Here is a 199,542-nt window from a genome sequence, read left to right as displayed (position 1 = left end):
GGTTGTGTCGTAACTTTCTAAATGGCTCTAACTACCTTTTTTTCAAGGGCTTTTCTTATCCGTAATTCGGGTTATAGTAAGTTATTAAAAAATATCCAATTTCATTAAAATTAAAACTAAGTAGTTCATTTCAATAAAGTTTTTACCAAAAATTATAATTAAAATTAAATACCAGCATTAATCCACCATATTTTGTGACGCAGTTTACATTATTTTATAACAAACGGTATTGATAGGCAAATTTATATTGTTTTAATAAGTTAAATTCTAATTTATTTCATAGCTTGCGCCCCTATTTTTAAATCAGTTAGGCAAGCTGAAATATCACAATCTATGCTGTTTTAAATGTCATTCATTATTAGATTGAAATTTTACGCATAAAAATAAGGGCTGAATAATCAGCCCTTATTTGATCTTGCTTATCGCTCAACACTCGAACAAATCATAGATTTGCTCTTGCGTTTGCTTTTCCTAACTTAGGTCAACTGAGCAGCAGCAATTTTCTTGGTGTCTACATTCGCAGCAGCGTCTGTGTAGCTTTCCATCTGGTCAAAGTTCAAGTACTTGTAGATGTCAGCAGACATGCTGTCGATTTGAGAAGCGTACTGTTGGTATTCTTCTGGTGTTGGTAACTTACCAAGTACCGCTGCAACAGATGCAAGCTCAGCAGAAGCTAAGTAAACGTTTGCACCTTGACCTAAACGGTTCGGGAAGTTACGTGTAGAAGTAGATACTACAGTTGTGTTCGGTGCTACACGTGCTTGGTTACCCATACATAATGAACAACCTGGCATTTCTGTACGCGCACCCGCTTTACCGTAAGTGTTATAGAAGCCTTCTTCCATAAGTTGACGCTCGTCCATACGAGTTGGAGGCGCTAACCATAGACGAGTAGATAAAGAACCACCAGGAACTTTGTCTAATAACTTACCAGCAGCACGGAAGTGACCGATGTTTGTCATACAAGAACCGATGAATACTTCATCAATTTTGTCGCCTTGAACGTCAGAAAGAAGTTTTGCATCATCTGGGTCGTTCGGGCAGCAAAGGATTGGTTCTTTGATGTCTGCAAGGTCAATTTCATACACTTTAGTGTATTCTGCGTCAGCATCAGCTTTAAGAAGTGATGGGTTCGCTAACCATTTTTCCATGTTCTCAACACGACGAGCCATAGTACGCGCATCGCCATAACCTTCAGAAATCATCCACTTAAGCATGGTGATGTTTGAACGAAGGTATTCAGCAACTTTCTCTTCAGAAAGTGTGATAGAACAACCTGCAGCTGAACGCTCAGCAGAAGCATCAGACAATTCAAATGCTTGTTCAACGGTTAAGTCAGTTTCCATTTCTGTTAAGTCGATTTCTAAGATACGACCAGAGAAGATGTTTTTCTTACCTTTCTTCTCTACAGTTAAGTCACCTTCTTTAATTGCGTAGTAAGGAATCGCATGTACAAGGTCACGTAAAGTGATACCAGGCTGCATTTTACCTTTGAACTTCACAAGTACAGACTCAGGCATGTCAAGTGGCATAACACCAGTTGCTGCAGCGAACGCTACAAGACCAGAACCCGCTGGGAAAGAAATACCAATTGGGAAACGAGTATGCGAGTCACCACCAGTACCTACTGTATCTGGAAGAAGCATACGGTTTAACCAAGAGTGGATAATACCGTCACCTGGACGTAAAGAAACACCACCACGGTTCATGATGAAGTCAGGAAGCGTGTGTTGCATTTGAACGTCAACTGGTTTTGGATACGCAGCTGTGTGACAGAAAGATTGCATTACTAAGTCTGCAGAGAAACCTAAGCAAGCTAAATCTTTTAATTCGTCACGTGTCATTGGACCTGTTGTATCTTGAGAACCAACAGTAGTCATCTTAGGTTCGCAGTAAGTACCTGGACGAACACCTTGACCTTCTGGAAGACCACAAGCGCGACCTACCATTTTTTGAGCTTGAGTGAAGCCTTTGCCTGTGTTTTCAGGTTGTACTGGAGTACGGAACAAAGTAGATGGTGCAAGACCTAAAGCTTCACGCGCTTTAGCTGTCAAACCACGACCAACGATCAAGTTAATACGACCGCCTGCACGTACTTCGTCTAGAAGCACTGGAGTTTTAAGTTCAGATTCAGCGATTTGTGCGCCGTCTTTGAACGCTGTTACTTTAGCAGCAGCATGGTCGATTTTAAGAGTGATTTCATCACCCATGTTCATATTAGAAACGTCGATTTCTACTGGTAAAGCACCCGCATCTTCCATTGTGTTAAAGAAGATTGGCGCAATTTTACCACCTAAGCAGTAGCCGCCATCTTTTTTGTTTGGAATGTGCGCGATTTCATCACCGAAGAACCAAAGTACAGAGTTAGTTGCAGACTTACGAGAAGAACCTGTACCAACAACGTCACCCACGTAAGCAACTTGGTTGCCTTTCGCGATAAGGTCTTTGATTTGGTTTAATGGACCAACTTCACCAGGAACTTCTGGGTTGATGCCATCACGTACGTTTTTCAACATTGCATTTGCGTGCAATGGAATGTCTGGACGACTCCATGCGTCTTGTGCAGGTGACAAGTCGTCAGTGTTGGTTTCTCCAGTAACTTTAAACACTGTAAGTTTGATTTCTTCAGGTACATCTTTACGGCTAGTGAACCATTCAGCATCAGCCCAAGATTGTAAAACTGCTTTCGCGTTTTCGTTACCTGCTTTTGCTTTGTCTGCTACGTCATGGAACGCATCAAATACAAGCAAAGTGTTTTTCAATGCTTCAGCTGCTAAGCCAGCCAATTCAGCATTGTCTAAAAGCTCTACTAAAGGTGCTACGTTATAACCACCAAGCATTGTGCCTAGTAAGTAAACTGCGCGCTCTTTAGAAACGAGTGGAGAGGTTGCTTCACCTTTTGCTACAGCAGCTAAGAAAGCAGCTTTAACGTATGCCGCTTGGTCAACACCTGCAGGTACACGGTTTTCAAGCAAATCAACCAAATAAGCTTCTTCGCCTGCTGGTGGATTTTTTAATAATTCAACTAATGCAGCTGTTTGCACATCATCAAGTGGCTTCGGTGGGACTCCGAGTGCGGCACGTTCTTCAACGTGTTGGCGGTAAGCTTCTAGCACGGTGTTATTCCTCTTTTTTAAAAAATTATTTGTGAATTCCTGCTTTTAAAGCATCACAAACAATATGGACTGCAAAATTTTACTAAACTTCAGGTTAAAAGTTAATGCAACTAGAGTGTTTCTTTGTGATGCCCATTATTTTATAACTAAATGATGCGCATATTGTTCAATTTACAGGCAAAACACGACTTAATTTTAACTTTGTCTGTATGTACACTAACTTTTCGCCTAAAGTTTAACTCGTAAAAAAGGCAACGCTCATGTTGCCTGTTCTAATGAATGAATGATATTCCACCTTAGTGTACTGTTGTGGCTTGAAGATAGTGCTGTAATTGTTCGCGACTACCTTCAAACTTGAGTTGAATTTCATCTTCATGCAGCATACAGTGTTCTGCACTGGTAAATGAAATTTGAACTTGATATATCTTTGCAGGTGCATCAATTTGCTGACGTAAATACACCCGATCACCTAAACTTAAAACATAATGACTGCCGCCAATTACCGCGACACCTTGTTCATCTTCTAAGAGCAAATCTGCATTATGCAGGTAAGCAACCACTTCCATTATGCGCTCCTACTGTTTTTGTTATGTTTTTAATTATTCATGAAAAAGATAAGCTTTGCCAGTTTTAAGATTTAGAACTTGTCACAATTTATTTGTTATTTATTTTAGTTTTAGACGTTTGATTCACTTAGGCTATTTTTTGATAAAAGATAGTAGAAGTACAAAACATATTTCAATTTTAATTCATAAAAAAACCGTTCTTTTAGAACGGCTTGTAATCAGGCATTTTATCATGCGGTGTCGCGATACATTTTTCAGTAAATTGCGTACGGACTTTTTCACGTGCCGCATCAACATCACCATTAATTTCTTCAAGTGGCAATGCATAGACTTGCTCAATAATCTCTAAAATAAAATTACGAGTAATGTCATCTTCAATTTTATTGGCATGCTCAATCGCACGTTCTTTTTCAATCGCATTTTGACGATCTAGCATGATGGTACGCGCAGCATTGCCAACACTTCGGCAATAGCCTTGCCATTGTTCTTCAGGGGTTAAGGGTTTCTTTTCTGCACAGCCCATTAATGCAAGCACTGCAGTCACCACCAAAATCTTTTTCATTGAAGCTCTCCTGTTGTGCTTATGATAATCAAAAGTTTGCATAAATACGAAACTATCCATGTACAAGCTTAAAAAATGCGCTCTGATTGAACGCATTTTTAAGTGAAGTTGCCGTTAGAAGCGCCAGTTATAGAAAATATCCACGGCGCGTTCTAAAGCTTGACTAGCTTCCAAATACAGTCGTTTATTCATTTGATAACGCAAAGTCAACTTATTGACAGGTGTGAAAACCCCCACGCCATAACGAATAAACAAGTCTGGGGTGATATAACCCGTCAAACTGACTTGGGTATCATCGCCTGTACCTTGGGCATCAAGTGCCAAACCACTTAAACCGAATGTACGTCCAATTTGATTGGTCAAGGCACGTGTACCACCCAATCCCATACTAATACCTGCCGCTGCAATAGTATTGTTGACGTCTGACTTAAAGCTTTCGGTCTGACTCAAACCACTGGTACCTTCATTGATACGACCTGTAATCAAAGCATTTAATGCTTCTTGTTCAGATAAGCCTGCATCGTTATACACTTGAATGTTCGGACTGCTGGCTGTGCCTGTAACTCTAAAGCCGACCATGCTGCCCTGTACATTTTTATTGGCATCCATATCTAAAGTTGGGTTAGAAATTGGGCCATTAAAACGCGCAATGGCACGGTTCAAATCCAGACTTTGTCCATAGGCTTCAATTTTCACACGCTGGCTGACCCCAATCGCACCATTGGCACGCATCGCAGTTTCTAAACCACGTTGAGATAAATACAAACGTCCAATCAGTGGAATACGGCTATTAAAACCTTGGAAAATGACCCGATCACCCAAATTCAATTCAAGATCGGCACGAATATCCCATGGACGAGCTGAACGTAATAATGCCAGTTGATCTTGTCCTTCATGTACCACACGCACATCCGAAGACACGTTAACCACAGGTGCAGACACTTCAGGCATAGAAATTAAAGCCCGAGGTACATCTACACGTCCTTTTAAACTCAGTTTTTTCTGGAAAGGTAAAACATCTAAGGATACATCTGGCGTAATCATTGCAGTAATTAGCGGTGCTTGACGAATTAATAAGTCTTTACCGTTTAAATTTAACTGAATACGCGGATCATATTTCCAATCCACACTGCCCGTTAAACGCCCTACACCACCACCGCTGTTAAATGCGCCATTAATGCTGGCTTGATCTTGGCGGATAGAGGAATAGACCTGCACATTGGTCAGATTTACAGGTAACGAAATCATGCTGATCGCACCATCTTTCAGGCGCATTTCACCTGTGAGCAATGGTGAAGTTAAAGTCCCATTGATCTTGCCAGCAAAGGACAAAATGCCTGCCATTGAGCGCACATCGGCAATAAACGGTTTAAAAACTTTAAGTTGTACCTGATCAAAGGCAATTTCACCGCGCATTGGCATGTTTTTAGTGTAAGGATCAATCAGCACATTGGCATAACCTGTACCAATTTCAGGTGTTTTCACATCTATGCGTAATTTCAAGCCTTCGGCAATGCTTTTTGCGACCACAGCCACTTGTTCATAGCGCAAGGTTGAGCCTATATCTTGTGGATCGTCCGCAGCAAGTCCAATGACGCCATCACGCGTGACCAAATGTGCATCAATTTTTGGCTTCTGTCCTTTTGCCCACGCCGCTTTGGCATACCCATTAACCTTGCCTGTAATCGCCAAACCTTCAGGCATAAATGCAGAAAAGTCATTTAAGTCTAAGTTTTGAGTCACAAATGATGCATTGGCTTTGGTTTTACTCACACGAATAGGTTGATCAAAACACAATTGGCTTTGCTGACTCATCCAACAATGCGCACCAACATACAGCTCACTGGTTTTGTGTTGATAAATCACGGCCGCGTTTTGGCGCTGTGCCAAATGGGTTCTTAAGGAGTCAAAATCCCCTTTCTGAATTTGTCCCATCCAATCATTTTGTGCATTTAAACCACCCGCCAATTGTACATAAAACTTACTCAACTTATTTTCAGCTTCCAGTTTTAAAATATGCGCCTGACGTGTGCCTGCTAAAGAAATCTGCCCTTGCTCAATGCCACGGTTACCACTGCGTAAATTTTCCATGGATGCCGTCATCAGCGTTGGCGTATTTTCAGAAGTTGGCAATTCACCTTGTAAGCGCAACTTACGCACGCTGAAAATATTATTGAGGCTGAACTGATCAACTGCAAAATTGGCGGTGGCTTGTAAGCGTGGCTGCGACTGCACATTGATATAGCCATAAGCACGTCCACGCAAACCCGAATAGATTTCGTATAAAGCAGGCGCATTGACTTTAATACGCAGATTTTGTGCATTGCCCGTTGCTTGTAACTGATTTTTGGCATAAGACAAAAATAGATTATTGGCTTCAAACTGTTGAGGTAAAAAGCCTTTTTGATTGGCATCAATCAACATGGCTAAATTCCCCGTACCACGTACAGGTTTATTATTGAGCATGCCTGCCAAATTCAGATGTTCAATGTTGATCCGTTTTTGAGTGTCTGACCAAATACCTTCAGTGCGGATATTGCCCGATAATTCACCACGCACACTGGACACAAAATAGTGCGGCTTAAAGCGAATTAATGAGGCATTTAAATTCCAACCTATGCCATTATTCAAATGCAGCAAACCATCCGCCACAATTTGCCCTGCAACACCATTATGGCGTAAGTCGCTAATTTTAATTAGTTCGGGCGTACCCGATAATTTCAGTTTTAAATGTCCTTCACTGCCTTGAATCGCACTAGCATTTAACCCACCATCATAATTCACGGCAAAACTTTTAAAGCCACCACCAGCTTTCACATCATGGAACAATAAAGCGATGGTGCTTTGCCCAGTTAAATGTACGTTTTCATTTTGATTGACCAAACGCCCTGTCAAATTAATATCTTTCAAATGAATAATTTGCTGATTCGGCAATGCAAAACCATTGGCTTTAAACTGCCCATTTAACACATTAACAGGTGCTGCGGTGCTGATACTTTGCGGATTAAAGTTTTTCGCAGCCAATACTGCATTCCATTTCAACTGACGTTTGTCGGTTGGTAAATCAATGACGGCGCTGCCTGCCAAATGACTATCTGCGGTATCAAATTTAAAATTAGGAATATTTAAGCGATTATTCTTTAAATTCAGTTTAGCTTGGTACATACCTGCAGGTAACATGGTTTTTTCATGTGTGCTGACTTTGGTCGCCACAAAAATATCTTGCTGACCTTCTACCAAGGCCATTTGCACATCACCCAATTCACTTTTTAACCAACCCACATACGGCACAGCACGGTCTATGTTGTTCCAGCGCACATCAAGCAACATCGGATTTGCCGCTTTGCCCTGCGCAGGTTTTTGATCGAGTTTTAAATTCCAAGTTTCATATTGGTCAAAATCGACTTGTGCAGTTAAGTGTGTGCCTTTTTCCAAATGACCTTTAGATGCTAAATTGGCATCTAAACTTGGCGGTAAAAAGTCTTTGACCACTTGAGGAATTAGTGGATCTTTAGGATTAATTTTATCCAGACGTCCTGTTAAATCCCAATTGACTTTTTTATCCCAACTGACAATGCCCGCTACATTGGCAGCACCTTGCATAAGTTGTGCATTTAAATTACTGATATTCAGTTGATGAACTAAATCGGTATACATCAGACCTGTATATTGACCTTTAGGGATGTGTTTACCGCTCAAATCCGTATTGACATCAATATCTAAACGCTTGATATCGCCTTTAAATTTAGCTGCACCTGCTTGGGTAAAAAGTTCCTGCTCGGTCAAAATAGGCCAACGGTAGTTTTTAAATTGTAACTCACCAAACATTGGCACTTGCTTACGCATTGGATGCAACACTACCCATCCCGTGAGCAAATCAGGCGTATTTGTTGCAACACCCGCCTGAATCGTGTCGAGTGTGCCTTTGCCTACTACTTTAATATCGTGAATATTTAAGCTGTCATGTAAAGAGGGAATATTTAAATCACCCACCACATTAAGCGGATATTTACCTTCAAATTTCATATCGCCTGTGGCATTGCGTACATTCAAATATCCCATATCCATATTGGAATCTTCAAATTTCAGTTCTGTACCCGACCACAAGGCATTATTTAAATGAATATCGTAAAAATCGACCTGCGTACCAGAGGCGGTTTGAATCAATAAATGATCGACATCGGCAGTATCTAAACGCAAAACAAAAGGTAAGCGAATTTCATTGAATTTGAATGGATCATCACTTGGTGGGCCTTTCGGATAAATCCGCAGATTACGCACATCGGCACGATTGAGATGGATTTCTTTATCTAAAATGGCACGCCAACCAAGAATGACATCGGCACGGTCAATTTTGACATCAACAGGTTTTAAACTGACGATGATATTGCGCAGAATAATCCCGCGCCATAAATTACCGCCTTCATATTCATAATGAATAATTTCTTGGCGCTGCAATACGCTGTCTAATAAGAACTTTGAGCCACGGTCTGTTGAGAACATCACCACCAAAGCGGACACCAATAAAACCAGCATCAACAGCAGTGACAGTAAAACACTCCTGAGTATTCGACGCTTTTTAGGTGGCGTTACTGGAGTTTCTGGTTGCTGTTCAACTTCAGCCATAATGTTCTCTAAGTCTTAAATTTATAGTTGAGAGCCAATAAAGAAATGTAAACGGATTGGATGGTTATCATCTGAAATACCAGAAGCCACATCAATCCGAATTGGGCCAATTGGTGATGCCCAACGTACCCCCAAACCTACGCTATATTCGGTGTCGTTGCTAAAGTCTTTATCGTAAGCATTACCAAAATCACTAAATACTGCTGCGCGCCACCCCTCTTTAAATTGATAGTTATATTCTAATGAACCAACCGCCAAAGCCTGACCTCCAATTTTAAAGCCTTCAATTTGTGGTGTTAAAGACTTGTAGTCAAAGCCACGTAAAGACTGGTCACCACCAGTAAAATAACGCAAATTATAAGGCACTTTATTAAAATCTTCGGTGTAGATATAACCTAAGTCACTGCGTCCGACAAACTGATGATCGTCATTTTCACCCAATGAATAAATAAAACGCCAACCTGCATTTAGAATGGCTAAATCTGCATCGCTGAGCAGTGATTCACTCCCCAGTTCTATTTTATAAATTTGGCGGAAACCTTTGCTTGGGTTAACACGACGGTTACTGTCGGTACGTGAAACTTCATAGCCAAGCAATAACGATTGTTGCTCGACATCACCATTGGCAATAAAGGCATCAGGCACTTTTTCCAAAAATACAGTGCCATCTTCAGTTAAGCGATCCAGTCGATAACGCAAGCCAAAAGTATGTTGCCAACTGCCCATTGGGTTTTTAATCACACGGTCTACACCTGCAACCGCAGATTCAATCATCAAGCCGCCACCTTGTGCAACATCGTCACGTTCTTCACGCTCATAACCGCCAACCAACGCGACATAATCATTCAGTGGATGGTTATAAGGAATGTTATAGCGTCCATCAATGGCTTGACGAATTTGTGAAAGCTCCAAGTTGGCATCGAAAGAGTGACCACGTTTATTGACAATGGCACGGCGATATTGCCCACGCAAACGTACGCCTGTGTCAGTTCCGTAACCCGCACCGACTTCGGCACTATTTAAGCGGTCTGCATTTAAAGTCACAATCACAGGAATTTTTTTGTCGATACGTGCCTGTTGTTTTAAGCGTTCTTCTTCTGATTGTTTGTCTTCTTGCTGTGCTTGTAGCATGCGCAGCTTATCGTTGCTCGCACCTTCTTCTGTGCCTGCAAACTCAGCTTCATTCACCACAGATTGCGTCACTTCCTGAGATGACACCACCCGTTTTTGATCGACGACTGTGGCATCGTAAACAGAGAGTTTTTGTTGATCGACCAAAGCCTGAATATCAGGCGGTAATTCCAAAGGATACTCGACAGGATCAGGGCGAATTGTATCAACCAAGGTGTAGTTAAAATAACGCGAGTTGGTGAGGTTGTTGGCCAAACCATTCACACGCCAAAAAGTATAGTCGGCATTGTCCTGCCAAGTGACCATACTTTGCAGAATATCCATATCTAGCGGGAATTCTTGGTTTGGATCGCTCATACGAAATTCGACGTTACCGAGTTTATAACGCTCGCCTGTTTCATAACGTAAATTGATATCGGCTGTATTTTGAGGTTGAGCGACTTTAACGTCATGCAAACGCCAGTAACTGTCAAAATAACCGTTATCTGAAGCCGCATCGGTAATCCGTTTTTTAGTTTGCTCATACAAACCATGATTAAACACATCATCTACTTCTTGATCAGGCAAGACGCCAATAACCTGAAATTGTGCCTCGTATTGCCCTTCGCCTGTAAATTCAATATTTTGTTGTTTAATCGCCACAGGTGGATTTGGCACAACATGCACACGCACGCGGCTATCACTGAGTTTTTCAAACTTAAACTCGGCATTATAAAAACCCACTGCCTGCGCTGCCTGATTTGACAACGTGCGTAGTTGTGGCAATGCCGATGGAAAATCAGCAAAAGATTCCTGGGTAAAACTGGAAAGTTTGGCCTTAATATTGGCACTTAAATGATCCACCGCTGTACGATAAGCATCGGGCGATACCTCTCCAATTGAGTTTTGTGTACCATTGGCGCCATTTGCGGTAATGACTACATCTGCACTAATACGCGGCACTTTGGCTGTGTTTAGCTCACGCGGTGGACGGACTTTATACAGTAAACGTCTGAAAAAACCGGGTTTATCGGCATTTTCGACCTGCGTCATCCAGCCCAATTCAGTCATTAAGGTATCGTTAGGATTGGCTTCCACTACAAAATTACTGTCTGCCTGAATATTGGTTATGAGCTGATCGACATTTACAGGCGCTTGATCAATTTGCAGTAGCTCCTGCTGTGTTGCGTCTTGAACCAACGTTTCTGGCACTTGACCATTGCGGTCTAGCATCGCTTCTTGTTTGGCTTGTTCTGCCACCTGAAAAATTTCATTGGCAAGCCCCTGATCTACAGGTGCAATGGGTAAATCTTCTAAGTCTTCAAATTCGATAGGCTGAAATTCAGCAAAAGATGCCCCTGCCTGTTGTTGCTGTTGCAGCATTTCTAGACTATTAAATTCAGGTGTTTGCGCTTGCTCTAAAGCTTCTTCTATTTTTTGTAGATCTTGGGCACTGTCTTTACCTTGTGCTGCTGCCAGTTGTTTAATTTCTTCAGCTAAATTTTGTGCTTCTTCTGTAGTTGGAGTCTGCAGTGATGTAGGATTTTCAGCGAGTTGGGTGTTGGAGTTAGATACCTTAAGACTTTCTGCAAAACTTGAGGATGCAACTAAACCTAAAAACAGACTTAGTCCGAGCTTTTTCGGCATATTCCAGCATAAAATTGCATGCATACTGGAACACAGTACTGATTTTTTAAAGTTTGTATTTACAAGCATAAAAAACTCTAAACTGATTTAATTTTTATGGAAAAACCCCAATGAACCCGCGTACAAACACCAATTTATTTGATTTTTTCATCAGTGAAAAGACTTGAAACATCATACATGATTTTCTGTACTATTATATCAAGCGGTCACATTTCTTAATAAAACTAAACGAAGTTAATCACGCATGGAAAAAAATGAACATTTGTTGAGGAGTCGTCGCTTTTTGCCGATGTTTCTCACTCAATTTTTTGGCGCACTCAATGATAATGTGTATAAACAAGCGCTGCTTTTGGTCTTTACCTATGGCTGGATTAGCCAACAATCTGCAAATATCAGCACCCTGAACAATTTGGCAGCCCTGCTGTTTATTTTGCCCTATTTCATTTTTTCTGCCACAGCAGGACAATTGGCAGACAAGTATGAACGCGCTCAATTGGTACGTGCCATCAAACTGCTTGAAATTATCATCATGCTGATTGGTACCGTTGGTTTTATTTTAGGAAATTTGTGGCTATTGCTGATTGCCTTATTTTTAATGGGCGCACAATCGACCTTTTTTGGCCCAATCAAATATGCCATTTTGCCTGAAGTACTCAAACCGCATGAACTGATGTCGGGCAATGCAATTTTCCAGTCAGGTACATCCATTGCAATTTTATTGGGGATGATTTTAGGCGGTGCAGTGATTTCGGTATCTGCAGGCAATTTAGTCTGGATTAGCTTAACTGTGGTGATTATTGCACTAATTGGTTATGCCTCAAGTCGTTTTGTGCTGACGCAGCGCGTCACGGCACCCGACATTCAAATTGACTGGAATTTTTTCCGTACCAGTTTCCAGACTTTAAAATATGCCAAAAGCCTGCCGATGATTTTTCTAATATTATTGGGCAATTCTTGGTATTGGTTTTATGGGGCAACGTATTTAACCCAAATTCCACAGCTCACTCAACAAAACTTGCATGCTTCTGAAAATGTGGTGAGTTTATTACTGACACTCTTTTCTGTCGGTATTGGCGTAGGTTCTTTGCTCTGCCGTAAAATAGGCGGTACCGAGGTCAATATTAAAATGGTGCCTATTGGCGCAGTCGGTTTAACCGTCTTTGCTTTTTATTTGGCAGGCACATTGGCTTTTGTACCAGAAAAAACAGGCGCACTACTGGGCTTAGCCGAAGTCTTTCAGCAAGGCTGGAGTTATTATCATGTCATGTGTGCAGTCACTTTACTGGGCATTAGTGGCGGTTTTTACATTGTGCCCTTGTATGCCATGATGCAAGCCTATTCCCCTCGCTCGCACCGCGCACGTGTGGTCGCAGCCAACAATATTTTAAATGCGGTATTTATGGTGTCATCTGCCATTTTTTCGATTTTAATTTTAAGCATTTTAAAAATTGATTTAAAAATTTTATTTAGTATTACGGCTGTTTTAAGTGCTGTTTTCACCTTTTGGCTCTTGTTAAAGCTCAAGCCAATGTTAGATACTGCACAGGACTCTTTGGAGGATTAATTTCATGCGTCATTACACAGGCATCGACAAGTTTATTCATTCATTTGACCAAGCCTTACGTAGTTTAGTACCTGGCACAACTTCGGCTCAACGTGAAAACCCGGGCAATACGGTTGAAACCAAATTGGCTGTGAGTGAAGCACGTCATGTTGCAGGCTTAATGCGAGTAAACCATAGTGGTGAAGTCTGTGCACAAGCCTTATATCACGGTCAGGCTTTAACTGCGAAATTGCCCAATGTACGTCGTGAAATGGAACAGGCTGCAATTGAAGAACAAGACCATTTGGCGTGGTGCGAAGACCGCTTAAAAGAGTTAGACAGTCACACCAGTTTGCTTAATCCTGTATGGTATGGCTTGTCTTTTGGGATGGGTGCAATTGCAGGTATTGCGGGCGATAAATACAGTTTGGGTTTTGTGGCAGAAACTGAACGTCAAGTCAGCTTGCATTTAGAACATCATATTAGCCAATTGCCTGAACAAGATGATCGTTCACGTAAAATTCTAGTCCAAATGAATGAAGATGAATTGCATCATCGCGATACGGCGCTCAAAGCAGGTGGTGTAGATTTGCCTGTACCTGTACGTTTGACCATGACTGCGATTTCCAAGCTCATGACCAAGACCAGTTATTATATTTAATGAATTGATAACACTTAAACGCTCACAATTGTGGGCGTTTTTTTATGTCATTGGAATAGAAAACATCTCGATTAAAACGATCAAAAAATAACAGAGAAAGAGCCGATTTTGAGTTATCCCAAGATTTATCCGCAGATTTTGTGGATAGTTTTTAAGTGCAAAGCCGTATAAATACAGAAAAATATTATTTTTGATGGTTTTTCATACAAACATATCAGCAAGATATGACACAATGATGTAAGCCGAAATCAGATCACGTATCACAGCCAAAATTTAAAAATGCATCACTGATCTGCCAATTTTACTGGCTGATTTACTCTTCACAACTCACAATGGGATAGTCATGCGCAGAATGCACAAAAGCCTCATCTTGCCAAATATCCCACATTGGAATTTTAACATCTAAAGCAAGTGGCATTTTTTTCGGATTGAATTGCATTTGAGCTAAATTTTCACCCCACGCAATAATATCAATATCCAGCGGAATGTCATGCGATGGGCGCACACGCCCTGCTGCAACTTCCAATTCCTTAAGGATGACGTTTAGATGCTCAAAGCTTAAACGGCTTTTTAGCAAACAAGCAGAATTCCAATAGTCTGCACCAATTCCATCACGGCATGGAATCAGATAAATGTGCGAAAAATGCACTTCACCCAATGCAGCAATTTGCTGATAGGCATTTTTAAACTGACGCGGTGCTTCGCAGTTACTCGCCAGAGCGAGGGCAAAAATCGTTTCGGTGGCGTTCAAGACGAATTCCTACAGAATTGGCTTCTGGAATAATGGCAGGTTTGCGAATGGTGATGGTAATGGATTCAATGGCGGCAAAAGTCGTAAAAAGTGCATCCAATACCAATTGTGCGGCATGCTCAATCAATTTGGGCGCAGCCTGCTGAATCACTTGCGCTGAAATGCTGCAAATTTCTGCATAATTGAGCGTGTCTTGCAACTCATCTGAAGCTGCAGCTTGGCTTAAATTGGTGGCAATAATCAAATCCAACATAAGCGGTTGTTGAATCTGACGCTCCCATGCAAAACAGCCGACGACTGTTTCTACCTTTAAGCCTTCAATGATAATTGCATCCATGACCACACTCTATATTTCATTTTAAATCCTTCTATCTCTGTCTATTGAAAGGGATATTTGCCGTATTTTAAAGCCACACTGAACTCATAAAACAAAAGATCGGTGGCTTTAAAACATGCAACCAGAAGGCTTGATTCGCCCAATATGGATAATTAATGCTTTAACAACAAATTCGGATCAATGCTTTGTACCATCTGCAATCGTTGATCGGCATAAATATCGGTATAAGGTGCTAAAACGCGCATGAAACGGTCAAAGTACAGCATTTGCTTGAACAGTAAAGCAAAGTCACGCGGGAAACGAATCCCATGACGCTCACCCACAGCAACCATATCGAGCATAATGTCATTTAAATCGGCAGGGTTAGAAGTCAGCAACTCTTGAGGATCGGCCAGCAATACGCCACTAAATAAACGCTCTAAATCTGCTGCCAAAACCTGAGTATCAATTTGCTTGTCGGTCATGCCCATTTTGAGCATATTTTCAGCCATAAGCGTGTAGTTGGTATTTTGTAGAGCATCCATAAAAGCCATACATGCAGTCCACACTTCAGGATTCAGCTGTCCAACAATACCAAAATCAATAAAGCCGACACGCCCATCTTCAAGCAACATCAGGTTGCCTGCGTGTAAATCGGCATGGAAACTGTTACACATCATCAAGCTACCAAACCATGTATTCATGGCAGTAATCAACACTTGCGATGGATCGTTAGATACTTGTTTCACCACGTCAAAATCGGTCAAAGGTACGCCATACAAACGCTGCATGGTCAATACGCGACGGGTGGAATATTGATGATAGACCTTAGGTGCAGTGGCTTTTGTATTTTGGGTTAAATTCAGATAATTAATAAAATCATCTAGGTTACGTGCTTCTTCAATAAAGTCGACTTCACGCACCATACGGGTTTTGATTTCTTCGACAATATCGGCCAATGACGCAAATTTGACTTTAGGTACAGCTTTTTCGAGTAATTTGGTCGCCCAGTGCAAGACGTTTAAATCGGTATAGAGAATGGTTTCTACCCCCGGTTTTTGCACTTTAATCACTACATCTTCGCCACTCACCAATTTTGCAGCATGTACTTGTGCGATAGATGCTGAAGCTAAAGGCTTTTCATCTATTGAGGCAAATATTTCATCTAAATTGCGCCCTGCAAATTCAGATGCCAATACTTGCTGTACATAGCTAAACGGTAAAGTTGGAGTTTGGTCTAAACAACCTTGAAATTCTTCGACATATTCACGTGGGAACAATGACGGTGTACTGGCAATAAACTGCCCAAGTTTAATGTAGGTTGAACCTAAAGATTCAAATGTTTCGCGCATGAGTTTGGCATTACTTGGCTTTTCAGTGGCATATTTAATGCCTGCTTTGGCTGCCACTACGGCAGTTTCACCCATGCGAGCAACTGAACGTAAACCATCTAACCAGATATTATTTTTCATCATGTCTGAGTCATATTAAAGTAGTGAGAGTTTAACAAAAAATTGCCAAGTAAAAAGGCTATCTTGCCTGACAAACTGGACAGTTGTGGTCTTGATCAAACGACAATAAGCGTTGTTTCATGCTTAAACCATCCCAAAGTAATAGCTTTTGTTTCAGCGCGGTGTTGCCTAAACCCAAGTACAATAAGGCATGATGCGCTTGTAAACTGGCCATGACGTTGGGAGTGGTTGCCAATACGCCACTGTCAGCGCAGCGCAAACTTTCATTGGCATGTTGTTCTTTCGGGAACAGACATTCATAGCAAGCAGAGTCACCTTCGACCATAAACATTTGCCCTTGAAAACCAATGGCAGAGGCACTGAGTAAAGGTACATTCAATTGTCGGCAATATTGATTGACCAAATATCGGGTACTGAAATTATCACAACCATCTAAAACCAAATCTTGCTGGGCAATTAAAGTGCCTGCATTTTTCGCATCTAACAGCGTGGTTAAACAAACAATCTCGATATAAGGATTAATTTGCATTAATCTTTTTGCGAGAATTTCGGCCTTATAAAAGCCTAAATCTGCGGGGGTATAGGCGATTTGTCGTTGCAAATTACTGGTTTCAATCACATCAGCATCAATCAGAGTGATTTTTCCCACGCCTGCACGTGCAAGTAATTCTGCGCTTAAACAGCCAATCCCGCCACACCCCACAACAAGTACGTTGGCCAGTTTTAATTTTTCTTGGGCTTCAATATCCCAGCCATCCAATAAAATTTGTCGGCTATATAGATGCATTTCTGCATCGCTCAATTCCAACTGAGTATCGAATATGCTTTCCAAGAAAATGCCCTATTCTGCAAAACCAAAACGCCAAGTATAACGGGTATTCAAAGCAAACCGCCATGACGGCGGTTGAATTGTTGCGTATTTGAACAGATGGAGATGTGCAACGACTTGCTTAAAAGTGCATCCGCATGCCTACGTTATAAGTAACGCCATCGGCATCGCCTATATATTCGTTATAATAAGCAATTCCACCATTCCAATAACATGCCGTATTCCCGACTTTGTCTGAGGTTGTCCCATCTTTACAGGTGGTATTCGAGGTGCTGTCATATAACCATTTATAACCGGCAGTGGCGTAAATCGAGAAATCAGGAACAAAGTTCAAACCGACTTCTACGCCCACAGGTAAAGTGACAAAATTGACATCATTGGCAAGCAGCTTTGAACTTGCGCCGCTATAACCTAGACCTGCGTATGTATTGAAATAAAAACCATGATAGCTGATCAGGTTTAAATTCCCGCCCATATTGAATTCATAATAATCCAAATCGTATTCATTGTTTTTTAAGAATTCCAATCTGCCATAAAAACCTGAGCGATGTGGCGTGGTGGAAACACCCAAAGCAAAACCATCTAGTTCTACTGTATCGCCACTGTCAAAATCTGCTTCAAAATTGGCGTATTCGGCAAAGACTGCATAATTTTTTTGTGGCGTTTTTGCTGCTGGATAGCTGGAATAGGCTGTACTTTCAGCAGTTGGCGCTGGGTTCCAGTTTTGTGCATAACTGCCAGAGGCACACAACAGTAAAGCTGCGCCCATCCATATCGACTTCGTAAATATCCGCTTTGACGGCTGCGTGAAATTTAAATGAGCTGTTACCATGATGTTCTCCCCCAATATGTATTGCGCTGCCTACATGCTTTTATCGTAATCGAAGTACATGCAGCCTTGTTCATTGTGTCAGCATAAAGTTGAAAATATCACATCACCAATATGATGCACACATTTTCTATCGATTGAGTTCGTGCTTGCATAATCGGGTGGTTTAAATAAAGAATACAGATTTAAAAAAACGCCAATCTGTATGAATGGCGTTTTTCTTATGGCGCAATAATTAACAGGGCCTATTGGCTGAATTTAGCTCACTTTTTTAAAAGCATTTTGTTTTGCAATTTCTTGTTGCTTCAATAAATTACGCTGAATTTTTCCACTGGATGTTTTAGGCAAACTGCTGACAAATTCAATTTCTTTAGGATAGGCATGTTTCGATAAGCGTGAACGCACATACTGTTGCAGCTTTTCCTGCAATGCAGTGCTTGGTTGATATTGATTTTTTAACACCACAAAGGCTTTTACCACTTCTGTACGCTCTGGGTCTGGCTTACCAATTACTGCGGATTCAAGCACTTCCTCACATTCAAGCAAAGTACTTTCTACATCAAAAGGCCCGACACGATAACCCGAAGTTGTAATGACATCGTCTGCACGACCAATAAAATCAATCCCACCAAATTCATTTAAACGTACCGTATCACCCGTTAAATAATACTGTCCCACAAATGATTTACGGTCATCCCCATCGTAACCTTTGAACCACATTAAAGGCGATTGTGATTCATCCAGTGCAAGTGTGCCAATTTCGCCGTGAGCGACTTCCTGATGCTGTGCATTTAAAACCGCGAAACGATGTCCGGGAATAGCATAACCCGCAGAACCTACTTTTTTCTGATGTTCCAGTGCATGATGATTGGCAATCACCATCCCCAATTCGGTTTGTCCATATTGATCATAAATATTGACTTGTAAATCATGCTTAAACCAATGAATCACTTCTGGTGTGAGCGGCTCGCCTGCACTGCTAACCACACGCAGATGTCGTTGAATATCACCATCAAACTTTTCTTTAAAACCAAAGAACATTCTAAATGCGGTTGGTGAACCTGTTAAATTACTCACCTGATATTTACGGATAATTTCCAGTGCATGATCAACACTAAATGGACGTTCATCCATAATAATGCTATGCCCCAAACTCAGTGGCCCTGTAATACCGTAATACAAGCCATAAGCCCAACCAGGGTCGGCTAAATTCCAAAATGAATCTTCTGCTCTTAAATCGACTGCATGCTGCATATAACCTTTAAATGCCACAATGGCTTTTAAAGGCACAGGTACAGATTTAGCTAAACCCGTAGTGCCTGATGTAAACATCATCAGAAAATCATCTTGAAAACTGCGATACACGGTTTCAAAGTAAGTGTCTTGAGTGCTTAGAACTTGCCAAAAATCTGTATCATGGTTTTGAGCTTGATTTGCTGCGTCCACAGTTAAAATTTTCACATTAGACAAGGCATTTAGTTTTGGACGCTGCTCAGTATTGGTCACAATGAGCTGCGTCTTTGCAGTTTGAATACGGTGCTCAATCGCTTTAGATTCAAAGGCTGTAAATAAAGGCTGATACACTGCCCCAATGCGCCATGTGGCAAAAACCGTAATTAACAATTCAGGCGTACGCGGCAATAATCCTGCAATACAATCACCTGCTTTTAAGCCCAGTTGAGTAAAATAATTTGCCAATTTTCCAGATGCTTCTGCCAGTTGATCAAATGTCCACGATGCAGTTTGACCGTGTTTGCCTTCCCAAATTAAGGCAGTTTGTTGAGTACCCGTATAGCGTCCGCAACATTCTTCATAGGCATTAAGTGCCGTTGGCGTTCCTGCCAATTGGGTTTGAATCAGTTGCTCAATATCAAACTGTTGATATGCCTCTTGCAAAGTTTTCATTCTTTTAAGCTCCGTCTTAAACTGATGACACTGCAATTCATTTGCAGCAATATGCGTTATTGTTTTAACCGTTTTTACAAGTTAGGATTGAATCGCTCTTTAAAATTTAAATTAGGTTTGCTGTGTTGAAGTCGATCATGCAAGGCAATCACGACATGATCTTCGCGTATTTTTCAATCAAGTTAGCTAAACATGATTTGAACATTTTCTCAATTTCCACATCCTGCAATAACCTTGCAAGCTTTGGACACCGACTAAAGTTTTAGATACTCAGCTTTAACGCTTAGTCACTTCACGTGCAATCACCAAACGCTGAATATCGGATGCACCTTCATAAATTTGGCTAACGCGCACATCGCGGTAAATACGTTCAACTGGGAAATCAGATACATAGCCATAGCCCCCATGTATTTGAATCGCATCTGAACACACACGCTCTGCCATGGTTGAAGCAAAAAGCTTGGCCATAGATGCTTCTTTTAAACACGGTAAGCCTGCATCTTTGAGGCTTGCGGCATGTAGAATAAGCTGTCGTGCAGCTTCAATCTGTGTTGCCATATCTGCCAAGCGAAACGCGACTGCCTGATGTTGCACAATTTCAACTCCAAAAGCTTTACGCTCATTGGCATAGTCCACGGCTGCATCTAAAGCTGCTCGCGCCATACCCACCGATTGCGCGGCAATACCAATACGCCCCGACTCTAAATTAGAGAGTGCAATTTTGTAGCCTTCACCTTCTTGCCCCAATAGGTTTTCTGCAGGAATACGGCAGTTTTCCAACACGATGGTGGCGGTATCGGAACAGTGCTGTCCCATTTTGTCTTCTAAACGTGCCACGATATAACCTGGTGTGTTCGTCGGGACTAAAAAGCAGGAAATGCCTTTTTTACCCGCAGTTTTGTCCGTTACAGCAAAAACTAAAGCAACATCTGCATATTTGCCTGTGGTGATAAACTGCTTGGTGCCATTTAAAACCCAATCCTCGCCATCTTTTTCAGCTTTACATTCAATCGCGCTGGCATCAGAGCCGACTTGTGGTTCAGTTAAACAAAAGCAGCCTAACCATTCGCCTGTTGCCAGTTTAGTTAAATATTTTTGTTTTTGCGCCTCTGTGCCGTAGCGTTGTGTAATTCCGCATGGCAATGAGTTTTGCACACTCACAATCGTTGAAATTGCACCATCACCCGCAGCAATTTCTTCTAAGGCTAAAACGAGAGATACATAATCTAAACCTGCACCGCCCCATTCTTCTGCAACGGTCATGCCCAAAGCACCTAGCTCACCCAGTTCTTTTAACTCCTTTGCAGGGAATTCAGCAGTTTTATCACGTGCCGCTGCAGTTGGTTTAAGCTTTTCCTGTGCATAACTGCGCAGCATATCCTGAATCATTTTTTGTTCATGGCTTAAAATCATGGTGACCCTCTGTTTATATGGTAGATGTTGTTTTTGTCAGGAATGCGCGCAACATCCTTGTTCTGTATTGCAACGGTTTTTTAGTATCCAGTTTTTCAATACTTGAATTTTTGCTTAGGCTATTTTATGGAGATAGCATCGTCATAACTTATTTCGGTTGCATACGAATTGCGCCATCCAAACGAATCACTTCACCGTTTAAATAACCATTTTCAAAAATATGACCCACCAATTGTGCAAATTCTTCAGGCTTTGCCAAACGTGGTGGAAATGGCACCATTTGCCCTAAAGCATCTTGCACATGCTGTGGAAATGCTTTCAGCATCGGGGTTTCCATAATACCGGGGGCAATCGTCATCACCCGAATGGCTTCACGTGCCAATTCACGTGCCAAAGGCAGCGTCATCCCCACAATTGCACCTTTCGATGCAGAATACGCACTTTGTCCAATCTGCCCATCAAATGCTGCAACCGAAGCAGTATTCACAATCACACCACGCTCTTCTTCATCGGCGGCTAAGTCATATTTCGCCATCAGTTGTGCCGCAAAACGGATCATATTAAAACTGCCCGTGACATTAATATTCAGCACTTTTTGGAACATTGCCAAATCATGCAAACCATCACGTCCCAAGACTTTGGCAGACGGTGCAATGCCTGCACAATTCACCAAGCCATTTAACTGTCCGTATTTTTGCTCAATATGGTTAAAAAGCTGCTGTACTTGGTTTTCATCGGTCACGTCTACAGCTACGAAGTCTGCATTTTCGCCCAATTGCTGTTGAAGCTGCTGCCCAAGTTCTTGATTCATATCAACCAAAATAACTTTTGCACCTTGCGCAACTAAATGTTGTGCAGTCGCAGCGCCTAAACCCGATGCACCACCCGTGACCACACAGACTTTTCCTTGAATTTTCATTTTATTTTCCTTATAAATTTTCAGGTTGATACAACTTAAGAAACAGATTAATCACACTCAAGCTAGAGTACAATTTCCAAACCCTGCATCGACTATGATGTATTTGAACACTCAACTTGTAAATGGAATACCACGCCATCCCATGAATGCAACTCAGCTCACTTACAGCAAAGGTACAATTTCAATTGCTTTAGTCCATGAAGCTTTGCATACTGCACAGCAACGCGGTATGGATACGCATGCGATTTTGCAGACGGCGGGTATTCCTGCAGAGCTGTTACATTCCAACAAAGCGAGGGTGTCAATTCTGCAATATGGTCAATTGTGGATTGCACTGGCAGATGCCATGAACGATGAATTTTTTGGCATGGACAGCCATGCTATGCGTCGTGGCAGTTATCAACTCTTGTCTAAATGGGTGTACCAAGCAGAGCATTTAAAGGCCGCATTACAGGACATTTTAAATTTCTTTAATTTAATACTGGATGATTTTTCAGGTGAATTAAACGTAGATGGTGAATATGCAATCTTAACCATTCACGATAAAGATCAAGTGAAACCGATGTTTAGTTATGCCACTTATTTAATGCTGATTCATGGCTTGATGTGCTGGCTGACAGGACAACGTATCGCTATTTTAAACATGCAACTCAAATGTGCTGCCCCGCAGGATGATGCTGATTATCGTGTCCGTTTCTGTGACCAAATTGAATATGCGTGTACAACGCATAAGATTTATTTTGAGGCAAAACATCTTGATTTAAAAATCAAGCAGGATAAAAAAAGTTGGAAACGCTTTTTAAAACAAACACCTTTTAACCTTTTGGTGCGTTATAAAAACCCACATGCGCTGAGTCATAAAATCCGTAAACAATTAATGCGATTGCCGCCGAGTGAATGGTTAGAGCTGAACGAATTAACCCAGCATTTCAATATGTCTGAAGCGACGTTCCAACGGCGTTTAAAGCAGGAAGGCACTAGCTATCAGCAATTAAAAAATGAAATCCGTCGAGATACGGCAATCGAATTGTTGAGCAAAACCCAACAATCACTTCAAGAGATTAGCGATCAATTAAATTTCCATGATCCTAGTGCTTTTCATCGTGCCTTTAAAAAATGGACAGGGGTCAATCCTGGGGCATATCGACAATATACTGAAAGCACATAACTGAACGCTCATAATTGCGTGACTTATCACCTACTACTCAGCCACTATCTTGTATATTTTACAAACAACTTAATTATAAAAGAAAACTCAAAGCTGTGATTTCAAGGTTTAGCAATGAACTGGTCGTTCATCGGCACAGCATTGTCAAAGTATTAAATTTAGTTTACTTTTCAATCAATTTAAAGCATAAATTTTATGCAATTCGGCTGTCATACTCCCCCTGTAATATTAAATGTACGAGCATCTTTGGAGGTTTCCCCATGCTTAAGATGATGGATGTACTTGAACACAATCTAGTTCAAAATTTCTCTCACTCCCTCAACCAAGCTTCTGAACAATTAGATGAATTACTCAATCAAAGTATTCTAAATACCTCAGAAGAGCAGTTACGTAATGTCATGTCTGCGTTTTTCAAACGTGAAGATGCACTTGAAGCAGCGCAAGCCCTAGATATTTGCCAAGAAGATTTACAATCTTTGCAAGCGGGTTTGGCTCTCAAAGATGAACACCTGTGCGATACCGCTAAAATTGTTGCGCTATGTTTGGCTTTAGAAACAGACAGTTTGGCACAAGTTGAAATTCCTGACTGTTTGCAAGATTACCCGATGTAAACTAAAACTTCGGGTATTCATTTGCTGAAAGTATTTAAAAAGTGATGTCTTCATGGCATCACTTTTTTATTGGCTGTTGCAATAATAAATAAGAAAAATTGACTTTAAGCCGCTTGCTGCTTTTTGAATCAAAAGCTAGCTATCATCTTGCCAAGCGTTGTTTGTCTATGAAACACTAAGGACAGCTTCAAGGATGCATCAAGATGATTATTCGCAATAAAAACAACAGTTTTACCCTACTGTTTGCATGGTATGGGACAATTTTACCTACGGTCTTACCTGCGCTTGCAATTGTGGTCTTCCTTTCTACGGTTTTGGTGTACTTATCTTCTCACCACTTTTTTCAAGTGCCGAGCGTACCAGCCATTGGCTTTACCATTTTCGGTATTATTTTGTCTATTTTCCTCAGTTTTAGAAATAACGCCAGTTATGAACGTTGGTGGGAAGGTCGAAAATTGTGGGGGACGTTAATTGCAACATCACGGCATATTTCACGTGACTCATACGTACTGCCAGATCAACAGCGTCGGGTCTTGATGTATCGGGTCATGTTGTTTAGTAATTTATTGCGTAACCGTTTACGCAATCAAAACCAACCTATCGATTTTTATCAAAACAAAGTCAACCTCACATCTGCAGATTATGAAGCATTATTTCCGCATATTAATGCCGCACAGTTTATTTTAGAAAGCATTCAAAAAGAGTTAGTCAGCGCACTGAAAACAGGTGAAATTTCCGATATTATTTATCAAGGCTTGAATCAACATATTGTTGAATTGGGTAATGTGCAAGCAGGTTGCGATCGAATTCTCAGCACACCCTTGCCTTTTTCTTATTCAGTCTTGTTGCACCGCACTGTGTATTGCTTCTGCTTTATTCTGCCTTTTAGTTTAGAAGCAAGTTTAGGAATCTGGACACCAATTTTGGTGGGTTTAATTGCCTATTTATTCTTAGGTTTAGATGCTCTCAGCGAACAACTTGAAGAACCTTTTGGCCTGCAAGACAATGATTTACCGCTCAACTCCATGGTGCGATTAATTGAACGGGAAATGCTGAGTTCACTTGGCGAAGAACTGCCACCTGCAATTTTGGCAGTGAAAGGCAACCTAAGCTGACATCAGTTGAGTTGAGGCTCATAAATTGGTCTTGCACTTAAACTTTGCTAATCATTCGTCTATGTTTGCAAGCTGATAAATAGATCTCACAAGATTTTTAACTGATATAACACATCAGCCAGCAAGCCATTGTGCTAAAGTCACCCGATCATTGCCTGCATAATCTTTGACTGTACGAATGTCAGAAAAACCGTGTTCTGCAAAAATCGCTTGCACTGCTAAAGCTTGGTCATAGCCATGCTCTAGTGCAATCCATCCATTTGCTTTCAGCCAGTGCTTACCCTGCGAAATAATCTGCAGAATATCTGCCAAACCCTGATCTGCTGCCACCAATGCACGTTCAGGCTCTGCTGCCAAAGCAGACATGTGTGCATCATTAGCATCTATATACGGCGGATTAGATACAATTAAATCAAAACGTGGCTCGGCTGCTGAACCCAATGCCTCAAACCATGCACCACAGGCAAATTGCACCTGATTTAAAGCATGCTTGCTTGCATTTTCTTGAGCAACTGCAAGCGTTGGCAGGTAAATATCGGTTGCGGTTACCTGCCAATCTGGACGTTCAGATGCTAAAGCCAAAGCAATCGCCCCTGTACCTGTGCCTAAATCGACAATTACAGCATCACGTTGTAATGACAAAGCCAACACAGTTTCGACCAAAACCTCGGTATCAGGACGTGGCACCAAAGTATCGTGCGTGACTTTTAAATCCAGTGTCCAAAATGGCTGTGAACCTGTGATATACGCCAAAGGCTCGCCTGCTGCTATACGTGCCAAAGCCTGCACATACATCTGCTCTTGCGCGGCACTCAATTCCTGATCTGCACGATATTTTAATTCAAGCGCACTAAGTCCTAAAAAATGCTCTAACAACCAAATATTTTCTTGACGCTCATAGCTATCGACTTCACCACGTAGCGCCAAGGCTTGTGCAATATCCATTAACCACCGTTTTGCTGAGCAAGCATCGCCAACTGATCTGCCTGATATTCACGATGCAGACTATCTAGTAGTTCAGTTAAATCACCTTCCATCACCGCATCCAACTTATATAAAGTCAGGTTAATACGATGATCTGTCATACGTCCTTGCGGATAGTTATAGGTACGAATACGCTCAGAACGGTCACCCGAACCCACCAAATCACGACGCATTTCTGAAGTTGCTGCATCTGCTGCAGCACGTTTGGCATTTTCCAAACGTGATGCCAACAACGCCATCGCTTTCGCTTTGTTTTTATGCTGTGAACGCTCTTCCTGACATTCCACCACAGTACCCGTCGGAATGTGGGTTATACGCACTGCAGAGTCGGTTTTGTTAACGTGCTGACCACCCGCACCCGAAGCACGATAGGTATCGATACGCAAATCGGCAGGGTTAATATCTACCGTGGTGTCTACATCTACTTCAGGTAAAATTGCCACAGTACACGCTGATGTATGCACACGACCTTGCGATTCAGTCGCAGGAACACGTTGCACACGATGCGCACCACTTTCAAACTTCAAACGGCCATACACGCCTTCGCCATTCACCAAGCAAATGACTTCTTTATATCCGCCGTGTTCACCTTCATTTTCAGATAAAATTTCGATTCTCCAGCCCTGACTTTCGGCATATTTGCTATACATGCGGAATAAGTCACCCGAGAAAATCGCGGCTTCATCGCCACCTGTCCCTGCACGAATCTCCAAATAAGCCGAGTTGGCATCATTCGGGTCTTTTGGAATCATTAAAATATTTAAGTCAGCTTCAAGTTGCTGAATCAGCGCTTTATTGTCTTTAATTTCTTCTTGCGCCATTTCCTTAAAGTCAGGATCAGACAACATTGCTTCGGCTGTTTCAATATCGGCTTCGGCTTGTGTGTATTGTGACCACACTGCCGTAATTTCGTCTAAATCACTGTGTTCACGTGATAATTGACGAAAACGCTTGTTATCTGAAATCACTTCAACATCTGCCAACAAAGCAGTCAATTCTTCATGGCGGTCAGAAAGCTGATCTAATCGTAAACGTAACGATTCTTTCATTGTTTAAAAAATCTCAATGCAAAGGCTGTTACATGCAACACGCAGCACAGCGAAATAAAAAATTGCGCATAGTTTACCGATTCTACCACCCAAATAACATCATTATTAAGTCTGTACGATGTTTGAAATGCCTATCTGCAGATGTTCTAGCAGTATTTCTGCTTGATGATGCTGTGCATTGCGGTGAATGTACAACTCACCAAGTACCGCAATTAGCATCCGCATTTGGACATTTTTTTAGCAATTTTAATCAAACTCATACAAAGCCCACACCAAAGAACACCAATCTCGTCTGCACTCTCCACATTTTAAAAGCGGCGCTTTGTTAAATTGAGCCCATCAAAATTGATCATAAATAAGTCCTGTAAATGGACATGGAGTTCAACATGAAACTTAATGCAATGTTAATGACAGCAGCTTTAGCCACAGCTTCAATGCTCAGTGCCAACGTTTATGCAGACAATACTACGCGCGTTGCCGCAGCCAGTGCTTTAGGCAGTGTTGCAGGTACAGCTATTGGTAAAAATATGGGTGGTACTACGGGTGCAACACTAGGCGCTGCCTTAGGCGGTGCTGGTGGTGCAGCCGTGGCGAGTGATAAGCGTCATCGTACTGAATCTGCAATTGGTGGTGCTTTGGGTGGTGGTGCGGGTTATACCGTAGGTAAAAATATGGGCGGTACCAATGGTGGTTATATTGGTTCAGCTTTAGGTGCAGCAGGTGGTGCAGCACTCGGCAATAAAATCTCGAAAGATAAAGAATATGACCGCTATCAAGAACGTAAATGGAAGAAAAAACGCAACCGTCGTTAATCTTGAACGATAGGCATAGAGCAGCAAAAAAGCATCAACACAGGTTTGATGCTTTTTTATAGGATTAATTTTTCTTCATATATCAGTTCAAAAAAACGACCATAATCAATATGAAGAAATTTAGCAGTGCAATTACAAAGTCTTTACCAAACTTTGCAGATTTACCTCATTGCCCTTCACGATCTTTGCCATCTGTTTCTATATCTTCATTACAAAACATATTAATCAATATTTGGAGCATCCGCATGAAACTTAATCGTATTTTATTGGGTAGCGTTATCGCAAGTTCTGCCTTGCTTATGAGTACTGCGCATGCAAACGATACACGTGTTGCCGTAAGTTCTGCCTTGGGTGGTGCTGTCGGAGCAGCAATTGGTCAACAAATGGGTGGACAAACAGGCGCGATGATTGGTTCAGCCATTGGTGGTGCGGGCGGTGCTGCAGCTTCTGCCAATAAACGTGACCGTAACGGTGCAATGATTGGTGCTGCCTTGGGCGGTGCAGGTGGATATAGCGTTGGTCGCAATATGGCAGGCAACAATGGTGGTTATGTCGGTGCAGGACTCGGTTCTGCAGGTGGTGCAGTATTAGGTCAAAAAGTTAGCGAAGACCGTCGTGATGATCGTTATGACCGCCGCTATGATAGCCGTGGCTATCGCTACAATGACTACCGTTATAATGACCGTTACCGCAAAGACAATGGCTTACATTTAGGTCACTATAAAAATGGTAAACGTCGTTAATTTCTCACGATACTTCTAACAATCAGCACCTTCGGGTGCTTTTTGTTTGCTGACTACTTGCTTGGATAAATGTTTTTTTATAAAGCGTGCTTTTTGGATGAATGTCGCGCGTTGTTAAATGGCAATATCTCATGACTCGCCCATATATCGAAAATTTTCGATATACAAAATCAGTGCAGCATCGTATGATAAAACTCTCTTTAATCAAGCTGGAATAAATGATGCGTTCCCTGCAAGACACAAAATTTGCCATTCTTGAACTCGCACCTGTACGTGATGATCAATCAGTACAGTTTTCACTGCATCATGCACTTGAATTAGCACGACACGCAGAACAACTCGGCTATGACCGTTTGTGGTTGGCGGAACATCATAATATGGATGGCATTGCCAGCTCAGCAACCGCAGTTCTTTTGGGTTATTTATTAGCAAATACGCAAAAAATTAAACTCGGTTCTGGCGGTATTATGCTCCCCAACCACGCACCGTTAGTGGTCGCTGAACAGTTTGGAACTTTAGCGACTTTATATCCTAACCGTATTGAACTCGGTTTAGGTCGCGCACCAGGCACAGATCAAGTGACCATGCGTGCGCTGCGTCGTGGGCGACAGGAAACTGAAGATCAATTTCCGCAAGATGTTTTAGAAATTTTGCATTACTTTAAAGATGCTGAACCACAACAACGTATTGTTGCTACGCCAGGACAAGGGACACACGTTCCTGTATGGTTGCTTGGTTCAAGTTTATTTAGCGCACAACTTGCTGCAAAATTAGGACTACCCTACTCATTTGCCTCACACTTCGCCCCGCGTATGCTTGCTCAAGCCATTCAGTTATATCGTGACAATTTTGAGCCTTCAGAATATTTAGAGCGGCCTTATGTGTCTATGGGTGTGCCAACAGTGGTTGCAGATACCGACCAAGAAGCAGAATTTTTGGCGACTAGTGCCTATCAGCGTGTTTTAGGTTTAATGCGTGGACAAAGCCTAAAACTCAAAGCTCCAGTCGAAAGTATGGATGGCTTATGGTCACCTGCAGAAAAAATGTCAGTTGATAGTTTTTATGCCATGGCGCAAATTGGCTCAAAGGCGACTGTCAAAGCAGGATTGGAAAACTTATTGGCGAAGTATGATGTCGATGAGTTTATTTTTACCTGTGACATCTATGACACAGAAAAACGCTTACATAACTTTGATTTGCTCATGCAAATGAAGTTAGATACTTAATTAGCTCCGACCTTGTAGTTCTATTGAGCTACAAGGTTTCATCAATTAAAAACATTTAAAATAAATAACTTAAATCCGTTTTCTTGTTCTCTTTCGCTTAAATCTCAGTAATCTCAGTTGAATTAATTTTCAATCTTTAGGAATGACTGGCTCGCCTGCACAAAAGACTTTACCAAACAGTACTGCCCCAACAAAATAGAGTAAATGTTCTAATTTATAAAATGAATATATCAAGAGATTCAGCATGGTCAGTCCTAAACACGACGTACATAGACACGCTTTTCAAAACTGCTTGGCAGATTTTCAAGAATTCCAAGGCGAATGCATTCCTGCAACTGAAATCAAACAGCATGACTTCACAGGTTTACGCGTTGCAGTTATTGGTGCAAATCAGGACAGCGTGGCACAACTCGATAGAATTTGTCAGCAAGCAACATCTGTTCAAGTCTTTCAAATTGCACCGCATTTTGTCCTGCCAAGTACAGAACGTGGCATTCATCGCCTAATTAGCCATCCTTTAGTGTTTAAAAATCGACGTTTGTTTAATAACCGCGTCAAAAATATTTTGGCTTTACGCTTTTTAGATGCTCAAGTCAAAGACACGTGGCTTAAACGTCAACTCACACCAAACATTGCAGATACACATCAACGCTATTTTAAATCTGATCATTATTATTCAGCTTTACAACGCGAAAATTGCCATTTGATTACTTGGCCAATTGTCAAAGTCTGTGCACATAGCGTGCATAGTATTGATGGACAAGAACATCCAATTGATACCATTATCACTACATTTTAAGTCACACTAAAAGCATTATCATTTAAATAAATAGTAGCTTGATTTTTATTCTATTTTAAATCCAATAAAAAAGAGCCAAAATAAAATTTTGGCTCTTTTAATACATATAGTTTCATTAACCAATACGACGTTTTAAACCTGTCATTTGTAAAACACGTGTTGAAATTTCTTCAATCGACATTTCTGAAACATTTAAATATTTAATCCCTTCTGAAATATAAATACCTTCAATCGCACGCAATTCCATTTGGCATTGATTAAAACTTGCATAACGGCTATTGGCTTTACGTTCAGTACGAATTGCCACAAGGCGTTCAGCATCAATCATCAAGCCAAATAACTTATGTTTATGCGGCTTTAATACGGCTGGCAAACGGTTGTCATCGAGGTCTTCTTCAGTCAATGGATAGTTCGCCACACGAATCCCGAACTGTAAAGAAAGGTAGATGGAAGTTGGCGTTTTACCCGAACGCGACACCCCAATCAGAATCAGATCGGCCTTGTCGTAATGGCGTGTACGTGCGCCATCATCGTTATCTAAGGCAAAATGCACCGCATCAATACGTGCCTTGTAAGATTCAGAATCTGTTACGGCATGCGTCTGCCCGACCAAAGTGGTTGGTGGTGTTCCTAACTCTTCAGAAAGCTTACTAATTAAGCCTTCAAATACATCTAAATTAATTGCTTTGGCAGTGTTGATAATGTCACGCACATATTGGTCAACCAAGGTATCAAACACCAAAGGTAATTGACCATCAATTTGTGCTCGGGCATTAATCTCTGCCACCACATTCATAGCCGCTTCTTCAGACGTAATATAAGGATGAATATGAATATCAAAGTCCACATTTGGAAATTGCGCTAAGAGTGAATGTCCAAGGGTTTCAGCCGTAATTGCAGTTCCATCGGAAATAAAAAAAACACTCCGCTTAATTTGTTTACCATCTGACATTAAAATTCTCCTTAAACATTTGTCTTAGTGCTATATAATCTTTATAGTAAACCGATCTTACATGACTGTCGCTTAGTAAAACCAAATTGCTAAGTAGATTTATTATAATTTCATGACAAGATAGTGATTAATACTGCAAAAGTGGAGTAACAACTTTGGAAGCGCGCGTAATTGGTCTGGAAAAATTAGGGAAACACGATGTTGAGCTCGTGGGTGGGAAAAACTCATCTTTGGGCGAAATGATCAGCCACTTATCTAATGCTGGTGTATCGGTACCAGGTGGCTTTGCAACAACAGCTGCTGCTTATCGTGAATTTCTCGAGCAAAGTGGCCTAAACGCTAAAATTCAAGCAGAGCTAAAAACACTCAATGTAGATGACGTGAATGCGCTTGCTGAAACTGGTGCAAAAATTCGTCAATGGATTGTCGACACTCCGCTTACTGCATCACTAGAACAAGAAATCCGAGTTGCTTTTGAAGCACTCTCTAACGGCAACCCAAACATCGCGGTTGCCGTTCGTTCATCTGCAACTGCAGAAGATCTACCAGACGCATCTTTCGCAGGTCAGCAAGAAACATTCCTAAACATCCGTGGCATTGACAACGTATTAATTGCCATTAAAGAAGTTTTTGCATCTTTGTACAACGACCGCGCGATTTCTTACCGTGTACACCAAAACTTTGACCACGATGTCGTTGCTTTGTCTGCAGGCGTACAACGTATGGTACGTTCAGAAACTGGCGCTGCTGGTGTAATGTTTACCCTAGATACAGAATCTGGTTTCCGTGATGCTGTATTCATTACTGCCTCTTATGGTTTGGGTGAAATGGTGGTTCAGGGTGCAGTTAACCCAGATGAATTCTATATTTCTAAGCCTTTATTAAAAGCAGGCAAACACTCAGTTTTACGTCGTAACCTTGGCTCTAAACACCAAAAAATGATTTATGGTGAAGAAGGCGCGGCTGGTAAATCTGTAGTTGTGGTCGATGTTGAAAAACAAGATCGCCAACAGTTCTCTTTAAATGATCACGAACTGCAAGAATTAGCGAAACAAGCGTTAATTATTGAAGAACATTATCAAGCGCCTATGGATATTGAATGGGCAAAAGATGGTGATGACGGTCAAATCTACATCGTTCAAGCACGTCCTGAAACTGTAAAAAGCCGTGAAAACGTCGGTACTATGGAACGCTACCTATTGAAACAAAAAGGTACGGTCATTTGTGAAGGTCGTTCAATTGGTCAGCGTATCGGTTCTGGTAGAGTCCGCGTTGTAACGTCTATTAAAGAAATGGACAAAGTTCAGGAAGGTGACGTTCTTGTTTCAGACATGACTGATCCAGACTGGGAACCAGTGATGAAACGTGCTGCTGCAATTGTCACTAACCGCGGTGGTCGTACTTGTCACGCTGCAATTATTGCCCGTGAATTAGGCGTACCTGCAATTGTAGGTTGTGGTAATGCAACTGAAGTTTTGACTGATGGTCAGGAAGTTACAGTTTCTTGCGCCGAAGGCGACACAGGTTTCATTTATGAAGGTGCTTTAGATTTTGAAGTTCAAAAGAACTCAATCGAATCTATGCCTAAACTTCCGTTCAAAATCATGATGAACGTTGGTAACCCAGACCGCGCATTTGACTTTGCTCAAATTCCAAACGAAGGGATTGGTCTTGCACGTTTAGAATTCATCATCAACCGTATGATTGGTGTGCATCCTAAAGCATTGCTTAATATTGACAGCTTACCACGTGAAACACGTGCAGCAGTTATGGCGCGTACTGCGGGCTATTCATCGCCAATCGAATTCTATGTAGAAAAATTGGTTGAAGGTATTTCTACCCTTGCTGCTGCATTCGCTGACAAACCAGTGATTGTGCGTATGTCTGACTTCAAATCAAACGAATACGCAAACTTAATTGGTGGTAAGTTATATGAGCCAGAAGAAGAAAACCCAATGTTGGGCTTCCGTGGTGCAAGTCGTTATGTGTCTGACAATTTCCGTGACTGCTTCGAGCTTGAATGTCGTGCCTTGAAAAAAGTACGTGACGAAATGGGCTTAACCAACGTACAAATTATGATTCCATTTGTACGTACCGTTGCTGAAGCAAAACGTGTGATCGAATTGCTTGCGCTGAATGGTTTAAAACGTGGTGAAAATGGTCTGAAAGTGATCATGATGTGTGAATTACCAACCAACGCATTGTTGGCTGAACAATTCCTTGAGCACTTCGATGGTTTCTCTATCGGCTCAAATGACTTAACTCAGTTAACACTTGGTTTAGACCGTGACTCAGGCATTGTTTCTCACCTGTTCGATGAACGTGACCCTGCAGTGAAAGCATTACTTTCTATGGCAATTCACGCATGCCGTAAAGCAGGTAAATATGTCGGTATCTGTGGTCAAGGCCCTTCAGATCACCCTGACCTTGCACGTTGGTTAATGGAACAAGGTATTGAATCTGTATCTTTAAACCCAGACTCAGTTTTAGACACTTGGTTCTTCCTTTCTGAAGAAAAAGCTCAACAAGCGTAGTAAAACGTGTTAAAAGAAAACCCATGCACCTGCGTGGGTTTTTTTTCAAATTCATTTTTTGAGATTTTATATTTATGCAAATTTACTTGGCACGAAATAATCAACAAGCTGGGCCATACACCTTAGAGCAGCTCAACCAAATGCTCGCCAGCCAACAAGTGTTGCTGACAGATTTGGCTTGGCACCAAGGCATGAGCGAATGGAAAGCTTTAGGTGAACTCACCCAAGGTAAACTTGTATATGAACCACAAGGCTACGTCAGCACACCACCTGCCCCTGAACATTCACCTTTTCAAAATACAGATTACACGGCTACAAACACATCACGACCAAGCTCAGCATCATCAAATTCAAGAACACAGGCAACAAAAAATGAATTGGCGAGCATTAACCAACGTGCTTTAGCCAAAATTATAGACATGTTGTTATGGTTGCCTGCAGCAGCACTTCCCTCTTTTTTCTTAAATGCGGACCAGTTTGAACAATTGTCTGGTTTACAACAAAAAATGCAGGCAGCGACAACGTCTGATCAAGCCATGCAATTGCAAACTGAACTCTTTCAGCTCATTCCAATGCAAGCTTGGCAAGCGGTGGCAATTTATTTATTGATTATGCTGGGCATACAAGCCTTCCTGCTGGCTAAAACTGGACAAAGTATTGGCAAACGTCTGACTAAAATTAAGATTGTCGATGCTGAAACCGATGAAAAAGTCAGCCTAATGCGTGTGTTTACTATTCGCTCTATCATTTTCATTATTTTGAATATGATGTTTATGCCCTTCATCACAATTTTAGATTATGGCTTTGCATTTGGTGCAAAACGACAGGCTTTGCACGATAAACTCGCCAAAACCAAAGTCGTAAAGCAATAATTTGATTTTATTTATTCAGGGATGATTGATCATCCCTTTTTTCTTATAATATTGATAAATATAAATAAATTAAAATTAACACAAATAATTCCGAGTATAAAAATTGGTTTTTATTCCCTCCACTTAAAGCCGCTTTATGTGTAGCTTAGTTTGTCGATATCAGGCATAATGCCCTACAACGTAGCGGTGTCCGATGATTAAGAAGACTTTTTCATCTTTTTTGATGTCTTTTTAATCATGCGACACTTTAATCGCTATCCCATATTAAATTAGGGAATGGGACTCTTCACCGAGGTTGTAAAATGAGACAAACGATTTTAGCTGTATTGTCTTTATCTACGATGGCTGCACTCTTAACTGGGTGTGGCGGTGATTTAGTACTTCTGAACTCAAAAGGTCCAGTTGCAGCAGGTCAAAGTAACCTGATGATGACTGCGATTTACCTAATGCTATTGGTGGTTATTCCATCTGCAATTATGGCATTGTGGTTCGGTTGGAAATATCGCGCATCGAATAAAGACGCAGACTATCAACCAACATGGTCACACTCTACTGCAATTGAAATTGTAGTATGGGGTATACCTGTTATTATTATTTGTATTTTAGCTTGGTTAACTTGGTGGGGTTCCCACAAGTACGACCCTTACCGTCCGCTAGAATCCGAAAAAGCTCCTTTAACTGTTCAAGTTATTGCTGAACAATTTAAATGGATCTTCATCTACCCAGAACAGAACATTGCTACTGTTAACGAATTACGCTTCCCAGAGCAAACGCCTGTAAGCTTACGTTTAACATCTAACTTCACAATGAACTCGTTCTTTATCCCTGCATTATCTGGTCAGATTTATGCAATGGCGGGTATGCAAACTCACTTGAACGTTTTAGCAGACAACACGGGCGAATTCCGTGGTTTCTCATCTAACTACTCAGGTTATGGTTTCTCGCAAATGCGCTTTAAAGCTCACTCTGTAACTCAAGCTGATTTTGAGCAATGGGTAACAGCTGTTAAAGCAGGTCAAGGTACGACTATCAATCCTCAAGCTGTTCAAAAAACAGTTTTAGATCAAGCTGAATTTGCTTCTTTACGTGACGGTAACCGTTCACAGAAACAAATTGATGCAATGGTTCGTAACGCCAAAACTGAATTAGAGAAAAAACTTGCTGCAACGGCTTTAAAAGAAGGTCCATATAAGACTCAGCCACATCCTGTGACTTATTACTCTTCTGTTGAGCAAGGCTTGTTTGAATCAGTGATCAATAACTATATGAGTAACTACCATGGTGCTGACCATTCAGCTCCTGTAGTGGCTGGTGAAGCGCCTGCTTCTGAAACTCATGTAGCAGTTGAACATGCGACTGCTTCTCAAGGGGAATAAGACATGAGCTTATTAGGTAAGTTAGGTCCAGATGCAATTCCTTACGATCCAATCGTATTGGTAACTGTTGCAGCGATGATCTTAGGTGGTCTTGCAGCGATTGCTGGTATTACCTACTTCAAAAAATGGGGCTACTTGTGGAACGAATGGTTCACATCTGTAGACCATAAAAAAATTGGTATCATGTATATCTTTGTATCTGTAGTCATGTTACTTCGTGGCTTCGCAGATGCGATCATGATGCGTCTTCAACAGTTCCTTGCGAAAGGTGGTGGTGAAGGCTATTTACACCCAGAACACTATGACCAGATTTTCACCGCACACGGTGTGATCATGATCTTCTTCGTGGCAATGGGTCTTGTTGTTGGCTTAATGAACATCTCTGTACCATTACAGATTGGTGCTCGTGACGTAGCCTTCCCGTTATTAAACTCTTTAAGCTTCTGGTTATTCGCTGGTGCTGCAGGTTTAATGATGGTTTCACTTGCATTAGGTGAATTCGCTGCTACAGGTTGGATGGCTTATCCTCCTCTATCTGGTATCGAATATTCTCCAGGTGTTGGTGTTGACTACTATATTTGGGCACTTCAGGTTTCTGGTCTAGGTACGCTTCTTACTGGTGTTAACTTCTTCGTTACCATCATCAAAATGCGTGCGCCTGGCATGAAACTTATGGACATGCCTGTTTTCACTTGGACATCATTAGTTACTGCGGTACTTATCATTGCAACTTTCCCAGTTTTAACTGCGACAATTGCGATGTTAACGCTTGACCGTTACTTCGGTTTCCACTTCTTTACCAACGACATGGGTGGTAGCCCAATGTTGTATGTAAACTTGATTTGGACATGGGGTCACCCAGAAGTATATATCTTAATATTACCAGCATTTGGTATTTTCTCTGAAGTAACTGCGACTTTTGCGCGCAAAACTTTGTTCGGTTACAAATCAATGGTGTACGCAACCGTTGCAATTGGTGTGTTATCACTTGTTGTATGGGTTCACCACTTCTTTACCATGGGTGCAGGTGCCAACGTTAACGCGTTCTTCGGTATCATGACCATGATTATTGCGATTCCTACTGGTGTGAAAATCTTCTCTTGGTTATTCACTATGTACAAGGGTCGTATTACCTACACTACCCCAATGCTATGGACACTTGGCTTCCTTGTGACTTTTGGTATCGGTGGTTTAACAGGTGTATTAATGGCAGTTCCACCAGCGGACTTCCTTGTACACAACTCTTTATTCCTAATTGCTCACTTCCATAACGTAATTATTGGTGGTGTTGTATTCGGGATGTTCGCAGGTATCATTTACTACTGGCCAAAAATGTTTGGTTGGAGACTCAATGAAACTTGGGGTAAAGCAGCATTCTGGTTCTGGTTCTTCGGTTTCTACTTTGCATTCATGCCACTTTATATCCTTGGTTTCATGGGTATGACTCGTCGTTTGAATACATATGACAACCCAGAATGGGATCCATACTTGGCAATTGCGTTCTTCGGTTCTGTGTTAATTGCTATTGGTCTATTCTGCTTCGTTATGCAGATTGTGGTTGGCTTCCTACAACGCAACCAACGCTTAGACCTTACTGGAGATCCATGGGATGGCCGTACGCTTGAGTGGGCTACTTCTTCTCCAGCACCGTTCTATAACTTTGCTCACCTTCCAAAGATCAATGGTATTGATACTTTCTGGACTGACAAAGAAAATGGTGTTGCATACGCTCGTCCAACGAAGTATGAAGATGTCCATATGCCAACTAACCGTGCAGCTGGCTTCATAATTGCAATGTTTATTACAACTATGGGCTTCGCATTAATCTGGCATATTTGGTGGCTAGCAATCGTTACGTTCATTGCGGCAATCATCAGCTTCATCGTGAGTTCTTTCACGAAGAAAGTGGACTACTATGTTCCTGCTGCTGAAGTTGAGCGTATTGAAAACGAACGCTATGCGATCCTTGAAAAACACTTGAAGAAGGACTAAGACATGGCTGAAGTACTTCATCACGACAACCACGGACATGATGATCATCACCACGATGATACAGACATCACCGTCTTTGGTTTCTGGACCTACTTGATGAGTGACCTTGTAATTTTTGGTACACTTTTCATCGCGTTCGCTGTATTAAGTAGCCACGTTCCAGTAGGCACTCCAACAGCTAAAGATTTGTTTGGCGAGTCATTAGGCTTCGTTTTAACAGAAACTTTTGCCCTGTTGATTTCTTCTGTAACTTTCGGTTTTGCCGTTTTAGCTGCTTACAAGAAAGATGTTGCTAAAGTTCTAACTTGGTTAGGCGTGACTTGGGTTTTCGGTGCGATCTTTATTGGTATGGAACTTTATGAGTTCAACCATTTAGTTCACGCTGGACATGGTCCAAGTGCGAGTGCGTTCTTATCTGCGTTCTTTACTTTGGTTGGTACGCACGGTATTCACGTAACTTCAGGTTTAGTTTGGATGATCGTGTTAATGGTTCAAATCAAGAAATATGGTTTGACTATTCCGAACATGCGTCGTTTAGCTTGCCTAAGCTTGTTCTGGCACTTCCTTGACATCGTTTGGATCTGTGTATTCAGCGTAGTTTACTTGATGGGAGTTCTCTAATGAGTCACGATCACAACTCTGCTGGTGCATCACACGGTAACACTAAGCAATATACGATTGGCTTTATCCTTTCTGTTATCCTTACCATTATTCCTTTTGGTATGGTTATGGCAGGTGGTTTTGGCCGTGGTATTTTGATTACTGTTATTTCGATTACAGCAGTTGCTCAGATTCTTATTCAATTAATTTATTTCTTGCATATGAATTCTTCTTCAGAGCAACGTTGGAACGTGATTGCATTCGTGTATACCATTCTGACCATTGCCATCCTTTTGGTTGGTTCTGTATGGATCATGAACTACCTACACTACAACATGATGATCTAAACTGGTTGTCATGCTGAAAAAGTATTTATTCCTGACAAAGCCAGGAATTCTCTTTGGTAATTTTATTACCACTTTGGGTGGCTACTTTGTAGCTGCCCAAGGTTCTGTAGATTTCCTTCTCCTACTGCTTACTCTGCTTGGTACAACGCTTGTTGTCGCCTCAGGATGTGTGGTCAACAATATTATTGACCAAGACATCGACCAAAAAATGCAACGCACACAAAACCGTGCTTTAGTGAAAAAAACTGTTTCTGTTCCTATTGCGCTGATTTATTCAGTGGTATTGGGCATAATTGGTTTTAGCATTTTATGGTTTGGAGTTAACGCATACGCTTTTCTTTTTGCACTGATTGGTTTCGTGGTTTATGTCGGCTTTTACAGTCTATGGACCAAACGCACAACAATTCATCAAACCATTATTGGCAGTATTTCAGGCGCAAGCCCACCTGTCATTGGTTATACCGCTGTTGCAAATCAATTTGACTTAGCTGCACTACTTATCTTTTTAGGTTATGCACTTTGGCAAATGCCCCACTCTTGGGCGATTGCAATTTACCGTTTTGATGATTACAAAAATGCGGGGATTCCAATTTTGCCAGTAGCTCGTTCAATTTTACGAACGAAAATTGAATCACTAATTTATGTGGTGTTATTTACCGTTGCCATGAATGGACTGTTTGTATTTGGTTATGCAAACTGGCTATATCTGGTTATTTTGAATGCACTTTGTATTTATTGGTTCTATATTGGCGTCATTGGCTTCAAAGCAGAAAATGATCAATTATGGGCAAAACGCTTTTTCCTATTTTCGGTTATTTTAATTACTGTTGTGAGTTTATGTTTTAGCTTTACAGCAACCGCACCAAGCACGCAAATCATACTTTTTTAAAAGATAGAGTTTAGCTCTATCTTTTAATGGAGTACCCTCCCTCCACGCTTCAATACTTAAACAATAAACAATTTATCTATCTTCGACTTATTCGCTCTTAATAATTTTCATCCCAAACACTCTAAAAGTTAGTGACATACAAATTCACAGTAAAAATTTAAATTCTAATCATAGATTCAAAATACCGTACTCTCTTTTACCCAAGCCGATCTTTTCTTAGACAAAGCCTTGTATTTACTTGGCAAAAGCTCTAAAATTCACGCTTCGCAATTTTGCGACACAACTTCGGTTGTGACTCCTTGCTTCTGGCTCAATTTAGTCAGGGGCTGCATAAACCGTAAGGAGCTGACAATGCGTCACTACGAAATCGTACTTTTGGTACACCCAGACCAAAGCGATCAAGTTGTGGGTATGGTAGAACGTTACCTAACTCACATCAAAGAAGCTGAAGGTCAAATTCACCGTTTAGAAGATTGGGGCCGTCGTCAATTGGCTTACCCAATTAACAAAATTCACAAAGCGCACTACATTCTTATGAACGTTGAATGTGGTCAAACTACGCTTGACGAGTTAGAAGAATTGTTCCGTTATAACGACGCGATCCTTCGTAGCTTGATCATCCGTCGTGAAAACGCTATCACTGAAGAGTCATTATTGGCTAAGAGTGCTGAAGAAAAACGTGCGCGTAAAGCTCAACGTGAAGAAGCACAACACGCTAACCAAGACTCTGCTGAAGCTTAAGGAGAACATCAATGGCACGTTTTTACCGTCGTCGCAAGTTCTGCCGCTTTACAGCTGAGAACGTTACGTACATCGACTACAAAGATATCGATACACTAAAACAGTACATCACTGAAAATGGCAAGATTGTTCCTAGCCGTATTACAGGTACTAAAGCTCGTTACCAACGTCAATTAGCGCTTGCTATTAAACAAGCTCGCTACTTAGCGTTGATCCCTTACACTGACAATCATAAGTGAGGTTGAGCTGTGGATATTATCTTATTACAACGCATTAAGAACCTTGGTAAATTAGGCGATAAAGTTTCAGTTAAAGCTGGTTACGGCCGTAACTACTTGATCCCTCAAGGTAAAGCAGTTGCTGCAACTGAAGCAAACACTGCTGCATTTGAAGCTCGTCGTGCTGAACTTGAGAAGCAAGAAGCTGAAATTTTAGCTGCTGCTCAAGCACGTGCTGACCAATTGAACGAAGTTAACATCGTAATCACTGCTAAAGCTGGTGATGAAGGTAAACTTTTCGGTTCTATCGGTACTCGTGACATCGCTGACGCGTTAACGAATGCTGGTCTTGAAGTTGACCGTGCAGAAGTGCGTTTACCAAACGGTGCGCTTCGTCACACTGGTGAATTCAACATCGCAATCCAATTGCACCATGATGTTGTTGCTGAAGTTCTCGTTACTATCGTATCTGAGTAATTTGCTGCAAAAGAAAAGAGCATGCCTAATCGCATGCTCTTTTTTTGTCTTTAGAATATACGATTAGTACAATTTTCCTAAATCGTCCTGCACGCTTTGACTTATCCTTCGCCAAAATCTACTCGCTTTTTTTTCTAGAGGGCGTATCATCGGGAAGTGGAAAGAATATGAGTTTCAAATTCTATCCCCGTGCATTATTCAGCATTTACTGTTTTAAAAATCAGGGATTTATATGTCACAGGCGACTGCTAGCGCAAAGCAACATACTGCAAAGTCTGATCTAAAACCAAATGAGAACAGCCCGCTTAAAGAGTTTCGTACCCCACCGCATAACTTAGCCATCGAACAAGCTGTTTTGGCTGCGTTAATGACTGTGGCCGAATCTTTTGAACAAGTGGGTGATGTGCTACAAGAATCTGATTTTTACGCGACACGCCACAAATATATTTTCCGCGCCATTGATTCTTTGTCTAAAGAAAACTCACCTTATGATGCCGTATTGGTGAATGACTGGCTGATTAAACAAAATTTACTTGAAGCTGCAGGCGGGGAAGAATACTTAATGCAGCTCATGGCAGACTCGCCTTCTAGTTTTTATAACCTAGAAACCTATGCCACGAAAATTAAAGAATTCTCGACCCTCAGAAACATGATTAAAGTCAGTTCTGAAATTTTACAAAATGCCTATGACACCAAAGGTCGTAGCGTAAGTGAAATTTTAGACTTGGCCGAAACCAATATTTTCCAAATTGCCGAACAACATAATAACAATGCCAAAGCACAAGGCCCAAAAGCCATTTCGAGCGTGGTTGCCGATGTATTCGACAAACTTGATGAACTTTCTAAAATGGAAGGTAACATCACAGGCTTAACCACAGGCTTTGTGGAGTTAGATAATAAAACTTCGGGCATGCAAGCGGGTGACTTGATTATTGTCGCTGCGCGTCCATCTATGGGTAAAACCACCTTTGCCATGAACTTGGTCGAAAGTGTTTTGTTTAACAATGATTTGCCTGCCCTTGTCTACTCTATGGAAATGCCTGCAGACTCAATCGCAATGCGTTTAATTTCTGCATACGGCAAAGTGCATCAAGGGAATTTACGTTCAGGTAAACTCAGTGGCGATGAATGGTCAAAAGTCACAGGCACGATTTTACAACTGCAAGAAAAGCATTTGTATATTGATGACTCATCTGCCCTGCCGCCTACGGAAGTACGTGCACGTGCGCGACGCATTGCCAAACAACATGGCGGTAAAATTGGCTGTATCATGGTCGATTATTTGCAGTTAATGAAAGTCCCAGGCATGGGCGATAACCGTGTCGGCGAAATCTCAGAAATTTCACGTAGCTTAAAAGCCTTGGCCAAAGAGATGAACTGCCCTGTGATTGCTTTGTCACAGCTCAACCGCTCATTAGAGAACCGACCTAATAAACGCCCTGTGATGTCTGACTTGCGTGAATCTGGTGCAATTGAGCAGGATGCGGATTTAATCATGTTTATTTACCGCGACGAAGTTTACAATAAAGAATCTAAAGAAGCAGGTACTGCCGAAATTATTATTGGTAAACAGCGTAACGGCCCAATTGGTACGGTACGTCTTGCTTTTGAAGGGCAATATACGCGTTTTAGTAACTTATCTCCTGAGTATTATGCTCAGTATGATGATGAAGAGTAATGCTTGCATTGCTCTTTTTTATTAAAACCATGTTTTAATCTGACTTATTAACTTTGCCCACCATAGTTTCCAACTTGAGAGTAAATTATAATCTTGACTATTTTCTTCCATTTCAAGTGATGGAAATGCTTTATTTAATTGCTTGCATGTCGGATACTTTTGTTGCAGTTGCGCCAAATAATGTGTCTGATCATAGTCTATAAAACCATCTAAAATCCCAACCTCTGATCTATCGACTGTAGAACAATTTGAGGTCTGCTTATTCCAAGCTAAAAATGGGACAATCGGTTTAGATAAAACAAGCTGGTCATTCTTACAGTTTAATGTTGCAAATGAAACTACTTGATATTGCTGGGGTTTAGCACCATCTGGTGCATAAGCTAAACCAATAATTAATTGGTTTTTAGCTGTACTTTTACCTGAAAATCCACTGTACCATTGAGTAGGCTTTTTATATTTAACCTCATCTAGTATTGAGCGAAAAATAAATTGACCTGAACTGAGTTCAAAAATGAAGTCTGAACTCTCCTGTACTGCCAGTGAACCTTGGTAACGGGCAATAAAAACGTCATTGGGTGAATGTGGCATACAAGCCATAACTGACTGACAAAAAAATAAAGTACTCCATCCCAGATAACAAAATATTTTCATTATTTATTCAACATATCCAAGTTTAAAATGCATTGTTTAATCTCTCTTTGAGTTCATTTAAATTACGAACCCACTCTCCACAATCATCTGAATCTTGCCATAACTCGTACAGTTTAGAATTTCCTGAGTGAGAGCATCTAACACCATAATAGCTTTTAGAACGTATAGTTTTATATGAAAAATAAAGTCTGAAACTTTTACAAATTATTTGCAATCAATAACCTAATAGATTTTTGATCTTAAATTAATTTATGATCAAAAACTTAAATGTTCATGTCTATTTGAGGTTGATAGGTCTACAATAGTGAATATTTTTAAATAGAACTATTTTTAGTATTTATTTATCACTCCACAGTGTATCTAACACAAATTACCAATTGTCATTCCCAAGGAGTATTTAGGGTGCGCCAAGCAACAGTTTATATTGACAGTCAGGCACTGCAATATAATTTAAACCGTGTCAAACAACTTGCCCCAACAGCAAAAATTGTTAGCATGGTCAAGGCCAATGCTTACGGACATGGTGTAAAAGACTGCTTAGCAGCTTTAAAAGACAGCGATGCCTTTGGTGTCGCTTGCGTTGAAGAAGCCTTAGAAATTCGTGAATTGGGATATACGCAGCCCATCACCCTGATTGAAGGTGTTTTTTCTGCCGATGAAATGCAAAGTGTGTTGGCACACAAATTGGAATGTGTAGTGCATCATCAAGCACAGCTCGATTGGCTACTACAACATAAAGCTGATTATATCGCACAAGGCTTAAAAGTCTGGGTCAAACTCAACAGCGGCATGAATCGTTTAGGTTTTAAAATTCCTGAAATTATTGATGTGATTCACATGCTCAAAGCCGAAGGTTTTACCTGTGTGTTGACCATGCATTTTGCCAATGCCGATGGCGACCATGCTTTGAATGATCAACAAGTCGCACAATTTTTGCATGTCAAAGACAATTGCAGCCCTATTCTTGCTTCTTGCTGCAACTCTGCTGCAATCTATCGTTATCCCGAATTGCATTTTGATTATGTACGCCCAGGCATTATGCTTTACGGTGCAACGCCTTTTGCCGCACATAATGTGCATACACTCGACTTAAAGCCTGTGATGACTTTAAGCGCAGAAGTGATCGCACTAAATGAAATTGATGCAGGCGAACACGTCGGCTACGGTTCAACCTTTACTGCAGAACAAGCCATGCAAATTGCGATTGTTTCAATTGGCTATGGCGATGGTTATCCACGTACATTTGTTCAGCCAAATTTTGTTGCGATTGGTGCAAAATTAACGCCTGTGCTTGGTCGTGTGTCTATGGATATGATTGCCATTGATGTCACAGGTTTAGACGTTGAATTAGGCACACAAGTTGAACTATGGGGCAAACACCGTTTGGTGGATGATGTTGCCACAGCCAATGGTACGATTGGCTATGAGTTGTTGTGTCGTTTAAGCCCTCGCCCACAGCGCAAGGCAACCAGCATTTAACTTTCTTTTTTCGATCTGTTGCATGTAGCAGTTTTGCTGCATGCAATCGTCTAAGCCATTCTCTTTTTCTTTCTTATATTTTTCTTTTCGCTTTTTATTTTCTTAAATTCACTTTATTTCCATTCATATTGATAAAAATTTGTGGTCACCCACATTTGCATTTAGCGCTTTACAGTCATCCAAATATTTAGCTGAAAATCACACTCAAAATCTCAAGAAAAAACAATATGCTCGCGCACTGTCTTTAAACTGCCACATCGCTTCAAATTCATGGATTAATCACATTTCACCAGTTCTCAGAAGTTTGTGCTGCGCGCTACGATGAATCAATGACTTCACGACTATTTAAGCCATTTATAAAAGCATCCACATGATAAGAAAATAATCTATTACCAATATTTGTTTACTTTTGACTTCAAAGCATCATCAAACTGCAGCCTCTTTGAAATATAAAACGCTTAATTTCTAAACAAGAATAAAGAGGAAAAACTCCTTAATTTTTATAACCTTATTCTGCTTAGGAAAAGAATATGTCTGAACAAAAAGTAGCTTTAGTGACGGGTGCATTAGGTGGTATTGGCAGTGAGATTTGCCGTCAACTGGTTACAGCAGGCTATAAAATTATTGCAACGGTTGTACCAAGAGAAGAAGATCGCGAAAAGCAATGGCTTAAAGACGAAGGCTTTACAGAAAGTGATGTGCGCTTTGTTTTAACCAACTTAAATGAGCATGAAGCGGCTACAGCAGCCATTCAAGAAGCAATTGATGCTGAAGGTCGTGTAGATGTGTTGGTCAACAATGCTGGTATTACCCGCGATGCAACTTTCAAAAAAATGAGCTATACGCAGTGGTCTGAAGTGATTGAAACCAACTTAAAAACACTTTTTACCGTGACTCAGCCTGTATTTAACAAAATGTTAGAACAAAAGTCTGGTCGCATTGTGAACATTAGTTCGGTGAACGGTTTAAAAGGTCAATTTGGTCAAGCCAACTACTCTGCAACTAAGGCAGGCATCATCGGCTTTAGCAAAGCTTTGGCGCAAGAAGGCGCACGTTCAAATATCTGCGTGAACGTCGTTGCACCAGGTTATACCGCAACCCCGATGGTCACAGCCATGCGCGAAGAAGTAATTAAAAGCATTGAAGCACAAATTCCTCTGCAACGTCTTGCCGCCCCTACCGAAATTGCGGCAGCAGTTATGTATTTAGTGAGTGATCATGCTGCATACGTAACAGGCGAAACCTTATCAATCAACGGCGGCTTATACATGCACTAAGCGTGTAACACCTCATTTTAATCTACAAGTTTATTTACTGGAGTGACACCCATGCTATACGGCGACTTATTTTCAAACATGAATGCTCAATACAAAAACGTGTTTGAACCGTACACCAAATTCAACAGTATAGTTGCAAAAAATTTTGCTAACTTAACCAACCTACAATTAGAAGCAGCACGCAACTATGCCAACATTGGTTTAGCACAAATGTTTGCCAATAGCGAAGTGAAAGACATGCAAAGCATGGTGAACTGCACCACCAAGCAATTAGAAACTATGAACAAACTCAGTCAGCAAATGATTGAAGATGGCAAAAAATTAGCAACACTGACTTCAGAAGTCAAAGCAGAATTTGAAAAGTTAGTCAGCGATTCAATGCCAAATAATAAATAAACACTGCTCTGAAAACCATGCGTTATCAGGACGAATGTTACGGGGAAGTGTGAAAATTTCCCCGTTTTAGTTTCAGCCTTGCACTCAATTTGATTGCTAAAAGCCATGTGCTATGGAGCGATGAAATGAAACAGAACTCATTTCAATTCAAAGAAAATATATTACAATTTTTCTCTAGCCACGATGATATCTGGAAAAAACTACAAGAATTTTATTATGGGCAAAGCCCTATTAATGACGCCTTAACACAGCTCAACAAAGAAGATATGTCTATGTTCTTTGAAGCTTTGTCTAAAAATCCAGCACGCTTGATGGAAATGCAATGGAGCTGGTGGCAAGGTCAAATGCAAATCTACCAAAATGTGATGATGCGCAGTGTGGCAAAAGACATCGAACCATTCATTCAACCTGAAAGTGGTGATCGTCGTTTTAACAGCCCATTATGGCAAGAACAACCCAATTTTGACCTGTTATCGCAGTCTTATTTGCTGTTTAGCCAACTGGTACAAAATATGGTGGATGTCGTAGAAGGCATTCCAGACAAAGTGCGTTACCGCATTCACTTTTTTACCCGTCAAATGATTAATGCTTTATCACCAAGCAATTTTCTTTGGACTAACCCTGAAGTGATTCAGCAAACCATTACCGAACAAGGCGAAAACCTTGTCCGTGGTATGCAAATTTTCCATGATGATGTGGTCAATAGCGGAAAATATTTATCTATTCGCATAGTCAATAGTGACTCTTTTAGCTTGGGTAAAGATTTAGCCTATACACCAGGCGCAGTGGTCTTTGAAAATGAAATTTTCCAGTTGTTGCAATATGAAGCAACCACAGAAAATGTATATCAAACCCCGATTCTAATCGTGCCGCCATTTATTAATAAATATTATGTGCTGGATTTACGCGAACAAAACTCATTGGTGAACTGGTTACGTCAGCAAGGTCATACGGTCTTTTTAATGTCTTGGCGTAACCCAAATGCTGAACAAAAAGAACTCACTTTCGCTGATCTGATCACCGCAGGTGCGGTTGAAGCTTTGCGTGTTATTGAAGAAATTACAGGAGAAAAAGAAGCCAACTGTATCGGCTATTGTATTGGTGGTACTTTACTTGCTGCAACGCAGGCTTATTACGTGGCAAAACGCCTGAAAAGTCATGTGAAATCTGCCACGTATATGGCAACCATTATCGACTTTGAAAACCCAGGCAGCTTAGGCGTATTTATTAATGAACCTGTGATTAATGGTTTAGAAACCTTAAATAATCAATTCGGTTATTTTGATGGTCGCCAATTGGCAGTTACGTTCAGTTTGTTACGTGAAAATACCCTGTACTGGAACTACTACATCGAGAACTATTTAAAAGGCAAAGAGCCTTCAGATTTCGATATTTTGTATTGGAACAGCGACGGCACCAATATTCCTACCAAAATTCATAATTTCTTATTGCGTAATTTGTATTTGAATAATGAATTGATTTCACCAAACGCAGTGAAAGTAAACGGTGTTGGACTCAACCTTTCTCGTGTCAAAACACCAAGCTTCTTTATTGCAACGCAGGAAGATCATATCGCACTTTGGGATACAAGCTTCCGTGGTGCAGATTACTTAGGCGGTGAATCTACACTGGTACTTGGTGAATCTGGACACGTGGCAGGCATTGTGAATCCGCCAAGTCGTAATAAATACGGCTGCTATACCAACTCTGCCAAGTTTGAAAATACCAAGCAATGGCTAGATGGTGCAGAGTATCATCCTGAGTCTTGGTGGCTACGCTGGCAGGCTTGGGTCACACCGTATGCAGGCGAACAAGTCCCTGCCCGTGCCTTAGGTAATGCACAATATCCAACAATAGAAGCAGCACCAGGTCGCTATGTTTTGGTAAATTTATTTTAATCAGTCATATAACATCAGTAATGCACATGCTATATATCATGTGCATCCACAGAAACGTGAACATAAGATTTAAGGATATAAAATGAAAGATGTTGTCATTGTTGCTGCAAAACGTACTGCAATTGGTAGCTTTTTAGGTAGCCTCGCTTCTTTATCTGCACCACAATTGGGGCAAACAGCAATTCGTGCGGTATTAGACAGTGCCAAAGTACAGCCTGAACAAGTCGATCAGGTGATTATGGGCAACGTACTCACCACAGGTGTAGGACAAAACCCTGCACGCCAAGCCGCAATTGCTGCAGGTATTCCTGTGCAAGTACCTGCATCAACGCTTAACGTGGTGTGTGGTTCAGGTTTACGTGCCGTACATTTGGCTGCACAAGCGATTCAGTGTGATGAAGCAGAAATTGTGGTTGCTGGTGGTCAAGAATCAATGTCACAAAGCGCACACTATATGCAATTGCGAAACTGTCAAAAAATGGGGAATGCCCAGTTGATCGACAGCATGGTGGCTGATGGTTTAACCGATGCCTATAACCAATATCACATGGGTATTACTGCAGAAAATATTGTAGAAAAACTGGGTTTAAACCGTGAAGAACAAGACCAATTGGCACTGACTTCACAACAACGCGCGGCTGCAGCACAAGCGGCTGGTAAATTTAAAGATGAAATTGCGGCTGTAAGCATTCCACAGCGTAAAGGCGACCCAATTGTATTTGCTGAAGATGAATACATCAAAGCCAATACTACCCTTGAAAGCCTGAATAAATTACGCCCTGCGTTCAAAAAAGATGGCAGCGTAACCGCAGGCAATGCTTCTGGTATTAACGATGGTGCAGCAGCAGTGTTGATGATGAGTGCAGACAAAGCTGCAGCCTTAGGTCTACAACCTTTAGCACGTATTAAAGCCTATGCAATGTCGGGTATTGAGCCTGAAATTATGGGTCTTGGCCCTGTTGAAGCGGTAAAGAAAACCCTGAATAAAGCAGGCTGGAGCTTAGATCAAGTTGATTTGATTGAAGCTAACGAAGCCTTTGCCGCTCAGGCTTTAGGCGTTGCCAAAGAACTAGGCTTAGACTTAGATAAAGTAAACGTGAATGGCGGTGCAATTGCCCTCGGTCACCCGATTGGTGCTTCTGGTTGCCGTATCCTTGTGACGTTACTACACGAAATGCAACGCCGTGATGCAAAAAAAGGCATCGCAACGCTTTGCGTCGGCGGTGGTATGGGTGTTGCACTTGCGGTTGAACGCGACTAAGTAACCGAGCCGAAAGTACTGCACGAGTCAAAGCTATTGAATTTGATAGCTGTTCAAAGCCAGTAATAAGTTAAGACATAATGGGAGCTTCGGCTTCCACTATTTTTTTAACTACACAGAGCTTAAAATAATATTGTTGTCGATTAATTTGACATGACAAGTTCTGCTTAATCCACCGAAAGTAAGTGCTGAATATGATCACTAAAGTGATAAAAATGCATGGTATCGGGTTGCTGTTTCAGCTGTTGCCATGCGTCTACAAACGACGTCCAACCTAAATCTTTTAGGCATTGCACAATCATTTCCAATTGCGACAAAGTCTTTTCAGTCGATTGTTTTAACCGAATTTGTCGGTCTAATTGTTCAATTTTTTGCCCCAATTGGAAAAATAAATATATCTGCTGTGGTTCTGCATCTAATAGTGCTTCGCAGTCTTGTACCACATCACAAATATAACTCGCGTTATCGCACGCATTTTGAATACATTGCTGTAATTCAACATAAGTAGCTTTAGAAAACACCTGTGCCAAGTTTTGAATTTTTGTCCGTGTTTGCTCAAACTGCATCGCAAATGAAGCAGGCTGTTCTTCGTTTAAAATCAATTCATTTAAAGAAGCTGCATCAAATGCAGGCAAACAAAAGGCATGTGCATAAGTCAAAGCAGCATCATTTTGTTTAAATGGAAATTGCTGACATACATATTGAATACGGGTTAAATATCGGGCTAACCAAAAAATTTCTCGCGCATCGCTGCTAGATAAATTCACGGTTGTTTCATCCTCCTAACTCTAAGGTCTGTTGATAATTCATCGCGATAAAGCACCTCAATCGCCTTGCCCAATTAACCTACAGCACTCATCCACTCAGACCGCTTTTATTTACATAAACCTGTATCTACCATACAAAACAATGACGGGTTTTCACTTAAACACAACTATTCAATCTTGCTTTTCTAATTGATCCAAGTATGGCTTGAGGTCATAGTTTCTGATTCACTTCTATTATTTGATTAACTTTGCCCGTCCAAATTTTGTGATATTTACTGCAAAATCTGCGGTTATATTTTGCCCTTTTTCAGTAAAAAACTTGCTAATCATTCCGAGTTTTCTTATTGTGTGGAAGAACAAGTTTTCATCCGTATGAATTGACCTAGTAAATATTGAATATGTCTATACAAGAAAAAGAAACATCGAATAGTTTATATCGCCAATGGCAAATTTTATCGCGCCTTTCTACAGGTAAATGGATGGGCACACGTGAATTACACGATGTCCTGCAACGTGAAGGTATCGACATTAGTTTGCGTACGATTCAACGTGACTTAAATCAAATTTCTCAGCGCTTTCCAATTGAAAGTAATGGTACCGTACCACAAGGTTGGCGCTGGCGTTCAGATGCACCGATTCAAAGTTTACCGCACATGACCAGCTCTCAAGCGGTAACGTTTATGATGGTCGAGGAACATTTAAAACATCTGCTGCCGCCAAGTTTGATTGAAGAAATGAACCCATGGTTTGATTTGGCACGACGCAGTCTATCGACCCAAAACAATGTCCGCCAATGGATTAATCGTGTGCGAATTGTGCCTGCAACACAACCTTTAATTCCACCAGTCGTAGACCGCAATGCACAACAGGCGATATATGAAGGCTTGCTCCAAGACAAACAACTAGAATGTATTTATCAATCACGCAGCAATTCAGGCGAAGAAAAAACTTATGTGCTGAATCCTTTGGCTTTGGTGCAAAAAGGTGCGGTGATTTATTTAATCTGTACTCGATTTGACAAAACCGACATTCAAACCTTTGCCCTGCATCGTTTTAAAGCAGCCAAAGTTTTAGATTCACGCGCCTTGCATCCTGTTAATTTTGATATTGATGCCTATATTGAATCTGGCGAATTAGGTTTTAGAGTCGATTTCAGTAAAGCTACTGAAAATATTCAGCTCAAACTTACCATGCAAAAAGCTGATGCCATATACTTCGATGAAAGCCAATTAAGCAAAGATCAAACTATGGAAACACTGGAAAATGGTAATGTGTTGGTGACTGCCACTGTGCCGTTTACCTCACAATTGGTTTGGTGGTTGCGTAGTTTTGGTAAAAAGCTAATTCAGATTGAACCTGTAGAAGTTGCCAATGCGGTGCATCAAACTCAGGAATAAAAAAGCCCCAAATATATTGGGGCGATAGCATTATCGTTCTTGTTCAAATCTAATTATTGTGATTGAAGTTAAAGTTAACATTGACTCGGCATCATACAACGTAGGCATGCTAGCTCGGCTGTACTATAACGAATGCTTTTTAAAGTCATATTTTGCTCCTATCTATGTTGATAAGTGTCACTTTAAATGCTCCTGATCTAGCTGTGAAATCATAAGATATGCAGTCGAAATCAGATTTATTCTTATACGCAACTTCTTCTTTGCTTAGCATCTGATTTACTTTGGCGCATAAAAAAGCCCGCAATTTAAATTGTGGGCTTCTTCATCAATCCATCAAACCTTAAGCAGATTTACGTGACTGTGCATTTTTACGAATGGTGATCATCACCAATTGAACTGCGGCAGGTGTCACACCTGGAATACGACTGGCTTGTGCCAAAGTTTCAGGCAAAACATGCTTCAATTTTAGCGTGATTTCACGCGATAAACCTGACACTGCATCATAATCAAAATCGGCAGGGATTTTGGTTTCTTCCAAGCGTTTTAATTGTGCGACATCTTCATGCTGACGGTTGATATAACCTGCATATTTCACTGCAATTTCAATTTGATCGCCCACTTGTGCAGAAACGTCTGAACCCGTTAATTCTGCGATTTGCGCAAAACTGATATTTGGACGTTTTAACAGATCAATCGCAGAACATTCTTTAGATAAATCTGCACCTGTCATTTCAACAAATTTTTTACCCATTGGGTTGTTTGGTGCAGCCCACAAATGTTGTAAACGCCCTGTTTCACGTTCTACTGCTTCCATTTTTTCACAGTAAGCTGCCCAACGAGTGTCATCCACCAAACCAAGCTCACGACCAATTGGCGTCAAACGCTGATCGGCATTATCTTCACGCAACATCAAACGGTATTCCGCACGTGAGGTAAACATGCGGTACGGTTCTTTGGTACCTAGCGTGATCAAATCATCAACCAATACACCAATATAAGCTTCGTCACGTTTTGGTGTCCATTGTTCCTGATCCCAAGCGCGACGTGCCGCATTCAAACCAGCTAACACACCTTGCGCACCCGCTTCTTCATAGCCAGTCGTACCATTAATTTGACCTGCAAAATACAAGTTATTAATGGCTTTGGTTTCCAAAGTGAATTTCAAGGCTTGTGGATTGAAGTAATCATATTCAATTGCATAGCCCGGACGCAAAATATGCGCATTTTCCATACCACGAATTGAACGAACTAACTCGAACTGCACATCAAACGGTAAAGAGGTTGAAATCCCGTTTGGATACAATTCATGTGTATCTAAACCTTCAGGCTCCAAAAATACCTGATGCGAGTCTTTATCAGAAAAACGGTGAATTTTATCTTCAATCGATGGGCAGTAACGTGGGCCAACACCTTCAATCACACCTGTATACATCGGTGAACGATCTAAACCACCACGAATAATTTCGTGAGTACGTTCATTGGTATGGGTGATATAGCAGTTCACTTGTTCAGGGTGCATCGACACATCACCCATGAATGACATGGTTGGTGATGGGAAATCACCTGGCTGCGGAATCATGACCGAAAAATCGACTGAGCGTGCATCAATACGTGGTGGCGTACCTGTTTTTAAACGCCCAACAGGCAAATTTAATTCACGTAAACGTGCCGCCAAAGCAATTGATGGAGGATCGCCTGCACGACCACCGCTCGATTTTTCTAAACCGATGTGAATCACACCACCCAAGAATGTACCTGTGGTCAATACCACGGTTTTCGCATCAAAACGAATCCCCATTTGAGTGACTACACCTTTTACAGTATCGCCTCCTACAATCAGGTCATCGGCTGCTTGTTGGAAAATATCTAAATTGGCTTGGTTTTCTAAAGTGGCGCGAATCGCAGCTTTAAAGCGAACTCGGTCTGCCTGCGCACGTGTTGCACGAACAGCAGCACCTTTACGCGAGTTTAAAATACGGAATTGAATCCCGCTTTTATCGGCAGCCAATGCCATTGCGCCGCCTAAGGCATCAATCTCACGTACCAAATGCGACTTACCAATCCCGCCAATTGCAGGGTTACAGCTCATCTGCCCTAAAGTCTCAATGTTATGAGTTAAGAGTAAGGTTTGACGACCCATACGTGCTGCTGCAAGCGCCGCTTCGGTGCCTGCGTGACCGCCACCAATAACAATGACATCGTAAACTTTAGGATAGTGCATAATGGTCAATGAGAGATAAAAAATAAAGACGGAATATTATAGCAAAACTTGTGGCATAAGTTGACAGATTCAGTCGATTTTATTGGCTTAACCGCGCTACAAAATTAATATTTTGTAATCCAAATTTGCATTTTTACTGTACATAAAAACATTTAGACCTAAAAATTAACCAGATCACCGTTGTTTTAATTTGTCTATTTTTTATCCTAATAGCACAGATATGAGAAACAAAGGGAAACATCATGAATAAGAAAATTTTGCTGTCCTCTATGCTTTGTGGCTTATTTTTCAGTCCATTTGCAGTGCAGGCAAATGATAAAGTAGAAACCGTCTATAACGCGCAAAAATTCCAGCAAGTCTGTAAAGGTAAAACTCAGGGCGCACCTGTAAGCTTTGCTTATCGTGGGATTATCTGGAATGGTACCTGTGAACCACAATTCTTTAGTTCATCTAAAGCAGTGCAATTACAAGGCAATGAGCCTGAATTATACCGTTCTTGTATGGCAGATGCGCAAAGCACCGTCATTACAGTCAATGGTACTGAGTTAAAAGGCAAATGTGCCTTAGGCTTTACGCCACCACGCCCTGCTGCAATGTGATCAATCAGTTAATCTATATTTTCATGAACAGATCGGGTATTCATTCAAACTGAAAGCATGAAAATAACACCAAAGCAGTCATTTATAAGAAGTGACTGCTTTGTTTATTGCACAAGCTCAAAAAACAATTACACTGCAAAGAGAGGGAAAATTATACCCATAAGAAAAAAATAAAGGATGTGCTATGGATTCAGGCTTTTTTACCTTTTTTCTACCACTGACCTTAGCTGTGATGATGATGGGCTTAGGCTTACAACTCACGCCTAAAGACTTTATTCGGGTCAATCAATTTCCTAAAGTCATTTTTTTAACGCTTTTTTCACAATTGGTCATTTTGCCTGTTTTAGCATTTTCAATTTGTTTATTTTTAGAATTGCCACCGCTCTTGGCAATTGGCTTAATGCTGCTTGCTGCCTCACCAGGGGGGCCTACTGCGAACTTATTTAGCTATGTTTATAAAGGTGACGTTGCCCTAAATATTACCCTAACCGCAATGAACTCTGTGATGGCGACCTTTACGCTGCCTTTTATTGTTAATTTGTCTTTTCTGTATTTTATGACCGATCAACAACAAATTGGCATGCCAATTGAAAAAATGGCACAGGTTTTTTTACTGATTATTGTGCCTGTTTGTGTAGGAATGGCGGTGCGTAATGCAATGCCACAAATTGCATTACAGTTGGGCAAACCTATGCGTTTGATGTCCATTTATTTCATTTTCGCTTTATTCTTTTATGCGCTTTTCCGCGAACGCGCCAATGTCTTTGACTATTTCAGTGCGATTGGTATCGCCACAGCGCTTTTTTGCTTTTTAAGTTTACTTATTGGTTATCTTGTGCCGTATTTGGCGGGTGTGCCTGATCAACAAGCACGCTCTTGTTGTTTTGAAATTGGCATTCATAACACTGCTGTTTCTTTAACCGTTGCGCTATCGGTTTTGCAAAGCACTGAAATTGCCATTCCTTCTGCGATTTACACCATTTTTATGTATATGTTCAGCTTTATTTTAGGGAGTATGTTAGCTAGACAATCGGCCAAACTTGCCCATCAACACAAACAGGAGCAGAGTTTAAACCACAATAAAAATACAATTTAAAACGTGAGCAAAATTAACTACATATTAAACAAACAGTTAAATATCAAATAAATTATTGTAGATGTAAAAACAAAGGAGTGTTTATGGATTCAGGATTAATCACAATATTTTTGCCGCTGGCTTTGGCCGTGGTCATGGCTGGACTTGGCTTAGAACTCACTCCTAACGACTTTAAACGGGTGAGCAAACACCCCAAAGCAGTGTTTATTGCTTTATTTTGTCAATTGGTCGTCCTGACAGCAATTGCATTCTTTATTTGTAAACTGCTGAATTTACCACCACTGCTTGCAGTCGGACTCATGCTACTAGCAGCATCTCCAGGTGGGCCAACAGCCAACTTATTTAGCTACTTATATAAAGGTGATATTGCACTAAACATCACCCTCACTGCCGTGAATTCCGTGATTGCAGCATTTACCTTGCCCCTGATTGTCAACTTTGCCATTCAGCATTTTATGCAGGATGGGCAACAAGTTGGCTTACAATTTGCCAAAGTATTGCAGGTGTTTTTAATTATTATTATCCCTGTCACTTTAGGGATGTTGGTACGCCATTTTAGCCCGCAAACGGCAGACCGTTTAAACAAACCTGTGCGTATTTTTGCTGTGGTTTTTCTGATAGTGATTATTATTGGCGCGATTGCCAAAGAGCGAAATAACATCATGCTTTATTTGGCAGATGTAGGACTTGCCACTGCCCTGTTCTGTGCCTGCAGTTTATTGATTGGTTATTTTGTCCCGCGTTTCTTTGGTGTGAACAGCCAACAAGCCCGTGCCTGCGCCTTTGAAATTGGCATTCACAACAGTACCCTTGCAATGACCATCGCCCTAACCGTTATGTCAAGCTCAACCATTGCCATGCCTGCTGCGGTTTATTCTATTTTCATGTATATTTTTGCCGCAATTTTAGGCACATTACTAAATAAATTTGTGCCGACACCTGCATCGGAGCAATCTGCATCCTAAACAAGTCTCTCAATCATCCCCAATCCAGCAATTTGACTGTTTTGGGGATGATTGAGCGATGATGGTTCAAACAAATTCTTAACTTATATTTTTTAGAGTTATATTTTTGTCACATTATTCGACTATAAGCATAAAGCGAATTTGAAACTTCCAATCGTATAGAGTTTTCCCTTTCGCAATCCGAATAAAAAATAACAGCGCCTGCACCAGTTCAGTTACAATAGCGCTTTCGCATTAAATTTTAGGTTATCTCCGTGAAGTGGTTACAAATACATATTACTGTTGATCAAGCGCAAGTCGATTTTACTGAAACCCTGCTCAGTTCATTGGGTGCAGTCAGCGTAACCTTAGATGATGCGGAAAATCAGGACTTACTTGAGCCACTGCCAGGTGAAACACCACTTTGGAACAAAGTCATTGTGACAGGTATTTATGCACAAGACGAAGGTGAAGAAATTGATGTTGCAGCCTTAGAAACCTTTATTCGTGCGCAAATGCCAGATGCCCCTTTACGCAGTGAATTTTTGGAAGATCAGGTTTGGGAACGCTCATGGATGGATTACTACGAGCCAATCCAGATTGCAGAGAAATTCTGGATTGTACCTGAATGGTTAGAACCACCTGAGGCAGATGCAGTCAATATTAAACTTGACCCAGGTTTGGCTTTTGGTACAGGTAACCATGCCAGTACGTTCCTGTGCCTGCAATGGTTAGGTAAAACCAATGTAAAAGATAAAGTCGTGATCGACTACGGTTGTGGTTCAGGTATTTTAGGAGTAGCGGCTTTGTTGCTCGGTGCAAAAAAAGTCTATGCGACTGATATTGACCCGCAAGCAGTTTTAGCGACCAAACAAAATGCAGAACTCAACGGTGTACTTAAAAACTTATATGTGGGACTTCCAGAAGAGTTCAATGAAACCATCGGTAATGAAAAAGCAGACATTTTAGTTGCCAATATTTTGGCAGGCCCATTGATGATGCTTGCGCCAGAGTTTGCAACTTTAATTAAATCTGAGGGCGAGTTCGCACTTGCAGGTGTAATTGAAGAGCAAGTTGCTGAAGTTTCTAGTGTTTATTCTGAATTTTTTGATATAGTACAAGTCGAAAAACGTGAAGAAAACTGGTGTCGAATTTCTGGGAAACGCCATCCCCACTAACTGTAATTTTTGAGTTATGAGTGACAAGCAAACCAAGTGCCCTGAATGCCAAACTGTTTATAAAGTATCCGTTGCGCAGCTGACCGTTGCGCAAGGGATGGTTTGTTGTCCTAAATGCGACAATACCTTTAATGCTCTTTCGCATTTGGTATTTGCCTTTCCTCAAAATAAAAACTCAGTCACATCACAATTACATCACATTCAAAACCGCAGTTTTATGCAGGCAACTGCTGAACTTGCGCAACCGCAACATATTTTAGATATTTTTCAGCGTAAAGTTGAACATTCCAATATTGATCTGAAAACCTATCTGAATAACCTCAATTATTTCAGTACTGAACCGATTGGCAACATTCCTGCCATGAAGTTGTCTGCGCCTGATCTTGAAAGTGAAAAAAAGCATGGCAATGGTTACTACTTACTTTGGGGAATTATTAATCTTTTATTGATTGGCTTGTTGATCTTCCAAATTTTGTGGTTTAACCCAAAGTTTTTAAACAGCAGCCCTGCACTGAATTCTGTGTTTACCCAAGTCTGTCAATTTTTTAACTGTAGCAGTTTAGAAGAACGCTATAGCTTAATTTCAGCAAATCGCGTGAAGGTTAAACGTGTAGATCGTATGAATACACAATTTACGGGTGAGCTGATCAATTACTATGATAAAAGCTTGGCTTTGCCTAATATCAAAGTCACTTTAAAAGAAAAACAACAAACATTATCGACTTACATCTATTCCCCACAGGAGTATTTGGTCGAAAGTCTTTCGAGCATTCAACGTATTCCTAAAAACAGTCCATTTAAGTTTGACATTTTAGTTCCAATATCACGAAACGACTTCGATGCCTATACTTTAGAAATTATCAAGCCTTAATTCACAAAAAAATAGTGAAAAAATAGCGAAAAAAATTAAAAAAATTGCAGTTTTCTTGCTCACTTTTTCTCATACAATGGTATCATACGCGCCACGAAAGCTTTGTGCTGCAAACTCCTCGCAAGATTCACAACAAATATAGATCTGTCTAATGCGCTTTATTTTTATATATCGCGTACAGAGTAGATTTTTTGTTTTGATTTTGGTCTGTAACAATTATTAATGTATTGTTACGCTTAAATTTCGACCAATGCCTAGAGTTGTGGCAAGCTAAATGTTCCAGTTTTAGAACTTCCCGTTTTAGGATCTAAAACGGAGTTCATTTAATTTATAGACCACATTGATATATCACTTTATCCCAGTGATATCTGATTTTCGGATTAATTCGCATGAATAGCAAATCTCCTATTTTTACTGCACAATCTGATGTTGCTTTACGTATTCACGTAGATCGCGCAGTTCGCCATTATTTTGCACAACTACAAGGTGAACAACCTTCACAAGTGTATGACATGGTGTTAGCAGAAATGGAGAAACCTCTTTTATCTGTTGTTCTTGAATACACTCGCGGTAACCAAACACGCGCTGCTGAAATTCTTGGACTAAACCGTGGTACTTTACGTAAAAAGTTAAAAGCTCACGGTTTAATGAGTGAATAAGTGATAAAATGCTTGCGACCTCCGCAGGCATTTTTTTTACCTGCATTTTGCTAGTTTGTTTTAATCTGTAATTGAAAACTGTGACGAAGATCATGACTATTAAACGCGCTTTAATCTCTGTTTCTGACAAAACAGGTATTGTTGAATTTGCACAAGACCTTGCTGCTCTTGGGGTAGAAATTTTATCTACTGGCGGTACTTATAAGTTGCTTAAAGACAACAATATTGCTGTCGTAGAAGTATCAGAGCATACTGGTTTCCCTGAAATGATGGATGGTCGTGTAAAAACGTTACACCCAAAAATTCATGGCGGTATCTTGGCTCGTCGTGGTCTAGACGAAGCAGTCATGGCAGAACACAATATTGATGCCATCGACTTGGTTGTTGTTAACCTTTATCCATTTGCTGCGACTGTTGCAAAACCAAATTGTTCACTTGCAGATGCGATTGAGAACATCGACATTGGTGGCCCTACTATGGTTCGCGCTGCAGCGAAAAACCATGCTTCTGTAGGTATTGTAGTAAATGCTTCTGACTATGCGACTGTTATTGCAGAAATGAAAAGCAACGGTGCATTGTCTTACGAAACTCGTTTTGATTTGGCAGTGAAAGCATTTGAACACACTGCACAATATGACGGCATGATCGCCTCTTACTTAGGTGCACGTGTAGGTAAAGAAGAAGGTACTGCTGACCAATTTGCACGTACATTCAATACACAATTGAACAAAGCGCAAGATTTACGTTACGGCGAAAACCCGCATCAATCTGCAGCGTTCTATGTAGACCCTGCTGCAACTGAAGCTTCTGTTTCTACAGCGAAACAGCTTCAAGGTAAAGAATTATCTTATAACAACATTGCAGATACTGATGCCGCACTTGAATGTGTGAAATCATTTGCAAAACCTGCTTGTGTGATCGTAAAACACGCGAACCCATGTGGTGTTGCTGTCTCTTTAGACGGTATTCAAGCAGCTTATGACCTTGCTTATGCAACTGACCCTGAATCTGCATTTGGTGGCATCATTGCGTTTAACCGTGAGTTAGACGTTGCGACTGCACAAGCGATTGTAGACCGTCAATTCGTTGAAGTGATCATTGCACCAAGCATTGCTGATGGCGTACTTGAAGTGACTGGCGCGAAGAAAAACGTACGTGTACTGGTATGTGGCGAACTTCCTGCGATTGATGCACGCGCTCCACAAATGGATTACAAACGTGTCAACGGCGGTTTATTGGTTCAAGATCAAGACTTGGGCATGATCACTAAAGATGACTTAAAAGTTGTGACCAAACGTGCACCAACTGAACAAGAAATTGACGACATGATCTTTGCTTGGAAAGTTGCGAAATACGTAAAATCGAACGCAATTGTTTATGCAAAAAACCGTCAGACCATTGGTGTTGGTGCAGGTCAAATGAGCCGTGTAAACTCTGCTCGTATTGCTGCCATTAAAGCAGAACATGCAGGTTTAGTGGTTGAAGGTGCAGTAATGGCATCTGACGCATTCTTCCCATTCCGTGATGGTATTGATAACGCAGCTAAAGCTGGTATCAAATGCATTATTCAACCGGGTGGTTCTATGCGTGATGAAGAAACGATTGCAGCAGCAGATGAAGCTGGTATTGCAATGGTCTTCACTGGCATGCGTCATTTCCGTCACTAATTAAACTCATTAATTAGAAGTCGTATTTAATAATCCTCCGAAATCCCCCTTTTTTATAAAAGGGGGACTTTTCACGTAAGGGAACTGTGTTTTTATGCACAATCTCCTTCCTTTTCAAGGGTGAAAAGCATAGCTTCGCTAGGGGGATTTTATTCTTTGAGGGATTTTTAGATGAATATTTTAGTTTTAGGTAGCGGCGGTCGTGAACATGCGTTGGCATGGAAAATCGCACAAGATGACAAAGTCGCTAAAGTCTTCGTTGCACCGGGTAATGCAGGTACGGCAACAGAAAACAAATGCGAGAATGTAGCGTTAGATATTCAAAATAACCCTGCAATCATCGACTTTGCCAAAAATAATGCTGTTGATTTAATCATTGTTGGCCCTGAAGCACCACTGGTCAATGGTGTAGTAGATGCCTGCCGTGAAGCGGGTTTAAAAATTTGGGGCCCAACCCAGTTTGCTGCACAGCTTGAAGGTTCTAAAGCCTTTGCCAAGCACTTTTTAAAACGTCACAACATTCCAACTGCATTCTATGACGTATTCACCGAAGTTGATGCGGCAAAAGCATTTGTTGAAAAAAATGGTGCTCCAATCGTGATCAAGGCGGACGGTCTTGCTGCAGGTAAAGGCGTGATCGTGGCGATGACCAATCAAGAAGCATTTGATGCAATTGATGACATGCTAGCAGGCAACAAATTTGGTGATGCAGGTTCACGTGTAGTCATTGAAGAATTCCTTGCAGGTGAAGAAGCTTCTTTCATTTGTATGATTGATGGCGACAACATCCTTCCTATGGCAACTTCACAAGACCACAAGCGTATTTTTGAAGGCGACCAAGGTCCAAATACTGGTGGTATGGGTGCATACTCTCCTGCCCCTGTCGTGACTGCAGACGTATTTGAAAAAACCATGAATGAAGTGATGCGTCCTACTGTTGAAGGTATGAAAAAAGACGGTCATGTTTATACAGGTTTCTTATACGCAGGCTTAATGATTGACGACAAAGGTCAACCAAAAGTGATCGAGTTTAACTGCCGTTTTGGTGACCCAGAAACACAACCAATTATGATGCGCTTAAAGTCATCTTTGGTAGATTTGGTTGAAGCAGGTATTGCTGGCAACTTACCTGCCGAAGCAGACTGGGATGAACGCAAAACTGTCGGGATTGTATTGGCGACTGCGGGTTACCCTGAAACTTCAGGCAAAGGTGATGTGATTTCTGGTTTAGAAACACAAATGGCAGATGCGAAAGTATTCCACGCAGGTACAGCAAGCAATGCCGATGGTGAGATTGTGACCAATGGTGGTCGTGTACTGTGTGTAACTGCGCTCGGTAATACCATTGGCGAAGCGCAAGCTAAAGCCCTTGAACTGTGCGAAAAAGTTACCTTTGATGGTGTGCAATATCGTAAAGATATTGGCTATCGTGCCATTGCTCGTGAAAATGCTTAAAATTTTTAGTTTAGCCTAAAAATTTAAGTCCATAAAAAAGCTCGTCACTGTACGAGCTTTTTGTTTATCAGGTTGTAACCCATGTACATTGTGATGATCTACGTTTATAAAATACTTTAGATCAATAAACATGCAAAAAATAAAAAGCTTCAAAGAATTTTTAATTTCAATATTCGTTGAGTTTACATTGCAAATACTTTTTATTTTTGCAGGATTAATATATTTGGCTTATGTTTTTATAGGGATAGGTTCATTGTTACTCTGTTTGCCTTATATATGGGCGATATATTATCGTTGGAAAAATCATTCATAACTTCTTTTATGTATTTACAGCCATGTTCTGATTCTTGTAACTAAGCCGATTTCATACCGACAATTTCATATCTCGTTTTTTACTATCGATTGCAGAATAAATTTTAAAGCACCTAAATATTTAAACACTTGTTCAAATCCTTAATCTTTACAGAATATATTTATTTATAAGAACTTATTTTGACTTATTCGCTTTCTGTTGTAAAAACAGTGATATGCATAACATACACAGCACTATATAGAATTATTTTTTATTGTTATGATGGTGCATCTTTTGAAAAAGTGAATTGCCCATCCATCTCAAAATTATTGATTGAGCTGTGGGCTGACTTTTTCAGTACTCAAACAATACCTACAACATATTTGAGAAACATACAAAATCATCATCATGCGATTCCATCCATCGTGCTGATTTGATTCTTCTCAATCATTGGCAACTTTAGGCACTGCTTAAACTTGCTCGGGATATATTCATGAAAAAGCTCCTTGGTCTTGTACTTGGTCTTTCAGTTGGCTTGGCTGGCTGTGGCAAACAAGAAGCGCCTGCGACTGACGCGGCACAAAAAGATTCTTCTGCTCTACACACTGTCACTATGGCATCGACTGGTTCAGATGCAGATATTTGGCGTTTTATTGCCGACTTACCTGAAACTAAAGCAGCAGGTATTCAACTTGAAGTGAAAAACTTCACCGATTACGTGTCAATGAACACAGCGGTAGCAAATAAAGAAATTGATCTTAACGCATTCCAATCTTATGCCTATATGGTGGCATTTAATGCCAACAATAAAGATCAAATTGCACCAGTAGCGACAACTTACTTAGAGCCAATGGGTATTTACTCAAGCAAAGTGAAAAAGTTGGATGAGTTCAAAACAGGTGCAACCATTGCTATTCCAAATGATGGTGCCAATGAATCACGTGCACTGTTATTACTTCAATCGGCTGGTTTGGTTAAACTGAAAGATGGTTTTGACAATGTTCAAGGCACGCCTGCAGACATCGTAGAAAATGCGAAGCAAATTCAAATCAAACCGATTCAAATGGCAACGGCTGTACGTGTAAAAGATGAAGTCGATGCAATTGTTTTGGGCAACACTCTTGCAATGGAAGGTGGTTTGAACGTACTTAAAGATTCAATTTATTACGAGCCAATTGACCAGAGCACAAAAATGAATGTCAACATTCTCGCGACTGCTGCAGATCGTCAAAATGACCCAATCTTGCAAAAAGTAGCTGCGTTGTATCATACCGAAGCGGTGAAGCAATATATTGATCAGCACTTTGGCGGAACAAAAGTTGCGGTAAATAAACCTGTCAGCTATTTCACTGAAGCAGCAAAATAGTAATATAATGCGTTAAACAAAACAGGCAAAGCGAACTTTGCCTGTTTTTTCATTTATGGACATTTCTTGACGATATGATTGAATTTAAAAACATTTCAAAGCACTATCAGCTCAAAGGTCAAACACTGCGTGCGTTGGATCAAATTAACCTACAAATTCCAACAGGCAGTATTTTTGGCATTATTGGCTATAGTGGTGCAGGTAAAAGTACGTTAATCCGCTTGATCAATTTGTTGGAGCGCCCAAATGCTGGGCAAGTCATCATTCATCAAAAAGATTTTACTGCACTCAATGCCCGCGAATTACGTCAAGAACGTGCCCATATTGGAATGATTTTTCAGCACTTCAATTTATTGCAGACCAAAACTGTGGCTGCCAATATTGAAATGCCGATGAAACTGTTAGGCTGGAACAAAGCCGAACGCGAAAAGCGTTTAAATGAATTACTTGAGTTTATTGATTTAAAACATAAAAAAGACGCCTACCCTGATGAACTTTCAGGCGGACAAAAACAACGTGTCGGTATTGCGCGTGCGCTAGCCAATCATCCTAAAATTTTACTCTGCGATGAAGCAACTTCAGCACTTGATCCACAAACCACCAAATCTGTGCTGGAATTACTGAAAAAAATTAACCGCGAACAAGGCATTACCATTGTAATGGTCACACATGAAATGGATGTGATTGAATCGGTTTGTGATTATGTGGCGGTGATGGAACAAGGCAAAGTCATTGAAACAGGTTCAACCCTAGAAATATTTAGTCAACCGCAACATCCGACCACCAAAAGCTTTATTCAAACCGTGTTGCAGCAGCAATTGCCTATCAATATTTTGAATAATCTGGAAAATCAAAATCAGCACAGCATTTATTGTCTGAAGTTTTTAGGTAAATCAGCTCAGGAAACCGTAATTCAAGCCGTCATTAAACAGTTTGATATCAGCCTGAATATTTTATTTGCCAATATGACCGAAATTGATGGCGCTGTGATTGGGCAAATGTTTATACAATTGCTCGGTGATGCAAGCGTCATTCAACAAGCACTTGAATTTCTGCAAGCCAATGGTGTTGAAGTTGAACAGTCAGGAGTACAAGCATGAGAGATTTAATTGTACAGTGGCTGACCTCAGTAACTGCGCCTTTCTGGAAAAGCTCTTTATCTATTGACCAGTTTGTTACAGCCTTACAAGAGACCTTTCACATGGTGTTCTTTGCCATGTTGTTTGGTTGTATCTGGGGCTTTATTCAGGGCATTACCCTTGTAGTGACTCGTCCGACAGGTATTTTGCCAAACCGTGTGATTTATCACGGGCTTAACCCGATTGTAAACGCACTGCGCTCCCTACCCTTTATTATTTTATTGATTGCGGTGATTCCGCTGACTAAATTGTTAGTGGGTACATCCATCGGAACTTGGGCAGCCATTGTTCCACTGACCATTTATGTCGGCCCGTATATTGGTCGTTTGGTAGAAACTTCACTGCTTGAAGTCAATGAAGGGATTGTCGAATCTGCACAGGCAATGGGTGCTACACCCTTACAGATTATCTTCAAATTTATTTTACCTGAAGCACGTAGCTCACTCATTTTGAACCTAACCACAGCCACCATTAGCTTAATTGGCGCAACTGCTATGGCAGGCGCAGTCGGTGCAGGCGGCATTGGTGACCTTGCTATTTCTTATGGTTATCAACGCTTTGATAGTAGTGTCGTGATGCTAACCGTGGTGGTCTTATTAATTTTAGTGCAATTGGTGCAAAGTTTAGGCGATTGGTTATCTAAACTCAGATAAATCTTTCATCTACACATCAGAAATAGATTCACCATTTAACTCCTTGCTACTCGTATGAGTGTGTAAGGGGTTAAAACCACACTCCTTCTCCATGCATACGTGATTCACGCCATATCAACATCCAAAAAACTGAAATTTTGATATACGGTCAAGATCATCGAAAACCGTAGGAAAAACTTTGCAGCATGTTTTGTCTTGAGCAGAGCATGCTAAACTAACCCGTGATTTTTTAAGGGACTGATTCATGCGCTTTGTTCATTTAGGTATACATACAGAATTTTCGATTACCGAGTCGATTGTACGCGTACCTGACTTGATTAAAGCTGCAGTCAATGAAGAAATGCCTGCTTTGGCATTGACCGATCTCTCTAACCTGCACGCTGCCGTAAAGTTTTATGGCAAATGTTTGGGGCAAGGCATCAAACCGATTTTAGGTTCAGTGCTGCGTTTAAATGATGCCGATCATCGTGTGACTTTATTGTCGATGAACAATCACGGCTGGCGCAATCTGACCGAATTGGTGTCGCGTGGCTATATTGAAGGTCAGCAACTCAATATCCCTTGCGTCAATAAAGCATGGATTTTAGAACAAGCCGATGACCTAATTCTGTTACTCGGCATTCAAAGTGATGTCGGCAAAATGCTGATCACGTCCAATCCACAAAAAGCCGAACCGTTGCTAGAAGAATGGATCGAAAAATTTGGTAATCGGGTTTATTTGGCACTGACCCGTACAGATCGTCCCGATGAAGATGCTTTTATTGCCGAAGCGGTTAAATTAGCTAAAAAATATAATATTGGCGTGGTGGCACATAATGATGTGCACTTTGTCCGCCGTGAAGATTATGAAGCGCACGAAGCGCGAGTTTGTATTGCCGATGGTTATGTTTTAGGGGATAACCGTCGTCCTAAAACGTATAGTCCTGAGCAATATTTTAAAACTACTGCAGAAATGACGGAATTATTTTCCGACATTCCAAGTGCTATTGAAAACAGCTATCACATTGCCAAACGCTGTAACGTCACGCTGCAATTGGGTAAATATTTCCTTCCAGATTATCCAATTCCAGACGGACACACCATTGATACCTACTTCGCGCACCTATCCAAACAAGGTTTAGAAGAACGTCTAAATGTGCTCTATCCTGTCACACAGCGCGATGAAGACTGGGCAGAAATTCGCAAACCTTATGATGAACGAATTGAATACGAAATTAATATTATTAACTCGATGGGCTTCCCGGGTTACTTCCTCATCGTCATGGACTTTATTCAATGGTCTAAAAATAATGGCGTACCTGTTGGGCCGGGTCGTGGTTCAGGCGCAGGCTCATTGGTCGCTTATAGCTTAAAAATTACCGACTTAGACCCATTGCGTTATGAACTACTCTTTGAACGTTTCTTAAACCCAGAACGTGTATCCATGCCCGACTTTGACGTCGATTTCTGTATTGCAGGACGCGATAAAGTCATTGATTATGTGGCACGCACCTATGGACGTGATGCGGTATCACAAATTGCCACTTTCGGTACTATGGCCGCCAAAGGTGCGATTCGAGATGTCGCACGGGTTTTGGGCAAGTCTTATGGTTTGGCAGACCGTATTTCTAAACTGATTCCAACTAAACCTTTAGGGCTTAGTTTGGAAGAATCAATTGAAGCCGAACCACAGCTGAAAGATGTGGTGACCAATCCATCTAACCCAGACTATGACGATGCTTCAGAAATTTGGGAAATGGCTTTAAAACTTGAAGGCATTACCCGCAACACAGGCAAACACGCAGGTGGTGTGGTCATTGCACCAACCAAAATCACCGACTTTTCTGCGGTTATGTGCGATGCTGATGGAACCGCCCGTGTTGCACAATACGATAAAGACGATGTTGAATCGGCAGGTTTGGTCAAATTTGACTTCTTGGGTTTACGTAACCTGACGGTTATTGAAGATGCAGTACAAAATATCAATAAACGCATCCAAGCCGATACACCGCTAGATATTGCCCATATTCCATTGGACGATAAAGACGCCTATTTAGTCTTTGCCAATGCCAACACCACAGCGGTATTCCAGTTTGAATCCGTGGGCATGAAAAAGATGCTGAAAGAAGCACGCCCAAGCAAATTTGAGGAAATTATTGCTTTCGTGTCCTTGTATCGTCCTGGCCCGATGGATCTCATTCCAGACTTTATTCACCGTATGCACGGTGGCGAGTTTGAATATCTGCATCCATTGCTAGAAGGTGTGCTTGAGCCAACCTACGGCATTATGGTTTATCAGGAACAGGTAATGCAGGCGGCACAGTATTGTGCAGGCTATACCCTCGGTGGTGCGGACTTACTACGTCGTGCTATGGGTAAGAAAAAACCTGAAGAAATGGTGAAACAGCGCCAAATCTTTATTGAAGGTGCTGCGAAAAAAGACATTGATGCCGCCACAGCCAACCATATTTTCGACTATATGGAAAAGTTCGCAGGCTACGGTTTTAACAAATCCCACGCGGCTGCTTATGCCCTCGTTGCCTATCAGACGGCATGGCTGAAAGCACATTACCCTGCCGAATTCTTGGCTGCGGTAATGTCGTCGGAAATGCAAAACACCGATAACGTGGTGTTTCTGATTGATGACTGTCGCCACAATGGTCTGGAAGTTTTACCACCTTCGGTAAATATGTCTTTGTATCATTTCCACGCCAGCGATGAACGCACCATTGTCTACGGACTTGGCGCAATTAAAGGCGTGGGCGAACAAGCCATGCAATCGGTGATTGATTCTCGCCAAAAAGAAGGTCCATACCGCGATTTATTTGACTTCTGTCATCGTATTGATTTGAAAAAAATCAACAAACGAACCCTTGAAGCCTTAATTCGTGCGGGTGCATTAGACTGTTTAGGCATCGAACGCTCAAGTTTAATGGCACAATTGCCAGAAGCGGTACAAGCGGCGGAACAAGCACGTTCCAACCGTGAAACAGGCATCATGGATTTATTTGGTGAAGTTGAAGAAGTACAACGTAAGCCTGCCAAACCTGTAAAACCATGGTCAGATGAAGTCCGACTTAAAGGTGAAAAAGACACACTTGGACTTTACCTCACTGGTCACCCGATTGATGTCTATCGCAATGAATTAAAAGCCTTTATTCCAAGTAAAATTAATGAACTGACGCCAACCCGTCGTGGCGTGACCACCGTCTTTGCAGGCTTGGTGGTGGATGTCGCCAACTTCCCAAATCGGATGGTGGTCACTTTAGATGATGGTACGGCACGTATTGAAGTATCTGCCAACCATGAGCGCTTCCAACGCTTTAAAGATATTGTACAAACTGAAAAAGTGGTGGTGATTGAAGGCGAAATTTACGAACGTGAAGGTTTTGACCGCCCAATGGGACGCTTAACCAAAGCGTTTAGCTTGAATGAAATTCGTCAAAAACGCGCCAATAGTATTCAAATTCACTTGCATGCAGAACATTTAAGCAAGACCTTGAGTCAAGACTTACAAAATATGTTGCTGCCTTATTGTAATGTGGATTTATGCACGCATATTCCTGTTTTATTGCACCTTGACTATGCTTATGCCACTGCAGAATTACATTTGGGCATTCAGTGGAAAATCGCACCCTTAGATGAAGCCTTGGTCAAATTGCGTGACTATTTTGGTAAAGAAAGCCTGCATATCGAATATCAAGTGAAATCCAAAGCCGCGAAAGCTGTCGATGTGGCGAAACCTGCATCGATTGCTCCACCACCTGCTGATATGAGCATGGATGATGCTATGGATTTATACCATACCGAAGTTGATCAATATTCTTAATTAAAAATTTAACCCATCTGGATTTGTTATGAGTCAAACCGACAATGCAGCTGTTGCCGCACACCTCTCCCACGTGCGTATTGTCATGGTGAATACCACCCTGCCTGCCAACATCGGTAGTGCCTTACGCGCCATGAAAACCATGGGGCTATGTAAATTGGTTTTGGTTGATCCAAAAACCTATCCGCATCCAGATATTGATGCTTTGGCGGCAGGTGCAACCGATTTAATTGAACAGATTGAAGTGGTTGAACAGCTCGAAGATGCAATTGCCGACTGCCATTTGGTCTTTGGCACCAGTGCACGTAGTCGTACTATTCCTTGGCCACTCTTAGATGCACGCCCTGCGGCAGAAAAGTCGTTAAATGCTGTGGCACAGCATGGGCAAAATGTTGCCATTATTTTTGGACGTGAAGATCGTGGTTTAACCAATGAAGAGCTGGCTTTGGCGAATTATCACGTGACGATTCCTGTCAATGAAGAATATGGTGTGCTCAATGTTGCTCAAGCCATTCAAGTGATTTGCTATGAAATGCGTATGGCTGCCATCGATATTGTCGGAAAAATTGCCGATCCTGCAGCGACGATGCAAGTGACAGATTCTGAAGCGATGCAATGGGATGAACCTTTGGTCAACCATGAACAAATGCAACAGTTCTATCCACATTTAGAAAAAATGCTGGCAGAAATTGAATTTATGGATCCAAAAAATCCACGATTATTGCCTTTGCGCTTGCGTCGGCTTTTCGGACGTATACAATTAGATCGTATGGAATACCATTTACTTCGCGGTATTTTTAGCCGCGTACAAGCAATGAATAACGGTTCATGGAAAAAATCTACATCAACACAGGACGAGGATCAAACTAATGCTTAAACAGCTCAAAGAAGACATTCAAGCTGTCTTCGCGCGCGATCCTGCTGCTCGAAATACACTTGAAGTCTTAACCACTTATCCAGGAATTCACGCTTTAATTATGCATCGTGTGGCGCATGAATTATGGAACAAAGACTGCAAGGGGTCGGCACGTCTACTCTCGTCATTTAGCCGTTTTGCTACAGGAATTGAAATTCATCCCGGTGCAAAAATTGGTCGTCGCTTTTTTATTGACCATGGCATGGGCGTGGTGATTGGTGAAACTGCTGAAATTGGTGATGATGTCACCTTATATCATGGCGTGACTTTAGGCGGCACAACGTGGAATAAAGGCAAACGTCATCCAACTTTGGAAGATGGCGTAGTAGTCGGTGCAGGCGCGAAAATTCTAGGCCCATTCACCGTACATAAAAATGCCAAAGTTGGCTCTAATGCGGTTGTGACCAAAGAAGTACCTGAAGGCGCAACTGCTGTGGGTAACCCTGCGCGCTTTATTATGAAAAATAAACCTGCCGATGATCAGGAAGCACGTCGTCGTGATTATGCTGCCAGTATTGGTTTCCAACCTTATGCAGCAACGCAGGACCAATCTGACCCAGTATTGGACGGCATGCGAGTATTACTAGATCGCTTGGAACAAAATGAAAAACGTATGAATTTATTATGTCAGCGTCTCTCTTTACTTGACCCAAGCTTTAAAAACCCACAGCAAAATGAACAACCTTATAGTGCAGAAGAATTAAAAATAATTGAAGATGTTAGACGTGAGTGTGAAGCACAAAGTAAATAGGGCTGTTTATTTGATCAATCCTACATACTTAAAAAAACTTCGTATCACTGTGTAACTAAGCCCCCTCAATTGTATTGCATGTTCGGAACAGATTTCTTAGACTGACCGACATGCAATATTTTAATCCGACACAATCACCTCTCACTTTTAAAATAAATTGAACGGAAGAACACCATGACCCTTAAGCCTTTGGCACTCAGTATTCTAGCCGCAACGCTCGTTAGCGCCTGTGTTGCACCACCAAAACAAGAAGTAAAACCACCTATCGTATTTACCGAACCTGAATTAAGTGCACCATTCTATGCCTTAAATCCATTTAATTATGATGCCCCACCACCATTTGAAATTAACCTACAAAAAGCAGCAGCACAGCCTGTGACTAAAATGGTGGTTACTAACCCAAATGATCCAAGCAAAAGCATTACCTTAGATCAAAACAAATTGATTGTACCTACGGTCAATAACAATGCCCGTAGCTTGAAGTTTGCAGTTTTGGCAGGTGAAAACGAAATTGACATCACCGAAATTGATGACTTCTTACAATTGGTCGAAGGCAAAGCACGTCACTATCCACCACGTTTTAGCGAACGTCAGGAACGTCGTGGTTTCGAGGCAAAGCTCAAAGAAGTGACTCAACAATTAGACACTTTGGCAGCCAATGAAAATGCCTCTTTTGATATTTTGATGCGTGCATTTAAAGCCAGTGTTATGGCACGTAACCTAGACTTAGGCTCTGTTTACACCACACGCTCACTTAACTATGCGCAGCGTATCTTAAAAATTAATCAGGAAGATGCCGAAGCGAATTTCTGGTTTGGTTTCGGTCTGTCTGAAGGTGGCGGTCATCGTGAAGCCATTCCTTATTTAGACAAAGCCATGAAAGCAGGTGTGCAGGAAGCTTATTTGTCTGCGGCAAACAATTATATTGCCATGGAACAAAAGAAAAATGCAGTACAAACTTTGAAAAACTATAAAATCAAATACCCGCAAGAAGCCGAAGTGGCTGACCGTTTGATTGCTGAAATTGAAAAGCAAGGTCGCTGGAATGTGTGGCAAGTGATCGCACCACGCACTTAATAAAAAATCGATACAAAAATACCTAAAAATAGACCGTTTCGACGGTCTATTTTGCTTTCTACGCAATTGAAAAAGCTTTAAAAAAACGTATGATGGAAAAAAATCTTAAAAATTAAGCCAGACTTTCCATGAATAAAATTGTGATTGCTGCATTGCTCAGTACAACACTGCTGTCTGGTTGTCAGGTGGTCAGTGTTAAAAATCAGGCATTAAAAGTTAGTATTGCCAATGAACGTGATAGTATTTTATCGCGCAAAAAACTGAGTGAAGCCAGTTTAAATGTCTTGTCGATGACAGGACGTGAAGCCAATATTTGTGCCGAAAAACCTGAAGAATGTGTGAGTGCACTCAAGCAAATCCCACAAATTCAGGATGAACAACTGCTCTCAACCGCCAGTGAATTATATTTAGCGAAAGCGATTGAACTGGAAAATTCATCGTCCTGTAAAATCAGTATTCTGAACAGTAAAAGATCGGAAGAACAACAAAAAATTCATCAGGCCAATTATGAACAATGTTTAGATCAGCAATTGCACATGCTCGATCAAAGTATTCGTTATAGTTATGCCTATATGTTTAAAACCAAACGTGCGCCGCAAGACCGTCTTTTTGACAACAGACAAGTCCAAATTCGGGACTTTTATAATCAGGCGATTGCCAAATTGGTCAGCAGCTATGCGCTGCGCTATAAACACGATGAATTGCAACAACAAATTCGTGTTGGCAACAGCATTTATGACATTGATTTTGAGTACTACCCGCAGCTGAAACAACAAAAAATTCAGCAGTTGATGTCAACCTATAACCTGAACTTTTCGGGTTTGCGCTCGGTCACGCGCCGTGATGGTTTTGGGTCTGAATTTCTGGTGGTATTGCCTGAAAATCCAAACGATGATCTGAGCAAAAGCAAATATATTATTGATCCGCTAAAATATGATTATCCTGCAGGAAAAAATCCAAATATTCACCAAGCTCGCTATTTAGCCGCGACAATCACTGCAGAACCACATAGCGCCAATTCCATTGAAGATATTTTGAATCGGCCGCATTTTAAGCTCAAGGCTTATGATCCGTATAAATATGAATCTGCCCAAATTGCACAAAAGAACTACCCGCTTGCAGCTAACTTTTCTGCACCTTATGGCTTGTGGTTAGCGCAAAATAATTTAGGTAAATCGGCTTATTTATCCTTAATTGATCGTGAAGAACGACTCAGTATGCCGCATTTGTACTTACTTGAGCCGTATAATCCGAATAAAAAAGTCATTGTCCTCATTCATGGTTTGGCCAGTAGCCCCGAAGCGTGGATTCGCTTAACCAACGATATTATGGGCGATCCTGTATTGCGGGAAAACTTTCAAGTCTGGCAAGTGTTTTACTCGACCAATATGCCAATTTTAGAAAGCCGTTTCCAAATTTATGCCTTGCTTCAACAAGGCTTTAAACAGGTCAGTCCTTCTGCTGCAGCCAAAAAAGATGCTGTAGTAATTGGACACAGCATGGGTGGTATTTTGGCACGTTTGTTGGTCAGCGATACTGATTTAACTCAACCTGCCATGCAAATGCTTAAAAACCGACGTCTGGAACGCTTTAAATCTGATCCTTTGTTGCAAGCACGTTTGCGCCTTAAACCCATCACCAATTTTAACCGTGCAATATTCTTGGCTGCACCGCATAAAGGTACAGAGTTTGCAGACCGCTGGTTCACCCTTGCAGCACGTAAAGTCATTCGCTTACCGACTGCATTTTTAAGCGCGTTTGCGGATACCTTGCAGCAACATGAAGTCGATTTAAAAAATCTAACCAAAGAAATTGGGCATGGCGTCATTCAAAATGGACCGAGTGATTTAAGTAAAAATTCCAAATTTACGGAATTAACTGAAGATATTTTGCCTGTCAAAGGATTTAAATATCACAGTATTATTGGCAATAATACCGACAGCACTGAGCATCTGTTAATGAATGACGATGTGGTGCATTACAACAGTGCCCACTTAGATGGCGCTGTTTCAGAAAAAATTATTAAAGGCGGACATTCCATTCAGGAAACGCCAGAAGCTGTATTGGAACTGCGACGTATTCTTAGATTACATTTGCAAGATTTAGGCTTGTATAAACCGTAATCCGTCACGGCAAATAAAAAACCGAAGTCTAAGTGGCTTCGGTTTTTTATCTATCATGCTATTTCTCAGCAGTATTAGATTGGTGCTTGTCCCCAATAAGCTTTGGTCAATAAGGCCTCTAATTCGGCATAGTCATATTCGCGTGGATTATAATATGGACTATCGCAGATAATACGTGCCACTTGGGCAGGTGCTGTTTCGGGTAATCCTAAATCTTTAAGTGCCATTGGAATATTCAATCTTTGGTTAAGCTGATAAATCGCCAAGCCCAACTGTTCCCGATCTGACACATTTAAAGCTGCTGCCAGTTGATTCATTGCAGCAATATCTGCATGTCGGTTGTAATACACTGAATACGCCAACACAATGGCGTGGGTTTGCGCATGTGGCAACTGATAACGTCCACCTAAGCTATGGCAAATTTTATGATGAATTGCCATCCCCACCGAACCCAAACACACACCAGCCAACCATGCACCATATAAAGCGTGTTCACGTGCCTGCATATTATGAGGCGCTTGCACAATTTCAGGTAAAGCCTGTGCCAGTTGAGTAATCGCCTCTAGCGCCATTAAACTTACAATGGGATTTTTATCCTGTGCATATAATGCCTCAACTGCATGTGCCATCGCATTCATGCCCGAACATGCCGAAATTTCAGTGGGTAAGTTGAGTGTCAATTCAGGATCATAAATCACAACTTTAGGCAAAACTTGAGCTGCTTTGCCTGTGGTTTTCAGCTGGTTTTCGGTGATGCCATACACCGCAGTCATTTCACTACCTGCATAAGTGGTCGGAATTGCAATAATCGGTAAATGGGTTTCTAAAGCAATTGCTTTGGCTAGACCAATCGCAGAGCACCGCCGAGTGCCAAACAGCAATCGACCTTTAAACGCTGCACATCTTGAATGGCTTGATCGGCAACTTCTTTTGGCACATGCATCACGGCATGAGGATAAACCGCTACAGCCATGTCTTGGATTAGTGCCAATAAACGCTCGCCTGCGGCTTTTTGCCCTGCAGTGGCAATAGTTAAAATACGCCTATAGGTATAAGGTCGTAAAATCTCTTGAATTTTTTGCAGATGACCTACGCCAAAATGAACATTGATTGGCAATACCTGATAATGGAATGCTTACATGTTATTAAACTTAAATATTGTCGTTAGATTTTAATAGCATTTAACTATGACTAGGCTGCTGAACAGCCCAATTCTGCAACGCTGCTTTGCAAATATTCAAATAAAACTCAAGACCAACTGTTTTGCTGTAAACACAAAAACCCATGATCGCATGGGCTTTTGGATCATTAAAATTAAATGCGATGAATCATCTATCAATTTTAATGTAAAGAAAACTTATACTTTTGTGCTTAGTCTATTTCTTTTAGGCACACTGCAGACAAAATTGGAATACCAAAACATGGAAGCAACAATAAAATCCAGTATTCCACGACGGTAGCTTCACCACTGATCATATTGATGAATAATCCACCAATGATTAATACCGCTGCAATTAAACCCAGAAAAATTCCAAAAAATCTTGCAGGCATTTTACGTCCCCTGAACAATCGAACAAAAGTGTTAAATCTAGTATATACCTTATAATTAAATAAGATATTATTTTTTAAGCAAAGATTAACAAAGCTATACAATCAGCTGCATTAGAAATGTCAACATTGCGCATATTGAAGTATAGTCTCAATGCACTTGTTTATTTGACCTGAGAGGACACGCATGGCATTTGTTGTTTCCACCATGCTTTCATGCCACCTTGCAACTGCGATGCCTGATAACCCATTTTAGCCAATCTTCTGGTTGCAGGAATACTGCGATGTGCAGATAGACAAATAGTCACTACAGGCTTTGTAGGAGCTAAAGATAATGCTTTGACATTAGATTCATTCATTTGACTCAAAGGCAAATGCAACGCACCTGGTAGTGTTCAAAAAACTGTGTCATTTCCTTAAACTGTTAAAAACAGGAATGATGCATTATGGCAACTACATTTGATTTTGAAACAGCCTTAAAACAACTCCAGTCAGGACAAGCACTGACTGGAGAAAATGGCATACTCACCCCTTTAATTAAACAGCTGACCGAAGCTGCTCTTGAAGCAGAAATCGAGAATTACATTGAAGCGAATCCGAAACAAGGTAATCGCCGCAATGGCTATACTCGCAAGACAGTAAAATCTACATCAGGTTCATTTGAGCTTGAAACCCCTAGAGATCGAAATGGTGAATTTGAGCCACAGTTAGTTAAAAAGAACCAGACCAAATTATCAGAAGAAATTGACAATAAAATCATATCACTCTATGCACTTGGTATGAGCTATCGTGATATTCAAAAGCATGTTGCTGATATGTATGGATTGGAGATTTCAGATGGTGCTATCACCAATATTACAGATAAGCTCCTCCCTCAGTTACAAGCATGGAAACAACGCCCACTCGATACAATTTATCCCTTTGTTTGGTTAGATGCCATACATTACAAAGTGAAGGATAAAGGTGTTTATGTGAGCAAAGCGATCTATACCATTTTAGCTTTAAATGTTGAAGGTAAGAAGGAACTACTCGGCTTGCATTTGTCGGAAAGCGAAGGGGCGAACCATTGGCTTAGTGTACTGACAGACCTACAAAATCGTGGTGTTCAGGATATTCTGATTGCCTGTGTAGATGGACTAAAAGGTTTCCCCGAAGCCATAGCAGCGATTTACCCTCAAACAGAAATACAACTGTGTATCGTTCATCAAATTCGTAATTCTTTACGCTATGTTGCCAGTAAAGATCAGAAGGCATTTATGGCTGATTTAAAGCCAATTTACCGTGCTGATACCAAAGGGGCGGCAGAAGTAGCACTGGATGAGCTAGAAGAAAAATGGGGCGAAAAATATGGTGTGGTCATTCAGTCATGGCGTACCAAATGGCATCTACTATCCGCCTATTTCAAATACCCTAAAGCGATTAGGAAGCCGATTTACACCACCAATGCCGTTGAAGCCGTACATCGTCAATTCCGCAAACTAACCAAAACCAAAGGAGCTTTCCCCAATGAGGATAGTCTGATGAAATTACTGTATATTGGTATTCAACAGGCATCAGAAAAATGGACAATGCCTATTCAGGAATGGGGACAAACGATTACTCAATTATCCATTTACTTTGAAGGTCGATTAGATGATATAATTAAAATCTAGTCAAATTTACTGACACAGAATTTTGAACGCCCTCACGCACCTTGAATATGGCTGTCACAAAATTCTTTTCGGGTACGTACATCTACAATTTGCACATCTTGCTGTTGTTGTAACAAATCCTGTGCGTTTATTTCAGGCACTTTACCCCACGGCAGATACATCATCAAATTAAACATTGCACACTCCAAAGCAAATAAAACTTGAAAATTCCAACAAATGATTTAAACCATAGCATGTCTAATTTTATCTAGCTGTGGCTATTTCCAAAGAGAAATCATATAGACACATTTGCTAACAATAATCAAAACTTAATTAATATATTTGTTTATATTATATAGGATCAAAAAAATGTGAGTGATTTCATGAAAACACCAGATCAACTGATTACCGAAGCGAAAAGCCAAATTACCGAAATGAGTGTTCAAGATGTCTATGAGGTGTATAGCAAACATCCTGATATTATTTTGATTGATGTACGTGAACCAGAAGAACATCAAGCCTGTGCAATTGATCGTGCTGTGAACTTTCCGCGTGGCATGCTCGAAATGAAAATTGCACAACACCCTGTTGTCAATCATTACTGTGAAGTTGAACGCGCACTTGCCGATTTAGCTGAAAAAGATATTTATTTGATCTGTGGTACAGGTGCACGCTCAGCTTTGGCAACTCAATCTTTGCAGCGTATGGGCTTTGAAAAAATATTTTCTGTACAAGGCGGCATGCAGGCTTGGATTGAAGCTGGTTTACCCACAATCTCAATTACAGCTTAATTGACTAAATTACGAAACGATCCATTGCTTTAGCCCAAAACCACTTGAGTAAAGCAGTATTTTTACTACACAGTTCATGTGATAAACAAAGCTTTATCATTAAACAGTTAAATTTTTTGTTATAGTGTTACATGAAAATTCAATAAAAGACGTATGCAGTGTTGATGATGTGGGGAAGATTGCTCGGATTAACAGCAATCTTGTTACAAGTCGCTGTATTCCTACAGCCTTTATTGCCAGAGAAACAACATTTTTCCTCTGTCTGTAAAACTGTTGCCCAAGCATTATTTTTTGATCAGCCAAGCTCTGCAAATCAGCTGTCTGCAAATCTTCTACAACGCACAGCCAGCACATCTACGTCTGAATCTCATCTAAGTCATACGGCTCATTCACCGCATACAGACAAAGTTGACACACGGCATTCAGCTCAACATGCGCATGAATCATCCAAACAAGATGCACATGAAAACCATGAATGTGAATATTGTTTAGTCTATAGCTTTGCACTTCCCTTACTAGATACCAAGCTTAGATACGTGTTAATCCGAACACAAATTCGGATTTTGTCTTTTAAAACATCGTTTACACCAACACTATTTCAAACTGAGCCGCTTTTTATTCTACCACAAGGTCGTGCTCCGCCTCGTTTTGACTCTTGAATTTTCTTATCATTTCTTACAGTGTTGCCATCTTTGCTTCACTCTAAAGTGTAAATTTTGCAGTATCAAATTTATGCAGCTGTAGGACAATACTTATTTTAATAACTCATTGACTTGTTTATTCGACCCTAAGGAGGAGATAACTATGCATCTGCTTCAACACAGTCATAATCATGTGAATCATACTGTAGAGCAAACGGCTTGTTTGGATTTAGCACAACAGATCATTAAAGTTCGGCAAAAAATGAATATTTCACAAACTGAACTTGCGGCAAAATTGTGTATCTCTGCCCGAACTTTAGAAAGTTGGGAACGTGGTGTCCGTCAACCGTCGAGTTCTGCTCAAGCATTGATTCGATTATTTATTAAATCGCCACAATTTGTGTTAGAAAACTTGGCATAAAGCACTTTATGATGATGAATTAAAGCAATGAAAAACAATAAAGAAGCTCCCAAGGGAGCTTCTTTGGTCAAAAGAGTTGAAGCATCATTTTGATATACATATAGAATGAATACCCTTGCTGTTTCATAGCTATATATTCAAAAATAGAATAAAGATATGAATTTATATTCAAATACAAGAATACAACTTTTCAATATACTGCCGCATATATTGTTTTTACTCGATCTATATTCTCATGAAATATCTATCTTCTTTTATCTCAATTGCTGTTATCGCACCTTTGTTTTCAACATCTGCTTTTGCAACAACAGGATATTTCATGCATGCATATAGTGTGAAATCTCAAGGAAACGCAGGCACAGCCATTGCCAATTTTCAGGACAGTCTGACTATTGCAAGCAACCCAGCGGGTTTGAGCTGGTTAGATAAGCGTGTTGATGCAGGTTTAACTATTTTCTCTCCAGATCGTGAGTCTGAAATTACAGGAAATGGTTATGGAGCAAATGGTCAGTATGATGGCAATAGCCGTAAATACTTTGTAATTCCAGATGTAGGTTATGTTCACCCAGTGAATGAACAAGTCACTGCGGGTATTGCGGTTTATGGCAATGGTGGCATGAATACCAATTATAAAAATAATCCTTATGCAGTTTATGATAATACAGGAAGCGCAGGTATTTCATTAACCCAAGCCTTTATTTCACCTGCTTTATCTTGGAAATATGCAGAAAATCAATCTATAGCCTTGGCTGCAAATATTTTATATCAACGTTTTAGTGCACAAGGTTTTGCTGGTGATGTCTTTGGTGGTGCTTCGTCAAACGGTGCGGCAATTAGCGATCGTGGCAATGACGATTCATACGGCGTAGGTGCACGTATTGGCTGGTCGGCAAAACCAAATGATAAACTGACCCTTGGTGCAAGCTATTCATCTAAAATTAATGCCAGCCGCTTTAAGAAATATGAAGGTTTATTTGCCAAACAAGGTGATTTTGACGTACCTGAAAGCTATGGTGTAGGTTTAAATTATCAACTTACCCCTGCTTTATCAGTCGCGACAGATTACTTACGCATTAATTATTCAGATGTAGATTCTGTTGGCAATAAACTGGATCAATTATTCGCAAACAATAAATTTGGCACAACACAAGGTCCTGGTTTTGGATGGGATGACATCAATGTCTATAAAATTTCAGCGACTTATCAAGCCTCAGAAAAACTGACTTTACGTGCGGGTTATAGCTATAACGATCAGCCTGTTAAAAATGATCAAACCTTCCTAAATATTTTGGCACCAGGTGTGGTACAAGAGCATTTAAGTGTTGGTGCAACTTGGCAACTCGATGATCAACAAAATGTAAGTGTGGCTTATACACACGCACTCAAAGAAACAGTGCAAGGTAACAACTCTATCCCCGCTGATTTTGGTGGTGGCGAAGCCAATTTAAGCATGAGCCAAAATATTTTGGGCGTGTCATATAGTTTGAATTTTTAAATTCTACATAGCTTGAGTTTGAATAATAGCTTGCCATGATCTGAAAAGATGATGGCTTTTTTTACTTTGATTGTGATGAAGTTTTTCCAAAGTACGGCTTTTAGCTAGAAATAAGACCATGCAAAGTATAATGTTACAACATGCACTACTTTCTAAATGAATCCATAGAAAACAATCAAATTTCGATGCTTTTTATAACGATGAATTACACGAAAAACTCAGTAAAATTCAGCCAAATGACACAATAATTTTCACTTTTAACTTCGCAAATCATACATTTTCAACAGCTAAGCTCTTTGAGCTATGCGATATCATTTTTGAAACTGTGGGTTTAGATTTTATGGGCGATATTTTTTATGGCTGTGTGCTCACTAACACACCCGATCAATTGAATATTATCCATTTAAAAGCTTAAACCGCTCGATGTTCGACTCGTTAGAGAGCGAGCAACAATGACATGCAGGTTCACTAATTTGACTAAGATGGCGTAAAATAAGCTAGTCACATACTTACACTTAAATTACGCTTCAAATTAAAGGACTTCAACTGCATGAACATGACAGAAATCATGGCTGATCTATCTTCACACACTCCAATGATGCAGCAATACTTACGGGTGAAGATGGAACATCCACATTCTTTAATGTTCTATCGCATGGGCGATTTCTACGAATTATTTTTTGATGATGCACACAAAGCTGCCAAACTTTTAGGCATTACTCTCACCCACCGTGGTAAAACTAGTGGCAAACCTATTCCAATGGCGGGCGTGCCATATCATGCTGCTGAAGGTTATCTCGCTCGCTTGGTCAAAAAAGGCGAAACCGTGGTAATTTGTGAGCAAATTGGCGAGGTGACAGGCAAAGGTCCTGTAGAGCGTGGAGTAGTACGGATTATCACCCCAGGCACGCTCACCGATGATGCCTTGCTCAACAGTCATCAATCTTCCAACTTGGTCTCTTTATGCTTACAGCAAAACCAAATTGGTATCGCATTGCTGGATTTAAGTGCAGGGATTTTTAAAGTTCAGCAAATGGATTATTTGCCTGAACAACTCGCGATTGAACTTTCTCGTTTAATGCCAAGCGAAATTGTGGTCGATGAAGATATTGTCGATCCGAATATTATTGAACAGGTTAAAAAGCAGCTTGACTGCCCTGTGACCAAACGCCCAAATGTCGATTTCAACCTAAACAATGCACAAAAAACGCTTTGTGATCAATTTGCTGTATCGTCACTTTCAGGTTTTGGTATTGATCATTTGCCCTTAGCCAAAGTAGCAGCGGCAGCGTTAATACACTACGCCAAAGAAACCCAAAAAACGGCTTTACCACATATTCGCAGTATTCAATTAGAACAAAGCAGCGATTTTATTGCGCTTGATCCTGTGACCCGACGTAATTTGGAATTGGTTGAACCATTATTTGAACACGGCACTTCTTTATTCCAACTGATTAACGATTGCCAAACTGCCATGGGTAGCCGTTTACTGAGTCGTACCTTGATGCAACCTTTGCGTGACACGGCATTGTTAGATGCAAGACTGGATGCAATTCAAGCCTTAATACAAGGTTACCATGAGTCGCCTGTGCGTTTGGTACTGAAAGAAATTAGTGATATTGAACGTGTGCTGAGTCGTGTCGCACTCGGTAGCGCACGCCCACGTGATTTGGTACAACTACGTCAGGCCTGTGCGCAAATTCCCTATTTGCGTCATGCCTTACAGCCCATTGTTTCTGCACAACAATCCGCACTCATTCAAAACCTGAATGAAGAACTGGGCGATTTTCATGGACTGCATCAACGGCTGATGCAGGCAATTGTAGAAAACCCACCTGTACTATTGCGTGATGGCAATGTCATTGCAGAGGGTTTTGACAGTGAACTCGATGAACTACGCAAAATCCGTGATCATGCGGGGCAATTCCTGATTGATTTAGAAGTCAAAGAGCGCCAAGAAAGCGGTATCCCAACGTTAAAAATTGGCTACAACCGTGTCAGTGGTTACTACATTGAACTCACTCGCGCCCAAGCCGAGCAAGCACCTGAACACTATATCCGTCGTCAAACTTTAAAAAATGCAGAACGCTACATCACCCCAGAGCTAAAAAGTTTTGAAGATAAAGTCCTGTCTAGCGAGTCCCGTGCTTTAGCCCGTGAAAAGATGCTATTTGAAATGCTATTGGATGAATTACGCCAAGACATTGCTCAATTACAAATGATGAGCAGCGCGATTGCACAAATTGATCTATTGGCAAACTTTGCCCATCAAGCACGTTTACGCAATTGGGCACGCCCTGAATATAGCCCTGAAATTGGAATTAAAATTACTGCAGGACGTCATCCTGTTGTTGAGGCCTTGAGTAAAACCGCCTTTACACCGAATGATACTTTACTCGACTACAATCATCGTTTGGCAATTATTACTGGCCCGAATATGGGCGGTAAATCAACGTATATGCGTCAAACCGCACTCATTGCCCTACTTGGCTATTGTGGTAGTTATGTGCCTGCCCAAACAGCCGTATTAGGTCCTATTGATCGCGTGTTTACCCGTATTGGTTCTGCCGATGATTTATCGACAGGTAAATCGACCTTTATGGTCGAAATGACTGAGACTTCACAAATTTTACACCATGCAACCTCACAGTCTTTGGTGCTGATGGATGAAGTTGGTCGCGGAACCAGTACCTACGATGGCTTATCTTTGGCATGGGCATGTGTGTTGGATTTAAGCAAACGCATCAAATGTTTATGCCTATTTGCAACGCATTATTTTGAATTGACCGAATTAAGCAAAGAATCTGGGGTGGATAACTACCACGTAACCGCCAAAGAAATGAATGGCAACCTGATTCTCTTGCACAAAGTTCAACAAGGTCCTGCAAGCCAAAGTCACGGTTTGCAAGTGGCAAAATTGGCAGGCATTCCAGCCAATGTGATTAAAGAAGCGCAAAACCGTTTAAGAATTTTAGAAAAACAGCAGCACAAAAATGTCAATTTAGCCGTTCAAGATGACCTATTTGCACCAGCAACAAGCTCAGCTGAACCAGAAGTGATTGAACGTGTAATAGAGGTAGAAAAACCATCACCTGCTTTAGATTTATTACGTAGTATAGATGTCGATAATTTAACGCCACGACAAGCGCTGGAACAATTGTATGCTTTAAAGGAACAATTGAACGCTTAGCCGCTGTTATTTCTAAAATATTTGAGCTAAACAAAGACTCTCAATTGAGAGTCTTTGTCATTTATAAGTTTTTTTGATGGTTTTATCCCCCTTTTATCAAATTTAGCAGCACTGTCTATATCAAATATCAGTAAAAGCGATTGTTAGTTGTAGTGATTTTTGCCTAAAATAGACTATTCTGAATTAGAACCATATTTTTAGGTAGCTGTCGCCATGACATTTGTTGTCACTGAAAACTGTATTAAATGTAAATATCAAGACTGCGTTGAAGTTTGTCCTGTAGACTGCTTCTACGAAGGTCCGAACTTCCTTGTCATTAATCCAGACGAATGTATCGACTGTGCATTATGTGAACCAGAGTGTCCTGCCAACGCTATTTTCTCTGAAGATGAATTACCAGAAGGTCAGGAAGTGTTTATTGAGCTAAATGCCGAACTTTCACAGACTTGGCCAAACATTACACAAATTGGCGATCAACCTGCTGACCGCGAAGAATGGAATGGCAAACCAGACAAATTACAATACTTAGAAAAGTAAGTTCGTCTTGTTGTGAAAAAGATCAGCCCTGTGCTGATCTTTTTTTATACCTAAAACACACATTTGATTGCAATATTTTCAAATTTTAACCAGCATTTTCGATTAGAATACGGACACTTTAAATAAATATCTGATTTGCCTAATGAAGAAATTTTTCAAGGCGCTGTTTTCGTTCAGCATTGTTCCCGTTATCTTGGTTGCCTGTAGTTCAACCCCAAACAGAACAACAACGATCACCACGCCCGATGGAAAACGAATTTTCATTCCTCAAGAAAAAATCACCTATGAGCGTCAGGTAGCACCTAAAATTGTGCCTTATTCGTATAATGCATGGGTGGCAGTGAGTGACAATTTACGCCAAGTTCGTGAATATGAACGCTTCTTGGAACACAACGGTGTTGGCAATATTATTCCAAGTTTTGAATTAATGCGTACCGCACGTGACTGGCAACGCTGTGGACGTTCGCAATTTATGATTCCAAGTCGTGAATTGTGGCAAAATCAGGTGCCTACCTTGCGTGTATTTAAATATTTGGTCGCCTCTAAAGTCTTAACTGATTTTGAAGTCACTTCTGTCTATCGAGATTTACCACTGAATCAATGTGCAGGTGGTGCGAACTCATCGCGTCACTTATTTAACTCAGCCATTGATTTTAGAATTGGGCCACAATTCCCGAATGCCGAAGACTATGCCTATATTGAAAGTACCAAATACAGACTGTGTCAGTTCTGGCAGCAATATGGTCAAAGTTTAAACATGGGCTTAGGCTTATACGCTTCAGGACAAATTCATATTGATACACAAGGTTATCGAACTTGGGGGCCAGATTTAAGCCGCCATTCATCTATGTGTAATTTCTAATTCAGTGTTGTTTAGAATTAAATCCTAAAGAGGTCAAATTGACCTCTTTTTTTATTGCGAAATAGATTATCACCTGCTCCATTCCGCGAATAAATTGCACTCTGAGCAGAAAAGTTTACAATGCACACATCGCAACAAAGGTGAGCACGCTATGCAACAAATGTGGACGGATATCGATCACTATATCGAATCACATTTAATTCCCGAAGACCCAATTTTGACGCAAACTTTAGAAAATACCGATGCCAAAGGTTTTCCAGATCACCTTGCAGTTGCGGCAAATCAGGGCATGTTGCTACAAATGCTCATTCAAATGAATCAATGCAAACGTGTGTTGGAATTGGGCACATTCGCAGCTTATAGCACAATGTGGCTAGCACGTGCGCTGCCTGAAGATGGTTATATACTCACGATTGAAGGACGTGATACCCATGCAGCTTTGGGACAGGAAAATATTGACCGCGCTCAATTAAAACAAAAGGTTGAATTAAAAGTTGGTCGTGCTGCAGAAATTCTAAAAGCTCTGCCAGAAGATACTGAAGCTTTTGATTTTATTTTTATTGATGCCGACAAACAAAGCTATCCTGAATATTTGGAACTGAGTCTTAAACTTTCACGCTCAGGTACAATTATCTTTTTAGACAATGTAATTCGTGCAGGGGAAATTTTAAATCCTGACAATCACAAACCAAGCATTGAAGGGATTCGTGACATGTTCAAAGCCATGCAAAATCATTCGCGAATTTTATCGTGCACAGCATTACAAACTGTAGGCAGCAAAGGACATGATGGCTTTGCTTTAGCGATTGTAAAGTAAAGTCCACACAAGGTTAAAAAACAACCTAAAGCAATTTTACATTATATATTATAATGTTACATATACTGTCCATACAGTTATCCACAAATTATGCGGATAACCATGGACAGTCAGCAAGCATTTACATCAGTTCAACTAAACAATCTTTTGAAATGATCTTTTTTGAATCATTTACGATTTTTACTTTGCCACCAACAAAGGAACAGTTGAGTTACGGAAAATATTGGTGGTAATGCTTCCCAAGAAAAATTGATGAATTTTACTGTGGCTAAATGCCCCTAGTACAATCAACTGGATACCATGTTCACGTTGATAATCTAAAATATTTTCAGCTACATCACCATAACGATATTCAACCACCACATCTAAACCCGCTGCTGTTAAAAAATCTGCAGGTTCATTTAAAACTTCAGGATGATCGCCCACATAAAGCAAATGACATTGCAGTAATTTAAGCAAATCACTTTGTGCAATTCGCTTCATCATTTTGATGCAAGTTGGGGAATATTCATAAGCAAAAATAAAGCGGGTTGGTGCTTTAAAATGCTCTCCCACAGTCATCACGGTACAATTTGCACCACGAATAAAGTTTTCGACATTACTCCCTAAAGCCTTATTGCGTTCAGCAGATTTTTCGCCCACGCGTCCAATCACCACAATATCTTCTTCGTTCAGCACACTAAAACTTTGTTCTAAAAAGTCGCCTTTTTCTTGAATGTGGGTAGGTACAATGCCGAACTTTTCCTGAATCATACTGGAAATGTGCTGCAATAAATTGTTGCTATAATCGAGTGCTAATTCACTTTGTTTTTGTTCTAATTCGGCTAATTCTTTGAGTAACATGGCATTACTTTCAAAACCAATCACGCCACTAATTTCCCCCAAATGATAACTGGCGGGGTAATAATCCAAAACTTGTAATAACACCAATTCACGTTGAGTTTGTGTTGCAATCCACGCAGCAGCTTCAGCAAGCGCATTAATACAAGGCGAAGAATCAATACAAGCAATTACACGTTTCATTATTGCCTCTCTTACTGCCTTTTGCAGGCTATTTTTTAGTTGTTATTTTTAACTTAACACAACTCGTGTTGCAGGGACATGAAAAAATGTAATGAAGTTTAAAGATTTAGCCTTGCTGCATCGTATTTACTCACGATAACGAATCAATTTGGCAGGGTTTCCTACCACAATTTCCCGCTCCTGAACATCTTTGGTGACCATGCTATTCATACCAACGACTGCATGTGCCGCAATCTTCACCCCATCTTTAACACCAACATGCGCACCTAACCAAACATCCTTACCAACTTCAATGCCCTGTGAACGCACCGCTTGCTGATAAATGGGCTGATCCAAAGCCATGCCATGATCAAATGCATATAAATGACAATATGCTGCGATACGCACCTGATCATGAAGCTTAATTCCAACTCTGCCACCATCTAAAATACAGTGGTGATTAATCGCGACTTCATTGCCAATTTCTAAAGGGCCATGCAAAGTACAATCGGCTGCAATAAAGGTATTATCGCCAATACTGATTTTACGTCCTGGTTCTGCAAAAATATGTGCCAATGGTGAAATAAAACAGTTTTTGCCAATCTCTACCGTTTCCATTGCCATTAAATAAGCTTGATATTCCTGCTGCCAAGCTTCTGCCCAAGCACGATGTTTAGGTTTTAATGACCAATATAACCACGGCATGTAGTTTAAACGGTGTTTATGCTGCTCACGGTACTTCGATAATGGATCAGGTGAATTTGCTTCAGTCATCTTGATCATCCTCAAGGATTTTGAGTTGTTCACGCCCACGGCTAATATCTTGTAATTTTAGTTTTAAAGGGTCTATTTGATCGACTTGCATGAATGCCTTTACCAACACGCCTTCGGCGGTGTAGTCTTCGCTGTACTCAATCTGCTGACTATTTAGCTCGTATTGTAAAATTGCCCACTCATTAAAATGACAGGAAAATTGCACGGTCTTTTTTTCAATCAGTTCTATTTTTTCTGCTAGAGCCAAACATTGCCCTGCACATCCCCCATAGGCACGTACCAAGCCGCCTGTGCCCAATTTAATGCCGCCGTACCAACGATTCACCAACACCAAAACATTAGTCAACTCATTGCCTTCAATCGTGGCTAAAATAGGACGTCCTGCCGTACCTGAAGGTTCGCCATCATCATTAAAACGTAATTGATGCCCGATTTTCCATGCCCAACATTGATGTGTGGTAGATGAATCACGCTGCTGTTCCAAAAAAGTTTTTACCGCTTGCTCATTATCTACAGGCACAGCAATTGTCTGAAATCGACTTTTTTTAATTTCTTCTTCAAAAGTGATGGGCGCAGCAATGGTAAATGGCATAACACTCCAGATCAATCAACCAGTTAAATAAAAACTTGATAATTATAACGTGTTTAGCGCTCTAACGTATTTAGAGTTATAGCTTATTTGGACTGATAACCACCATGAAAAAACCTTCTATCCTCAAAGGTATAGAAGGTTAAATAATGTTTACACGACTTTCTGTTCTACAACTTATGCAGTAAGCATACGAAAACCAATAACGGTTAGAACATTCAAGCTTTAAACAAAAAAGTCTTCACCCAAATAAACTTCACGCACAATTTCATTTTCCAGAATTTCTTGCGGTGTACCCTCTGCAATGACTGAACCTTCGCTAACAATATAAGCACGTTCACAAATGGCTAAAGTATCACGGACGTTATGGTCGGTAATTAATACGCCAATGTCACGATCTTTTAAGGTACGAATGATATCTTTAATATCACCGACAGAAATAGGATCGACCCCTGCAAAAGGCTCATCTAACAACATAAATTTAGGGTCTGCTGCCAAAGCACGGGCAATTTCTGCACGACGGCGTTCGCCACCCGACACACTCATCCCTAATGAATCTTTAATATGCGTGATTTTAAAATCTGCCAGCAATTCTGATAAACGCTGCTGACGTTGCTGTTTATTTAAATCTTTGCGGGTTTCTAAAATAGCCATAATATTTTCAGCGATGGTCAGCTTTCTGAAAATAGAGGCTTCTTGCGGTAAATAACCAATCCCCTTACGCGCACGTTCATGCATGGCAAGGTCAGATAAATCCAGTTGATCTAAATGGATTTCGCCTTTATCCATACGCACCAAACCCACAACCATGTAGAAACTGGTGGTTTTACCCGCACCGTTCGGCCCAAGTAACCCGACAATTTCACCACTTTTCATTTCAAATGAAACGTCTTTAACCACCCAGCGCTTATTATAGTTTTTGGCTAAATGCTTAATACACAAAGTCTGCTGACCGTGCTGGACGCTGTCCTGTGCTGCGCTCGTTTGATCCATTAATCACGCGCTCCCGGGAATGATTTTGAACTTGATGGTGGAATCACAATTTTTACACGACCCGCTTCAGAACCAGTTTTGTTCGGTGTACCAATCGCTTCAACATCGCCTTTGTTCATACTATAACGCAAGGTATTACCACGAATACTGGCTCCATCTTGCTCTAAAAGTGCGCCACCCGTTAAGGTGATAATGCCTGTTTCAGCATTGTAAACAATCTTTTGCGCCTGACCTTTGGCAAGCCCTTTGGCTGGATCAGTCTTTTGCTGGAATTGCGCAGGTCTGCCCGTTGCCGTAATGACACTAATTTCTTTTTTGCTGTTCAGATTAGCAACAATCGAATCTGCCTGCAGTTTCATGGTGCCCTGTTCAATCACCACATTGCCTGTATAAGTGGTGACGCCAGTACGTTCACTAAAGGTCGCACGGTCTGCCAATAAAGTAATAGGCTGACTGCGGTCTGACGGAATTGCCCATGCACCTGCCGATGAAAGCACCGCCAAGCCCACAAGTGCTGCTTGTTTTATCAACGCTTTAGGAGCTGTAAGCTTAGATTTATGGTTCATACTTTCCTCGAATATTAAAAAATTCGTATTGCCCGTCATTTAAATTGGCTTTTAAGCCCTGACTGATAAAATCAGCCTGTGGAGATTGTACAGTCACTTGTTTTTCGGTACTGATTTCACGTGTTTTAGGAAACACATTCAACTCGACTGTTTCAAGCGTCAGTTTGCCTTGAGCGAGTAACTTGGTTGCTAGCACTTGATCTGACAACACAACCTTTTCATTGTCATTAAAACCTTGTGCCTGTTTAGCAAAAAAAGTGGCATCCACCGCGCCCGCTTTATACATAGAGGCATTCAAATTTTCCAGCTTAGAGGTTTTTTGCTGCATGTCTTGCTCTAAACGGTCAATTTGCGCACGCACATATAAATTGCCCTGCTCATCTGTTTGGGTCAGATGAATTTGCTCGGCACTATAAGTCATAGAGCGAGCAGCGTCAGTTTCCAGTTTTTTGCCTTTACCGCTGTAATAGTAATAACCACCACTTACAGCTGCAATTGCAATCGCAGTAACGTATAAAACTTTAGTATCCATAAGTGGGGCTGTAACTCAAACCTTTGAATGTATGACTTAATTAATGAGGGATGCTGAGATATTTTTCAAGTAAGCTTTGGTACACACCTTTGGCGGTTAAAATCATATCGCAGATTTCACGTACCGCACCGCGCCCACCCATGGCCTGTGTGACTAAATCGGCACGACGACGCACTTCAATATGTCCATTTGGCACTGTGACTTTCATCCCTGCAATCGAAAACGCTGAAAGATCAGGCCAGTCATCGCCCATATAGAGACAATCTGCAGGTGATAAACCTAACTTGGCACAGGCTTCCTGCAATGCAGTGCCTTTATCTTCACGTCCTTGGTAGACCAAATCTACACCTAAATCGGACATGCGTTTTTCGACAATATTACTTTTACGACCCGTGATGATAATGACTTTAACACCTGCTTGTTGCACCAGTTTCATACCTAAACCATCACGAATATCGAATGATTTAATTTCATCACCGCTGTTGGTTAAGGTGACAAAACCATCACTTAGAATTCCATCGACATCTAAAACCAAAGCTTCAATATGACGCGCTTGCTCTAATAAAATATAAGATGCCATTGTTTAGTTTACCCCTGCTTGAATCAAGTCATGCATACTGATCACACCAATGACTTTATTGGCATCATCCACCACCACAAACTGATTGATTTTACGGTCACGTAATTGTTCTAAAGCTTCAACTGCACGTGCTTCTTGTGAAATCGTTGCAGGATGTTGAGTCATCACTTGCCCAACTTGTAAATTCACATCAAAGCCCTGTTGTTTATCAATTAAACGTCGTAAATCACCATCGGTGAAAATGCCTAACAAGACGTCATTTTCATCGACAATTGTGGTTAAACCTAGACGTTTGTTTGAAATTTCGTATAACACTTTGTTCATTGGTGTATCTGGTGCAACTTTAGGTAATTCTGTACCGGTATGCATCAAATGTTTCACATGCAATAACAGGCGCTTACCCAAAGCGCCTGCAGGATGTGAACGAGCAAAATCATCGGCAGTAAAACCACGTGCATCAAGTAACGCTACAGCCAATGCATCACCTAATGCCAAGGTTGCAGTCGTACTTGAGGTTGGTGCTAAACCAAGTGGACAAGCTTCCTGAATATTGCCTAATGTTAAAGCGACATCAGCATTTTGTGGCATCGGCCCGCGATCATCACCGCTAATTGTGATTAGAGGAACTTCCAGATGTTTGATGAGTGGCATCAACATCATAATTTCATCACTTTTGCCGGAGTTGGAAATGGCAATTAAAACATCACCCCGTACCAACATTCCCAAATCACCATGCCCTGCTTCACCCGGGTGCATAAAGAAAGACGGCGTGCCTGTAGAGGCAAACGTCGCAGCCATTTTACGACCAATATGACCTGATTTTCCCATACCTGTGACCACAACACGCCCTTTGCAATGCAACATGATTTCGCAGGCACGGCTAAAACGCTGATCAATTTGCGTCGCCAAGACTTGTAATGCTTGTTCTTCTATTCTTAAAGTGTCTAAGGCTACAGATTGGAAATCAATGGTATTTGACATGTTTGGCATTCAACGTTCAACTTAAATTGAGTATTTTCTACACCTCAATAAAAGCGATTTATTGAAGCACATTTAATTTTCGCAATTTTAGCATATCTATGCAATTCTACACTTTGATTCTGCGTGTGTTTTTTGTTTTAACGCATTTTTGTATGCTGTTTTAATTAACTCGCTTTTTGACTCGAGTTTCAAATGAAAAACAATCATATTTGAGCTTAGGCTATTTATTTTATTGATTCAAAGTTGCAGATAAAGCTAAAGATAGAACTAGCTCAGAAGCATATTTCAACGAAAATGCTCTAAAAATTATGGATCAAACCCATCTATAAAGCTGACTGCAAGCAAGCTGTAACAAACAGCCATAAAAAAACGCTTATCTTTCGATAAGCGTTTTTTAAAATTTTGGAGCGGGAAACGAGACTCGAACTCGCGACCCCAACCTTGGCAAGGTTGTGCTCTACCAACTGAGCTATTCCCGCAATATGGAAGTGAATTATAGAGAATTTCATACAACTGTCAACTCTCTATGCTCCCAAGTGCTCAATTAATCAGCACGACGCCATACTGTACCTTGACGGGTATCTTCCAAGACCACACCTTGATCGAGCAAAGACTGACGAATTTCATCAGCACGGGCGAAATCTTTGGCTTTTTTGGCATCCTGACGTTGCTGAATGAAGTCTGCAATGGCTTGTTCAGATAAACCTAAAGCGTCCTGACCAATATCAGATTTCAGGAATTCATCGACATCATGCTGCACCAAACCTAAAATATTGGTCAAATGACGCAAGGTCGAATAGTACACCGCCGCCTGATCTGCCTGCTGCTCTTTTACCGCACGGTTCAGCTCTTTATTGACTTCAAACAGCACTGCAATTGCTTCGGCTGTATTGAAGTCGTCACGCATTGCAGCATTAAAGCGCTCCACCAAAGTCTCATCTAACTGCTCAACTGTTTGCGTACCGTACGCTTGTTGATAAGCTTTAAATGAGTGATAGAAACGTGATAATGCGGTTTTGGCTTCTTTGAGTGCTACATCGGAGAAGTTTACAGGGCTACGATAATGCGATGACACAATAAAGTAGCGGATCACTTCAGGATGGAATTTTTCCATCACATCACGAATGGTGAAGAAGTTACCCAATGACTTCGACATTTTTTCGCCATCGACATTAATAAAGCCAACGTGCATCCAGTAATTTACATACTGCTCACCTGTTGATGCTTCAGACTGGGCAATTTCATTTTCATGGTGTGGGAACATTAAGTCTGAACCACCACCATGAATATCAAAATGATTACCTAAGCAGCAAGTCGACATCGCAGAACATTCAATGTGCCAACCCGGACGTCCATTGCCCCACGGCGAAGCCCAAGATGGTTCATTTTCTTTGGCATGTTTCCACAAAACAAAGTCAAATGGATGCTTTTTGTCGACTTCAACATCAACACGCTCAGACGCGCCCGCCTGCATGTCTTCTAGCTTGCGACCTGAAAGACGGCCATATTTGTCAAATTTTTCAACCTGAAAATAAACATCGCCATTACTCGCAGGATAAGCTGTGCCTTTATTGACCAAATTACCAATCATATTTTGCATTTGATCAATATATTCAGTGGCACGTGGTGCAGCATCAGGTTCAACACAGCCTAAGTTTGCCGCATCTTCATTCATGGCTTGAATAAAACGATCTGTTAAAGCTTGAATGCTCTCGCCATTTTCATTGGCACGTTTAATAATTTTGTCGTCAATGTCGGTAATGTTGCGGACATATTTCACATTCCAACCTTGACTGCGCAAAAAGCGAATGATGTAGTCAAATGCAACCATAACCCGCGCATGCCCGATATGACAGTAATCATAAACCGTCATGCCACAGACATACATGTCGATATGTCCTTCTTTACGCGGAACAAATTCAACTTTTTTTCGTTGCTCTGAGTTATATAGAACAAATGGTTGCATAGGTTTTCAAAATAGGTCTATTAAAAGATGCTCCATCTTAACCTAAGCATTATTTTTCATAAAGTTTTTCGATGTTTTTATTCTGTATGTGTCTGTGTGAAGAGAATATCGCGGATGATCCAAGCCTTCTCCCGAAGGAGAAGGAACTTTTTAATACCTGTACTTAGGCGTTTGCTGATCTTATACGGTTTGGCAAAGCTTATGCAGCATCACGTTTTTGTACCAAAATCGCGCCAACTGAATAGCCTGCGCCAAATGAACACAAGACACCATATTCACCGTTTTCGACTTCGTGTGCAGTACGGTGTAAAGCGATAATTACCCCTGCCGAAGAAGTATTGGCAAACTCATCTAAAATAATAGGTACTAAACCTGGTTGTGCTGCTTCTTTACCAACCACCAATTTCAAAATGAGTTCGTTCATGCTGGCATTGGCTTGGTGCAACCAGAAACGCTTCACCTCGGTTGGCGCAATCTGATTCTTTTCTAATTGCGCAGTAATCATTTTGGCAACTAAGGGGCAAACTTCTTTAAAGACTTTGCGACCATCTTGATGGAAGCGTTTATCGTCAATATCTGCATTTTCACTTAAGTTTAAAAAACCGAAATTATTACGGATATTATTCGAGAACTGAGTAAACAGGTTCATGTCCAAAATTTCAAAACCTGCTTTGGTTTCAGTGTCTTCCAAAATTGAAGCGGTTGCTACATCACCAAAAATAAAGTGGCAGTCACGTGAACGGAAATCGTTATGACCTGAGGTAATTTCGACATTCACCAACAGTACGCGGCGCGCACCTGCTTTAATCGCATCATGCGCTTGCTTAATGCCGAAAGTCGCAGCAGAACATGCCACGTTCATGTCATAGGCATAACCTTGAATACCAAGCGCAGTTTGAATTTCAATCGCCACCGCAGGATAAGCACGCTGCAAGTTTGAGCAAGACAAAATCACCACATCAATATCTTCTGCGGTCACGCCTGCATTTTGCATGGCTTGTTTTGCAGCAATTACACCCCATTCTGCTTGTAGCGAAATTTCATCATCCCCGCGTTCACGCAAATTTGGACGTAAACGGTTAATGTCCAGAATACCTGTTTTTTCTGACACGTAACGGCGTTTTACCCCAGAGGCTTTTTCGATAAAGTCAGCACTTGAGCCACGACGTTCTTCAAGCTCACCTGCTGCAATTTTGTCAGCATTGAGCTGATTATACTGTTCCACATAAGCATTTAAACTTTCGACCAACTCTTCATTGGTAATAACATCTTCTGGGTGATAAAGACCAGTACCTGTAATGCGAATGCCCATGTAAAACTCCTTCTAGAAATTACTAATATCTTAACTGATTCCGAGCTTTTCGCATACTTTTTGCAGCCGAGTTGCAGAAATTGGCATTTTGGTTTTCATGGGTTGAGAGAACAGCGATATGCGTAATTCTTCCACCATAAAGTACAATTCCTTGAGTCGGGCATCTTGTTTGTGTTTAAACAATTTGTCCATCCAAGGGTCAATTTGGGCGATGGCAGCATCGTCTCTTTGCAAGTTGTTGGGTAAGCGGTCTAAACGTAATAACAACGCTTTCAAATAGCGCGGATATTCGCTCCACACCTCTACAGGCTTGCTATACACAAAGTCTGCCAGATGCATTAAGTCCAGCTGATCTTCAATATCATCCATATTTTTGGCAAACACGGCTTCATCTAGCATAAGGAGCTGACGGCGGATGTCTTGCCAAGCAATATAAATTTCATTAAAGATACGCAGCGTGGTTTGACCATGACTGAGAAAAGTCTTTTTTACCTCAAGCTGCAAGTTTTGAAACTCTTCCAAGTTGACTGGCACGTCACAAATAATGCTTTGCAAGGTCGCATAGATCAACATTTGCTCAAGTTGTGCTTTATCACCCAAAGGTGAGTACGCCAAGGCCAATGGTTTGGCAATTTGCTTTTTCAATTGCCGTGATAAATCGCCTAATTGCACATGCAGCAAACGAATCACCCCTTCACGATGCTGATGAATCGCCTCGCGCTGATCATTAAAGGTTTGAATCACCACACCCGATTCATCTTTTTGTGAAAGTTCTGCAAAAGCTTTACTTGGTACCAACGCCTGATATTGCTTAACCACTACGCCCGTGACTTTTTGCGAGGCTTCAAATACAAATCGTTCAGGGAAGGTTTGGAATTCGCCGTGTAACTGTTTTACTGGACTGTGAGTTTCGGTACGGCAACGCGCTTTTAATTCAGATAAATCACGCCCTTGCTCAATCACCCGCCCTTTTTCATCTAACACTTTAATGAACGGCAATAAATACGCATCTACTCGCTCAAAGCTAAAGTCTTTTTCGGTGATGTGCTCTGCGCGTAACTGGAATGCCAAAAAGCTAAAAATGTGCTCGCGTAAATTTACCGCATCAACACGTTGTAGCAACTTTCGAGCTGTGTCTGGAATAGGCACCAAATGACGACGCTTATCTTTAGGCAAAGTCTTGAGCAAGGCTTCAATTAAATTTTCACGCCAACCCAGAACACCCCACGACCAGATATTTTCATCGACCTGTGCCAACGCTTGCACTGGAATTTTAACGGTTGCGCCATCTTCATCATGGCTGGGGTCAAAACGGTAACTGGCCGCCAAGCGCAGCTCACCATTACGCAAATAGTCAGGAAATTGCTGCGTGGTCGGACGATCATTCAGCCAAAGTGCATCATCTTCCACAAATAAATAACGTGGATTTTGCGGCTCTACTGTGGCACGCCAATCTTCAAAGGAACGACGGCTTGCAACTTCTACAGGTACTTTGGCGGCATAAAATTGATAAATAGTTTCTTCATCAACCACTAAATCACGACGACGTAATTTATCTTCAACCCGTTCCACTTCTTCCAGTTTAAGCAGGTTGTGTTTTAAAAATGGTGGGGTAATGCCCAAGTTGCCTGTGGTTAAAGCATCACGTAAGAATATTTCATGGGCGGCTTCCTGATCGACCTTTTCGTAATTGACAGGACGTTTCGGCTCGATAATTAGACCAAACAGCGAAATCTGATCATAGGCATTCACCACGCCTGCTTTTTTAGACCAATGTGGTTCAAAATAGTGATGCTTCAGCAAATCACGTGCAGCCAATAAAATCCATTCAGGTTCAATTTTTGCCAAGGTGCGTAGATACACTTGCGAAGTTTCTACCATCTCAAATGCCATGACCCACGGTGTATTGGTTTTATGCAAAGTCGATGCAGGGAAAATTCGTGCTTTTTGTTGGCGTACTGCCATAAACACATTGCGCTCATCGGTTTTATTGGCAATAAAAGAAAGCAACCCTGTTAATAACGCCCGATGCAGATTTTCATAACTGGCTTTTTTCTCATTAAACGACAGTTTTAAGCCACGCGCCAAATCCACCAATTGTTCATGAGTTTTCTTCCATTCACGTAAACGCAACCAACTTAAAAAATGCTGACGGGCAAAAGTACGACGTTTGTTTTCACTCATGCCATCACGGTTTTCGTGTAAAGTTTCCCACAATTTTAAATAGAATAAAAAGTCAGAATCTGCTTCACGGAACAGTGCATGTTTTTGATCGGCTTGCATTTTCTTGTCTGCAGGACGTTCACGCGGGTCTTGTACCGCCAATGCCGCTACAATAATCAGGACTTCATTTAACACCCCAAAATGCGCACCGCCTAAAATCATACGTGCCAGTCTTGGATCAATCGGCATTTTTGCCATTTGCTGACCAATTTTGGTTAAGCTGCTGCCTTGAAGCTCGCCTTTATTAGCGGTGGATTTAGTGGAATTATTCGGATGATTGTCTCCCTTTTGCGTCGCAGAGCTGCTCATTCCGTCTAAAAGAGGGGCTTTACCCTTCTCAATCATCGCACCGAGTTCAATCAACAGTTTACGCCCATCATTGACTAAACGATGATCTGGCGGCTCAATAAAATCAAAATCTTCGAGCGTACCCAAGCCCAAACTTTGCATTTGTAAAATGACCGATGCCAAGTTGGTGCGTTTAATTTCAGGTTCAGTAAACTCTGGGCGACTTAAAAAATCTTCTTCTGAATACAGGCGAATACAAACGCCTGGTGCAATACGACCACAACGTCCTTTACGCTGATTCGCTGCTGCCTGAGATACTGCTTCAATCGGTAAACGCTGCACCCGTGAGCGATAGTTATAACGTGAAATACGTGCAAAACCGCTATCAATCACATAGCGGATATTGGGTACAGTGAGTGCGGTTTCAGCGACGTTGGTGGCAATAATAATGCGACGACCACCACCTGAAGGATTAAAGATTTTTTGTTGTTCCGCCAAAGCCAAACGCGCATACAACGGTAAAATTTCAGTATGACGCGGTCCATGCTTATGCAAGGTTTCTTGCAGCTCCCGAATTTCCTGTTCAGTACTGGCAAAAATTAGAATATCAGCATGTTCAGGATGACCTTTTTCCTGTGCATCGGCAAAGCATTCTTCTACCGCTTGCACCACTGCGCGTGGCAAGTTTTCTTCAAAGTCATCAAACTCATCATCATCACTACCACCAATGCTTAATTCAGAAATTGGACGATAACGTACTTCGACAGGATAGCTTCGACCTTCGACCTCAAAAAAGGGTGCGCCGTTAAAATAGTTACTAAAACGCTGCACATCTAAAGTTGCAGAAGTGATGATGACTTTTAAATCAGGGCGACGTGGCAAAAGTTGCTTTAAATAGCCCATAATGAAGTCAATATTTAAAGAACGCTCATGCGCTTCATCTATAATAATGGTGTCGTATTTATTTAAATAACGGTCATTGACAAGCTCTGCTAACAAAATACCATCGGTCATTAAACGGACAATTGAATCTTGCGAACCCTGTTCATTAAAACGAACTTTAAAGCTGATGGACTCGCCCAACTTTTCACCAACTTCTTCGGCAATACGCTGAGATACACTTCGCGCAGCAAGACGTCGTGGCTGAGTATGACCAATTAACCCCGTTAAACCACGACCTGCCAACATTGCAATTTGTGGTAACTGTGTGGTTTTCCCCGAACCCGTTTCACCCGCCACAATAATGACCTGATGTTGCTGAATTGCAGTAATCAACTGTTCGGCAGATTGAGTCACAGGTAAATCTTGATTCAACTTGATATCGGGAATGCGCTGCGCACGCTCCAACACTTTTAAATTAGATTTTTCAAATAATTCCTGATATTGCTTTGGATTGGCATCTTTGCCTTTTCGTAGTCGATTTAAACGATGACGATCACGCGCCAAAACGAGGTGGTCTACATTTAAATGACTCTGCACAGAATACGCTTCCTAACCAAAACACAAACGCGTATTTTACGCTGTAATGCCTTTGAGCGAAAGAACAGTGATTTAGAATGCGTATTTAAAAAGTTTTCAATCCACCCTTGAATTTCAAAATAGCATCCCCAAATAGATGTATATTCGCCAATTGCTGAAATGGGTTGTATTTGAACCTGAGGAAATAGGTTGTCATGCAATCATCATTTTGAGGCTTAATAAAGACTCAATAATGCAGTAATGAAAGTGTACGCTTTTTACATACTCATTTGTTTTTCCGATGCTAGTAATGTAAAAATACCATTTCAGCAATAAAACAAAATTAGATACTCTATTACCAACGAAATACAAACCTTAATCATGGAGACAATGATGAGCTTAATTAATACTGAAGTTAAACCATTTAAAGCAAATGCATACCACAACGGTCAATTCATTGAAGTAACTGAAGCTGATCTTAAAGGCAAATGGTCTGTAGTATTCTTCTACCCTGCTGACTTCACTTTCGTTTGCCCAACTGAGCTTGGTGACCTTGCAGACAACTACGCAGAATTCCAAAAATTAGGCGTTGAAATCTATGCAGTTTCTACTGACACTCACTTCACGCACAAAGCTTGGCACGATTCTTCAGAAGAAATCAAAAAAATCCAATACGTAATGGTTGGCGACCCAACTTGGACGCTTTCTAAAAACTTCGAAGTATTAATCGAATCTGCTGGTCTTGCTGACCGTGGTACTTTCGTAATTGATCCAGAAGGTAAAATCCAAATCATCGAAATCAATGCTGGCGGTATTGGCCGTGATGCTCAAGAACTTCTTCGTAAAGTTAAAGCAGCTCAATACGTTCACGCTCACCCAGGTGAAGTATGCCCTGCTAAATGGAAAGAAGGTGATGCAACTTTAGCGCCATCTATCGACCTAGTAGGTAAAATCTAAGTTTTAGATTAAACCACTAAAAAAAACCACGCATATTTTGCGTGGTTTTTTTTAATCAGAACATCACCCTTTTCTACCTTATTTATTCATATTTCATCTCTAGAAGGCTTTGTTGCACAAAGATTTGAAATGCAAAGCGCCCCTAATTGAGCCAAATTTAAGGCGTAACTTGGGTAACTGGTCGACCTAATTCCGTAAATCTGTTGAGGACTGCTACACGTGCATGAATCTCATTCACCTGACTAGGAAAGCTTCTTGCCATTAATTTATCGCCTAATAATTTGATGCAATGCATCTTGGTTTCCACCAAACTGCGGCGATGATAGCCTGACCATTTTTTCCATAGTGTCCTGCCTAAACGTTTAACTGTTCGAAGTAATTCATTTCGCGCTAGCGAGCTACTCTTTGTATCTTTCCATGGTTTCGCATTTTTTCTAGGTGGAATCACCGCATGTGCTTGCCGATCTGCAATGACCTGACGGCATTGCTTGGTGTCATAAGCTCCATCGGTATAAACAGAGTCAATCTGCTCATCTTGAGGAATCTGATCGAGTAAATCACCAAGTACTTGTGAATCACTCACATTATTTGTAGTGAGTTGAATAGCGCGTATTTGAAGGGTTTTGGCATCTATACCAATATGAAGTTTACGCCATTGGCGACGATATTCAGGTCCATGTTTCTTGCGTTTCCATTCGCCCTCACCTAGAAACTTCATGCCTGTAGAGTCTATGAGTAGATGCAGCCCATCGCTACTTTTTTGGTAGCTGATTGCAATATCAATATGCTTTTGTCTTCTACAAAGCGTACTGTAATCTGGTGCGGTCCAATTTAATCCACAAAGTTTAATCAGACTTTGCACAAAGCCAGTGACCATACGTAAAGATAGACGGAATAAGGATTTAATCATTAAGCAGCATTGGATAGCTGCGTCGGAGTAGGTTTGATTTCGCCCTTGTTTGCCTTTTGATGGAGCATACCATTGCGTAGCAGGATCAAACCAAATGGCAATATTTCCGCGACTCATGAGTGCTCGGTTATATGCGGGCCAATTGGTTGTACGGTAGATTTTGTGTGTAGGCTTCTTCATTTGAAAATTATATCGCTGAAAAAGCCTTTACAGATAGGTTTGTGCAACAAAGCCTCTCTAGAATAGAAAATGTAAAAACATTACAACACTACAATCGAATCTGTACCGGTAACAGTTATGAGATTTATTTTTGAGGGCTGTTCTATGAAAAAATTATTTTTACTTTCAACATTAATAGCATTTTCAGTGCCAGCTTTAGCTGATTTCAACTGTAATGGCAGCATTAAAAATCGAACTATTGATGATAATGTCAAAGTGCATAAACAATGTGTTCTTGATCATGTGACTATTAAGGGCAACCTAATGTTGCATTCCAACTCACATACGGCAATTAAAAATAGTACGATTGATGGCAATTTAGAATCTAAAGGAAACTTTAGTCAGGTTAATGCACATGCCAACCGCATTGATGGCAATATCCAACTCGAAGATGGGCGTAACATCCAACTCACGTCAAACCGTGTAAATGGCAATATTCAACTTAAAGATAATTCAGGCTCAATCGTTGTAAAAAATAACCGCGTGAATGGCAATTTAGAATGTGAAGATAACCGCGTAAAACCGACTGGCGGCACAAACCGTGTTTCTGGTGACAAAGAAGATCAATGTCGTCATCTATAAAATCTAGTCTTTCAATCATTTTATTTAAATGAATGACTATTCATGTGCAAAGCATAAACACCACATCCTAAATGTGGTGTTTTATTTCGCTTCATAATAGTTTTGTCGTTTTTGGCACGTTTAGGTTGCGCAAAAAACTTATATTCAAAAGTTACAATTCTGTAATACTTTTTAGCAAGCACTTCACTTATGTTCAAAATAAGCAGATTTATTCTGTGAAAAATAATATAAAAAATAAAGGAGTTGCTTATGGGTAAAACACTTGCCGTGACATCCTGGACATACAGTGCATCTTCACGTTATTTAAAAATATTTTACGAAAATGGCTCTGGGGATTTATTCCATCCTGTACCACAATTTATTTATGACAACTTATTAAGACGCAGTGATAAAGCAGCTTTTGTGAGTAAATATTTAGCATACGATTTAAGCTTTAACCGTATTTCCATTCAATAATTGATTTTATTAAACTTTGAGCATCCACATAACGATCCAATCTAAAAATAGATTGGATCGTTTTAAATAGGTAAATAACTTCAAATATTAATACACTTCTTGAATCAATTTAAAGCGTTCCTGTTCACGGTCATCATCCAAAGTAATACTCTCCGTGAACATATCAAGCGGTCTGGCCCAAATAGAATAATCGCCATATAAGCATTGATAAACCACCAATTTCTCTTGGGTTTCACTGTGTGTAGCCACATGCAGCACTTGATACAATTGCCCTTTATAATGTTGATAAATCCCTTTTTTAAGCATTTTACAATCCCAATCTTACAGAATGGCATTACTGTACAATAAAAACTGTAACCATTCTTAAGATTTCACCTTATCAGAAAAAATGAATCGCATCGGCATATTTTTCTCTAATTTATCGTTCTAATCTACACAACAAAAAAATATCTAAACCCATTACATTATTTGAACAATTTTAAGCTTCAAATTGATTGTTTTTTGGTTATATTCGCATTATCCCATCTTAAGTGGATGTAAAAAAGGAAACATGATAATGAATAAACTTCTTATTGCTTTAGGTCTTGCTGCCACTGTAGCACTTGTAGGTTGTGCAAAAGAAAAAGCACCAGAAACAGGGGCAACTACGGGTGAACACTTAGAAAACGCTGCGGCTCAAGCTGCACATGATGCCAAAGATGCAACACATGAAGCTGCTACTGCTACAGCAACTGCGGTAGATAACGCAGCGCAAGCAACTGAAAATGCTGCACACAATGTTGCAACAGCAACAGAAAACGCAGCTGATGCGACTGTACAAGCTGCTAAAGATGCAACTGCTGCGACTGCAGGTGCGGTTGAACAAGGTGCTGCAAATGTGAAAGAAAAAGCACAACAATAATTTGATTGTATAAAACAAAAACTCCTGAGCAAATTCTCAGGAGTTTTTTATTCAGCACGATTTTATTAGGGTCTGTTGACAATTCGTCTATGTTTGCGACATGAGAGATATATCTCGCAAGGTTTTTTAGCTGATATAAGGCATGGGACAGGAAATTTACTCATTCTAAATGACTGGCACATAACGTAATAGCAGCAAAAAATATGCTTGTACCCTTGCGCAGCAAACAAAGCAGTGCTTTGTTTTTGCTCATGTGGCTAAAACTTTCACAGATTGCGTTATAAAACTTGAAAATAAACCCGTTATTCCCTGCGTTTCATGCCTAATCTGCTCAGTTTTAGCCTACAGCGCAAGCCATTTATGAAATATCAACAGACCCTAGTAAACCTAAATCCTGCCGCAACTATAACGCCGCTTTTAAATTACAACCATAGCCCATGGTCTGTTGTACTTGGCGGTAACTGGTGTAACGATTCAAAATAAAATCATAATAAGATTCTGCATTGGCAAAATTTTCAGCCAAATTTTCCTGCTCTGCACGCGATAATTTTACATCTTTAAGAAAATCTAGATTGTTATGTCCTAAGCGATATAACTCAGCAAAATAACCATTCATCATATCGCAATAAGCAATTTTAGTCGGCTTTAAAGCAGTACTGGCGACCAAATGCTGATTCAAAGTTTGTAAGTTATTTACATCTAAAGGGAATTGATGCGCAAATGCGATATTTTCGACTTGTTTAAATTGTTTGAAGTCTTGCGCCAATTTGACATTTAAAGCATCTATACGCTGTTGTAATGCAGTCGCATCCTGAACCTGATATTGCTTTGGATCAATTTTTACTTGAGTTTGCTGTGGATTGCTACACGCACTTAATCCACACACCACAAGCAAACCACCATAAACGAAAGGCTTCATTAATTTACTCATCAATTCATACATCAGGCTTATTATGCCTGAAAGCATCTGCAAATTTAATGATATCGCTCATCTTAATATTTCATAAAGAAATGACGGATATGATTTGCCAATCTACCTAGAGTTGGGCAAAGTAGATAAAAACATGGAGTAAATAATATGACCTTATTAGAACAACTGAATATAAAGCATCCTATTTTTCTTGCTCCAATGGCTGGCGTTTCTACTCCCGAACTTGCAGCCGAGGTTTCTAATCAAGGTGGTTTTGGCTCACTCGGTTTAGGTGCAAACACGGTAGATGCTGCACGTGAGCAAATTTTACGCACTCAAGAACTGACTGATTTTCCATTTCAGGTCAATTTCTTTTGCCATGAATCAAGTCCACTAGATGAAGTCGCTGCACAAGCGTGGATTGCACATTTTCAGCCAATCTTTGAACGCTATGGCGCAACTGCACCGAGTCAACTAAATTGTATTTATCCAAGTTTTAAAGACCATGATGGATATTTAGATCTTGTACTAGAAACTAAACCACAAGCCGTCAGTTTTCACTTCGGGATTCCGCATGCGCATCAAATTCAGGCTTTAAAAGATGCAGGAATCATTACTATGGTTTCAGCAACCAACTTAGCCGAAGCTCAAGCCATTGAAGCAGCGGGAATTGATGTCATTATCGCCCAAGGCATTGAGGCAGGTGGACATCGGGGTATCTTTAACCAAACTTTTGATAGTGCAATTAAAACCAGCGATTTAGTACAACTGATTCGTGAACATTGTACCCTGCCAGTGGTTGCCGCAGGTGGCATTATGAATGGTCAGCAAGCACAGTTAATGCTGAAATTGGGCGCTTCTGCGGTACAGCTGGGTACAGCCTTTGTGCAATGTAAAAGTTCCAATGCCAATCCAGCTTATCGACAAGCTTTATTTCAGCAAAACATTACTCAAATTACCGACAGCATCTCTGGACGCTCTGCCCGTGGTTTAATTAATCATTGGCATACACAGGTAGATACACCAAATCGTTTAACTGTGCCCACCTATCCATATACGTATGATCTTGCAAAACAGTTGCATTCAGCAGCCGTCACACAAGGCGAGCAAGGTTATGCCCCTTTTTGGGCAGGCAGTAATGTCAGTCAGATTCGTGAATTAGAGGCCGCAGATTTAATTAATCAGTTGGTTTTGGAAATGATTCACGCACGCTAAGTTTACGTACGAAAAACTCAACTGTGTATCACGGTTGGGTTTTTATTTTGTATCTAATAAGTTCACCGCTTCAACCTGCACATCACTCATGATTTCACCATGCGCAAGTAGCTGATTAAAGTAATCTTCCACCACTTTATATTGTTCTGCAGTACTTTCTACTTGATACATACTTTGACGGAATTCATTACTTGAACGTAAACCTTTGGTGTACCAAGCAATATGTTTACGTGAAATACGACAACCTGAATATTCACCATAAAATTCATACAGCTCAGCTAAATGTCCAAGTAATACTTTTTGAACTTCTGCAATGCTCGGTGCTGCTAACAGCTCACCTGTTGCTAAATAATGTGCGATTTCCCGAAAAATCCACGGACGTCCTTGCGCAGCACGTCCAATCATAATCGCATCTGCGCCTGTATAGTCCAAGACATATTTGGCTTTTTCAGGACTATCAATATCACCATTGGCAATCACAGGAATATTGAGCATGCTTTTCACTTCTTTAATCAGTGAATAGCGTGCACGGTTTAAATACATATCTTCACGGGTACGCCCATGCAATGCCAATGCAGCAATGCCTGCTTGTTCTGCGCGTTTGGCAACCCGTAAAATATTTTCCTGCCCATTCAAAAAACCTAAGCGAGTTTTCAGTGTCACAGGCACATTCACCGCGGCAACCACAGTATCTAAAATGCGTGCCACCAAATCTTCATCTTGCAATAAAGCCGAACCAGCCAACTTATTGCAGACTTTTTTGGCAGGACATCCCATATTGATATCAACAATTTGTGCACCATTGGCGACTTGATAACGTGCGGCTTCGGCCAAATCATGCGGGTCTGAACCTGCAATTTGTGCAGAAATTGGTGCAAGTTCCCCATCAAAGTTGGCACGATACAAACTCTTTTTACTCATGCGCAAAGTTTTGTCAGAGGTCATCATTTCACTGACCGCATGCCCTGCACCAAAGTACTTGCACAGTGAGCGAAAGGGTCTATCAGTGACACCTGCCATCGGGGCAACGATCAAATTATTTGACAGTTGATAGGGACCAATATACATATATATTCTTAACTTTAACGATTGGCATAGTATACTGCATCTGCCCTTTGGGCTCATCCATTTGGAACGAGTTTTCCCTATACTATGAAAGACACTGTATTCACTTCTTTGATGAAACCCTTCAGCGTGCTTGCTTTATCATTAAGCTTGGCTGCCTGTGGAGATAGCGCATGGTGGTCTAAGGACAATGAGCCAACCCTTGAAGCAGAACAAATCCGCAAACTCATTCCGAATAGGGTCAGTGAGCGTAGTGCTTGGGCAAAAGATATTTACGATATTTCAGAGCAATTGGGCATCCCACAAACCAAAGAAAATATGTGCACCATCATTGCCGTGGTGGATCAGGAATCGAACTTTGTAGCCGACCCACAAGTTTATGGTTTGGGTGAAAAAGCTGTTAAAGAAGTACAAGATCGTTTGGATGAAAAATTTAAAGACAAACTGGGTGAAGCAATTGGAGGCACGGTTGCAGGCTATTTTCAAGATGTGCTGAAAAATCACCCTAGCCCTGAAGATAACTATTTAAGTCAAATGCGTCGGGTAAAAACTGAACGTGAATTAGATGAACTATACCGTGAAATTTTTGACTACATGGCAAAGCATTATCATGTTTCCGCACTAACAGGTGCTGCCAAACTGTTTGGACAAAATATTGGTGAAAAACTTAATCCAATTACTACTTTAGGCTCGATGCAAGTACATATTAGCTATGCCAAAGAGCATAAACGCCAAAGCGGTAACATCGCAGAGTTACGCAGCGATCTATACACTCAATATGGCGGATTATATTACGGGATTCATCGTTTAATGATGTACCCTGCCGATTACGATCAACCGCTATACCGCTTTGCTGATTATAACTCTGGCATGTATTCGAGCCGCAATGCCGCATTCCAAAGCATGCTAAATGATTTAACTGAAGCAGAATTAGATTTAGATGGTGATTTGCTACTTTATACTAAAGATGGTAGCGTGCGTAATGCAAAGAGTGAATCCGAACGTGAATTAATTGCTGTTTTTTCAAAACATAATATTTTAGTCACCCCACGACAAATTCGTGCAGACCTAAAAAAAGAAAAAGAAAAGAAATTTGAAGATACTGCGACATATTTAGCAGTCACGAAACTCTATAAAGCGCAAACGGGCAAAGAGCCATTTTATGCCATGATGCCGCAAGTGGTCATTTCAGGGCCTAAACTGAGTCGAGATTACAACACCAATTGGTTTGCTACGCGAGTCAATGGACGTTATAAAACATGCATGCAAAAAGCCAAAAATATAAAAATCTAGCCCTATTTGATTTTGATGGGACCCTGTGCAGCAAAGACAGTTTTACAGGGTTTATTTTCTATGCTTTATCTAAGCGGCATATTTTTAAGCAAGGACTTAAAATCTTGCCTTGGATTCAGGCTTACTATTTAAAAGTTTATCCTGCACATGCCATGCGCCCTAAATTGTTTAATGCTATGTTTAAAGATGCAAATACAGCTGAAATATTAGCACTTGCACAGCGCTACGCAGTAGATTTAATACATGATCTTAACCCACAACTATTACAACAATTAAAGCAGCATCAATTCAATGGAGATGAAGTGGTGGTTGTTTCTGCAAGTGTAGATATTTATTTACAGTATATTTGTCAGCAGTTAAATGTCGCTTTGATTTGTACTGAAACAGCAATTGAAAAGCAGCAATTTACAGGGCGATATTCAACACCTGATTGCAGTCAGGAACAAAAGAAAATACGGATTTTAGAACAATATGATTTAGAAAATTATGCAGCTATTTATGCGTATGGTAATAGTGATGAAGATGATGCCATGCTGAGTTTAGCGACTTATTCTTATATGGTGGGTAGTGATCATTCATTGCCAGAAATTGTAACTTATAAAAAACTGGCTTGATTTTGATGAATGATATAATAAAACCACAATTTGAATTGTGGGTTTTTTAAGTTACATGTAGCGGATGCCGCCTATGGTGATTACTTTTTTATACCCAGAATAGAAAATAAAAATAGAGTTTTCTCTTAATAAAATAGCTGATGATTCTGCATAAAAATAACGACTACAACACCTAAAGCAATAAAAAAGGTGACACTTTACAGCATCGGTAACACCCCCATTTTTAATTGAATTAATGGGTAGAAAATCTAAAGCCCTTGTTATTGTTTAAAAATAGGTGGACAACCATTTACTGACATATGAGGTCGTTCATGATTATAAAAGTACTGCCAGTCAGTTGTATAGTCCTGCACCTCGCTCAGATCTCGAAATAAATATTGATTTAGACACTCATAACGTACTGTACGATTAAATCGCTCAACATATGCATTTTGCTGTGGATTGCCTGGTTGAGTAAATACATGCTCAATACCATGCTGATCACACCACTTTTCCATCAGCTCACTTATATACTCTGGGCCATTGTCGGTTCTAATGCGTTTAGGTTTACCTCGCCATTCAATGAGCTGATCAAGTCCTCTCAGCACACGTTCTGCTGGCAACGAAAAGTCAATCAATATATCCAATGACTCGCGATTATAGTCATCAATCACGTTGTGAACTCGATAACTACGTCCATCACTGAGTTGATCATACATAAAGTCCATTGACCATGATTCATTCTTAGCTGTCGGTACTGCAAGGGTTTCAGGCTGTTCTCGTTTAATCCGCTTATTAGGCTTGATTCTTAAATTAAGCTCAAGCTCCTTATAAATGCGATAGACACGTTTGTGGTTCCATTTGTATTTTTTAACATTACGCAAATACAGGAAACAAAGCTTGAAGCCCCATGTTTTATGATCATTGGTTAATTGAATCAACCATTCGGCAATCTGTTGATTCTCTTCATCTAAACGAGCTTTATAGCGATAACACGTTTGACTGACTTTAAAAATTAAGCAGGCCATGCTGATTGAAATCTTAAATTGCTCAGTAGCTTGCTGAGCAAGTGACTTTCGCTGAACAGGCCTTAAAACTTTTTTAAAAGTGCATCTTGCAAGATGTCTGACTTTAGCCGCTCATCAGCATACATGCGTTTTAAACGGGCATTTTCAGCCTCAAGTTCTTTAAGCCGCGTCATCATTGAAAGATCCATGCCGCCATATTTGGACTTCCACTTGTAGAATGTAGCAGAGCTCATACCATGTTCGCGGCACAAGTTCGGTATGGGTGTTCCTGCTTCAGCTTGCTTCAAGATACTCATGATCAAGCTGTCTGAATACTTAGATGTTTTCATAGAAAATCTCCTTAAATCAAGGTTATTCGATTTTCTACTTTTAAACTCAATTATTTTTAGGGAGGATTACCCATCACCTCTAATTCAAAATAGAAGTATAGTTTTAAACCAAGATCAATCACTTAATCTATTCGTACTAAACAACTCATTTGTAAGTCACTTATTTCTTAAATGGAAAAGCATATTTCACAATACGTTTAAGCACACTGCCGTACTGTTTAACTAAGCTCGCATTGTTGTAGTTCAAGCCATACTTTTCACACACAGCTTGTACTTTTGGAGCCATTTTACGATAGCGACGTGCAGGAATATCTGGATATAAATGGTGTTCAATTTGATGGCTTAAATGTCCTGTCAAAATGTGGAATGCTTCAGAACCTGTAAGATTCGATGAACCACGAATTTGACGCATATACCAGTGACCACGGCTTTCATTTTGCATAACTGACTTTGGAAACACTTCTACATCTTTGGTGAAGTGACCGCAGAAAATAATACTAAATGTCCAAATATTACGAAGACCATTCGCAACCAAGTTACCTGTAAACACTGGTAAAGCCGCAGGGCCTGCAATCAATGGAAAGAACACATAATCTTTAAACAATTGTTTTCCGATTTTCTTCTGCATAGGTTGCCATTCTTTTTTAGCTTGGGCTTTGCTTTTACGGCCATTCAAAATTTTACCAATTTCTAAATTCTGAATGGCAACACCCCATTGGAACAGTAAGCAGAAAGGAATGCTGTATAAAGGTTGCAATAAGTAGCCTGATCTCCAACGTTGTTCTGGGAACAAACGCACCAAACCATAACCAATATCATCATCCATACCTTTAATATTGGTATAAGTATGGTGTTTAAAGTTATGGGTTTGACGCCAGTTGTCTGAAGTACCTACCGTATCCCATTCATAACTTGCACCATTGAATTTAGGATCATTCATCCAGTCATACTGACCATGCATGACATTATGACCTAATTCCATGTTTTCCATAATTTTGGCAAAGCCCAATAAACCTGTACCCAAAACCCATGCTGGCGGGAACCATCCTGCGAACAATAAGGCACGACCTGCCATTGAGCTATAACGAATGGTTGAATAAACACGGCGGATGTATTTGGCATCTTTTTCACCAATATCATCCAAAACTTCTTGTTTGATGGCGTCTAATTCACGTGCAAGCTCATCTAATTCAAATTGAGTGAGTTCACGGTTTTTAGGATTGCGGAAATATTCTATTTTTACTGGCATATTCATAATCGGAACTCGCTTATAAATCAATAATTAAATCGGTTTGTGCTGAATTGACGCAGATTTTCAATTGGTTATTCGGTTCGCTATTTTGAACACCATCGACCAAGTTTTTAGTTGAACCTTCAGCCTTGTTGCATACGCATTTATGGCAAATTCCCATACGACAGCCGTATTTAGGTTTAATATTTTGCTGTTCCAGACTTTCTAAAATGGACTTGCCTTTTGGAATAGTGACAATCTTTTTCGATTGGGTCAGTGTAACTTGTACCAAACCAACATCGTCACTTAATACAGGCGTCATGCTAAAAGCTTCTGTTTTCAGCAAGGCAGCCTGTGCAAATAATTGTTCAACTTGCGTGGTAAAACCCGATGGGCCACATGCAAACACTGCACTTTGCTCAATTTGTGCTAAGTCTTGTAAATGTTCTGCATTTAAACGGCTGTGCGCCAAACTCGGCTCTTGGGTATAAAGCACTTGAAATTTAAAGTTTGGATATTGCTGTGCCCAAGCTTCAAATTGCGCTTTAAATGCTGCATCTGCAAAGGTTTTTACCCAATACATTAAAGTCACTGGAGTGCTACTAAGACGACCAGATTTTGCCATGTCTTGTACCAGACTATACATCGGTGTGATACCGCTACCTGCTGCCAATAGAATTAAAGGCTGGGCTTGTGCAGGCAATTGCATATCACCATAAGGCGCACCAAACTCTAAAGTATCGCCAACTTTGGCTTGCTCAACCAGCCATGTGCTGACTTTGCCCTGATCAACTTTTTTCACTGTCAACAAAACGTGTTGTGCATCAAGCTGAGTCAAACTATAGGTTCGCTCATAGCGTACGCCCTGAATTGTCACATAAACAGGATGATGCTGCCCTGCTGCACCAACTTGGAGTTTTTTATTGAATTGCAAAGTGAAACTCACCACACCTTGTGCGGCAATATCTTTTTTCACAATTTTGCCGAGTGACTGATTCACCGACCATAATGGATTAATTTTTTGCAACCAGAAATTTGCTGCATAAGGATCTAGTACTGCAGTTGCAATACTGGTTAAGGGAGATTTTCTTTTTTCAGTTAGCTGCATGATTCAGCACCACCCGATGAAATTTTAATTATTATACACATGTATATATATTTGTATATACACCTGTATTGTTTCTAATCATTTCACAAGTACTGGCGCAACCGCTATAATGCCTCTAAGCTTATAAATTATTGAAAATATGACTCAGCCTGCCATGAAAACAAACCATGATGTGACTTTTCCAGAATCTGAAACGGTTCATGAGCCTCTTGTCGTGCGTACGGTTGGGCGTAAAGCTACCATTACCAAACAAGAATTATTTCAGGCAGCATTAAATTTAATTGGCCCACAAAAAAGTATCGCATCTTTAAGTTTACGTGAAGTTGCACGTGAAGCAGGCATCGCACCAAACAGTTTTTATCGTCATTTTAAAGATATTGATGAACTCGCGATTGAACTGATTGATCGTGCAGGTGTGGTGTTGCGTCAAATTCTGCATGAAGCACGTTTAAAAGCATCTAAACAAAACAGTATTATTCGCAGCTCGGTTGAAGTATTTATTGAACAATTAGATACCGATGAAGGCAATTTAAGTCTGCTATTACGTGAAGGTTATACGGGTTCAACTTCATATAAACTTGCGGTTGAACGTCAGCTGAATTATTTTCAGCAAGAATTACAAGATGATTTAATTCGTTTAGAACGTTTAAATAACAGCAAGTTAGCGCATCCCGATATTGTCGCAAAAGCCATTACACAACTGGTATTTAATATGGGTGCCAAAGTCATTGATATGCCTGCGACTGAACGTAAAGAAACCGCTGAACAAACCATGACCATGATTCGTATGATTTTAGAAGGTGCACGTCATTTGGATGATGCCAAAATTCGTTAACATAACACACGATAAATCGGACGATTTTCCTGAATCAGGTCACGCGCGTTTGAGCATTTAATTGCTAGACTTTGCTATTAAGCGTGTTGTTTTTGAATTAATTGCTGCACATGTGTTGCCGTGGTTTCAGGATTTTCCAAAGGAAACATGTGTCCTCCCTCGACCACACTAAACTCAACTCCATAAGTTTTTTGCATGCCTTGCGGTAAACCTTGCAAATAAAATGGGCTATGCCTTGCTGTAATTAAATGCACAGGTACATCTGGGGCTTTGCGTGGTGTGCGCCACCACCATGCAGGTACGGTTCTAAAAATTTCAGCTTCTACCCGTTTTGGAATTGTTAAAGTCACACCACCTCTTTGTGCATCGACTTGTATGCCGCTGGCAAAATAATCTTCAAAACATTGTGCATCAAATTTTTTAAATAAACGGTTATGCCGCAAAGCTTGATAGGCTTCTGCATGGCTAGCCCAATGATCTCGACGCTTCATGGTCACGGCGGCAGGTGTGAGTTGATCTACATATTTCAGTTTAAATTTTTGTAAAATTTCAAATAATGCCGACTTCGATCCAATCACAAAAGGTGGATCCATAATAATCAATTGAGAAAATAAATCTGGACGCTGATAGGCACACATCAGGGTTAATAATGAACCAAAAGAATGCCCTAAACCAATCACTTGTTGCTTTGGAAACTGCTGCTCAATGTCCTGAATCACTTGATGAATCAAATAGGTCCACTTATAGGTCACAGGAAATTCTGCTTGCATACCAATCAGTGGAATTGCCTTTAAATGATAATCTGCTTCAAAACATTGAAAAAACTTTTGATAACTGGCAGAAGGAATACCATTGGCACGGGTAAAATGAATTGCAGCTTTAGTCATTTAAAATACGCTTAAAAGAAGAATATCGGGTCTGTGACTTGATCTATGCGTACGCGCTTACAGATTCAACACTTGGCACATCAATCATAGATAAAAGATCAACAGCCTTTAAACTACGCATACCACTGGGTTTTGCAAATGACCGGAATGCTGAAAAAGATGAATTATGAGTCATTTTAATGACACATAAGCACTGGTTGCTACTTTGTTTAAGTCTGTGATGTGAAAAATCTCGCACAAAATTTTTATTGCGATATTAAAAAAGCACCCGCTAAACTGCTCCGTAAAAATGAGGCGCAATGCCCAACTTAAAACGTGCAATTTAGAAGATGCCAAATATTTAAAAAAGTGATTGATTAAAACCGACTCAATACAAATACACCGTCTAGACACCTGTATTGAATGCACTCTTTATGGCTTTACCACCACCATCACCTGAATTGCTTCAGGCGTGACCGACAAACCATCTAATAATGCAACACCTTCTTTTTGCAATTTCTGTAAACGTGTAATTTCATCTTCACGAATACTTGGGTTAAATTGCTTCAAATAGCTTAAACGGTCAATTTCATATTGCCATTTTTTGCTATATACATCTTTAGCTTGTTGCTTAAATTCAGGCAATGCAGCTTTAGCCAACTCCAAAGCCTGTGTATAACGCGCTTCAATCGCGTCACGGCGTGCTTTCACCACTTGACGACAACTGTTGCCATCTAAATGATGTAAATAAGGTTTTAAAATTTCAGGGGCAATTTTTTGCGATAAATCCTGCCCTTTTTCGCTCAATAAGACACGAATGAGTTGCTGTGGCAAGCTTGATGGCAAATTCAGGGCTTTAGGTGCAATGACATCCACTTTGAACCAGACTTCGAGCAACACAGAACCTTGTGGCAAAGCGGCAGATTTTAATACCGCAACGTTGGTGCTACCAAAACCTTGTGTATTGATCATTTCCATCACGCTTTCTGTGAATGGATGCTCTAGGGTCAAATACTGTGCATCTTCACGAATTTGCGCCTGATCCCGATAGAACGTCGCGGTCATGCCTTCTTCGTCTAAGGTCAAACCTTGCACTTGCATTTGATCAGTTGGTTTAATAATCACCGTGCCATTGCTTTGTTCATCGAAGTCAATATTGGTCGATGCCATAAAGCGCTTCATAAACATAGGCAACGTGGTATTGTCGTCGTAATCTTCTAAAGCTTGTACAATTTCCTGCGCCACCACAGGACGGCAAGAGTTGTATTCCAACAAACGATCTCGACCCGCTTGAAGTTCTGCTTCCAAAGCTTCACGCTGCACACTGACTGCTTCCAGTAAATCTTCAAACTGTTGTCCTAAATCTGCCAATAAGCAGTGTTTTAAATCGACAATAAAGTTTTCCTGCAAGGTTTGTGCAGTGGGTGAAATATTGCTGAAAATATTGAGTGCTTCGTTATACCAACGGAACATACGCTCTTGCGCAGTCCCCACCAAATACGGCACATGAATTTGAATACGGTTTTCTTGACCAATACGGTCTAAACGACCGATACGTTGTTCTAACACGTCGGGATTGGCAGGTAAGTCAAACAAAATCAGGTCTGATGCAAACTGGAAGTTACGCCCTTCTGAACCAATTTCGGAACACAATAAAATTTGTGCACCATAAGAATCTTCTGCGAAATATGCTGCCGCTTGGTCACGTTCTAACAAGCTCATGCCTTCATGGAACATTGCAGTACGAATACCTGCATGTAGGCGCAGCGCATTTTCAAGGGCTTCTACCACAGGGCCGCTACGCGCAATTAAAAGCACTTTTTTATGTTTTAAGTCGCTACGCAAACGCTCCATTAACCACATTACGCGCGGGTCAGTTTCCATCCAACCGCCATCAAGCTGCGCTTCTTCTGGCCACATTTGTTCACGCAGCTTACCATCTTTAGACCAGTTTTCTGGTGCAGGTAACGGCGCAGGCTGACAATCACGACCTGGGAAACCTTGAATTGCTTCACGGGTATTACGGAACAAAATACGCCCTGTACCATGACGGTCTAATAATTCGTGGATGGCACGGAAACGCTGCTCTGGGTTATCTTCAATGCGATGTCCCAACAAGCCTTCCAGTGCAACCAAATGGCTTTCTTCCAATGCGGCATCTGACATTAAGACTTCGGCAATTTTTGCCGTATGTTGATATTGCGCTTCTTCATCCAAGAAACGGTCTAGTGAACTAAAACGCTGCGGATCGAGTAAACGTAAACGCGCAAAATGGCTTTCTACACCCAGTTGCTCAGGCGTTGCTGTAAGCAATAACACCCCTGCGGTTTGTTCGGCTAATTCTTCGACCAGATCATAACGGTCATTACCACCTTCTTCTTCGCTCCACATTAAGTGATGCGCTTCATCGACCACCAACAAATCAAAACCTGCTTCTAGGGCTTGTTCGCGTAAGTCATCGTGGTCAATCATTAAATCGACTGAAGCAATGATGCATTGTTCGGTCAAGAATGGATTCAGGTCAGGATCGTGTTCTTTAATAGATGCCGTACGGGTTAAATCAAACAAAGAGAATTGCAGATTGAAACGGCGACGCATTTCAATCATCCACTGATATTGCAGCGAATCAGGTACCAAAATCAGGATACGTTCCGCACGTCCTGTTTTGAGTTGCTGATGGATGATCAAACCTGCTTCAATGGTTTTACCTAAACCAACTTCATCTGCCAATAAGACACGTGGCGCAAAACGCTTACCGACTTCATGTGCAATATAAAGTTGATGTGGAATCAAACCTACACGCGAACCCACCAAGCCGCGCAGTGGGCTACTTTGCATATTGGCTTGCATCAACAAGGCTTCAATACGCAAGTCGTACCATTCTTTATAGTCAATTTGGCTAGCAAGCAAGCGGTCTAATGGTTTTGAAAGTTGGATACTTGCACCAATACGGGTTTCATTCAGTGATTTCTTTTCTTCACTCCCATCTTGCAAACGACGCACTACGTTATAACGCAATACGCCATGACGGTCTTCGACCGATTCAACCGTCCACACATTGCCTTCTTGGTCTTGAACTTCATCATTTACATTAAAAATGATACGCGATAAAGGTGCGTTATTGCGTGCATAGACACGGGTTTCATCACTTTTAGGGAATAAAATGCTGACCGATCGCTCATCTACATCAATCAGAACACCAAGTCCTAATTCCGTTTCTGTGTCTGATAACCAACGTTGACCAATAGCAAACTGCTGCAATTTTTCCACCTTTATTTAGAAGTTAGGACGTATAAATTTTTGCGCAAAACCTGCTGAGTATTTGAGCAAAAATTCAGGGCGTATAGCAATATATTTTGACATAAAGCGCACTAAAAAGAGAGCCTAAAGCACAGGCTTTGCGTAATCTTTTTCGCTTAAAATGGGACTGGGCAAGTAAACTGTACACGTTGCTCAGTTTGTGGATGCAGAAAACTTAATTCTGCTGCATGTAAACACAAACGAGGCATGAGTTGTTGCTGTTCGGGCGTGGCATATAAAGTATCACCAATAATTGGATGACCTAAATATTGCATATGCACTCGCAATTGATGCGAACGACCTGTAATCGGCGTCAGTTGCACACGAGTCACAATTTGCCCCTGCAATTCAAATTGCTCCAATGCACGCCAATGCGTTAACGCAGGTTTGTTATGGGTTGCATCGGCAATGTGTAATGGAGGATGTGCAGGATCATAGACCACAGGCACATCTACAGTGCCTTCACCTTGCAGTTGCCCTGCCACCAATGCCTGATAGGTTTTATCGGTTTGGCGTTCTTGAAACTGACGCGAAATTTGTTTTTGCGCCCATTTCGTGAGTGCAAATACCAAAATACCCGAAGTATCACGATCTAAGCGATGAATCAGCAAAGTGCGCGGCTCAATTTTAACTAGACGACTCATCACACAATCTTGCAAATCTGCTGTTTTACCTGGAACGGTGAGTATGCCAGCGGGTTTATGTATCACCATAAACTCATCGTCACGATGAATCAGGTGTTCGCTTAGAAAATTACTCAATTTCAATTCCGGGCCGATCGTGAAAACAAGGCGGCAATAATAAAAAGCCTGACACAGAATTACAATGCAAAATACATCAATTCCCGATGAATTTTCCGATTTACATTCCTGAATCAGACAATCTGCTGAATTTTAAATCAGCCTGCTTTTAGAAATGTGGGTTTTATAGCATGCAGGAGGCTTTGTTGCATAAATATTTTTTAAGATACTGTTTTAAAGGTTTTTATAATTTGGATAGAAAAATACAATGAAATCATAGTGCAAGATAGTTGCACAACAAAGCCGTTCTGAAGCTATATCTTTGATGGCGGGAGCAAATGAAGTAATAGGATTCATATTTAGTTTGACCAGGCTATTTTAGTGTTTAACAAGATGCTGATCTAAGCCTTTGATATTAAACTGAAGAGCATGCTCTTCAATTTAACCTAAAGCATAGATATTGTGGAGATATCTATGCCTTTTAGGACGGTGTTAACCAAAAGTCAAATTACGCCTTCATTTCCGCAAATGTTTCTTTTGCAGCTTGAATGGTGTAGGCAATATCTTCATCACTATGCGCAGATGAAATAAAGCCTGCTTCAAAAGCAGATGGTGCCAAGTTCACACCACGTTGCAACATTCCGTGGAAGAATTTACGGAAAGCATCGACATCGCATTTCAGCATAGAATCAAAACTGGTGATGTCATCTTGGTCAGTAAAATACAAACCAAACATCGCACCGACTTGTTGCGTCTTGAATGGGATACCTGCTTCATCTGCCGCAGCTTGTAAGCCTGCCAATAATTTTTCCAATTGCGCAGTTAAGTTTTCATAAAAACCTTCGGCACGTAAATGTTTAAACATTTCAATGCCTGCACGCATCGCTAATGGGTTACCCGACAAAGTACCTGCTTGATACACTTTACCTAATGGTGCAATACACTCCATGATTTCGCGTTTACCACCAAATGCACCTACTGGTAAGCCTGCACCAATAATTTTACCGAGTGTGGTCAAGTCTGGTTTAACATTATAATGTGCCTGAGCACCGCCCAAGCTAACACGGAAACCAGTCATCACTTCATCAATGATAAAAACTGCACCGTGTTCATCACAGACATCACGAATTGCTTGCAAGAAACCATCAATCGGTTTAACCAAGTTCATGTTGCCCGCAACAGGTTCAACAATCACCCCCGCAATTTCAGCACCAAACTTTGCAAAACATTCTTTTAAAGTGGCGATATCGTTATAGGGCAAAGTCAACGTGTGTTTGGCAAAATCGGCAGGAACACCCGCAGAAGTTGCTTCACCTTCACCACTGGTTAAAAGTCCTGAGCCTGCTTTGACCAACAGCGAATCTGAGTGTCCATGATAGCAACCTTCAAACTTAACGATTTTGTCGCGACCTGTATAACCACGCGCCAAACGAATTGCAGTCATGGTGGCTTCTGTACCTGAGTTGGTCATGCGAACCAATTCAATTGAAGGCATGATTTCGCAAATAATATCGGCCAAAGTCGTTTCATGCACCGTTGGCGCACCAAAACTCAAACCATCTTCAGCAGCAGCCTGCACTGCCTGAATAATAGCAGGATGGGCATGGCCTAAAATCATTGGCCCCCAAGAACCTACATAGTCAACATAGCGTTTGCCATCGACATCGTACAAATAAGCACCTTTGGCTTTTTCAATAAATACAGGGGTTCCGCCTACCCCGTTAAATGCGCGTACAGGTGAATTGACCCCACCTGGAATATGCTTATTGGCTTGTTTAAACAGTTGTTCTTGCTTTGGAGATAAGCTCATGGAGGCACTCAACTCAAAAAAATAAAATAAAAAATTAGCTGGCTGCTTTAAGCTTCTGCTTTGAAAAGTGCAGACCAATCATAAACACGCTGTGCAACAGTATGCATCGGACGTCTTAATATATCACTAATCACTGCACATAAATCTGCACCTGCTTCAATGACAGACTGACTGTTTTCAACAGTTAAACCACCAATCGCGCAAATTGGCACATTGAGTTGTTGCTTCGCCAGTGTGAGCGTGTCTAATGTAAGTGTACTTGCCTCAGGTTTAGTTTCAGTTGCATAGACTGCACCAAAAGCCACGTAGTTTGCACCATCGGCAATGGCTTGCTCTGCCAATTCAATCGAGTTATTACAACTGCGACCAATCAATACATCTTGTGGTAAACGTGCAACCGCTTCAACAATAGAGCCATCTTCTTGACCCAAATGTACGCCAACACCATATTTCACTGCAGTTTCAAGATCATCATTAATCACAAATGGCACTTTGTATTGATCACACATCGATTTCATATATTCAATTTCGTATGCCTGCTGAGCTTGAGGCACATTTTTACGGCGATATTGCAACACCGCGACTTCATAAGTTGCCATCGCCCCTTCTAATTTTGCCAAAAGCAGTTCGATAGGATCATCATTGGTAATCAAATATAAACCGCGCATAATCTCAGCCACAAATAATACAAGGTCTGTATTATTACACATTCAGGCGGCATGTGTCAGAACCTCAGACTCAACAAGTTTTTTTATAGGGGCTCTATAAGCTTCTATTTTGTTTGGGTTTTATTGAGTCAAAAACTTAAAAATACCAAATTCTAGTGATAGCGCTAAAAGATAGATTTAGCTTTAATTGAACTGCGCAAAACAAGAACTGCAACCAGTTCAATAAGATATGGATTTTAAAATCCATACGGGTGACTACAGCGAATAACGACATATTTAGGTCGCCCATTTAGACACATGATCATTTGTGCCAGAGCGCATGTGGGGATGCGACAAATGATCATGTGTCTATATTTTTTTCATACTTCTCTCTCAGTAACCTGCTTGCTCTATATCCTTGCTTAAAGATGAATGATTTCTGATTTAACACCATTCTGAATATAATTTTTCACATAAAAAAAGCCTAGAGAAAGGTCACTCTAGGCTTGGAAAGTCACAAACTTTTATCAATAAATTTGATGACACATTATTAGAATATTCACTCTATCATTTCAACAAAAAATTAATTTTATTTGTACATTTTTTATGAAAATAATCACATATCGTCTAGTTTTTGCCTAAACGGTATAACTAAACACTCAATTCAACTTGGAATTTTATCTTTAGCACGATCTTGCAAACTTAAATGACCACGTAAAACATCTGCAAACATCCGCCAGTCTGAAATAAAACTATACACAGGCTGTTTAAAACTGGCAGGTTTATTTTTTTCAAAAACAAAGTGCCCGACCCATGCACAGGCATAGCCTGCTAGCAAACCATAGAGTACATATTTGGCTTTTTTCTGGCGTATGGCTTTGCTCACACAATATAAACCGATACTGCTGCCAACAACGTGCAAACGACGGCTCATGATGTTGCGGTGTTCAGTTAAATAAAAACGGTAAAATGTTGAATAGTCCTGAATTGGCAATTCAAACTTGGGGTCTGGTGTCGGCTCAAATTCGGGCTTTGATGCTGCGTTCATGTTCATCATCCTGATGTTTATAAATTTGAATTATTTTTGCTACGCTCAACGACACTTTAAACTAAGCCAAAATAAAAACCAAACACTAAAAAGCCAGGGTCAAGTCTTACTTCTTGACATATTTTGGTTACAATCAAATGCACTTTTGCAAAACCTCGGTTCTGCAATTTTCACACATTTATAATACCAATTTGTTTGCCATTGCTTTGGCACAACATGCTTTAGGTTTAGGATATTTTTCATGGTCGAAGTTGAATTAAAATTTCAAATTCCAGTCGCACGTCGCACGGCACTACTCAAAACTTTAGACCCGAAAAAATCGACCCAGATTCCATTAAAAGCACGCTATTTTGATACATCCACACACAGTTTGTCCCATCATGGTATGGCGTTAAGACTGCGTTTAGAAGGCGAGCAATGGGTACAAACTTTAAAAGCGGCAGGTCAAAGTCATTTTCATAGTTTTGAACATAACCATCCGCTTGCAGCAACTGAAAATCCAGATACCCCACCTCAACTTGATCTGCAAATTTATCAAAACATTCCCGAAGCACAACAATTGCTAAATCAAGCTTTGGGGCAAAATTGGGATCAGTTAAAACTACAGTTTGAAACTGATATTCAACGTACCTCACGACTAATGACCATTGAAGATACTGACATTGAAATCAGTTTAGATGTTGGTCACATTCGTTGTGCAGGTGCCGAAGTTGAAGTACATGAGGTTGAGTTTGAACTGAAACAAGGTTCAATTCAGCAATTGCTAGCATTTAGTTTTGAATGGGTGAAAAAATTTCATTTATGGTTAGATGTACGCAATAAAGCAGAAATTGGACATTTGCTTTCTGTGCAGCAAAAAGTCAGCCCTGCGGCTCAGAGCAAAGAATTTCAATTCAGTAAAAAAGACCATGCCGACCAAAATTTACGCCTGTTAATTGCACAACAATTACAGCATTTATTGCCCAATATTGCCGCAATTTCTGCTCAAGTTGCCGAACAAAGTCATATTGATCAGGCGCAGTTCGCTTTGCAACATTTACAACTAACACTATCCTTATTTAAAGATTGGTCGAAGCATTTAGGCGATAAATGGGCAATGCAAATTGCAGCATTTAAACAACATTTTGATCACCTGCAGCATTTGGAACACATGCAAGCCACACTCGGCGCATTTTTACAGAACCCGACGACTGCAGAGAACCTAAAAAAAGATACCTTGTACGCCCAAGAAAAATTGGTCAATTTAGTCCGTTCAACGCAAAATGTGCATCACTATTTAGAATTATTGATGTTTAGTTTAGCCGCGAGCGATCACTCAGGTTTAGACTTAAAAACTGCCGCACAAAACACGTTGCAACAGCAATATAAGCAGTTGCATGAACAATTACAGCACAGTGATATTCACGATTTTGAAAGTTTAGATCAACTGGCTTTGCGTATTCAGGAACTAAAATTTAGCTTCCCCATTTTGACGCATATTTATGATGTCAAAAATTTGCAGAAATATAGTAAAGCTTTGAATGATGCACAGCTTGCAGCACAGGAATATCAAGTGTTGGCATCTTCTGCAGCATACATTCAACAAACTGAATTGGAAGCGAGCGACTGGTTTGTTTTAGGTTGGCTCACTGCAAAACAGGAAGTGTATGCACAGCGTTTATTGGAAGCGACAGAACAATTTATGGTGAGCCGTAAATTCTTAAAATAAGTATCCTTAACATCCTCAAAGCACACGCTAAAAATACTGCAATACAACGGCAGCCTTGTGAATATTCATTCGGCTGCTTTGTGTTAAAAACTGAATACAAATTATTTTATTTTTCAAGCTTTTGTTCACAGTTCTCCCCTTGTTCATTTATAGATTTACACTATAGTAAAGAGAACTTATCTTGTTTCATCAAGGGCATTCCCGATGTGTGAAATAGAATTAAAATTTCAAATTCCACACAACTATCGTGCGGCATTTGAAAAAGCATTTAAAAAGAACAAACTGGTTCAACAACAACGCTTATGGGCTAAATATTATGATAGTCCTGAACAGCACTTAGCCAAGCAACGCATTGCCCTGCGTCAGCGTTTAGAGGGCGATATTTGGAAACAAACTTTAAAAGCGCCTAGTCCACAACATTATGAACGCTTTGAGCTTGAACATGAATTAGGACATGATGCGCCTGAATTGTGTGATTTGGCATGTTATGAAAATCATAAACAAGCACGAAAGATTTTAAAAAAAGCCTTAGACGGTTCAGAGGTAGATTTAACCCTGCAGTTTGAAACCGATGTTTTACGCTACAGCCAATTGGCACATTATAAAAACAGCCAAATTGAAGTTGCTTTTGATTTAGGTGAAATCCGCCAAGGCAAAAATTCGGTTGAAATTTACGAAGTTGAGTTTGAACTGAAACAAGGTGAAATTGCAGACTTAATTGCCTATATTCAGCCGTGGATTAAAAAATATCATTTATGGCTCGACACACGCAGTAAATCGCAGCGTGGCAATATGCTGTATAACAATGAAACCATGATTCCTGTACAGCAGCAAAGTACCTTGCAATTGCAACACCCCGAAAATATGCATGAGTTGTTGGCGCAAATTACCCAGAATTGTTTGGCACACTTGCTGCCAAATGCAACTGCGATTGCCAGTCAAGATTATGCCAGTGGGCATGTGCATCAAGCGCGTGTTGCCATTCGACGTTTACGCAGCGCCTTAAAAATCTTTGCTGCATATGATGCGCTGGCAAATCACAATTGGGAAAGTCAATTGGCTACCCTCTTTCAGCAGTTGGGTTCAACCCGCGATCAAGATGCTTTGCGTGAAAGTCTGATTCCACAACTTGAAAACGCAGGCTCACCTATTACTGAGCTACCCCTTGCAGCATCTAAAAATATTGCGATTGATGCAATTTTCCGTTCACCGAGCACAACCTTATTACTGTTACAACTCATGAGTTTTGCGCATTCGGCAGCGGTTACAGATGCAGAATCAAAACCATTCAAAAAAGTGTTACGTAAACGCTTGCAGAAAATGCATCAACAAATTTGTGATGATGCAGGTCATTTCCAAACCTTAGATGTGGACTCTAAACACCGCACGCGTAAGCGTGTAAAACGTTTACGCTATACCGTGGAGTTTGTGAGTAGTTTATTTGCAGAAGATGACGTCAAAACGTATTTAAAAACCCTAAAACCATTACAGGAAACTTTAGGGCATTTTAATGATTTAATGGTGGCACAAGGTCTATATGAAAGCCATGCTCAAACTGAACCGAAAACATGGTTTGTATTGGGTTGGATTGCGTCGGAAGAACGTCATATTTCCATACAGATTGAACAGGATTTACAGCAGTTTGCTGAAAGTCAGCCTTTTTGGTCGTAGTTGAAGTTTGATCATCAATCAATGATCACATTTAAGCTCAACAGGGATTCATTTCATGTTGAGCTTATTTTTTATATCTTAGATTAGTATTTAATCTGCAAATTCCAAACTTTCTAAAAGATTAACGATATTTACCAAATACTTTCCATGTTTGGTTATCTGCCAAAGGGTCTTGATAACTGTCACTGCGCTGCTTACGTGGCTTATCTCGGGCATCGACCAGTTCAAAATGTGGTTCGACACTTAACACAATACCATTCACATAAAAACGGGTGCGCGTGTAGTCACTTTGCCCATGCTGAAACACATAAGTACGCAAATCAATAAACTCACGATGTGCCACCAGTGCTGCACTGTCATCGCTGTCTAACCAACGCTGCATAACCTGAATTTCCTGCGGTTCAAATTGCCCACATTTTTCAATCAGGCTGGCAATCCCTCGAAAAGTTTTCGATTCTTTGGCGCGGGTTTTATTCACTCGAATCCGATCGACATGAAAATAAAATAAGGGCAAGTTCAAATGACTGGGTAAATGCACCGCATCAATGACTACATCTTGCATAAAAGGCTGAAATAAATCCTGTGCACGTTCAATCAACCCTGTCCATTGTTTATAGTATTCTGCTACTTCTGCGCGTGTTCCATAATAAATCGGCAAGCCTTCAACATGGGCAAGTTGCACGGGTGGCCAAATATTTTGACGTAATAAAGCAATGTCGCTTTTTAAACTTTGTACCGCAATCGCATCTTGCATCAACCACTCCAATTTTGCTTAGGCTATTTTTAGCTTAAGGCAAAGGTTTTGTTTCTGCAAGGCTTTGCCTATAATGAAACATTCAGATTTTTAGCTTAGGAAAAATTCATGGTTCAAAAGATTGAAGCAACCGATGTAACCGAAGAAGAAGCATTAAATGCGGCTTTTTTTGAACGTGCCGATGAATTTATTAAACAGGCCAATGGCTTCTGTCATTTTGAAAAAGGCTCCACAGTAAAACCTGCCGAAATTCGTGGTCAGGTGAGTGCTGCCATGTTATTTGCTACTGCACGTTTTAATACTTGGGTGGCAGCCAATAATTTTAAAGATGGCAATGAAATGCGCGATGCCAAAGACCAAGTTATGTCATATATCTTGCAGCAATTTCAAATGATGCTTGAAGATAACTATGATGAATATTGCGAACAGTTTGAAAACTATTTGCGCTTCCGTCACAACGAAGAATTTCATACCCACAAACATGATCACGACCACTCGCACGATCATTAATTTTGCATATAAACAAAGCCCTACGGGGCTTTTTTATTGCGGCTAATTTTCAAACTTGTAGATTTCGATAAATAACCCTTCCCTTTTGTAACATGATGGCTTTGAATAGTGAAATAATAGCGTCATAAAAACAGGATCATTATGCAGAATCTAGGATTTGCACTCATTGATGCACATATTCATCAGTGGGATCCGTATAACACGCCACACAGCGCACGACTTGCTGTTAAGCTTTTGGGCAAGCATCCCAATTTGCTAGATAAAACCATCCGCCTGATAAAACCGAAAACACTCATTGAAACTTTGGGACGCACCGAGCACGTCACATCGCCCTATTTACCTGAGCATTATGCCCGCGACTTAGGTTTTTATACGGCTGAAAAAGTTGTGCATATTGAAGCCAATTGGCACAACCATAAAGGCAAAGGTGTAGTTGGTGAAACCGAATTTATAGAAAGTCTGGATTTTAAAAATAATGGTTTGGCTTTGGGCGCGATTGTCGCCACTGCAGACCCGCGCGATTCTAATGTTAAGAAAATTCTAAAATTACATCACAAAGCCTCTCCAAACTTCCGTGGAATTCGTAAAATGGCAGCCGTGCATGAAGATCACGGGATTTTTGCTTGGGCAGACGAACCACACTTATATCGGAACAAAAAGTTTCTAAAAGGTTTTGAAGCTTTGGCTCAATATAATTTAAGTTTTGATGCATGGACGTATTCGACCCAATTGGGTGATGTCTTGGCATTGGCCAAACAATTTCCAGAAACTTCTATTGTGCTTGACCATTTGGGCACACCCGCAGGACTGTTCGGGCAAGTTGGCACACATACAGGCGTGACCAAAACAGCACGAGAAAATATTCTATTTCGTTGGCAAGAAGATATTGCCGAGTTGGCACACTGCCCAAATGTTTACAGTAAAATTTCAGGGTTATTTATGCCTGTTTTAGGACATCAATTTCACTTGCAAAAACGTGAAGCCTCAAAACAGGAAATTATAGATTTAACTGCACCACTGATTCAGCATGCCTTACAAAGCTTTGGAATATATCGGTTGATGTTTGCTTCCAATTTTCCAATGGATCGAGTGAGCACGTCTTTAGTCAATTTAATTGATGCGACTAGTGATATTGTTGCGGCCTATCATCCAAATGCTTTGCAGCAAGTGTTTCATCATAATGCCAAACAGTTTTATCGTTTATAAAGCTTTAGCCAATTGAGCATAGATAGCAAACTTGAAGACAAAAAACGCATCGAAATGGATGCGTTTTTTGTATCTGCTCAAAATTAAATTGAATCTTTATTTAGACTGCGGCTTTAACGGCAGCACCTCAACATTGGCTTGACCATATTGATCGGCGGCTACTTCAAGCAAATGTTCTAAGCGTAAATATTTCTGAATCACAGCATCTACATCGGCTTTGCTGAGTTTTGCTAACGCTTGATCACGTCGCTCACGGTAACGTAAATCACGACCTTGTTCTAATTGCGGTACCAACATACGGTGGATACTGCGTTCATCTTCTAAGGCAGTCACACGTTTTTTCAAAATATCGGCTTTTGCAGCTTCAACTTCTTGCAAGCTGACACCATCACGGCGCAAATCCTGCAACACTTTATGCACCGCCTGTGACACTTGAGTCGACTTGCCTGCACTGTATTGCGCAGAAATACTGAGTGCACCCGATTGTTCAAATTCACTTAAACTCAAACCACTACTAAAACCATAAACCAATGCATTTTTTTCACGTAGTTCTTGCGCCAAACGTGAAGACAATTGCGATTCGCCCAAAATATAACTCAGTACCATCATGGCAGGTGTGTCAGGATGATTCACGCCCAAAGGTAAGGTCAATAGACTTTGATAACTGCCAAATTCACGCTGTTCTGCTAATACATGCAACTTTTTCGCAGGATATGCCGTATAGGCTGAATCTAAGCGTTGATATGCTTCCGTATTACGCGATTGTCCTAAACGCTGAACTAAAGTTTTTTTGATTTGTTTCGGATCAAACTCACCTGTAATGGCAATATGTGCATGATTCATAGCAAAAAATTGACGATATAACTGCTGCACCTGTGCTTGGGTTGCAGCTTGCAGTTGTTGCTTCGCAAATTCAGGCTCGAAGTGATAGCGTAAATCGCCTTGCGGGTAAATTTCAATTAAACGCACCATAGTCAAAGCTGCTACAGTTTCAGGCTCGGTATAAGGTCGTTCTAAACTGGATAAACTTTGAGAACGAATTAAATCAAACTGACTTTGCTCAAAACTCGGGTTTTGCATGACATCTAAAACAAAGTTAAAAAACGCATTAAACTTTTCTTTTTTCGCCACAATTTGAATATGAATTGCGTTGCCATCGGCTTGGGCAAATGCTGAACCACCTGCAGCAATTGACTGATCGGCAATGTCTTGCAAGCTATGCTCTTGAGATGCACGCAGCAGCAAATACGCGGTTAAATCCAGAATTTCGCCCTGCTTAAATAAAGATTGTGCCGTACCAAAATTCACCGAAATGGTCGCATAGGTTTTATCATCACGCGTTGCAGTTGGAAATAATGCATATTCGGCACCATTTTTTAAGCTGCCACGCTGAATCTTTTTTTCATTTTTAATCAAAGCTTGTTTAGATTTTTGCACATAGTCTGTCACTTCTTGCTGATAACTTTGCACATCTTTCAAAGGTGCAACAGGTGCATCTTGCTGATCTAAAGTTTTTGCTACATTTGGATTATTTTTTGCTGTGAGTGCCTGTTTTTGATCTTCAGGAGTGGGTTGAATATCCCCTATTATGCGATGTTCTGCAGTAAAAAATTGTTTTAAACGCTGATTCAGTTCATCTGCATTTAACTGTTGAATATTGTTTAAATCACGCCAATATTGTGTCCAATCACCTTGATACGCCACAGCATAATCACTCAAGCGACCACCCAAAGCCACCGCATCATTCATCACACTGTCTGCCTGATTTTGAATCAAGTTTTTCACACGTTGTAACTCGGCATCATCAAAGTTTTTTGCCTGCTCGATACTTTGATTCAAGCCAGCTTGTAATTGCTTGGCATCATGATTCGGTGCATACAAAGCCCCCATCAGCACCAAATTAAAATCTTGATCTAACCAAGTGCTGGACTGCACCATGGTACTTTTGCCTGTTTCTACCAGTGCTTGATACAAATGCCCACTCGGTTGCAACGTATGTAAATAAGGTGACAGCGCCAAAGCGGTTTTGATCTTTTCGTCATTGCCATTTAAATACAGATTAAATTTGGCCAGTTGACTGCCCTTTTGTACCACAAAATTTCGTTGCTGAATTTTGTTACTGTCTAATCGAGGCACTTGTACTTGTTTGGGAATTTGTCGTGCTGCAATTGGACTAAAATGTTGATCAATTTGTTTTAACACCGCTGCCTGATCAAACTTGCCTGTCATCACTAAAATGGCATTATTCGGCGCGTACCATGTGCGGTAAAATTGATTTAATTCCTGCATTTTGATGGATTGCAGTTCGTTTAAATCGCCAATAGGTAAGCGTCCGAAATACTGATTGCCATAGGCCGATTTCCACACCTGATCTATCAAGACTGAAAACGGTTGATCCATCCGCACTTCACGTTCACGCTTTACAATCGCAATTTCGGCAGGCACATATTTTTCCTGCATGACCAACTTATCCATGCGTTCCGCTTCAAGATAAATCATCTCATTGACTGCGCGAGTTTCAGGACGAATGATGTTGGTGTATTTAGTCGAATAATAGTCGGTGCTGGCATTGTGCATTAAACTATATTGATCTAAACGGCGCTGAAATTCCTCGGCAGGTACATTTTCTGTACCTTTAAATGCCAAATGTTCCAACAAATGTGCCAAACCACCTTTGCCTTGGGGATCATTCAATGAGCCCGTTAAATACACCATATTCATAAAGACTTTATTTTCTTTTTGATTGGGTGCCAAAATGACTTTTAAGCCATTATCAAGTTGATATTCTTGTATTTCTTGCTGAGATTTTACTAAAACTGGCTGGGCGAAAACCACGCCATTGAATGCCAGTACACATAAAGATAAAGTGAGGGTTTTAAAACGTAGCAACTTCTTTTTCCCGATTGATTTCATTCTATTTTTGATTTGCCATCGAAAATGGCAATTTTCAACTTGAGCTTAACAGCATACCAAGCTGCGATTAAATCAACCGTAAAAATTTGCAAAATATATGATTTAAACCAAGCAAAACTTGCAAACTACTCTCATCTCAGCTTTTTTCCAATAAAGAAAGATGAAAACTCAATATGACAAAAATAAAGCAATGATCAATCGTAAATTTGACTATGCATTTGATCATTTTTAAAGGATGAAAGAAATCTAATGCAGGACATAGTTTAAATCATGATTTCGCCCTGCAAATATAGCTGTGCATAACCTGAAATTTCGATACGACCATTAGGCAACATCTTGCAATACAGTATGCCACCTCGGGCTGAAGCCTGATAAGCCACAAGTTCAGTTTGCTGCAATTTTTCTGCCCAAAGTGGTGCAATTGCAGTATGAATTGAGCCTGTAACAGGGTCTTCTGCAATGCCCATAGCGGGTGCGAAATAACGCGACACACAGTCATACTGTGCATTTTTAGAAGCAGTAATCGCAACATCATCACTCGACTGTGCTGTGATAGCTGTACGCAATTGTCCCAATTGTTTTAATAATTCAAGATTCGGCTGTTCATCTAGCACATCTTGTACCGATTCATACTCCACAATATAAGCTTGCGCATTGATATAGACATTTTTAAATGGTTTAGTCAAAGCTTGGCGTAAAATATCGGGATAATCTTCAACTTTCTGGGCAGCGCGTATCGGGAAATTCATGCAAATTTTGCCATCTTGCTGTTGCTGAACTGTAAAAATCCCCAAATTTTTCACATGAAATTGAATTGTATTTGCCTCTGTATAATCCTTAAATAAAACAAAGCTGCTGGCAAGTGTGGCATGTCCGCAAAAATCGACTTCTGTTATGGGGGTAAACCAGCGGATTTCAAAGTTTTCTGCATCTATCATTTTGACAAAAGCGGTTTCGGACAGATTATTTTCCAATGCGATATTTTGCATTAAATCATCAGCTAACCATGTTTTACTCACAAGCACGGCGGCGGGATTGCCTTTAAACAATTCATGGCTGAAAGCATCAACTTGGTAAATTTTCATGATTAAATGGTTTGTCCTAAAAATAATGACGGCTACCTAATATGAATAGGCTTGAAACATAAATGCTAAAAATATGTCATATTTATAAAATATTAGAGCTGAGGTTAGCGTGAACTTGCTAGTAAATATGGATAAGGATTCACAGCCCCATGCCCGCGTAGATAAATGCCATAATGCAAATGTGGCGGCGTGTTTTGGGCATTGCCTGACGTGCCAACAAAACCAATAACTTCACCAGCTTCAACCCAGTCTCCCACATGAATATGTTCGGCATAATCATCAAGGTGTGCATAATAATGTTGGCTTAATGCAGGCCCAGTAATCCAAATGACTTTTCCACCTAAGCGGTCTAAACCAATTTTATGCACAACGCCATCTGTCGCCGCAATGACGGCTGTACCACGCACCGCAAAAATATCAGTCCCCTGATGCTTTCGCCCTTCACTGCGTGCTGCCCCCCAGGTATCTTGTATTTGAGCAAAATTTACACCTTTCACTGGAATTTGTAGTGGAGTCACTGGAATTTGTAGTGGAGTCACTGCGAATTCAGTTTGTTGCAATTTCCAGTATAAATACGGGGTTTGAATTCCTGCAGACTTGCCAGACACGGGTGGCTGACATGCACTAAGCAAAGCCAGCATTGAAAAGCTAAAGAAGAGTATAAAGCACCAATGACCTTGTTGCATAACATCCTAATTTATATTCATACACGTTTATCTTAATTTTATGCATTATAGATGCCTAGTCTGTTTCTGTAGTTTAATGCACACACAAAAAAATAATTGTCTTTAAGCAATACTTTCCCCTATTCTTATCGCATAATAGACCCATCTTAAACACACTGTATTTGCGATTTAATTGGAAATCGCCCGTTTTTCCTTTTAAATACTCTCAATTTTCCCAATTTGTTGAATTTAAAGAAGCACTTCTTATGAAAATCGTCATCTTAAATAAACCATATGACGTTCTCTCTCAATTCCGTGAAGATGAAAAACATCTCACCATGTCGGCTTTTGTTGATGATCCAGACTTACGTTTAGCTGGTCGTTTAGATATGGATTCGGAAGGCTTGGTGTTCTTGACTGATCATGGCGGCTTGAATCAGTTTATTACCAATCCAGCCAATAAAAAATACAAAACCTATTTGGTTCAAGTCGATGGTGATGTCACTGAAGATGCCTTGGCACAATTGCGTAAAGGCGTGGAACTGAAAGATGGCATGACTTTGCCTGCGCAAGCGTATAAAGTCGATGAGCCTGAATGGTTGTGGGAGCGTGATCCTCCTGTACGTTTCCGTGCTTCTGTACCTACTTCGTGGATTGAAATTTCAATTTGTGAAGGTCGCAACCGCCAAGTGCGTCGTATGACGGCTGCGGTTGGTTTTCCAACTTTGCGTTTAATCCGCACCAAAATTGGTTCAATTGACTTGGTACAATTGGGTTTACAACCCGGTGAAACTAAAGAAATCGAACCGTTGTTGTATCCTGATTTTAAAGATGTGCCTGCTGCTGAACCGTATCGCTCGCGTTCGTATGTGAAAAAACCTGGTGGTACGGGTGGCAAGCCAATCCATCAAAAGAAAAATAAAGATGGCACTACCAAGAAAAAATCAGGTACGCCACGTATTTGGCAAATAGAAGAAGGTGAAAAACCACGTCGTAAGACCAATGGTACTACACGCCCTAATACCAAAAGCCGTGGACGTCGGGCACGTTAATGAGTTGGTGAGTCAAAACTCAACTTGTTCAAGATACAAAAATGGATGCCGAAGCATCCATTTTTTTATAGCTGAACTTTAAATTAAACTTTAACTCAGCCTTTTAACCACTGTTCTACTTTTGCCTGATCTGTAACGCTTAATGCCACTTCTGGCAATTCAATCTGCGCAGCATTCAGTTCAAAAGTCATCAACTCATCACGGCGGAATGCATGAACAGTATAAGCTGCATCCTGTTTGGCATATTGCTCAAGTGATTTTACAGATGCCTTTAAGCCATCAATCGCAACAATCACATCAAGCGCAGAAAGTCCTGCTTTTGCCGCAGCACCTTCACGATGGGCAGCTTGTACCAACACCCCTTCAGGTTTATCTGCCAATTTTAAACCAAACGGCAAAGACTTATCCTGTTTTAGCTGATAATCAACGCCAAATTCAGGCAATAACTGATCGAGCGGCAATTCATCAGTCGTGTTAATTAAATGATGGATTTGCTCCGACCAATCATCTCCTGTCAATTCTTTACATAATTCAAAGATAGTGCGCTCATGCACTTGAATGCCCTGTTGCGCATTAGCGTACAATTTCTGCATTAAGGCATCTAAGCTTGAACCACGCAAACGCAAGCCCAAATCTAAACATAAAGCCACCAAACAGCCTTTGTTATAGTAGCTGGTTCCTGCATTGTTCGAGTTTTCATCCTGACGATAGAACTTGACCCAAGCATCAAAACTAGATTCTGCTACCGTTTGAATCGCACGACCCGGATTTTGCAAATAACGATCAATTTGTGCTTTGAGCAACTCCAAATAAGCCGCCAGATCAATTACACCACTACGCAGCAATAACAAATCATCGTAATAAGACGTAAAGCCTTCAAAAATCCATAACAGCGATGTATAACCTTCCTGATTCAGATCATAATTCACAAAGCTTTCAGGACGAATGAATTTCACCAACCAACTATGAAAATACTCATGGCTGCACAGACCTAAAAAGCGCTGATAATCTTTAGAAGGTTGTTCAGGTTCGTTAGCTTTCGGCAAATCATCACGAGGTGTAATTAAACTGGTACTGTTTGGATGCTCTAAACCGCCATAGCTATTGCCTGTTGCCATGGTCATAAAGGTATAGTTTTCAAATGGCGCAGAACCAAACATGGTAATTTGTGTAGCACAAATTTTTTCAATATCTTGCTGCATACGCGCAGCGTTCATTGCATGTTTGCCCGAAACCACAAATTCGTGTGGAATATCTGCTGCGGTAAAACTAAAACGGGTTTGTTCTGCCAATTCAAACGGTGCATCAATCAGTTCGGCATAGTTTTTGGCTTTTAAGGTATAACGCCCTTTAACCAAACTTTTTGCTGCCAAACCTGTCGCAAGCTGAAAATGCTTCAGCTCGTCTGGTAAAAATAATTCAACTTCAATAGCTTTATCTTCTTGCCCATCTAAGCCCAAACAGGCACAGGCAGGATTGACGTATAAACGGGTTTGATCGACATAAGCGCCACGCACTGACAAATCATAAGCGTAGACATCATATTCCACCGTAATCAATTCATGATCGATATTAAATAAGCGCCATTTATTCTTTTCAAATTTCTGAATTTTAAGGATACGCCCCGCTTCATCATAAGCACGTACCGACTCAAGATGTTTGGAAAATTCACGAATTAAATAGCTGCCTGGAATCCAAGTGGGTAGAGATAAAACCTGAGTAGGATTAGCCAAAAAACGCACGGTGACATGAATAAGATGCTGACGATAATCGTCAAATTCGATTTGATAATGCAACATAATGGGCAATACAAAATGTATAAATAAGAACTTGGCAACAAGCTTAACATTTTTTTAGCAATTGATGCGTCAAGATGAGATTTGTCTGCATTTATGGGTAGCCATCTGAGCAAAAAAGGCATAGCATTCCCTAGTCAATTGTTATTGTTTTTGCTGCTTAAAACCATTGTGACACCAATGGATTGGTGTAAATAAGGAACTTCTTTGAAACGTGTTATCTATCTGATCGCGCTGCTCTGTTGGCTATGCAGCGCAATCACGCATGCCGCATTATTGAATATTCAAGCTGAAAGTGTAGAAGCCAAAGCATGGGCAATTTTAGACCCACAATCTGGACAAGTGATTGCAGAGCACAATAGTCACGTACAACGTGCACCTGCTTCACTCACTAAAATGATGGTGGCTTATATTGTGCTCAAAGATATTCAGGCAGGTAAATTAGACCGACATGAAATTTTGACCGCAACACCTGTGGTACAGCAAGTGATGTGGGATGAATCACAAATGTATCTAAAAGCAGGTGAACAGATTTCGATAGATCAGCTATTGGCAGGCTTAATTATTATGTCTGCTAACGATGCTGCACTCACTTTAGGTGAACGTGTTGCAGGTGGTGTTCCGCAGTTTATCGCCCGAATGAATCAGGAAGCGCAAGCTTTGGGCATGCAAGATACACATTTTCAGAATCCATCTGGTGTGACTATGCCTAATCATTATTCTTCTGCGGCAGATATGGCACGTTTAGCACAAGCGATAGTGATTGAGACACCCGATTATTTGTCTTATTCAAAACAAACTAGTTTTACCTACAATCATCACTTTCACCGTGCGACCAATATTTTATTAAAACAAGACCCAAGTGTAGATGGGTTAAAAACAGGCTTCACCAAAGCTGCAGGTTACAACCTTGCCTTAACTGCAAACCGCCCAACATTGGATAGTGCTGCACCTGAGCGTCGTTTAGTGGTGGTGGTGATGGGAACCAAGAGTGCGCAAAAACGCGCTGAAGTGGCACATCAATTATTAAATTTAGCCTATAGCTATACCCGTAATGAAGTCGCGATTAAACCCAAACAAATGATTGCAGAATTGCCTGTGGTGAAATCCACCTTACGCATGTTTAAGATTGAAAGCAGTCAGCCAAAGTTTGTGACGACATCGCTGTATGAACAGCCACATGCAATTAACATGGCGCAGTTTGATCAAAGCACTCAACGTTTACAACTTCTGAATGCACAAGGTGGATTAGAAACACTTGAACCTGCACAGCGTACACAAACGCATGTCAATATTGAATTGTCTGAAAAATTGCTGACTGCGCCATTGGCACAGGTCATGAAACTGGCAACCGTACACGTCTATCAAAATAATCAATTGATTAACAGCTTTGCGATTGAAGAACAGGTCAACATTGTTGAAGCCAACATTTTTGAAAGAATCATGATGTGGTTTGGTAGTTTGTTTAATTTCTTTAGCCATCAACCTGTAGAAGATGAGAAAACTTCACTCGGTTAGAAGCCGATGATCCTCAAGAATTAAATATCACCAAGATGGGCAATGTCCCATCTTTTTTATTGTCATCTACACATCATACAAAGGGCTTAAAATGAACCTGCAATAAAATCTGCAAATTTATAGGTATGACGCACAAATTTGCATTGAAATTATAAAAATTGCCCCGATTAACTAAAAAATGTCATAAAAAACTCGGAAAAGTGAAGAATTTGCAGAAATGTCTATAACAAATTCCACGTTTCACTTTATGATGTACCCTTAAAAAATTGAATGGATCAATAACATGACTGCTATTGCAAATGACCTCGTGGTTTCTTTCCACTACACATTGACTAACGCAGAGGGTGAAACTCTCGACAAATCTCAAGGTGAACCACTTGCCTATTTGCATGGTGCAGGTAACATCATCCCTGGTTTAGAAAAAGCGTTAGAAGGTAAAACAGTAGGTGAAAAATTTACTGTAAATGTGCCTGCAGCTGAAGGTTATGGCGAATACAACCCAGACTTAGTACAAGAAGTTCCTGCACAAATGTTCCAAGGTGTAGACAACATCCAAGCAGGCATGCAGTTCCAAGCGCAAACTGATGATGGCGTTCAAATCGTAACTGTAAAAGCAGTTGAAGGCGACAACGTCATTGTTGATGCAAACTTCCCGCTTGCTGGTCAAGATTTAACGTTTGAAGTTGAAATCGTTGAAATCCGTGAAGCTTCTCAAGAAGAATTAGATCACGGTCACGTACACGGTGCGGGTGGTCATCACCACTAAGATCAGTATTGATCGAAGCAAAAGGCAAAGTATTTTTACTTTGCCTTTTTTGTTTGTCATTCTAAAATTCAGGATAAGCACATGACTGAAAGATCCTTTCAGGCAGACTATTGCGGAAAGATCATTACAGGAAAAATCAACACAGCACATTGTCGTTTTATTGGACAATTAAACCCTTCGCATTTAAGACAATTTTACCCAGTCATGCTTATAATGAAGTCACCTTTCTAGCGCTCACATCAAGCATTCTTCCCATGCAAAACTATAATTTAGTTTGGTTCCGACAAGATTTAAGAATTTCAGATCACACCGCGCTTTGGCATGCTAGCCAAGCAGGAGCTTGTATTGGCGTGGTGATTCTTTCGCCTCAGCAATATCGTTTACATCACGATGCGCCCATTAAAATTGACTTTTACTTGCGTCAATTAAATGCACTAAAAGACGAACTCGCACAACTCAATATCCCACTGATTGTTCAAATTACACCATCTTGGACTGACATTGCACAAATGCTGCTCCAACTATGCCAAACATTAAAAGACTCACATCCGATTCAAAATATTTATGCCAATATTGAATTAGGAGTGAATGAACTAAAACGTGATCTTGAAGTTCAACAAACCTTAAACCAACACGGTCAGGACTTGATTTTGTACCATGACCGTACGCTTTTTCCTGTGGGTACGGTGCGCAATCAGAGCATGAAACCTTATCAGGTATTCAGTGCATTTAAAAAGTATGCCTATCAACAGTTGAGTGTCAGTATTCCGCGTTGCTTTCCTCTGCCACAAGCTCAAACGTCGATCCAACTTCCTGAACAATATCTCTCTACTGTACCAAGTTTAGAACACTTAGGTTTCGACCCACTTCCAACGGCACAACAAAATTTATGGGCAGTCACGGAACAACATGCACAGCAATTGTTGGATGATTTTACGCGTGAACAAATGCAAGATTATCAGCAACAGCGTGATTTTCCAGCGTTGTCTGGTACCAGCCAATTATCTGCGTATTTAAACTGTGGCATTCTCTCCATTCGGCAATGTCTGGCTGCGGTTTTTGCGCATTCACAAGGACATTTTCATCTTGAAAATACAGGGCAACAAACTTGGTTAGATGAATTACTGTGGCGTGAGTTTTATCAACATATTTTGTTTGATTATCCCAAAGTTTCAAAGCACCGCCCTTTTAAAGATCAGACCGCACAGGTGGCGTGGCGAAATGATCCTGCAGGTTTAGCAGCATGGCAACAAGGAAAAACAGGCATCCCCATTGTGGATGCAGGCATGCAACAACTTTTGCAAACGGGCTGGATGCATAATCGAGTCAGAATGATTTGCGCAATGTTTCTGTGCAAAAACCTGTTAATTGACTGGCGCTTGGGCGAACAGTGGTTTATGCAACATTTAATTGATGGTGATTTGGCTGCCAATAACGGTGGCTGGCAATGGTGTGCCTCGACTGGTACAGATGCAGTGCCCTATTTTAGGATTTTCAACCCTGTGAGCCAATCACAAAAGTTTGACCCCAATGGTGATTATATTCGCACATGGCTACCTAAACTGGCTCATTTAGATGCCAAAAATATTCATGAACCATATGCGAAAAATCCAAATCTAAAACTGGATTATCCGCATCCAATTGTAGATTTAAAACTTAGCCGATTACGTGCCATAGAAGCCTTTAAACAGCTTTAAGAGTACAAACAGGAGATTGGTCAGTCTCGCCCCTATCTGCCATAGGTTAGCATGATGGGAGATTCAACGATTAAACCGACAGTTAGGCGGCTTGCTCGTCACGTTTAAAGACCAATTCGCCTTTTAAAGAACTGTCTGCATCGAAATAATAACCTTCACTATTGAATGCTTTTAAGTCTTCTGCGCGTTCTAATTTATTCTCGATGATAAAACGTGCCATCAAACCACGGGCTTTTTTGGCATAAAAACTGATGACTTTATATTTACCATTTTTCTGATCTAAAAATACAGGTTTAATAATTTCAGCCTGAATTTTTGCTTCCTGCACCGACTTATAATATTCATCGGAAGCTAGATTAACTAATAATGCCGACTGGTTATGTTTTAAATCTTGGTTAATTAAATTGGTGATGATATCGCCCCAGAAACGATACAAATTTTCACCGCGCGCATTATGCAACTTAGTGCCCATTTCCAAACGATACGGCATCATTAAATCTAAAGGACGCAATAAGCCATATAAGCCAGAAAGCATACGCAGGTGTTGTTGAGCAAACTCAATATCTGCAGCAGACAAACTATAAGCATCTAAGCCTGTGTACACATCACCTTTAAAAGCAAACATGGCCTGACGCGCATTGGCAAGATCAAATTCTGCTTGCCAGTCACGAAAACGCTCGACATTTAAAGTGGCAATTTTTTCACTCACACTCATTAAACTGGCAAGTTCAGTAGCAGAAAGTTTACGCGCTACATCAATTAACTCTTGTGAATGTTCAAGTAATCTAGGTTGAGTATATTCATCGCTTGGTAATGCAGTTTCATAATCTAAAGTCTTGGCTGGAGAAATTAAAGCGAGCATAAACCACCTAAATAAAAAATACTGCGCTCACTATAGCAGCAGCTTTCAACAAACTCCAATGCGTGTTTTTGTTTAACCCTATCGGAAAAACACGTTGCGTTGTATTGCTAGAAGATGATCTCTTAGATCAATCCAACGTGGAGGCTGAGGTGCTTTTATTTCAGTGTCTGCTTTAAAAAAACATTGATTCACTCTGATCAGTTGAGCTTATTTTTTTTATAGTACTTGCAACATTTCTCTAGGCAATAAAAAACCCACTTAACTCTCCCAAATTAAGCGGGTTAAATAAAAATTATTTTGTTGTATTGTTCTTGCTGCTTAATATACGGTTGCGATGTGTCATTTAGATGACATTTCAATTAAAAAATGAATAGGATCTGTTGACATTTGCTGTATAAAAAATAGCGAGATAGTAAAATTCAATCGCCAAACCAAATTCACTACTCGCTATACCTCGTAAAATGTTGAATGATCAACACTGGTCTAAGTTAAAAGCTATTCTCGCAATTTTAATATTTATCTCAAATCAAATTTGAGAAATTTTTTTGAGGCAATCCTATATCGTATTAGAACAGGATGCCCTTCGAGAGATTTACCCGAGGTTTTTGGTAATCTAAACTCAATTTTTAAAAAGTACAATCGCTGGTCTAATAAAGATAAGATAATGAAAATATTTAAAATATTCTCAGAGAACGCTGATCGTGAATGGATATTTATTGATGCTACTCATGTTAGAGCACACCAACATTCAGCAGAAATCCCTAATCAGGATATTTCAAAAAGTGTTGGGGGTAATAGTTCTAAAATTCACTTAGCTATTGACTCTCACGGTAACCCGATCGAATTTATTATTTCAGATGGAACCACCCATGATGTCAAAGTTGCCCCTATTTTAGTCGAACAATTAGATTTAACTGACACTGAAATAGTCTGTATGGATAAAGGCTATGATTCTGAAATATTAAGAGAGCAGATTAAAAATTAAAGTGCTAAAGCGAATATACCGAAGAAATCAAACACGAAATCAAGTAATGATCATATGGACTGGTATTTATATAAAATCAGACACTTAGTTGAGAATGCTTTTTGCCGTTTGTAGCAATTCCGAGGAATTGCTACACGGTTTGATAAACTAAAGCGAAACTTTCGAAGCGCAGTTGCCTTAGCTTGTATTTATCTGTGGCTGCCTTTATGAAATGTCAACAGACCCTATTTTTAATTTAAAAATCAAGTATAAATTTTAAACATCCAACGTCTTTGCAGCTTGGTTTAACCTTTCCATTCAAACTCACTAAAAGATTGGTCTTCTTTCAGAGTATTTTCTACCGCTTGCGCCAATTGATTTAATAAACTTTGCTCGGTAATTCGTTCTAGCCAGTCTTGTTCCTCATTTGGGTATGAAGTAATTTCACAAACAAGATGCCCATCTTCACCACGGCTTTGACAGTTTACTGCCAAAGGCAGCGCATGTTGATCTACACTTACAGCGACTTGTGCACCACTCTGCGGCAACGTTTGAAAGCCATAATGAGATAAGTTTTGTGAAAGTAAATTCGCCACATAATTCTGTGCCAGAGTGCAATCTTGTAACTCTTGTTTATTTTCACAATTCGCCATAAATTTTAATTTGCGCATGCTCGAACCCAAAGGCTTTTTTCTTGTATGGGTTTAGCATAAGCAATAAAACGCAAACAGCCAAGCAAAAGCTTGGCTGTTTCAGCATAAAGTCTAGGCTTTGCGACTCTTCATCGCAGCCCCTATCGTTTTGGCTTATTCTGTCACTTGAATATTCAGACCTGCCACACCTGCAAGCTCAGTAAAGGTAGGGAAACTTGTTGCTACTGTTTCTGTACCTACAATTTTAATTTCACCAGAAGTACGCAAGCCTGCCATAGAGAAACTCATGGCGATACGATGGTCATGATGTGATTCAATCTCGCCGCCTGTAAATATCGCTGACCAGTCGCCTGCTTTGCCTTTACCCTGAATGATGATGCCATCGTCAGTTGGTGTGCAGTCAATGCCCATGGTTTTTAAACCATCTACCATCACTTGAATACGGTCTGATTCTTTTACGCGCAATTCTGCAGCACCTGTCAGTACAGTTTGACCTTCAGCACAAGCTGCAGCAATGAACAATGCAGGAAATTCATCAATCGCCAATGGCACTTGATCTTCAGGAACATGAATCCCTTTTAAAGTACGTGAACCACGAATACGAATATCTGCAATTGGTTCACCGCCTGCAATACGTTCATTTTCCACGCTCAGGTCTGCACCCATTTGTTTCAGAATTTCAATCACACCTGTACGGGTTGGGTTAATGCCCACCGCTTCTAAGGTTACATCTGAATTTTCTGTAATGGCTGCACCCACCATGAAGAATGCCGCAGATGAAATATCAGAAGGTACTTGAATATCTGTACCCACCAATTTACCGCCGCCTTGCAATGAAATACGGTTACCTTCAGTTTTCACTTCATAACCAAATGCACGTAACATACGTTCGGTATGGTCACGCGTTGGTTCAGGCTCAGTCACTGAAGTTTCACCTTCTGCCCAAAGCCCTGCCAATAAAATACCTGATTTCACCTGTGCAGATGCCATTGGTAAATCATAGTGAATACCTTTTAGCGCTTGCGCACCTGTAATAGATACTGGCGGTGTGCCACGTTCACCTGTCGTTTGGATTTGCGCACCCATTTCACGCAATGGTTTTGCAATACGCTCCATTGGACGCTTGGTCAATGACGCATCACCAGTCATAACAGAATCAAACTGCTGTGCAGATAACATGCCTGCCAACAAACGCATAGATGTGCCTGAGTTGCCCATATAAATTGCGCTTGCAGGTGCTTTTAAACCTTGCATGCCTACGCCATGAATGGTGACTTCACCATTTTTAGGGCCTTCAATGCTCACACCCATATCACGAAATGCTTGCAAAGTCGCCAATGCATCTTCACCTTCAAGGAAACCTGTCACATGCGTAGTGCCTTCGGCAATTGCACCAAACATAATGGAACGATGTGACACAGATTTGTCACCCGGTACGGTAAATTTACCTTGGAAAGTCTTAGCACCCGGCAAAATCGTAAATTGTTGTGTCACGTTATTGTTCTCCATAAAAGGTTTCTTGGCGAGCATATGATTAAAATGCTGTCGTGCCGCTTGTGCATGTCCAAGCAAGCCCATTAAAGCATGCGAGTCTTCTTGTTCAATCAGTTGGCGAATAATCGCGAGTTGACTTTCAAAGCCATCCACCGCTTTTAACAATGCAGTTTTATTGGCAAAGAAAATGTCATGCCACATTTGTGGATCGCTAGCAGCAATACGTGAGAAGTCACGAAAGCCACCCGCAGCATAGCGGAAAATGTCTAAATTATCTTCCCGATTTGCCAATTGTTCGACTAAATTAAAGGCCATTAAATGTGGAAGATGACTGGTATATGCCAATACCTCATCATGTTTTTCCACATCCATGCAAATTACTTCGGCTTTGGCGCTTTCCCACATTTGAATCAGTTTATTGACTGCCCACGTCGCACTGCTTGGCAATGGTGTCAAAATGACTTTGTGATTGGCAAATAAATCAACCTTGCCTGCATGCACGCCTGTATGCTCTGCCCCAGCAATTGGATGCCCGGGTACAAAACCTGCAGGTAAATGTTCTCCAAAAACCGCTTTGGCTGCAGCCACGACACTGCTTTTGGTGCTGCCTACATCGGTCAGAATTACATTATCTGCCAAATGTGGCTGAATTAATCGCAAGACTTTTTCTGTGGCTTGCACAGGTAGCGCCAACACCACTAAATCTGCGCCTTGTACCGCATCTACAGGATTGTTAAAGCCTTGTTCAATTAATCCTAATTCCAAAGCATCTTGCAGCGTTTTTTCAGAACGGGTCGATGCCACAATATGCCGACTTAAGTTTTCTGCCAGCATTACACGTGCCAAACTCGAGCCTATTAGCCCGAGTCCGATAAATGCAACTTTTTCAAACAATGGTTGCGCCATGTTTTATGCCTTCGCTTCCTTGCCCAATACTTTGGCTAATGCACGCAGGAACTTGGCATTTTCTGCTTCTGTGCCAATTGAAACACGTAAATGGGTCGTAATACCCACAGGACGTACAATTACACCTTCTTTCAATAAGGCATTAAAAGTTTGACCCGGATCGGCTTCTACATCTACCAAAATAAAGTTAGCACGTGAAGGCACATAATTCAGACCCAATGCTTTAAAGCCTGCTTCCAATTGCGCCATGCCTGCTTTGTTGGCAATACGTGATTTTTCGATAAAATCTTCGTCTTTTAATGCCGCAACCGCAGCCACCATTGCCAAGTGATTGACGTTAAATGGTTGACGAATACGGTTTAAATAATCGGTCACTTCTGCAGAAGCTAAAGCAAAACCAACGCGCAGCGCCGCCAAACCATAGCACTTAGATAAAGTACGGCTCACGATTAAGTTTGGATATTGCTCAAGGAATTTAAGGCTATTGAAGTTCTCTGGAAAATATTCCACATAGGCTTCATCTAATACCACAATCACCCGTGCAGGAACTTTTTGCATAAAGGCTTCAAATTCAGCCTCTTCAAACCATGTGCCTGTTGGGTTATTTGGGTTGGCAATAAAGATTAACTTGGTGTTGTCTTGAATTGCTGCCGCCATAGCATCCAAGTCATGTGAAAAACCTTTGGCAGGCACTTCAATCGCTTGAGCATTAATCGCTTGCGTTACCAAAGCATATACTGCAAAGGCATGTTGGCTGTACAACACTGAATCTTGATCTGAAACGAATGCGCGAGCAAACATTTCTAGCAAATCGTTTGAACCATTGCCCAAAGTAATACGGTCATGCGCAAAGCCAAATTGTTTTTGAATTTGGTCTTTTAAAATAAAACCACCACCATCTGGATAGCGACCAATTTCAGCAATTTCTGCTGCAACGGCTTCTTTGACTTTGTCTGAACAGCCCAATGGGTTTTCATTTGAAGCAAGTTTGACGATATCTGTAATCCCCAACTCACGCTCAAGTTCACTGATTGGTTTACCTGGTTGATAAGGCTTTAACTTCGAGATGCCTTCATTGGCTGGGACAAACGACATTTTACACTTCCAGTTGACTAGGTGGTGAATGTGGCGCGCATGACAAACATGCACACCACTAAATTAAATACGGTTATAACACGGCAGCAGGATAAGAACCCAAGACACGAATTTCTTTCACCAATGGACGGATTTCTTCAATCGCTGCACGTACATTGTCTTGCTCGACATGCCCTTCTAGGTCAATGAAGAATACATAGGCCCATTTTTCAGGCAAGGCAGGACGTGTTTCAATACTGGTCAAGCTAATATTGTGCTTCGCAAATGGTGCAAGAATCTCAAGCAATGCCCCTGCGCGGTCATGTGCAGACACCAACAATGAAGTTTTATCATTGCCACTTGGTGGAACTTTCTCACGACCAATCACCAAGAAACGTGTGGTATTTTCTGGGTTATCTTCAATATTGCTATGTAAAATTTCGAGTTCGTAAATATTGGCCGCAATTTCAGAAGCAATTGCAGCAGAATGCCATTCATTACGAATACGGCGCGCTGCTTCTGCATTGGAGCTGAGTGCCACACGTTCTACACCCGGATAATGCACATCTAACCATTTACGGCATTGTGCCAAAGTTTGCTGATGCGCATAAATTTGTTTAATGCTGTCTTTACGAGTGTTTTCTGACACAAGGAATTGGTGATGAATACGCAATTCTACTTCACCAATCACATTTAATGGCGATGATTTAAAGCAATCTAAAGTATGGTTCACCACACCTTCAGATGAGTTTTCGACAGGTACTAAACCATAGTGTGCACTGCCTGCTTCCACTTCACGGAAAACTTCATCAATAGTAGGCAAAGGACGCACAATCGCATCTTGACCAAAATGTTTAAGTACTGCGGAATGCGTATAAGTACCAATTGGCCCTAAAAACGCAATACTTTGTGGCGCTTCAAGTGCCAAACATGCCGACATAATTTCACGGAATAAACGTGCCATGGTCACATCAGACAACGGCCCTTCGTTACGTTCCATAACATTACGTAAAACTTGCGCCTCACGTTCAGGACGGTAAAACAACGGGCTCTCTTCTGCTGCAAATTTTGCTTTCGCCACCGCTTCAGCAAGTCGTGCTCGACGGTTAATCAGCTGCTGAATCTGTTGATCTACAGAGTCAATATCTTCACGGATTTTAGCGAGATCAAGAGAAGTCGTTGTGTTCTGATCGTCTTGGATCATTGTTATGTCGCCCTTCATAAACATTTTGCAAATAGTATAACAATAGTTAGCTTTCAAATGTTGCGCAATACAACTTTCAGTGTTTCAGATTTAAAAACATACAGTTGATCTAAGCATCACCAATCTATACATTTAAGCCGCAACTTTGCACAACGTACTGCTAAAACTGGGTAACTACGCTTTTCCCTTTTACATCTTTAATTCTAAGCGGAGTAATTTTATTTTTAAGTGTAATTATCAATCAGCTCATTGCTTTTAAGTCTGATCAAATTCATAAAAAAAGAGCCAGCACTGGGCTGACTCTGGTGATGATCATTGAGCTTTATTCATTCGGGTTTTAAGGCATTGATTTAACGCCCCAATAAACCACGCGCGACAATTTCTTTCATAATTTCATTGGTTCCACCGTAAATCCGCTGGATTCGTGCATCGACAAAGAAACGAGAAATTGGATATTCCGTCATATAGCCATAGCCACCAAACAGTTGCAGCAATTGATCGGCAATTTTCATTTGCATATCTGTCGCAAAGCTTTTTAAAGCGGCTGCAGTTTCGACGTCCAGTTTGCCCTGCATATACAATTCGACGTTTTGATTATAAAAAGCAGCGGTTGCCAATTCATCAATTTTAGCCTGTGCCAAAACAAAACGGGTATTCTGGAACTGACCAATGGCTTGTCCAAACGCCTGACGCTCTTGCACATATTGTGTGGTCACATCAATTGAACCTCGAATAGCACCCAATGCAGTAGCTGCAATCGCAGTACGTTCACGTGGCAATTCTTGCATTAAATAGGCAAAACCATGCCCTGCCTGTCCTAACAATTGATTTTTCGGCACTTTGACATTGTCAAAGAATAGCTCTGACGTGTCTTGTGAATGCAAACCAATTTTTTCCAAATTGGTGCCTTTTTTAAAGCCTTCTAAATGAGTATCGACCAACATGAGCGACACGCCTTTGGCACGTGCTTGCGGATCTGTTTTTACTGCCAAAACCACTAAGTCTGCATGCTGACCGTTAGAAATAAAGGTTTTAGAACCATTCAGTACATAATGATCATCTTGCAAAATGGCGTTGGTACGCATGGCTTGTAAGTCTGAACCCGCACCTGGCTCGGTCATGCCAATTGCACCAACCACTTCACCCGACACCATTTTAGGCAGCCAGTATTGTTTTTGTTCTTCTGTACCAATATGCAAAATGTACGGCGCAGCGATTTCAGAGTGACAGGAAATACCTGTAGAAAGTGCGCTATAACCTGCACGTGCCGATTCTTCGACCAACATTAGGGAATAATGCGTTGGAACACCATAGCCGCCATATTCTTCAGGCACATCAATACATAAAAAGCCATTTTCACCTAACAGATTCCACACGCTGCGCGGCATGATGCCCTCACGTTCCCACGCAGCATAATGCGGTGCAATATGCTCATGCATAAAACGTCGGAAGTTATCTCTAAATAATTCTAAATCAGCATCATAAGCCAGCATATCCAATCCTTTATTTTTCAATTGTTGTTTTCAATAGTATCCATGCTATGCATTTTTATACAGGCTGTCATGTGTTATCCCTACAGATTGTCTTACTTTACAGTCAAACTTTAGTCGTCATTTCAGATATGCAATGAAACTTGTGGCAGCTCGTACAAGCTGAAGCTGTGAATAGTGCTGCAAACTGTTGCCGAAGTTTATACACTAGTATACTAACTAAAGATGTGTGTGAACTCGCTTATGCCAAATACAAACCCCAATAAAAGAAATATTTATAAAGATGCAGAACATCCATTCGCACAATTTATTCGAATTATTGGCAAAGGCAAAACAGGCGCACGTTCACTGACCTATGATGAAGCCTATCAAGCTTTTTCGATGATTTTGCGCAATGAAGTGTTGGATGTGCAATTGGGTGCTTTTTTAATGTTGCTGCGTGTGAAGGAAGAATCTGTAGAGGAGTTGGCAGGTTTTGTACAAGCTACCCGTGATCAACTGCAATTTAAACCGCTTCAGGTCGATTTAGACTGGTCATCTTATGCAGGTAAACGCAGACATTATCCGTGGTTTTTATTGGCAGCGCTGACTTTAGCAAAACATAACTATAAAGTGGTGATGCATGGTGCTTCTGGGCATACCATCAACCGTTTATATACCGAACAAGCACTGCAATATTTAGATTATCCAATTTGCCAAAATGACCTAGACGTTGAACAGCAATTGGCACAGCGTAATTTTGCTTATTTACCATTGGATGTTATTTCACCGATTTTGAGTGAGTTGATTAATTTACGCAATGTGATGGGTTTACGTTCACCCATTCATACCCTTGCCCGTTTAATCAACCCTTTTAATGCCAAAGCCACTATGCAGGCGATTTTTCACCCTGCCTATCGCAGTTCGCATCAACAAGCCGCATTTCAGTTGGGTTATCAAAACAGTGCAGTAATTAAAGGCGAAGGCGGTGAATTTGAGCGCAACCCTGATGCCAAGACATTAATTTGTGGCATCAAAAATGGCGCTTTATATGAACACGAACTGCCTAAACTGACCGATAACCGTAGCCCTGTAGAAGAAGAATTGGATTTGGCAGTATTTAAAGCCGTCTGGCTAGGTCAGCAAACTCATGAGTATGGTGAAGTCGCCATTACTGAAACCATGGGTATTGCTTTATATACCATGGGTGTTTGTGATGATTATGCGGCAGCAATGCAAAATGCACAGCAGCTTTGGCAAAATCGTCACAACTAAAACGTCATTGAAGATACAAAAAAAGACACCCATCTCAGGTGTCTTTTTCATCTTTCAATTTTCATGAAAGCAGTTTTGCATCATTTAAACAAAACGAATCGGTTTAAATTCTTCATGCTTGTGATGATCGTCATCACACTGCTCGCCTTCTTCTTTAGTGCCACGGTCAATATAGCCACTACGCTCAGTTTCAGGCAGGTTTTTCATTTCCCACGCATACACTGCTTGCATACAAATTTGACGTTGCTCTTGGGTCAGCGCAACACCGTTTGGCCACTTGCCAATTTCAATTGCCGTTTTTAAACGTCCAACAATTTCAGGATCGAGTACGGCAAGCATTTGTTCAATATTCATCATTCATCCTGCTGTTGCATTGATTCAAAATCTTGATTCCACCCTAATTTGGTACGACATGCCATATAGAAGTCATAACCTGGTGGATGTAATAAATTTAATTTATAAGGATGTTTGCGGATATGCAAACTATCTCCGACATTTAATGAAACACTATGTTGACCATCGGCACTGACCATTGGCAATACACGGTTTTCACGAATATTGATTTTAATTTCGCTGTGTCCACCCACCACAATTGGGCGTGAAGACAAGGTATGTGGATGCATAGGCACCAATGCAATTGCATCCATGCTCGGATGTACAATTGGGCCACCACCCGACAAAGCATAAGCCGTTGAACCTGTTGGGGTCGAAACGATTAAACCATCACTGTGCTGACGATAGACATATTGCCCATCAATATTCAGTTCAAAGTCAATCATGTGAACCGACTTACCCGAATGTAGCACCACATCATTTAAGGCAATCGCTTCATAAATGATTTCACCTTTAGAGCGCACTTCCATTTCCAATAAAAAACGACGGTCTGACTGAAAATGTCCTTGCAAAACCTGATCGAGTTTAAAGATTACTTCTGTCGGTTTAATATCGGTTAAAAAGCCTAAACGCCCACGGTTCACACCAATTACAGGGGTATTGTATTTAACCAAAGCGCGCGCTGCGTGCAGCAATGAACCATCCCCCCCCACCACAATCACCAAATCGACCACTTCGCCTAATAAAGCACGGCTAACTGTTTGGGTATTGTTATAAGGTACAAGTTGAGCAGTGTCAGAATCAAAAACGGGATGCAAACCCAATCCTAAAATATGGTCGTGAATCAGACATAATGTTTCTACAACAGAATATTTGCCTGGACGACCAATCAGTCCAATGTTCCGAAAGTTCTTATGTGAAATTTGCACCTGCGATATCGCTCCGCTACGATTCGACGCCTATCATAGCACTAACCTAGTTGATTTAAAAAAACTTTAAAACTACATTTCTGCTCAATTTTATGACGATATTTTCCCTTCAGTCACAGATTAATTATTGCAAATTCAGTAAAAGCTTCGCATGATTAGCAAAATTTATCAGGATCTTATCGCGATTTATGAAGTCTGAGCGTGGCATAGGCATAATTGCATTACTATTTTGCATCATCGTTATTGGTGGATTTATTGCATTTAGTATCTACTTGATTCGTCTGGATAATATTGTCAGAGACAAATTTGAAGGACAGCGTTGGGATATTCCAGCCAAGGTTTTTGCACGCCCGTTAGAAGTGTATAGCAATGCACCTGTCAGCCAGACCGACTTTACTCAAGAACTGAAACTGCTTGGCTATAAAAATACAGATAATTATGCTAAATCAGGCAGTTATGTCAGCGATGGTAATACTTTATTTGTGCATACCCGTGGTTTTGACTTTGGAGACAGTGTCGAACCTGAACAGGTTTTAAAAGTCAGTTTTGCCAATAATCAAATTAGTGAAGTGAGCGCCACCAAACCATCTAATACAGGTATTGCACGTTTAGAACCGATGTTGATTGGCGGAATTTATCCACAGCACAATGAAGATCGTGTGCTGATTAAACTGAATAAAGTACCTAAACCGCTAATTGAAGCCCTTATTGCCACTGAAGATCGTAATTTCTATCAACATCACGGCGTTTCAATTCGTGGTACTGCACGTGCTATTGTCAGCAACGTCACTGGTGGCAAACGTCAGGGTGGTTCTACCCTTACGCAGCAATTGGTGAAAAACTTTTATTTAAGCCCAGAACGCACCTTAAAACGTAAGGCCAATGAAGCACTCATGGCCATGCTGATTGAACTACATTACAGCAAAGATGAAATCTTAGAAGCCTATTTAAATGAGGTGAATTTAGGTCAAAACGGTAACTATTCTATTAATGGTTATGGTCTAGCTTCACAGTTTTATTTTGGTATGCCGTTGCGTGAGCTAAACATTTCACAACAAGCCTTTTTGGTCGGTTTGGTACAAGGTCCATCATTATATAATCCTTGGCGCAACCCTGAAGCTGCCAAAAAACGTCGTGACATTGTACTAAACAATATGTTGGTGATGGGTTATTTAAACCAAGAACAATATGAAAAAGAAACTGCGCGCCCCTTAAATGTCATTACAAAACCGACCATTGGCCCTGCCCGTTTCCCTGACTTTTTAGATATTGTCCGCCGTCAATTACGTACTGAATATCAAGAAGGAGATTTGACCAATCAGGGTTTGCGTATCTTCACGACGCTTGATCCGATTGCACAAACCAACGTACAAAATGCTTTTAAAGCATCGGTTGAGCGTTTAAGCAAAGCCAATCCAAAGCGTTTAAAAGAATTACAAGGCGCGGTGCTAATTTCTCATCCTGAAAATGGCGAGTTAGTGGCAGCGGTAGGTTCTACGCAAGATTTTACGGGTTTTAACCGTGCCTTGGATGCCAAACGTCAAGTTGGCTCACTGCTCAAACCAATTATTTATTTAAGTGCGATTGAGTCTGGTCGATATAACTGGGCAAGTCCTGTAGAAGACAGCCAAATCAGCATCCCAATTGATGGTAAATCTTGGACACCACGTAATTATAGCGGCAGCGATCATGGGATTGTGTCTATGTCACAAGCCCTATCTCAGTCTTATAACCTATCTGCAGTTCGTTTGGGACAGGAGTTTGGATTATCTACCTTCCGTAATCACCTCATTAAATTTGGTGTACCAAGTGATGCGGTTCCGCAATATCCATCTATTTTCTTGGGTGCGGTAGATTTATCACCAATGCAAGTGATGGACATTTACGGTAACTTTGCCACTGGTGGTTTTAAATATCCGACCAAAGCGATTCGCACCGTAGTCGATGCCAATGGACGTTTACTGGATCGTTATGGTTTAACCGTACAACAAACCATTGATCCTTCTGCCGCCTATATTTTGAATTATGGCTTACAGCAAGTGATGAGTTCTGGTACAGGTCGTTCAGCTTACAATAGCTTATCGACAGATTTAAAATTGGCAGGCAAATCAGGTACAACCAATGATACTCGTGATTCATGGTTTGCGGGCTATTCAGGCAATTATTTAGCCGTTGTATGGCTTGGTTTGGATGATAACAAAGTCACAGGCTTAACAGGCTCGTCTGGTGCTTTGCCTGTCTGGAGTAATGTGATGCAGCAATTGCGTCAAAAACCTGTCAACTTACGTCAGACCGAACAAATTCAATGGCATTGGATTGACCGCAGTTCTGGGCATTTATCTGCACAAGGCTGTGAAGGTGCGATGTATATTCCAGTGAATCGTAATAATGTACCACGTCAGGCAACCGCATGTGGTTTTTCACACTATCAAGTTGAACCCGTTTACCAACCCGATACTGAAACTCAACAAGCAGCTCCTGAAACCAGTGACAGTATCGAAAATTATATCCGTGAAACTGAACCTGTATCAGATGACAATACCGATGGTCGTGTCATCTCAAGCGGCAGTTATATCAATTAAACTTGAGGATATCGATTGGTTACGCTTATGAAATTATCACGTTTAAGACAAGTTTTTTTCACCACATTCGCTATGGGTGCGATGGCAACGATTGTAGCTTGCCAGAGTTTACCTGAACCGCCTGCTCCTCAGCCTGTGCCTGAAAAACCTAAAACTGTGACGACACCAGAAGGTGTGGTGATTCGTCCTTATGAACGTGAAGAAATTAAGCGTCAATCGTTGCAAGTGGTGGTGCCACAACAAACCGTGCAACAAAAATTAGAGGATGGTCGTAGTTTGCCTGCTTTTCAAAAGTTGATGCAGCAAACCCAGACCGCTTATAAACAAGGTCAATTCAATCAGGCCGAAACAGCAGCTTTGCAAGCGCAGCGACTTGCCCCGCAAGCGGCTGAAACCTATTTATATTTGGCTTTAACTGCCAACCAAAAAAAGCAACCTGCCAATGCAGAAGCCTTGGCACGTCGTGGTTTAAGCTATGCACAAAGCGATGCCATGAAACGTCAATTGTGGTTAGTCATTCAAAAAGCAGCACAGCAACAAAATAATGCCAAAAGCCTTGCGCAAGCCCAACAAGCTTTGAAGGATTTGTAAGGACGATGATTTAATAAACTAAAAATCGCTGAGTGTAATTACATCAGCGATTTTTTATTTGTCAAACCAGAAATTCAAATAAAACGTACGCCTGCAATGCCATAGGCATGATGCTGCTCTGCCGTAGCAAAATCATCCTGAGTTAAGCCACCCAAAGCAAAAACAGGAATATCGACAAACTCAGCAATCTGTTGGAATTTTTCCCATCCTAAAGGTGTGGCATCATGATGCGTAGTAGTTGCTAAAACAGGGCTGAGCAAAATTGCTTCACAGCCAATTTGCTGTGCATGTTGTGCCGAAACAATGTCATGACATGCTGCAATATAACGCTGCCCGACTTTTAAATCGCCCTTTTGGAATTGCATTAGTTGCGATTGTTTCAAATGAATTGCTGCAATGGCGTGTTGCTGAATCGTATTTAATTGCTTCCACAATTCCAAATTGATAATCACTTGCCCCAGTTGCTCAATGCAATATTCTGACAATTCAACCTTGCAGGCAGCATTGGGCTCAACCCGCCAATACAGCAGTTTTTGCTTAGGCAAATTTGCTAAATGTTTTAAATCTTCACTGACTTTAATAGCCTGTTGCCACGCCAGTCGTTGCACAATTGCACGATTGGCTTGCGGAAAATTCAGCTCTAAAAGTTGCGGACGGCTAAACCATGTCCAAGGCACTTGAATATCTTTTAATAAAGCCGCAGGTACAGCAGTCTGAAAAATATGCAGATTGACAATCACATCATCATATTCATGGCAAATAATATCAAAGGCATGCCAATGCTGTATGCCAATACCAACTTCTTCAAACACCTCACGGCGGCAGGCATCTACAGGAGTTTCGCCTGCTTCCACTTTTCCACCAGGAAACTCGTGTTTATTGCCCTGATGTTGTTTGGCTTCGCGCCAACCCACTAACACTTTGTTTTGATGAAATAACAGCGCAATTGCCACATGAATATTTGGCTTGGACATGAACCCGTTTCCTTTTCTGCAATGTACGTTTAACTGCAAATTGTAGACTTTTATAAAATCAAAAATAATCCGTTGACAGGCTTATATGATAATGATTATCATTTAAAACAATTCTTACACACCACGGAGTAACTCAAAATGAACGCCCCATTTAATTTATTTTCACGTCATTCAGACACTCAGCATGCCCTACCTATGTTACATTCAAATAACTTGTTTGCGCTAGGACGCGAAATTCGTATTTTGCATGCAGGCGAAGAATATCGTTTACGCTTAACCCGTAACAATCGTCTTATTCTCACAAAATAATTAAAATAATCAACACAATAATAAACGTGGAAACAGCAGTATGAATCAGCGCATACTGCTTTTAAGTTCTGACTTGTCTAATTTTAACTTGCTTCCTAAAACCAATCATATTTACAACTGGGCTTTAGGCAACAAAATACGCACTTTTAAACCACCTTGTTCAGCACGTGAAAATTCAATTTTTCCTGCATGCAACTCTATAATTTTCTTACAAATCGACAGTCCTAAACCAGAACCTTGAGTTTTACTGCCTAAAGCACGGTAAAAGCGTTCGCCCAAACGTGCCAAAACGTCATCAGTCACTGCATGACCATTGTCGGCGATGCAAATTTCCTGCATCAATTCATGCGGTTTCGCTTCAATCCAAATACGTCCTTGAGGTGCTGCATAACGCACTGCGTTGTCAATCAAGTTGCGCAGGCAGCTAAATAGCAATTCAGGATTGCCTTGCACTTGTATCGGTTGAATATCTGACTGAATCTGAATGGCTTTTTCCTGAATAAACGGCGTCAGACTTTGTAAAACTTCCTGCACCAAGTCTGCTATAGATACCGCACTTTTATTTAACGATGCCGCATCTGTCGGGTCTAAACGTGCCAATAACAGCAAATTTTCCAATACTTGTGTACCACGACTGACATCACGCTGAATTTGCTCTAAATCTTGTGCCAACTCAGGTTGTTGTTGGTATTTACGTTTTAGCACCTGCAAACGCAATTGAATGGCAGATAAAGGAGAGCGTAATTCATGCGAAGCATCTGCTGTAAATCGCTGTTCTGCAATTAAAGACTGCTCTACTCGCCCCAACAATTTATTCAATTGCTGCAGCATGGGTTGCAGTTCTTTCAATTCAGGTTGTGTGGGGATAATTGGCGTCAAATCATGTTGATTTTTTTCTGCAATTTGTTGGGAGAGTTGCTGAATCCGCTTAAATTGACGACCAATCATAAAATGCACAATGGCCCATTGCAGCAACCACAACAGCAATAAAATAGCGGCATAACCTAAACTGGTTGCAGCAATTTCCTTGAAGCGATATTTAAGCGGCTGCGCGACAATCACATGCAAGCCATCTTCCTCTGCCACATAGCTGCGCCAAATTTGTCCATCTTGCCAGTGAAATGAAAAACCATGCTCAGATACCACGGCAAGCTGAGACAAGTGAAGCTGAGAAATGTCATGTTCATCTTCAGAGGTAGTCAAAATCAGATCATCTAATCCCAATTGATAGGCAATATGAAATTGCTCACTCAACTCATCGACCTGATTGCCTGCATGGTCACGCAAGTCTGCTCGCAGCAACATATCGGCTATTTCATCCATAATATCATCATGCACGCGCATGGTCTGATAACTGGCAACCGCCAATAATAAAATCAGGGCGAGTCCACCCGCCAAGACCGAACTTAAAACGGAGCTTTTAACCAGTTTGGACTGTAAAGAAATGACCTGTTTAGACATGCGGAGATCAAACTGAATTAGTTATCTTGCTGCATACGATAGCCTAAACCTCGGATGGTTTTAATGCGGCTACTGCCAATTTTTTTGCGTAATTGATAAATAAATACTTCAATCGCATTACTTTCAATTTCATCGCCCCATGCATATAAAGACTCTTCGAGCTGTTCACGAGTCACCACATGCTGCGGGTTTTGCATCAGTTTATGTAAAATCTGGAATTCCTTGGCCGTTAAATTGACCTGTTGATCATCCACTTTCACTTGTTTGCTTTGCGTATCTAAAACCAAGTTGGCAAATTCAAGCTGCTGTGTCGGATGACTTTGCGCACTGCGTAACTGACTGCGTACCCGCGCCGATAGTTCTTCAAGGCTAAACGGTTTGACCAAATAATCATTGGCACCTAAATCAAGTCCCTGTACCCGATCTTGAATACTATCGCGCGCAGTAATAAAAATAACAGGTGTGTCCTGTTGCTGCTGTCGTAAAGCGTGCAGAATTTCATCACCGCTATTTTTAGGCAACCCACGGTCTAACAACACACAATCATAATGATGCTGCTGAATCGCTAAAATGGCATGATCACCACGTTCAACCCAATCGACATTATAACCATCCATTTCCAGCCAAGTTTTTATACTTTCTGCTTGTGATACATCGTCTTCAGCCAAGAGTAAGCGCATATCTTCCTCTGTTATTTATGCTTCAAAATTTTATGATTTCAAAATACTTTACATGATAAAACCACATACACCTTACAGCGTATGTGGTTTTTGAGTGAAATCAGTTTTGTGTAGCAACTAATGCTGTTTTACACAGCGTAGATTTAGAAACGAACTTGATCCACATCTATTTCAATACGTTTTGTAGGCTTGTGATCAATATCCACTTCACCAATTAAGGTAACAGGCGTTTTGGCAGAAACTGCTTTGCCATTCCATAAGTCATCATCAATATCGACCGTAATAGTGCCTGTGTTATCACGGAACTGATATTTTTCATCACCAATAGATTTCACCACATAACCTTTTAACTGCACTTTGCTGTCATCTTTCAGGCTTAAAGCTTGTTTTACCGTTACATTTTGATGTAGTGCTTGGGTGTTAATGCTGTCGTTTGCCATGGTGATTGAAGCCATTGCAATTAAACCTGCCATCAACATTGCTTTCATTGTAAATTTCATTGCTTCACCTTTTTGTGTTGCTCATTTCGTTATGGTGATTAAAACAAAGCAAGATGAGCTGAATCTTAAGATTTCCATTTTTTAAAATTCATCGTAAAAAGTTTGAATCTGCTAATTTAATGGCACGACTCGCAACACTTCCTCTAAAGTGGTCATGCCTTCTAAAACTTTGCGTGCGCCCGCAATACGTAACGGTTCAATGCCCTCTTTTTTAGCTTGCTGACGTAATTCATTTAAATTGGCATTGGCGCTGATGAGCTGTTTGGTATCTAAACTTAACGGCATAAACTCATAAATTCCGACCCGACCTTTATAGCCCGTTTGACGGCATTCATCGCATCCAACAGGTTTAAACACTTGTGCAGGCATTTCCATAATGTAATCGAAGGTCAAATGTTCCCAATCTTTTTCATTTATTGAGCCTTCTTGCTTACAATGCGGACACAGTTTACGCACCAAACGCTGTGCCAAAACGCCTAAAATTGTGGCAGCAGTCAAAAATGGCTGCACGCCCAAATCATGCAAACGAGTCAAACTTGACGGCGCATCATTAGTATGCAGTGTCGATAAAACTAAATGCCCCGTCAGTGCCGCTTGAATCGCCATATTTGCGGTATCCTGATCTCGAATTTCTCCGACCATAATAATGTCAGGGTCTTGACGCATTAAGGCACGCACACCATCGGCAAAACCTAAATCAATGGCAGTATTCACCTGCATTTGGTTAAAACTCGGTTCTAACATTTCAATCGGGTCTTCAATGGTGCAGACATTGACTTCATCGGTAGCCAATTGCTTTAGCGATGAATACAGCGTGGTGGTTTTACCCGAACCTGTAGGGCCTGTAACCAAAATAATGCCGTGACTATGTGCAGTCAGGGCATGCCATTCATTCAACAAACGACTATCAAAACCCAATTGCTGAAAACTGCGTACCAATACTTCTGGGTCAAAAATACGCATCACCAGTTTTTCGCCAAACGCCGTTGGTAAGGTCGATAAACGCAGTTCAGTTTCTTGTCCTTTTGGAGTTCGGGTTTTTAAACGTCCATCTTGCGGTTTACGTTTTTCGGCTACATTCATACGCCCTAAAATTTTAATCCGTGAGATGACTGCGGTAAGCGTATTGGCAGGCATGTTATAGATGGTGTGCAACACGCCATCAATACGAAAACGTACTTTGCCTGTGTCTTTACGTGGTTCGAGGTGAATATCACTTGCGCCTTGTTCAAAGGCAAATTGCAGCACCCAATCCACCAACTTCACAATATGTTGATCATTGGCATCTGGGTTTTGGGTATCGCCCAATTGCAATAAAGCCTCGACCCCTTTATTTTCACGGTCATGTGCAGAAGATTTTTGTGATGAGTGTACTGCGCGACTCACTTGGTAATATTCAATCAAATAGCGCTGTAATTGATCTGGGCTGAGTAAAACTCGCTGAATTTTTTTGGGCAATAAACTATGTTCTAAGTTGGCAACCCATTCTTTTTTATAAGGTTGATCTGTCGCAATTAATACCGCATCTGCAGTCACTTCCACCGCTAAAATACGGTTACGCAGCGCAAATTCCTGCGACATCACAGCAGTTAAAGCGGCAACATCGGCTTTTAACGGATCAATAATATAGAATGGCAAGCCTGATTTATCAGCCAGCCATTGGCATAAACGGTTTAAAGTTAAAGTGGTTTGGGGATGACTTTGATCGACCAAATTAAAGTTGGCAATCCATTGTAGTGGATGCCATTTTAATTGATCACGTTGACGATGCGTGGTTTGTACCAAAGCCTGATCACGTTCGGTAATTTTGCCATCTTTGACTAATTGTTCTAAGCACCAAGTACTGTCTATTTCAAAATTAAAATTCATTGTTATATGCCCCAAAATCTGGGTTTACTATAGCAGAGTTTGCTTTCAGGGCTGAATGACTTCTTTAATACAGTAATCTTGTATGGTTCGATTAAGCCATAATTTTAGAGTGAAAATAGATTCATAAATGGCGATAAACACAATTCAAATATATGATGTTTAAAATAACACCTTGTATTTGGAATGTTGCTGTGGATTTTCTGACTCCTCCATCTTTGGTTACAACCAATTTTCCCGAACTGCTCACCATGTTTGCAGCAGCACTTGGCTGTGGCTTACTGATTGGATTAGAGCGTGAACGCAGTAAAAAAAATGGACAACATCACCGTTTTGCAGGCGTACGTACCTTTGGAATTTGCGCATTATTAGGTGCCATTTGCTTCTTATTGGGCACGAGCATTGCCATTGTGGGTGCGTTGATTGTTGGGGGAATTGGCTTATATTCCCTCAAAAATCAAACGGAAGATGACCCCGGCGCTACCACCGAACTTGCCTTCGTCATGACCTATTTTATTGGTGCATTGTGTTTATGGAATATTCCATTGGCAGCAGGTTTATCGGTTATTTTGACAGGTTTACTCATGACCAAGCACACCATGCATGGCATTGTCAGTCAGTGGATTACCGAAGCTGAACTACGTGATGGCTTGTTCTTACTGGCTTTGGTGTTAATTGCCTTGCCGCTGACACCCAATACCGCACTATGGGGCAATGTACTTAATCCTTATGTGATTTTAAAATTATTGATTTTAATTTTAAGTGTGCAGGCTTTAGCGCATATCGCCAAGCGTTTACTCTCAAGCAGCAATGCCCTCATGTTGTCTGCGATTGCTTCAGGTTTTGTATCAAGCACAGCAACCATTGCCAGTTTAGGCATGGAAGTACGCGCAGGTCGTGGTGAAGCACGTGCCAACGCAGGTGCAGCGCTGATGTCTTGCGTGGCGACTTTAGCGCAAATGTTGATTATTGTGGCGGGTGTCAATCTGGCGTGGTTTAAGCTGTTAATTATGCCCAGTCTGGCAGGCATTGGCATTTTAATTTTGGTCGGCGTATGCTTGCTTAAAAAGCATAAAAATACGACAACAGCAAAACCTGAAGCCGACACCCGTATGTTTAGCCTTAAAGAAGCCGCTATTATTGTGGCGACCTTAACCGCAATTCAAGCCATGGTCTACGGCTTAGAGCAAATGCTTGGCGACGCAGGCTTAATCATTGGTACCTTACTCGCCTCTTTATTTGAGGTGCATGCCGCCATTGCTACTGTGGTGATGCAAGGTCCACCCAGTCAGCAAATGTTGCTGTACGCCTTAATTTTAGGTCTTGTTGCTCATGCAATTTCTAAATGTATCAATGCCGCACTCATTGGCGGCTTACGTTTTGCACTTTATTTCGCACCTACCCAAATTTTGCACATGCTGGCGTTGGTGGCTATTTTATATATGATGGTTTAATCGACAGCGATTAAAACAATTTTTAGGATATGTACTGCGTGCTGATCAACACGGAAACTGACATCAAAATCTGCAAAATTCATGGTGTAAATTCGTTCAGCATCATCCTGATATGCAGGTCGTGGATCTAAAGACAAGACCTGTTCCAATTCCTGCACAATTTGTGGTTGCAATACGCCTGAGCCGAGTAACTGATTTTTTTGCGCTTCTGCTGTGTCCATCCATAGCACTGTTTTTCTTATGGGTTCATCTTGCGCATAACCACTTTGTGCATCAGGCACAGCATCTGAATATTGGATATAAGGTTTAATATCCAAAATAGGCGTGCCATGCAGTAAATCTGCCCCTGTCACATAAACTCGCAGTGACTTACCCACTTTTTTGACCTGTTTAAATTGCACCACAGACAAACCAATGGGTGCAGGTCGATACATGCTGCGCGTCGCAAACACACCTATTTTTTGATTACCACCCAAACGTGGCGGACGCACTTGTGCACGAAAACAGGGGTTTTGCTGTTTCTGTACGGTTGGATGAGCATCGGTTTGGTTTTTATTGTCGTGAAATTGCCAGATTAACCATAAGTGACTAAACGCTTCGATCCCTTCAAATGCCAACACATCGTTATAAGGCGCCTGCATTTCAATATACGATTCGACTTGTACCAGATTCGGTTGACGAGGAATACCAAATTTTTCTCGGTAGGGAGAGTGCATAAATCCGATTATTGGCATTTTTAGATCAGTCTTCATCACTTTTTCTGATAAGCTCAATTAAATATATTCAGTTTATAGAGAATGATTTTAGATTAGAATAGCAAGCTGTTCTAATTTGATAATTTATTGAGACCTTTAATGGCTGCTTTCAACGTCGAAAAGATTACTCACGTACACCACTGGAATGACACTTTATTCAGTTTTAAAACGACTCGCGATACCGCACTACGTTTTAAAAACGGTCAATTTGTGATGATTGGTCTGGAAGTAAATGGCAAGCCTTTAATGCGCGCTTACTCGATTGCCAGTGCTAACTATGAAGAAGAGCTAGAATTCTTCTCAATTAAAGTACCTGATGGCCCTTTAACGTCTATTTTACAAAAAGTAAAAGTGGGCGATGAATTGCTGGTTTCTAAAAAACCTACAGGCACTTTGGTACTGGATGATTTAAATCCTGGTAAAAACCTATACTTACTTTCTTCAGGTACAGGTCTAGCTCCATTTTTGGCAACCATCCGCGACCCTGAAACTTATGAACGCTTTGAAAAAGTGATTGTGGTTCACGGTACACGTTTCATTTCTGAATTGGCTTATCAAGATTTAATTCTAAATGAATTACCAAATCACGAGTTTTTCCAAGAACTTGGTATTCGTGAAAAACTGGTATATTACCCAACCGTTACACGTGAAGAATATCCAAACCAAGGACGTGTGACCACGGCAATTGAATCGGGTGAAATCTTTGAAAAAATTGGTTTACCACGTTTTAACCCTGAAACTGACCGTGCCATGTTATGTGGTAGCCCTGCATTCTTAAAAGATGTTGCAGCATTACTTGACCAACATGGTTTAAAAGAATCACCACGTATGGGTGAATTGGGCGATTACGTGATTGAACGTGCTTTCGTTGAAAAATAAAAGCTGTTGAATCTAAAAAAACCGAGCTAAATAGCTCGGTTTTTTGTCATTAGCATCAATTAACGTACACTGCGACCTTCTTGGTTAGCACGTCCTTCACAGTGTGCACCACCACCAATTACAAACCCACGCTCTGCCTGACATGAACCAATCATACGACCACTCGAATCATAAGTTGTCACTTTTGAAGCACAACCTGTCATCAAAATAGCCGCTGTTAATGCGATTAAACTAGAAATTTTCATTGTATTACCCCTCTAAAAAATTAGTCTTGTTGCAGTGAAATCTGCGAATTATTTGGTATGGTTGGCAATAAACCCGTGCGCTCATCTACTTTAGAATAGTTAATGCCTTGTATGTTGGCACCACCATAACACACAGCTTTAGCCCCCAAAATAAAGCCCTGTGTAGCGACACATGAACCAATCACTTGCCCTGCAGTATCATAAGTCACTACTTTAGAACTACAGCCAGCCAAAGCAATCAGGCTTGCTATAGAAAATAATTTAATTAGTTTCATTTAACCCTCAATTTAAAAAAAATTAAATATTATTCATCGTGTAAATTATTTTTAAATACATCAATTTATTTTTAATTTTAGTTATATATTATTTTTTGTAAATAGCAATTTGGAATAACTTATCGTTATTTTTACTTCAAATTTTAAAATTATTGCGACTACAAAAAATTAAAAGCACTCCATCTAAATCACTCAAATCAGATGGAGTGCTTTTTACGTTTATTCTTTATTCTGGTACATTCATTCTTCGTTCAGCCAAAGCTTGCTGAATCACATGATACCCCGCTGTTAAGCCCAAACTCGCCATAATCACGGCTACCACAAGATCTGGAATCAAACTACCCGTACCAAATACACCCACTGCCGCCAAAATAACTGCGAAATTACCAATCGCATCATTACGGCTACATAACCACACCGATTTCATATTCGAATCACCATCTCGAAATGCATATAAAATCAATGCAGTAACCACATTGGCTAATAAGGCGATGATCCCAATAATACCCATGGTTATGGCTTCAGGTGGAATACCCTGTATATAGGCATAGATAACCTTGCCCATCACCACCACACCAAACAAGGCCATCGTGATGCCTTTGACCAAAGCCACAGTAGCACGCCAATACAAACTTGCACTTAACACCGCAAGTGAAATCCCGTAATTGACAGCATCTCCAAAGAAATCCAGTGAATCTGCCCATAGGGATGATGAATGGGCATAGGCACCACCTATCAACTCGATAAAAAACATGCTGAGATTGATCACCAATGCAATCCATAACGCGGTTCTATATTTACTATTCGGTTTGATTGGCGCAGGTTCATGACTACACGTACATGCCATAGACACACCTTCTTTCAAAATGAAACTGTTTCGATTATGCTCATTTAAAACTATAGACTTAGTCCAAGGTCAAGTATGGCACAATATTTAATTCATGAATTAGCTAAAAAAGTTGGAGTCAGCACAGATACAATTCGTTTTTATGAAAAGAAACACTTACTCACCCCAAGCTTTCGTGCCGAAAATAATTATCGCTATTACAACGATGAGGCACTCAAGCGTTTGATTTTTATTAAGCGTTGCCGTGCTTTAGATATGAACTTAAAAGAAATTGAAGCCTTAATTGAATTAGAAAAACAGCCGAAACAAAACTGCTGCGCTGTGAATGAATTGATTGATGAACATTTAAGGCATGTAGAAGATAAAATTGCCGAGTTGCAGCATTTTCAGCTACAACTTCAGCAACTTAGACAAGCCTGCACCACGCAAACAACCATTGATGATTGTCAGATTTTAAAGCGACTTGAAGCCGAATAATCGCTCTCTAAGCCTTTTGTAATGCAGTATTTACGTATCTAAAATTGGATTATAAACACTTCTGATTAACACGCTTCGATAGCTGCTCGGCAGTTTCCACACGTTCAGAATAACGATCTACCAAATATGCTGCTTGCCCGCGAGTCAGCAAAGTAAATTTATATAACTCTTCCATCACATCGACAATACGGTCGTAATAGCTAGACGCTTTCATGCGGCCATCTTCCTCAAACTCTAAAAAGGCTTTAGGAATAGAAGACTGATTGGGAATGGTGATCATCCGCATCCAACGTCCTAAAATACGCAATTGATTGACGCTGTTAAATGACTGCGACCCGCCACACACTTGCATTAAAGCAAGCGTTTTACCTTGTGTGGCACGAATTGCGCCCGCGGCAAGCGGAATCCAGTCAATTTGTGCTTTGAAAATCGAACTCATTGAACCATGACGTTCTGGGCTACACCAAACCATACCTTCTGCCCACGCCAACAATTCATGCAGCTCTTGAACTTTGGGATGTGAAGCATCGCCATCTTCAGGTAAAGGCAAACCTTTGGGATGGAAAATTTTTACCTCAGCGCCAAAGTGCTCCAAAATTCTGCCCGCTTCCTGTACCGCCAAACGACTATAAGAACGCTCACGGTTTGAACCGTACATCAATAAAATACGTGGCGGATGGTTCAACGGCTTTGCCTGCACCTGTTCAAAACTTGGTGTAGGCAATAAATCTAAATCAATATTGGGTAATACCATGCTGCATACTCTTAAAACTAAAATGGGCAACGCATGCCCATGTTTTTATCTTAAACCTCAAAATGAAGAAAATTACTTTGAACTGACAATCGACTCATTTTGATAAAACTTTTTACGCAGCCATAAAGACACACTCACCAAAGCAATCAACACAGGCACTTCAACCAAAGGGCCAATAATCGTGGTAAATGCAACGGGAGAAGCCAAGCCAAACGTTGCAATGGCAACAGCAAGTGCTAATTCAAAATTATTCCCTGCTGCGGTAAAGGAAATGGCGGTCGTCCGTGGATAATCATTGCCCATCCATTTGCTCATAAAGAAGCTAATAAAGAACATGGCAACGAAGTAAATAATCAATGGAATGGAAATGCGTAAAACATCCATCGGCAAGCTCAGTACTTCTGCGCCTTTTAGTGCGAACATCGCCACAATGGTAAATAGCAATGCCAACAGACTAAATGGGCTAATTTTGGGTAAAAAAGACGTTTGATACCAATCTAAGCCTTTGCTTTTCACTAAAATCAAGCGTGTTAAAAAGCCCATCAAAAAAGGAATACCCAAATAGATTAAAACAGCTTGGGTGATTGTCCAAAAACCAACATCAATCACTTGTCCTGCCACGCCAAAATACGGCGGCAAGAAACTCAGAAACAGCCATGCATAAGTACTAAAGAATACAATCTGAAAAATACTGTTAAACGCAACTAATGCAGCCACGTATTGGTTATCACCACAAGCCAAGTTGTTCCAGACCAAGACCATCGCGATACAGCGTGCCAGACCAATTAAAATCAAACCTGTCATATATTCAGGATAGTTTTGCAAGAAAATAATCGCCAAAGCGAACATCAAACACGGAGCAATCAACCAGTTTTGTACCAAAGACAACAACAAGGTTCGGCGGTCTTTAAACACTTCTGGCAAAGCTGCGTAATCGACTTTTGCCAATGGTGGATACATCATCAAAATCAAACCAATCGCAATGGGAAGATTGACTGTTCCCACACTCATTTGATCTAAGCTTGCCGATACTGCAGGAAATACCACGCCAATCGCAACACCTAGCCCCATGGCAATAAAAATCCATAAGGTCAGATTACGATCTAAAAAAGAAAGTTTGGACTGTGCCATGTGCTTACTCGCAATGTGTTGCAATTGTAGGGTTGATGTGCGTCATCGGGCTGACATCTTGCTGCGCGATAATATTTAAAACAGCAAACGCCCATTCGGGTAAATCTGGGTTCAAACGGTAATACACCCACTGCCCCTGACGTTGATCTAGCAAAATAGATAAATTCCGTAACAACGCCAAATGACGTGATATTTTCGGTTGATTTAACTGCAATTGTTCTGTCAATTCGCATACACAAATATTGTGTTGAGCCATCACCAATTTCAGAATGTCCAGTCGGGTTGGGTCTGACAAACATTTAAAAAAATCAGTTTGATTCATTTTTTATCTGCACTTCAATATTAACTATTGCGAATATACGCATATCCATATATAAATGCAATATTGAAATTTTATCGACCTAAAACGAGTCACTACGCATGAGCAACACCATCAAAATTTTTCATAACCCTGCCTGTGGAACGTCACGCAATACTTTAGAATTAATTCGTAATACAGGACAAGAACCTGAAATTATTGAATATTTAAAAACCCCACCTACACAAGCTGAACTTACTAGCATGATTCAACAAGCAGGTTTAAGCGTGCGCGATGCAATCCGCAAAAATGTAGAACCATACGAACAGTTGCAACTTGAAGGTAGCTCACACAGCGATGCGGAATTAATTGCATTGATGGTCGAGCATCCGATTTTAATTAATCGTCCATTTGTCGTGACCGAGTTAGGTGTGAAACTGTGCCGCCCTTCTGAACTGGTCTTAGACTTGCTCACTCAACCACAATTAAAAAGCTTCAGCAAAGAAGATGGTGAAGTGGTGATTGATAAACATGGGCAACGTGTACGTTAACACGCTTTCATCCATCAGAAATTGATTATAAGCAATCTGTCAAATTGGTGTTGAAAGTCCCTTCTCGTGCGTTTTGTATAGCTCAGGATGAGGAACTTTCTATATCAAGATTAGCCCCAGCGTTTCAGCATAAGTTTTCTTCTGAATCCCGAGCTATTTACTAGGTTGAATCCTAAATTTAGATTCATACAATAAAGCCATATTTCTGCTATTGCTTTTTGATCATGACCATTTCCCACGTCACCGAACTTCTCTCTCCTGCTGGTTCTTTAAAAAACATGCGCTATGCCTTTGCTTATGGTGCAGATGCAGTCTATGCAGGTCAGCCGCGTTACAGTTTGCGCGTGCGTAATAACGAATTTGATCATGAAAACTTAGCAATTGGTATTCAAGAAGCACATAAATTAGGCAAAAAGTTTTATGTGGTGGTGAACATCCAACCGCATAACAGCAAACTCAAAAACTTTATTCGTGACCTAGAACCTGTGGTTGCCATGCAACCCGATGCGCTGATCATGTCTGACCCAGGTCTGATTATGATGGTGCGTGAAAATTTCCCCGACATGCCTGTACATTTATCGGTACAAGCCAATGCGGTGAACTGGGCAACGGTGAAATTCTGGCAAAATATGGGTTTAACCCGTGTCATTCTTTCGCGTGAATTGTCGATTGATGAAATTGAAGAAATTAAAAACAACGTGCCTGGCATGGAAATTGAAGTATTTGTGCATGGTGCGCTGTGCATGGCCTATTCAGGTCGTTGCATGCTTTCAGGCTATATGAATAAACGTGATGCCAACCAAGGCGCATGTACCAATGCCTGCCGTTGGGAATATAAAATTCACGATGCAAAAGAAGATGAAACAGGTGACGTAATTCCTGTCAAAAATCTTTCTGAAACTGCCGATGCAGATGAACAACACATGCAGGCACAGCATCAATTTAACGAGCCTGTGTTATTACAACGTAATGACGAAGATATGTTTGCTGCCGAAGAAGATGAACACGGCACTTACTTTATGAATTCTAAAGATTTACGTGCAGTGCAGCACGTTGACCGTTTAACTAAAATGGGCATCCATTCACTAAAAATTGAAGGTCGCACCAAATCTTATTTCTACTGCGCACGTACTGCACAAATTTACCGTAAAGCCATTGATGATGCACTTGCAGGCAAACCATTTGACCCTGCATTAATGACTCAATTAGAAGGCCTAGCTAACCGTGGTTATACCGAAGGTTTCTTGCGTCGTCATGTGCACAGCGAATACCAAAACTACGAAACAGGTTCATCAAGTTTTGATCATCAGCAATTTTGTGGTGAAGTCTTAGAACGTAATGGTGACTACATTAAAATTGATGTAAAAAACCGTTTTGTAGTGGGCGATTCTCTAGAATTGATGACGCCACAAGGCAATATCTATTTCACTTTAACTGAAATTAAAGATAAAAAAGGCAATCTGATTGAAGATGCCAAAGGTTCAGGGCATATTGTAGAAATCCCTATACCTGCAGATGTCGATATGCGTTATGCCCTGCTGATTCGCAACTTACCAAATTCGACTGCAGATATTTCTGCCTCATCGTTGGCTTATCAAGCCAACTAAGTGGCAATAAACTAAGCGAGTATTGCGATGGCACTCCTGATTACCGACCAATGCATCAATTGCGATATGTGCTTACCCGAATGCCCGAATGAAGCAATTTATGAGGGCGAGAAGGTATATGAAATTGATGTGGCGCGTTGCACAGAATGTGTGGGGTTTTATGACTATCAAACCTGCGTTTCAGTCTGCCCAATTGAATGTATTATTCCGCATCCTGAGCATGTCGAAACCAAAGAGCAGCTACAGGAAAAGTTTAATCAGTTGAATTTATTTGGACAAAATAATAAGGCTAATTAGACTGAAATGAATCTAACTGCTGTAAATCAAACTGGATGTTAAAAATAAAAAAAGAACTGAGTTGTTAGCCGACTCAGTTCTTAAAACCAAAAATAGAATAAATAAACTTTTAATACTGTGCGATAACGCACTTTACTGAACATAGCGCCTGAGTATTGGGGAACTCAGGCGCTATCTTTTTAGCGAATACAATTTAAGGATGGTTAATCCGCGTATTCAGATGTATTCGTTCAGACTTATTGACCTGAACGGATGATGTAATCAAATGCTGAAAGTGATGCTTTCGCGCCTTCACCTGTTGCAATGATGATTTGCTTGTACGGTACAGTTGTACAGTCACCTGCCGCAAATACACCTTTTACATTGGTTTCATTGCGCTCATTTATCACAATCTCACCACGATTCGTCAGCTCTACTTTTGACTCTTTTAAGAAGTCCGTATTTGGTAATAAACCAATTTGTACGAAAATTCCTGCAAGTTCAACAGTATGCTCAACATCTGTCGCACGGTCTTTATATTTCAATGCAGTCACTTGTGCGCCATCACCAATCACCTCAGTCGATAATGCATTGGTAATTACAGTAGTATTTGGCAAGCTGTTCAATTTGTTTTGCAAGACTTGGTCTGCACGTAATTTAGTATCAAACTCTACCAAAGTCACATGCTCTACAATCCCTGCAAGGTCAATCGCTGCTTCTACACCTGAGTTACCACCACCAATCACTGCAACACGTTTGCCTTTAAACAACGGGCCATCACAGTGTGGGCAGTATGCCACGCCGCGGGTACGGTATTCTGCTTCACCAGGTACATTCATCTCTCTCCAACGTGCACCTGTAGACAAGATCACCGTTTTCGATTCAAGTGTTGCGCCATTTTCCAAAGTCACTTCGACCAAACCATTGGCAGTTTCATCAGCACCTTTAATGGCAGATACTTTTTGTAGATTCATAATATCGACATCGTATTCACGCACATGCGCTTCCATTTCTGCCGCAAACTTTGGACCTTGTGTTTTTTGGATAGAAGTGAAGTTTTCAATATCCATGGTATCCATCACCTGACCGCCCATCCGCTCAGCCACAATACCTGTACGAATACCTTTACGTGCTGCATAGATTGCAGATGTATTCCCTGCAGGGCCGCCACCAATTACCAAGACATCAAACGCCTCTTTGGCATTCAGTTTCGCTGCATCTTTGCTCTCAGAATCTGTATCTAATTTAGCTACAATTTCTTCCAAAGTCATACGACCTTGACCAATGTGGTTGCCATCTTGGAATACCATCGGCACAGCCATAATTTTGCGCTGCTCAACTTCTTCTTGGAAGAATGCACCATCAATCATGGTTGCTGTTGTGCCAGGGTTGTAAATCGCAATGAGGTTCAAAGCTTGTACTACATCTGGACAGTTGTGGCAGCTCAACGATACAAACACATCAAAGTGAGATGAAAGATTCAATTCTTTGATTTGCGTTAATACTTCATCCGATACTTTTGGTGCATAACCAGAAGTTTGCAATAAAGCCAAAATTAATGAAGTGAACTCGTGCCCCATTGGTAAACCTGCGAAGAATACGCGCGGTTGCTCACCTACTTTTGCAATCCCAAAACTTGGTGCACGTGCGTTGTTACCGTCAAAACGTGCAGTAACTTGTGGCGAAAGTGCTGCAATTTCTTCAACCAATTCTTTAATTTTGGCAGATTTATCAGAACCATCTAAAGTCGCGACAAGCTCGATTGGGCTTTCAAGACGTTCTAATAAAGTTTTAAGTTGTGTAGAAGTATTTTGGTCTAACATGGCTAACGTCTCCAAGGGAGTAAATTTATTTGTTGATGTTATCTTACGAAAAATAGTTACATAGGGGAAACGGTTTATTTTTATATTTATGATCGTTTTTTTAAATGATAGTGAGTTTCAAGCTTACTATTTCATTTAAAATACCTAAAGCTATTCAATTTAGACATTAACATAAAAACTGAATGTCTGCCTTAAGCAATTGAGCCTAATCATTTTTTATTCAAGTTTTTGTTGAATCCGCAGAATACGCTGCTGTAAATGTCGCGATAAAAACCAGAGTACCGCAGACAGTATTAACATAAGCGCCATAACCGCGAGATTCATATAATAAACCAGCGTATTTAATTGCTGTGCTTGCTGCACTTGCTTATGTACGCTTTGCGCCATAGGCGTTAAAGCTTTGCCATAAACTTGCTGCTGCATCGTCCATAATTGTTCAGGTTTAAATCCATAATGTAAAAATTGCGGATCTTGCTGCTCTGCTTTGACCAAGGTCAACACTTGCGGAATGGCTGCATCTTTATCTGCGGGATGATGCATCAATGCCGTTTGCGCCAACAAATAGGCTTTAACAGGCGCTGCCATTTCTGCATTTTGTAAATAACGCGCCAATTCACTTTCTTGAATGTGCTTTTCATAATGCACAATTTTGGCATATACCTGCTGCGTATCATCTTGTCGGTCATGCTGAACATAACTCAATGCCGACCAAAGTAAAATAAAACTCAGCAACCAAGCTACAAATTTCAAAACAAAGGACTGAAAGCGAATATAAAAAAAACGAATTTTCTTGAGTAGATGAACTAGAACGAATGCACCAATAAATGACACCGACAGTTTTAAAATCAACCAACCCAACCAGTTCAACAAACTGAAAAAATAATCAGGTTGCTGCCCTAAATTTGCCAAAGTCGCATCGACACTTGCAGGCATGTGTAATTGCTGAACTTCAGTGCTTAAACCAAAGAAGCTATAAATCACATCTTGCTGAATAAAAAAGCCAATTGCCGATATAAGCACCACCGTCATAGACAGCACAGCCAAAAAACTGAGCTTTTTTTGACGCTGCTGTAATGCCACAACACCTGTTTTTAGCTGCTGTGGCTGAATGGCATATTCATCAAGTGGGGGCAAATCCGACTCCTTATCAGGTAAATTTCAGATTAAATGAAGTCATTGTCAAAATGCATTTATTGACCAGACTGTTGACTTGAACCAATCACCAATTGATTCAGATTCTCCTGTAAGGCTCGCAAACGCGTAGTCGCTTCTGCACGTTTTTGCATGCCTTCTTTTTGTACCTGGATCACATCGTTCACTGTTTTAATGAGGGTATTTTGTACGTGTTCAAGGGTTTCAATATCAATCACCGAACGCTGATTGGCTTTGGCAGTATCAACCGAGTTTTGATGCAATAAATCTGCATTACGGCGCAGCAATTCATTGGTGGCATCATCAATACTGTTGGCCAGTTGCACACTGTTTTTCTGCTCATTTAAAGAAATCGCCAAACTAATCTGGTTTTTCCACGCAGGTAAGGTAATGTTTTTAATCGCATAAAATTTATCGACCAACATTAAATTATTGGACTGGATAATCCGAATCATCGGCAAAGTTTGCATGGCAGATTGTTGCAACACCTGCAAATCACTCACCCGCTTTTCTAAATTATTAGCAAGATGATTGAGATCATAAATTTTTTGAGTCGTGGTCTGATCCTGCGGCTGCGCGGAAAATTCAGAAATTTGCTGCTGAATTTCCTGCTGTTTTAACTTACCTGCTGCAATATAAATCCCCAATTGTTTATATTCATCTTGCACACCACGAAACATTTTATCCAGTGTATCTACACGGTTTTTTAAACCATTTTGTGAGCTTTCAATTTCTGTGACCAGACTATCAATTTGCGCTTTGGTGCTGTTAAAGTTTTGATCAAAACTTTGTTTAGCGCCTTTTAACTTATTGAATAAACCACCCAAAAAGCCACTGCTTTTGTTTGGATTTAAAATACTGTTGGTATTTAACTGCTGTGCAACCTGCACCACCTGATTCAGCTTTTGCCCTGTGACATCCAAATCCTTATTTTGCACCAAACCTAAAAGCTCATCGGTATAACTTGACGTTTTAGTGGCGATATTTTTGCCATATTCTGCAACCGAATGATGGCTAAGATCGCTTAATTCTTTACGCGCAGCCAGCACCTCCTGAAAGTCATCAGGCTGTAAGCCAATTTCCTGCAAATTGAGTTGCTGAAATTGTTGCTGAGTCTGTTCATCACTCACTTGCACAGCGACGTTGCGTTGTTCAGAAGTTGTCATATTTCGCCTCTATCTAATCAAAACCATGCCTTATGATTGCGCAGGTTTTTCTAAGGATTTTCTTAATGTCTTAATTAAATGCTCACGACTTTGATCCAGCTTTTCTAGCTGACTGTGTGAGCCACTTTGCTGACTTTGTTTGACATGATATTGCCATGCAGGAATGAGTACCTGCTGCGCTTCTTTAAAGCGATCTAACAAACTAAAAGAGAGTTGCTGTGAAAGTTGCATTTGAGTAATCGCAATATCATTACTACTTTGCAAAGTCTTTAAACTATAAATTTTCTTGGCCAGTCGTTCGCTAAAATTATCCAAAGGATGCTGATTGCGCACAAATCGTGGATATTCCACTAAAAACTCATCGGCAGCTTGAATGTATTTCGCCATTTGCTCACGCAAACCAACCAACTGCTGAAAACGTGATTGTGATTTCTGAATTTCGATTTGCAGCTTTTGGCTTAAACGATCTGCTTGTCCTAATAAATGATCTAGGTTTTTATAATATTGCACTTGCCCCGCGCCATATTCCAAATCTATGCCTAGCCACTTTTGTAGTGCATTAAACTTACGTTGCTTTAACACTTTTTTAGATTTGCCAAGCGCCTGAATCAACTGCTCAATGGTCACACTCAATTGCTGAGTTAAATGTGGATCCACCCCATCCAATAAAACTGACTGCGCTTGAATCACCTGATCTGCATAATGATTTAGACGATATTGATCATTCAACAACGGAACTAAATCATTGCGTTGAATCGCCAAAAGCTCTGCACGATCCACCGTAATCTCTTGCAAAGGCAGTAACACTTCAAACTGAGCCATAGACCATCACAACCCTCTTTACATGATTTTATAGTACGTGTTTTTCGGCTAAGGTCATGTAATATTTTGCAATTTTTTATTTCGATCTGCTTAAATGCTTTTTTATAGATTCGCATAACATCAGTCACAAGATGCCTGATTCAAAACACCAGTGCATAAAAAAGCCATGATCAACATGGCTTTCAATGTTCCTAACGCAGGATGATAAACAGATTATAAATAATCGCCTTCACGCTCTGGCTGATACAAAATCTTCTCAATTTTGACTTTCATCATATGACCATCGGGCTGTGGCCATTCAATTTCCTGACCTTCAGCTAAACCTAAAATGGCAGTCCCGACAGGTGCAACCACATTCACCTGCCCTTTCTCACCTTTAAAGTCATGCGGATAAACCAAGGTAATTTCAGTCGGTTCTTTTGCAGGTGCAATGGTAATCAATGCGCGGGCATTCATGCTCACCACATTATTCGGTACATCTTGTGGCGCAACCACTTCAGCACGTGCCAATTCATCTTCTAGATGTTGCATCGTTGGCGTCAATTTAGGTTGATGCTCAAGCATCGTTTCCAAACGGTGCAAATCTTGTTCTGAAATAATAATCTTTGGTCTAATCATTTACTTTTATTCCTGTCATTCCGACAATACTGTCATCATCAGCTTGCCTACAATCATATTCAATACGCTTAAGTTATAACAGAAATTCAGCTTATTGAACGAAAAATCAATTTTTTACATCCATAAAAAAAGCCCCCTTGAGGGGCTTTTCTCAAGGCTGTGCTTATTTTGCGTAAACTGGGAATTTCGCGCAAACAGCTTCAACTTTTGCTTTTACAGTATTAATTACAGCTTCGTCACCTTTGCTGTCAAGAATGTCTGCAATCCAACCTGCAAGATCACGTACTTCTGCTTCACCAAAACCACGTGTAGTTACCGCTGGAGTACCGATACGGATACCAGAAGTTACAAATGGAGAACGTGGATCGTTCGGTACAGAGTTTTTGTTTACAGTAATGTGCGCAGCACCTAACCATGCATCTGCATCTTTACCTGTAATATCTTGCTTGATTAAAGAAAGCAAGAACAAGTGGTTTTTCGTACCACCAGATACTACATCATAACCACGTTCAATAAGAACTTCAGCCATCGCTTGCGCATTTTTAACAACTTGTTGTTGATACGCTTTGTATTCAGGCGCCATTGCTTCTTTAAAACAAATTGCTTTTGCTGCAACTGCGTGTACCAATGGACCACCTTGGTTACCAGGGAACACAGCAGATTGTAATTTTTTCTCGATCTCTTCGTTTGCTTTCGCAAGAATTAGACCAGAACGTGGACCACGCAATGTTTTGTGTGTAGTAGTAGTCGTTACGTCAGCAATTTGCACAGGGTTCGGATATACACCAGCAGCCACTAGACCTGCTACGTGTGCCATATCTACAAATAAATAAGCACCAACTTTGTCTGCGATGTCGCGGAAACGCTGCCACTCTACAATTTGGCTATACGCAGAGAAACCCGCAACAATCATGCGTGGTTTGTGTTCAAGCGCTAAACGCTCAACTTCTTCGTAATCAATTTCGCCAGTTTCTGGGTTTAAACCATATTGGATAGCGTTATATGTTTTACCTGAGAAGCTTACTTTTGCACCATGAGTCAAGTGACCACCATGTGCCAAGCTCATACCTAACACAGTGTCGCCTGGGTTAAGTAAAGCTAAGTAAACTGCAGAGTTTGCTTGTGAACCAGCGTGTGGTTGAACGTTAGCATAATCTGCACCAAAGAGTTCTTTAGCACGGTCAATCGCCAATTGTTCAATAATATCTACGTATTCGCAACCGCCGTAGTAGCGTTTGCCTGGGTAGCCTTCTGCATATTTATTGGTAAGTTTTGAACCTTGAGCTTCCATTACTGCAGGTGAGCAGTAGTTTTCAGAAGCAATTAACTCAATATGAGCTTCTTGGCGCGCATCTTCATTGGTGATCGCTTGAGCTAATTCTGGATCAAATTCGGCAATAGAAATATTGGCAAACATTAGCGAGGTCCTATTAATTTAGGGCTTTTAAGCCGTGCTAAGATTGGCGCGTATTGTAGCATAAAGTTTGTGAACTGAGAGAATGAACTTTGCTCAGTTTTACATAAAAATAGCTCATGTTTCAGATAAAACATGAGCTATTTTAGGTCAAATCAATCTTTATCGTAATTCAACAACTTATTGAATAGGCATTAGTGATTGAACATCTTTGACAATCTCATCCATATTATCCACATACACCGAACCATGATCCCATTTTTGCTCTACAGGTAAATCCTGATCAGTGACGTAATGAATTTTAGTTCCCATCCCTTGAGCTGACTGAACCAAGTAATCCGTGACTTGTTTCGGTACAGTTGGGTCAGCCGTTCCTTGATAAATAAATATAGGCGTACTGATTTTCACTTTTAATGGCTGTGAACCATTGGTTAAGAAATCTTTAACTTCAGGGATGGTCGTCATGAAATTCGGTTGAGTACGTGGATAACCATCCAATTTTCCATAAGTCTGTGCGTGCTCTCGCATTGGCTGAAGCATACTCCCACCTAATGCCTCATAACAGATTGACTCTGCCTGAGCAGCAAGTTGATCTGTTGGTGACACAAATATTTCAGAATATTTCAAGGTTGGAGCAGTATTTCTTAGCCCCGCAGCAATTAGAGCAGTAAACGTATCTAATGGTACAAGTGTCTGTACTTTCTTTATTACATCTGGCTCCTGAGCTGCTTTTTGTTCACCACCCGCCAATACCAACGCTAAATTTGATGCAGGTGCGATAGCTATGGCACCCTTATAATTTAACTGCGCACGCGATGCATACTGTGCTGCACCTAAAGCCGCATGTCCACCCTGTGAATGTCCAACTACACTCCAGCGCGTTTCTGCAGTATTACCCAAAAGCTTGTTTGCAGCGACAACAGCATCTGTAATCGAATAAGCTGCACTTTTTAAATTCAAGAATGGATGTAATTCTTTACCACTCGGTTCGCCTAAACCTTCGTAGTCGGGTGCAACAACGGCATAACCTGCTGCCAATAGTTTAGCAATGAAGTACTCATTTCCATTTAAACCTTGACGACTTGGTGCACACGCATCTGCCACGCCTGTTGTGCCATGCGCCCAAACTACAAGTGGCCATCCGCCCGCAGGCTTAACTGTTTGAGGGGTAAAAACAAGTGCAGTTGCCTGAGTTTCCTGTCCATTTACCCCTAACATTTTATAAGTCATCAATGTTTTAGAGGCACTTACTGTATCTAAAACATTATTCGCATTGGCACCCTGATCTAAATAAGGCTCTGTTTTCACGACAGGGGCACTAAAATTATATTTCGGAATGCCATCCTCAATAACCACAACACTCGTATCGTCATGATCATCATTACAGGCGGTTAAAAACAAACTGCTGCTGGCTAAAGCCACGCTTAACCATATTTTTTTCATTTGCTTACCCTTGTCTTCATATTCTTATTAATTGCATCCTTCGCAATCTTTATTTGTACGCTTTTTTATCGTATCAGGCAAGATTTCAACAATTAATATGCAAGTGTATTTTATTTAAAATTAAACACTTACGGTAAAAATCAGTAAATTGATCACATATACAAGTGCCTATTAAATTTCAATTCAATTTGTCATACGCAGCGGCTAATGTTAGATTGCATTTTTATTGAATGACGCAAGCGAATCAGGACATGCAGGCAATTATTCTCGACACTGAAACCCATACTTTAAATGGACAACCCATTGAGATTGCCTACGCCCCCATTCAAATTCAAGATGGCAAAATCAGTCTAGATAAAAGTCAAATTTTCGATCAGTTATATCAAGTCGATGAGCCGATTTCATTCGCAGCGATGGCGGTGCATCATATTTTAGAATCGGATTTAATTGATCAACCGCATTACAGCAGTTTTGAATTACCTGCCGAAACCACCTATATCATTGGGCATAATATTGATTACGATATTCGCGCTTTAGAAAAATGTGGTGTGGATACTTCTAAAATTAAAGCCATTTGCACTTTAGCACTTGCACGTCGTGTATGGCCGAATGCTGAAGCACACAATATTTCAGCTTTAATTTATATGATTACCAAAGGCAGCGAAAAAGCGCGTGATATGATTAAAAAAGCGCATCGTGCCGATATGGATATTATTTTAACGGCCAATATTTTGATGCACGAAGTTCATCAATTACAAATTCAAAGTATTGAAGAACTCTACACTGCCTCAGAAGAAGCACGTATTCCACAAATTATCAATTTTGGTAAACATCGTGGTACGGCAATTGCTGACCTTCCTGCCGATTATGTGCAATGGTTATTAAGACAAGAAGATTTAGATCCTTACTTACGCAAGGCGCTCGAAAATACCAGTATTTTGACTTTATAAATGTTTCAAGTGAATCTTATTGCATTTACCTGTCATAAATTATTCATATTATTGTAATTTTCAAAGTCTATGCTTTGCCTTAATTTATTGGGGAAATAAATTAAGGCTCATGTTTAATTATCAAAAAACTCAACTCGGTCTAGATGCATTACAACAGCGCACACGTGATTTAAATGCACGTCAACGTCGTTTATTGGTACTGATTGGTACTGAAGATTTTGATTTACTCGGAGATCAGTTCAAGCAACGTCTTGCACCACCTGAATTGATTGAACAGCTATTAGATATGCACCTGATTGCCCCTGCTGCGCTTGAGCAAGACACTTTGCAACACCAAGAGCAAACGGCTAACATTCTGCTGCAACAAGAGCAAGAGCCATCATCTACCACTTTACACACAGAAATTCATAGCCAACTTGCAAGCAGCACCTCGCAAGCGCATGCTGAAAGTTTGGCAGAACCAATCCACACCCAACATCTTCAAGTAAATTCAGTTCCTGCATATTTAGAAGCACGTGTTGCAGCTGCCATCAATACAGAACAGCCCGCTGAACAACCTGAACCCCAAGCAGAAATACAGCCTGAAATTACCGCTTTGAGTTTTGAAGATGTAAAATTTCTCATGATGGATACTTTGCAGCGTCATTGTGGATTAATGGCAAAACAACTGATTCAGCGAATTTTACAAGCTCAGGATATTCGCAGCTTAAAACTCTGCCAAATGCAATGGATTACCTCTTTACAAGAAACTCGTTTGCCGCCAAAAGCACTCAATCAGATTTTGCAGCAAATCAATCACTCCCTACAAAAGCTTAATCCGACTTAAAGCTTAGATTTTTTTACTTAGTTTTAAGTCTTTTTAACAATTAAAACCATGCTCAGGGATATATGGATTAATTTATTTTTATTACTTTTCAACACCTTAAAAACACATATAAACCTTAGATCCATTATTCCTATAAAAGCTAAGACTTTAGCGGCATAGCCCCGACTGATAAAAATCAGCGATATAGTATTTTCTAGAATTGTTGAGGCACAGGGTTATGATGAATTATGCATTTTTTTTAGCGTTTGATGCTTATGACAATCCAATGCAACTCAGTAAAGTTGGCAATTGGGTGATTACCTTTTTAAGCCCAAAAGATCAGGAAAGCCAAATACAGTTAGCGATTACCAATGTGTTGCCGCGTCAAATTTCAGCACATTTACAACCGCGACGCATAGTGATTCAACAAAGTACAGATGCCCAGCTCTGGCAAATCTTGCAAATTGAATGTTTTGATAGTCAAACCAATCAAGAGTTGAGTTTTCAACCCGATGATGACATTGGGCAAGCGGTCATTCAAAAAATTATTCAAGAGTTTGATAAATACGATGTAAATATCCAACTTGTAGAAGATCAGACGGTTTAAAGCGATATGTTTTACACTTAATGAGCACTTTATTTACGTGTGCTTTAAAAATCCTGCGCACAAAAAAGCTCATCGAAATGAGCTTTTCTAAAAATAAAGTAGTCTCACAAATATTTACTCCAACACACGGAAAATACTATCAGACTCGCGGCTTTCAAACAAAAGTTCGATGCTTGGTAAAATCACTTCACCTTCCACAATAATGTGTTCAATTTTGTGAAATAGTGCCAAACCCGCTGCCAATGAAGTTTCTGGGATATTACGTAGCAATGCTTTTGCTTCGTAAATATGGCTAAACTGGTCTTTAACTTTAATATCGATGATTTGCGTCATTGTTGTTCCCTTTTTCTTGACGGAAATTTTTTATACCATAGCTTATAAATTTTTTAAAAAAGTGAGTTGTTAGATTGTTTGACAATGTAGTATTTTTTTAAACTAAATTTAAATTATCTAATAAATTCAAACACATATTTTTTAAAATTTTATTTACAACTTACAAAACCACAGTAAATTTGCTTGTTTTTCATTCTAGCACAGAAAAAACTCGCATTGCTGCGAGTTTTTTTATGTTGGAAGGCTAGTGCTGATTTTATTGTTTGAACAAGAGTTACAAACTCAACGAGCTGTCATTGATCCGTCCAACTGCATCGTAGCGTCTATTACATTGAATGACCTACTGTAGTTTTAATATAGTGAAACTTATTTTTTGCTGCAATAGCCCACTACATTTCAACACATTCACACAGCAAAATTTCAATTGATTTAATTTTCAGTTACGGCATAATTTTATGCGGTTAAAAGCTCCAGCTTTGCGATTAGCTTCTGCATAACTTGGCGATACTTTCAAATAATAAGAAGTCGACGATTATTCAATTAACTCAATTTCATAATCAACATCTTGCAGCATATCTTTATTGTATAGCTTTACCATTGCTGTTGCTTCAGCATAATCGTAGAACAAACCTTCTGCGACGGCTTTACTGCGAAATTCCGTGGTACCAATTTCATTATCATGCGGAACAAAATATAAGTTTTCTGGAATGAGTTTAACGATATAGCCCACGAAGCTGCCCTCAGATTTTTCAGTTTTAAAATATGTGAGTTTTATATGCTGAAAAACGTGATCAGGCTATGGCAAATAAGATCGAATGTTTATCTTAATTTTTTATATACTTTTCAACTATTTTTTATATTACAGTTCAATGCTTATATACTAATTTGGTGCGCTCAGCGCGCACCAGAAACCATTAGTAGGCTATTGATAGTATTTAACTTTTCATACTTAAAGATTTTATTTACCGTATTAAATACCGTAAAAACTCTAATCAGATGTATGACATCAAATGCCTAATGATTTTATTTCCCACATCCATGATTTAGATCTATCTCATTATTCTATCATATTCAATCTCTCATCTATGATACGCTATATCATTACGTTTTTAGATGCTCCGTTTTTCATGTATCATTAATTAATTAAGATTCAGGGTTCAGGGCATGTTTGAAAGTATTGATGATTTAAAGAAAAAATTAGATCAGCATCGTCCTCTTGCTCCTGCAATTGTAAAAAATTTACAAGAAGATCTTATTATCCGCTGGACCTATCATTCCAATGCAATTGAAGGTAATACCCTCACCCTGCTAGAAACAAAAGTAGTACTCGAAGGTATTACTGTTGGTGGAAAGGCATTAAGAGAACACTTCGAAGCGATCAACCATAGAAATGCAATTTACTACGTTGAAGATATCATTCGGAAAGAGGAGCCTTTTTCTGAATGGCAAATTCGTAATATCCATCAGCTTATCTTAAAGAATATTGATGATGATAATGCTGGACGTTATCGTCAGCAAAATGTCCTGATATCAGGTGCTACGTCTACCCCGCCTGATTACACGTTATTAAATGACAAGATGACTCAATTAGTAGACTGGTATAATAGTGAAGCACATAAGCTACATCCAATTGAACGTGCAGCCAAAGTACATGCTGATTTTGTTGGCATTCATCCATTCATTGATGGCAATGGTCGCACGTCACGTCTTTTGATGAATCTTGAACTATTAAAAGCAGGCTATCCGCCTTGTGTGATTACAGTAGAAAATCGTTTGGCTTACTATGAGGCTCTTGATCAATGGATGGCATATGAAAAGACTGAAGCTTTTATTCAATTGGTTTCGGACGCAGTAATAGAAGGATTTAAACCCTATCAAGTTGTTCTAGATCTCTAAAATAAAAATTAGCTTGTACGATAATATCAGACATATGGACAAGGAAAAGCCCTTGCCCATATTCAATTTAATTAATCTTTTAGTTCATATCAATGTCTAAAAATCATATTTCGCCATCATTTCTAGACGGCTATCTTCGCCTTCTCGATCATTAACAGTATTACGCTTACCATAGACATATTCCACACCCAAAGTCAGCGGTTTATAAGGTTTGTACATCATATTTATCCAGCCTTGTTGTAGCTTTTTATTGGCAGTGTCATTGTTCTTATCATAAATTAGAGCACCATAACCCAAAGTACTTCTCAGCTTTTCATTAAAATGGTAGGTTGTACCCACTTGAAATGCATTATAATCAATTAGTTCAATCTCATTTCCCTCTTGGATATAACGTCGATTATCTGAAGTTGCCAACAATATTTTATTATCTCCGGATACATGTGAGTAATTGGTATTTAATAATAAGGATGGGGTAAATTTATAACGCAGGCCCAACGCAGCCCCCCAACCCAACTCTGTTTTATCATCAATATCACGTAGACGTACTTCCTGTAGCAGACCACGTGCAGTGATTAAACCATCTCCTTCGGCAAAGTCATACTTCACCTTACCTGCAAGTAACGGCAGACGATTCTCATCATTGCCTTTTTCCAGACTTAAGAAATACATGGTCTCTGCATTAATCGGCTGAGAGTAACGTACCATCGGATTACGGGTAGTCCCACCGCCTAAAGCGGTATTAAAGTCCAGCATTTCTGGTGCTGTCTCGGTTGATAAGAAGGTTGACGTCGTCTGACCAATCAGCCAGCGGTCATAATTTAAATAAACATGACGAAGACGCACCGTATCCTTATTCTCGCCGCCACGAAAATCGACTTCAATTTTACCTTTCAGTGACTTTTCATCTAAAGGCGTACTAAAATCCAAACCAATGCGAGTCGTGGTTAGCGTGCTATCAAAACGGTCTTCAGTTGCTCTTTTATCAGCTGCGTCCTCTAATGCAACAGTATGCGGGCTATTAAAAATCCCCTTTGCACCTTCAAATTGATACGCCATGTCGGCACGGATAAAGCCGTATAAGTTGACAGTTGCCCCTGATTTCGATTGCCAGTTTTTAAACGATGTTGACGGTTGAGTTACAGGTGCTTGGCTTTCTGGTTGTACAGCATTTGTTTGTTTTAAAAGTGCTTTTAACTCGGCTACTTCTGATTTTAACTGCTGTATTTCTGCTTGCGTCACTTGTTCCGCATGTGTGCCCGTCGCATATAAACTTGCACATAAAACTGCATAGCTCAGTAATTTAATTTTCATATGTTTCCTCTTTAATTCATATCCTTATTGCATAAAAAATGTGTGTTTAAATTGCTCCTCCATACATGTCCATAAATTGATTTCTAATGTTGTCGTTTTAATATTTTTTTCGAATAAAATGAATCGCATCTTTGGATTTAGACAAAGCAAATAGGCACAAGCTTTCTTTAGGTTGTTTCAAAACCGCAATCGCTTCATAATCCAATGAGATGGCAAGTTTGCATAATGAATCAGCTGGATCTTGAATATATTTAATTGAGGTCGGGTTAAGCTGAATGGCATAAGCCAAAAGCGTTTCATTGGCATGTTTTAAAAATTTGATCACTGACGTGTTTTGCTGAATCGCATATTTCCATAATTCTTTATTTGCTTCGTCAATGTATTGAATGACATACGGTCTTTTTTTAATGGCGTATTTGAGCATCGCCAGACTTGGCTGTTGGACATAGCGAATCGCTTCTGCGTGTGACTGAATCGCTTTTTCACATATCCGTTCTGTTTGTTGATGTATATACGCTAGGGTTTTGCCGTCATTTTTAACTGCTATCAAGCAGATGTCTTCTGTTTTATCTTTCACATAACGAATGGCATAAGGATTATTTTTTACCGCCAATACACAGAGTTGCTCAGTTTGTTGATGTACATATTTCAGCGCAAATCCATTTTGTGCGACTGCGGTCATACACATGTCTAAAGTTGGTGCATCAATATAACGAATTGCCAAACCTTCATTTTTTAAAGCGGCCAAGCAAATACGTTCTGTTCTTTCATGTACGTATTTAATGAGGTCGCCGCAGTTTGAAACCGCATGTAGGCACATCTCTTCATTTTGATGGTGTGCGTATTTCAAAGCACGTGGGTTGTTTTTAATGGCTTCAAAACAAATCAGTTTATCTTGGTTTTGAATAAATTTTAAAAATAAGCCATCTTGTTTGACCCGATGCAGACGATCTGCATACGAAATTCTTTCATAAACACTGCTATTCATTGTTGCTCCACTGCTTTCATCCAAGCAATATCTAAAAAAATAATCTTTGACTTAAACGATAAAAATAACGGGTGGTGAGAATCACAAAAATGAGTCGCGAAAGTTGGAAGGCCACAATAATCGGGACTGAAAGTCCTAACACTTTTGCCATCAGTGACATTTCTGCAATGCCGCCCGGGGAGAGTCCGAGTAACAATACCTTTTCGTCTACAGACACAAACTGGATCAGTGCAAGCACCAATAAAATGGACAGCACCAAAGCCAAAAAATTAAACATCAAGGTCAACACTAAAAAACGCTGATTGTCTTTTAAAAAGCTAAATGGGAATTTGCTGCCCAAAGACCAGCCAATACACAATTGACCAAATGCGATAAACCAATTCGGAAAGCTATGCTGAATCACACCAAAGTAAGACAGCATGCCTATTAAAAATAGCGGACCTAAAATCCAAGCATTCAGTACATTGAACACATCAAATACTTTAGCTGTAATGATGGCGAGTAAAAATAATAAAACGGTAGCCACAATGGATGTATTGGTGACTGCCAACGTCGGTACAGACCACGTCACGTCTAAATACAGCCCCATAAAGATCGGGACCAAGACGACCAAAATCACAATTCTTAAACTGTGCGTAGCGGCGACTTTATCGACTTGTGCTTGATGCTTCTCTGCAATGTTGATCATTTCACTAGCACTGCCAATTGCAGAGGCAAACCATGCCGTCGACCAGTCAAGGTGATTGAATTTGTATTGAAGGGTTGCTAATGCGAGGCTCAGCACCATTGACCACAAAATGCCGAATACAATAAACAGCCAGTACATAGACAAGGCATTGACCAATGCAGGAGTAAAATAAAGACCGAGCACCATGCCAATAATGACCTGCCCTGTCTTACGCCAACGTGGATGACATGGATTTGAAATACCAAAACTTCCGATCAGCAGCGTGATCAGTAAGGGCCCAAGCAGCCATGGCAGTGGGAGATTTACCCATACCGCAAGCCATGCACCTACAAAGGCAATTGCCAATCCTTTGGCATTGAACATTATATTTTTCATACTCTTCACCAATGATGGTCAACGCATAGTTGACCATCATGTTTGGATTAGATTGATTTTTGTTTTTTGATAAATAAGTACTTACGTACGAATGGAAGGATGAGTAACAATGCAGACATGATCCAAAGTCCCATACTTATACCACTGCTCCATAAGATGCTGAGTTCACCTTGAGAAATGGACAATGCACGGCGCAAGTTCGATTCCATCAACTCACCCAATACAAAACAAAGAATTAAAGGTGCAAGTGGGAAATCAAACTTACGTAAGATATAACGTAAGCATCCGGCTAACACAGCCTTACCAAGCGATCCTATAAGCCTTAATTTAGTTCCCACCTAAAAACAAGTGGGGACTTAATCCATGAACATGGATATATATTCAGCAACACCTCCTGTTGCTAAAAAACGCCGAAAATACAGCAAAGAATTCAAACTCAGTATTGTCAATGCCTGCAAAAATCCTAATACCTCGATCGCTTCGGTCGCACTGCAACATAGTATTAATGCCAACCTTGTCAGTCGTTGGATCAGGATCTTCAGCCATCATGAGGGTGCCGTGCAGGATCCTACTCATGTGAATCCAGCATTTATTGCTTTGCCTTACACTGCTGCAATCAGCCAACCTATTGATGAGAGGATCACGTTGTGTATCACCGTGCCTCATACGAATAATGATATTCAGCTAAAATGGCAGACATCAGAAATACCTGCCTTGGCAGAATTACTCAAGGCACTGGCAACATGATCCGTATCAATGAAATTTGGCTCTCTACCCAGCCCATGGATATGCGAGCAGGAATGGATACTGTCATGGCTCAGGTGGTGAGAGCCTTTGGCTACATCAAACCGCATTGCGCCTACCTGTTCTGTAATAAACGTGGTCATCGTATGAAAGTGTTGGTACATGATGGACTGGGCATCTGGCTGTGTGCCCGGCGTTTGGAACAGGGTAAATTTCACTGGGCTCAAGTTCACCAAGGTGAAACCGTGGCCCTCAGCCCAGAACAGTTACAGGCATTAATCCAAGGTTTGCCCTGGCAGAGAATTGGATTGCAGCAAGTGGTGAATATGCTCTAAACCAAGCTCGACCATTCTGCCATCCTCCAAACGTTCTATTTCATTCTCTTCATGACCTCAGGCATACTGCGGTCATGAATACGCTGCCTGACTTAAGCCAACTGACCCATGAACAACTGCTGGAATTCACCAGACAGTTGGCGATGCAGCATCAGTCTCTAGCACAATCAAACCAGCAATTAGATGCCAGAGTTCAACATCTTGAAGTCACCAATCAGCAATTAGATTCTAAAGTTCAACATCTTTCTATTCTCAATCAAAAATACGAGCATGAACTCGCACTATTTAAACAGCACAAATTCGGCAGTAAAAACGAACATCTCACTGCAAAACAAATCCATCTGTGGGATGAAGCGGTTGAAGAAGATATTGCCGCGGTTGATCTAGAACTGGAACGGCTAAATGCAGATAAAACCAATGCAGCGACACAGAAAGCCAAAACCAATAAACCTAAACGTCGACCACTGCCAGATCATCTACACACCATCCGTATTGAGCATGAACCTGCATCAACCCAATGTGCTTGTGGCTGCCAACTCCGTCGTATCGGCGAAGATGTCAGTGAAAAACTGCATTTCAGACCGGCAAAGTTCTATAAGGAACAGCATGTCCGTGGCAAATGGGTCTGTGATCAGTGCGACACTCTGACTCAGCAAGCGATGCCCGCCTATGTGATTGATAAAGGCATTGCTTCACCTGAATTGCTCAGCCATGTGCTGGTATCGAAGTATGCCGATCATTTGCCGCTGTACCGTCAGCGCCTGATCTATCAGCGGGCTGGCATTGATCTGTCCAGATCCACTTTATCTGACTGGATTGGTCGCTGCGGTGTGGAACTGGAACCTCTGGCTAATGCCTTAAAACAGGTGGTGTTGCAACAGCGGGTGATCCATGCCAATGAAACGCCGGTCACCATCATACGGATGGGTGAGAATGAGAAAAAACCGAAGAAAGGTTATGTCTGGGCCTATGCCACCACACAGTACAATCCAGTTCAAGCGGTGATCTATGACTTTCAGGATAGCCGTTCAGGTCAGCATGCTGAAGAGTTCCTGAATGGCTGGCAAGGCCATCTAGTCTGTGATGATTACAGTGGTTATAAAGCACGTTTTAAATCAGGTCAGGTCATTGAGGTGGGCTGCATGGCGCATGCGCGTCGTAAATTCCATGAACTGCATGTGACCAAAAAAAGTCAGGTCGCTGAACAGGCATTAGTGCTGATTCAGAAACTGTATGCGATAGTGTCAACGGCAATTTAAAACTGACCCCTTTTACCTTAAAAACAGCAAAGTAAAATTGACCCCTTTGATGATTTATTAAGACTCAATTTGTGGTTGAATTCCTACTCTCTTTTTATCTTTTAGACGATAACTTTCCCCAGATATTTGTACAACATGACAATGATGTAATAAACGATCCAACATTGCTGCTGTCAAAGTAACATCATCTGCGAATGATTTAGACCACTGGCTAAATGGTAAATTACTGGTCAAAATCGTACTGCCTTTTTCATAGCGCTTGGCAATAACATTAAAAAATAAATTTGCTTCTTCACGACCAAATGGTAAATATCCTATTTCATCGATAATCAATAACTTTGGAGCAAGTACAACACGTTGCATGTAGTTTTTTAATTTACCTTGTTGATAAGCTAGGCTAAGTTGCAACATTAAATCAGCTGCAGTAATAAACTTAGTCTTAATATTATTCATAATTGCCTTATAGCCTAAAGCCATTGATAGATGTGTTTTCCCAACACCACTTGCACCAATAAATACAACATTTTCAGCTCTTGGAATAAAGCTTAAATTAAATAGTTCAAGCAACTGCGACTTTGGAGCACCTAAAGCATAATTAAAATCATAAGCCTCCAACGTTTTGATTTGAGTAAGACCTGAAAGTTGTAAAAGAATCTGTTGACTACGTTGCTGCTTGGCTGTGTATTCATGTAATAGCATAGCTTCAACGAAATCTGCATAATTGCCATCCTTTGCTAAGGTTTGTTGTGCATGATGTGACCATTGTGATGCCACTGTTTGTAGACCAAGCTGACGGCAAAGCTGTTCAATACGCTCATACTGTAAATTCATTAAGAAACCTCCAGTAATTCATCATAGATTGATAAGGGGTGTTGAACACTCTCATGAGGTATGAGTGATGATGGGCTAACATCATCAATTACAGATTTTTTAGAACCATCATTAAATAAAGGTAATGAAGAAAAATATTCTTGTTCTTCAAGCAAACGAGTACTTGGTTTTTCTTTAGTTGTTGCATGAATGCGTTGATTTGCTGTTTCACTAAGCCATCGACCAATATAGGCATTTGCCATATCAACATCTAAGCTAAGGTCAACCATCTTTAAACTTGCTTTTAATGGCACGATAAAACTTGATTTCAAATAACTATTAAAGCGTTCCACTTTACCTTTTGTTTGCGCACGATATGGCTTACAAACACGTGGTCGGAAGTTATATTTCTTAGCACAATCAAGTAATTTAGCATTCCAGCGATGTTGACCATCTTGATAAGCATCACGTTCAATGATAATGGCCTTAGCATTATCAAATAATACATCTTTAGGAACACCACCAAAGAACTGAAAAGCACTTTCTAAGCCATCAATCCATGCATCAGAACGTTCATGATCATAAAACTTAACAAAGGTTGCTCTAGAGTATCCCAAAGTTGCAACAAATGCTTTTAATGTGGTGTGATGACGTCGAATTATTGTGAAATCAACCTGCATTTGTTGACCTGGTTGAGTCTCAAATCGCTTAATCGGCTCTGGTTGTTTAGTTGGCTTTAATGTATTGAGATAATTTTGTAGTGTTCTGATTTTCCCCGTGTAGCCTTTTTGCAAGATTTCTTGATACAACACTGCAGCCGGTATCCATTCTGGATCGGCGGCATTTACACGTTTGATTAAATACGGTTTATAAGGCTCAAGAATACTCACTTTAGATTGTGTTCGTTGATATTTAGGTGTTACTTGAGATCGTAAATATTTACGCACAGTATTTCTAGAAATACCGAGTTCGCGGCTAATTGCCTTAATAGATTGACCTTGTTGATGAAGTATTTGGATTGTCACTGCTTGCTCCAAAGTTAACATGTTGAGCAGTCCAAAAAGACCACTATATTAACCAAGGGGGTCAATTTTCAAATGCTGTTGGGGGGTCATTTTTACATTGCCGCTAACAATAGAAGCAGAACTCAGGAAAAAGACCGATGGTACAGCAGAACAGCGCCGCGAATACCGACAACAGCATAGTCAACCAGTGATGCAACAACTGTATGAATGGCTCAACCAACATCAACTGACTGTGCCATCGAGTTCTCCAACCGCCAAGGCGATCAATTACACTCTGAAGCGTTGGCCAGCTTTAAGCCGCTATCTGGATGATGGCAATCTACCGATTTGCAATAACTGGGTGGAAAACCAGATGCGCCCCTGGGCGTTGGGACGTAAGAACTGGTTATTTGCAGGTTCGCTGCGCAGCGGCCAGCGAGCGGCGAATATCATGACTTTAATCCAGTCAGCAAAGCTGAATGGCTTGGATCCGTATGCCTATTTAAGTGATGTGCTGAAAAGGTTACCGACACACAAAGTGACCCAGATTGAAGAGTTACTGCCACACTGCTGGAAACCTAAATCGAATTAAAATTGGTATGGGATTCAGCGGACGCTTACGATATAACCACATACGCCCAAACCTAAGCAGAGTAATAGATCGAAGACATTGCTATGAATTGCGTAAACACCAATGAAGCTGACCGTTGCGATAATTGGAATCAAGATATAACTTGGTACGCTCAACATTTTTGCAAAGAAACCCACCAATGGTAAGTTCAATACCAAGAGGATGATGTTACCCACCATCAATGATGCGATCAGTGCCCAAACCAATGTCGGTTGTTCTGTGAATAATTGTGGACCTGGTGCAATGTTGTACATTAATAATGCACCCATCATCACCGCAGTTGTACCCGAACCAGGAACCCCTAACGTCAGCATTGGAACGAATGAACCACATGCTGCAGCATTGTTGGCACTTTCCGGTGCTGCTAAACCACGTAAATCACTTTTACCAAATTGGCTGTTGTCTTTCGCAATTTTACGTTCAGTGGTATATGCCATTGCGCTGGCAACTGTTGCACCTGCACCTGGTAAAATCCCTGAGAAGAAACCAATGAATGAACCACGAATAATCGTCGCGAGTGCACTGAAAAATTCTTTGATGTTGAATAATGAACGTTTGCCTTGTTTAAGCGCAACTTTACCAATCGCTGTACGTTCAAGTAATAATAAGATTTCACTAACACTGAATAAACCAATCACGAGTGTGGTAAATGCAATACCATCACTTAAGCCAACGCTATCAAAGGTAAAGCGGTAAACCCCTGTAATCGCATCCATACCTACAGTTGATAAGCCTAAACCTAACAACGCCATAAGAAATGTTTTCACAGGTTGTGTGCTAACTAAACCGGTTAAACACACAATCGCAAAGACCATGAGTACAAAGTATTCAGCAGGGCCGAAAGAAATTGCCCACTTCGCCAATAATGGCGCAAACAACACGATCCCAATAAAGGCGATGGTACTACCAATAAAGGAACTGACGGAAGATAATGATAATGCAATGCCTGCTTTACCTTGTTGCGCCATCGGATAACCATCTAAAGTGGTCATGATCGCGCCCGCATCACCAGGCACATTTAGCAAAATTGCAGAAATACGACCACCATACTCACAGCCCAAATACACCGCAGCCAATAGAATCAGTGCGCTATCTACGGGTAAACCCAAGGCATAAGCAAATGGTAAAAGGATTGCCACACCGTTAATTGGACCTAAGCCAGGCAATAGACCGACAATCGTGCCAATAAATGCACCAATAAAGGCAATTAATAAGTTTTTCGGTTGTAATGCAACCTCAAAACCCATCATTAAAAAATTTAAAATTTCCATAGGGTCGTCATCCTTAACCAAATAGCCCGAGTGGCAAAGGTACGTCTAACACACGGTCAAACAGGTAGTAGGTACTAAAACTTAAAACAACACTGGTAATCGCAATCGGGATCATTTTCCCGTTAAATAAACGACCCAGTGCGATGGTTAACAACAATGTTGCACCAATAAACCCGAGAAGTTCAAAGACCGCGGCATAGCAGGTTAGCGCCACGACACACAGGAGTAATTTGCCGACTAAGTGTTTGGTCCAACCGAGTTCAACTGGTTCAAACATAATGGCTGGACGAACCGTCAAGTAAAAAGCACTGAAAGTGATCAAGCCCATCAACAGAATTGGAAAGGCTTTTGGCCCAACAGGATCATAAGAAATTGGCGCTTCGAAGTTCAAAGCATAGATCAACAATCCCAATCCGATTACGGCAATGATGGCTGTAAGAATGCGTTCAGATTTCATCATCTTCCCTCTAAACAAAAACTGAGTGAAAACATTCGTCCTCACTCAGTCTGTTTGTTATTTTGATAATTTGTATTCTTCAGATAATTGACGCATTTCATTGGTTTGCTTATAGACATAAGCCTGAATTTCTTCACCGGTCATTTCAAATGGCAATAAATCTTGATTTTCGCGTACCGCATCGAACTTCTCATTTGCCATCATTTTATCAAAGGCGTTTTTCCACCATTTGTACGCATCATCACTGACTTTAAGCCCCATGTAAAAACCACGGATTACTGGCCATTCAAGATCATAACCTTGCTCAATCGCTGTTGGTAGATTCGAGAACTTACCTTCCAGACGGTCTTTAGAGAACACTGCCAATACGCGAATTGAACCTGCATCTAAATGTGCACCCACTTCGCTGACATTCCCCACACCCACTTGAATATGCTGACCTAACAATGAAGTAAGTACTTCACCACCGCCTTCAAGTGCCACAAAGCTCATGTCCGCAGGATTAATACCTGCTTTTTTGGCTAAAATAGCCGTTTGCATCCAGTCTTGACCACCAACACTACCCGCACCACCAAAGCTCAATTTCTTTGGATTTGCTTTGAGTGCTTTCATCAAGTCATCTAAGGTTTTCAGCGGCGAATCTTTATGTACTGCGACCAGACCATAATCGACCGCAACACCCTACAACCATTTCACATCTTTTTCTGTGAAATTACCGAACTTGCCTTGTGCCAAGTTCAACAATGAACCGGTTGAAAATGCAATCACGGCATTATTATTGGCTGGGTCATTGTTCACAATTTTGTTGTAAGCCACAGCCCCTACACCACCTGGCATGTAAGTCACACGAACTGGATCGGTCATCACCCCAGTTTCTTTAAAGCCTGATTGCAACAATTTACAGGTCATATCAAAACCACCACCTGGTTTAGCAGGTGCAATACATTCTGCACGCTTAGGCTGACCCGGTTCTTTCGATGCATTACCTGTGCCACAACCCACCAAAACAGCGCCTGTGCACGCAAGTGCTAACCATTTCATTTTTTTCATAGCAAAATATCCTTATGCTGAATTATCCGTGAATGTGTTTCCACCTTTACCTACCACCATCGTGACTGTTTTAGTGATCACGAGGCTTGGGTCTTACTTTGATTTTGATTTGTGTTTAGCAATGCGCTCCTCTACTGCAAATTTCAACAATGCAGCACTACGGTAGAAGCCATGTGCAAATTTGCCGAAAGGAATGGTTAAGAAGAAAGTCATCACCGTTGCTAAATGAACAATCAAAAGTAATGCCATTGCTGCAGTGTCACGGAAGGCAAGGAGCAATAAACCGGTGACACTGATCAGCAACAATAGGAAAATAAAGCCACGATCCATGGGTTTTTGCTTCGCATCACCATGTAAGGGATGACGTTTAATGTTCAAATAAAGCAAACCTACAGGACCAATAATGAGTCCAATCCCACCTAAGGTGCCTAAAATAACAGGTAAGCTGGTATAGGCATAAGGTGCTTGAAGACCTAAGAAGTAGTGGTAAAGCGTTGCAACACTGGTCGCTGCGAAGCAGAGTAAGAAGCCGTACATGGTAAAGTGATGATAAACGCGACGGATTTTGGTATATCGATCATCTTCTTCGTTACAACCTTTGCCATGACCACCATCTAAATATTTGAGCGTCAGTACATTTTTGGAAGCTTGTAAAATATCGGGCTGTGCCACCCCTTCTGGAATGATCTTAGAGGTTTGTTTCCAGAATTTGGCAATCCCGAGACCCAGTAATACAAAAGACAGTATGAAGACTGAGCCAAATAAAACAACTAAGAAGTTATGCGGGAAAATGGCGTAGAAATCGCCTTGGTAACGACCAAATAAATCGGTGCCATTCATCCATACGCCAGCCAACATCAATAAGAAAAACAGTACGGACATGGCTGAAACCAATGGAATGCCTGTTTTCTTATAAATAGCACCAAATGCTGCAGGTACAGCAAATTCTTGATAGGTTTCTAAACGTACTTGCGCCATGGCTTGTGGAATATTCACACCAAATTCATGCGGTGGTGCATATTGGCAGGCATGTAAACATGCGCCACAGTTATGACAAAGGTTTGCCATATAGTGAATATCGGCTTGCGTAAACTCAAGACGCTTAGTCATGGCAGGGAATACAGCACAGAAAGTTTCACAGTAACGACATGCATTACAAATTTGTAAGGCTTGTTTGACTTGCTCTTCATTCTCGGTCAGTTGCACTACAGGAATAAATTTCTTCGGTTCTACGTTCACGCCCATTCTCCTTGTGCAAGTGCAGCTTTGGCAGCATTTCTACCTGCAATACGACCAAATGTTGTTCCAATCGACATCCCGACACCTGCTGTATAACCTTGACCCAATACATTTCCAGCCATCATTTCTCCTGCCACAAATAAATTAGGGCTGGCTTTCCCATCGAAGCGCACAGCGGCATCATCTTCAACTTTTAAGCCGAGATAGGTAAAGGTAATGCCGGGCTTTAAGGCATAGGCATAGAACGGTGGCTGATCTAAAGGAACTGCCCAATGGGTTTTAGCTGGACTTAAATTTTCAGTATGACAATCATCTAACACCGTATGGTTAAACTCACCCTTAACACAGGCCTTGTTATAGTTATCAACGGTTTGAATGAGCTGTTGTTCATCTAAATTTAATTTTTGTGCCAATTGCTTTATTGAATGAGCGATAGTTCCTTCAAATACTGGAGGCATGAAACGCCCCACAGATTTGGAATCAATAATAGAATAGGCAATTTGTCCAGGTTGCTTGGCGACCAAGCGCCCCCAAATGGCATAACGTTTAGGCCAAAAATCTTCACCTTCATCATAAAAACGGACCGCATTTTTATTGACTACAATGCCGAGGGAAACACAGTCTATTCGGGTACAAATACCGCCATCATAGAGCGGTGCACGTGCATCAACAGCGACACAGTGAGATTGCGAAGGATCACCAATAATATCGGCACCTTGATCTATCATAAATTTGAGTAAGTTACCTTGATTAAAACGAGTACCTCGAATAATAAAATTATCTGCAGGCCATTCACCATCCTCATTTTGACCCCATGCCTCACGTAACCACTTTAGATTGGACTCAAATCCACCAGCGGCGAGCACACATGAAGCCCCTTCAAAGCGTTTACCATCTTCAGCAATAGCCGCTTTAAAGACATTATTTTCGATCTCTAGATCGACAATTTTGGTGTTATAGAGAATATCTACGCCTAAATTTTGTGCGCTACGGAAATAAGCATTGACTAGCGCTTTACCGCCGCCCATAAAGAAAGCATTGGTTCGTGCTACATGCAGCGCGCCAGAAAGAGGAGGTTGAAAATTCACGCCGTGTTTACGCATCCAGTCACGGCAGGTTGCCGTTGAACGAATCACAAGACGGGCTAAATGCTCATTCGTTTTCCCAGCAGTCACTTTCAATAAATCCTGCCAGTATTCTTCTTCTGGATAAGCATCAATCAATACATCTTGAGGCTCATCATGCATACAACGTAAATTACGTGTGTGCTGGGAATTTCCTCCACGCCATTCTTTTGGAGCAGCTTCTAAAATTAAAACTGAAGCACCGGCCTCTCTTGCAGTCAAGGCTGCACATAAAGCGGCATTCCCACCGCCAATCACAATTACATCATGCATTCGATGTCTTCCCTTTCGAATTTCAAGCAATTTAAGCTGAATATCGAAGACATCGTAAGCGGTGAATCTTAAAGAGGTCTTTAATAATACTAAATACGCTAAAAGTCTAACAACTCTGCACTTGGCCATAGTCCATTATGAATTAAATGCTTAACAGTACTTTTAATTGCAACTTTGGTCGCTAAACTTGCTGGTGAAAGCTCGTCTTCGGCATGGCTGATTAAATAATTAATACGTTCAAGTTTTGGCTCTACGACTTGTAATAAACACATGTCAGTTTTTAAGTAGTCAAAATGTGCACTGACGGGTTGAATGGTTGCCATATTTAACTGACTAACACAGTTCATGAGTAAATGCAGACCATCGACTTCATGATTGACATCTAATAATTCCACTTTTTGATCTAAGAACTTACGTAAACCGTGTCGCTGGCTTGGCAATACGAGGGGTAATCGATTGACTTGGTCTAAATCAATTTGTCCCTCTTGAATACAATGCTCAAATCCATATTCCTGTAGTAAAGACCGGTTTGCCATTAAAAACATTTGTTCTTTTAATAACGGTTGAACAGCCCAATTGACATCGACATCTTGGGTAAAAATAATGGCGATATCGAGCTGTCTTGAGTTCACAAGATTGGTGAGATTACCTGAGAGACTTTCAACTAAATGAATTTTGATATCAGGATAACGCTCTGACATCAATTGCATAAATGGAATACCGATTACAGACGCAATACTCGGTGAAAAACCTACACTCACATGACCCGTCAACCGAGATGAATGTGCGGCTTCAATTGCATACTCCGTATGACGTAATACCAATTGAGCCTGTTTAAAAAATGCCAAGCCTGAAGGTGTGGGTGTAACACCTGTGGATGTTCTCTGCAATAAACGTGTCGATAATTCATCTTCGAGTTTAGCAATTTGCTGACTTAGGGCAGAAGTTCCAACATCAAGTTTTTGAGAGGCCTTCCCTAAACTTCCTGACTCAATAATTGAGACAAAATATTTTAACTGCTTTAACTCCATCTATTACCTCATTTACTTGCAGCAGCCATTCCTTAGTTTGTATATAAAAACACTAAAAACCATGATAAATATATAAATATTTTCTAAGGAATCTTGTAAATGATCACGAAAGGATCTGAATTAAAGGCCGCATATTGAAAAAAAATTAGCTCTATAAATGTAATGAATAATATTATATTTCTTTGTACACGACAAAAAAAGATAACTCACTGAAATAATGGCATAATACTTGTTTTCTGACGACGAATATGATGACACATTTCAATGAGTTATATCTCATCTTAAACAAATATCTAAAGTGGAACAAGTCACATGTAAAATGTTTTACACTGATTATGCTTGCATTAATTGTAAAACAGACATGTAATCTTTCTTCTGCATCTAAAGCCTTACCCATCAAGTGCTTACCACAATCATTTTATCGACGTATACAACGCTTCTTTGCAGATCAGTATTTCGATTATCGTCAAATTTCTCAGTTAATTTTCAATATATTTTCATTCGATAAAGTCCAATTAACTTTGGATAGAACTAATTGGAAATGGGGAAAACGAGATATCAATATCTTGATGTTGGCCATCGTCTATCGTGGAATAGCGATACCTATTGTTTGGACATTGCTCAATAAACGTGGAAATTCAGATACAAAAGAGCGTATTGCTTTGATTCAACGCTTTATCTCCATTTTTGGTAAAGATCGTATTGTGAATGTGTTTGCAGACAGAGAATTTATCGGTGAGAAATGGTTTACATGGTTAATTGAAAATGACATTAACTTCTGTATACGTGTTAAAAAAACTTTATTGTGACCAATCACTTAGCCAAGAATCATAAAATTAGTGATTTATTTCGTCATCTTCAAGTTGGTCAAACTGAATGTCGTAAACGACGTATTTGGGTTGGTCGAGTGAAACTGTATATTAGTGCGCTACGATTAGAAGATGGAGAACTTTTACTTGTTGTTTCTCCTATGTTTAATGCTTCTGCTATTCGTGATTATGCATTACGCTGGGAAATCGAAACGTTATTTAGTTGTCTCAAAGGACGTGGATTCAATCTTGAAAATACTCGTTTAACAGACCCTAGACGAGTCAAGAAATTGATAGCAGTGCTAGCTATCGGTTTCTGTTGGTGCTATTTAACAGGTGAATGGCAACATGATCAGAAAAAAACGATAAAAATAAAGAAGCATGGACGACTTTCAGTAAGTTTATTTCGCTACGGTTTGGACTATGTTCAAATGGCTATTCTACGTTTGATTGGTTTTGGAAAAAAAGAAGAATTTAAGAAAGTGCTAGCAATTTTAAGAAAGAAAAAGCCTGATAGGACAAGGGACCTATGAAATTTGTCGTGTACAGAGATTATATTTATAGCGTGGATAAATCTTAACTGAATTGGTTAAGATGAGAAGGATTACTTATACAACTTTAGAAAAACTCTGAGATAGTGGCAGTTTAACAGAGATGGATCCGGAAATTTGAACAACTCCTATAAGTGATACTCTGCTCCTCAAATGATGTTATAAACATCAATATATGGAGTATTTTATGGCACGTAGACCAAGAAGAAATCATTCAAACGACTTTAAGGCTAAGGTAGCACTTGCTGCGATCAAAGCAGAAAAAACACTTGCTGAATTGAGTTCTGAGTTTGATGTTCATCAAAACCAAATTATTGACTGGAAAAATCAATTGATCTCAGCTTCCTCACAAGCTTTCGATCAATCAAAAGCTCCATCAGAACCTCCCATTGATCTTAAAAAGTTACATGCAAAAATCGGTGAGCAGGCATTAGAAATTGATTTTTTAGAAGGTGTGTTGAAGAAACTGGGCCGCTTCAACCACAAAAGTTAATCGATCACTCACTTCAGATTTCAGTATCTAAACAAGCTAAGTTACTGAAAGTCTCTCGTGGTTGTTATTATTATCGCCCAAAACCTGTTAGCTCATCAGATCTGAAGCTGATGCGATGTATTGATGAATTACATATGCAATATCCTTTTGCAGGCAGTCGTATGATGCGTGATTTGTTGAATCGTCAAGGGCATCATATAGGACGACGTCATACACGTACTTTAATGAAGAAAATGGGTATTCAGGCGTTATATTGCAAACCAAATTTAAGCCAGGCTAATCAAGCTCACCGTAAATATCCATATCTGCTCAAAGGATTGGCTATTCAGCGCAGTAATCAAGTGTGGTCTACTGATATAACGTATATCCCTATGGCAAAAGGCTTTGTTTATTTATGTGCTGTGATTGATTGGCATAGCCGCAAG

The 199,542-nt window shown here is 40.6% G+C and carries 176 protein-coding genes, 1 tRNA gene and 6 pseudogenes; 88 read left to right on the top strand and 95 right to left on the bottom strand.

Features of this window, described 5'->3' with window-relative positions:
• Nucleotides 1-476 precede the first annotated feature (476 nt).
• The 5 genes from F947_RS05775 to F947_RS05755 form a co-directional block, all read right to left on the bottom strand.
• The gene (locus F947_RS05775) at nucleotides 477-3,116 is read right to left on the bottom strand and encodes a bifunctional aconitate hydratase 2/2-methylisocitrate dehydratase (protein WP_004973223.1); all 2,640 of its coding nucleotides are present in this window, start codon (nucleotides 3,114-3,116) and stop codon (nucleotides 477-479) included.
• Between the two features lie 296 nt (nucleotides 3,117-3,412).
• Nucleotides 3,413-3,682 carry a hypothetical protein gene (locus tag F947_RS05770; RefSeq protein WP_004973220.1) on the bottom strand — a complete coding sequence of 90 codons (270 nt, stop codon included), beginning with the start codon at nucleotides 3,680-3,682 and terminating at the stop codon, nucleotides 3,413-3,415.
• 202 nt (nucleotides 3,683-3,884) lie between these two features.
• The gene (locus F947_RS05765) at nucleotides 3,885-4,244 is read right to left on the bottom strand and encodes a hypothetical protein (RefSeq protein ID WP_004973219.1); all 360 of its coding nucleotides are present in this window, start codon (nucleotides 4,242-4,244) and stop codon (nucleotides 3,885-3,887) included.
• Between the two features lie 114 nt (nucleotides 4,245-4,358).
• Nucleotides 4,359-8,870: a translocation/assembly module TamB domain-containing protein gene (locus tag F947_RS05760; protein WP_004973218.1), complete on the bottom strand. Its 4,512-nt coding sequence runs from the start codon at nucleotides 8,868-8,870 to the stop codon at nucleotides 4,359-4,361.
• A gap of 21 nt (nucleotides 8,871-8,891) precedes the next feature.
• Entirely contained in the window at nucleotides 8,892-11,696 is a 2,805-nt protein-coding gene (locus F947_RS05755; protein WP_004973216.1) for an autotransporter assembly complex protein TamA, read from the bottom strand.
• A 175-nt stretch (nucleotides 11,697-11,871) separates the two neighbouring features.
• Here F947_RS05755 and F947_RS05750 point away from each other — a divergent pair, with 175 nt between their 5' ends.
• Both F947_RS05750 and coq7 read left to right on the top strand, forming a co-directional pair.
• Nucleotides 11,872-13,191: an MFS transporter gene (locus F947_RS05750; RefSeq protein ID WP_004973214.1), complete on the top strand. Its 1,320-nt coding sequence runs from the start codon at nucleotides 11,872-11,874 to the stop codon at nucleotides 13,189-13,191.
• A 4-nt stretch (nucleotides 13,192-13,195) separates the two neighbouring features.
• Nucleotides 13,196-13,831 (top strand): 2-polyprenyl-3-methyl-6-methoxy-1,4-benzoquinone monooxygenase, encoded by a 636-nt coding sequence (gene coq7, locus F947_RS05745; protein ID WP_004973212.1) that lies wholly within the window; start codon nucleotides 13,196-13,198, stop codon nucleotides 13,829-13,831.
• A 313-nt stretch (nucleotides 13,832-14,144) separates the two neighbouring features.
• Here the strand turns inward: coq7 and F947_RS05740 are convergent, their stop codons facing one another.
• From F947_RS05740 to F947_RS05705, 8 genes are all read right to left on the bottom strand, one after another.
• The gene (locus F947_RS05740; RefSeq protein ID WP_004973211.1) at nucleotides 14,145-14,582 is read right to left on the bottom strand and encodes a 2-amino-4-hydroxy-6-hydroxymethyldihydropteridine diphosphokinase; all 438 of its coding nucleotides are present in this window, start codon (nucleotides 14,580-14,582) and stop codon (nucleotides 14,145-14,147) included.
• Nucleotides 14,539-14,919, bottom strand: coding sequence for a dihydroneopterin aldolase (gene folB, locus F947_RS05735; RefSeq protein WP_004973210.1), 381 nt, complete (start codon nucleotides 14,917-14,919; stop codon nucleotides 14,539-14,541). The genes F947_RS05740 and folB overlap by 44 nt, the downstream gene beginning before the upstream one ends.
• Nucleotides 14,920-15,071: 152 nt before the next feature.
• Complete coding sequence (locus tag F947_RS05730) at nucleotides 15,072-16,370, bottom strand: ABC1 kinase family protein (protein ID WP_026438367.1); 1,299 nt, start codon at nucleotides 16,368-16,370, stop codon at nucleotides 15,072-15,074.
• A 58-nt stretch (nucleotides 16,371-16,428) separates the two neighbouring features.
• Nucleotides 16,429-17,157, bottom strand: coding sequence for a HesA/MoeB/ThiF family protein (locus tag F947_RS05725; RefSeq protein ID WP_004973206.1), 729 nt, complete (start codon nucleotides 17,155-17,157; stop codon nucleotides 16,429-16,431).
• A gap of 163 nt (nucleotides 17,158-17,320) precedes the next feature.
• Nucleotides 17,321-18,031, bottom strand: coding sequence for a hypothetical protein (locus tag F947_RS14045; RefSeq protein ID WP_004973205.1), 711 nt, complete (start codon nucleotides 18,029-18,031; stop codon nucleotides 17,321-17,323).
• Between the two features lie 255 nt (nucleotides 18,032-18,286).
• Nucleotides 18,287-19,933: an AMP-binding protein gene (locus tag F947_RS05715; RefSeq protein WP_004973204.1), complete on the bottom strand. Its 1,647-nt coding sequence runs from the start codon at nucleotides 19,931-19,933 to the stop codon at nucleotides 18,287-18,289.
• Nucleotides 19,934-20,209: 276 nt separating this feature from the next.
• Complete coding sequence (locus tag F947_RS05710) at nucleotides 20,210-21,346, bottom strand: acyl-CoA dehydrogenase family protein (RefSeq protein WP_004973203.1); 1,137 nt, start codon at nucleotides 21,344-21,346, stop codon at nucleotides 20,210-20,212.
• A gap of 148 nt (nucleotides 21,347-21,494) precedes the next feature.
• Nucleotides 21,495-22,265, bottom strand: coding sequence for a 3-hydroxyacyl-CoA dehydrogenase (locus F947_RS05705; RefSeq protein WP_004973201.1), 771 nt, complete (start codon nucleotides 22,263-22,265; stop codon nucleotides 21,495-21,497).
• Between the two features lie 142 nt (nucleotides 22,266-22,407).
• On the opposite strand from F947_RS05705, the gene F947_RS05700 reads away from it, so the two are divergent.
• From F947_RS05700 to F947_RS05690, 3 genes are all read left to right on the top strand, one after another.
• The gene (locus F947_RS05700; RefSeq protein ID WP_004973199.1) at nucleotides 22,408-23,433 is read left to right on the top strand and encodes an AraC family transcriptional regulator; all 1,026 of its coding nucleotides are present in this window, start codon (nucleotides 22,408-22,410) and stop codon (nucleotides 23,431-23,433) included.
• Nucleotides 23,434-23,693: 260 nt separating this feature from the next.
• Nucleotides 23,694-24,044, top strand: coding sequence for a hypothetical protein (locus tag F947_RS05695; RefSeq protein WP_004973198.1), 351 nt, complete (start codon nucleotides 23,694-23,696; stop codon nucleotides 24,042-24,044).
• A gap of 203 nt (nucleotides 24,045-24,247) precedes the next feature.
• Entirely contained in the window at nucleotides 24,248-25,159 is a 912-nt protein-coding gene (locus F947_RS05690; protein ID WP_004973196.1) for a bestrophin family protein, read from the top strand.
• A gap of 114 nt (nucleotides 25,160-25,273) precedes the next feature.
• Here the strand turns inward: F947_RS05690 and prmC are convergent, their stop codons facing one another.
• Both prmC and prfA read right to left on the bottom strand, forming a co-directional pair.
• On the bottom strand, nucleotides 25,274-26,104 hold the full coding sequence (gene prmC / locus F947_RS05685; protein WP_004973193.1) for a peptide chain release factor N(5)-glutamine methyltransferase: 831 nt from the start codon (nucleotides 26,102-26,104) through the stop codon (nucleotides 25,274-25,276).
• The gene (prfA, locus tag F947_RS05680) at nucleotides 26,104-27,192 is read right to left on the bottom strand and encodes a peptide chain release factor 1 (RefSeq protein WP_004973192.1); all 1,089 of its coding nucleotides are present in this window, start codon (nucleotides 27,190-27,192) and stop codon (nucleotides 26,104-26,106) included. Before prfA ends, prmC begins: the two co-directional genes overlap by 1 nt.
• 386 nt (nucleotides 27,193-27,578) lie before the next feature.
• Between prfA and F947_RS05675 the strand changes: the two genes are divergently transcribed.
• From F947_RS05675 to F947_RS05660, 4 genes are all read left to right on the top strand, one after another.
• Nucleotides 27,579-28,004: a glycine zipper domain-containing protein gene (locus F947_RS05675; RefSeq protein WP_004973189.1), complete on the top strand. Its 426-nt coding sequence runs from the start codon at nucleotides 27,579-27,581 to the stop codon at nucleotides 28,002-28,004.
• Between the two features lie 245 nt (nucleotides 28,005-28,249).
• A complete protein-coding gene (locus tag F947_RS05670; protein ID WP_004973185.1) occupies nucleotides 28,250-28,747 on the top strand; it encodes a hypothetical protein in 498 nt (165 codons plus the stop codon).
• Nucleotides 28,748-28,968: 221 nt separating this feature from the next.
• On the top strand, nucleotides 28,969-29,973 hold the full coding sequence (locus F947_RS05665; RefSeq protein ID WP_004973182.1) for an LLM class flavin-dependent oxidoreductase: 1,005 nt from the start codon (nucleotides 28,969-28,971) through the stop codon (nucleotides 29,971-29,973).
• Between the two features lie 244 nt (nucleotides 29,974-30,217).
• Complete coding sequence (locus tag F947_RS05660; RefSeq protein WP_004973179.1) at nucleotides 30,218-30,772, top strand: NAD(P)/FAD-dependent oxidoreductase; 555 nt, start codon at nucleotides 30,218-30,220, stop codon at nucleotides 30,770-30,772.
• Nucleotides 30,773-30,887: 115 nt separating this feature from the next.
• Here the strand turns inward: F947_RS05660 and ppsR are convergent, their stop codons facing one another.
• The gene (gene ppsR / locus F947_RS05655; protein ID WP_004973178.1) at nucleotides 30,888-31,724 is read right to left on the bottom strand and encodes a posphoenolpyruvate synthetase regulatory kinase/phosphorylase PpsR; all 837 of its coding nucleotides are present in this window, start codon (nucleotides 31,722-31,724) and stop codon (nucleotides 30,888-30,890) included.
• Between the two features lie 155 nt (nucleotides 31,725-31,879).
• Here ppsR and ppsA point away from each other — a divergent pair, with 155 nt between their 5' ends.
• The 11 genes from ppsA to dnaB all read left to right on the top strand — a co-directional run bounded on the left by ppsA (nucleotide 31,880) and on the right by dnaB (nucleotide 43,448).
• Complete coding sequence (ppsA, locus tag F947_RS05650; protein WP_004973175.1) at nucleotides 31,880-34,258, top strand: phosphoenolpyruvate synthase; 2,379 nt, start codon at nucleotides 31,880-31,882, stop codon at nucleotides 34,256-34,258.
• Between the two features lie 74 nt (nucleotides 34,259-34,332).
• Nucleotides 34,333-35,130 carry an RDD family protein gene (locus F947_RS05645; protein ID WP_004973172.1) on the top strand — a complete coding sequence of 266 codons (798 nt, stop codon included), beginning with the start codon at nucleotides 34,333-34,335 and terminating at the stop codon, nucleotides 35,128-35,130.
• A gap of 302 nt (nucleotides 35,131-35,432) precedes the next feature.
• The gene (gene cyoA / locus F947_RS05640; protein WP_004973169.1) at nucleotides 35,433-36,506 is read left to right on the top strand and encodes a ubiquinol oxidase subunit II; all 1,074 of its coding nucleotides are present in this window, start codon (nucleotides 35,433-35,435) and stop codon (nucleotides 36,504-36,506) included.
• Between the two features lie 3 nt (nucleotides 36,507-36,509).
• Nucleotides 36,510-38,498 carry a cytochrome o ubiquinol oxidase subunit I gene (cyoB, locus tag F947_RS05635; protein WP_004973161.1) on the top strand — a complete coding sequence of 663 codons (1,989 nt, stop codon included), beginning with the start codon at nucleotides 36,510-36,512 and terminating at the stop codon, nucleotides 38,496-38,498.
• A gap of 3 nt (nucleotides 38,499-38,501) precedes the next feature.
• Entirely contained in the window at nucleotides 38,502-39,119 is a 618-nt protein-coding gene (cyoC, locus tag F947_RS05630) for a cytochrome o ubiquinol oxidase subunit III (RefSeq protein WP_004973159.1), read from the top strand.
• Nucleotides 39,119-39,445 (top strand): cytochrome o ubiquinol oxidase subunit IV, encoded by a 327-nt coding sequence (locus F947_RS05625; protein WP_004973158.1) that lies wholly within the window; start codon nucleotides 39,119-39,121, stop codon nucleotides 39,443-39,445. Before cyoC ends, F947_RS05625 begins: the two co-directional genes overlap by 1 nt.
• Nucleotides 39,446-39,455: 10 nt before the next feature.
• On the top strand, nucleotides 39,456-40,334 hold the full coding sequence (cyoE, locus tag F947_RS05620) for a heme o synthase (protein WP_004973155.1): 879 nt from the start codon (nucleotides 39,456-39,458) through the stop codon (nucleotides 40,332-40,334).
• A 351-nt stretch (nucleotides 40,335-40,685) separates the two neighbouring features.
• On the top strand, nucleotides 40,686-41,075 hold the full coding sequence (gene rpsF / locus F947_RS05615; protein ID WP_004973153.1) for a 30S ribosomal protein S6: 390 nt from the start codon (nucleotides 40,686-40,688) through the stop codon (nucleotides 41,073-41,075).
• A gap of 11 nt (nucleotides 41,076-41,086) precedes the next feature.
• A complete protein-coding gene (gene rpsR, locus F947_RS05610; RefSeq protein ID WP_004719336.1) occupies nucleotides 41,087-41,314 on the top strand; it encodes a 30S ribosomal protein S18 in 228 nt (75 codons plus the stop codon).
• A 9-nt stretch (nucleotides 41,315-41,323) separates the two neighbouring features.
• Nucleotides 41,324-41,770, top strand: a complete 447-nt coding sequence (gene rplI, locus F947_RS05605; protein WP_004973150.1) for a 50S ribosomal protein L9 — start codon at nucleotides 41,324-41,326, stop codon at nucleotides 41,768-41,770.
• A 232-nt stretch (nucleotides 41,771-42,002) separates the two neighbouring features.
• On the top strand, nucleotides 42,003-43,448 hold the full coding sequence (dnaB, locus tag F947_RS05600) for a replicative DNA helicase (RefSeq protein WP_004973149.1): 1,446 nt from the start codon (nucleotides 42,003-42,005) through the stop codon (nucleotides 43,446-43,448).
• 21 nt (nucleotides 43,449-43,469) lie between these two features.
• Here the strand turns inward: dnaB and F947_RS05595 are convergent, their stop codons facing one another.
• Nucleotides 43,470-44,036: a hypothetical protein gene (locus tag F947_RS05595; protein ID WP_026438364.1), complete on the bottom strand. Its 567-nt coding sequence runs from the start codon at nucleotides 44,034-44,036 to the stop codon at nucleotides 43,470-43,472.
• Nucleotides 44,037-44,501: 465 nt separating this feature from the next.
• On the opposite strand from F947_RS05595, the gene alr reads away from it, so the two are divergent.
• The 5 genes from alr to F947_RS05570 all read left to right on the top strand — a co-directional run bounded on the left by alr (nucleotide 44,502) and on the right by F947_RS05570 (nucleotide 50,410).
• Nucleotides 44,502-45,578, top strand: coding sequence for an alanine racemase (gene alr / locus F947_RS05590; protein WP_004973145.1), 1,077 nt, complete (start codon nucleotides 44,502-44,504; stop codon nucleotides 45,576-45,578).
• A 530-nt stretch (nucleotides 45,579-46,108) separates the two neighbouring features.
• Nucleotides 46,109-46,855, top strand: coding sequence for a beta-ketoacyl-ACP reductase (gene phbB / locus F947_RS05585; RefSeq protein WP_004973144.1), 747 nt, complete (start codon nucleotides 46,109-46,111; stop codon nucleotides 46,853-46,855).
• 51 nt (nucleotides 46,856-46,906) lie between these two features.
• On the top strand, nucleotides 46,907-47,251 hold the full coding sequence (locus F947_RS05580) for a phasin family protein (RefSeq protein WP_004973142.1): 345 nt from the start codon (nucleotides 46,907-46,909) through the stop codon (nucleotides 47,249-47,251).
• Nucleotides 47,252-47,376: 125 nt separating this feature from the next.
• Entirely contained in the window at nucleotides 47,377-49,149 is a 1,773-nt protein-coding gene (locus tag F947_RS05575; protein ID WP_004973140.1) for a class I poly(R)-hydroxyalkanoic acid synthase, read from the top strand.
• An 82-nt stretch (nucleotides 49,150-49,231) separates the two neighbouring features.
• Nucleotides 49,232-50,410: an acetyl-CoA C-acetyltransferase gene (locus F947_RS05570; RefSeq protein ID WP_004973139.1), complete on the top strand. Its 1,179-nt coding sequence runs from the start codon at nucleotides 49,232-49,234 to the stop codon at nucleotides 50,408-50,410.
• Between the two features lie 167 nt (nucleotides 50,411-50,577).
• Here the strand turns inward: F947_RS05570 and F947_RS05565 are convergent, their stop codons facing one another.
• Nucleotides 50,578-51,177, bottom strand: coding sequence for a hypothetical protein (locus F947_RS05565; RefSeq protein ID WP_004973138.1), 600 nt, complete (start codon nucleotides 51,175-51,177; stop codon nucleotides 50,578-50,580).
• Nucleotides 51,178-51,575: 398 nt separating this feature from the next.
• Between F947_RS05565 and F947_RS14815 the strand changes: the two genes are divergently transcribed.
• Entirely contained in the window at nucleotides 51,576-52,574 is a 999-nt protein-coding gene (locus F947_RS14815) for a helix-turn-helix transcriptional regulator (protein ID WP_004973137.1), read from the top strand.
• Nucleotides 52,575-52,914: 340 nt separating this feature from the next.
• Here the strand turns inward: F947_RS14815 and mnmG are convergent, their stop codons facing one another.
• Nucleotides 52,915-54,795, bottom strand: coding sequence for a tRNA uridine-5-carboxymethylaminomethyl(34) synthesis enzyme MnmG (gene mnmG, locus F947_RS05555; RefSeq protein ID WP_004973136.1), 1,881 nt, complete (start codon nucleotides 54,793-54,795; stop codon nucleotides 52,915-52,917).
• 242 nt (nucleotides 54,796-55,037) lie between these two features.
• Between mnmG and F947_RS05550 the strand changes: the two genes are divergently transcribed.
• The 16 genes from F947_RS05550 (at nucleotide 55,038) to F947_RS05475 (ending at nucleotide 75,389) form a co-directional block, all read left to right on the top strand.
• The gene (locus tag F947_RS05550) at nucleotides 55,038-55,394 is read left to right on the top strand and encodes a hypothetical protein (RefSeq protein WP_004973135.1); all 357 of its coding nucleotides are present in this window, start codon (nucleotides 55,038-55,040) and stop codon (nucleotides 55,392-55,394) included.
• A gap of 184 nt (nucleotides 55,395-55,578) precedes the next feature.
• Entirely contained in the window at nucleotides 55,579-56,490 is a 912-nt protein-coding gene (locus tag F947_RS05545) for a bile acid:sodium symporter family protein (RefSeq protein WP_004973134.1), read from the top strand.
• Between the two features lie 83 nt (nucleotides 56,491-56,573).
• Nucleotides 56,574-57,455, top strand: a complete 882-nt coding sequence (locus F947_RS05540) for a bile acid:sodium symporter family protein (protein WP_004973133.1) — start codon at nucleotides 56,574-56,576, stop codon at nucleotides 57,453-57,455.
• A gap of 254 nt (nucleotides 57,456-57,709) precedes the next feature.
• A complete protein-coding gene (gene prmA / locus F947_RS05535) occupies nucleotides 57,710-58,612 on the top strand; it encodes a 50S ribosomal protein L11 methyltransferase (protein ID WP_004973131.1) in 903 nt (300 codons plus the stop codon).
• A gap of 16 nt (nucleotides 58,613-58,628) precedes the next feature.
• The gene (locus F947_RS05530) at nucleotides 58,629-59,483 is read left to right on the top strand and encodes a DUF3426 domain-containing protein (protein WP_004973129.1); all 855 of its coding nucleotides are present in this window, start codon (nucleotides 58,629-58,631) and stop codon (nucleotides 59,481-59,483) included.
• Nucleotides 59,484-59,872: 389 nt separating this feature from the next.
• Entirely contained in the window at nucleotides 59,873-60,142 is a 270-nt protein-coding gene (gene fis, locus F947_RS05525) for a DNA-binding transcriptional regulator Fis (protein ID WP_001086304.1), read from the top strand.
• A 92-nt stretch (nucleotides 60,143-60,234) separates the two neighbouring features.
• Entirely contained in the window at nucleotides 60,235-61,809 is a 1,575-nt protein-coding gene (gene purH, locus F947_RS05520) for a bifunctional phosphoribosylaminoimidazolecarboxamide formyltransferase/IMP cyclohydrolase (RefSeq protein WP_004973127.1), read from the top strand.
• Between the two features lie 171 nt (nucleotides 61,810-61,980).
• The gene (gene purD, locus F947_RS05515; protein ID WP_004973125.1) at nucleotides 61,981-63,264 is read left to right on the top strand and encodes a phosphoribosylamine--glycine ligase; all 1,284 of its coding nucleotides are present in this window, start codon (nucleotides 61,981-61,983) and stop codon (nucleotides 63,262-63,264) included.
• Between the two features lie 785 nt (nucleotides 63,265-64,049).
• A complete protein-coding gene (locus F947_RS05510; protein ID WP_004973124.1) occupies nucleotides 64,050-64,922 on the top strand; it encodes a MetQ/NlpA family ABC transporter substrate-binding protein in 873 nt (290 codons plus the stop codon).
• A gap of 74 nt (nucleotides 64,923-64,996) precedes the next feature.
• Nucleotides 64,997-66,022, top strand: a complete 1,026-nt coding sequence (locus F947_RS05505) for a methionine ABC transporter ATP-binding protein (RefSeq protein ID WP_004973123.1) — start codon at nucleotides 64,997-64,999, stop codon at nucleotides 66,020-66,022.
• A complete protein-coding gene (locus F947_RS05500) occupies nucleotides 66,019-66,714 on the top strand; it encodes a methionine ABC transporter permease (protein ID WP_004973122.1) in 696 nt (231 codons plus the stop codon). The genes F947_RS05505 and F947_RS05500 overlap by 4 nt, the downstream gene beginning before the upstream one ends.
• A gap of 244 nt (nucleotides 66,715-66,958) precedes the next feature.
• A complete protein-coding gene (gene dnaE / locus F947_RS05495; protein ID WP_004973121.1) occupies nucleotides 66,959-70,522 on the top strand; it encodes a DNA polymerase III subunit alpha in 3,564 nt (1,187 codons plus the stop codon).
• Between the two features lie 28 nt (nucleotides 70,523-70,550).
• Nucleotides 70,551-71,399 (top strand): RNA methyltransferase, encoded by an 849-nt coding sequence (locus tag F947_RS05490; protein WP_004973119.1) that lies wholly within the window; start codon nucleotides 70,551-70,553, stop codon nucleotides 71,397-71,399.
• Nucleotides 71,392-72,189: a serine O-acetyltransferase gene (gene cysE, locus F947_RS05485; RefSeq protein ID WP_004973118.1), complete on the top strand. Its 798-nt coding sequence runs from the start codon at nucleotides 71,392-71,394 to the stop codon at nucleotides 72,187-72,189. The genes F947_RS05490 and cysE overlap by 8 nt, the downstream gene beginning before the upstream one ends.
• A gap of 174 nt (nucleotides 72,190-72,363) precedes the next feature.
• Entirely contained in the window at nucleotides 72,364-73,266 is a 903-nt protein-coding gene (locus F947_RS05480) for an ABUW_2363 family tetratricopeptide repeat lipoprotein (RefSeq protein WP_004973117.1), read from the top strand.
• Between the two features lie 128 nt (nucleotides 73,267-73,394).
• A complete protein-coding gene (locus F947_RS05475; protein ID WP_004973116.1) occupies nucleotides 73,395-75,389 on the top strand; it encodes an esterase/lipase family protein in 1,995 nt (664 codons plus the stop codon).
• A gap of 74 nt (nucleotides 75,390-75,463) precedes the next feature.
• Here F947_RS05475 and F947_RS05470 read toward each other — a convergent pair whose 3' ends face one another.
• The 4 genes from F947_RS05470 to F947_RS05460 all read right to left on the bottom strand — a co-directional run bounded on the left by F947_RS05470 (nucleotide 75,464) and on the right by F947_RS05460 (nucleotide 77,317).
• Nucleotides 75,464-76,270 carry a maleylacetate reductase gene (locus F947_RS05470; protein ID WP_004973115.1) on the bottom strand — a complete coding sequence of 269 codons (807 nt, stop codon included), beginning with the start codon at nucleotides 76,268-76,270 and terminating at the stop codon, nucleotides 75,464-75,466.
• Nucleotides 76,231-76,506: an iron-containing alcohol dehydrogenase gene (locus F947_RS14915; RefSeq protein ID WP_004973114.1), complete on the bottom strand. Its 276-nt coding sequence runs from the start codon at nucleotides 76,504-76,506 to the stop codon at nucleotides 76,231-76,233. Before F947_RS14915 ends, F947_RS05470 begins: the two co-directional genes overlap by 40 nt.
• A 254-nt stretch (nucleotides 76,507-76,760) precedes the next feature.
• Nucleotides 76,761-76,940, bottom strand: coding sequence for a hypothetical protein (locus F947_RS05465; RefSeq protein ID WP_004973110.1), 180 nt, complete (start codon nucleotides 76,938-76,940; stop codon nucleotides 76,761-76,763).
• A 161-nt stretch (nucleotides 76,941-77,101) separates the two neighbouring features.
• The gene (locus F947_RS05460; RefSeq protein WP_004973109.1) at nucleotides 77,102-77,317 is read right to left on the bottom strand and encodes a rhodanese-like domain-containing protein; all 216 of its coding nucleotides are present in this window, start codon (nucleotides 77,315-77,317) and stop codon (nucleotides 77,102-77,104) included.
• Between the two features lie 66 nt (nucleotides 77,318-77,383).
• Between F947_RS05460 and F947_RS05455 the strand changes: the two genes are divergently transcribed.
• Entirely contained in the window at nucleotides 77,384-78,589 is a 1,206-nt protein-coding gene (locus tag F947_RS05455; RefSeq protein ID WP_004973108.1) for an IS256 family transposase, read from the top strand.
• Between the two features lie 32 nt (nucleotides 78,590-78,621).
• Here the strand turns inward: F947_RS05455 and F947_RS14605 are convergent, their stop codons facing one another.
• Nucleotides 78,622-78,765, bottom strand: coding sequence for a rhodanese-like domain-containing protein (locus F947_RS14605; RefSeq protein ID WP_004973107.1), 144 nt, complete (start codon nucleotides 78,763-78,765; stop codon nucleotides 78,622-78,624).
• Between the two features lie 186 nt (nucleotides 78,766-78,951).
• Here F947_RS14605 and F947_RS05445 point away from each other — a divergent pair, with 186 nt between their 5' ends.
• From F947_RS05445 to F947_RS05410, 8 genes are all read left to right on the top strand, one after another.
• Entirely contained in the window at nucleotides 78,952-79,359 is a 408-nt protein-coding gene (locus tag F947_RS05445; protein ID WP_004973106.1) for a rhodanese-like domain-containing protein, read from the top strand.
• A gap of 164 nt (nucleotides 79,360-79,523) precedes the next feature.
• Nucleotides 79,524-80,018, top strand: coding sequence for a hypothetical protein (locus F947_RS05440; RefSeq protein ID WP_004973105.1), 495 nt, complete (start codon nucleotides 79,524-79,526; stop codon nucleotides 80,016-80,018).
• Between the two features lie 145 nt (nucleotides 80,019-80,163).
• Nucleotides 80,164-80,421, top strand: a complete 258-nt coding sequence (locus F947_RS05435) for a helix-turn-helix domain-containing protein (protein WP_004973099.1) — start codon at nucleotides 80,164-80,166, stop codon at nucleotides 80,419-80,421.
• Between the two features lie 235 nt (nucleotides 80,422-80,656).
• Nucleotides 80,657-81,916 carry an OmpP1/FadL family transporter gene (locus tag F947_RS05430; RefSeq protein ID WP_026438485.1) on the top strand — a complete coding sequence of 420 codons (1,260 nt, stop codon included), beginning with the start codon at nucleotides 80,657-80,659 and terminating at the stop codon, nucleotides 81,914-81,916.
• Nucleotides 81,917-82,466: 550 nt separating this feature from the next.
• A complete protein-coding gene (mutS, locus tag F947_RS05425; RefSeq protein WP_004973095.1) occupies nucleotides 82,467-85,106 on the top strand; it encodes a DNA mismatch repair protein MutS in 2,640 nt (879 codons plus the stop codon).
• A gap of 213 nt (nucleotides 85,107-85,319) precedes the next feature.
• Nucleotides 85,320-85,643: a ferredoxin FdxA gene (fdxA, locus tag F947_RS05420; protein ID WP_004973093.1), complete on the top strand. Its 324-nt coding sequence runs from the start codon at nucleotides 85,320-85,322 to the stop codon at nucleotides 85,641-85,643.
• 142 nt (nucleotides 85,644-85,785) lie between these two features.
• Nucleotides 85,786-86,505, top strand: a complete 720-nt coding sequence (locus F947_RS05415) for a D-Ala-D-Ala carboxypeptidase family metallohydrolase (RefSeq protein ID WP_004973092.1) — start codon at nucleotides 85,786-85,788, stop codon at nucleotides 86,503-86,505.
• Between the two features lie 151 nt (nucleotides 86,506-86,656).
• Nucleotides 86,657-87,322 carry an O-methyltransferase gene (locus F947_RS05410; RefSeq protein WP_004973089.1) on the top strand — a complete coding sequence of 222 codons (666 nt, stop codon included), beginning with the start codon at nucleotides 86,657-86,659 and terminating at the stop codon, nucleotides 87,320-87,322.
• A 180-nt stretch (nucleotides 87,323-87,502) separates the two neighbouring features.
• Here F947_RS05410 and F947_RS05405 read toward each other — a convergent pair whose 3' ends face one another.
• The 12 genes from F947_RS05405 to F947_RS05350 form a co-directional block, all read right to left on the bottom strand.
• A complete protein-coding gene (locus F947_RS05405; RefSeq protein ID WP_004973082.1) occupies nucleotides 87,503-88,345 on the bottom strand; it encodes a universal stress protein in 843 nt (280 codons plus the stop codon).
• 126 nt (nucleotides 88,346-88,471) lie between these two features.
• Nucleotides 88,472-89,098, bottom strand: a complete 627-nt coding sequence (locus F947_RS05400) for an acyltransferase (protein ID WP_004973079.1) — start codon at nucleotides 89,096-89,098, stop codon at nucleotides 88,472-88,474.
• The gene (locus F947_RS05395) at nucleotides 89,091-89,690 is read right to left on the bottom strand and encodes an IMPACT family protein (RefSeq protein ID WP_004973076.1); all 600 of its coding nucleotides are present in this window, start codon (nucleotides 89,688-89,690) and stop codon (nucleotides 89,091-89,093) included. Before F947_RS05395 ends, F947_RS05400 begins: the two co-directional genes overlap by 8 nt.
• 222 nt (nucleotides 89,691-89,912) lie before the next feature.
• Complete coding sequence (gene lptB, locus F947_RS05390) at nucleotides 89,913-90,680, bottom strand: LPS export ABC transporter ATP-binding protein (protein ID WP_004973074.1); 768 nt, start codon at nucleotides 90,678-90,680, stop codon at nucleotides 89,913-89,915.
• On the bottom strand, nucleotides 90,680-91,246 hold the full coding sequence (lptA, locus tag F947_RS05385; protein WP_004973072.1) for a lipopolysaccharide transport periplasmic protein LptA: 567 nt from the start codon (nucleotides 91,244-91,246) through the stop codon (nucleotides 90,680-90,682). Before lptA ends, lptB begins: the two co-directional genes overlap by 1 nt.
• Nucleotides 91,236-91,778 (bottom strand): LPS export ABC transporter periplasmic protein LptC, encoded by a 543-nt coding sequence (lptC, locus tag F947_RS05380; protein WP_004973071.1) that lies wholly within the window; start codon nucleotides 91,776-91,778, stop codon nucleotides 91,236-91,238. Before lptC ends, lptA begins: the two co-directional genes overlap by 11 nt.
• 40 nt (nucleotides 91,779-91,818) lie before the next feature.
• A complete protein-coding gene (locus F947_RS05375) occupies nucleotides 91,819-92,358 on the bottom strand; it encodes a KdsC family phosphatase (RefSeq protein WP_004973069.1) in 540 nt (179 codons plus the stop codon).
• A gap of 3 nt (nucleotides 92,359-92,361) precedes the next feature.
• Nucleotides 92,362-93,339 carry a KpsF/GutQ family sugar-phosphate isomerase gene (locus tag F947_RS05370; RefSeq protein WP_004973067.1) on the bottom strand — a complete coding sequence of 326 codons (978 nt, stop codon included), beginning with the start codon at nucleotides 93,337-93,339 and terminating at the stop codon, nucleotides 92,362-92,364.
• 403 nt (nucleotides 93,340-93,742) lie between these two features.
• Nucleotides 93,743-93,818: transfer RNA gene (locus F947_RS05365), tRNA-Gly, on the bottom strand.
• A 65-nt stretch (nucleotides 93,819-93,883) separates the two neighbouring features.
• A complete protein-coding gene (gene cysS / locus F947_RS05360; RefSeq protein WP_004973064.1) occupies nucleotides 93,884-95,305 on the bottom strand; it encodes a cysteine--tRNA ligase in 1,422 nt (473 codons plus the stop codon).
• A 199-nt stretch (nucleotides 95,306-95,504) separates the two neighbouring features.
• A complete protein-coding gene (locus F947_RS05355; RefSeq protein WP_004973062.1) occupies nucleotides 95,505-96,617 on the bottom strand; it encodes a beta-ketoacyl-ACP synthase III in 1,113 nt (370 codons plus the stop codon).
• Nucleotides 96,618-96,647: 30 nt separating this feature from the next.
• Complete coding sequence (locus F947_RS05350) at nucleotides 96,648-100,607, bottom strand: DUF3418 domain-containing protein (RefSeq protein ID WP_004973060.1); 3,960 nt, start codon at nucleotides 100,605-100,607, stop codon at nucleotides 96,648-96,650.
• Nucleotides 100,608-100,979: 372 nt separating this feature from the next.
• Between F947_RS05350 and ahpC the strand changes: the two genes are divergently transcribed.
• On the top strand, nucleotides 100,980-101,543 hold the full coding sequence (ahpC, locus tag F947_RS05345; RefSeq protein ID WP_004973058.1) for an alkyl hydroperoxide reductase subunit C: 564 nt from the start codon (nucleotides 100,980-100,982) through the stop codon (nucleotides 101,541-101,543).
• A gap of 157 nt (nucleotides 101,544-101,700) precedes the next feature.
• On the opposite strand, the gene F947_RS05340 is transcribed toward ahpC, so the two are convergent.
• Nucleotides 101,701-102,633 (bottom strand): IS5-like element IS17 family transposase, encoded by a 933-nt coding sequence (locus F947_RS05340; protein WP_082188693.1) that lies wholly within the window; start codon nucleotides 102,631-102,633, stop codon nucleotides 101,701-101,703.
• Nucleotides 102,634-102,936: 303 nt separating this feature from the next.
• Between F947_RS05340 and F947_RS05335 the strand changes: the two genes are divergently transcribed.
• Together F947_RS05335 and F947_RS05330 are read left to right on the top strand one after the other, a co-directional pair.
• Entirely contained in the window at nucleotides 102,937-103,254 is a 318-nt protein-coding gene (locus F947_RS05335; RefSeq protein ID WP_225530638.1) for a bactofilin family protein, read from the top strand.
• A 249-nt stretch (nucleotides 103,255-103,503) separates the two neighbouring features.
• Nucleotides 103,504-103,710, top strand: coding sequence for a hypothetical protein (locus F947_RS05330; protein WP_004973053.1), 207 nt, complete (start codon nucleotides 103,504-103,506; stop codon nucleotides 103,708-103,710).
• An 87-nt stretch (nucleotides 103,711-103,797) separates the two neighbouring features.
• Here F947_RS05330 and F947_RS05325 read toward each other — a convergent pair whose 3' ends face one another.
• Nucleotides 103,798-104,016 carry a DUF1653 domain-containing protein gene (locus tag F947_RS05325; protein WP_004973051.1) on the bottom strand — a complete coding sequence of 73 codons (219 nt, stop codon included), beginning with the start codon at nucleotides 104,014-104,016 and terminating at the stop codon, nucleotides 103,798-103,800.
• A 250-nt stretch (nucleotides 104,017-104,266) separates the two neighbouring features.
• Here F947_RS05325 and F947_RS05320 point away from each other — a divergent pair, with 250 nt between their 5' ends.
• Nucleotides 104,267-104,611, top strand: coding sequence for a hypothetical protein (locus F947_RS05320; protein WP_004973048.1), 345 nt, complete (start codon nucleotides 104,267-104,269; stop codon nucleotides 104,609-104,611).
• 403 nt (nucleotides 104,612-105,014) lie between these two features.
• Here the strand turns inward: F947_RS05320 and F947_RS05315 are convergent, their stop codons facing one another.
• Complete coding sequence (locus F947_RS05315) at nucleotides 105,015-105,530, bottom strand: hypothetical protein (protein WP_004973047.1); 516 nt, start codon at nucleotides 105,528-105,530, stop codon at nucleotides 105,015-105,017.
• 159 nt (nucleotides 105,531-105,689) lie between these two features.
• Here F947_RS05315 and F947_RS05310 point away from each other — a divergent pair, with 159 nt between their 5' ends.
• The gene (locus F947_RS05310) at nucleotides 105,690-106,736 is read left to right on the top strand and encodes an NAD(P)H-dependent flavin oxidoreductase (RefSeq protein ID WP_004973046.1); all 1,047 of its coding nucleotides are present in this window, start codon (nucleotides 105,690-105,692) and stop codon (nucleotides 106,734-106,736) included.
• Nucleotides 106,737-106,778: 42 nt separating this feature from the next.
• Here F947_RS05310 and dusB read toward each other — a convergent pair whose 3' ends face one another.
• The gene (gene dusB, locus F947_RS05305; protein ID WP_004973043.1) at nucleotides 106,779-107,804 is read right to left on the bottom strand and encodes a tRNA dihydrouridine synthase DusB; all 1,026 of its coding nucleotides are present in this window, start codon (nucleotides 107,802-107,804) and stop codon (nucleotides 106,779-106,781) included.
• Between the two features lie 84 nt (nucleotides 107,805-107,888).
• Between dusB and F947_RS05300 the strand changes: the two genes are divergently transcribed.
• Both F947_RS05300 and F947_RS05295 read left to right on the top strand, forming a co-directional pair.
• On the top strand, nucleotides 107,889-109,094 hold the full coding sequence (locus F947_RS05300) for a DUF1615 family protein (protein ID WP_004973039.1): 1,206 nt from the start codon (nucleotides 107,889-107,891) through the stop codon (nucleotides 109,092-109,094).
• Nucleotides 109,061-109,708, top strand: a complete 648-nt coding sequence (locus F947_RS05295; RefSeq protein ID WP_004973036.1) for an HAD-IB family phosphatase — start codon at nucleotides 109,061-109,063, stop codon at nucleotides 109,706-109,708. Before F947_RS05300 ends, F947_RS05295 begins: the two co-directional genes overlap by 34 nt.
• Before the next feature lie 260 nt (nucleotides 109,709-109,968).
• Here the strand turns inward: F947_RS05295 and F947_RS05290 are convergent.
• The 3 genes from F947_RS05290 to F947_RS05275 form a co-directional block, all read right to left on the bottom strand.
• A protein-coding gene (locus tag F947_RS05290) for an IS3-like element ISAba20 family transposase (protein WP_085945815.1) occupies nucleotides 109,969-111,044 on the bottom strand; the annotation gives its coding sequence in 2 pieces (ribosomal slippage) (nucleotides 109,969-110,792 and nucleotides 110,792-111,044; 1,077 coding nt in all).
• Nucleotides 111,045-111,204: 160 nt separating this feature from the next.
• Nucleotides 111,205-112,299, bottom strand: a complete 1,095-nt coding sequence (locus F947_RS05280) for a fatty acid desaturase family protein (RefSeq protein WP_004973033.1) — start codon at nucleotides 112,297-112,299, stop codon at nucleotides 111,205-111,207.
• Between the two features lie 13 nt (nucleotides 112,300-112,312).
• Nucleotides 112,313-113,383: a ferredoxin reductase gene (locus F947_RS05275; RefSeq protein ID WP_004973031.1), complete on the bottom strand. Its 1,071-nt coding sequence runs from the start codon at nucleotides 113,381-113,383 to the stop codon at nucleotides 112,313-112,315.
• Nucleotides 113,384-113,537: 154 nt separating this feature from the next.
• On the opposite strand from F947_RS05275, the gene fabR reads away from it, so the two are divergent.
• Complete coding sequence (fabR, locus tag F947_RS05270; RefSeq protein ID WP_026438369.1) at nucleotides 113,538-114,218, top strand: HTH-type transcriptional repressor FabR; 681 nt, start codon at nucleotides 113,538-113,540, stop codon at nucleotides 114,216-114,218.
• Nucleotides 114,219-114,295: 77 nt separating this feature from the next.
• Here fabR and F947_RS05265 read toward each other — a convergent pair whose 3' ends face one another.
• The 6 genes from F947_RS05265 to F947_RS05240 all read right to left on the bottom strand — a co-directional run bounded on the left by F947_RS05265 (nucleotide 114,296) and on the right by F947_RS05240 (nucleotide 122,629).
• Nucleotides 114,296-115,105, bottom strand: a complete 810-nt coding sequence (locus F947_RS05265; RefSeq protein ID WP_004973028.1) for an alpha/beta fold hydrolase — start codon at nucleotides 115,103-115,105, stop codon at nucleotides 114,296-114,298.
• A gap of 411 nt (nucleotides 115,106-115,516) precedes the next feature.
• Nucleotides 115,517-118,354 (bottom strand): RNA polymerase-associated protein RapA, encoded by a 2,838-nt coding sequence (gene rapA, locus F947_RS05260; protein ID WP_026438370.1) that lies wholly within the window; start codon nucleotides 118,352-118,354, stop codon nucleotides 115,517-115,519.
• Nucleotides 118,355-118,500: 146 nt separating this feature from the next.
• The gene (locus F947_RS05255) at nucleotides 118,501-119,145 is read right to left on the bottom strand and encodes an RluA family pseudouridine synthase (protein WP_004973024.1); all 645 of its coding nucleotides are present in this window, start codon (nucleotides 119,143-119,145) and stop codon (nucleotides 118,501-118,503) included.
• Nucleotides 119,146-119,632: 487 nt separating this feature from the next.
• Complete coding sequence (hemL, locus tag F947_RS05250; RefSeq protein WP_004973021.1) at nucleotides 119,633-120,934, bottom strand: glutamate-1-semialdehyde 2,1-aminomutase; 1,302 nt, start codon at nucleotides 120,932-120,934, stop codon at nucleotides 119,633-119,635.
• A gap of 47 nt (nucleotides 120,935-120,981) precedes the next feature.
• Nucleotides 120,982-121,602 carry a thiamine phosphate synthase gene (gene thiE, locus F947_RS05245; protein ID WP_026438372.1) on the bottom strand — a complete coding sequence of 207 codons (621 nt, stop codon included), beginning with the start codon at nucleotides 121,600-121,602 and terminating at the stop codon, nucleotides 120,982-120,984.
• Between the two features lie 643 nt (nucleotides 121,603-122,245).
• On the bottom strand, nucleotides 122,246-122,629 hold the full coding sequence (locus F947_RS05240) for an Mpo1-like protein (protein WP_004973016.1): 384 nt from the start codon (nucleotides 122,627-122,629) through the stop codon (nucleotides 122,246-122,248).
• 241 nt (nucleotides 122,630-122,870) lie between these two features.
• On the opposite strand from F947_RS05240, the gene F947_RS05235 reads away from it, so the two are divergent.
• Both F947_RS05235 and F947_RS05230 read left to right on the top strand, forming a co-directional pair.
• Nucleotides 122,871-124,337: a CYTH domain-containing protein gene (locus F947_RS05235; protein WP_004973015.1), complete on the top strand. Its 1,467-nt coding sequence runs from the start codon at nucleotides 122,871-122,873 to the stop codon at nucleotides 124,335-124,337.
• Nucleotides 124,338-124,541: 204 nt separating this feature from the next.
• Nucleotides 124,542-126,008, top strand: coding sequence for a CYTH and CHAD domain-containing protein (locus F947_RS05230; RefSeq protein WP_004973013.1), 1,467 nt, complete (start codon nucleotides 124,542-124,544; stop codon nucleotides 126,006-126,008).
• Nucleotides 126,009-126,129: 121 nt separating this feature from the next.
• On the opposite strand, the gene F947_RS05225 is transcribed toward F947_RS05230, so the two are convergent.
• On the bottom strand, nucleotides 126,130-126,762 hold the full coding sequence (locus F947_RS05225; RefSeq protein ID WP_004973009.1) for a hypothetical protein: 633 nt from the start codon (nucleotides 126,760-126,762) through the stop codon (nucleotides 126,130-126,132).
• A 108-nt stretch (nucleotides 126,763-126,870) separates the two neighbouring features.
• Between F947_RS05225 and F947_RS05220 the strand changes: the two genes are divergently transcribed.
• Together F947_RS05220 and F947_RS05215 are read left to right on the top strand one after the other, a co-directional pair.
• Nucleotides 126,871-127,272 (top strand): DUF3144 domain-containing protein, encoded by a 402-nt coding sequence (locus tag F947_RS05220; protein WP_004973007.1) that lies wholly within the window; start codon nucleotides 126,871-126,873, stop codon nucleotides 127,270-127,272.
• A gap of 141 nt (nucleotides 127,273-127,413) precedes the next feature.
• Entirely contained in the window at nucleotides 127,414-128,478 is a 1,065-nt protein-coding gene (locus F947_RS05215; protein WP_004973006.1) for an amidohydrolase family protein, read from the top strand.
• A gap of 96 nt (nucleotides 128,479-128,574) precedes the next feature.
• On the opposite strand, the gene F947_RS05210 is transcribed toward F947_RS05215, so the two are convergent.
• The 3 genes from F947_RS05210 to F947_RS05200 all read right to left on the bottom strand — a co-directional run bounded on the left by F947_RS05210 (nucleotide 128,575) and on the right by F947_RS05200 (nucleotide 133,162).
• A complete protein-coding gene (locus tag F947_RS05210; RefSeq protein ID WP_035310985.1) occupies nucleotides 128,575-131,391 on the bottom strand; it encodes a M16 family metallopeptidase in 2,817 nt (938 codons plus the stop codon).
• 263 nt (nucleotides 131,392-131,654) lie between these two features.
• A complete protein-coding gene (locus F947_RS05205) occupies nucleotides 131,655-132,476 on the bottom strand; it encodes a PhzF family phenazine biosynthesis protein (RefSeq protein WP_004973001.1) in 822 nt (273 codons plus the stop codon).
• A 104-nt stretch (nucleotides 132,477-132,580) separates the two neighbouring features.
• Nucleotides 132,581-133,162 carry a M23 family metallopeptidase gene (locus tag F947_RS05200; RefSeq protein WP_004972999.1) on the bottom strand — a complete coding sequence of 194 codons (582 nt, stop codon included), beginning with the start codon at nucleotides 133,160-133,162 and terminating at the stop codon, nucleotides 132,581-132,583.
• Nucleotides 133,163-133,407: 245 nt separating this feature from the next.
• Between F947_RS05200 and F947_RS05195 the strand changes: the two genes are divergently transcribed.
• Entirely contained in the window at nucleotides 133,408-134,193 is a 786-nt protein-coding gene (locus F947_RS05195; RefSeq protein ID WP_004972997.1) for an rRNA large subunit pseudouridine synthase E, read from the top strand.
• A gap of 95 nt (nucleotides 134,194-134,288) precedes the next feature.
• Here the strand turns inward: F947_RS05195 and F947_RS05190 are convergent, their stop codons facing one another.
• On the bottom strand, nucleotides 134,289-135,992 hold the full coding sequence (locus tag F947_RS05190; protein ID WP_004972995.1) for a M61 family metallopeptidase: 1,704 nt from the start codon (nucleotides 135,990-135,992) through the stop codon (nucleotides 134,289-134,291).
• Between the two features lie 204 nt (nucleotides 135,993-136,196).
• Here F947_RS05190 and F947_RS05185 point away from each other — a divergent pair, with 204 nt between their 5' ends.
• From F947_RS05185 to F947_RS05175, 3 genes are all read left to right on the top strand, one after another.
• On the top strand, nucleotides 136,197-137,507 hold the full coding sequence (locus tag F947_RS05185; RefSeq protein ID WP_004972993.1) for a D-alanyl-D-alanine carboxypeptidase family protein: 1,311 nt from the start codon (nucleotides 136,197-136,199) through the stop codon (nucleotides 137,505-137,507).
• A gap of 283 nt (nucleotides 137,508-137,790) precedes the next feature.
• Nucleotides 137,791-138,273 (top strand): peptidylprolyl isomerase, encoded by a 483-nt coding sequence (slyD, locus tag F947_RS05180; protein ID WP_004972992.1) that lies wholly within the window; start codon nucleotides 137,791-137,793, stop codon nucleotides 138,271-138,273.
• A 254-nt stretch (nucleotides 138,274-138,527) separates the two neighbouring features.
• On the top strand, nucleotides 138,528-139,970 hold the full coding sequence (locus F947_RS05175) for a cryptochrome/photolyase family protein (protein ID WP_004972988.1): 1,443 nt from the start codon (nucleotides 138,528-138,530) through the stop codon (nucleotides 139,968-139,970).
• A gap of 82 nt (nucleotides 139,971-140,052) precedes the next feature.
• Here the strand turns inward: F947_RS05175 and yaaA are convergent, their stop codons facing one another.
• Nucleotides 140,053-140,832 (bottom strand): peroxide stress protein YaaA, encoded by a 780-nt coding sequence (gene yaaA, locus F947_RS05170; RefSeq protein ID WP_004972986.1) that lies wholly within the window; start codon nucleotides 140,830-140,832, stop codon nucleotides 140,053-140,055.
• Nucleotides 140,833-141,281: 449 nt separating this feature from the next.
• Between yaaA and F947_RS05165 the strand changes: the two are divergent.
• Nucleotides 141,282-142,027: pseudogene (locus F947_RS05165) on the top strand (IS5 family transposase).
• 74 nt (nucleotides 142,028-142,101) lie between these two features.
• Here the strand turns inward: F947_RS05165 and F947_RS05160 are convergent.
• From F947_RS05160 to F947_RS05140, 5 genes are all read right to left on the bottom strand, one after another.
• Nucleotides 142,102-142,467: a hypothetical protein gene (locus F947_RS05160; RefSeq protein ID WP_004972981.1), complete on the bottom strand. Its 366-nt coding sequence runs from the start codon at nucleotides 142,465-142,467 to the stop codon at nucleotides 142,102-142,104.
• 135 nt (nucleotides 142,468-142,602) lie between these two features.
• Nucleotides 142,603-144,849: a bifunctional prephenate dehydrogenase/3-phosphoshikimate 1-carboxyvinyltransferase gene (locus F947_RS05155; RefSeq protein ID WP_004972980.1), complete on the bottom strand. Its 2,247-nt coding sequence runs from the start codon at nucleotides 144,847-144,849 to the stop codon at nucleotides 142,603-142,605.
• A gap of 3 nt (nucleotides 144,850-144,852) precedes the next feature.
• Nucleotides 144,853-145,944: a histidinol-phosphate transaminase gene (gene hisC, locus F947_RS05150; protein WP_004972978.1), complete on the bottom strand. Its 1,092-nt coding sequence runs from the start codon at nucleotides 145,942-145,944 to the stop codon at nucleotides 144,853-144,855.
• A gap of 73 nt (nucleotides 145,945-146,017) precedes the next feature.
• Nucleotides 146,018-147,127, bottom strand: coding sequence for a prephenate dehydratase (pheA, locus tag F947_RS05145; protein WP_004972976.1), 1,110 nt, complete (start codon nucleotides 147,125-147,127; stop codon nucleotides 146,018-146,020).
• A 350-nt stretch (nucleotides 147,128-147,477) separates the two neighbouring features.
• Nucleotides 147,478-148,620, bottom strand: coding sequence for an acyl-CoA dehydrogenase family protein (locus F947_RS05140; protein ID WP_004972974.1), 1,143 nt, complete (start codon nucleotides 148,618-148,620; stop codon nucleotides 147,478-147,480).
• Between the two features lie 240 nt (nucleotides 148,621-148,860).
• On the opposite strand from F947_RS05140, the gene F947_RS05135 reads away from it, so the two are divergent.
• Complete coding sequence (locus tag F947_RS05135) at nucleotides 148,861-149,871, top strand: glycosyl transferase family protein (protein ID WP_004972972.1); 1,011 nt, start codon at nucleotides 148,861-148,863, stop codon at nucleotides 149,869-149,871.
• Nucleotides 149,872-149,955: 84 nt separating this feature from the next.
• Here F947_RS05135 and F947_RS05130 read toward each other — a convergent pair whose 3' ends face one another.
• Nucleotides 149,956-150,225, bottom strand: a complete 270-nt coding sequence (locus F947_RS05130) for a YeaC family protein (protein WP_004972971.1) — start codon at nucleotides 150,223-150,225, stop codon at nucleotides 149,956-149,958.
• Complete coding sequence (locus F947_RS05125; RefSeq protein WP_026438374.1) at nucleotides 150,225-151,142, bottom strand: NAD(+) kinase; 918 nt, start codon at nucleotides 151,140-151,142, stop codon at nucleotides 150,225-150,227. Before F947_RS05125 ends, F947_RS05130 begins: the two co-directional genes overlap by 1 nt.
• 179 nt (nucleotides 151,143-151,321) lie before the next feature.
• Between F947_RS05125 and mrcB the strand changes: the two genes are divergently transcribed.
• A complete protein-coding gene (mrcB, locus tag F947_RS05120) occupies nucleotides 151,322-153,715 on the top strand; it encodes a penicillin-binding protein 1B (RefSeq protein WP_004972968.1) in 2,394 nt (797 codons plus the stop codon).
• A 72-nt stretch (nucleotides 153,716-153,787) separates the two neighbouring features.
• On the top strand, nucleotides 153,788-154,306 hold the full coding sequence (locus tag F947_RS05115; protein ID WP_026438375.1) for a hypothetical protein: 519 nt from the start codon (nucleotides 153,788-153,790) through the stop codon (nucleotides 154,304-154,306).
• A gap of 74 nt (nucleotides 154,307-154,380) precedes the next feature.
• Here the strand turns inward: F947_RS05115 and F947_RS05110 are convergent, their stop codons facing one another.
• Nucleotides 154,381-155,280, bottom strand: a complete 900-nt coding sequence (locus F947_RS05110) for a thiamine phosphate synthase (RefSeq protein WP_004972966.1) — start codon at nucleotides 155,278-155,280, stop codon at nucleotides 154,381-154,383.
• Between the two features lie 138 nt (nucleotides 155,281-155,418).
• On the opposite strand from F947_RS05110, the gene hemP reads away from it, so the two are divergent.
• Nucleotides 155,419-155,589, top strand: coding sequence for a hemin uptake protein HemP (gene hemP, locus F947_RS05105; protein ID WP_004972965.1), 171 nt, complete (start codon nucleotides 155,419-155,421; stop codon nucleotides 155,587-155,589).
• Nucleotides 155,590-155,700: 111 nt separating this feature from the next.
• Here the strand turns inward: hemP and F947_RS05100 are convergent, their stop codons facing one another.
• From F947_RS05100 to F947_RS05085, 4 genes are all read right to left on the bottom strand, one after another.
• Nucleotides 155,701-157,050, bottom strand: a complete 1,350-nt coding sequence (locus F947_RS05100) for a sensor histidine kinase (protein WP_004972962.1) — start codon at nucleotides 157,048-157,050, stop codon at nucleotides 155,701-155,703.
• Between the two features lie 17 nt (nucleotides 157,051-157,067).
• Nucleotides 157,068-157,730 (bottom strand): response regulator transcription factor, encoded by a 663-nt coding sequence (locus tag F947_RS05095; RefSeq protein ID WP_004972960.1) that lies wholly within the window; start codon nucleotides 157,728-157,730, stop codon nucleotides 157,068-157,070.
• 143 nt (nucleotides 157,731-157,873) lie between these two features.
• On the bottom strand, nucleotides 157,874-158,230 hold the full coding sequence (locus tag F947_RS05090; protein ID WP_004972958.1) for a NirD/YgiW/YdeI family stress tolerance protein: 357 nt from the start codon (nucleotides 158,228-158,230) through the stop codon (nucleotides 157,874-157,876).
• Nucleotides 158,231-158,341: 111 nt separating this feature from the next.
• Entirely contained in the window at nucleotides 158,342-160,099 is a 1,758-nt protein-coding gene (locus F947_RS05085) for a type IV pilus assembly ATPase TfpB (RefSeq protein WP_004972956.1), read from the bottom strand.
• Nucleotides 160,100-160,347: 248 nt separating this feature from the next.
• On the opposite strand from F947_RS05085, the gene F947_RS05080 reads away from it, so the two are divergent.
• The gene (locus F947_RS05080) at nucleotides 160,348-161,550 is read left to right on the top strand and encodes an MgtC/SapB family protein (RefSeq protein WP_042068664.1); all 1,203 of its coding nucleotides are present in this window, start codon (nucleotides 160,348-160,350) and stop codon (nucleotides 161,548-161,550) included.
• On the opposite strand, the gene tsaA is transcribed toward F947_RS05080, so the two are convergent.
• On the bottom strand, nucleotides 161,547-162,302 hold the full coding sequence (gene tsaA / locus F947_RS05075) for a tRNA (N6-threonylcarbamoyladenosine(37)-N6)-methyltransferase TrmO (protein ID WP_035310989.1): 756 nt from the start codon (nucleotides 162,300-162,302) through the stop codon (nucleotides 161,547-161,549). The two genes, F947_RS05080 and tsaA, sit on opposite strands and share 4 nt — an antisense overlap.
• A 102-nt stretch (nucleotides 162,303-162,404) precedes the next feature.
• Here tsaA and F947_RS05070 point away from each other — a divergent pair, with 102 nt between their 5' ends.
• The gene (locus tag F947_RS05070) at nucleotides 162,405-163,184 is read left to right on the top strand and encodes a ferredoxin--NADP reductase (protein ID WP_004972950.1); all 780 of its coding nucleotides are present in this window, start codon (nucleotides 162,405-162,407) and stop codon (nucleotides 163,182-163,184) included.
• A 59-nt stretch (nucleotides 163,185-163,243) separates the two neighbouring features.
• Here the strand turns inward: F947_RS05070 and F947_RS05065 are convergent, their stop codons facing one another.
• The 3 genes from F947_RS05065 to F947_RS05055 all read right to left on the bottom strand — a co-directional run bounded on the left by F947_RS05065 (nucleotide 163,244) and on the right by F947_RS05055 (nucleotide 164,551).
• A complete protein-coding gene (locus F947_RS05065; protein WP_004972947.1) occupies nucleotides 163,244-163,429 on the bottom strand; it encodes a hypothetical protein in 186 nt (61 codons plus the stop codon).
• A gap of 20 nt (nucleotides 163,430-163,449) precedes the next feature.
• Nucleotides 163,450-163,704 carry a hypothetical protein gene (locus F947_RS05060; protein ID WP_004972946.1) on the bottom strand — a complete coding sequence of 85 codons (255 nt, stop codon included), beginning with the start codon at nucleotides 163,702-163,704 and terminating at the stop codon, nucleotides 163,450-163,452.
• 226 nt (nucleotides 163,705-163,930) lie between these two features.
• Entirely contained in the window at nucleotides 163,931-164,551 is a 621-nt protein-coding gene (locus tag F947_RS05055; protein WP_004972944.1) for a cation efflux transmembrane domain-containing protein, read from the bottom strand.
• Between the two features lie 75 nt (nucleotides 164,552-164,626).
• Between F947_RS05055 and cadR the strand changes: the two genes are divergently transcribed.
• Nucleotides 164,627-165,028, top strand: a complete 402-nt coding sequence (gene cadR, locus F947_RS05050; protein WP_004972941.1) for a Cd(II)/Pb(II)-responsive transcriptional regulator — start codon at nucleotides 164,627-164,629, stop codon at nucleotides 165,026-165,028.
• A 49-nt stretch (nucleotides 165,029-165,077) separates the two neighbouring features.
• On the opposite strand, the gene arsH is transcribed toward cadR, so the two are convergent.
• From arsH to F947_RS05035, 3 genes are all read right to left on the bottom strand, one after another.
• On the bottom strand, nucleotides 165,078-165,782 hold the full coding sequence (arsH, locus tag F947_RS05045; protein ID WP_004972939.1) for an arsenical resistance protein ArsH: 705 nt from the start codon (nucleotides 165,780-165,782) through the stop codon (nucleotides 165,078-165,080).
• 72 nt (nucleotides 165,783-165,854) lie between these two features.
• Nucleotides 165,855-166,913, bottom strand: a complete 1,059-nt coding sequence (gene arsB / locus F947_RS05040) for an ACR3 family arsenite efflux transporter (protein ID WP_004972938.1) — start codon at nucleotides 166,911-166,913, stop codon at nucleotides 165,855-165,857.
• 4 nt (nucleotides 166,914-166,917) lie between these two features.
• The gene (locus F947_RS05035; protein WP_004972936.1) at nucleotides 166,918-167,235 is read right to left on the bottom strand and encodes an ArsR/SmtB family transcription factor; all 318 of its coding nucleotides are present in this window, start codon (nucleotides 167,233-167,235) and stop codon (nucleotides 166,918-166,920) included.
• A gap of 98 nt (nucleotides 167,236-167,333) precedes the next feature.
• Between F947_RS05035 and arsC the strand changes: the two genes are divergently transcribed.
• From arsC to F947_RS05020, 3 genes are all read left to right on the top strand, one after another.
• A complete protein-coding gene (gene arsC, locus F947_RS05030) occupies nucleotides 167,334-167,762 on the top strand; it encodes an arsenate reductase (glutaredoxin) (protein ID WP_004972934.1) in 429 nt (142 codons plus the stop codon).
• Nucleotides 167,763-167,986: 224 nt separating this feature from the next.
• The gene (gene trhP, locus F947_RS05025) at nucleotides 167,987-169,369 is read left to right on the top strand and encodes a prephenate-dependent tRNA uridine(34) hydroxylase TrhP (protein ID WP_004972932.1); all 1,383 of its coding nucleotides are present in this window, start codon (nucleotides 167,987-167,989) and stop codon (nucleotides 169,367-169,369) included.
• Nucleotides 169,370-169,396: 27 nt separating this feature from the next.
• Entirely contained in the window at nucleotides 169,397-169,666 is a 270-nt protein-coding gene (locus tag F947_RS05020; RefSeq protein ID WP_004972931.1) for a YfhL family 4Fe-4S dicluster ferredoxin, read from the top strand.
• Nucleotides 169,667-169,902: 236 nt separating this feature from the next.
• Here the strand turns inward: F947_RS05020 and ahpF are convergent, their stop codons facing one another.
• The 7 genes from ahpF to F947_RS04985 form a co-directional block, all read right to left on the bottom strand.
• Nucleotides 169,903-171,468, bottom strand: a complete 1,566-nt coding sequence (gene ahpF / locus F947_RS05015; protein ID WP_004972929.1) for an alkyl hydroperoxide reductase subunit F — start codon at nucleotides 171,466-171,468, stop codon at nucleotides 169,903-169,905.
• A 216-nt stretch (nucleotides 171,469-171,684) separates the two neighbouring features.
• Nucleotides 171,685-172,602, bottom strand: coding sequence for a hypothetical protein (locus F947_RS05010; RefSeq protein WP_004972927.1), 918 nt, complete (start codon nucleotides 172,600-172,602; stop codon nucleotides 171,685-171,687).
• A 56-nt stretch (nucleotides 172,603-172,658) separates the two neighbouring features.
• Nucleotides 172,659-173,786, bottom strand: a complete 1,128-nt coding sequence (locus F947_RS05005; protein ID WP_004972925.1) for a toxic anion resistance protein — start codon at nucleotides 173,784-173,786, stop codon at nucleotides 172,659-172,661.
• A gap of 30 nt (nucleotides 173,787-173,816) precedes the next feature.
• Nucleotides 173,817-174,608 carry a hypothetical protein gene (locus F947_RS05000; protein WP_004972923.1) on the bottom strand — a complete coding sequence of 264 codons (792 nt, stop codon included), beginning with the start codon at nucleotides 174,606-174,608 and terminating at the stop codon, nucleotides 173,817-173,819.
• 213 nt (nucleotides 174,609-174,821) lie between these two features.
• Complete coding sequence (gene rnk, locus F947_RS04995; protein ID WP_004972920.1) at nucleotides 174,822-175,226, bottom strand: nucleoside diphosphate kinase regulator; 405 nt, start codon at nucleotides 175,224-175,226, stop codon at nucleotides 174,822-174,824.
• A 163-nt stretch (nucleotides 175,227-175,389) separates the two neighbouring features.
• A complete protein-coding gene (glyA, locus tag F947_RS04990) occupies nucleotides 175,390-176,643 on the bottom strand; it encodes a serine hydroxymethyltransferase (RefSeq protein ID WP_004972918.1) in 1,254 nt (417 codons plus the stop codon).
• Between the two features lie 177 nt (nucleotides 176,644-176,820).
• Nucleotides 176,821-178,083 (bottom strand): alpha/beta hydrolase, encoded by a 1,263-nt coding sequence (locus tag F947_RS04985; RefSeq protein WP_004972916.1) that lies wholly within the window; start codon nucleotides 178,081-178,083, stop codon nucleotides 176,821-176,823.
• A gap of 251 nt (nucleotides 178,084-178,334) precedes the next feature.
• On the opposite strand from F947_RS04985, the gene F947_RS04980 reads away from it, so the two are divergent.
• The 3 genes from F947_RS04980 to F947_RS04970 all read left to right on the top strand — a co-directional run bounded on the left by F947_RS04980 (nucleotide 178,335) and on the right by F947_RS04970 (nucleotide 180,445).
• The gene (locus tag F947_RS04980; protein ID WP_026438378.1) at nucleotides 178,335-179,033 is read left to right on the top strand and encodes an exonuclease domain-containing protein; all 699 of its coding nucleotides are present in this window, start codon (nucleotides 178,335-178,337) and stop codon (nucleotides 179,031-179,033) included.
• Between the two features lie 109 nt (nucleotides 179,034-179,142).
• Nucleotides 179,143-179,859: a hypothetical protein gene (locus F947_RS04975; RefSeq protein ID WP_004972912.1), complete on the top strand. Its 717-nt coding sequence runs from the start codon at nucleotides 179,143-179,145 to the stop codon at nucleotides 179,857-179,859.
• A gap of 217 nt (nucleotides 179,860-180,076) precedes the next feature.
• Entirely contained in the window at nucleotides 180,077-180,445 is a 369-nt protein-coding gene (locus F947_RS04970) for a hypothetical protein (protein ID WP_004972910.1), read from the top strand.
• 114 nt (nucleotides 180,446-180,559) lie between these two features.
• On the opposite strand, the gene F947_RS04965 is transcribed toward F947_RS04970, so the two are convergent.
• Both F947_RS04965 and F947_RS04960 read right to left on the bottom strand, forming a co-directional pair.
• Nucleotides 180,560-180,778: a hypothetical protein gene (locus tag F947_RS04965; RefSeq protein WP_004972907.1), complete on the bottom strand. Its 219-nt coding sequence runs from the start codon at nucleotides 180,776-180,778 to the stop codon at nucleotides 180,560-180,562.
• A gap of 532 nt (nucleotides 180,779-181,310) precedes the next feature.
• A complete protein-coding gene (locus F947_RS04960) occupies nucleotides 181,311-181,508 on the bottom strand; it encodes a hypothetical protein (RefSeq protein WP_004972905.1) in 198 nt (65 codons plus the stop codon).
• A 434-nt stretch (nucleotides 181,509-181,942) separates the two neighbouring features.
• Between F947_RS04960 and F947_RS04955 the strand changes: the two genes are divergently transcribed.
• On the top strand, nucleotides 181,943-182,674 hold the full coding sequence (locus F947_RS04955; protein WP_004972904.1) for a Fic family protein: 732 nt from the start codon (nucleotides 181,943-181,945) through the stop codon (nucleotides 182,672-182,674).
• 96 nt (nucleotides 182,675-182,770) lie between these two features.
• On the opposite strand, the gene F947_RS04950 is transcribed toward F947_RS04955, so the two are convergent.
• The 4 genes and pseudogenes from F947_RS04950 to F947_RS04935 form a co-directional block, all read right to left on the bottom strand.
• Nucleotides 182,771-183,985, bottom strand: a complete 1,215-nt coding sequence (locus tag F947_RS04950; RefSeq protein WP_004972903.1) for a DcaP family trimeric outer membrane transporter — start codon at nucleotides 183,983-183,985, stop codon at nucleotides 182,771-182,773.
• Nucleotides 183,986-184,082: 97 nt separating this feature from the next.
• On the bottom strand, nucleotides 184,083-184,973 hold the full coding sequence (locus F947_RS04945) for a DUF4116 domain-containing protein (protein WP_004972902.1): 891 nt from the start codon (nucleotides 184,971-184,973) through the stop codon (nucleotides 184,083-184,085).
• Between the two features lie 31 nt (nucleotides 184,974-185,004).
• The gene (locus tag F947_RS04940; protein ID WP_026438380.1) at nucleotides 185,005-186,036 is read right to left on the bottom strand and encodes an AbrB family transcriptional regulator; all 1,032 of its coding nucleotides are present in this window, start codon (nucleotides 186,034-186,036) and stop codon (nucleotides 185,005-185,007) included.
• A gap of 47 nt (nucleotides 186,037-186,083) precedes the next feature.
• Nucleotides 186,084-186,323 (bottom strand): annotated as a pseudogene (locus F947_RS04935) (hypothetical protein); the annotation flags it as partial.
• 76 nt (nucleotides 186,324-186,399) lie between these two features.
• On the opposite strand from F947_RS04935, the gene F947_RS04930 reads away from it, so the two are divergent.
• The 3 genes and pseudogenes from F947_RS04930 to tnpC form a co-directional block, all read left to right on the top strand.
• Complete coding sequence (locus tag F947_RS04930; protein WP_001055585.1) at nucleotides 186,400-186,783, top strand: transposase; 384 nt, start codon at nucleotides 186,400-186,402, stop codon at nucleotides 186,781-186,783.
• A complete protein-coding gene (tnpB, locus tag F947_RS04925; RefSeq protein WP_079376920.1) occupies nucleotides 186,726-187,115 on the top strand; it encodes an IS66 family insertion sequence element accessory protein TnpB in 390 nt (129 codons plus the stop codon). Before F947_RS04930 ends, tnpB begins: the two co-directional genes overlap by 58 nt.
• A gap of 74 nt (nucleotides 187,116-187,189) precedes the next feature.
• Nucleotides 187,190-188,356, top strand: a pseudogene (gene tnpC / locus F947_RS04920) (IS66 family transposase); the annotation flags it as partial.
• A gap of 75 nt (nucleotides 188,357-188,431) precedes the next feature.
• Here tnpC and istB read toward each other — a convergent pair.
• The gene (gene istB / locus F947_RS04915) at nucleotides 188,432-189,205 is read right to left on the bottom strand and encodes an IS21-like element ISEc57 family helper ATPase IstB (RefSeq protein ID WP_004972895.1); all 774 of its coding nucleotides are present in this window, start codon (nucleotides 189,203-189,205) and stop codon (nucleotides 188,432-188,434) included.
• Nucleotides 189,205-190,230 carry an IS21-like element ISEc57 family transposase gene (gene istA / locus F947_RS04910; protein WP_004972870.1) on the bottom strand — a complete coding sequence of 342 codons (1,026 nt, stop codon included), beginning with the start codon at nucleotides 190,228-190,230 and terminating at the stop codon, nucleotides 189,205-189,207. The genes istB and istA overlap by 1 nt, the downstream gene beginning before the upstream one ends.
• 88 nt (nucleotides 190,231-190,318) lie before the next feature.
• Between istA and F947_RS04905 the strand changes: the two are divergent.
• Nucleotides 190,319-190,780 (top strand): annotated as a pseudogene (locus F947_RS04905) (IS66 family transposase); the annotation flags it as partial.
• Between the two features lie 14 nt (nucleotides 190,781-190,794).
• Here the strand turns inward: F947_RS04905 and F947_RS04900 are convergent.
• From F947_RS04900 to F947_RS04875, 6 genes and pseudogenes are all read right to left on the bottom strand, one after another.
• Nucleotides 190,795-192,090, bottom strand: coding sequence for a tripartite tricarboxylate transporter permease (locus tag F947_RS04900; RefSeq protein WP_004972892.1), 1,296 nt, complete (start codon nucleotides 192,088-192,090; stop codon nucleotides 190,795-190,797).
• A 13-nt stretch (nucleotides 192,091-192,103) separates the two neighbouring features.
• Nucleotides 192,104-192,550, bottom strand: coding sequence for a tripartite tricarboxylate transporter TctB family protein (locus F947_RS04895; protein ID WP_099046174.1), 447 nt, complete (start codon nucleotides 192,548-192,550; stop codon nucleotides 192,104-192,106).
• A gap of 54 nt (nucleotides 192,551-192,604) precedes the next feature.
• Nucleotides 192,605-193,597: pseudogene (locus F947_RS04890) on the bottom strand (Bug family tripartite tricarboxylate transporter substrate binding protein).
• Between the two features lie 93 nt (nucleotides 193,598-193,690).
• Complete coding sequence (tcuB, locus tag F947_RS04885; RefSeq protein ID WP_035311422.1) at nucleotides 193,691-194,842, bottom strand: tricarballylate utilization 4Fe-4S protein TcuB; 1,152 nt, start codon at nucleotides 194,840-194,842, stop codon at nucleotides 193,691-193,693.
• Nucleotides 194,833-196,233 carry an FAD-dependent tricarballylate dehydrogenase TcuA gene (gene tcuA, locus F947_RS04880; RefSeq protein ID WP_004972882.1) on the bottom strand — a complete coding sequence of 467 codons (1,401 nt, stop codon included), beginning with the start codon at nucleotides 196,231-196,233 and terminating at the stop codon, nucleotides 194,833-194,835. The genes tcuB and tcuA overlap by 10 nt, the downstream gene beginning before the upstream one ends.
• A gap of 98 nt (nucleotides 196,234-196,331) precedes the next feature.
• Complete coding sequence (locus tag F947_RS04875; RefSeq protein WP_004972880.1) at nucleotides 196,332-197,264, bottom strand: LysR family transcriptional regulator; 933 nt, start codon at nucleotides 197,262-197,264, stop codon at nucleotides 196,332-196,334.
• Nucleotides 197,265-197,515: 251 nt separating this feature from the next.
• Between F947_RS04875 and F947_RS14480 the strand changes: the two genes are divergently transcribed.
• Nucleotides 197,516-198,606, top strand: a protein-coding gene (locus F947_RS14480; protein ID WP_099046179.1) for an IS4-like element ISAba33 family transposase whose coding sequence is annotated in 2 segments (ribosomal slippage) — nucleotides 197,516-198,056 and nucleotides 198,056-198,606 — 1,092 coding nt in all. Because the reading frame shifts where the segments join, the coding sequence is not laid out codon by codon here.
• Between the two features lie 193 nt (nucleotides 198,607-198,799).
• Nucleotides 198,800-199,542: pseudogene (locus F947_RS14235) on the top strand (IS3 family transposase); the annotation flags it as partial.

The organism is Acinetobacter towneri DSM 14962 = CIP 107472 (assembly GCF_000368785.1).
Lineage (GTDB): Bacteria > Pseudomonadota > Gammaproteobacteria > Pseudomonadales > Moraxellaceae > Acinetobacter > Acinetobacter towneri.
Note: the sequence above shows the minus strand (reverse complement) of the source record. Positions and strands in the feature narration are given on the sequence as shown.

Bases quoted from the DNA above. Each gene is read 5' to 3' on its own strand.
- F947_RS05770 (WP_004973220.1), bottom strand. From the start codon at position 3,682: ATGGAAGTGGTTGCTTACCTGCATAATGCAGATTTGCTCTTAGAAGAT.
- F947_RS05765 (WP_004973219.1), bottom strand. From the start codon at position 4,244: ATGAAAAAGATTTTGGTGGTGACTGCAGTGCTTGCATTAATGGGCTGT.
- F947_RS05760 (WP_004973218.1), bottom strand. From the start codon at position 8,870: ATGGCTGAAGTTGAACAGCAACCAGAAACTCCAGTAACGCCACCTAAA.
- F947_RS05755 (WP_004973216.1), bottom strand. From the start codon at position 11,696: ATGCTTGTAAATACAAACTTTAAAAAATCAGTACTGTGTTCCAGTATG.
- F947_RS05750 (WP_004973214.1), top strand. From the start codon at position 11,872: ATGGAAAAAAATGAACATTTGTTGAGGAGTCGTCGCTTTTTGCCGATG.
- coq7 (WP_004973212.1), top strand. From the start codon at position 13,196: ATGCGTCATTACACAGGCATCGACAAGTTTATTCATTCATTTGACCAA.
- folB (WP_004973210.1), bottom strand. From the start codon at position 14,919: ATGGATGCAATTATCATTGAAGGCTTAAAGGTAGAAACAGTCGTCGGC.
- F947_RS05730 (WP_026438367.1), bottom strand. From the start codon at position 16,370: ATGAAAAATAATATCTGGTTAGATGGTTTACGTTCAGTTGCTCGCATG.
- F947_RS05725 (WP_004973206.1), bottom strand. From the start codon at position 17,157: ATGCATCTATATAGCCGACAAATTTTATTGGATGGCTGGGATATTGAA.
- F947_RS14045 (WP_004973205.1), bottom strand. From the start codon at position 18,031: ATGGTAACAGCTCATTTAAATTTCACGCAGCCGTCAAAGCGGATATTT.
- F947_RS05715 (WP_004973204.1), bottom strand. From the start codon at position 19,933: ATGAAAACTTTGCAAGAGGCATATCAACAGTTTGATATTGAGCAACTG.
- F947_RS05710 (WP_004973203.1), bottom strand. From the start codon at position 21,346: ATGATTTTAAGCCATGAACAAAAAATGATTCAGGATATGCTGCGCAGT.
- F947_RS05705 (WP_004973201.1), bottom strand. From the start codon at position 22,265: ATGAAAATTCAAGGAAAAGTCTGTGTGGTCACGGGTGGTGCATCGGGT.
- F947_RS05700 (WP_004973199.1), top strand. From the start codon at position 22,408: ATGAATGCAACTCAGCTCACTTACAGCAAAGGTACAATTTCAATTGCT.
- F947_RS05695 (WP_004973198.1), top strand. From the start codon at position 23,694: ATGCTTAAGATGATGGATGTACTTGAACACAATCTAGTTCAAAATTTC.
- F947_RS05690 (WP_004973196.1), top strand. From the start codon at position 24,248: ATGATTATTCGCAATAAAAACAACAGTTTTACCCTACTGTTTGCATGG.
- prmC (WP_004973193.1), bottom strand. From the start codon at position 26,104: ATGGATATTGCACAAGCCTTGGCGCTACGTGGTGAAGTCGATAGCTAT.
- prfA (WP_004973192.1), bottom strand. From the start codon at position 27,192: ATGAAAGAATCGTTACGTTTACGATTAGATCAGCTTTCTGACCGCCAT.
- F947_RS05675 (WP_004973189.1), top strand. From the start codon at position 27,579: ATGAAACTTAATGCAATGTTAATGACAGCAGCTTTAGCCACAGCTTCA.
- F947_RS05670 (WP_004973185.1), top strand. From the start codon at position 28,250: ATGAAACTTAATCGTATTTTATTGGGTAGCGTTATCGCAAGTTCTGCC.
- F947_RS05665 (WP_004973182.1), top strand. From the start codon at position 28,969: ATGCGTTCCCTGCAAGACACAAAATTTGCCATTCTTGAACTCGCACCT.
- F947_RS05660 (WP_004973179.1), top strand. From the start codon at position 30,218: ATGGTCAGTCCTAAACACGACGTACATAGACACGCTTTTCAAAACTGC.
- ppsR (WP_004973178.1), bottom strand. From the start codon at position 31,724: ATGTCAGATGGTAAACAAATTAAGCGGAGTGTTTTTTTTATTTCCGAT.
- F947_RS05645 (WP_004973172.1), top strand. From the start codon at position 34,333: ATGCAAATTTACTTGGCACGAAATAATCAACAAGCTGGGCCATACACC.
- cyoA (WP_004973169.1), top strand. From the start codon at position 35,433: ATGAGACAAACGATTTTAGCTGTATTGTCTTTATCTACGATGGCTGCA.
- cyoB (WP_004973161.1), top strand. From the start codon at position 36,510: ATGAGCTTATTAGGTAAGTTAGGTCCAGATGCAATTCCTTACGATCCA.
- cyoC (WP_004973159.1), top strand. From the start codon at position 38,502: ATGGCTGAAGTACTTCATCACGACAACCACGGACATGATGATCATCAC.
- F947_RS05625 (WP_004973158.1), top strand. From the start codon at position 39,119: ATGAGTCACGATCACAACTCTGCTGGTGCATCACACGGTAACACTAAG.
- cyoE (WP_004973155.1), top strand. From the start codon at position 39,456: ATGCTGAAAAAGTATTTATTCCTGACAAAGCCAGGAATTCTCTTTGGT.
- rpsF (WP_004973153.1), top strand. From the start codon at position 40,686: ATGCGTCACTACGAAATCGTACTTTTGGTACACCCAGACCAAAGCGAT.
- rpsR (WP_004719336.1), top strand. From the start codon at position 41,087: ATGGCACGTTTTTACCGTCGTCGCAAGTTCTGCCGCTTTACAGCTGAG.
- dnaB (WP_004973149.1), top strand. From the start codon at position 42,003: ATGTCACAGGCGACTGCTAGCGCAAAGCAACATACTGCAAAGTCTGAT.
- F947_RS05595 (WP_026438364.1), bottom strand. From the start codon at position 44,036: ATGCCACATTCACCCAATGACGTTTTTATTGCCCGTTACCAAGGTTCA.
- phbB (WP_004973144.1), top strand. From the start codon at position 46,109: ATGTCTGAACAAAAAGTAGCTTTAGTGACGGGTGCATTAGGTGGTATT.
- F947_RS05580 (WP_004973142.1), top strand. From the start codon at position 46,907: ATGCTATACGGCGACTTATTTTCAAACATGAATGCTCAATACAAAAAC.
- F947_RS05575 (WP_004973140.1), top strand. From the start codon at position 47,377: ATGAAACAGAACTCATTTCAATTCAAAGAAAATATATTACAATTTTTC.
- F947_RS05570 (WP_004973139.1), top strand. From the start codon at position 49,232: ATGAAAGATGTTGTCATTGTTGCTGCAAAACGTACTGCAATTGGTAGC.
- F947_RS14815 (WP_004973137.1), top strand. From the start codon at position 51,576: ATGTCTATACAAGAAAAAGAAACATCGAATAGTTTATATCGCCAATGG.
- mnmG (WP_004973136.1), bottom strand. From the start codon at position 54,795: ATGCACTATCCTAAAGTTTACGATGTCATTGTTATTGGTGGCGGTCAC.
- F947_RS05550 (WP_004973135.1), top strand. From the start codon at position 55,038: ATGAATAAGAAAATTTTGCTGTCCTCTATGCTTTGTGGCTTATTTTTC.
- F947_RS05545 (WP_004973134.1), top strand. From the start codon at position 55,579: ATGGATTCAGGCTTTTTTACCTTTTTTCTACCACTGACCTTAGCTGTG.
- F947_RS05540 (WP_004973133.1), top strand. From the start codon at position 56,574: ATGGATTCAGGATTAATCACAATATTTTTGCCGCTGGCTTTGGCCGTG.
- F947_RS05530 (WP_004973129.1), top strand. From the start codon at position 58,629: ATGAGTGACAAGCAAACCAAGTGCCCTGAATGCCAAACTGTTTATAAA.
- fis (WP_001086304.1), top strand. From the start codon at position 59,873: ATGAATAGCAAATCTCCTATTTTTACTGCACAATCTGATGTTGCTTTA.
- purH (WP_004973127.1), top strand. From the start codon at position 60,235: ATGACTATTAAACGCGCTTTAATCTCTGTTTCTGACAAAACAGGTATT.
- purD (WP_004973125.1), top strand. From the start codon at position 61,981: ATGAATATTTTAGTTTTAGGTAGCGGCGGTCGTGAACATGCGTTGGCA.
- F947_RS05510 (WP_004973124.1), top strand. From the start codon at position 64,050: ATGAAAAAGCTCCTTGGTCTTGTACTTGGTCTTTCAGTTGGCTTGGCT.
- F947_RS05505 (WP_004973123.1), top strand. From the start codon at position 64,997: ATGATTGAATTTAAAAACATTTCAAAGCACTATCAGCTCAAAGGTCAA.
- F947_RS05500 (WP_004973122.1), top strand. From the start codon at position 66,019: ATGAGAGATTTAATTGTACAGTGGCTGACCTCAGTAACTGCGCCTTTC.
- dnaE (WP_004973121.1), top strand. From the start codon at position 66,959: ATGCGCTTTGTTCATTTAGGTATACATACAGAATTTTCGATTACCGAG.
- F947_RS05490 (WP_004973119.1), top strand. From the start codon at position 70,551: ATGAGTCAAACCGACAATGCAGCTGTTGCCGCACACCTCTCCCACGTG.
- cysE (WP_004973118.1), top strand. From the start codon at position 71,392: ATGCTTAAACAGCTCAAAGAAGACATTCAAGCTGTCTTCGCGCGCGAT.
- F947_RS05480 (WP_004973117.1), top strand. From the start codon at position 72,364: ATGACCCTTAAGCCTTTGGCACTCAGTATTCTAGCCGCAACGCTCGTT.
- F947_RS05475 (WP_004973116.1), top strand. From the start codon at position 73,395: ATGAATAAAATTGTGATTGCTGCATTGCTCAGTACAACACTGCTGTCT.
- F947_RS05465 (WP_004973110.1), bottom strand. From the start codon at position 76,940: ATGCCTGCAAGATTTTTTGGAATTTTTCTGGGTTTAATTGCAGCGGTA.
- F947_RS05455 (WP_004973108.1), top strand. From the start codon at position 77,384: ATGGCAACTACATTTGATTTTGAAACAGCCTTAAAACAACTCCAGTCA.
- F947_RS14605 (WP_004973107.1), bottom strand. From the start codon at position 78,765: ATGTTTAATTTGATGATGTATCTGCCGTGGGGTAAAGTGCCTGAAATA.
- F947_RS05445 (WP_004973106.1), top strand. From the start codon at position 78,952: ATGAAAACACCAGATCAACTGATTACCGAAGCGAAAAGCCAAATTACC.
- F947_RS05440 (WP_004973105.1), top strand. From the start codon at position 79,524: ATGATGTGGGGAAGATTGCTCGGATTAACAGCAATCTTGTTACAAGTC.
- F947_RS05435 (WP_004973099.1), top strand. From the start codon at position 80,164: ATGCATCTGCTTCAACACAGTCATAATCATGTGAATCATACTGTAGAG.
- F947_RS05430 (WP_026438485.1), top strand. From the start codon at position 80,657: ATGAAATATCTATCTTCTTTTATCTCAATTGCTGTTATCGCACCTTTG.
- mutS (WP_004973095.1), top strand. From the start codon at position 82,467: ATGAACATGACAGAAATCATGGCTGATCTATCTTCACACACTCCAATG.
- fdxA (WP_004973093.1), top strand. From the start codon at position 85,320: ATGACATTTGTTGTCACTGAAAACTGTATTAAATGTAAATATCAAGAC.
- F947_RS05415 (WP_004973092.1), top strand. From the start codon at position 85,786: ATGAAGAAATTTTTCAAGGCGCTGTTTTCGTTCAGCATTGTTCCCGTT.
- F947_RS05410 (WP_004973089.1), top strand. From the start codon at position 86,657: ATGCAACAAATGTGGACGGATATCGATCACTATATCGAATCACATTTA.
- F947_RS05405 (WP_004973082.1), bottom strand. From the start codon at position 88,345: ATGAAACGTGTAATTGCTTGTATTGATTCTTCGCCTTGTATTAATGCG.
- F947_RS05400 (WP_004973079.1), bottom strand. From the start codon at position 89,098: ATGACTGAAGCAAATTCACCTGATCCATTATCGAAGTACCGTGAGCAG.
- F947_RS05395 (WP_004973076.1), bottom strand. From the start codon at position 89,690: ATGCCATTTACCATTGCTGCGCCCATCACTTTTGAAGAAGAAATTAAA.
- lptB (WP_004973074.1), bottom strand. From the start codon at position 90,680: ATGGATCAAACGAGCGCAGCACAGGACAGCGTCCAGCACGGTCAGCAG.
- lptA (WP_004973072.1), bottom strand. From the start codon at position 91,246: ATGAACCATAAATCTAAGCTTACAGCTCCTAAAGCGTTGATAAAACAA.
- lptC (WP_004973071.1), bottom strand. From the start codon at position 91,778: ATGGATACTAAAGTTTTATACGTTACTGCGATTGCAATTGCAGCTGTA.
- F947_RS05375 (WP_004973069.1), bottom strand. From the start codon at position 92,358: ATGGCATCTTATATTTTATTAGAGCAAGCGCGTCATATTGAAGCTTTG.
- F947_RS05370 (WP_004973067.1), bottom strand. From the start codon at position 93,339: ATGTCAAATACCATTGATTTCCAATCTGTAGCCTTAGACACTTTAAGA.
- cysS (WP_004973064.1), bottom strand. From the start codon at position 95,305: ATGCAACCATTTGTTCTATATAACTCAGAGCAACGAAAAAAAGTTGAA.
- F947_RS05355 (WP_004973062.1), bottom strand. From the start codon at position 96,617: ATGGGCATTCGCATTACAGGTACTGGTCTTTATCACCCAGAAGATGTT.
- ahpC (WP_004973058.1), top strand. From the start codon at position 100,980: ATGAGCTTAATTAATACTGAAGTTAAACCATTTAAAGCAAATGCATAC.
- F947_RS05340 (WP_082188693.1), bottom strand. From the start codon at position 102,633: ATGAAGAAGCCTACACACAAAATCTACCGTACAACCAATTGGCCCGCA.
- F947_RS05335 (WP_225530638.1), top strand. From the start codon at position 102,937: ATGTTGCATTCCAACTCACATACGGCAATTAAAAATAGTACGATTGAT.
- F947_RS05330 (WP_004973053.1), top strand. From the start codon at position 103,504: ATGGGTAAAACACTTGCCGTGACATCCTGGACATACAGTGCATCTTCA.
- F947_RS05325 (WP_004973051.1), bottom strand. From the start codon at position 104,016: ATGCTTAAAAAAGGGATTTATCAACATTATAAAGGGCAATTGTATCAA.
- F947_RS05320 (WP_004973048.1), top strand. From the start codon at position 104,267: ATGAATAAACTTCTTATTGCTTTAGGTCTTGCTGCCACTGTAGCACTT.
- F947_RS05315 (WP_004973047.1), bottom strand. From the start codon at position 105,530: ATGAAGCCTTTCGTTTATGGTGGTTTGCTTGTGGTGTGTGGATTAAGT.
- F947_RS05310 (WP_004973046.1), top strand. From the start codon at position 105,690: ATGACCTTATTAGAACAACTGAATATAAAGCATCCTATTTTTCTTGCT.
- dusB (WP_004973043.1), bottom strand. From the start codon at position 107,804: ATGTATATTGGTCCCTATCAACTGTCAAATAATTTGATCGTTGCCCCG.
- F947_RS05300 (WP_004973039.1), top strand. From the start codon at position 107,889: ATGAAAGACACTGTATTCACTTCTTTGATGAAACCCTTCAGCGTGCTT.
- F947_RS05295 (WP_004973036.1), top strand. From the start codon at position 109,061: ATGCATGCAAAAAGCCAAAAATATAAAAATCTAGCCCTATTTGATTTT.
- F947_RS05280 (WP_004973033.1), bottom strand. From the start codon at position 112,299: ATGAATATGCCAGTAAAAATAGAATATTTCCGCAATCCTAAAAACCGT.
- F947_RS05275 (WP_004973031.1), bottom strand. From the start codon at position 113,383: ATGCAGCTAACTGAAAAAAGAAAATCTCCCTTAACCAGTATTGCAACT.
- fabR (WP_026438369.1), top strand. From the start codon at position 113,538: ATGAAAACAAACCATGATGTGACTTTTCCAGAATCTGAAACGGTTCAT.
- F947_RS05265 (WP_004973028.1), bottom strand. From the start codon at position 115,105: ATGACTAAAGCTGCAATTCATTTTACCCGTGCCAATGGTATTCCTTCT.
- hemL (WP_004973021.1), bottom strand. From the start codon at position 120,934: ATGAGCTTATCTCCAAAGCAAGAACAACTGTTTAAACAAGCCAATAAG.
- thiE (WP_026438372.1), bottom strand. From the start codon at position 121,602: ATGCGCGGTTTATATTTGATTACCAATGATGATCCTATCGAACTGCTT.
- F947_RS05240 (WP_004973016.1), bottom strand. From the start codon at position 122,629: ATGAACGCAGCATCAAAGCCCGAATTTGAGCCGACACCAGACCCCAAG.
- F947_RS05235 (WP_004973015.1), top strand. From the start codon at position 122,871: ATGGTCGAAGTTGAATTAAAATTTCAAATTCCAGTCGCACGTCGCACG.
- F947_RS05230 (WP_004973013.1), top strand. From the start codon at position 124,542: ATGTGTGAAATAGAATTAAAATTTCAAATTCCACACAACTATCGTGCG.
- F947_RS05225 (WP_004973009.1), bottom strand. From the start codon at position 126,762: ATGCAAGATGCGATTGCGGTACAAAGTTTAAAAAGCGACATTGCTTTA.
- F947_RS05220 (WP_004973007.1), top strand. From the start codon at position 126,871: ATGGTTCAAAAGATTGAAGCAACCGATGTAACCGAAGAAGAAGCATTA.
- F947_RS05215 (WP_004973006.1), top strand. From the start codon at position 127,414: ATGCAGAATCTAGGATTTGCACTCATTGATGCACATATTCATCAGTGG.
- F947_RS05210 (WP_035310985.1), bottom strand. From the start codon at position 131,391: ATGAAATCAATCGGGAAAAAGAAGTTGCTACGTTTTAAAACCCTCACT.
- F947_RS05205 (WP_004973001.1), bottom strand. From the start codon at position 132,476: ATGAAAATTTACCAAGTTGATGCTTTCAGCCATGAATTGTTTAAAGGC.
- F947_RS05200 (WP_004972999.1), bottom strand. From the start codon at position 133,162: ATGCAACAAGGTCATTGGTGCTTTATACTCTTCTTTAGCTTTTCAATG.
- F947_RS05195 (WP_004972997.1), top strand. From the start codon at position 133,408: ATGAAAATCGTCATCTTAAATAAACCATATGACGTTCTCTCTCAATTC.
- F947_RS05190 (WP_004972995.1), bottom strand. From the start codon at position 135,992: ATGTTGCATTATCAAATCGAATTTGACGATTATCGTCAGCATCTTATT.
- slyD (WP_004972992.1), top strand. From the start codon at position 137,791: ATGACTGCTATTGCAAATGACCTCGTGGTTTCTTTCCACTACACATTG.
- F947_RS05175 (WP_004972988.1), top strand. From the start codon at position 138,528: ATGCAAAACTATAATTTAGTTTGGTTCCGACAAGATTTAAGAATTTCA.
- yaaA (WP_004972986.1), bottom strand. From the start codon at position 140,832: ATGCTCGCTTTAATTTCTCCAGCCAAGACTTTAGATTATGAAACTGCA.
- F947_RS05160 (WP_004972981.1), bottom strand. From the start codon at position 142,467: ATGCGCAAATTAAAATTTATGGCGAATTGTGAAAATAAACAAGAGTTA.
- F947_RS05155 (WP_004972980.1), bottom strand. From the start codon at position 144,849: ATGGCGCAACCATTGTTTGAAAAAGTTGCATTTATCGGACTCGGGCTA.
- hisC (WP_004972978.1), bottom strand. From the start codon at position 145,944: ATGTCGTTTGTCCCAGCCAATGAAGGCATCTCGAAGTTAAAGCCTTAT.
- pheA (WP_004972976.1), bottom strand. From the start codon at position 147,127: ATGATCCAAGACGATCAGAACACAACGACTTCTCTTGATCTCGCTAAA.
- F947_RS05140 (WP_004972974.1), bottom strand. From the start codon at position 148,620: ATGCTGGCTTATGATGCTGATTTAGAATTATTTAGAGATAACTTCCGA.
- F947_RS05135 (WP_004972972.1), top strand. From the start codon at position 148,861: ATGCCAAATACAAACCCCAATAAAAGAAATATTTATAAAGATGCAGAA.
- F947_RS05130 (WP_004972971.1), bottom strand. From the start codon at position 150,225: ATGAATATTGAACAAATGCTTGCCGTACTCGATCCTGAAATTGTTGGA.
- mrcB (WP_004972968.1), top strand. From the start codon at position 151,322: ATGAAGTCTGAGCGTGGCATAGGCATAATTGCATTACTATTTTGCATC.
- F947_RS05115 (WP_026438375.1), top strand. From the start codon at position 153,788: ATGGGTGCGATGGCAACGATTGTAGCTTGCCAGAGTTTACCTGAACCG.
- F947_RS05110 (WP_004972966.1), bottom strand. From the start codon at position 155,280: ATGTCCAAGCCAAATATTCATGTGGCAATTGCGCTGTTATTTCATCAA.
- hemP (WP_004972965.1), top strand. From the start codon at position 155,419: ATGAACGCCCCATTTAATTTATTTTCACGTCATTCAGACACTCAGCAT.
- F947_RS05100 (WP_004972962.1), bottom strand. From the start codon at position 157,050: ATGTCTAAACAGGTCATTTCTTTACAGTCCAAACTGGTTAAAAGCTCC.
- F947_RS05095 (WP_004972960.1), bottom strand. From the start codon at position 157,730: ATGCGCTTACTCTTGGCTGAAGACGATGTATCACAAGCAGAAAGTATA.
- F947_RS05090 (WP_004972958.1), bottom strand. From the start codon at position 158,230: ATGAAATTTACAATGAAAGCAATGTTGATGGCAGGTTTAATTGCAATG.
- F947_RS05085 (WP_004972956.1), bottom strand. From the start codon at position 160,099: ATGAATTTTAATTTTGAAATAGACAGTACTTGGTGCTTAGAACAATTA.
- F947_RS05080 (WP_042068664.1), top strand. From the start codon at position 160,348: ATGTTTGCAGCAGCACTTGGCTGTGGCTTACTGATTGGATTAGAGCGT.
- tsaA (WP_035310989.1), bottom strand. From the start codon at position 162,302: ATGAAGACTGATCTAAAAATGCCAATAATCGGATTTATGCACTCTCCC.
- F947_RS05070 (WP_004972950.1), top strand. From the start codon at position 162,405: ATGGCTGCTTTCAACGTCGAAAAGATTACTCACGTACACCACTGGAAT.
- F947_RS05065 (WP_004972947.1), bottom strand. From the start codon at position 163,429: ATGAAAATTTCTAGTTTAATCGCATTAACAGCGGCTATTTTGATGACA.
- F947_RS05060 (WP_004972946.1), bottom strand. From the start codon at position 163,704: ATGAAACTAATTAAATTATTTTCTATAGCAAGCCTGATTGCTTTGGCT.
- F947_RS05055 (WP_004972944.1), bottom strand. From the start codon at position 164,551: ATGGCATGTACGTGTAGTCATGAACCTGCGCCAATCAAACCGAATAGT.
- cadR (WP_004972941.1), top strand. From the start codon at position 164,627: ATGGCACAATATTTAATTCATGAATTAGCTAAAAAAGTTGGAGTCAGC.
- arsH (WP_004972939.1), bottom strand. From the start codon at position 165,782: ATGGTATTACCCAATATTGATTTAGATTTATTGCCTACACCAAGTTTT.
- arsB (WP_004972938.1), bottom strand. From the start codon at position 166,913: ATGGCACAGTCCAAACTTTCTTTTTTAGATCGTAATCTGACCTTATGG.
- F947_RS05035 (WP_004972936.1), bottom strand. From the start codon at position 167,235: ATGAATCAAACTGATTTTTTTAAATGTTTGTCAGACCCAACCCGACTG.
- arsC (WP_004972934.1), top strand. From the start codon at position 167,334: ATGAGCAACACCATCAAAATTTTTCATAACCCTGCCTGTGGAACGTCA.
- trhP (WP_004972932.1), top strand. From the start codon at position 167,987: ATGACCATTTCCCACGTCACCGAACTTCTCTCTCCTGCTGGTTCTTTA.
- F947_RS05020 (WP_004972931.1), top strand. From the start codon at position 169,397: ATGGCACTCCTGATTACCGACCAATGCATCAATTGCGATATGTGCTTA.
- ahpF (WP_004972929.1), bottom strand. From the start codon at position 171,468: ATGTTAGACCAAAATACTTCTACACAACTTAAAACTTTATTAGAACGT.
- F947_RS05005 (WP_004972925.1), bottom strand. From the start codon at position 173,786: ATGACAACTTCTGAACAACGCAACGTCGCTGTGCAAGTGAGTGATGAA.
- F947_RS05000 (WP_004972923.1), bottom strand. From the start codon at position 174,608: ATGGCTCAGTTTGAAGTGTTACTGCCTTTGCAAGAGATTACGGTGGAT.
- rnk (WP_004972920.1), bottom strand. From the start codon at position 175,226: ATGATTAGACCAAAGATTATTATTTCAGAACAAGATTTGCACCGTTTG.
- glyA (WP_004972918.1), bottom strand. From the start codon at position 176,643: ATGTTTGCCAATATTTCTATTGCCGAATTTGATCCAGAATTAGCTCAA.
- F947_RS04985 (WP_004972916.1), bottom strand. From the start codon at position 178,083: ATGAAAAAAATATGGTTAAGCGTGGCTTTAGCCAGCAGCAGTTTGTTT.
- F947_RS04980 (WP_026438378.1), top strand. From the start codon at position 178,335: ATGCAGGCAATTATTCTCGACACTGAAACCCATACTTTAAATGGACAA.
- F947_RS04975 (WP_004972912.1), top strand. From the start codon at position 179,143: ATGTTTAATTATCAAAAAACTCAACTCGGTCTAGATGCATTACAACAG.
- F947_RS04970 (WP_004972910.1), top strand. From the start codon at position 180,077: ATGATGAATTATGCATTTTTTTTAGCGTTTGATGCTTATGACAATCCA.
- F947_RS04965 (WP_004972907.1), bottom strand. From the start codon at position 180,778: ATGACGCAAATCATCGATATTAAAGTTAAAGACCAGTTTAGCCATATT.
- F947_RS04955 (WP_004972904.1), top strand. From the start codon at position 181,943: ATGTTTGAAAGTATTGATGATTTAAAGAAAAAATTAGATCAGCATCGT.
- F947_RS04950 (WP_004972903.1), bottom strand. From the start codon at position 183,985: ATGAAAATTAAATTACTGAGCTATGCAGTTTTATGTGCAAGTTTATAT.
- F947_RS04945 (WP_004972902.1), bottom strand. From the start codon at position 184,973: ATGAATAGCAGTGTTTATGAAAGAATTTCGTATGCAGATCGTCTGCAT.
- F947_RS04940 (WP_026438380.1), bottom strand. From the start codon at position 186,036: ATGAAAAATATAATGTTCAATGCCAAAGGATTGGCAATTGCCTTTGTA.
- F947_RS04930 (WP_001055585.1), top strand. From the start codon at position 186,400: ATGAACATGGATATATATTCAGCAACACCTCCTGTTGCTAAAAAACGC.
- tnpB (WP_079376920.1), top strand. From the start codon at position 186,726: ATGGCAGACATCAGAAATACCTGCCTTGGCAGAATTACTCAAGGCACT.
- istB (WP_004972895.1), bottom strand. From the start codon at position 189,205: ATGAATTTACAGTATGAGCGTATTGAACAGCTTTGCCGTCAGCTTGGT.
- istA (WP_004972870.1), bottom strand. From the start codon at position 190,230: ATGTTAACTTTGGAGCAAGCAGTGACAATCCAAATACTTCATCAACAA.
- F947_RS04900 (WP_004972892.1), bottom strand. From the start codon at position 192,090: ATGGAAATTTTAAATTTTTTAATGATGGGTTTTGAGGTTGCATTACAA.
- F947_RS04895 (WP_099046174.1), bottom strand. From the start codon at position 192,550: ATGATGAAATCTGAACGCATTCTTACAGCCATCATTGCCGTAATCGGA.
- tcuB (WP_035311422.1), bottom strand. From the start codon at position 194,842: ATGGGCGTGAACGTAGAACCGAAGAAATTTATTCCTGTAGTGCAACTG.
- tcuA (WP_004972882.1), bottom strand. From the start codon at position 196,233: ATGCATGATGTAATTGTGATTGGCGGTGGGAATGCCGCTTTATGTGCA.
- F947_RS04875 (WP_004972880.1), bottom strand. From the start codon at position 197,264: ATGGAGTTAAAGCAGTTAAAATATTTTGTCTCAATTATTGAGTCAGGA.